228 protein-coding genes, 1 pseudogene and 1 riboswitch (2 of these 230 cut by a window edge) are annotated in these 223111 nt (G+C 69.1%); of the genes and pseudogenes, 126 read left to right on the forward strand and 103 right to left on the reverse strand.

Translation table 11 applies throughout. The features are described from left to right. Positions 1-745: the 5' portion of a PhoH family protein gene (locus tag ACIA8G_RS36970; protein ID WP_396423660.1), read on the reverse strand. The gene continues 548 nt to the left of window position 1, outside the view; only the first 745 of its 1293 coding nucleotides appear in the window; the start codon lies at positions 743-745; its stop codon lies off the left edge, out of view. Positions 746-1132: 387 nt separating this feature from the next. After that, positions 1133-2383 (reverse strand): DUF885 domain-containing protein, encoded by a 1251-nt coding sequence (locus ACIA8G_RS36975; protein ID WP_396423407.1) that lies wholly within the window; start codon positions 2381-2383, stop codon positions 1133-1135. Between the two features lie 229 nt (positions 2384-2612). Between ACIA8G_RS36975 and ACIA8G_RS36980 the strand changes: the two genes are divergently transcribed. Both ACIA8G_RS36980 and ACIA8G_RS36985 read left to right on the forward strand, forming a co-directional pair. Then, entirely contained in the window at positions 2613-2879 is a 267-nt protein-coding gene (locus ACIA8G_RS36980; RefSeq protein WP_396423408.1) for a hypothetical protein, read from the forward strand. A gap of 90 nt (positions 2880-2969) precedes the next feature. Continuing rightward, positions 2970-3239 (forward strand): hypothetical protein, encoded by a 270-nt coding sequence (locus tag ACIA8G_RS36985; protein ID WP_396423409.1) that lies wholly within the window; start codon positions 2970-2972, stop codon positions 3237-3239. A gap of 59 nt (positions 3240-3298) precedes the next feature. Here the strand turns inward: ACIA8G_RS36985 and ACIA8G_RS36990 are convergent, their stop codons facing one another. Next, the gene (locus tag ACIA8G_RS36990) at positions 3299-4078 is read right to left on the reverse strand and encodes an isoprenyl transferase (RefSeq protein ID WP_396423410.1); all 780 of its coding nucleotides are present in this window, start codon (positions 4076-4078) and stop codon (positions 3299-3301) included. A 77-nt stretch (positions 4079-4155) separates the two neighbouring features. Here ACIA8G_RS36990 and ACIA8G_RS36995 point away from each other — a divergent pair, with 77 nt between their 5' ends. Then, positions 4156-4827: a hemolysin III family protein gene (locus tag ACIA8G_RS36995; RefSeq protein ID WP_396423411.1), complete on the forward strand. Its 672-nt coding sequence runs from the start codon at positions 4156-4158 to the stop codon at positions 4825-4827. A gap of 9 nt (positions 4828-4836) precedes the next feature. Here the strand turns inward: ACIA8G_RS36995 and ACIA8G_RS37000 are convergent, their stop codons facing one another. After that, entirely contained in the window at positions 4837-5142 is a 306-nt protein-coding gene (locus ACIA8G_RS37000; protein WP_396423412.1) for a hypothetical protein, read from the reverse strand. A gap of 82 nt (positions 5143-5224) precedes the next feature. On the opposite strand from ACIA8G_RS37000, the gene ACIA8G_RS37005 reads away from it, so the two are divergent. Further along, positions 5225-5668 (forward strand): hypothetical protein, encoded by a 444-nt coding sequence (locus ACIA8G_RS37005; RefSeq protein WP_396423413.1) that lies wholly within the window; start codon positions 5225-5227, stop codon positions 5666-5668. 18 nt (positions 5669-5686) lie between these two features. On the opposite strand, the gene ACIA8G_RS37010 is transcribed toward ACIA8G_RS37005, so the two are convergent. Then, positions 5687-6304 (reverse strand): DUF1062 domain-containing protein, encoded by a 618-nt coding sequence (locus ACIA8G_RS37010; RefSeq protein ID WP_396423414.1) that lies wholly within the window; start codon positions 6302-6304, stop codon positions 5687-5689. Positions 6305-6628: 324 nt separating this feature from the next. Further along, positions 6629-8023 carry a class II fumarate hydratase gene (locus ACIA8G_RS37015; protein ID WP_396423415.1) on the reverse strand — a complete coding sequence of 465 codons (1395 nt, stop codon included), beginning with the start codon at positions 8021-8023 and terminating at the stop codon, positions 6629-6631. Positions 8024-8086: 63 nt separating this feature from the next. On the opposite strand from ACIA8G_RS37015, the gene ACIA8G_RS37020 reads away from it, so the two are divergent. Both ACIA8G_RS37020 and ACIA8G_RS37025 read left to right on the forward strand, forming a co-directional pair. Beyond that, positions 8087-9055, forward strand: coding sequence for an NAD(P)/FAD-dependent oxidoreductase (locus ACIA8G_RS37020; RefSeq protein WP_396423416.1), 969 nt, complete (start codon positions 8087-8089; stop codon positions 9053-9055). Between the two features lie 100 nt (positions 9056-9155). Continuing rightward, positions 9156-9905, forward strand: a complete 750-nt coding sequence (locus tag ACIA8G_RS37025) for a hypothetical protein (protein WP_396423417.1) — start codon at positions 9156-9158, stop codon at positions 9903-9905. On the opposite strand, the gene ACIA8G_RS37030 is transcribed toward ACIA8G_RS37025, so the two are convergent. The 9 genes from ACIA8G_RS37030 to ACIA8G_RS37070 all read right to left on the reverse strand — a co-directional run bounded on the left by ACIA8G_RS37030 (position 9902) and on the right by ACIA8G_RS37070 (position 15717). Beyond that, on the reverse strand, positions 9902-10312 hold the full coding sequence (locus tag ACIA8G_RS37030; RefSeq protein WP_396423418.1) for a L,D-transpeptidase: 411 nt from the start codon (positions 10310-10312) through the stop codon (positions 9902-9904). The two genes, ACIA8G_RS37025 and ACIA8G_RS37030, sit on opposite strands and share 4 nt — an antisense overlap. Before the next feature lie 31 nt (positions 10313-10343). Continuing rightward, positions 10344-10751, reverse strand: coding sequence for a L,D-transpeptidase (locus tag ACIA8G_RS37035; protein ID WP_396423419.1), 408 nt, complete (start codon positions 10749-10751; stop codon positions 10344-10346). 9 nt (positions 10752-10760) lie between these two features. Next, positions 10761-11096: a L,D-transpeptidase gene (locus tag ACIA8G_RS37040; RefSeq protein ID WP_396423420.1), complete on the reverse strand. Its 336-nt coding sequence runs from the start codon at positions 11094-11096 to the stop codon at positions 10761-10763. Positions 11097-11446: 350 nt separating this feature from the next. Continuing rightward, complete coding sequence (locus ACIA8G_RS37045; protein ID WP_396423421.1) at positions 11447-12217, reverse strand: S1 family peptidase; 771 nt, start codon at positions 12215-12217, stop codon at positions 11447-11449. Positions 12218-12336: 119 nt separating this feature from the next. After that, positions 12337-13377 (reverse strand): class II fructose-bisphosphatase, encoded by a 1041-nt coding sequence (gene glpX / locus ACIA8G_RS37050; RefSeq protein ID WP_396423422.1) that lies wholly within the window; start codon positions 13375-13377, stop codon positions 12337-12339. A gap of 67 nt (positions 13378-13444) precedes the next feature. Further along, complete coding sequence (locus tag ACIA8G_RS37055; RefSeq protein ID WP_229813098.1) at positions 13445-13660, reverse strand: exodeoxyribonuclease VII small subunit; 216 nt, start codon at positions 13658-13660, stop codon at positions 13445-13447. Then, positions 13657-14001: a sugar ABC transporter substrate-binding protein gene (locus ACIA8G_RS37060; RefSeq protein ID WP_396423423.1), complete on the reverse strand. Its 345-nt coding sequence runs from the start codon at positions 13999-14001 to the stop codon at positions 13657-13659. Before ACIA8G_RS37060 ends, ACIA8G_RS37055 begins: the two co-directional genes overlap by 4 nt. Continuing rightward, positions 13991-15229, reverse strand: coding sequence for an exodeoxyribonuclease VII large subunit (gene xseA / locus ACIA8G_RS37065; RefSeq protein WP_396423424.1), 1239 nt, complete (start codon positions 15227-15229; stop codon positions 13991-13993). The genes ACIA8G_RS37060 and xseA overlap by 11 nt, the downstream gene beginning before the upstream one ends. Further along, positions 15226-15717: a lipid droplet-associated protein gene (locus ACIA8G_RS37070; protein ID WP_396423425.1), complete on the reverse strand. Its 492-nt coding sequence runs from the start codon at positions 15715-15717 to the stop codon at positions 15226-15228. Before ACIA8G_RS37070 ends, xseA begins: the two co-directional genes overlap by 4 nt. A 225-nt stretch (positions 15718-15942) precedes the next feature. Here ACIA8G_RS37070 and ACIA8G_RS37075 point away from each other — a divergent pair, with 225 nt between their 5' ends. Next, a complete protein-coding gene (locus tag ACIA8G_RS37075; RefSeq protein ID WP_396423426.1) occupies positions 15943-16887 on the forward strand; it encodes a 4-hydroxy-3-methylbut-2-enyl diphosphate reductase in 945 nt (314 codons plus the stop codon). Here the strand turns inward: ACIA8G_RS37075 and ACIA8G_RS37080 are convergent. The 4 genes from ACIA8G_RS37080 to ACIA8G_RS37095 form a co-directional block, all read right to left on the reverse strand. Then, positions 16884-20300 (reverse strand): hypothetical protein, encoded by a 3417-nt coding sequence (locus ACIA8G_RS37080; RefSeq protein WP_396423427.1) that lies wholly within the window; start codon positions 20298-20300, stop codon positions 16884-16886. The genes ACIA8G_RS37075 and ACIA8G_RS37080 overlap by 4 nt on opposite strands. Positions 20301-20382: 82 nt before the next feature. After that, positions 20383-23697, reverse strand: a complete 3315-nt coding sequence (locus ACIA8G_RS37085; RefSeq protein WP_396423428.1) for a helix-turn-helix domain-containing protein — start codon at positions 23695-23697, stop codon at positions 20383-20385. Positions 23698-23787: 90 nt separating this feature from the next. Further along, positions 23788-24495 carry a DUF6542 domain-containing protein gene (locus ACIA8G_RS37090; protein WP_396423429.1) on the reverse strand — a complete coding sequence of 236 codons (708 nt, stop codon included), beginning with the start codon at positions 24493-24495 and terminating at the stop codon, positions 23788-23790. 89 nt (positions 24496-24584) lie between these two features. Next, positions 24585-25496, reverse strand: coding sequence for a DNA recombination protein RmuC (locus ACIA8G_RS37095; protein WP_396423430.1), 912 nt, complete (start codon positions 25494-25496; stop codon positions 24585-24587). Between the two features lie 99 nt (positions 25497-25595). Here ACIA8G_RS37095 and ACIA8G_RS37100 point away from each other — a divergent pair, with 99 nt between their 5' ends. Genes ACIA8G_RS37100 through ACIA8G_RS37110 form a run of 3 tightly spaced genes read left to right on the forward strand, consistent with a single transcriptional unit; the run spans position 25596 to position 30126 of the window. Continuing rightward, positions 25596-26735 carry an exonuclease SbcCD subunit D gene (locus ACIA8G_RS37100; protein ID WP_396423431.1) on the forward strand — a complete coding sequence of 380 codons (1140 nt, stop codon included), beginning with the start codon at positions 25596-25598 and terminating at the stop codon, positions 26733-26735. Then, a complete protein-coding gene (locus tag ACIA8G_RS37105) occupies positions 26732-29608 on the forward strand; it encodes an AAA family ATPase (RefSeq protein WP_396423432.1) in 2877 nt (958 codons plus the stop codon). Before ACIA8G_RS37100 ends, ACIA8G_RS37105 begins: the two co-directional genes overlap by 4 nt. Positions 29609-29631: 23 nt before the next feature. Continuing rightward, complete coding sequence (locus tag ACIA8G_RS37110; protein ID WP_396423433.1) at positions 29632-30126, forward strand: hypothetical protein; 495 nt, start codon at positions 29632-29634, stop codon at positions 30124-30126. On the opposite strand, the gene ACIA8G_RS37115 is transcribed toward ACIA8G_RS37110, so the two are convergent. After that, positions 30123-30620, reverse strand: coding sequence for a methylated-DNA--[protein]-cysteine S-methyltransferase (locus ACIA8G_RS37115; RefSeq protein WP_396423434.1), 498 nt, complete (start codon positions 30618-30620; stop codon positions 30123-30125). The genes ACIA8G_RS37110 and ACIA8G_RS37115 overlap by 4 nt on opposite strands. Then, positions 30617-31903, reverse strand: a complete 1287-nt coding sequence (locus tag ACIA8G_RS37120; protein WP_396423435.1) for a bifunctional transcriptional activator/DNA repair enzyme AdaA — start codon at positions 31901-31903, stop codon at positions 30617-30619. Before ACIA8G_RS37120 ends, ACIA8G_RS37115 begins: the two co-directional genes overlap by 4 nt. 80 nt (positions 31904-31983) lie before the next feature. On the opposite strand from ACIA8G_RS37120, the gene ychF reads away from it, so the two are divergent. The 6 genes from ychF (at position 31984) to ACIA8G_RS37150 (ending at position 40959) form a co-directional block, all read left to right on the forward strand. Then, the gene (gene ychF, locus ACIA8G_RS37125; RefSeq protein ID WP_396423436.1) at positions 31984-33063 is read left to right on the forward strand and encodes a redox-regulated ATPase YchF; all 1080 of its coding nucleotides are present in this window, start codon (positions 31984-31986) and stop codon (positions 33061-33063) included. A gap of 264 nt (positions 33064-33327) precedes the next feature. Continuing rightward, positions 33328-35148, forward strand: a complete 1821-nt coding sequence (locus tag ACIA8G_RS37130; protein WP_396423437.1) for a BTAD domain-containing putative transcriptional regulator — start codon at positions 33328-33330, stop codon at positions 35146-35148. 2 nt (positions 35149-35150) lie between these two features. After that, positions 35151-36434: a hypothetical protein gene (locus ACIA8G_RS37135; protein WP_396423438.1), complete on the forward strand. Its 1284-nt coding sequence runs from the start codon at positions 35151-35153 to the stop codon at positions 36432-36434. Between the two features lie 21 nt (positions 36435-36455). Then, the gene (locus tag ACIA8G_RS37140; RefSeq protein ID WP_396423439.1) at positions 36456-39260 is read left to right on the forward strand and encodes a BTAD domain-containing putative transcriptional regulator; all 2805 of its coding nucleotides are present in this window, start codon (positions 36456-36458) and stop codon (positions 39258-39260) included. A gap of 56 nt (positions 39261-39316) precedes the next feature. Beyond that, positions 39317-39472: a DUF6131 family protein gene (locus ACIA8G_RS37145; RefSeq protein WP_170067891.1), complete on the forward strand. Its 156-nt coding sequence runs from the start codon at positions 39317-39319 to the stop codon at positions 39470-39472. Positions 39473-39744: 272 nt separating this feature from the next. Continuing rightward, positions 39745-40959 (forward strand): mannosyltransferase, encoded by a 1215-nt coding sequence (locus ACIA8G_RS37150; RefSeq protein WP_396423440.1) that lies wholly within the window; start codon positions 39745-39747, stop codon positions 40957-40959. Here ACIA8G_RS37150 and ACIA8G_RS37155 read toward each other — a convergent pair. Both ACIA8G_RS37155 and ACIA8G_RS37160 read right to left on the reverse strand, forming a co-directional pair. After that, positions 40876-41859, reverse strand: coding sequence for a glycoside hydrolase family 88 protein (locus tag ACIA8G_RS37155; RefSeq protein ID WP_396423441.1), 984 nt, complete (start codon positions 41857-41859; stop codon positions 40876-40878). The two genes, ACIA8G_RS37150 and ACIA8G_RS37155, sit on opposite strands and share 84 nt — an antisense overlap. Before the next feature lie 58 nt (positions 41860-41917). After that, on the reverse strand, positions 41918-42211 hold the full coding sequence (locus ACIA8G_RS37160; RefSeq protein WP_396423442.1) for a 4a-hydroxytetrahydrobiopterin dehydratase: 294 nt from the start codon (positions 42209-42211) through the stop codon (positions 41918-41920). A gap of 32 nt (positions 42212-42243) precedes the next feature. After that, a riboswitch (TPP riboswitch) is annotated at positions 42244-42356 on the forward strand. On the opposite strand from ACIA8G_RS37160, the gene ACIA8G_RS37165 reads away from it, so the two are divergent. The 4 genes from ACIA8G_RS37165 to ACIA8G_RS37180 all read left to right on the forward strand — a co-directional run bounded on the left by ACIA8G_RS37165 (position 42349) and on the right by ACIA8G_RS37180 (position 46692). Continuing rightward, complete coding sequence (locus tag ACIA8G_RS37165) at positions 42349-43347, forward strand: thiamine ABC transporter substrate binding subunit (protein ID WP_396423443.1); 999 nt, start codon at positions 42349-42351, stop codon at positions 43345-43347. (Overlaps the previous riboswitch by 8 nt.) Further along, positions 43323-44975: an ABC transporter permease gene (locus tag ACIA8G_RS37170; RefSeq protein WP_396423444.1), complete on the forward strand. Its 1653-nt coding sequence runs from the start codon at positions 43323-43325 to the stop codon at positions 44973-44975. The genes ACIA8G_RS37165 and ACIA8G_RS37170 overlap by 25 nt, the downstream gene beginning before the upstream one ends. Continuing rightward, a complete protein-coding gene (locus tag ACIA8G_RS37175) occupies positions 44975-45925 on the forward strand; it encodes an ABC transporter ATP-binding protein (RefSeq protein WP_396423445.1) in 951 nt (316 codons plus the stop codon). Before ACIA8G_RS37170 ends, ACIA8G_RS37175 begins: the two co-directional genes overlap by 1 nt. Positions 45926-45936: 11 nt before the next feature. Further along, a complete protein-coding gene (locus ACIA8G_RS37180) occupies positions 45937-46692 on the forward strand; it encodes an SDR family oxidoreductase (protein WP_396423446.1) in 756 nt (251 codons plus the stop codon). On the opposite strand, the gene ACIA8G_RS37185 is transcribed toward ACIA8G_RS37180, so the two are convergent. Genes ACIA8G_RS37185 through ACIA8G_RS37195 form a run of 3 tightly spaced genes read right to left on the reverse strand, consistent with a single transcriptional unit; the run spans position 46689 to position 49572 of the window. After that, positions 46689-47492, reverse strand: a complete 804-nt coding sequence (locus ACIA8G_RS37185; RefSeq protein WP_396423447.1) for an ABC transporter permease — start codon at positions 47490-47492, stop codon at positions 46689-46691. The genes ACIA8G_RS37180 and ACIA8G_RS37185 overlap by 4 nt on opposite strands. Then, the gene (locus tag ACIA8G_RS37190; protein ID WP_396423448.1) at positions 47489-48493 is read right to left on the reverse strand and encodes an ABC transporter ATP-binding protein; all 1005 of its coding nucleotides are present in this window, start codon (positions 48491-48493) and stop codon (positions 47489-47491) included. The genes ACIA8G_RS37185 and ACIA8G_RS37190 overlap by 4 nt, the downstream gene beginning before the upstream one ends. Beyond that, positions 48490-49572 carry an outer membrane lipoprotein carrier protein LolA gene (locus tag ACIA8G_RS37195; RefSeq protein ID WP_396423449.1) on the reverse strand — a complete coding sequence of 361 codons (1083 nt, stop codon included), beginning with the start codon at positions 49570-49572 and terminating at the stop codon, positions 48490-48492. Before ACIA8G_RS37195 ends, ACIA8G_RS37190 begins: the two co-directional genes overlap by 4 nt. A 174-nt stretch (positions 49573-49746) precedes the next feature. On the opposite strand from ACIA8G_RS37195, the gene ACIA8G_RS37200 reads away from it, so the two are divergent. The 3 genes from ACIA8G_RS37200 (at position 49747) to ACIA8G_RS37210 (ending at position 52499) form a co-directional block, all read left to right on the forward strand. Then, entirely contained in the window at positions 49747-50460 is a 714-nt protein-coding gene (locus ACIA8G_RS37200) for a response regulator transcription factor (RefSeq protein WP_396423450.1), read from the forward strand. Then, positions 50457-51716 (forward strand): sensor histidine kinase, encoded by a 1260-nt coding sequence (locus ACIA8G_RS37205; protein WP_396423451.1) that lies wholly within the window; start codon positions 50457-50459, stop codon positions 51714-51716. Before ACIA8G_RS37200 ends, ACIA8G_RS37205 begins: the two co-directional genes overlap by 4 nt. Positions 51717-52109: 393 nt before the next feature. Beyond that, complete coding sequence (locus ACIA8G_RS37210) at positions 52110-52499, forward strand: (deoxy)nucleoside triphosphate pyrophosphohydrolase (RefSeq protein WP_396423661.1); 390 nt, start codon at positions 52110-52112, stop codon at positions 52497-52499. Here ACIA8G_RS37210 and trpS read toward each other — a convergent pair. Beyond that, complete coding sequence (trpS, locus tag ACIA8G_RS37215) at positions 52492-53415, reverse strand: tryptophan--tRNA ligase (protein WP_396423452.1); 924 nt, start codon at positions 53413-53415, stop codon at positions 52492-52494. The two genes, ACIA8G_RS37210 and trpS, sit on opposite strands and share 8 nt — an antisense overlap. Before the next feature lie 184 nt (positions 53416-53599). Here trpS and ACIA8G_RS37220 point away from each other — a divergent pair, with 184 nt between their 5' ends. Beyond that, positions 53600-53905: a YciI family protein gene (locus ACIA8G_RS37220; protein WP_396423453.1), complete on the forward strand. Its 306-nt coding sequence runs from the start codon at positions 53600-53602 to the stop codon at positions 53903-53905. Positions 53906-53992: 87 nt separating this feature from the next. Here ACIA8G_RS37220 and ACIA8G_RS37225 read toward each other — a convergent pair whose 3' ends face one another. Then, positions 53993-54145 carry a hypothetical protein gene (locus ACIA8G_RS37225; RefSeq protein ID WP_396423454.1) on the reverse strand — a complete coding sequence of 51 codons (153 nt, stop codon included), beginning with the start codon at positions 54143-54145 and terminating at the stop codon, positions 53993-53995. 166 nt (positions 54146-54311) lie between these two features. Between ACIA8G_RS37225 and typA the strand changes: the two genes are divergently transcribed. The 9 genes from typA (at position 54312) to ACIA8G_RS37270 (ending at position 65699) form a co-directional block, all read left to right on the forward strand. Next, a complete protein-coding gene (gene typA, locus ACIA8G_RS37230; protein WP_396423455.1) occupies positions 54312-56207 on the forward strand; it encodes a translational GTPase TypA in 1896 nt (631 codons plus the stop codon). 256 nt (positions 56208-56463) lie between these two features. Next, entirely contained in the window at positions 56464-58128 is a 1665-nt protein-coding gene (locus tag ACIA8G_RS37235) for an ABC transporter family substrate-binding protein (protein ID WP_396423456.1), read from the forward strand. Positions 58129-58431: 303 nt separating this feature from the next. Next, positions 58432-60207 (forward strand): ABC transporter family substrate-binding protein, encoded by a 1776-nt coding sequence (locus tag ACIA8G_RS37240; protein ID WP_396423457.1) that lies wholly within the window; start codon positions 58432-58434, stop codon positions 60205-60207. 90 nt (positions 60208-60297) lie between these two features. Further along, complete coding sequence (locus tag ACIA8G_RS37245; RefSeq protein WP_396423458.1) at positions 60298-61296, forward strand: ABC transporter permease; 999 nt, start codon at positions 60298-60300, stop codon at positions 61294-61296. Continuing rightward, on the forward strand, positions 61289-62221 hold the full coding sequence (locus ACIA8G_RS37250) for an ABC transporter permease (RefSeq protein WP_396423459.1): 933 nt from the start codon (positions 61289-61291) through the stop codon (positions 62219-62221). The genes ACIA8G_RS37245 and ACIA8G_RS37250 overlap by 8 nt, the downstream gene beginning before the upstream one ends. Next, the gene (locus tag ACIA8G_RS37255) at positions 62221-63381 is read left to right on the forward strand and encodes an ABC transporter ATP-binding protein (protein ID WP_396423460.1); all 1161 of its coding nucleotides are present in this window, start codon (positions 62221-62223) and stop codon (positions 63379-63381) included. Before ACIA8G_RS37250 ends, ACIA8G_RS37255 begins: the two co-directional genes overlap by 1 nt. Beyond that, positions 63378-64370, forward strand: a complete 993-nt coding sequence (locus ACIA8G_RS37260) for an ABC transporter ATP-binding protein (RefSeq protein WP_396423461.1) — start codon at positions 63378-63380, stop codon at positions 64368-64370. Before ACIA8G_RS37255 ends, ACIA8G_RS37260 begins: the two co-directional genes overlap by 4 nt. A gap of 77 nt (positions 64371-64447) precedes the next feature. Then, the gene (gene mshB / locus ACIA8G_RS37265) at positions 64448-65284 is read left to right on the forward strand and encodes an N-acetyl-1-D-myo-inositol-2-amino-2-deoxy-alpha-D-glucopyranoside deacetylase (RefSeq protein WP_396423462.1); all 837 of its coding nucleotides are present in this window, start codon (positions 64448-64450) and stop codon (positions 65282-65284) included. Positions 65285-65327: 43 nt separating this feature from the next. Next, positions 65328-65699, forward strand: a complete 372-nt coding sequence (locus ACIA8G_RS37270) for a hypothetical protein (protein ID WP_396423463.1) — start codon at positions 65328-65330, stop codon at positions 65697-65699. Here the strand turns inward: ACIA8G_RS37270 and ACIA8G_RS37275 are convergent. Next, a complete protein-coding gene (locus ACIA8G_RS37275) occupies positions 65675-66313 on the reverse strand; it encodes a GNAT family N-acetyltransferase (protein WP_396423464.1) in 639 nt (212 codons plus the stop codon). The two genes, ACIA8G_RS37270 and ACIA8G_RS37275, sit on opposite strands and share 25 nt — an antisense overlap. 225 nt (positions 66314-66538) lie before the next feature. Here ACIA8G_RS37275 and fdxA point away from each other — a divergent pair, with 225 nt between their 5' ends. Together fdxA and dapC are read left to right on the forward strand one after the other, a co-directional pair. Continuing rightward, positions 66539-66865: a ferredoxin gene (gene fdxA / locus ACIA8G_RS37280; RefSeq protein WP_396423465.1), complete on the forward strand. Its 327-nt coding sequence runs from the start codon at positions 66539-66541 to the stop codon at positions 66863-66865. 2 nt (positions 66866-66867) lie between these two features. Beyond that, entirely contained in the window at positions 66868-67959 is a 1092-nt protein-coding gene (dapC, locus tag ACIA8G_RS37285) for a succinyldiaminopimelate transaminase (protein WP_396423662.1), read from the forward strand. Here dapC and ACIA8G_RS37290 read toward each other — a convergent pair. The 3 genes from ACIA8G_RS37290 to ACIA8G_RS37300 form a co-directional block, all read right to left on the reverse strand. Then, positions 67949-68854, reverse strand: coding sequence for a hypothetical protein (locus ACIA8G_RS37290; RefSeq protein WP_396423466.1), 906 nt, complete (start codon positions 68852-68854; stop codon positions 67949-67951). The two genes, dapC and ACIA8G_RS37290, sit on opposite strands and share 11 nt — an antisense overlap. A gap of 99 nt (positions 68855-68953) precedes the next feature. Further along, positions 68954-69910 carry a 2,3,4,5-tetrahydropyridine-2,6-dicarboxylate N-succinyltransferase gene (gene dapD / locus ACIA8G_RS37295; protein ID WP_396423467.1) on the reverse strand — a complete coding sequence of 319 codons (957 nt, stop codon included), beginning with the start codon at positions 69908-69910 and terminating at the stop codon, positions 68954-68956. A 54-nt stretch (positions 69911-69964) separates the two neighbouring features. Beyond that, positions 69965-70378 carry a hypothetical protein gene (locus ACIA8G_RS37300; protein ID WP_396423468.1) on the reverse strand — a complete coding sequence of 138 codons (414 nt, stop codon included), beginning with the start codon at positions 70376-70378 and terminating at the stop codon, positions 69965-69967. A 60-nt stretch (positions 70379-70438) separates the two neighbouring features. On the opposite strand from ACIA8G_RS37300, the gene dapE reads away from it, so the two are divergent. From dapE to ACIA8G_RS37315, 3 genes are read left to right on the forward strand one after another with little or no spacing between them, the layout of a single operon-like run. Beyond that, entirely contained in the window at positions 70439-71506 is a 1068-nt protein-coding gene (gene dapE / locus ACIA8G_RS37305) for a succinyl-diaminopimelate desuccinylase (RefSeq protein ID WP_396423469.1), read from the forward strand. A 16-nt stretch (positions 71507-71522) separates the two neighbouring features. After that, complete coding sequence (locus tag ACIA8G_RS37310) at positions 71523-72299, forward strand: TIGR00730 family Rossman fold protein (RefSeq protein WP_396423470.1); 777 nt, start codon at positions 71523-71525, stop codon at positions 72297-72299. Beyond that, entirely contained in the window at positions 72299-72832 is a 534-nt protein-coding gene (locus tag ACIA8G_RS37315) for a TIGR00730 family Rossman fold protein (protein WP_396423471.1), read from the forward strand. Before ACIA8G_RS37310 ends, ACIA8G_RS37315 begins: the two co-directional genes overlap by 1 nt. 14 nt (positions 72833-72846) lie before the next feature. Here ACIA8G_RS37315 and ACIA8G_RS37320 read toward each other — a convergent pair whose 3' ends face one another. From ACIA8G_RS37320 to ACIA8G_RS37330, 3 genes are all read right to left on the reverse strand, one after another. Continuing rightward, a complete protein-coding gene (locus tag ACIA8G_RS37320; protein ID WP_396423472.1) occupies positions 72847-75663 on the reverse strand; it encodes a BTAD domain-containing putative transcriptional regulator in 2817 nt (938 codons plus the stop codon). A gap of 94 nt (positions 75664-75757) precedes the next feature. Then, positions 75758-76810 carry a winged helix DNA-binding domain-containing protein gene (locus ACIA8G_RS37325; RefSeq protein WP_396423473.1) on the reverse strand — a complete coding sequence of 351 codons (1053 nt, stop codon included), beginning with the start codon at positions 76808-76810 and terminating at the stop codon, positions 75758-75760. A 10-nt stretch (positions 76811-76820) separates the two neighbouring features. Further along, positions 76821-78314, reverse strand: coding sequence for a CocE/NonD family hydrolase (locus tag ACIA8G_RS37330; protein WP_396423474.1), 1494 nt, complete (start codon positions 78312-78314; stop codon positions 76821-76823). A 118-nt stretch (positions 78315-78432) separates the two neighbouring features. On the opposite strand from ACIA8G_RS37330, the gene ACIA8G_RS37335 reads away from it, so the two are divergent. Next, on the forward strand, positions 78433-78771 hold the full coding sequence (locus tag ACIA8G_RS37335; RefSeq protein WP_396423475.1) for a hypothetical protein: 339 nt from the start codon (positions 78433-78435) through the stop codon (positions 78769-78771). Continuing rightward, positions 78771-79682 carry a glucosyl-3-phosphoglycerate synthase gene (locus ACIA8G_RS37340; protein WP_396423476.1) on the forward strand — a complete coding sequence of 304 codons (912 nt, stop codon included), beginning with the start codon at positions 78771-78773 and terminating at the stop codon, positions 79680-79682. Before ACIA8G_RS37335 ends, ACIA8G_RS37340 begins: the two co-directional genes overlap by 1 nt. On the opposite strand, the gene ACIA8G_RS37345 is transcribed toward ACIA8G_RS37340, so the two are convergent. The 4 genes from ACIA8G_RS37345 to ACIA8G_RS37360 are packed head-to-tail and all read right to left on the reverse strand — an operon-like array spanning position 79614 to position 84008. Continuing rightward, on the reverse strand, positions 79614-80915 hold the full coding sequence (locus tag ACIA8G_RS37345; protein ID WP_396423477.1) for an ATP-binding cassette domain-containing protein: 1302 nt from the start codon (positions 80913-80915) through the stop codon (positions 79614-79616). The two genes, ACIA8G_RS37340 and ACIA8G_RS37345, sit on opposite strands and share 69 nt — an antisense overlap. Next, positions 80912-82261, reverse strand: coding sequence for an ABC transporter ATP-binding protein/permease (locus ACIA8G_RS37350; RefSeq protein WP_396423478.1), 1350 nt, complete (start codon positions 82259-82261; stop codon positions 80912-80914). The genes ACIA8G_RS37345 and ACIA8G_RS37350 overlap by 4 nt, the downstream gene beginning before the upstream one ends. Beyond that, the gene (locus ACIA8G_RS37355) at positions 82231-82854 is read right to left on the reverse strand and encodes a cytochrome d ubiquinol oxidase subunit II (RefSeq protein WP_396423479.1); all 624 of its coding nucleotides are present in this window, start codon (positions 82852-82854) and stop codon (positions 82231-82233) included. The genes ACIA8G_RS37350 and ACIA8G_RS37355 overlap by 31 nt, the downstream gene beginning before the upstream one ends. Then, positions 82854-84008, reverse strand: a complete 1155-nt coding sequence (locus ACIA8G_RS37360; RefSeq protein ID WP_396423480.1) for a cytochrome ubiquinol oxidase subunit I — start codon at positions 84006-84008, stop codon at positions 82854-82856. The genes ACIA8G_RS37355 and ACIA8G_RS37360 overlap by 1 nt, the downstream gene beginning before the upstream one ends. Before the next feature lie 211 nt (positions 84009-84219). Here ACIA8G_RS37360 and ACIA8G_RS37365 point away from each other — a divergent pair, with 211 nt between their 5' ends. The 5 genes from ACIA8G_RS37365 to ACIA8G_RS37385 are packed head-to-tail and all read left to right on the forward strand — an operon-like array spanning position 84220 to position 86449. Next, positions 84220-84558: a PadR family transcriptional regulator gene (locus tag ACIA8G_RS37365; protein ID WP_396423481.1), complete on the forward strand. Its 339-nt coding sequence runs from the start codon at positions 84220-84222 to the stop codon at positions 84556-84558. Beyond that, complete coding sequence (locus ACIA8G_RS37370; protein WP_396423482.1) at positions 84543-85220, forward strand: permease prefix domain 1-containing protein; 678 nt, start codon at positions 84543-84545, stop codon at positions 85218-85220. The genes ACIA8G_RS37365 and ACIA8G_RS37370 overlap by 16 nt, the downstream gene beginning before the upstream one ends. Beyond that, the gene (locus tag ACIA8G_RS37375) at positions 85217-85513 is read left to right on the forward strand and encodes a DivIVA domain-containing protein (RefSeq protein ID WP_396423483.1); all 297 of its coding nucleotides are present in this window, start codon (positions 85217-85219) and stop codon (positions 85511-85513) included. The genes ACIA8G_RS37370 and ACIA8G_RS37375 overlap by 4 nt, the downstream gene beginning before the upstream one ends. Beyond that, complete coding sequence (locus tag ACIA8G_RS37380) at positions 85500-85898, forward strand: SRPBCC family protein (RefSeq protein ID WP_396423484.1); 399 nt, start codon at positions 85500-85502, stop codon at positions 85896-85898. The genes ACIA8G_RS37375 and ACIA8G_RS37380 overlap by 14 nt, the downstream gene beginning before the upstream one ends. Further along, positions 85895-86449 (forward strand): DNA-3-methyladenine glycosylase I, encoded by a 555-nt coding sequence (locus tag ACIA8G_RS37385; RefSeq protein WP_396423485.1) that lies wholly within the window; start codon positions 85895-85897, stop codon positions 86447-86449. The genes ACIA8G_RS37380 and ACIA8G_RS37385 overlap by 4 nt, the downstream gene beginning before the upstream one ends. 70 nt (positions 86450-86519) lie before the next feature. On the opposite strand, the gene ACIA8G_RS37390 is transcribed toward ACIA8G_RS37385, so the two are convergent. Together ACIA8G_RS37390 and ACIA8G_RS37395 are read right to left on the reverse strand one after the other, a co-directional pair. After that, positions 86520-87305: an enoyl-CoA hydratase-related protein gene (locus ACIA8G_RS37390; RefSeq protein ID WP_396423486.1), complete on the reverse strand. Its 786-nt coding sequence runs from the start codon at positions 87303-87305 to the stop codon at positions 86520-86522. Positions 87306-87316: 11 nt separating this feature from the next. Beyond that, complete coding sequence (locus tag ACIA8G_RS37395; RefSeq protein WP_396423487.1) at positions 87317-88114, reverse strand: PaaX family transcriptional regulator C-terminal domain-containing protein; 798 nt, start codon at positions 88112-88114, stop codon at positions 87317-87319. A 209-nt stretch (positions 88115-88323) separates the two neighbouring features. On the opposite strand from ACIA8G_RS37395, the gene ACIA8G_RS37400 reads away from it, so the two are divergent. The 3 genes from ACIA8G_RS37400 (at position 88324) to ACIA8G_RS37410 (ending at position 91734) form a co-directional block, all read left to right on the forward strand. Continuing rightward, a complete protein-coding gene (locus ACIA8G_RS37400) occupies positions 88324-88491 on the forward strand; it encodes a DUF3117 domain-containing protein (protein WP_065914675.1) in 168 nt (55 codons plus the stop codon). Between the two features lie 138 nt (positions 88492-88629). Then, positions 88630-90051: a leucyl aminopeptidase family protein gene (locus tag ACIA8G_RS37405; protein ID WP_396423488.1), complete on the forward strand. Its 1422-nt coding sequence runs from the start codon at positions 88630-88632 to the stop codon at positions 90049-90051. A gap of 84 nt (positions 90052-90135) precedes the next feature. Further along, positions 90136-91734, forward strand: coding sequence for a hypothetical protein (locus ACIA8G_RS37410; protein ID WP_396423489.1), 1599 nt, complete (start codon positions 90136-90138; stop codon positions 91732-91734). On the opposite strand, the gene ACIA8G_RS37415 is transcribed toward ACIA8G_RS37410, so the two are convergent. Next, a complete protein-coding gene (locus ACIA8G_RS37415; RefSeq protein ID WP_396423490.1) occupies positions 91716-92609 on the reverse strand; it encodes a LysR family transcriptional regulator in 894 nt (297 codons plus the stop codon). The two genes, ACIA8G_RS37410 and ACIA8G_RS37415, sit on opposite strands and share 19 nt — an antisense overlap. 52 nt (positions 92610-92661) lie before the next feature. Here ACIA8G_RS37415 and ACIA8G_RS37420 point away from each other — a divergent pair, with 52 nt between their 5' ends. Continuing rightward, entirely contained in the window at positions 92662-93906 is a 1245-nt protein-coding gene (locus ACIA8G_RS37420; protein ID WP_396423491.1) for an MFS transporter, read from the forward strand. Between the two features lie 1329 nt (positions 93907-95235). Here ACIA8G_RS37420 and glgA read toward each other — a convergent pair. Further along, entirely contained in the window at positions 95236-96387 is a 1152-nt protein-coding gene (glgA, locus tag ACIA8G_RS37425; protein WP_396423492.1) for a glycogen synthase, read from the reverse strand. Between the two features lie 88 nt (positions 96388-96475). Here glgA and glgC point away from each other — a divergent pair, with 88 nt between their 5' ends. Next, the gene (gene glgC / locus ACIA8G_RS37430; RefSeq protein ID WP_396423493.1) at positions 96476-97690 is read left to right on the forward strand and encodes a glucose-1-phosphate adenylyltransferase; all 1215 of its coding nucleotides are present in this window, start codon (positions 96476-96478) and stop codon (positions 97688-97690) included. On the opposite strand, the gene ACIA8G_RS37435 is transcribed toward glgC, so the two are convergent. Next, positions 97687-98319: an O-methyltransferase gene (locus ACIA8G_RS37435; RefSeq protein ID WP_396423494.1), complete on the reverse strand. Its 633-nt coding sequence runs from the start codon at positions 98317-98319 to the stop codon at positions 97687-97689. The two genes, glgC and ACIA8G_RS37435, sit on opposite strands and share 4 nt — an antisense overlap. 198 nt (positions 98320-98517) lie before the next feature. On the opposite strand from ACIA8G_RS37435, the gene sigE reads away from it, so the two are divergent. The 4 genes from sigE (at position 98518) to tatB (ending at position 101792) form a co-directional block, all read left to right on the forward strand. Further along, positions 98518-99120, forward strand: coding sequence for an RNA polymerase sigma factor SigE (sigE, locus tag ACIA8G_RS37440; RefSeq protein WP_086662738.1), 603 nt, complete (start codon positions 98518-98520; stop codon positions 99118-99120). Further along, positions 99117-99650, forward strand: coding sequence for a zf-HC2 domain-containing protein (locus ACIA8G_RS37445; RefSeq protein ID WP_396423495.1), 534 nt, complete (start codon positions 99117-99119; stop codon positions 99648-99650). Before sigE ends, ACIA8G_RS37445 begins: the two co-directional genes overlap by 4 nt. A gap of 230 nt (positions 99651-99880) precedes the next feature. Next, the gene (locus ACIA8G_RS37450) at positions 99881-101401 is read left to right on the forward strand and encodes a trypsin-like peptidase domain-containing protein (RefSeq protein ID WP_396423496.1); all 1521 of its coding nucleotides are present in this window, start codon (positions 99881-99883) and stop codon (positions 101399-101401) included. 16 nt (positions 101402-101417) lie between these two features. Then, entirely contained in the window at positions 101418-101792 is a 375-nt protein-coding gene (tatB, locus tag ACIA8G_RS37455) for a Sec-independent protein translocase protein TatB (protein WP_396423497.1), read from the forward strand. 71 nt (positions 101793-101863) lie between these two features. Here the strand turns inward: tatB and ACIA8G_RS37460 are convergent, their stop codons facing one another. Next, positions 101864-103009 (reverse strand): Mrp/NBP35 family ATP-binding protein, encoded by a 1146-nt coding sequence (locus ACIA8G_RS37460; protein WP_396423498.1) that lies wholly within the window; start codon positions 103007-103009, stop codon positions 101864-101866. Between the two features lie 103 nt (positions 103010-103112). Here ACIA8G_RS37460 and ACIA8G_RS37465 point away from each other — a divergent pair, with 103 nt between their 5' ends. Beyond that, positions 103113-103580 carry a MarR family winged helix-turn-helix transcriptional regulator gene (locus ACIA8G_RS37465; RefSeq protein WP_396423499.1) on the forward strand — a complete coding sequence of 156 codons (468 nt, stop codon included), beginning with the start codon at positions 103113-103115 and terminating at the stop codon, positions 103578-103580. Then, a complete protein-coding gene (locus tag ACIA8G_RS37470) occupies positions 103577-103975 on the forward strand; it encodes an NUDIX domain-containing protein (protein WP_396423500.1) in 399 nt (132 codons plus the stop codon). Before ACIA8G_RS37465 ends, ACIA8G_RS37470 begins: the two co-directional genes overlap by 4 nt. Here ACIA8G_RS37470 and ACIA8G_RS37475 read toward each other — a convergent pair. The 5 genes from ACIA8G_RS37475 to ACIA8G_RS37495 are packed head-to-tail and all read right to left on the reverse strand — an operon-like array spanning position 103965 to position 107181. After that, positions 103965-104234, reverse strand: a complete 270-nt coding sequence (locus ACIA8G_RS37475; protein WP_396423501.1) for a hypothetical protein — start codon at positions 104232-104234, stop codon at positions 103965-103967. The two genes, ACIA8G_RS37470 and ACIA8G_RS37475, sit on opposite strands and share 11 nt — an antisense overlap. A gap of 31 nt (positions 104235-104265) precedes the next feature. Then, positions 104266-104751, reverse strand: coding sequence for a DUF1003 domain-containing protein (locus ACIA8G_RS37480; RefSeq protein WP_396423502.1), 486 nt, complete (start codon positions 104749-104751; stop codon positions 104266-104268). Next, complete coding sequence (locus ACIA8G_RS37485) at positions 104744-105997, reverse strand: magnesium transporter MgtE N-terminal domain-containing protein (RefSeq protein WP_396423503.1); 1254 nt, start codon at positions 105995-105997, stop codon at positions 104744-104746. Before ACIA8G_RS37485 ends, ACIA8G_RS37480 begins: the two co-directional genes overlap by 8 nt. A gap of 15 nt (positions 105998-106012) precedes the next feature. Continuing rightward, positions 106013-106846, reverse strand: a complete 834-nt coding sequence (locus ACIA8G_RS37490) for an aminoglycoside phosphotransferase family protein (RefSeq protein ID WP_396423504.1) — start codon at positions 106844-106846, stop codon at positions 106013-106015. Continuing rightward, a complete protein-coding gene (locus ACIA8G_RS37495; RefSeq protein ID WP_396423505.1) occupies positions 106843-107181 on the reverse strand; it encodes a hypothetical protein in 339 nt (112 codons plus the stop codon). The genes ACIA8G_RS37490 and ACIA8G_RS37495 overlap by 4 nt, the downstream gene beginning before the upstream one ends. A gap of 110 nt (positions 107182-107291) precedes the next feature. Between ACIA8G_RS37495 and ACIA8G_RS37500 the strand changes: the two genes are divergently transcribed. Further along, on the forward strand, positions 107292-108251 hold the full coding sequence (locus ACIA8G_RS37500) for an HpcH/HpaI aldolase/citrate lyase family protein (protein ID WP_396423506.1): 960 nt from the start codon (positions 107292-107294) through the stop codon (positions 108249-108251). A gap of 155 nt (positions 108252-108406) precedes the next feature. Further along, positions 108407-108580, forward strand: a complete 174-nt coding sequence (locus ACIA8G_RS37505) for a hypothetical protein (RefSeq protein WP_396423507.1) — start codon at positions 108407-108409, stop codon at positions 108578-108580. Positions 108581-108587: 7 nt separating this feature from the next. On the opposite strand, the gene ACIA8G_RS37510 is transcribed toward ACIA8G_RS37505, so the two are convergent. Continuing rightward, the gene (locus tag ACIA8G_RS37510; RefSeq protein WP_396423508.1) at positions 108588-108983 is read right to left on the reverse strand and encodes a DUF4190 domain-containing protein; all 396 of its coding nucleotides are present in this window, start codon (positions 108981-108983) and stop codon (positions 108588-108590) included. 200 nt (positions 108984-109183) lie between these two features. Between ACIA8G_RS37510 and ACIA8G_RS37515 the strand changes: the two genes are divergently transcribed. The 15 genes from ACIA8G_RS37515 (at position 109184) to ACIA8G_RS37585 (ending at position 121858) form a co-directional block, all read left to right on the forward strand. Next, complete coding sequence (locus ACIA8G_RS37515) at positions 109184-110380, forward strand: acyl-CoA dehydrogenase family protein (RefSeq protein ID WP_396423509.1); 1197 nt, start codon at positions 109184-109186, stop codon at positions 110378-110380. A gap of 82 nt (positions 110381-110462) precedes the next feature. Continuing rightward, complete coding sequence (locus ACIA8G_RS37520) at positions 110463-111284, forward strand: hypothetical protein (protein ID WP_396423510.1); 822 nt, start codon at positions 110463-110465, stop codon at positions 111282-111284. 38 nt (positions 111285-111322) lie between these two features. Beyond that, a complete protein-coding gene (locus ACIA8G_RS37525; RefSeq protein ID WP_396423511.1) occupies positions 111323-111919 on the forward strand; it encodes a hypothetical protein in 597 nt (198 codons plus the stop codon). 32 nt (positions 111920-111951) lie between these two features. After that, on the forward strand, positions 111952-112257 hold the full coding sequence (locus ACIA8G_RS37530) for a hypothetical protein (RefSeq protein ID WP_396423512.1): 306 nt from the start codon (positions 111952-111954) through the stop codon (positions 112255-112257). Between the two features lie 92 nt (positions 112258-112349). Next, the gene (locus ACIA8G_RS37535) at positions 112350-112910 is read left to right on the forward strand and encodes a general stress protein (protein ID WP_396423513.1); all 561 of its coding nucleotides are present in this window, start codon (positions 112350-112352) and stop codon (positions 112908-112910) included. A 169-nt stretch (positions 112911-113079) separates the two neighbouring features. Further along, complete coding sequence (locus ACIA8G_RS37540; RefSeq protein ID WP_396423514.1) at positions 113080-114333, forward strand: ABC transporter substrate-binding protein; 1254 nt, start codon at positions 113080-113082, stop codon at positions 114331-114333. After that, positions 114330-115280 carry a carbohydrate ABC transporter permease gene (locus tag ACIA8G_RS37545; RefSeq protein WP_396423515.1) on the forward strand — a complete coding sequence of 317 codons (951 nt, stop codon included), beginning with the start codon at positions 114330-114332 and terminating at the stop codon, positions 115278-115280. The genes ACIA8G_RS37540 and ACIA8G_RS37545 overlap by 4 nt, the downstream gene beginning before the upstream one ends. Next, the gene (locus ACIA8G_RS37550; RefSeq protein ID WP_396423516.1) at positions 115280-116125 is read left to right on the forward strand and encodes a carbohydrate ABC transporter permease; all 846 of its coding nucleotides are present in this window, start codon (positions 115280-115282) and stop codon (positions 116123-116125) included. The genes ACIA8G_RS37545 and ACIA8G_RS37550 overlap by 1 nt, the downstream gene beginning before the upstream one ends. Positions 116126-116132: 7 nt before the next feature. Next, positions 116133-117317 carry an ABC transporter ATP-binding protein gene (locus ACIA8G_RS37555; protein ID WP_396423517.1) on the forward strand — a complete coding sequence of 395 codons (1185 nt, stop codon included), beginning with the start codon at positions 116133-116135 and terminating at the stop codon, positions 117315-117317. Positions 117318-117589: 272 nt separating this feature from the next. Beyond that, positions 117590-118477, forward strand: coding sequence for an SDR family NAD(P)-dependent oxidoreductase (locus ACIA8G_RS37560; RefSeq protein ID WP_396423518.1), 888 nt, complete (start codon positions 117590-117592; stop codon positions 118475-118477). Between the two features lie 52 nt (positions 118478-118529). Beyond that, entirely contained in the window at positions 118530-119117 is a 588-nt protein-coding gene (locus ACIA8G_RS37565) for a type IV toxin-antitoxin system AbiEi family antitoxin domain-containing protein (RefSeq protein WP_396423519.1), read from the forward strand. Next, a complete protein-coding gene (locus ACIA8G_RS37570; RefSeq protein WP_396423520.1) occupies positions 119114-120013 on the forward strand; it encodes a nucleotidyl transferase AbiEii/AbiGii toxin family protein in 900 nt (299 codons plus the stop codon). Before ACIA8G_RS37565 ends, ACIA8G_RS37570 begins: the two co-directional genes overlap by 4 nt. 91 nt (positions 120014-120104) lie before the next feature. Further along, positions 120105-121097 (forward strand): hypothetical protein, encoded by a 993-nt coding sequence (locus tag ACIA8G_RS37575; RefSeq protein WP_396423521.1) that lies wholly within the window; start codon positions 120105-120107, stop codon positions 121095-121097. Beyond that, positions 121094-121363, forward strand: a complete 270-nt coding sequence (locus ACIA8G_RS37580) for a hypothetical protein (RefSeq protein WP_396423522.1) — start codon at positions 121094-121096, stop codon at positions 121361-121363. The genes ACIA8G_RS37575 and ACIA8G_RS37580 overlap by 4 nt, the downstream gene beginning before the upstream one ends. Positions 121364-121411: 48 nt before the next feature. After that, positions 121412-121858 carry a hypothetical protein gene (locus tag ACIA8G_RS37585; protein WP_396423523.1) on the forward strand — a complete coding sequence of 149 codons (447 nt, stop codon included), beginning with the start codon at positions 121412-121414 and terminating at the stop codon, positions 121856-121858. Positions 121859-122006: 148 nt separating this feature from the next. Here the strand turns inward: ACIA8G_RS37585 and ACIA8G_RS37590 are convergent, their stop codons facing one another. The 3 genes from ACIA8G_RS37590 to ACIA8G_RS37600 are packed head-to-tail and all read right to left on the reverse strand — an operon-like array spanning position 122007 to position 124039. Then, positions 122007-122498 carry a GNAT family N-acetyltransferase gene (locus ACIA8G_RS37590; protein WP_396423524.1) on the reverse strand — a complete coding sequence of 164 codons (492 nt, stop codon included), beginning with the start codon at positions 122496-122498 and terminating at the stop codon, positions 122007-122009. Positions 122499-122507: 9 nt separating this feature from the next. Further along, positions 122508-123374, reverse strand: a complete 867-nt coding sequence (locus tag ACIA8G_RS37595; RefSeq protein ID WP_396423525.1) for a chromosome partitioning protein ParB — start codon at positions 123372-123374, stop codon at positions 122508-122510. Beyond that, a complete protein-coding gene (locus ACIA8G_RS37600) occupies positions 123371-124039 on the reverse strand; it encodes a metallophosphoesterase (RefSeq protein WP_396423526.1) in 669 nt (222 codons plus the stop codon). Before ACIA8G_RS37600 ends, ACIA8G_RS37595 begins: the two co-directional genes overlap by 4 nt. A 64-nt stretch (positions 124040-124103) precedes the next feature. Between ACIA8G_RS37600 and ACIA8G_RS37605 the strand changes: the two genes are divergently transcribed. Then, entirely contained in the window at positions 124104-125183 is a 1080-nt protein-coding gene (locus ACIA8G_RS37605) for a DUF2332 domain-containing protein (RefSeq protein WP_396423527.1), read from the forward strand. Here the strand turns inward: ACIA8G_RS37605 and ACIA8G_RS37610 are convergent. Together ACIA8G_RS37610 and corA are read right to left on the reverse strand one after the other, a co-directional pair. Further along, the gene (locus ACIA8G_RS37610; RefSeq protein WP_396423528.1) at positions 125167-125544 is read right to left on the reverse strand and encodes a hypothetical protein; all 378 of its coding nucleotides are present in this window, start codon (positions 125542-125544) and stop codon (positions 125167-125169) included. The two genes, ACIA8G_RS37605 and ACIA8G_RS37610, sit on opposite strands and share 17 nt — an antisense overlap. 139 nt (positions 125545-125683) lie before the next feature. After that, positions 125684-126754 carry a magnesium/cobalt transporter CorA gene (gene corA / locus ACIA8G_RS37615; RefSeq protein ID WP_396423529.1) on the reverse strand — a complete coding sequence of 357 codons (1071 nt, stop codon included), beginning with the start codon at positions 126752-126754 and terminating at the stop codon, positions 125684-125686. A gap of 276 nt (positions 126755-127030) precedes the next feature. Here corA and ACIA8G_RS37620 point away from each other — a divergent pair, with 276 nt between their 5' ends. Further along, positions 127031-127534 carry a MaoC family dehydratase gene (locus ACIA8G_RS37620; RefSeq protein WP_396423530.1) on the forward strand — a complete coding sequence of 168 codons (504 nt, stop codon included), beginning with the start codon at positions 127031-127033 and terminating at the stop codon, positions 127532-127534. Continuing rightward, entirely contained in the window at positions 127488-128531 is a 1044-nt protein-coding gene (locus ACIA8G_RS37625; RefSeq protein ID WP_396423663.1) for a DUF2332 domain-containing protein, read from the forward strand. The genes ACIA8G_RS37620 and ACIA8G_RS37625 overlap by 47 nt, the downstream gene beginning before the upstream one ends. 28 nt (positions 128532-128559) lie before the next feature. Here ACIA8G_RS37625 and ACIA8G_RS37630 read toward each other — a convergent pair whose 3' ends face one another. Beyond that, positions 128560-128979: an NUDIX hydrolase gene (locus ACIA8G_RS37630; protein ID WP_396423531.1), complete on the reverse strand. Its 420-nt coding sequence runs from the start codon at positions 128977-128979 to the stop codon at positions 128560-128562. On the opposite strand from ACIA8G_RS37630, the gene ACIA8G_RS37635 reads away from it, so the two are divergent. The 4 genes from ACIA8G_RS37635 to ACIA8G_RS37650 all read left to right on the forward strand — a co-directional run bounded on the left by ACIA8G_RS37635 (position 128951) and on the right by ACIA8G_RS37650 (position 131418). Then, complete coding sequence (locus ACIA8G_RS37635; RefSeq protein WP_396423670.1) at positions 128951-129274, forward strand: hypothetical protein; 324 nt, start codon at positions 128951-128953, stop codon at positions 129272-129274. The two genes, ACIA8G_RS37630 and ACIA8G_RS37635, sit on opposite strands and share 29 nt — an antisense overlap. A 65-nt stretch (positions 129275-129339) precedes the next feature. Next, positions 129340-129900 carry a PH domain-containing protein gene (locus ACIA8G_RS37640; protein WP_396423532.1) on the forward strand — a complete coding sequence of 187 codons (561 nt, stop codon included), beginning with the start codon at positions 129340-129342 and terminating at the stop codon, positions 129898-129900. 36 nt (positions 129901-129936) lie between these two features. After that, complete coding sequence (locus ACIA8G_RS37645) at positions 129937-130794, forward strand: PHP domain-containing protein (RefSeq protein ID WP_396423533.1); 858 nt, start codon at positions 129937-129939, stop codon at positions 130792-130794. Positions 130795-130803: 9 nt separating this feature from the next. Then, the gene (locus ACIA8G_RS37650; protein ID WP_396423534.1) at positions 130804-131418 is read left to right on the forward strand and encodes a MarC family protein; all 615 of its coding nucleotides are present in this window, start codon (positions 130804-130806) and stop codon (positions 131416-131418) included. Here the strand turns inward: ACIA8G_RS37650 and ACIA8G_RS37655 are convergent. Further along, on the reverse strand, positions 131415-131717 hold the full coding sequence (locus ACIA8G_RS37655) for an ArsC/Spx/MgsR family protein (protein ID WP_396423535.1): 303 nt from the start codon (positions 131715-131717) through the stop codon (positions 131415-131417). The two genes, ACIA8G_RS37650 and ACIA8G_RS37655, sit on opposite strands and share 4 nt — an antisense overlap. Before the next feature lie 42 nt (positions 131718-131759). On the opposite strand from ACIA8G_RS37655, the gene ACIA8G_RS37660 reads away from it, so the two are divergent. Together ACIA8G_RS37660 and ACIA8G_RS37665 are read left to right on the forward strand one after the other, a co-directional pair. After that, complete coding sequence (locus ACIA8G_RS37660) at positions 131760-132599, forward strand: RecB family exonuclease (RefSeq protein WP_396423536.1); 840 nt, start codon at positions 131760-131762, stop codon at positions 132597-132599. Positions 132600-132740: 141 nt separating this feature from the next. Further along, positions 132741-133037: a hypothetical protein gene (locus tag ACIA8G_RS37665; RefSeq protein ID WP_396423537.1), complete on the forward strand. Its 297-nt coding sequence runs from the start codon at positions 132741-132743 to the stop codon at positions 133035-133037. A gap of 28 nt (positions 133038-133065) precedes the next feature. On the opposite strand, the gene ACIA8G_RS37670 is transcribed toward ACIA8G_RS37665, so the two are convergent. The 10 genes from ACIA8G_RS37670 to ACIA8G_RS37715 form a co-directional block, all read right to left on the reverse strand. After that, a complete protein-coding gene (locus tag ACIA8G_RS37670; protein ID WP_396423538.1) occupies positions 133066-133710 on the reverse strand; it encodes a response regulator in 645 nt (214 codons plus the stop codon). Positions 133711-133831: 121 nt separating this feature from the next. Continuing rightward, complete coding sequence (locus ACIA8G_RS37675) at positions 133832-134716, reverse strand: type II secretion system F family protein (protein WP_396423539.1); 885 nt, start codon at positions 134714-134716, stop codon at positions 133832-133834. 1 nt (position 134717) lies between these two features. Then, positions 134718-136331, reverse strand: a complete 1614-nt coding sequence (locus ACIA8G_RS37680) for a VWA domain-containing protein (protein ID WP_396423540.1) — start codon at positions 136329-136331, stop codon at positions 134718-134720. After that, positions 136328-137680, reverse strand: a complete 1353-nt coding sequence (locus ACIA8G_RS37685) for a CpaF family protein (RefSeq protein ID WP_396423541.1) — start codon at positions 137678-137680, stop codon at positions 136328-136330. Before ACIA8G_RS37685 ends, ACIA8G_RS37680 begins: the two co-directional genes overlap by 4 nt. Then, positions 137677-138831: a CpaE family protein gene (locus tag ACIA8G_RS37690; RefSeq protein ID WP_396423542.1), complete on the reverse strand. Its 1155-nt coding sequence runs from the start codon at positions 138829-138831 to the stop codon at positions 137677-137679. The genes ACIA8G_RS37685 and ACIA8G_RS37690 overlap by 4 nt, the downstream gene beginning before the upstream one ends. Positions 138832-138839: 8 nt before the next feature. Further along, positions 138840-139589, reverse strand: coding sequence for a Flp pilus assembly protein CpaB (gene cpaB, locus ACIA8G_RS37695; protein WP_396423543.1), 750 nt, complete (start codon positions 139587-139589; stop codon positions 138840-138842). Positions 139590-139604: 15 nt separating this feature from the next. Next, positions 139605-140687 carry a TadE/TadG family type IV pilus assembly protein gene (locus ACIA8G_RS37700; protein WP_396423544.1) on the reverse strand — a complete coding sequence of 361 codons (1083 nt, stop codon included), beginning with the start codon at positions 140685-140687 and terminating at the stop codon, positions 139605-139607. Beyond that, a complete protein-coding gene (locus ACIA8G_RS37705; RefSeq protein WP_396423545.1) occupies positions 140675-141079 on the reverse strand; it encodes a TadE/TadG family type IV pilus assembly protein in 405 nt (134 codons plus the stop codon). The genes ACIA8G_RS37700 and ACIA8G_RS37705 overlap by 13 nt, the downstream gene beginning before the upstream one ends. A 66-nt stretch (positions 141080-141145) precedes the next feature. Further along, complete coding sequence (locus ACIA8G_RS37710) at positions 141146-141301, reverse strand: Flp family type IVb pilin (protein WP_396423546.1); 156 nt, start codon at positions 141299-141301, stop codon at positions 141146-141148. A 2-nt stretch (positions 141302-141303) separates the two neighbouring features. Beyond that, on the reverse strand, positions 141304-141498 hold the full coding sequence (locus tag ACIA8G_RS37715; protein WP_396423547.1) for a Flp family type IVb pilin: 195 nt from the start codon (positions 141496-141498) through the stop codon (positions 141304-141306). 201 nt (positions 141499-141699) lie between these two features. Here ACIA8G_RS37715 and ACIA8G_RS37720 point away from each other — a divergent pair, with 201 nt between their 5' ends. The 4 genes from ACIA8G_RS37720 to ACIA8G_RS37735 all read left to right on the forward strand — a co-directional run bounded on the left by ACIA8G_RS37720 (position 141700) and on the right by ACIA8G_RS37735 (position 144722). After that, positions 141700-142308 (forward strand): prepilin peptidase, encoded by a 609-nt coding sequence (locus ACIA8G_RS37720; protein WP_396423548.1) that lies wholly within the window; start codon positions 141700-141702, stop codon positions 142306-142308. Positions 142309-142397: 89 nt separating this feature from the next. Then, positions 142398-143711 (forward strand): O-antigen ligase family protein, encoded by a 1314-nt coding sequence (locus ACIA8G_RS37725; protein WP_396423549.1) that lies wholly within the window; start codon positions 142398-142400, stop codon positions 143709-143711. Then, a complete protein-coding gene (locus tag ACIA8G_RS37730; protein ID WP_396423550.1) occupies positions 143708-144142 on the forward strand; it encodes a hypothetical protein in 435 nt (144 codons plus the stop codon). The genes ACIA8G_RS37725 and ACIA8G_RS37730 overlap by 4 nt, the downstream gene beginning before the upstream one ends. A gap of 160 nt (positions 144143-144302) precedes the next feature. After that, a complete protein-coding gene (locus ACIA8G_RS37735) occupies positions 144303-144722 on the forward strand; it encodes a hypothetical protein (RefSeq protein WP_396423551.1) in 420 nt (139 codons plus the stop codon). 22 nt (positions 144723-144744) lie between these two features. Here the strand turns inward: ACIA8G_RS37735 and ACIA8G_RS37740 are convergent, their stop codons facing one another. The 3 genes from ACIA8G_RS37740 to ACIA8G_RS37750 are packed head-to-tail and all read right to left on the reverse strand — an operon-like array spanning position 144745 to position 148602. Continuing rightward, on the reverse strand, positions 144745-145623 hold the full coding sequence (locus ACIA8G_RS37740; protein WP_396423552.1) for an alpha/beta fold hydrolase: 879 nt from the start codon (positions 145621-145623) through the stop codon (positions 144745-144747). A 7-nt stretch (positions 145624-145630) separates the two neighbouring features. Beyond that, on the reverse strand, positions 145631-146962 hold the full coding sequence (locus ACIA8G_RS37745) for a PQQ-binding-like beta-propeller repeat protein (RefSeq protein WP_396423553.1): 1332 nt from the start codon (positions 146960-146962) through the stop codon (positions 145631-145633). Positions 146963-146967: 5 nt separating this feature from the next. Then, complete coding sequence (locus ACIA8G_RS37750) at positions 146968-148602, reverse strand: DEAD/DEAH box helicase (protein ID WP_396423664.1); 1635 nt, start codon at positions 148600-148602, stop codon at positions 146968-146970. A 281-nt stretch (positions 148603-148883) separates the two neighbouring features. On the opposite strand from ACIA8G_RS37750, the gene ACIA8G_RS37755 reads away from it, so the two are divergent. Continuing rightward, complete coding sequence (locus tag ACIA8G_RS37755; RefSeq protein ID WP_396423554.1) at positions 148884-149525, forward strand: ferritin-like fold-containing protein; 642 nt, start codon at positions 148884-148886, stop codon at positions 149523-149525. Positions 149526-149568: 43 nt separating this feature from the next. Continuing rightward, positions 149569-149793, forward strand: coding sequence for a DUF3107 domain-containing protein (locus tag ACIA8G_RS37760; protein WP_396423665.1), 225 nt, complete (start codon positions 149569-149571; stop codon positions 149791-149793). A 58-nt stretch (positions 149794-149851) separates the two neighbouring features. Here ACIA8G_RS37760 and ACIA8G_RS37765 read toward each other — a convergent pair whose 3' ends face one another. Next, positions 149852-150160 carry a DUF4873 domain-containing protein gene (locus ACIA8G_RS37765; protein WP_396423555.1) on the reverse strand — a complete coding sequence of 103 codons (309 nt, stop codon included), beginning with the start codon at positions 150158-150160 and terminating at the stop codon, positions 149852-149854. 1 nt (position 150161) lies between these two features. Then, on the reverse strand, positions 150162-150845 hold the full coding sequence (locus ACIA8G_RS37770) for a TetR/AcrR family transcriptional regulator (protein WP_396423556.1): 684 nt from the start codon (positions 150843-150845) through the stop codon (positions 150162-150164). 61 nt (positions 150846-150906) lie between these two features. Between ACIA8G_RS37770 and ACIA8G_RS37775 the strand changes: the two genes are divergently transcribed. Continuing rightward, positions 150907-151794, forward strand: coding sequence for a diiron oxygenase (locus tag ACIA8G_RS37775; RefSeq protein ID WP_396423557.1), 888 nt, complete (start codon positions 150907-150909; stop codon positions 151792-151794). Then, a complete protein-coding gene (locus tag ACIA8G_RS37780) occupies positions 151767-152546 on the forward strand; it encodes an alpha/beta fold hydrolase (RefSeq protein WP_396423558.1) in 780 nt (259 codons plus the stop codon). The genes ACIA8G_RS37775 and ACIA8G_RS37780 overlap by 28 nt, the downstream gene beginning before the upstream one ends. Positions 152547-152571: 25 nt before the next feature. Here the strand turns inward: ACIA8G_RS37780 and ACIA8G_RS37785 are convergent, their stop codons facing one another. After that, a complete protein-coding gene (locus tag ACIA8G_RS37785; protein WP_396423559.1) occupies positions 152572-153201 on the reverse strand; it encodes a TetR/AcrR family transcriptional regulator in 630 nt (209 codons plus the stop codon). A gap of 126 nt (positions 153202-153327) precedes the next feature. Here ACIA8G_RS37785 and ACIA8G_RS37790 point away from each other — a divergent pair, with 126 nt between their 5' ends. From ACIA8G_RS37790 to ACIA8G_RS37840, 11 genes are all read left to right on the forward strand, one after another. Then, the gene (locus ACIA8G_RS37790) at positions 153328-154281 is read left to right on the forward strand and encodes an alpha/beta fold hydrolase (protein WP_396423560.1); all 954 of its coding nucleotides are present in this window, start codon (positions 153328-153330) and stop codon (positions 154279-154281) included. Between the two features lie 40 nt (positions 154282-154321). Further along, a complete protein-coding gene (locus ACIA8G_RS37795) occupies positions 154322-155314 on the forward strand; it encodes a DUF3152 domain-containing protein (protein WP_396423561.1) in 993 nt (330 codons plus the stop codon). Between the two features lie 81 nt (positions 155315-155395). After that, on the forward strand, positions 155396-156568 hold the full coding sequence (gene moeZ, locus ACIA8G_RS37800; protein ID WP_396423562.1) for an adenylyltransferase/sulfurtransferase MoeZ: 1173 nt from the start codon (positions 155396-155398) through the stop codon (positions 156566-156568). A 146-nt stretch (positions 156569-156714) separates the two neighbouring features. Further along, positions 156715-157512, forward strand: coding sequence for a TIGR02569 family protein (locus tag ACIA8G_RS37805; RefSeq protein ID WP_396423563.1), 798 nt, complete (start codon positions 156715-156717; stop codon positions 157510-157512). Positions 157513-157617: 105 nt separating this feature from the next. Continuing rightward, entirely contained in the window at positions 157618-159534 is a 1917-nt protein-coding gene (locus tag ACIA8G_RS37810) for a molybdopterin oxidoreductase family protein (protein WP_396423666.1), read from the forward strand. Continuing rightward, on the forward strand, positions 159531-161006 hold the full coding sequence (locus ACIA8G_RS37815; protein WP_396423564.1) for an FAD-dependent oxidoreductase: 1476 nt from the start codon (positions 159531-159533) through the stop codon (positions 161004-161006). Before ACIA8G_RS37810 ends, ACIA8G_RS37815 begins: the two co-directional genes overlap by 4 nt. Before the next feature lie 97 nt (positions 161007-161103). Next, positions 161104-162405, forward strand: a complete 1302-nt coding sequence (locus tag ACIA8G_RS37820) for an MFS transporter (protein ID WP_396423565.1) — start codon at positions 161104-161106, stop codon at positions 162403-162405. A 113-nt stretch (positions 162406-162518) separates the two neighbouring features. Then, positions 162519-164975 carry a nitrite reductase large subunit NirB gene (nirB, locus tag ACIA8G_RS37825; protein ID WP_396423566.1) on the forward strand — a complete coding sequence of 819 codons (2457 nt, stop codon included), beginning with the start codon at positions 162519-162521 and terminating at the stop codon, positions 164973-164975. Continuing rightward, on the forward strand, positions 164972-165286 hold the full coding sequence (gene nirD, locus ACIA8G_RS37830; protein ID WP_396423567.1) for a nitrite reductase small subunit NirD: 315 nt from the start codon (positions 164972-164974) through the stop codon (positions 165284-165286). The genes nirB and nirD overlap by 4 nt, the downstream gene beginning before the upstream one ends. After that, the gene (locus ACIA8G_RS37835; protein WP_396423568.1) at positions 165283-166371 is read left to right on the forward strand and encodes a uroporphyrinogen-III synthase; all 1089 of its coding nucleotides are present in this window, start codon (positions 165283-165285) and stop codon (positions 166369-166371) included. The genes nirD and ACIA8G_RS37835 overlap by 4 nt, the downstream gene beginning before the upstream one ends. Further along, positions 166368-167006, forward strand: a complete 639-nt coding sequence (locus tag ACIA8G_RS37840; protein WP_396423569.1) for a sirohydrochlorin chelatase — start codon at positions 166368-166370, stop codon at positions 167004-167006. Before ACIA8G_RS37835 ends, ACIA8G_RS37840 begins: the two co-directional genes overlap by 4 nt. A gap of 62 nt (positions 167007-167068) precedes the next feature. Here ACIA8G_RS37840 and ACIA8G_RS37845 read toward each other — a convergent pair whose 3' ends face one another. From ACIA8G_RS37845 to ACIA8G_RS37855, 3 genes are all read right to left on the reverse strand, one after another. Next, on the reverse strand, positions 167069-167386 hold the full coding sequence (locus ACIA8G_RS37845; RefSeq protein WP_396423570.1) for an MGMT family protein: 318 nt from the start codon (positions 167384-167386) through the stop codon (positions 167069-167071). A gap of 174 nt (positions 167387-167560) precedes the next feature. Further along, the gene (locus ACIA8G_RS37850; RefSeq protein WP_396423571.1) at positions 167561-168550 is read right to left on the reverse strand and encodes an alpha/beta hydrolase; all 990 of its coding nucleotides are present in this window, start codon (positions 168548-168550) and stop codon (positions 167561-167563) included. A gap of 17 nt (positions 168551-168567) precedes the next feature. Continuing rightward, positions 168568-169878 carry a cytochrome P450 gene (locus tag ACIA8G_RS37855; RefSeq protein ID WP_396423572.1) on the reverse strand — a complete coding sequence of 437 codons (1311 nt, stop codon included), beginning with the start codon at positions 169876-169878 and terminating at the stop codon, positions 168568-168570. A 180-nt stretch (positions 169879-170058) separates the two neighbouring features. Here ACIA8G_RS37855 and ACIA8G_RS37860 point away from each other — a divergent pair, with 180 nt between their 5' ends. Next, on the forward strand, positions 170059-170877 hold the full coding sequence (locus ACIA8G_RS37860; protein WP_396423573.1) for an SAM-dependent methyltransferase: 819 nt from the start codon (positions 170059-170061) through the stop codon (positions 170875-170877). 102 nt (positions 170878-170979) lie between these two features. Then, positions 170980-173067, forward strand: coding sequence for a putative bifunctional diguanylate cyclase/phosphodiesterase (locus ACIA8G_RS37865; protein ID WP_396423574.1), 2088 nt, complete (start codon positions 170980-170982; stop codon positions 173065-173067). 120 nt (positions 173068-173187) lie between these two features. Here the strand turns inward: ACIA8G_RS37865 and ACIA8G_RS37870 are convergent, their stop codons facing one another. Beyond that, positions 173188-174135, reverse strand: coding sequence for a chitinase (locus tag ACIA8G_RS37870; protein WP_396423575.1), 948 nt, complete (start codon positions 174133-174135; stop codon positions 173188-173190). A gap of 185 nt (positions 174136-174320) precedes the next feature. On the opposite strand from ACIA8G_RS37870, the gene ACIA8G_RS37875 reads away from it, so the two are divergent. Together ACIA8G_RS37875 and ACIA8G_RS37880 are read left to right on the forward strand one after the other, a co-directional pair. Next, positions 174321-177461 carry an ATP-dependent helicase gene (locus ACIA8G_RS37875; RefSeq protein WP_396423576.1) on the forward strand — a complete coding sequence of 1047 codons (3141 nt, stop codon included), beginning with the start codon at positions 174321-174323 and terminating at the stop codon, positions 177459-177461. Between the two features lie 30 nt (positions 177462-177491). Continuing rightward, positions 177492-180842: an ATP-dependent helicase gene (locus tag ACIA8G_RS37880; RefSeq protein ID WP_396423577.1), complete on the forward strand. Its 3351-nt coding sequence runs from the start codon at positions 177492-177494 to the stop codon at positions 180840-180842. A 112-nt stretch (positions 180843-180954) separates the two neighbouring features. Here the strand turns inward: ACIA8G_RS37880 and ACIA8G_RS37885 are convergent, their stop codons facing one another. The 3 genes from ACIA8G_RS37885 to ACIA8G_RS37895 form a co-directional block, all read right to left on the reverse strand. Next, positions 180955-181164 (reverse strand): hypothetical protein, encoded by a 210-nt coding sequence (locus ACIA8G_RS37885; RefSeq protein WP_396423578.1) that lies wholly within the window; start codon positions 181162-181164, stop codon positions 180955-180957. Between the two features lie 59 nt (positions 181165-181223). Then, the gene (locus ACIA8G_RS37890) at positions 181224-181760 is read right to left on the reverse strand and encodes a hypothetical protein (protein WP_396423579.1); all 537 of its coding nucleotides are present in this window, start codon (positions 181758-181760) and stop codon (positions 181224-181226) included. Between the two features lie 67 nt (positions 181761-181827). Beyond that, complete coding sequence (locus tag ACIA8G_RS37895) at positions 181828-182208, reverse strand: DoxX family protein (RefSeq protein ID WP_396423580.1); 381 nt, start codon at positions 182206-182208, stop codon at positions 181828-181830. 62 nt (positions 182209-182270) lie between these two features. On the opposite strand from ACIA8G_RS37895, the gene ACIA8G_RS37900 reads away from it, so the two are divergent. Together ACIA8G_RS37900 and ACIA8G_RS37905 are read left to right on the forward strand one after the other, a co-directional pair. Then, positions 182271-183680 carry a M20/M25/M40 family metallo-hydrolase gene (locus ACIA8G_RS37900; protein WP_396423581.1) on the forward strand — a complete coding sequence of 470 codons (1410 nt, stop codon included), beginning with the start codon at positions 182271-182273 and terminating at the stop codon, positions 183678-183680. Next, positions 183677-184720, forward strand: coding sequence for a potassium channel family protein (locus ACIA8G_RS37905; RefSeq protein ID WP_396423582.1), 1044 nt, complete (start codon positions 183677-183679; stop codon positions 184718-184720). The genes ACIA8G_RS37900 and ACIA8G_RS37905 overlap by 4 nt, the downstream gene beginning before the upstream one ends. A gap of 46 nt (positions 184721-184766) precedes the next feature. Here the strand turns inward: ACIA8G_RS37905 and ACIA8G_RS37910 are convergent, their stop codons facing one another. From ACIA8G_RS37910 to ACIA8G_RS37920, 3 genes are all read right to left on the reverse strand, one after another. Further along, positions 184767-185186 carry an RICIN domain-containing protein gene (locus ACIA8G_RS37910; protein ID WP_396423583.1) on the reverse strand — a complete coding sequence of 140 codons (420 nt, stop codon included), beginning with the start codon at positions 185184-185186 and terminating at the stop codon, positions 184767-184769. A gap of 269 nt (positions 185187-185455) precedes the next feature. After that, entirely contained in the window at positions 185456-185914 is a 459-nt protein-coding gene (locus tag ACIA8G_RS37915) for a hypothetical protein (RefSeq protein ID WP_396423584.1), read from the reverse strand. 43 nt (positions 185915-185957) lie between these two features. Next, positions 185958-186527, reverse strand: coding sequence for a hypothetical protein (locus ACIA8G_RS37920; protein ID WP_396423585.1), 570 nt, complete (start codon positions 186525-186527; stop codon positions 185958-185960). 80 nt (positions 186528-186607) lie between these two features. Here ACIA8G_RS37920 and ACIA8G_RS37925 point away from each other — a divergent pair, with 80 nt between their 5' ends. Together ACIA8G_RS37925 and ACIA8G_RS37930 are read left to right on the forward strand one after the other, a co-directional pair. Next, positions 186608-187276, forward strand: coding sequence for a response regulator transcription factor (locus ACIA8G_RS37925; protein ID WP_396423586.1), 669 nt, complete (start codon positions 186608-186610; stop codon positions 187274-187276). After that, positions 187273-188535, forward strand: a complete 1263-nt coding sequence (locus tag ACIA8G_RS37930; protein ID WP_396423587.1) for a sensor histidine kinase — start codon at positions 187273-187275, stop codon at positions 188533-188535. Before ACIA8G_RS37925 ends, ACIA8G_RS37930 begins: the two co-directional genes overlap by 4 nt. A gap of 17 nt (positions 188536-188552) precedes the next feature. On the opposite strand, the gene ACIA8G_RS37935 is transcribed toward ACIA8G_RS37930, so the two are convergent. From ACIA8G_RS37935 to ACIA8G_RS37945, 3 genes are all read right to left on the reverse strand, one after another. Beyond that, positions 188553-189446 (reverse strand): neutral zinc metallopeptidase, encoded by an 894-nt coding sequence (locus ACIA8G_RS37935; protein WP_396423588.1) that lies wholly within the window; start codon positions 189444-189446, stop codon positions 188553-188555. A gap of 13 nt (positions 189447-189459) precedes the next feature. Further along, positions 189460-190551, reverse strand: coding sequence for a neutral zinc metallopeptidase (locus ACIA8G_RS37940; RefSeq protein WP_396423589.1), 1092 nt, complete (start codon positions 190549-190551; stop codon positions 189460-189462). 262 nt (positions 190552-190813) lie between these two features. Beyond that, positions 190814-192013, reverse strand: a complete 1200-nt coding sequence (locus ACIA8G_RS37945) for a neutral zinc metallopeptidase (protein ID WP_396423590.1) — start codon at positions 192011-192013, stop codon at positions 190814-190816. 75 nt (positions 192014-192088) lie between these two features. On the opposite strand from ACIA8G_RS37945, the gene ACIA8G_RS37950 reads away from it, so the two are divergent. Genes ACIA8G_RS37950 through nudC form a run of 4 tightly spaced genes read left to right on the forward strand, consistent with a single transcriptional unit; the run spans position 192089 to position 197349 of the window. Beyond that, complete coding sequence (locus ACIA8G_RS37950; protein ID WP_396423591.1) at positions 192089-193714, forward strand: DUF2207 domain-containing protein; 1626 nt, start codon at positions 192089-192091, stop codon at positions 193712-193714. A 10-nt stretch (positions 193715-193724) separates the two neighbouring features. Continuing rightward, a complete protein-coding gene (locus tag ACIA8G_RS37955; RefSeq protein WP_396423592.1) occupies positions 193725-195008 on the forward strand; it encodes a M16 family metallopeptidase in 1284 nt (427 codons plus the stop codon). Beyond that, complete coding sequence (locus ACIA8G_RS37960) at positions 195005-196405, forward strand: M16 family metallopeptidase (RefSeq protein WP_396423593.1); 1401 nt, start codon at positions 195005-195007, stop codon at positions 196403-196405. The genes ACIA8G_RS37955 and ACIA8G_RS37960 overlap by 4 nt, the downstream gene beginning before the upstream one ends. Next, on the forward strand, positions 196402-197349 hold the full coding sequence (nudC, locus tag ACIA8G_RS37965; protein WP_396423594.1) for an NAD(+) diphosphatase: 948 nt from the start codon (positions 196402-196404) through the stop codon (positions 197347-197349). Before ACIA8G_RS37960 ends, nudC begins: the two co-directional genes overlap by 4 nt. Here the strand turns inward: nudC and ACIA8G_RS37970 are convergent. Beyond that, entirely contained in the window at positions 197346-198083 is a 738-nt protein-coding gene (locus ACIA8G_RS37970; RefSeq protein ID WP_396423595.1) for an NmrA family NAD(P)-binding protein, read from the reverse strand. The two genes, nudC and ACIA8G_RS37970, sit on opposite strands and share 4 nt — an antisense overlap. Further along, complete coding sequence (locus tag ACIA8G_RS37975) at positions 198080-199285, reverse strand: FAD-dependent monooxygenase (protein WP_396423596.1); 1206 nt, start codon at positions 199283-199285, stop codon at positions 198080-198082. The genes ACIA8G_RS37970 and ACIA8G_RS37975 overlap by 4 nt, the downstream gene beginning before the upstream one ends. A 56-nt stretch (positions 199286-199341) precedes the next feature. On the opposite strand from ACIA8G_RS37975, the gene ACIA8G_RS37980 reads away from it, so the two are divergent. Next, positions 199342-199827: a MarR family winged helix-turn-helix transcriptional regulator gene (locus ACIA8G_RS37980; protein ID WP_396423597.1), complete on the forward strand. Its 486-nt coding sequence runs from the start codon at positions 199342-199344 to the stop codon at positions 199825-199827. On the opposite strand, the gene ACIA8G_RS37985 is transcribed toward ACIA8G_RS37980, so the two are convergent. Both ACIA8G_RS37985 and ACIA8G_RS37990 read right to left on the reverse strand, forming a co-directional pair. Beyond that, positions 199816-200835, reverse strand: coding sequence for a DUF2399 domain-containing protein (locus ACIA8G_RS37985; protein ID WP_396423598.1), 1020 nt, complete (start codon positions 200833-200835; stop codon positions 199816-199818). The two genes, ACIA8G_RS37980 and ACIA8G_RS37985, sit on opposite strands and share 12 nt — an antisense overlap. Before the next feature lie 24 nt (positions 200836-200859). Then, positions 200860-201555 (reverse strand): class I SAM-dependent methyltransferase, encoded by a 696-nt coding sequence (locus ACIA8G_RS37990; protein WP_396423599.1) that lies wholly within the window; start codon positions 201553-201555, stop codon positions 200860-200862. Positions 201556-201644: 89 nt separating this feature from the next. Here ACIA8G_RS37990 and ACIA8G_RS37995 point away from each other — a divergent pair, with 89 nt between their 5' ends. Together ACIA8G_RS37995 and ACIA8G_RS38000 are read left to right on the forward strand one after the other, a co-directional pair. After that, positions 201645-202262: a TetR/AcrR family transcriptional regulator gene (locus ACIA8G_RS37995; protein WP_396423600.1), complete on the forward strand. Its 618-nt coding sequence runs from the start codon at positions 201645-201647 to the stop codon at positions 202260-202262. Beyond that, complete coding sequence (locus ACIA8G_RS38000) at positions 202259-202996, forward strand: maleylpyruvate isomerase family mycothiol-dependent enzyme (protein ID WP_396423601.1); 738 nt, start codon at positions 202259-202261, stop codon at positions 202994-202996. The genes ACIA8G_RS37995 and ACIA8G_RS38000 overlap by 4 nt, the downstream gene beginning before the upstream one ends. Here ACIA8G_RS38000 and ACIA8G_RS38005 read toward each other — a convergent pair. The 3 genes from ACIA8G_RS38005 to ACIA8G_RS38015 are packed head-to-tail and all read right to left on the reverse strand — an operon-like array spanning position 202993 to position 209986. Then, entirely contained in the window at positions 202993-207330 is a 4338-nt protein-coding gene (locus ACIA8G_RS38005) for an SbcC/MukB-like Walker B domain-containing protein (RefSeq protein WP_396423602.1), read from the reverse strand. The genes ACIA8G_RS38000 and ACIA8G_RS38005 overlap by 4 nt on opposite strands. Next, a complete protein-coding gene (locus ACIA8G_RS38010) occupies positions 207327-208517 on the reverse strand; it encodes a TIGR02678 family protein (RefSeq protein WP_396423603.1) in 1191 nt (396 codons plus the stop codon). The genes ACIA8G_RS38005 and ACIA8G_RS38010 overlap by 4 nt, the downstream gene beginning before the upstream one ends. Then, the gene (locus tag ACIA8G_RS38015; protein WP_396423604.1) at positions 208514-209986 is read right to left on the reverse strand and encodes a DUF2397 domain-containing protein; all 1473 of its coding nucleotides are present in this window, start codon (positions 209984-209986) and stop codon (positions 208514-208516) included. The genes ACIA8G_RS38010 and ACIA8G_RS38015 overlap by 4 nt, the downstream gene beginning before the upstream one ends. 72 nt (positions 209987-210058) lie before the next feature. Between ACIA8G_RS38015 and ACIA8G_RS38020 the strand changes: the two genes are divergently transcribed. Further along, positions 210059-210991, forward strand: coding sequence for a cobalamin biosynthesis protein (locus ACIA8G_RS38020; RefSeq protein ID WP_396423605.1), 933 nt, complete (start codon positions 210059-210061; stop codon positions 210989-210991). Here the strand turns inward: ACIA8G_RS38020 and ACIA8G_RS38025 are convergent. From ACIA8G_RS38025 to ACIA8G_RS38040, 4 genes and pseudogenes are all read right to left on the reverse strand, one after another. Beyond that, on the reverse strand, positions 210899-211720 hold the full coding sequence (locus ACIA8G_RS38025) for an SURF1 family protein (RefSeq protein ID WP_396423606.1): 822 nt from the start codon (positions 211718-211720) through the stop codon (positions 210899-210901). The two genes, ACIA8G_RS38020 and ACIA8G_RS38025, sit on opposite strands and share 93 nt — an antisense overlap. 4 nt (positions 211721-211724) lie before the next feature. Next, a complete protein-coding gene (locus ACIA8G_RS38030; protein ID WP_396423607.1) occupies positions 211725-212273 on the reverse strand; it encodes a DUF1349 domain-containing protein in 549 nt (182 codons plus the stop codon). A 5-nt stretch (positions 212274-212278) separates the two neighbouring features. After that, positions 212279-213012, reverse strand: a pseudogene (locus ACIA8G_RS38035) (fructosamine kinase family protein). Continuing rightward, positions 212991-213449 (reverse strand): low molecular weight protein-tyrosine-phosphatase, encoded by a 459-nt coding sequence (locus tag ACIA8G_RS38040; protein WP_396423608.1) that lies wholly within the window; start codon positions 213447-213449, stop codon positions 212991-212993. The pseudogene ACIA8G_RS38035 and the gene ACIA8G_RS38040 overlap by 22 nt, the downstream one beginning before the upstream one ends. 164 nt (positions 213450-213613) lie before the next feature. Here ACIA8G_RS38040 and ACIA8G_RS38045 point away from each other — a divergent pair, with 164 nt between their 5' ends. The 4 genes from ACIA8G_RS38045 to ACIA8G_RS38060 are packed head-to-tail and all read left to right on the forward strand — an operon-like array spanning position 213614 to position 216638. Beyond that, a complete protein-coding gene (locus ACIA8G_RS38045) occupies positions 213614-213820 on the forward strand; it encodes a hypothetical protein (RefSeq protein ID WP_090059227.1) in 207 nt (68 codons plus the stop codon). A gap of 36 nt (positions 213821-213856) precedes the next feature. Further along, complete coding sequence (cobC, locus tag ACIA8G_RS38050; protein ID WP_396423609.1) at positions 213857-214852, forward strand: Rv2231c family pyridoxal phosphate-dependent protein CobC; 996 nt, start codon at positions 213857-213859, stop codon at positions 214850-214852. After that, positions 214849-215904: a Nif3-like dinuclear metal center hexameric protein gene (locus ACIA8G_RS38055; RefSeq protein ID WP_396423610.1), complete on the forward strand. Its 1056-nt coding sequence runs from the start codon at positions 214849-214851 to the stop codon at positions 215902-215904. Before cobC ends, ACIA8G_RS38055 begins: the two co-directional genes overlap by 4 nt. Then, positions 215901-216638, forward strand: a complete 738-nt coding sequence (locus ACIA8G_RS38060; protein ID WP_396423611.1) for a zinc ribbon domain-containing protein — start codon at positions 215901-215903, stop codon at positions 216636-216638. The genes ACIA8G_RS38055 and ACIA8G_RS38060 overlap by 4 nt, the downstream gene beginning before the upstream one ends. A gap of 56 nt (positions 216639-216694) precedes the next feature. Here ACIA8G_RS38060 and ACIA8G_RS38065 read toward each other — a convergent pair whose 3' ends face one another. Next, positions 216695-217537, reverse strand: coding sequence for a phosphatidylinositol-specific phospholipase C/glycerophosphodiester phosphodiesterase family protein (locus ACIA8G_RS38065; RefSeq protein WP_396423612.1), 843 nt, complete (start codon positions 217535-217537; stop codon positions 216695-216697). Positions 217538-217856: 319 nt separating this feature from the next. On the opposite strand from ACIA8G_RS38065, the gene ACIA8G_RS38070 reads away from it, so the two are divergent. Continuing rightward, positions 217857-218237, forward strand: a complete 381-nt coding sequence (locus ACIA8G_RS38070; protein ID WP_396423613.1) for a hypothetical protein — start codon at positions 217857-217859, stop codon at positions 218235-218237. A gap of 53 nt (positions 218238-218290) precedes the next feature. Here ACIA8G_RS38070 and ACIA8G_RS38075 read toward each other — a convergent pair whose 3' ends face one another. After that, positions 218291-219154 carry a LysR family transcriptional regulator gene (locus ACIA8G_RS38075; protein WP_396423614.1) on the reverse strand — a complete coding sequence of 288 codons (864 nt, stop codon included), beginning with the start codon at positions 219152-219154 and terminating at the stop codon, positions 218291-218293. Between the two features lie 76 nt (positions 219155-219230). Here ACIA8G_RS38075 and ACIA8G_RS38080 point away from each other — a divergent pair, with 76 nt between their 5' ends. Continuing rightward, positions 219231-220028, forward strand: a complete 798-nt coding sequence (locus ACIA8G_RS38080) for an LLM class flavin-dependent oxidoreductase (RefSeq protein ID WP_396423615.1) — start codon at positions 219231-219233, stop codon at positions 220026-220028. A 10-nt stretch (positions 220029-220038) separates the two neighbouring features. Here the strand turns inward: ACIA8G_RS38080 and ACIA8G_RS38085 are convergent, their stop codons facing one another. Both ACIA8G_RS38085 and ACIA8G_RS38090 read right to left on the reverse strand, forming a co-directional pair. After that, on the reverse strand, positions 220039-220404 hold the full coding sequence (locus ACIA8G_RS38085; RefSeq protein ID WP_396423616.1) for a hypothetical protein: 366 nt from the start codon (positions 220402-220404) through the stop codon (positions 220039-220041). 45 nt (positions 220405-220449) lie between these two features. Next, a complete protein-coding gene (locus ACIA8G_RS38090) occupies positions 220450-220998 on the reverse strand; it encodes a hypothetical protein (protein ID WP_396423617.1) in 549 nt (182 codons plus the stop codon). Between the two features lie 113 nt (positions 220999-221111). Between ACIA8G_RS38090 and ACIA8G_RS38095 the strand changes: the two genes are divergently transcribed. Then, positions 221112-221702 (forward strand): TetR/AcrR family transcriptional regulator, encoded by a 591-nt coding sequence (locus tag ACIA8G_RS38095; RefSeq protein ID WP_396423667.1) that lies wholly within the window; start codon positions 221112-221114, stop codon positions 221700-221702. On the opposite strand, the gene ACIA8G_RS38100 is transcribed toward ACIA8G_RS38095, so the two are convergent. Next, positions 221668-222318: a TetR/AcrR family transcriptional regulator gene (locus ACIA8G_RS38100; RefSeq protein ID WP_396423618.1), complete on the reverse strand. Its 651-nt coding sequence runs from the start codon at positions 222316-222318 to the stop codon at positions 221668-221670. The genes ACIA8G_RS38095 and ACIA8G_RS38100 overlap by 35 nt on opposite strands. A gap of 65 nt (positions 222319-222383) precedes the next feature. Here ACIA8G_RS38100 and ACIA8G_RS38105 point away from each other — a divergent pair, with 65 nt between their 5' ends. Both ACIA8G_RS38105 and ACIA8G_RS38110 read left to right on the forward strand, forming a co-directional pair. Continuing rightward, on the forward strand, positions 222384-222812 hold the full coding sequence (locus ACIA8G_RS38105) for a nuclear transport factor 2 family protein (protein WP_396423619.1): 429 nt from the start codon (positions 222384-222386) through the stop codon (positions 222810-222812). 5 nt (positions 222813-222817) lie between these two features. After that, on the forward strand, positions 222818-223111 hold the start of the coding sequence (locus ACIA8G_RS38110; RefSeq protein ID WP_396423620.1) for an SDR family oxidoreductase. The gene runs 558 nt beyond the window's last position; 294 of the gene's 852 nt are visible here — the first part of the coding sequence; the start codon lies at positions 222818-222820; its stop codon lies off the right edge, out of view.

Raw genomic sequence — 223111 nt, forward strand, 5'->3', positions numbered from 1 at the left:
CCGCACGTCCGCCCAGCGAGACGATGCCGACATCGGAGTCGAGCAGCAGATCCAGCGCGATCCGCTGCTCAGCGGACCTTCCGTGCAGTCCGAACGCCTCCCGATCCCCGCGCACCAGCTTTATCTGCTTGTCCGCGGTCACCCGGCCCAGCGCACTCGACGTGCCCGCCAGCAACCGGAGTCCGGTGTGGCAGGGCAGCTCCGCGATGTGCTCGAGGCCCTCGTACAGGGTCGGGTCGACGACGTTCTCCTTGAACAGGCTGTCGACGAGCGACTGGTCAACGTCCAGATCGGACATTCCAGTCCAGCCTGACAAGGTGACGTCGTGAGCCCGGTACTCCTCCGCGGCGAGGCCGACCGATCCGGCCTTGACCCGCAGAGGCATGTCCTTGGTCACCAGGGTGACGTTGCGCCCCTCAGCAGCGAGGTTGAGGGAGCAGGCGAGGATCCGGGCGTCGTTGGAGTCCGTTCGGAAACCTGATGGCAACACCTCCGGGTCGGAGTGGTTGAGCTCGACGTGCAAGGTGCCTCCCACATCCCCGATGGGGATGGGCGAATCGAGGCGACCATGCCGCAAGCGCAGGTCGTCGAGCAGGCGGAGAGCCTCCCTGGCGAACCAGCCCAGTTCGGGGTGGTGGCGCTTGCCCTCCAGTTCGCTGATCACCACGAGCGGCAGCACGACTTCATGCTCCGCGAACCGGGTGGCGGCGAGTGGGTCGGACAGCAGTACCGACGTGTCCAGCACATATGTGGTGATGGCTGGTGCGGCGGACTTGCGCCTGGGGGAGGAACTGCGCGATGAGCCTGAGGAACGGCTCGCGGGACGTCGTGCGTTCACGGCAACTCCCTCACGAACGCGGCACCCGCGTCCGCTCCTCGCTGGGCCAGGCACCACCCTGATCGGTCGTCTCGCCCTTTCAGGCGGGTCGACCACGAGGGCCGGGTGCCGGCCCCCTCGCGACGTTGTCTGCCACGATCAGAGCCTCCCTGCGCGGTCCGCAGTGGTCGCGTCCCGCCACTTTCGAAGTTACCTGTGGCGGTGCCCGATCTGCACGAAGCCACACAGGTGAAATCCGATTTGTCACCTGCCTGAAAGAAACCCGAAACGTGACCGTACGTGTGTTTGGCCTGGTCAGACGCCGTTTTCCTGGGTGCTGCGGGCCAGCCACGACAGACCGTCCCTCACCTGGGATTCGAGTGATTTCGGCACGAGCGGCTCGTCGAGAAGTCTCAGATACCGGGAGTCGAGCGACTCGCCGGGCGCGCGGACGTCGAGCCAAGCCCTCACAAGGCGCACTCCTTCGACGTACGTGGTGGTGTACGCGCGCCACAACGGGTCTGCCAGAAAACGGACCATTTGCCGTGCGCGACGCTCCGGGACTAGCAGCCACCTGCACAGATGCGCAACAACGTCATCCTGATCCGCACCCCGATCGTGTAGCAGCAGCGCCGCGTCCTGCCGCACCGTGAGCAGCCCGGCGGCCGCCGACTCGACCTTTTCGGACAGTTCGCCGTCCATTCGCAACCCGAGGTCGCGGAAGATCTGCTCGGTCCAGACGCCCCAGCCGGGCCCGACCGCGGCGTGCAGGCCGAGGTCGGCCATGCCCTCGGCCATCAGGCACTGCGGCGTGTTGATGAGGAAGATCGACTGCTCGGCGTGGCCGCGCTTGGCGACCAGGCCCGCCTCCTTGCGGCAGTGCTCCGTGTGGTGGCCCGGATAGGACTCGTGCGCGACCAGGTGCGGCAGGTTCGACATGCGGTGGCCGAGGTCGGCGTTGACCGCGACGCGCGACCGGTAGCCGCCGAGGTAGTAGTTGAAGCCGCTCCACGGCTTGTTCGTGACGACCTGGTACTCGACGATCTCCTGCTCGGGCAGCTCGTACTTCTGCCGCACCCGGTCCCTCAGCGCGCTGGACAGGGCTTGCACGGCGCCCTGGAGCTGCCGTGCGGGCACTTCGTCGGCCGCGCGGTACGCGGTGAGCCGTTCGATCAGCGAGCCCGCTCCAGGCAACAGGGCGTCGAGGTTGCGGTGCGCCTGCGCGTAGGCGTCCTCGTCGCCGGGCCGGATCCGCACCTGGAAGTACTGCTCGACCTCGTCCATGAAGGTGATGCGCTCGCCTGCGAGCTTGCGCGCGGTGCACTCCAACGCGGTGAGGTGCGCGCTCAGGAACTGTTTGCGCTGGTAGGCGAGGTCACTGCCGGGCAGTTCGGCGCGCAGCTGCCGGGCGTGCGCCGCCAGCGCCTTCGGGTCCAGGCGCGGCTCGTTGTCGACCGCGCGGTTCAGGGCGGGGTCGCCGGTGAACGAGTCGACGAACCCGGACACCAGGCGCCCGAGCCGCAGCCCCAGCACGAGATATCCGCGAACCAGCTCGTTGGCGTCCATGAACCGGAGAGCGTAGAGCGTCTACCACAGGGCCTTACTCGCGACCGAATCGTGAATCGAAGACCACCTGATGGGGCAATGTTGTTGATCATGCCGTCACACAATGGGGTCATGGAGGCCGCCAAACGAGATCAACACCGGTAGCTTTTCCGCCCGGAGACCCCCACGCTCCGGAGATCCCCGAAGACTCCGGAAATGACGGGGATAACCCGACATGAAGGAGAATGACGTGCTGAAGAAGACTGCTGCCGCAGTGGCCGCCGCCGCCGCGCTGTCGCTCGCGTTCGCCCCGGCCGCCATGGCCGGCGACCACGACGGTGCCCGTGGCCACCACTGGAAGAACGGCCCGCTGCTGATCGCGCTGAACGGCAACAACATCAACGGCACCGTCGGTGCCTGCGGCAACAACGTCGGTGTCTTCGGCGGTGCCGTGCCGATCAACTCGCCGTCGATCACCGAGACGTGCGCCGCCGGCGGCATCGTCGACGAGGGCTGATCTCCCTCTTTGTTCTGCGTCTGGGGGCGTCATTTCTTGGCGCCTCCAGATCTGTTTCACCCCGTTAAAACCTTCATGAGGAGAAATATCGTGCTGAAGAAGGCAGGCGCCGCCCTCGGTGTGGCCGCCGCGTTCATTGCTGTTGGCAGCCCGGCGATGGCCGTTCAGGGCCACGAGTGGGAGAACGCGCCGCTGCTGATCGTGGGCAACGCGAACAACATCAACATCGTTGGTGGCGCGTGCGGCAACAACGTCGGTGTGTTCGGTGGAGCGGTTCCGGTGAACTCGCCCTCCATCACCGAGACCTGCGCGGCCGGCGGCATCGAAGACGGTGCCGAGTGGGGCCACGACGGCGAGTGATCTCGTCGCACTGAAAAGGGGCGCTCACCTCGCGGTGAGCGCCCCTTTCGCATGTCCTGCTAGTTGCCGTAGCGGCGGTGCCGCTTGGCGTACTCGCGCATCGCCCGCAGGAAGTCCGTGCGCCGGAAGCCGGGCCAGTAGGCCTCGCAGAACCAGAACTCCGAGTGCGCCGACTGCCACAGCATGAACCCGGAAAGCCGCTGCTCACCGGACGTGCGGATGATCAGGTCCGGATCCGGCTGCCCGGACGTGTAGAGGTGCTCCGCGATGTGGTCGACGTCGAGCACCTCGGCCAGCTCCTCGATGGTGCCGCCCCGCTCGGCGTGCGACTGCAGCAGCTTCCGCACGGCGTCCGCGATCTCCTGCCGCCCGCCGTACGCGACGGCGACGTTGACCTGGATGCCCGTGCGGTCCTTGCTGCGCGCCGCGGCGTTCGTGAGCCGCTCAGCGTGCTCCGCGGGCAACATGTCGATCGCGCCGACGTGCCGCACCCGCCACGGCTTGCCGTCCTCGGCCAGCTCGTCGGTGATGTCCGCGATGATGTCCAGCAGCGGAGCCAGCTCTTCGGTGTCGCGGCTCAGGTTGTCCGTGCTCAGCATCCAGAGCGTGACAACCTCTACTTTGGCGTCACCGCACCAGTCGAGCAGCTCGAGAATCTTCCGCGCGCCGGCCCGGTGCCCGTGCGCGACATCGGTGAACCCGGCCTCACGCGCCCACCGCCGGTTGCCGTCGAGAACGACGCCGACGTGCTTGGGCACCTGTGTCCCGCTCAGCTCACGCCGGAGAATCCACTCGTAGAGGTGGATAGCGACGTCTTTCACACGGGTGCGGAGTGCCACGTCCGAACAGCGTACGCCGTGCAAGCTTCATCACTGAGTCATGGTCCAAAACCTACGGTCGCGTAACCTAGATTCCTGTGACCACTGCAACCGTTCCTCCTCAGCCCGGACTGCGGCCGCGCCTGCGTGGATGGCTGCACCTCTGGTCCTTCATAGCCTCCGTGGCGACCGGCGCGACCCTGATCGCCCTCGCGGCGTCCACAGTGTCCGGCACGGCCGCACTGGCCACCTCGGTCTACGGCGCGACCGTCCTGGGCCTCTTCGGCGTTTCCGCGCTGTACCACCGCGTGACGTGGAAGTCCGACCGCGTCCGCACGTGGATGAAGCGCCTCGACCACTCGATGATCTTCGTGTTCATCGCCGGCACCTACACGCCGTTCGCGCTGCTGGCGATGGATTCGGGGACCGGACGCATCGTCCTGACCGTGGTGTGGATCGGGGCTTTGGCCGGCGTGACGCTGAAGCTGGCCTGGCCGCACGCGCCGCGGTGGCTCGGGGTGCCGATCTACATCGCCCTCGGCTGGGTCGCCGTGTTCGTGCTGCCTGAGCTGTTGCACCACGCCGGGGTTGCGGCTCTGGTGTTGTTGTTGGTCGGTGGGCTGCTTTACACGGTCGGCGCGGTCTTCTACGCGACTCGGTGGCCCAATCCCTGGCCGCAGGTGTTCGGGTACCACGAGTTCTTCCACGCTGCGACCGTGGTGGCGGCCATCTGTCACTACATCGCCATCTGGCTCGCGATGTACTCCTGATCTGCGGATTCAGGCCGTCTCCAGCCAGGTGATCAGCGACGGCGCCCGTGCCTCGGCGTCGGCTCTGGCGTCGCCGTGCGAAAGGTGCGTCACCGAGTCAGGCCGGAACGTGTCGCCGTCGCGGACGTTGCTGTACGAGACGTAGTAGGCATGGCCCTCTGCGTCGACCCTGGGAACGTCGCCGATCTCGAGATCATTGGCCGCCTTGGCGAACTCGTACCAGTAGTCGTAGTCGAGACGGACGATGGCCACCGGCATGGGCCTGGTGTGCGCGTACAGCCAGGTGCCTCTGGCCACGACCGACAGCGGGTTCACGCCGAAATCGTGCATCGCTGGCCAAATGCTGTCGAGTCGTCTTGGATCGCGTTCGGCCAACAGGCTTGCTGAGGGGGTCGCGATGGGTGCGTCAGGCTGGATCTACTACGCGGAGTACAGCCGGAACTTCGACGATGTGCTGAACTCGCTGCACGACCGCGTGCTGGCGAGCGGCGATTTCCTGTGGACGGATGACGACCTGCCGCGCCCAAGGAGCCTGCAGGAATTGCGGGACCTGTACGAGGACGAGGACTACGAGCACCTGGCCGAGGAAGGCACGCATTCCGTGCTGGACATCGAACGGCTTGCGGTCGCGGTGCCGGATCAGCCCGGCGTGGTGGTGGTGATGCACCCCGCGAAGGTGCACGAGGTGTTCGGGACCTACGAGCCGACCAGGGAGCAGTTCGACGCCGCGTACAAGGGCACGGCTCTGCACGACTTCCCGACGTGGAGCGGGCGCATCACGACGCTCTACGCGGACGGGAGGCCGGCCGAGATCGTCGTGTGGGGGCACTCGGGCGATTGAGCACCCCCACACGGACGACTACCTGTCGCTACCCCGCCACTTCGCCCGCGACGCACTCCTGACCTGGAAGCTGAAGTCCTCCCGCACCCGAGCGTCGACAGCCATCGGCAAGCGGATCCGCCCGGCCCCGACCAAGCCCTTCACCGCGGCCCGGCTCAGCCTGAACCCGGCCGTGAGCAGCTGCTCGACCCGCACCGGCGCCGGCAGCTCGAACCTGGTGAAGACCTCGAGCGGCGCGTCCTCGCGGTCGAGCTCGTAGAACGGCATGTCGGTCTCCAGCTGCCAGGTGCCGTGCCAGTCGAGCCGGTACGAGGCCCTGCGTGCCAGCGCCGCGTCCATGACCAGGCGCCGGGCCAGCGCTGGGTCGTTGTTCTCGAACCTCACCAGCCGATCGTGGTCGAGTGCCCGCACGTGGATGCGCTCGTGCACCGGGATTTTCGACGTGCCGCCGCACTGCTCGCAGCAGATCAGCAGCCACACGTCGAGGAGCTTGCCGTTCGCGTTCACGCGGAACTTCCCGGTGGGGTGGTGGCGCGTGCATCGGCACGACACGCACCCCTTGACGATGGCGGGCAGGCCTAGTTCTCGCACCACCCACAGTGCTTTGCGGTCGATGTCGGTGTCGTCAGAGGGCATGCGGATATCGCGAAGTTCACTCATGGAGTCGCCGAATTCCCAGGGTTGCGAAGGAAGCGTGGGCAGCGCGTTGTCGCGCAGGCAGACGCGACGGCGTGCTTGGCCGTCGCGTAATGGGTGAACCCGCGCGAGAACGCGCGGGTTGTGCGTGGAAACGTCAGACAGAGACGGGGAGTTGCTCGAACCCGTCTTCAATCCGCACGTACATCACTGCTCACCGAGTCATGGTCGCCATGGTGGCCAACCAGAGATCACCACGGCAACCGGTTTTTCAGCGGTGGTGTGGGGGCACTCCGGCGACCGAGTGCCCCCGACGAACTGTGGTCAGCGGCCGCCGCGGGCCATGTGCAGCACGTCCAGCGCCGCGTCCAGCTGCTCTTCGGTCAGCTTCGACGGCACGTGGCCGCGCTCCAGCACCACAGCGCGGATGGTCTTGCGCTCCTTCAACGACTGCTTCGCGATCGACGCCGCCTCCTCGTAGCCGAGGTAGCGGTTCAGCGGCGTGACGATCGACGGCGAGGACTCGGCGTACTCCCGCATCTGGTCGACCTCGGCGACAGCGCCCGAGAGGACCTTGTCCGCCAGCAAACGGGCCACCGCGGCCAGCAGGCGGGCGGACTCCAGGACGTTGCGGGCGATCACGGGCAGCATCACGTTCAGCTGGAAGTTGCCCTGGGAGCCGGCGAACGCGACGGTGGCGTCGTTGCCGATGACCTGGGCCACGACCATCATCGTGGCTTCGGAGATCACCGGGTTGACCTTGCCCGGCATGATCGACGAGCCCGGCTGGAGGTCGGGGAGGGCGAGTTCGCCCAGGCCCGTGCGGGGGCCGGAGCCCAGCCAGCGGAGGTCGTTGGCGATCTTGAACAGGGCCACGGCAGAGGCGCGGAGCTGGCCGGAGATCTCGACCACACCGTCCTGGGTGGCCTGGGCCTCGAAGTGGTCGCGGGCCTCCGTCAGCGGCAGGCCGGTCACCGAGGCCAGGTCGGCCGCCACCAGGGTGCCGAAGTCGGCCGGGGCGTTGAGGCCGCTGCCCACCGCCGTGCCGCCGATCGGGAGTTCGGCCAGGCGCGGGATCGAGGCCTGAAGTCGCTCCACGGAGTAGCGGACCTGGGACGCCCAGGCGCCGGCCTCCTGGCCCAGCGTGATCGGCACGGCGTCCATGAGGTGCGTCCGGCCGGATTTGACCAGGTCGGACCATTCGAGAGCACGCGATTCGAGGACGCCCTGAAGGTGCTCGAACGCCGGGATCACATCGGTCACCACGGCCTCGGTGGCGGCCACGCGCAGGGTCGTGGGGAAGGTGTCGTTGGACGACTGCGAGGCGTTGACGTGGTCGTTCGGGTGCACGTCGCGGCCCAGCGCGCGGGTGGCCAGGGTGGCGATGACCTCGTTGGCGTTCATGTTCGAGGACGTGCCCGAACCTGTCTGGAAGACGTCTACCGGGAAGTGGGCGTCCCACGAACCGGCCGCGACCTCGTCGGCGGCCGCGGCGATGGCGGTGGCGAGGTCGTTGTCGAGCACCCCGAGCTGGGCGTTCACGCGGGCCGCGGCTGCTTTGAGCAGGCCGAGGGCCCGGATCTGGGCGCGTTCGAGGCCTCGACCGGAAATCGGGAAGTTCTCCACCGCGCGTTGGGTTTGGGCGCGCCACAATGCGTCGATCGGCACGCGGACCTCACCCATCGTGTCGTGCTCGACGCGGTACTCCTGTTCAGACATACCTTCGAGTCTCTATGGTCGATCACAGCACTGCCACCCACCACTGGCAGAAGGGCACCACTCATGGAGCGTGACGTCGACCTCCTCGTCGTGGGCGCTGGTCCCACGGGGTTGTTCGCCGCGTATTACGCAGGCTTTCGCGAACTGAACGTCGCACTGGTCGACGCCCTGCCCGAACCGGGCGGGCAGGTCACCGCGATGTATCCGGAGAAGATGATTTTCGACGTGGCGGGCTTTCCCGCCATTCGGGGACGTGACCTCGTCAACGGGCTCGTGGAGCAGGCGGGGCAGTACAAGCCGACCTACCTGCTCGGCCGCCAGGCGCGCACCTGCGAGTCCACTGAGGACGGTTTGGTCGTCGGTCTCGCGGACGGCACCAAGATCAGGACCGGCGCTGTGCTGATCACGGCGGGCATGGGGGAGTTCAACCCGCGGCCGCTGCCTGCCGGCGACGGCTGGCTGGGGCGCGGCATGGTGCACTTCGTGCCGGTGCTCGCGGAGCACACCGGGCAGCACGTCGTGATCGTCGGTGGCGGTGACTCGGCGTTCGACTGGGCGCTCGCGCTGCACCCGCTCGCGGCCAGCGTCACGATCGTGCACCGCCGGGCGAACTTCCGCGCGCACGCGGCGACGGTGCGGCAGGTGCGGGAGCTCGGCATCGAGATCATCACCGATGCCGAAGTCCTGGAGCTGCGCGGCGAACCTCTGTCCGAAGTGGACGTCAAGGTCAAGGGTGAGGACGTCAAGACGTTGCCCGCGCAGGCGGTCGTCGCCGCGCTGGGCTTCACGGCGGACCTCGGGCCGATCGAGTCGTGGGGGCTGGAGCTCGACCACCGCGCGGTCGTCGTGGACACCACGATGAGGACCAAGCTCGACCGGGTCTACGCGGCCGGCGACGTCGCGCAGTACCCCGGCAAGGTCAAGCTCATCGCGACCGGGTTCGGGGAGGCGGCGACGGCGGTCAACAACATCGCGGTCGCGCTCAACCCGGCGGCGCACCTGTTCCCCGGCCACTCGAGCAACGCGGGGTAGCAAGACAGCGGGTTGTCGGCGCCGGTGGGTATCCTCATCGGCGTCGACAACGGGTTGCGCGTGTCAGGGGGACGCGCGGCGAACAACCCCGGGGGGCTTCGTGATTCACGTTTACTGGGCCGACATGATGCCCGGCACGCCGTGGTGGGCCGGGCCGACCACGCGCGAACGGCCGCGGACCGTGTACTGGCAGCCGCTGGCCGACCTGGTCGAGGGCCGCGTCAACGCACAGGTCGACACGTCCGCGTGGGGCACCGACGTGCTCGTCGAGCTGACGCTGCCCGACCACCTGGTCCCGGACATCGCGTTGACGCCGGGGTTCGCGGTCGCCCAGCTCGCGCTCCCGGAGCCGCTCAACCGGTCGCGGGACATCGAGCTGGTGGTGGCGGCACTCGAGGACGGCGTGCACGCCGCAGTCGAACGGGTCGCGCGCCGGCTCGGAGTGCCCTACGTGCGAGGCAAAGCGGAGCCGATGAGGCTGGAGCACCCGTTGCGGCTGAGCACGCTGGCCGGGCGGTTCGGCGGGACGATCGCGCTCGTGTCGCCGCGGACGTCGTCGGACGAGTTCATGGCGTCGCTGCCCGCGGACGAGGTCGCGTGGGAGAACCACGAGGGCTGGCGGGTCGTCCGGGTCAACCGGGAGGTGGCCGGCCGCCCGGTGTCCGATGTGGACTTCAGCGCGGTGGACGTCCCGGTGTTGCTGGACAACCTGTCCGCCGATCCCGGCACGGCGCTCGTCGTCGTCGGCAAGGAGCTCGAACGGCTGACCGGATGGCTGCCCACCGGCCTCGCCGGTCGCGTCTCCGTGATGGGGCGCGACGACGGGTGCTGGTGGGCAGCCATCGGTTAGGGCAGTACCTGAACCTTCTCGCCGATCGCCAGGTTGTCGTAGAACACCTGCGAGGCGTTCCAGCTCAACCTGATGCAACCGTGCGACTGGACGCTGGTGTCACCCTGGTGGAACGCGATACCGCTCGTGGTGAAGTACACCGCGTTCGGCATCGGGCCGTTGTAGGGGACGCTCCAGTCGTTCTTCACCTTGCGCAGCACTGAGAACGTGCCGATCGGGGTCTCGTACCCCGGCTTGCCGTGACTGATGGGCACCGGGCCGTAGCTCGTCTTGCCGTTGAAGACCAGCCATGCCCGGTTCGCGCCCTTTTCCAGACACGCTCCGTTGTAGACGGCGCATCCCGCCTGAGCCTGCGCGGGTACCGCGAAACCGAGGAGCAGGAGCACCGTCGCGATCAGAACTCGCATCTCGCATCACCCCTCCGTAACGGGGTAACCACTACGGGAGAACCTGAACCCTCTCACCGACGAAGAGGTTGTCGTAGAACACCTGTGAGGCTTCCCAAGTCAGCCGGACGCAGCCGTGCGACTGGGAGTTGAGGTCGCCCTGGTGGAACGCGACGCCGTCGGTGGTGAAGTACACCGAGTTCGGCATCGGGCCGTTGTACGGGACGCTCCAGTCGTTCTTCACCTTGCGCAGCACCGAGAACATGCCGACCGGCGTGCCGAACCCCGGCTTGCCGTGGCTGATCCGGACCGGGCCGTAGCTCGTGGCACCGTTGGTGACGAGCCACGCCCGGTTCGAGTGCTTCTCGACGCACGCTCCGTTGTAGACGGTGCAACCGGAGGCCTGTGCGGGGACCGCGAAACTAAGCAGAAGGAGGGTCGTGGCGACCAGAACGCGCATAGTTGATCATCATGGGACCACCTGCACGGTCTCGCCAATCGAGAGGTTCTGGAAGTAGTACTTCGCCGACGGCGGGTCCAGGTGGATGCAGCCGTGCGACGGGTCGGTCAGCGAGCCCTCGTGGAACGCGATGCCGCTTTCCGTGAAGTACGTCGACCACGGCATGGGCGCGTTGTACGGCCTGCTCCACTCGTCCTTCACCTTGCGCAGCACCGGGAAGTTGCCCAGCGGCGTCTCGTAGCCGCGGCGCCCGTGGGTGATCGGCACCGGACCGTAGACGATCTTGTCGCCGCGCACGACCCACGACTTGTTCGTGGAGAGCTGGATGCACGCGCCGTCGCTCATGTCGCACGGCGTCGGCTTGACCACCGGCGCGGGAGGCGGCGGCGGAGGAGGGGGAGCTTCCGACGTCGGAGACGGCGAAGGCGTCGTGGGAGTCCCAGAAGAAGGAGCCCCAGACGCAACCGAAGACGACGATGATGGTGGCGCAGTGGGAGTCTCCGCGTGCACGGACCCCTGCGTACATCCCGCCACTGCCATCAACGCGACCGCCGCGAGCAAGATCCGCATCGCGCACCCCCCTTGTGATCCATCCCTTGCCGAAGTAGACGACCGGAGGATCACTCAGGTTGCAAAGGCGAGAGCCCGCCTCCCATAACGAATGGGAGACGGGCCCTCGGAATGCGTTTGCCGGACTACAGGCCGCCGACGTTCGAGCTGACCCACGAGCGGTAGTACGAGACGTCCACGTAGATCGACGGAGCGGTCGCGCAGGTCGCGCCGCCACCGGAACGGCTCGTGGCACCGATCAGCTCCCAGCGACCACCCACCGACTTCACCTGCGGGCCACCCGAGTCGCCGTAGCAGGCGCCCTTGTTGCCACCGGTGTTGTTGGTGCAGATCTCCGAGATGCCGCTGATGCCGGAGCACCGGCTGTCCGTCACGATCGACGTGTTGAGCTCCTGCAGGGTGATCGGAGCGCTGCCGCAGCCGCGGGTCGGGCAGGTCTGGCCCCAGCCGATGATGCGGGTGGCGGTGCCGACCGGGCCGGACGCCGCCGAGATGGCGATCGGGGTCTGGCTGACCGAGGTGTTGAGCTGCACCACCGCCAGGTCGGCTGACGGGTGCGTGATGATCCGCGAGGCGCCGGTGACAGTGCCGCCGCTGGTGCGGTTCGTGGTGCCGATCCGGGTGCGGATCGACGACGGCGACGAGCCCTGGACGCAGTGCTTCGCCGTCACGACCCAGTTGGCCTTGACCAGCGAGGCGCCGCAGAAGTGGTTGCCGGAGGTGCCTTGCAGGGACACCATGAACGGGTAGACCTGGCTTGCGTTGGTGCCACCGACGATCATCGGCGAGACGTCCCCGTCAGGGGTGGGGGACGGAGCAGCAGTAGCTGCGACAGCCGAGGCGAGCAGGGCGCCGGCGGCCACGACGACTGCGGAGAACAACGAACGTGCCCTCATCGTTGTGTTTCCTTCCTGAGCCCGGCGCAGGGTTGCCGGGATCAGTTCGGAAACTAGGGACGAAAGTCACAGTCTCACTAGGGTCACTCGTCTGGTCACCGAGCGTTCACACTTGCCCGTTAGGGCAACGGCTGTTGCACGTCCTCCGGCAGGTCGAAGTCGACCGAGGCGTATTCGCGCAGCTTGTGCAGGCTGTGGAAGCCGTCGATCAGGCGCACGGTGCCGGACTTGGAGCGCATGACGATCGACTGGGTCGTGCAGCCGCCCGCGCGGTAGTGCACGCCGCGCAGAAGGTCACCATCGGTCACACCCGTGGCGCAGAAGAAGACGTTGTCACCCGACACGAGATCGTTGGTGGTGAGCACGCGGGACAGGTCGTGGCCCGCGCCGATCGCCTTCTCGCGCTCCTCGTCGTCCTTGGGCCACAACCGGCCCTGGATCGCGCCACCGACGCACTTCAGCGCCGCCGCCGCGATGATGCCCTCCGGGGTGCCGCCGATGCCGATCAGCATGTCCACACCGCTCGTCGGACGGGCCGCCGCGATCGCGCCCGCGACGTCACCGTCGGAGATGAAGTGGATGCGGGCGCCCGCCTGGCGCACCTCGTGCACGATCTGCTCGTGCCGCGGCCGGTCGAGGATGCACACGTTCACGTCGGAGACGTCGCTGTGCTTGGCCTTCGCGACCCGGCGGATGTTCTCCACGATCGGCGCGGTGATGTCGATGACGTCGGCCGCCTCCGGGCCCACGGCGAGCTTTTCCATGTAGAACACGGCGGACGGGTCGAACATCGCCCCGCGCTCTGCCACGGCCAGCACGGCCAGCGCGTTCGGCATGCCCTTGGCCATCAGGGTGGTGCCGTCGATCGGGTCGACCGCGACGTCGCAGTCAGGACCCTCGCCGTTGCCCACCTCTTCGCCGTTGAACAGCATGGGCGCCTCGTCCTTCTCGCCCTCGCCGATCACCACGACACCGCGCATCGAGACGGTGTGGATCAGCTTGCGCATCGCGTCGACCGCGGCGCCGTCCCCACCGTTCTTGTCGCCGCGACCCACCCACCGGCCCGCGGCCATCGCCGCTGCCTCGGTGACGCGCACGAGCTCCAGTGCCAGGTTCCGGTCGGGGGCTTCGCGACGTCGTTCCGCGGGGGTGTTCACCATTGCGCGCCTCCATGCGACTACTCAGCGTGCCGGTTTTTGTGATCGGCAACTGAATCCTTGCACGAGATCACGCCTCGGAAACGTCCTCCTCGACCACAGCGAGAGCTGCATCGATTCGCTCGCGTGCACCGGCGAGATGCTGCTCACAAGTCTTGGCGAGCGCCTCACCGCGTTCCCACAACGCCAGTGAGTCCTCCAGCGACAGGCCACCGGCCTCGAGCTTGCGAACGACCTCGACCAGCTCGTCACGGGCGGCTTCGTAACCGAGCGTCTCTGAACTCACGCGGACTGGCTCCTAAGTCGGCTCAGCACGGTGGCGACCGCCATGTCGTAGCCGACGAGCGCCTCCGCGAACTCCTCGCCGTCACCCTCTCGCACCGCCTCGTCGATGAGCGCCTCGGCCTCCGCGACGCGCCGGTACTGGACCGTGCCGGCGGTGGCCTCGCTCAGATCGTGCAACGTGAGGATCAGCATGCTGCGGCTTTGGGTGTCGCAGTCGCCCACCAGCGCCGTCCAGCACTGTGCCGCGGCCCGGTTCGCCGCCTCCGCCTTGGTCCGCAGGCCCGACGCGCACTCGCCGGCCGCCGCCATGGTCAGGGGCAGGAACACGGCATCACGCATCATCGGTACCTCCCCCTTCCGCACTGGTGACCACTGCTCCCACTGCTCCGTCAACGACGCGTACCCGCAGCTGTGTTCCGCTCGGCGCGTCCGTCACAGAACGCAACACGCCGTCGGGCCCGTCAGGTGTGACGAGTTGCACAACGGCGTATCCGCGGGCCAGCGTGGCGGCTGGTCCGAGGGTCGTCAAGCGGGCTTTCGTCCCTGATAGGTGGACGTCCTCCCGATCTAGACGTTGCGTGACGGCCCTACGGCCCTGGTCGCGAAGACGTTTCACTTCTTCGGCACGGCGCTCCAGCGGACCGTACGGGTCCGAAAGTACTGGTCGTGAGCGCAGCGCGTCGAGCAGTTTGCGCTCCCGGTCGACCCAGCCGTGCAGCGCACGCCGGCCGCGATCGCGCATCTGGCGGACGCGTTCACTCTCTTCGGCGACATCGGGAACCACCCGTTTGCCCGCGTCGGTCGGCGTCGAACAACGCAGGTCAGCGACGTGGTCGACCAGCGGGGTGTCCGGCTCGTGCCCGATCGCGGACAGCACCGGCGTGCGGCACGCGGACACCGCGCGGCACAGCGCCTCGTCGGAGAACGGCAGCAGGTCCTCCACGCTGCCGCCGCCGCGGGCGACGATGATGACGTCGCACTCGGGGTCCTTGTCCAGAGTGGACAGTGCGGTCATCACCTGGGTCACCGCCATCGGGCCCTGCACGGCGACGTTGATGACGCGGAAGTGCGCTGCGGGCCAACGGTTGCGCGCGTTCGTGAGCACGTCGCGCTCGGCCGCGGACGCCCGGCCGGTGATGAGACCGATCTTCTGGGGCAGGAACGGCGGGCGGCGCTTGCGGCGCGGGTCGAAGAGGCCTTCCGCGTGCAGCAGCTTGCGCAACCGCTCGATGCGCGCCAGCAGCTCGCCGATCCCGACCGCGCGGATCTCGTCCACGCGCAGGCTCAGCGTGCCGCGGTTCGGGTAGAAGCTGATCTTCCCGTGCACGACCACGCGGCTGCCCTCGGTCAGCTGCATGTCCCTGATCAGCGCGGCGTTGCAGGTGAGCGACATCGACATGTCGACACTCGGGTCGCGCAGCGTCAGGAACGCCGTCGAGCTGCGCGCGTTGAGCTGCGTGACCTGACCCTCGACCCAGACGTCACCGAGCCGGTTGATCCAGTCGAGCAGCTTGCGCGCGACCGTGCGCACCGGCCACGGGTCCTCCGGCGTGGATTTTCCGTCACTCACGACTGGGCTTTGACCGTGGCGATCCGGCGGTTCAGCGTCCCGAGGAACTCAGGACGGGCCTCGTGCGCCTGCTCGTAGCCCACCAGTTCCTCGAGCTGCTCGACGCTCAGGTTGCGCAGGCGGGCGCGCAGCTGGGCGATCGACAGCTCGTCGTACATCGGCAGGAACTCCGGGACTTCGGCGAGCGCGCGCTCTTCCTCCTCCCACGGATCGTCGGCCGCGGGAGCCTCCGCCGTGACGGGCGTCTCGTCCTCGTCGAACGTCGCCCACTCGGGTTCGTCCTCGACCGGCCTCAGTCCGGAGAGGACATCGTCACCTTTGATGGCGAGTTCGGTCACATGCTGCTGCACGCGCATCGACAACTGCATTGCCTCGCTGACCACCGTGAGAGGGAGTCCGGCGAGCTGCTGCGGCAGCTTGCGGGCCTGTTCGAGGGCGGTCACCGCGAGTCCAGCTGCGATTCGGACCGGCAACGGCAGTGGCTTCATGACCATAAGCCTGCCGCAACAGCGCTGAGAATGCACAGGCCGTGTCCTGCGAGTCTCGTCCGCGAAAGTCGCGCCCGAGGGGGTTTCTGACGGCACCGCCGCGACCCCGAATACGCCCGGTATGAGTGGATCGCGGCGGCACCGTCAGAAACCCTCTCGGACGTGACTTTCATCGCACGGACTCACAGGACACGGCCTGCGAACGGCCCTGGGTACCCTGGTGTCATGCCCAAGCGAGTCCTGTTGGCGAAGCCGCGTGGTTACTGCGCGGGCGTTGATCGTGCCGTCGAGACGGTCGAGCTCGCCCTCGAGAAGTACGGCGCACCTGTTTACGTGCGCAAGGAGATCGTCCACAACAAGTACGTCGTGGAGACGCTGTCCGATCGCGGCGCCATTTTCGTCAACGAGACGGACGAGGTTCCTGAGGGCGCACTTGTGGTGTTCTCAGCGCACGGCGTGTCGCCGGCCGTCCACGAGGAGGCGGCGAACCGCTCGCTGCGCACCATCGACGCCACCTGCCCGCTGGTGACGAAGGTCCACAAAGAAGCTGTGCGCTTCGCCAAGGAGGACTACGACATCCTCCTGATCGGCCACGAGGGCCACGAGGAGGTCGAGGGCACCGCCGGTGAGGCGCCGGACCACGTCAAGCTCGTCGACACCGCGGAGGACGCGGCCAAGGTCGAGGTGCGCGACCCCTCGAAGGTCATCTGGCTGTCCCAGACCACGCTCTCGGTCGACGAGACGATGGTCCGCGTCCGTCAGCTCAAGGACCGCTTCCCCGACTTGCAGGACCCGCCCTCGGACGACATCTGCTACGCCACCTCGAACCGCCAGACCGCGGTGAAGACGATGGCGCCGTCGTGCGACCTGGTGCTCGTCGTGGGCTCGAAGAACTCCTCCAACTCGATCCGGCTGGTCGAGGTCGCGCTGCAGCACGGCGCCAAGGCCTCCTACCTGATCGACTACGCCAAGGAGGTCGACCTGGCGTGGCTCGAGGGCGTCGAGACCGTCGGCGTCACGTCGGGCGCGTCGGTGCCGGATCTCCTGGTGATGGAGCTGCTGAAGTTCCTCGAGTCGCACGGCTACGGCGAGGTCGAGGAGATCACCACGGCGAACGAGCGGATCACGTTCTCGTTGCCGCGTGAGCTCCGCAAGGACCTCGTGCGCTAGCTGATAGCCCTGAGCGCCTGCTCCACGTCGAGCGGCCAGACGGTCATCGCGTCCGCACCAGCGGACACCACAGCGGTGCCGTCCGGCCGCCACGCCAGGTGCGTGATCGGCTGGCTGTGACCGCGCAGCGTGGCCCACAGGCTGCGCGCGCCCACGTCCCACAGGCGCACCTCCAGGTCCCGGCCGCCGCTCGCGAGCCGGGCCGAGTCGGGACTGAACTCCAGTGCGGTCACCGCCTGGGTGTGGCCGCGCAGCTCGCCGATCTGACGCCACGTCGAGGTTTCCCAGAGCACGATGAGGCCGTTGTCGTCGCCGGTCGCGAGCAGAGCGCGGTCCGGAGACATCACCAACGTGCGCACCGGTCGCTTGTGCGGGCCCTGCAACGCGTGTTGTTCCCACGTCTTGGTGTCGAGCACGCTCACACCGCCGTCCTCACGGCCGATCACGATCTCCTGGTCCGAGTGGCCGAAGACAGCGGACGAGCGCGCACCGAAGTCCAGTCCGCCGATGAGCGTCGGCTGCGCGGCCTCCGCGACGTGCCACACGCCGTCGGGCACCTCGCCGCCGATCGCGAGCAGTGAGCGGCCGCTGAATTCCAGCGCCACCGGCTGGCGCCCCTGGTCGGAGAACCCGAGGGTGGACAGGTTCGCGATCGGTTTGCCCGTCGCCACCTCGCGCACCGCGAGCGGCCCGCTGGTCGCGACGAGTCTGCGATCCGGGCTGAAGTGGCTCATCCGGCCCTGGGCGACGCCTGTCTCCACCCGGCTGACGGTGCGCAGGGCGCTGTCGCGGCGTTCGATCACACCCGCGTCGTCGAGGGTGAGCACGGACCCGTCCGCGTCGATCGCGAGCGCGCGCACGGACTGCCCGGACGTCCTGGGCATGCTGCCGGGCGGCCAGAACTTCACCGCGTCGCGGGTGAGGATGGCGAGCGAACCGTCGGGGGCGAACGTCACGCCGTGCACCGGTTCTCCGACCGTGAGCGTGGCGAGCACCGCGCCGCGGGCCAGGTCCCACAGGTGGATCTTGCCGTCTTCACCCGCCGAGACGAGGACGGTCTCGTCGGGGCTCGTGGTGAGCGCCCTGGCCGGGCCGTTGTGCGCGGGAGGGGTCGCCACGAGCGCGCCGCTCGCGATGTCCCGGATCTGGACGAGGCCGTCCGCGGTGGTGATCGCGACGGACTTGCCGTCGGGCATGAGGGAGATCCGGTGGAGGTGGCCGGCGCCGACGGTGAAACCGCCGGTCCGCTGCCGGGTGACGAGGTCCCACACCTCGACCGAGCCGTTGGAGGCGAGGGCGACCGTCCTGTCGTTCTTGAACGAGAACGGGCCGGTGATCTGCCCGACGGGCAGGTCGAACCGCTTCTGGAGGGTCGTCAGGTCGTAGATCGAGCCGCCGACGAGCAGGGAACGGCCGTCCCCGGTGTAGGAGACGCCGACCGGCTGAAGCAGCTTCGTGACGGCGACCGGCTCGGCTTCGGGACCGGACCGCACGGTGATCGATCCGTTGCCCTCGGCCACGGCGATGCGGCCGTCGTCTGCCACGTCCCAGCCGAAGACGAAGCTGGTCTTGTCCCCGATCGGCACGGTCTTGATGTGGTTGAGGCCGGCGTCGTAGAGATCGAGGCCGCGGGCACCCATCAGCAGGATCCGGCCGTTGGCGAACCCCATGCTCCACGCGCCGTCGTGCCGCAGCGTGCGCCCCAGGCCGGCGCCGTCCGCGCTGATCTCCCGGCCGCGTGACTCGGCGGCGGCTGCGCTGAGCACCCGCCCGCGTGCTTCGACGGTCGGGTAGGTCCGGTACGCGTCGAGGGCCGTGAGCGCGGCTCGTTCCGGGTCGCTCCCGACCAGCGCCTCGGACAGTTCGGTGAGTTGCTGCGACTGCCGCACGAGCCCCAGCCGGTCCACCTCGCGGCGCTGCTGCACGGCGACGACGGCGGACGCCGTGGTGGCGACCAGCAGTGCCGTCAGCCCGGCCGCGATCCAGCGCACGCGACGGGACCGGCGGCGTTCCCTGGCCTTGGAGGCGCCGATGAACTCACGTTCGGTGCCGGTCAGCTCCGGCTTGGCGCGGGTGACCCACTCGGTCGTCTCGGCGAGCCTGGTGGTCCGGTAGAGCGAGTCGGTGTCGCGGCCCAGCTCCTGCCACGTGCGCGCGGCGTCGGTGAGCCTGCGGTGGGTGCGCAGGCCCTCGCGGTCCTCGTCGAGCCAGGCGCGGAGTCGTGGCCACGCCTGGAAAAGCGCCTCGTGCGTAACCTCGACGGACTTCTCGTCGACGGTGATGAGCCGGGTGTCGGCGAGGACGTCGAGCACCTCCTCGCCCACGACGTCCTGGCGCGGGATGGGGCGCTTGGTGCCGTCGGAGCTGAGCCGCAGCAGCAGTTGCTTGGCCAGGCGTTGCTGTTCCTCGTCGAGCGTGTCGAACGCGGCCTCGGCGCTCTGGGCGAGCGCGCCCTGGATGCCGCCGGCGGCCTGGTAGCCCGCGAGCGTGAGGGTGTTGCCGCGGCGGCGGTGCCACGTTTCGAGCAACGCGTGCGACACGAGGGGGAGCACGCCGCTGCGGCCGGCGGCCTCGGCCACGAGGGTCGTCAGCAGGCCCGTTTCGACCGTGCAGCCCGCGGTGGCGGCGGGCTGGGTGATCGCGCGGCGCAGCTCGTCCGGCGTCATCGTGCCGAGCAGCACCTGTGCGTCGGTCAGCGCGTCCGCGAGCTTCGGGTACTGCGCGCAGTGCGGGTAGAAGTCGGACCGCACGGCGATCACCCGCCGGCAGTCCGCGGCGAGCAGCGCGCTGAGGAACGCCTCGCGCTGGACCTCGTCCTCGCACAGCGTGAAGAGCTCCTCGAACTGGTCGACGACCAGCAGATCCGGGTTGCGCGCCAGCGCGTCGGCGATCGCGGCGTCCGGATCGTGGCCCGGCGTGCACACCGCAGCGTTCTCGAACTTCGCCGCGAGACCAGCCCTGAGCAACGACGACTTGCCCTCGCCCGACGCGCCGAACACGGCGAGGAACCGTTGCCGCTCCAGCCGGTCGAGCAACGTGTGGGTGAGCGCCTCGCGGCCGAAGAACCGGTCGGCGTCCTCGGTCGTGAACGGGTTGAGGCCCACGTACGGCGACGGTCCGTCGGCGGACCTGCTCTGCGCCATCGCCACGGCCAGGTCGTGCCAGCGCCGCTCCCACACCGTGTCGTCGCCGTGGCACGCCCGGACGTAGGCGAGCGTGACGTCGAGCCCGGGCAGCTTCCGGCCACCAGCCGCGTCCGACAGCGTGGACGCGGAGAAGTGCGCGCGCCGGGCCAGTTCCCGATAGCTCGGCCGCCCGGCGTTGGTGCGGAGCTGTCTCAGATCATTGGCGAACAGCAGCAGTGGACTGTCGCCCTCGTCCAGTGGACGTTCTCCCCTAGGCATCGAACTCATGCTGGCAGAGTGGGTGCTGATCAGGCGGTTGTTGTCCGTGATCCGTTGTACGACGTTCGGGGGGACGATCGCGGACAACGGATCAACTCAGTGCTCGCAGGGCTGATTCCACGTCGAGCTGCCACACGAGCAATGCGTCTGATCCTGCAGACACCACTCCTTGGCCGTCGGGCATCCATGCGACGTGCGTGACGCTCTGCGTGTGGCCGGTCAACGGCGCCCAGATCTTTTGTCCCAGGCGATTCCAGATGATGACCTTCTTGTCGGTGCCGCCACTGGCGAGCCTGGTCGAGTCCGGGCTGAACTCCAGCGTGTTGACGGGTCCGTTGTGACCGCGCAGTTCGCCCATCTTCTGCCAGGTCGAGGTGCGCCACAGCGTGATGAGTCCGTCGTCGCCGCCGCTGGCGAGCCACCGCTTGTCGGGCGAGACCGCGAGTGCGCGCACCGGACCCCTGTGGTTCGAACCGAGGCCTCGGGGCACCCAGGCCCCAGTGTCGCCCACGAACACTTCCCCACGTTCGGAGCCCAGCATCACCTCGTGGTCGTTCTTGCCGAACGCAACCGCCGTCAGCACCCCGTTGTTGCGGGTGTCGAGGAGGTTCGCGGTGGCGGGCCACGTCTCCGCGTGCCCTTCTCCGCCGGCCACCACCACGTCGTGGTCGTCCGCGAAGGTGGCCGAGGTCGGCGGCCGCGCCGCGTTCCGTGCGACCAAGGTGCCCGTCAGACGTCCATCGGTCGTGTCGCGCACCGCGAGCGGCTCGTCCGCGCTACCGGTCACGAGCCGGCGCCCGTCGCGGCTGAAATCGGCGAGGTTCCGTGCGGTGGCACCGGTCTCGACCTGGCTGAGGACGCGCAGGGTCGCGTCGTGGCGTTTGATGACACCCCTGTTGTCGAACGTGACGATCGTGCCGTTCGGTTCGACTGCGAGCGCACGCACTGGGTTGTCCTGCGCAAAGGGCAGGCTGCCTCGCGTCCAGATCCGCGTCGCCTTGGGCCGCTGGATCATCAGATCACCGTCCGGGGTGAAGGCGAAGCTGCCGGCCGACGGCGCGGAGAGCGAGGGCAGCGCGGTGTTGTGCACGAGGTCCCACAGGAGCACCTCGGCGTAGTTGTTCCCCCGGAACGCAGCGAGTGTGCCTTCGTCGTCGATCTCCAACTCGGTCGTCGGCGAGACTGTGGGCAGCGCGGCGATCTGCGTGCGACTCGCGGTGTCCCACAGGGCCACGCTGTCAGTGGTGCTCACAACGGCTCGGTTACCCCTGGCGAGCCGCACCTTCGTCACACCGCTGCCGAAGCCGCCGATGCGCTGCGCGGTGGCGAGGCTCCACAGCGAGACGCCATCACCCTCCACGACCGCGAGGGTGTCGCCGTGGATGTCGAACGGTGTCGTGATCGGGGCTATCGGCAACTCGGCACGGAGCTCGTGGGTGGTCAGGTCCCAGAGCTGACCACCGGCGAAGAGACCGTGGCCGGTGAACCGGACGGGGCCTTCCGCGCCCCGTTCCCTGAGCACGACGGGCTCGGCGTCCGGTGTCTGCCGGACCGTCACCCGTCCCTTGACCTCCGAGAGGGCGATGCGGCCCTCTCGGTCGAGGTCCACGTCGATCAGCCTCCTGGTGCGGATCTTCTTGACCAGCTCGAAGGTGTTCGCGTCGAGCAGATGGACGTCCTGACCGGCCGCCAGCCCGATGACGCCCTTGCCGAACCTGATGTCGGTGAACCGGCTGTCCGTCCTGCGCGGGTGCCTGGCGGCGGTGCTGAGGACCTGGCCACGTGCCTCCACCGAGGGATACGTCCGGTAGGCGCTGACCGCCATCTTCGCGGCCTCGTCCGGGTCGCCGTTGTAGAGGGCGGCGGAGACCATCGCTTGCTGCTGGGAGTTCGCGATGAGCAGGAGCCGTTGGACCTCCTCCCGTTGCCGGGACGCGGTGACGGCGCTGTACGCGGTGGCGACGAGCAGAGCGACCAGCCCGGCCGTGATCAGTCTGGATCGCCGGGTGCGGCGGCGGGCGACATTCCTCGACGAGTTGAGGAACGCCTGTTCTGCGGTCGCGAGGATCGGGCCGGTGCGGTCGACCCATTCGCTCGCCTCTGCCAGACGGGTGGACCGGTAGAGGGCACCCGTGTCGCGGCCGAGCTCCTCCCACAGCCGTGCGGCCTCGGTCAGCCTGTGATGGGTGCGGAGGCCTTCGCGGTCCTCGTCCAGCCAGACCTGCAACCGGGGCCACGCGCGGAACAACGCCTCGTGCGTGACCTCGACGGTGTCCGCGCCGACCGTGATGAGGCGGGCGTCGGCCAGGACTTGCAGGACCTCCTCGCCGACCACCTCGGAGCGGGGGACCGGGCGTTTCGTGCCGTCCGCGCTGAGCCGCAGCAGCAACTGGCGGGCCATCTCTTGCTGGTCCTCGGAAAGCTGCGCGTAGGCGGCCTCGGCGCTTTGCGCGAGGGCGCCGTGGATGCCGCCTGCCTCCTCGTAGGCGCCGAGAGTGAGGATGCTGCCCTTCTTGCGCCGCCAGCTCTCCAGCAGGGCGTGGCTGACCAGCGGCAGGACCCCGCTGCGGCCGGCGGCCTCTGCGACCAGCGTGGTCACCAGGCCGCCATCGACCGTGCAGGACATCTTGGCCGCGGGCGCGACGACGGCGCGGCGCAGCTCGTCCGGCGTCATGGTGCCGATCAGCACCTGGGCGTCGGTCAGCGCTTCGGCGAGGTCGGGGTGGGCGGCGCAATGCGGGTAGAAGTCGGACCGGACCGCGATGACGACCTTGCACCGCGCGGTGAGCAGGGCGGTCAGGAACGCGTCGCGCTGAACCGGGTCGTCGCAGAGGGTGAAGAGCTCCTCGAACTGGTCGACGATCAGCAGGTCGGGGCTCTTGGCGAGGGCGTCGGCGATGGCGGCGTCCGGGTCGGCGCCGGGCGTGCAGGTCACCGCGCGGTCGAAGTGCTTGGCCAGACCGGCCCTGAGCAGGGAGGACTTTCCTTCCCCCGAGGCTCCGAAGACGGCCAGGAAGTCCTGGCGTTCCAGCCGGTGCCGCAGCGTCGCGGTGAGTTTTTCGCGGCCGAAGAAGAGGCCGGCGTCCTCTCTCGTGAACGCGCTCAGGCCCACGTACGGAGAGGGGCTGTCGTTGGCTTCGGCCTGGCTGGCGGCGACCTCGTGCCATCGACGCGCCCACACATCCTCGCTGCCGCCGCATCCCCGTACGTACGCGAGTGTGACGTCAAGGCTCGGCAGCTTCCGCCCGGCAGCGGCCTCGGACAGCGTGGTGACGGAGAAGTGCGCCCTGCGGGCCAGGTCGCGGTAGGTCGGGCCGCCCGCGTCGGCGCGCAGCTGACGCAGATCTCTGGCGAACCGCAGCAGCGGGCTGTCACCGTCGTCGAGCGGACGTTCTCCCCTGGGCATCGAACTCATGCTGGCAGAGTGCTGCCGAATTCCCCGCCTGTTGTTCCAGGTTCGTTTGTTCGCGGTTCAGAGGGTGGCCGCGAACAATCCCTACCGGTCGTCGCGCGGAGGCCGGGGCCTGCGCGGAGCCGCTGGACGTTCGCCGCGGGCGGCACCATCGGGGCGCGGACGGCGGGCCGGTGCGCCCTCAGGCCGGGGCCGGCGGGCCGCGTCGGGACGTGGGCGGCGCGGGCGCTCCTCGGGCTCGTCCTCGTCGCGCGCGGGACGGCGGGCTGGCTTGCTGCGGGACTTGAGCTCGGCCTTGGCCTCGCGGATCTCGTCCTTCGACGGCCGGTTCGGGTCCTTCTGCATGAAGATCCGCAGGATGCCCAGCGCGACCGTCACGGCGGTGGTGACGGCCATGACCGGGAAGCTGTCGATCAGCGGCTTGCCCAGGCCCAGGGCCATGGCGGACAGGCCGCCCTTCTGGACGCCGCCGGTGAACAGCACGAGGGCCGGCACCGTGGCGGCGAGGATGAGCGGTGGCTGCACCATCGGCGCGAACAGGCTGCGGCGCTGGACCAGCAGGATTCCGGCGAGCGAGCCGATGAAGAAGACGGCAATGAACGTCCAGCCGACGGTCTTGCTGGAGTTGATGTCGACGAACGCGCCGATGAACGCCGGGACCAGCGCAGACAGGATCGCGGCCCACCACGGGATGCCCTTGAACGACCCGAAGATGGCCCGGTAGTTCCACGGAACTTCGTCGTAGTCCTCGACGTCGTCGAAGGCAGCCGAGCGCTCGCGCACATCACTCACGCCGCACACGGTAGCCGTTCGGCCATTCGGTGTTCGTCAGTCCACGGGTTTCTCACCCAGAAGCAACCTGTCCGCACGCTCCGTGCGTTTTACGCGGATTGCTCGTCCGCCCTTCGGACCAACGGCAGGGGCGTGGGGGTGGCGGACGCCTCGGTCAGCGGCTCCACGCTCGCCCGGAAGCCTTCCAGCGCGTCCAGTTCGCGGCGTCGTGCGCTGAGGAAACGCTGCAGGTGGGTGGTGGAGAGGTTGACCGCGTCGATGGCGGTGTCCGCGGCCCGGTTCGCCCGGCCAGCCTGCAGCCTGACCTGCTCGACGTCGTCGGCCAGCGCGCGTTCGGTGACCGCGAACATGGCCGACGAGGCGATCACCGCGAACCCGGTCGGGCCGCACAGGAAGACGCGGCGGTCGAGCAGCCAGCGCAGCAGTTCGGGATCGGTGTCCAGGGCGGCCACGACGGCGCCGTCGTTGGGGACGAACATGATCGTGCCGTAGATCGCGTCCGCCCAGCGCTGGTAGCCCTTGCCGGCCAGTTCGGCGGCACGGGAGCGGATGTTGCGGACGTGCACTCGCAGCGCGTCCTGGCGTTCCTGCGGATTGTCTGTTTCGACCGCTTCGGCCCAGCAGGCCATGGACATCTTCGAGTCGACCGGGACCATCCGGCCGCCGCCGACGGCCAGCACCATGTCCGGCCGGACGGCGCCGCCGCCGGCCACGTCGGTCTGCAAGGTGTAGTGGAGGTTTTCCCTCAGGCCGAGGGCGCGCGCCGTTTCGACGAGCACCTGTTCACCGAGTTCGCCGCGTCCACTCACACTTGAGAACGCCACTTCGTAGCGCTGCAGGGCGACTTGCTGGGCGTCGTAGCGCGTGCGTTCGGCCTGGATGGCGTGGAGCGCCTCGTCGGTGCGGCGGACGCTGTCCTGGTAGAGGCGCCAGACGAACACCAGCGCCCCGGCGCTGACGAGGGCCAGGACGAGCGAGGCGGTGATGATCACTGCGTTCACGGCACCGATGATGCTCTCTCAAAGATGTTGAACTCGATCGGGTGACACGCCGGGAACCCTCCCGGAGTTTTGTCGGACCCCGTCTCTACGGTTGGTGCCATGCGGATCCTGCACACCTCCGACTGGCACGTGGGCCGTACGTTCCACGGCCGCGATCTGCTCGTGGAGCAGGAGTCGGTGCTGAGCGGCCTCGCTGACCTGGTGTCCTCGGAGAAGGTCGACGTGGTGGTCATCTCCGGCGACCTGTACGACCGGGCGGTGCCGTCGGCCGACGCGGTGTCGTTGTGCGCGCGGGTGCTGATGCGCATCCGGGCCGCCGGGGCGCGGATCGTCATCACGCCGGGCAACCACGACTCGGCGGCGCGGATCGGGGTGTTCGGCGACTTCGCGGCGGCCGGTGGGCTGCACCTGCGCACGTCGATCTCGTTGCTGGACAAGCCGGTCGAGCTGGAGGACGAGCACGGGCCCGTTGCGGTGTACGGGATTCCGTTCCTGGAGCCGGAGCCCGCGCGGCACGTGCTCGGGATTGCGGACAAGGGGCACGCTCCCGTGCTGTCCGAGGCGATGCGCCGGATTCGCGCTGATCTGGCCGGTCGTGAGGCCCGGTCGGTGGTCTTGGCGCACGCGTTCGTCACCGGCGGGGCGCCGTCGGAGTCCGAGCGCACCATCGCGGTGGGCGGCGTGCAGGACGTGTCGATGCAGGTGTTCTCCGGCGTCGACTACGTGGCTCTCGGGCATCTGCACGGGCCGCAGACGCTCGCGGACAACCTGCGGTACTCGGGCAGTCCGCTCGCGTACTCGTTCTCCGAGGCGCGGCACCGCAAGTCGGTGTGGCTGGTCGAGCTGGACGCCGGTGGGCTGGTCGGAGTCGAGCGCCGCGACCTGCCGGTGCCGCGTGCGCTGGCCACGGTGACCGGGACGCTCGCCGAGGTGCTCGAGGATCCGGCGCACACGCCGCTGGAGGATCACTTCCTGTCGGTGGTGCTGACGGACCAGGTGCGGCCGATGGACGCGTTGCGGCAGCTGCAGAAGCGGTTCGAGCACGCGGTGCACGTGGAGTGGCGGCCGGAGCAGGGCCTGCAGCACACCATGACCTACGCGGACCGGGTGCGCGGCCGGACCGATGAGGAAGTGGCCTGCTGCTTCGTCTCGGACGCGCGGGGCTCGGAGCCTTCCACCGCGGAGATGGCGTTGCTGCGCGAGGCGTTCGCATCGGTGGCGAGGGAGCAGGAGCAATGAGACTGCACCGCCTGGAGCTGACGGCGTTCGGGCCCTATCCGCGGCCGGAGGCCGTCGACTTCGACGAGCTGGGCGCGGACGGGTTGTTCCTGCTGCACGGGGACACGGGCGCGGGCAAGACGACGTTGCTCGACGCGGTGGCGTTCGCGTTGTTCGGCCGGGTGCCGGGCGCGCGTGGTGACGTGAAGAAGCTGCGCTGCGAGTACGCCGACCCCGAGGTGCCGACATCGGTGTCGCTGGAGCTCACGGTGCAGGCGCGGCGGTTCCGGATCGTGCGCTCGCCGGAGTTCGACCGCCCGAAGAAGCGCGGCGGCGGCTTCACCACGCAGCCCGCGAAGTGCTCGCTGACCTGGCTCGAGGGCTGGGACGGCGAGGGCATCACCCGCATCGACGACGTGGCGCGCGCCGTCGAGGACATGCTCGGCATGTCGTACGAGCAGTTCTTCCAGGTCGTGCTGCTGCCGCAGGGCGAGTTCGCCAAGTTCCTGCGCTCGGACACGGCCGAACGCGAGGTGCTGCTGGAGAAGCTCTTCGGCACCGAGCGGTTCCTCGACGTCGAGAAGTGGTTCCGGGACAAGAGGGTCGTGGCCGGCCGGGTGCTGGAGGACCGCCGTCAGGGCGCGTCCGAGCTGATGCACCGCGTCGCCGAGGCCGCCGGTGAGGAACCGCAGTTCGAGCCGGGCTGGCTCGAGTCGGTGCTGGAGCGGCTCTCGCTCGCGGTCGACGAGGCCGGTGCGCTGTCGGTGGAAACCGCCGGTGTGGCCGACGGCGCGGACGCGCTGCTTGCCCAGGCCCGCGTGCAGGCCGACCAGATCCGCCGCGTCCTCGAGGCGCGGGAGCTGCTGGTGCGGGTGGACGCCGCGGACTCGGCCTCCTGGCTCGCCGAACGGGACGCGGCGCGGCGCGCGGTCCCGGTCGTCCCGGCGCACGGCGAGATCGCGAAGCTCCAGCAGTCCTACGAGTTCGCACTGCGCGACGAGACCCGCGCCGCGGAAGCGTTGGCGCGCTTGGGATACACGGGTGAGGCGTTACGCGAGGACGCCGAGCGCCACCGCGAGGAGGCAGGCGGCCTGGGCGAGCTGGCGGCCGAGGCGGAACGGCAGCAGGCCGACGTGCGCCGGTTGTCGGTGCTCAAGAACTCCTCGTACCAGGTCGAGCGCCGGTTGCTGGCGCTGAACGCCGAGCTCGACGTGCTGCCGGAACGGCTGGCCCAGTGCCGCGTGCAACTGGACGCGGCCGTGGAGGCCTCCGCCCGGCTGGAAGGCATGAAGGCCCGCGCGGACGCGGCCGCGGCGCTGCCGGAGGCGACGCAGGGCCTGGAGCGCACGAAGAACGAGCTGCACCAGGCGATCGACGTCCACCAGAAGGCCAAGGACGTCTTCCAGCAGGTCCGCCAGCAGCGTCTCGAGAACATGGCCATCGAACTGGCCGCGGCGCTGAAGCGCGGCAAGCCGTGCGCGGTCTGCGGTTCGCCGAGCCACCCGGCTCCCGCCCAGCCGATGCTGGGCGGCGTGGACGCGACCGACGAGGAGGACGCGGCCCGCGAGGAGCAGTCCGCGCTGGATCGCCGCAACGAGGCCGAACGTGCCGCGCACGCCGCCGAACTGCGCATCCAGGCCTGCTGGGAGGTCCTGGGCTCCGACGAGCCCGCCGCCGTCCTGGCCGAGTACCGCGCGGCCGCCGAGCTGGCCCGCACCCGGTCGCAGCGCCAGACCGAGTTCGTCGGCCTGGAGGCCAAGGCCCGTGACCTGGGCAACGAGAAGGCCAAGGTCGAACAGGACCTGGTCGGCCTGCACACCGAACACACCTCCCTGGTGACGATCGTGGAGGAACGCGGCGCCCGTCTGGACAAGGCCCGCGGCGACCACGAGGACGTGCTGACCCGTCGCGACCACCTGCTCCGCCTGGCCAAGGCGCTGGTGGAACTGGCCGATCGCCGCGCGGCCCGTGACGCTGCGCTGGCCCGCGTCGAGGAGCAGCAGGCCCAGGTGGCCGCGCTCGCCGCCGAGGCAGGTTTCCCCGACGTGGCCGCCGCACTGGCCGCCGCCCGCCCGGCCATCAAGCTCCAGGCCCTCGACGAGCGCATCGCCGCCTGGGAACGCGCCCGCGCCTCGGCGCAGTCGACCCTGGAGGAGCTGGCCGAGGTCGATCCGTCCAGCGCGGTCGACCTGGCCGAGGTCACCACCGCCGCGTCGTCCGCCCGCACGGCCGCCTCGGAGGCCGCCACCCGCCTGGCCAGAGCCCGCGCGGCGCTGGAACGCGTCAGCGAGCTCGCCGCCCGCCTGCGCGCCGAGTGGAAGTCGCTGGAGCCTCTCGAAGCCTCCTACGCCGAACTGGACGCGCTGACCGACGTGATCAACGGCCGTGGCCAGAACTCGAAGAAGATGACCCTGCGCTCGTACATCCTGGCCGCGCGGCTGGAGGAGGTCGCCGTCGCGGCGTCCGCCCGCCTGCACCGGATGAGCCAGGGGCGCTACAGCTTCGTGCACTCGGACTCGGCCGGCGCGCGCGGCACCCGCGGCGGTCTGCACCTCGACGTGCTGGACGACTACTCGGGCCGGTCCCGTCCCGCCAAGACCCTGTCGGGCGGGGAGTCGTTCCTGGCCTCGTTGTCGCTGGCGCTCGGACTGGCCGACGTCGTGGCGAACGAGACCGGCGGGGCGTTGCTGGACACGCTGTTCGTGGACGAGGGGTTCGGCACGCTCGACTCGGACACGCTGGACATCGTCATGAACACCCTCGACGAACTCCGCGCAGGTGGGCGGGTCGTGGGTCTGGTGTCACACGTGGAGGAACTGCGCCAGCGGATCCCCACCCGGTTGCGGGTGCGCAAGGCGCGCACCGGTTCGACGCTGGAGATGTCGCTGGGCTGAGCCGGGTGATCTAACCTCGGCGCGTGCTGTCCCACCTGGAGATCACCGCGCGAGTCACCGTCACCCCGGCGGCCCATTTCGTGTGGTCGAACCGGCTGGAGCTAGCTCACGACTGCCTGGTCTGCCTCCGCGTCGGCCGCTTCGTGCAACTGCAGCACGGCCAGCCGTACGGCCTCTGCACCGGCAACGAGCACCCCGCCCCGATCCGGGTCAGCGGGTTCGACGCGTCCGACCACGGCGCGGATCGGCTGCTGCGCTGCCGCGTCACGTCGTGGTGGGCGCCGTTCGCCGACCAGATGGAGCCCGGGGTCCAGGCCTCGGAGCTCACGGCCGAACCGTGGGTCGGGCTGAACTACCGCGTCGGCTGCCACAGCTGCCGTGACGCCGGGGTCGACGACTGGCTGGGGCAGGAAGGCTCGCTGCACTCCGACCTGACGTGGCCGGTCACCAGCTCGTGCCCGAGATGTCAGACCGAGCTGGTGACCATCGCCGAACCGCCGCAGATCAACCTGGTCTAACCCTCGTGGGCCAGCAGCCAGCGCTTCACGTCCAGGCCCCAGCGGAAGCCGCCGAGGTTGCCGCCGATCCGGATCACGCGGTGGCACGGCACGAACAGCGCGACCGAGTTCCGCGCACAGGCTGACGCTGCCGCGCGCACCGCCGCCGGACGGCCGGACAGCTCCGCGTACTCCGTGTACGTCACCGGCTCGCCGGCGCGGACGGTGCGCAGGACGTCCCAGGCGTGCTGCATGAATGGCCCGGACTTCTGGCGGACCTCGATCGAGTCGATCGAGGTGAGGTCGCCCTCGTGGTAGGCGACCACGGCCTTGGTGACGTCGCCCAGATCCTTCTTCGAAGTGATCTCCGACGGCATCAGGGAGGCGTGGATCTGGGGCGTCAGCAGGGCGATGTCGGCGGTCCAGCCGCTGGCCAGCACCGCTCCGTCCGGCGCGACGATCGCGGTGAACGGCCCCGCCGGGGTGTCCACAGTGGACGTGTGCGCGACGCTCATGATGTTGCTGCCTTCCTCGTCAGGTGTGCTCCGGCGTAGGAGCGCCACGGCCGCCAGTCGGGGCCGTGGGAAGCCAGGTTTCGCATGCTCTTGGGCAGCACCAGCACGTCCGGTGCGCCCAGCACCCGCATCGCCACCTCGTCGGCGACCGAAGTGCCGACCAGGGGTGCGAGTTCTTCGGTCAGGTCCTCGATCGAGCGGCCCACGTCCACGACGAGTCTGCCGCTCGTCAGCGCCTCGGTGACGGGGTGGTCCCCCGCCGAGTAGAGGTGCGTCAGCGCGCCGTCCGGGACCTGCAGCGGCACGCCCGCGAACGGTGCGACGAGTCGCAGCACGGTCTCGGCGCCGTCGACGCTGCCCGCGACCCGGATGCCCGGGACCTCGGCCACCAGCGGCCCGATCACGGGATCGGCGCCGAGGAACGTATCCACGGCCACCGGGTCGGCGTCCAGGTCGAGGAGCCGGCGCACGCGCGAGACGGCCGCGCCCAGGTCACGCACGTCGGCCAGGCGCAGCGAGCACAGCACGTGGTCCGCCGGGAACGTCAGACGGACCGTCGCCTCGCCGTGCGGCAACGACAACGTCCGCGCGTACGAGTCGGGCGTCACCTCCTCGACGCCGGGCAACGCGTGAGCCCTGAAGTACGCCAACAGCCCGTGCGCGTCGAACGGTCGCCGGTACGGCAGCCGCAGCACGATCCGGCCGGGGGTGCCGACCGGTGCCTTGCCGCGGCCGCGCATGTCGGAGGGCGTCGAGGCGAACACCATGCGGATGGTGTCGTTGAACTGCCGCACCGACGCGAACCCCGCCGCGAAGGCGATGTCCGCGAACGACAGCTCGGTCGTCTCGATCAGCAACCGGGCGGCGTGCGCGCGGTGGGCGCGAGCCAGAGCCAGCGGCCCGGCGCCCAGCTCGGCGGTGAGGACGCGGGTGAGGTGGCGTTCCGAGTAGCCCAGGCGCGTGGCCAGGCCGGCGACGCCGTCGCGTTCCACCACGCCGTCGCCAATCAGGCGCATCGCCCGCCCGGCCAGGTCGGCGCGCAGGTCCCACTCCGGTGAGCCCGGCGTCGCGTCCGGCAGGCACCGGCGGCAGGCGCGGAAGCCCGCCGACTGCGCGGCGGCCGCCGTCAGGAAGAACCGGCTGTTGCGGCGCTTCGGGGTCACCGCGGGGCACGACGGTCGGCAGTAGATGCCGGTCGTGCGGACCGCGTGGATGAAGCAGCCGTCGAAGCGGGCGTCACGTGCGGCGCACACCCGATACGCGTGCTCTTCGTCAATGACCATGCCACCGATCCTGCCAGCGCGAACGCGCAATGGCTCGCGGGAATCGGACATGACCGTGGCCTGCCGTAGACTCGCTCCCCGTGAGTTTGACCCTCGGTATCGTCGGCCTGCCCAACGTCGGCAAGTCCACCCTGTTCAACGCGCTCACGCGCAACGACGTGCTCGCCGCGAACTACCCGTTCGCGACCATCGAGCCCAACGTCGGCGTCGTGCCGTTGCCGGACGCACGCCTGACCAAGCTCGCCGAGATCTTCGGCTCCGAGCGCGAGGTGCCCGCCGTCGTGTCGTTCGTCGACATCGCGGGCATCGTCAAGGGCGCGTCGGAGGGAGAGGGCCTCGGCAACAAGTTCCTCGCGAACATCCGCGAAGCGAACGCGATCTGCCAGGTCATCCGCGTCTTCGACGACCCGGACGTCGTGCACGTCGACGGCCGCGTCGACCCGTCGAGCGACATCGAGACGATCAACACCGAGCTGATCCTCGCCGACCTCCAGACCCTCGAGAAGGCCATCCCGAGGATCGAGAAGGAGGCGCGGATGCAGAAGGACCGCCGCGCCGTCCTGGAGAACGCCAACAAGGCCAAGGAGATCCTCGACTCCGGCCGCACGCTGTTCTCCGCTCAGTCCGAAGTGGACGGCGAGCTGCTGCGCGAGCTCTCCCTGCTCACCACCAAGCCGTTCCTCTACGTCTTCAACGCCGACGAGGGCGTGCTGACCGACGAGGCCCGCATGAAGGAACTGCGCGAGCTCGTCGCCCCGGCCGACGCGGTGTTCCTCGACGCGAAGGTCGAGTCCGAACTGCTGGAGCTCGACGAGGAGTCGGCCCGCGAGCTGCTGGAGTCGATCGGCCAGCACGAGCCGGGCCTGTACTCCCTGGCCCGCGCCGGTTTCCACACCCTCGGCCTGCAGACCTACCTCACCGCCGGCCCGAAGGAAGCGCGCGCCTGGACCATCCCGCAGGGCGCCACCGCCCCGCAGGCCGCCGGCGTGATCCACACCGACTTCGAGAAGGGCTTCATCAAGGCCGAGGTCGTGTCGTTCGACGACCTGGTCGCGGCTGGTTCGAAGCCGGATGCGAAGGCGGCGGGCAAGGTCCGCATGGAGGGCAAGGACTACATCATGGTCGACGGTGACGTGGTGGAGTTCAGGTTCAACGTCTGATCAGGACCGTGTGAAAGGCCTCTCCGGCAGACCGGAGGGGCCTTCGTTCGATGGTGATCTGAAGCGGAGTCGGCAGCTCGAGTTCGCCGCGAACTCCGCCCCCACGCTCCGGATCCGGTCCAGCGCGTCGGCCACCGACTCGCGGTCGTCGGCCGAGCTGTCCAGGTGGTCGTTCTGCTTACTCCTCGCACACCCTGAAGGCTGGCATCGCGCCGCGTCAGGCGTCGACCACCCGTCTCAGCCCGCGCCCCTAGACTCCGAGGTGTGAGAGTTGAGTACCGGGTGCTGGGCCCCCTGGAGGTACTGCTCGACGGCACTCCCGTCGCCGTTCCCGCTGGGCGTGGACGGGTGTTGCTCGCCATGTTGTTGTTGCGCGCCAACCGGTTCGTGTCGGTGGACGAGCTGGTGGAGCGCATCTGGGACGGCGAGCCGCCAGATCTGGACCGGGCGCACAAGACGCTGCAGATGGTGGTCGTGCGGGTGCGGCAGGCGCTCGGTGACGCCAACTGCGTGCGCACCGTGCGCGGCGGGTACCTGGCCGAGATCGAGCCGGAGCAGCTCGACCTCATGCGTTTCCGCACTCTGGTCGAGCGGCAGGAGTTCGGGCCCGCGCTGGCGTTGTGGCGCGGTCCGGCGCTGGGCGACGTCGTCTCGGAGTCGCTGCACCGCGACGAGGTGCCGATGCTTGTCGAAGAGCGACTTGCCGCGCTGGAGAACCGGATCGAGGCGGACCTCACGGCCGGGCGGTCGGTGGAACTGGTACCGGAGCTGCAGAACCTCACCCGCACGTATCCGCTGCGCGACCGTTTCTGGGCCCACCTGATGCTGGCGCTGTACCGGTCGGGCCAGCAGGCAGCTGCGCTTGCGGCGTATCGGCAGGTCAGCGAGTTGCTGGCGGATGAACTGGGGATCGATCCCGCGCCTGCGCTACGCGAGCTGCACGAGCAGATCCTGCGCGGAGAGCTCGCGCCGCCGAAGGACAGACCCGTCACGCCGCGGCAGCTTCCGCCGGATCTCGCCACGTTCGCCGGGCGTGAGAGTGACGTGGAACGGCTGGCCGCGAGCACCGCGAAGGTGCTGGTCATCACGGGTACAGGCGGGGTGGGCAAGACCTCCCTCGCCGTGCACTGGGCGCACCGGATCGCCGGCCGCTTCCCGGACGGACAGATCTTCGTGAACCTGCGCGGCCAGGACCCGCTGCGGGCGATGTCGCCGCAGGAGGCCCTGACGCTCGTTCTCAAGGGGCTGCGCGTCGACTCCGTCCCCGTGAGCGTGGACGAGCAGGTGGCGCTGTACCGCTCGCTGGTCGCCGACCGGAAGTTGTTGCTGGTGCTGGACAACGCGGCGAACGCCCAACAGGTGCGGCCGCTGCTGCCCGTGTCCGCCGAGGCGCTGGCGATCGTCACCAGCCGTGGTGACCTACGTGGACTGGCCCTGAACGACGCGGACCTCCTGCGGCTGCCGACATTGAGCGACGACGGTGGCACGCGACTGTTGGAACGCGTGCTCGGTGAGGACCGGGTGCGGGCAGAGGCGAGCGCCGCCGCCGCGCTGGTGCGACTGTGCGGCGGGCTGCCGCTGGCGTTGCGCATCGCGGCTGCGGACCTGCGCGCGCAGGACGCGACGACAATCGCGGACAAGGTCGTGCAACTGGACGACGACCGGCTCGGCGAGCTGGCGGTTCCGGGCGATCCGGCGGCCGCGGTCAGCATCGTCTTCGACGAGAGCTACTCCGCGCTGCCCGAAGACGTGCAGCTGGTGCTGCGGCGGCTGGGATCCTTGCCCGGCGCGGACTTCACCGCCGACGACGCTGCCGTGATCGCCGGACTGCCCGACGTCCGCCGCCACCTCGACCACCTCGTTAACGTGCATCTCGTCGAACAGCGCGGCACCCGCTTCGCCCTGCACGACCTGCTGCGGGTGTACACACGTGAACGTTGCTCAGGGCAGGAGATCGACGAGGCTCTCTCACGGCTCTACGACTTCTACCGCCGCATGACCGACGACGTGGCCGAGCTGCTGTTCCCGGACCAGCGGCGCTACCCGCTCCGCACCACAACAACCCAGCTGCCGACAGGGTGCTGACGATGACAGAAGAGGCGTTCGCGTGGATGACCGCCGAGTACCAGAACTTGGTCTCGGCGGTGGTGGTCGCAATCGAGCGACGTGAGTACTGGCCTGCCAACGAGATCGCCGCTGTCCTCAGCGCCTACTGCTACGAGATCCGCGATGACACGAACTGGTCGGTGTTGTGCGAGATCCGGCACCGCGCTGCCCACGAGTCCGGCGAGGACGTGTTGATCGCCAACGCGAACCTCTCCCACGCGCTCTACCGCTTCAGCCAGGCAGACTTCGTCCAGACGAAGGAGCTCACGGAGATAGCGCTCGACCTAGGCGTCCGGATGGGCGACCCGCGGGTTCAGTCGTCCGCGCACAGGATTCTGGCAGGGGTGACCCGCGAGGCCGGCGACACGGCCGCCTCCATGCATCACTTGAACCAGGCGCTCGCGATCGACGAGCAGGACGATGAACCGGAGGGCCAGGCTCTGGTCCTGCTCGCCATCGCTGTGCTGTCGTTCAACGTGCCCGACCTCCTCGCAACGGAGCAGTCGCTGCTCAGGGCGCTGGAGCTCACCGGCTCACCTGGCGTCCGCGGACACTTGCATGCCTCGTTGAACGGCGTCTACACCGAACTGGGCCGGTTCGCGGAGGTGATCGCGCACCAGAACGCATACGTCGCCCTGCAGGAGGAGCTCGGAAACCCCCGACCACTCACGGTCGGCACCGTCGCCGCCGCTCGGGCGAAGCTCGCGCTGCGAGAGGTCGACGAGGCGTTCGATCTCATCATCGACGTCCTCGACGAGGTGCGGCTGAGGTCCAGCTTCGAGGAGGAGCTCGACGCCTGGCACGCGTTGGCCGACCTGTTCGACGACTGCGATGCACAGGAAGACGCGTTGGCCGCCGCGCACCTACAGCTCAAGATCACCGACCGCGAGACGATGATCGACTATCGGATCGTTGCCCACTGGTCGGCCGCGCGGGCGTATCGCAAGCTCGGCGACTACGAGTTGGCGGCGCACCACCTGAACGAAATGCGCGCCCTCCTCGACAGCGACCACCTCCTGAACGCGGGAAGTGAGGTCAAGGAACGCGCGTTGCTGCACCTGGCGTTGGGCGAGAGGGAGGAGGCGCTGCGGTGCGCGGAGGAGTCCGTCGCCGTGCACCGCCGATACCACCAGCGCCACCTGGAAGGGCAGTCGCTCTACACACTCGCGGCCGTACGCCGTGCCATGGGTGACCACGAAGGTGCGGCGGCCGCGGAGGTTCTGGCCGCTGACGCCTACCGGGATTGCGGCGTGCCGATGCCCTGACGCCTTCTAGACTCAGCTGCTGTGATCGCCGAGTACAGGGTCCTGGGACCGCTGGAAGTGCTCCTCGACGGCAAGCCTGTCGCCGTTCCGGCCGGTCGTGGACGTGCCCTGCTCGTCACGTTGTTGTTGCACCCAAACGAGCTCATGTGCGTGGAGCAGCTGGTGGAACGGGTCTGGGACGGCGATCCGCCTGCCGCGGACCGAGGGCGCAAGGCGTTGCACATGGTCGTGACCCGGCTGCGGCAGGCGCTGGGCAACGCCAACTGCGTGCGCACGTCGTTGCGTGGCTACAGGGCCGAGGTCGAGCCCGCGCAACTGGACCTCCTGCGTTTCCGGGCGCTCACCGCACGGGGCGAGCACCGCGCAGCGTTGGAACTCCTGCGCGGGCCGGTGCTGGCCGACGTCGGGTCGGAGTCGCTGCACAACGAGGACGTACCGCGACTGGAGGAGGAGATCCTCCTCGCGCGGGAACGCCGGATCGACGACGACCTGACCCGTGCCACCGACGTGCTGGTGCCCGAACTGCGGTCACTGGTGCGTCGGCACCCGTTGCGCGAGACGTTCTGGGCTCAGCTGATGCTCGCCCTGCACCGGGCGGGCCAGCAGGCCGAGGCCCTCGCGGTCTACCCGGAGATCCGCAAGCGCCTCGCCGATGAGCTCGGCGTGGCTCCCGGCCAACGGTTGCGCGAGGCGCATGAGCAGGTGCTGCGCGGAGAGGTACCTGCCTCCTCGACCGCATCGGTGCCCCGGCAGCTGCCGCCTGTTCACCCGCACTTCACCGGGCGCGAGCACGAGCTGACGCGACTGACCGAGACGCTGACCAGCCGGCCGGGCGAGCCCGTGGTCATCTCCGCGATCAACGGCATCGGCGGCGTCGGCAAGACCGTTCTCGCCCTGCAGTGGGCGCACCAGATCACCGGCCGCTTCCCGGACGGCCAGCTGCACATCAACCTGCGCGGCTTCGACACCAGTGCCGAGCCGCTCGATCCCATCGCAGTGGCCCGCGAGTTCCTGCTGGCACTCGGCGTGCCGCCTGAGGAGGTTCCGGCGTCTGAAGACGCGGTGGTCGAGGTGTACCGGTCGGTGTTGGCGCGGCGTCGGGTGCTCGTGGTGCTCGACAACGCGCGTGACGCGGACCAGGTCCGGCCGCTGCTGCCCGGCGGTGCCGGCAACCTGGTGCTCGTCACCAGCCGCAACCACCTGGGTGAGCTCATCGCCCGCGAGGGCGCCTGGCCGGTGGCGCTGGATGTGCTGGACGTGCAGGCCGCGGTCGACCTGCTGACCGAACGGATCGGCGCGGCGCGAGTCGCCGCCGAGTCCGAGGCGGTGTCGCGGCTGGTCAAACGGTGTGCGGGACTGCCGCTGGCGCTCGGCATCGTGGCCGCCCGAGCGGCGTACGGGGACTCGCTCACGACGCTCGCGGACGAGCTGGAGCAGGAACGCCTCGGTGCGCTCGACATCGACGATCCGATGACCGGCATCCGTGCGGTTTTCTCGTGGTCGCTGCGAGCTGTCAGCGAGCAGGCGGTCAGGATGTTCGTGCTGCTCGGGCTGCATCCTGGTCCGGACTTCTCGACAGCGGCCGCGGCCAGTCTGGCGGCGTTGCCACCGGCCGAGGCCGGTCTGGTGCTCGACGAGCTGGTCACCTGCAGCCTTGCCAGTCCGGCGAGCACCGGGCGGTTCGTGCTGCACGACCTGCTCCGCGATTACGTTCAGGAGCGTGCCGCCGAGCTGCCTTCGGACCAACTCGTCTCCGCACGGCAGCGGATGTTCGACCACTACGTCCACACGACGTTTGCGGCTTGCGTATCGCTGGAAGGCGCCTTCCGCTGGTCAGAACTGCCACCGCCCGCAGAGTTCGTGGTGGTCGAGCCGTTCGCGGACACCGATGCAGGTCACGGCTGGTTCGAGCCGGAGTATCAGGTGTTGCTGGGCGTGTTCGACCAGCTCGAAGCCGCAGGTGCGGACGGCGTCCTTTGGACGTACGCCTACTCGTTTCACAACTACCTGATCCGCCGCTCACGACTCGACGAGCTCGAGGTCCTCGTGGTGCGCGGGCTGACCGCGGCGCGGCGCGAAGGCAGCGCCTTCGGGCAATCGCGTCTCAACCGAGGGCTGGCAGGCGTCTACATCGGGACACGTGACCTGACGAAGGCGGAGTGGCACATGCGTGAAGCACTCCGCTGGGACGAGCAGCTGGGTGACGAGGACGGAGTGTCGAACGTGTCGCGCGGGCTGGCGTATTTGTGCGAGCTACAGGGCAAGCACGCGGAAGGGGTGGAGGTCCTGCAGCGTGTCTACCCGATGGCCGTCAGCCTGGAGAACAAGTTCGAGAAGGCCTCGTACCTGGCCGCATACGGCAGAGCGCGCCACCTGGTGGGTGAGGACGAACGTGCGCTCGAGCTCTGCCTGGCCGCGCAGACGCTGTACGTGGAATTCAACGGTCTTAAGGGCGACATCTCCCGCAGCATGAACCAGGAGACGTTGGCCGACGTCTACGTGAAGCTCGGCAGGTACGCGGAAGCGATCGAGCACTGCCGGACGTCCGTGCGGATGCTGCGAGGCATCCGGCACACTTCCCAGCTCGCCGAGGTTCTCGTACAGCTGTCGAAGATCCAGATCGCGGCGGGAGATCCGGCCGCCGCCAGGGAGTTGCTCGACGAGGCGTTGGCCCATTGTGAGCAGATGGGGACAAGGGACGTGAACGCGCCGCGGGTGCGGGAACTGCTGAAGTCACTCGACGAGGCGTTGGCTCTTTGTGAGCAGATGGGGGCAGAGGACGTGAACGCACAGCGGGTGCGGGAACTGTTGAAGTTGCTCGACTAGGTTTGTACCGACCTCTGTGGGGTAGCCGTTAAGAGGATTCCCCACCTGGAGGTGTCATGATCGTTCTCGGTCTGATCCTGCTCGTCGTCGGATGGCTGGCCGGTATCAGCATCCTGACGACCATCGGTGTTGTACTGCTGGTGATCGGCGCGATCCTCGCCGTGCTCGGCGCTGTCGGCAAGCCGATCGGTGGCCGGGCGCACTACTTCTAAACAGCCGCCCCTTTCCTCCCCTCGGAAAGGTGAAGGGGGAGCCTCCACAGTGGAGGCTCCCCCTTCCGTCTGTCTGGCAAAGGTCTTACACGTTTCCCTTAGCGCGTGCGGCAGCGGCGAACACTCCGAACGCGACCCCCAGCATGGCCAGAGCGGCGACAGCAGCGACTACAAGATCCACAGACATGATCGAACAACTCTCCCTATTGCGATCTCCCGTTCCTTATGACGCCGGGATACCCCGCAACGTTGCCTCGGGTAACGTTTTCGGGGTGAAACTCCGTGCTGTGGAAGCGCGTGTGCTCTCCGTAGCACCGTGGCTGCTCGTGTTGTCGGTCGCCGGGCACCTGTTCATGGTCGCTTTCCAGGCGAAGATGACCATGATCGACTTGCTGGTGTACCGAAATGGATCGCCGCATCTGTTCAGCGGTGACCTCTACGAGTGGCGGCTCGACCAGTACGCGGACGTCTTCCCGCTGCCGTTCACCTACCCGCCGTTCGCGGCCGCGATCTTCACGCCGATGAGCTGGGTGCCGTGGGAGGCGTCGCGGTGGATCTGGCAGCTCATCTGTCTCGGCTGCCTGTACTTCATCGTTCGCACGAGCGTCAAGCTGCTGAAGCTGCAGGACCCGCGCCGCGCCATGATGTGGACCGCGCTGGTGCTGTGGATCGAGCCGGTGCGCACCACGCTCAACTACGGCCAGATCAACCTCGTGCTGGCGGCGATCCTGATCGGCACGCTCGCCAGCGCGCGGAACTGGGTCGGGGGTGCCGGTGTGGGTTTCGCCGCGGGCATCAAGCTCACGCCTGCGATCTCCGGGCTGTTCTTCCTCATCCAGCGCCGGTGGATGGCCGCCGTCTGGTCCTTCGTCGCCTTTGTGGCGGTGTACGGCATCGGCTGGGCGATCTCGCCGTCGCAGTCGAACAAGTTCTGGTTCGAGCTGCTCGGTGACGCGAGCCGGGTCGGGCCGGTCGGCAGTGCCATCAACCAGTCGATGCGTGGCGCGCTGAGCCGCACGGTCGGCTATGACGTCAAGACCGGGCCGTTGTTCATCGTCGCCGTGCTCGTCGCGGCGGTGCTGACGTGGTTCGCGGTCAGCAAGACCAAGGACGTGCTGGCGCTCATCGTGAGCGTTCAGATGCTCGGGCTGCTGGTCTCGCCGATCTCGTGGAGCCACCACTGGGTGTGGATGGTGCCCGCCCTCCTGTGGCTCATCTACGAGGGCGGACACCTGCTCTGCAAGATCACCGCCGGCCTGTGGGTACTGCTGACCGGCGGTTACCTGATCTCGTTCCTGCTGCTCGCCCAGCCGAACATCTGGGACTTCCCGCGCCCCTTGGTCTTCGTGCTGCTCGGCTGGGGCTATCCGGTGGCCGGGATGCTCACGCTGGTCGCGATCGGTCTAGCAACCCGGCGTAAGCCGGACGAGCTGCTGCCCGGCGATGAGGAAGCTGCCCACAGCGAACCCACCGGTGTCGCCGGCTGAGGCCGGCTTCCAGGAGTTGCGGGCCTGCACCCAGCCGAGCAGGCCATCGGCGTCCAGCGCGGTCTGCAGCGCCTGCCAGCCCTTCTGCACGTAGGGCAGGTAGGTGGCGCGATCCAGGACGCCTGCGTTGATGCCCGCCGCGAACGCGTAGGTGATCATCGCGGTGGCCGCGGAGTCCTTGCCGGTGCTGCCCCAGAAGCCGTCGTGGCGCTGCAGGTACCGCAGCGTCTGGGCGGTCTTGCGGAGCGTCTTGGCGTAGTCGGCGCGGTACGGGTTGTCGGCCGGCAGGGTCAGCACTGCCTTGGCGAGGCCCTGCACGGCCCAGCCGTTGGTCTGCACGTTGAGGCTCCACAGGCCCGTGACCTGGTTGAACGTCCGCTTCTTCAGATTGCGGTACGACCGGTACGAGTAGTCGAGCAGGTCCTGGTCGAGGTCGCGCACGGCGACCTCGGTGAAGGACGGCAGCGACATCGCCAGTGCGTCGGGAGACTTCCAGTAGTCGAACTTCCCGGTCTTCGCCTGGGCCCGCAGGTTGTCCCGCAGTGGCTGAAGCACCTCGGGCTCCGGGTGGAAGAACGAGACGGCCAGGTAGGCCTCACCGCTCGACTGCGGATCCGGGGCGTACGGGTTCGCCGGGTCGACGGGCAGCAGGTACTTGTTCGCCTGCACCCACGGCCACGTCTTGTGGTTGCTGATCCCGGTCGTGCGGACCTGCGCGATGTTGCCGGTGTGGAAGTTCGCGTTGGACCAGTTGTTCGCCTTGAGGTCGGTCCCCTTGGTGACCCACGCCTGGCTGGCCTTGATCATCGTGTCCGTCACGGCACACGGCACGGCCTGCGCGGCCGCCGGTGCGATCAGAAGACTGCCTGCCAGCGCCACTACGAACAAAGGTGTGCGCAACCGCATGAGGGTGTTCCCTCTCATTCCGCGGGCGGCGGCAGCGCACATCTTGACCGAGTCAGGCCATCGCGTCCAGCACTCCGTCGATCTCCTCGGCGAGGGACACGTCCAGGGCGGTGATTCCTCCCTTGGAGTGCGTGCTCAGGCGAAATGTCAGTGTCTTGTACCGGATGTCGATGTCCGGGTGGTGGTTGTCGTTCTCCGCGATCTCGGCGATCCGGTTCACGACCATGATCGCCTGCGGGAAGGTCGCCAGCTCCACGGTCCGCACCAGCGCCGCGTCCTGGGCACTCCAGTCGGGCAGCTTGGGCAGCACGTCGTTCAACTGATCGTCGCTCAACAGCTCGGCCATGTCCTGATCGTCCCACCACGTCACGTAAGCTGCGCGTTTGCCACGGGAGTCCGGTGAAGCGCCGGGCTGAGAGGAGGGCTCGCAAGCCCTCGACCGTCCACCTGATCCGGGTCATACCGGCGTAGGGAGAGATTTCAGTGAGAAGGATTTTTGCTGTCGCCGCGGCTCTGGTGCTGACCGGTTGCTCGGCCGGTACCTCGACCGCGCCGCAGACGCACGAGGTCACCCTGGTGACGCACGACTCGTTCGCGGTGAAGCCCGAGGTGCTGGAGGAGTTCCAGAAGTCCTCGGGGATCACGGTCAAGCAGATCGCCAGCGGTGACGCGGGCGAGCTCACGAACAAGCTGGTGCTCACCAAGGCCAACCCGATCGGCGACGTCGCGTTCGGCGTCGACTCGACGTTCGCCTCGCGGGCGTTGTCCGAGGGCGTGTTCGCCGAGTACGCCTCGCCGGAGGCTTCGAAGGGCGCGCAGCGGTACCAGGCCGACGACTCGAACCGGCTGCAGGCCGTCGACGTCGGTGACGTGTGCCTGAACATCGACCCGGCCAAACTCGGCGGCGTCGAGCCCACGTCGTACGAGGACCTGGTCGACCCCAAGTTCAAGGACAAGCTGGTCGTGGAGAACCCGGCCACGTCCTCGCCCGGCCTCGCGTTCCTGCTCGGCACGATCGCGAAGTTCGGCGAGAACGGCTGGCAGGAGTACTGGGGCAAGCTCAAGGCCAACGGCGTCAAGGTCGTGAGCGGCTGGGAAGAGGCTTACAACCAGGAGTTCTCCGCGACCAAGGGCGACCGGCCGATCGTCGTCTCGTACGCGTCGTCGCCGTCCGCGGAGGGCGGCAAGACCAAGGCCGTGCTCGGCACCTGCTACCGCCAGGTCGAGTACGCCGGTGTGCTGTCCGGGGCGAAGAACCCGTCGGACGCGCAGAAGGTGCTGGACTTCCTGCTGGGCGAGAAGTTCCAGGCCCAGGTGGCCGAGCAGATGTACGTCTACCCGTCACGGGAGGGCGTCGCGCTGCCCGAGTCGTGGGCCAAGGACGCGCCGCTGCCCACCAATCCGCAGACCCTGCCCGCCGACAAGGTGAAGGACAACCGCGAAGCCTGGGTCGAGCAGTGGCGCAAGCTCGTGCAGGGCTGACGGGCCCCACCGGTCGGCCGGCGCGGGCTCGCGCGGGCCTGATCTCGGCTCGTTCCGGCTGGTCGGCGGCGGCCTTGCTGCCGCTGGCCTTCCTGGCGCTCTTCTTCGCGTGGCCGGTGCTGGCGATCGTCACCCTCGGCCTGCGCGAGGGCGGGGTGACCGAGGTGCTGGTCGACGGGGAGACCTGGGAGCTCGTCGGGTTCACGCTCGGGCAGGCGGCGGCGTCGACGCTGGTGGCGGTGCTGGCCGGGATGCCGCTGGCGTTCGTGCTGGCCCGCTGCCGGATTCGCGGGCTCGGGGTGATCCGGGCCGCCGTGATGGTGCCGTTCGTGCTGCCGACCGTGGTGGTGGGCCTCGCGTTCCGGACGTTCTGGCCGGAGGGCGGGGTGCTGCCGATCGTGCTGGCCAACGCGTTCTTCAACGTCGCCGTGGTCGCGCGGACCGTGGGCGGGCTGTGGGCGCACACGGATCGGCGCGCTGAAGACGCGGCACGGGCTCTTGGTGCGTCACGGCCGCGCGCGTTCCTGTCGGTCGTGTTGCCGGCGCTGGCACCCGCGATCGGCTCTGCGGCCGCGGTGGTGTTCCTGTTCTGCGCCACCAGTTTCGGTGTCGTGCTGGTGCTCGGCGGGTCGCGGTACCGGACGCTGGAGACCGAGATCTACCTGCGGACGGTCGAGCTGTTCGACCTGTCCGGGGCGGCCGCGTTGTCGTTGCTGCAGTTCCTCGCGGTCCTGGCCGTGCTGGTGCTCGGGGCGTTGGCGCGGCGCCGGCGTGAGACCGCGTTGTCGTTGCGCGGCAGGGAAGAGCTGGCGCGGCGGCCGTCCGGGGGCGAGTGGTACGTCGTGCTGGCCGCGTTCGGTGTCGTGGTCGCTCTGCTGACGCCGGTCGTCGGTCTGGTGACGGAATCACTGTCCACTCGGGACGGCTGGAGCTTCGCCGGGTATGCCGCGCTGGCCACGCGTGGTGATCGCGGCACGCTCGCGGTGACCGGCATCGATGCGGCGATCAACTCGGTGCGGACGGCGTTCGACGCGACGCTGGTGGCACTCGTCGTCGGGGTCTTCTCGGCGGTGGTGCTGATCGGGTTGCGGCGGGCGGGCAGCCGGATCGCCGAGGTGCTCGACACCGCGTTGATGCTGCCGCTGGGCGTGTCCGCGGTGACCGTCGGCTTCGGCTACCTGGTCACGATGGACGCGCTGCCAGGGGATTTCCGCACCTCACCGCTGCTGGTGCCGCTGGCGCAGGCGCTGGTCGTGACGCCGCTGATCGTGCGGATGGTGTTGCCGGTGCTGAGGGCGGTCGACGAACGGCTGCGGCAGGCCGCGGCGACGCTGGGCGCTTCGCCGGTGCGGGTGTGGCGTGAGGTGGACCTGCCGATGGCCGGGCGGTCGCTGGCCGCGGCGGCCGGGTTCGGATACGTGGTGGCGCTGGGGGAGTTCGGGGCGACGAGCTTCCTCGCGCGGCCGGACGCGCCGACGCTGCCGGTGGTGATCGCGCGGCTGATGTCGCGGCCGGGGGAGTTGAACAGCCAGATGGCCTATGCGGCGTGTGCGCTGCTGATGGTCGTCACGGTCGGGTGCGTGCTGCTGATCGAGCGGTTGCGCGTGCCGAGCAGCGGGGAGTTCTGATGGCGCTGGAACTTGACTCGATCACCGTCCGCTATGGACAGACGACGGCCGTTTCGGACGTGTCGCTTTCCGTGGCGGACGGCGAGGTCGTGGCTCTGCTCGGACCGTCCGGGTGCGGGAAGTCGACGCTGCTGCGCACGATCGCGGGGCTGGAGAAGCCGACTTCCGGTGCGGTGCGGTGGGATTCCAGCGATCTCGCCGGCGTGCCCGTGCACCGGCGGGAGTTCGGGCTGGTGTTCCAGGACGGGCAGCTGTTCCCGCACCGGTCGGTGGCCGGGAACGTGGCGTTCGGGCTGCGGATGCACCGGGTGGATCGGGAGGAGCGGGACAAGCGGGTCGTCTCGCTGCTGGAGCTGGTCGGGCTGGACGGCTATGCCGATCGGCGCGTGACGCAGCTGTCCGGTGGTGAGCAGCAACGGGTGGCGTTGGCGCGTGCTTTGGCGCCGTCGCCGCGGTTGCTGCTGCTGGACGAACCGTTGTCGGCGCTGGACCGGGCGTTGCGGGAGCAGCTCGCGGTCGATCTGGCGCGGTTGTTGCGGGAGGCCCAGACGACCGCGTTGGTCGTGACGCACGACCACGACGAGGCGTTCACGCTGGCCGATCGGGTGGCGATCATGTCCCGCGGTGCGGTGCGCCAGGTCGGCCCGCCCGCTGAGGTGTGGTCTTCACCGGTGGATGTCGAGACGGCGAAGTTCTTGGGGTGCAACAAGTTCGTGCCCGGCTCGTTCGTCGGGCTGGACGTGGAACGGGTCGGGTTGCGGGCCACGGCGTTGCGGGTGGATGCGGCCGGTCCGTTGGAGGGCACGGTGCTGGAACGGGTGCACCGGCGCGATCACGTGCGGCTGCTCGTGGAGATCGACGGCGAGGAGTACGAGGCGGTCGGACCGGTCTCCGTCGGGGACCGGGTGCGGCTCGCAATTGACTTGGACGGCGTCGCGCGGGTCGGGTAGGCATGTCTCCCATGGGACTTCTCGGGGGACGGGTCGCGCTGGTCACGGGTGTGAGCAGGCGGCAGGGCATCGGGTACGCGATCGCCTCTCGGCTGGCCGGGCTGGGCGCCGATCTGTTCGTGCAGCACCACGCCGCGCACGACGCGGCCCAGCCGTGGGGCGCGGATTCCGTGGACGAGGTGCTCGCGGGGGTCGGTGCGCAGGGGCTCGGGGTGGATCTTGCTGAACCCGACGCTCCGGAACAGCTGATGGCCGCGGCTGTCGAGGCTTACGGGCGCGTCGACGTGCTGGTGTGCAACCACGCGCGGTCCGGCGGTGACGGGGCGTTGGGCGAACTGACGGCCGAGATGATCGACGGGCACTACGCGGTGAACACGCGGTCGTCGATCCTGCTGGCGCAAGCGTTTGCGGAGCAGTGGAGTGGATCGAGCGGCGGACGGATCGTGTTCATGACGTCCGGGCAGGACCTCGGGCCGATGCCGAACGAGGTCGCCTACGCGGCGTCGAAGGGTGCGCTGTCGTCGATCGTGGCGACGTTGTCCTACCAGCTGGCGGACCGGGGTATCACCGTCAACGCGGTGAACCCCGGCCCCGTCGACACCGGCTGGGCCGGTCCCGAACTGGCCGAACTCGTGAACGAGCGGATGCCGTTGAAGCGCTGGGGTGAGCCGGACGACGCCGCCCGGCTCATCTCCTGGCTGTGCACCGACGACGCCGCGTGGATCACCGGTCAGGTGATCAACAGCGAGGGCGGCTTCCGGCGTTAGCTGTCCTTCGTGACGAGCCTGATGGCCGCGAGGCCCGCGCCGATCAGCAGGTAGCAGCCGGCGAGCAGCGTGCTGTCCCAGATCTGGTCGAGCGGGATCGGGTCGCGCATCACGTCGATCAGACCGGGGAAACCGGTCGTGATCAGGAACGGGTGCAGCCAGTCGAGCGACTGGAACTGGCCCAGCACCTGGAACACGATGATCGTCGTCATGGTCGCCGCCTGCACCACCAGCGGGTGCTCGGTGGTGGACGAGACCGCGAGTGCGACCGCGCCGATCGACACCATCTGGAACGTCACCAGCACGATGAACAACGCGATGCGCAGCAGCCCTTCTCCGGTCGACAACGTCGTGCCGGAGAGGGTCATCATGCCGTCGCTGCCGAGGAACGCGGTGCCCGAGATGATGCCCACGACCGCCATCAGCGTGACGGCGATGAGCGACATCGCGGTGAGGCCGAACAGCTTGATGAACATCAGCCGCACCCGTGACACCGGTGCGACCAGCAGCCCGCGCAACGTGCCGTGCTGCGCCTCGCCCGCGAGCCCGTCCGCCGCCCAGATCGACGCCACCAGTGGCAGCAACAGGTTGATGGACAGGAACAGGGTGAAGATCGGCACGACCATGCCGTTGCCCTGGAGGATCGCGGCGAGCCCCGGCCCGCTGCCGCCGTCGTTGCCCGCGGTCCAGAGGCCGAAGCTGATGATGATCGGCACCAGGACCAGCCCGAACAGCCCGATGAGCGTGCGAGGCCTGCGCAGCATCCAGCGCACCTCGGAACCCAGCTGACGCGTGATCATCGCGGTCCCCCGTCCAGCGTGTCCACAGCGGACATTCCGCGCTCGGCCTCCTCGGCCTCGGTGAGCCGCGCGAACAGCTCCTCCAGCCCGGTCTTCCACCGCGTCGCCTCGAAGACCTGCACGCCCGCCTTGACGAGCGTCTCGATGACCTGTGGCGCGCTCGTGCCGGCCAGCTCGATCCGCAGGCCCTCGCCCAGCGGCCGTCCCGAGATCCTGGCCTGCCTCAGCGCGCTCAGCGCCTGTTCGACGTCCGGCGTGATGACCTGGAGCGCCGAGCCGCCCGCTTGCAGCAGCTCGGTCAGTTCCCCTTGTGCCACCACGGTTCCGCGGTGGAGCACGGCGACGTGCGTGCAGGTCGCCTCGACCTCGCTGAGCAGGTGGCTCGAGACCAGGACGGTGCTGCCCGCCTGGTGGAGCTCCGCGATGATCTTGCGGATCTCCCGCGTGCCGGCCGGGTCGAGGCCGTTGGTCGGCTCGTCGAGGACGACGAGCTTGCGCGGCACGAGCAACGCCGCGGCCAGGCCGAGGCGTTGCTTCATGCCGAGCGAGTATCCGCGATACCTGCGGTGGGCGGCGTTGGCCAGCCCGACGCGTTCGAGAGCGTCCTCCACTGCCTGCTTGATCTGCTTCTTGGGCAGCAGCGGCTCGAACGCGGCACACCTGATGAGGTTCTCCCGGCCACTGAGGAACGGGTGGAACCCCGGGCCCTCGACCAGCGCGCCAACGTGCGGCAGCGCCTGCTCGGCCCCGTCCGGAAGGGGCTTGCCGAGCAGTTCGATCTCCCCCTGCGTGGGCCGGACCAGCCCGAGCAGCATCCGGATCGTGGTCGTCTTGCCCGACCCGTTGGGGCCGAGCATGCCGAGCACAGCTCCTTCCGGCAGCTCCAGGTCGACCCGGTCGACGGCGACCGTGCTCCCGTACTCCTTGCGCAGACCCTTGGTCCGCGCGGCGACGGCGGTCTTGTGCGTCGTCGTCACCGGCGCGCTGGTCGAGGTGGTCACTTCACCTGTCCGATCGTGTCGAACAGGACCTGCTCGGGCACGGCACCCGCGACAACACGGCCGTCGTCCGCGATCAGGATCGTGGCGACCTTGGTGCTGAACAGCTTGCCGCTACCCCACGAGCCGCTGACCTTCTTGGTGAACCGGTCGACCAGGCCCTGTGCCTCAGCGGGCACCTGGGTCATGGCGTTCGCGGGGATCTTCGCCCCCACGACCGAGTCCCAGCCCTTGCCGAAGATCTGCGGGTTCTCGCCCTGCAGCGCCTGCTCCAGGCCCATCTCCGGCTGCTTGTTGCGGCCCTCGGCCTCCTTGGCCTCCGGCGTGGTGACCTTGGCGTTGGACGGCGGGGTGAACTCGAACAGCTTCGGGTCCTGCGGCCCGACGTTGATCTCGCTGAAGCCGACCTGGCCGGCCGGGTCAGCGGTGCCGTTCGTGAGGACCGCGACCCGCAGCGGCATCTTGAGCTCCGCGTCGACCGCGATCCTGACCTCGCGGATCAGGGTCTTCTCGGTGGCCTTCGGAGTCAGCACCAGTTCGTAGGCGGCACGGTTCGCGACTCGCGCGGTGCCGTCGACGGTGATGTCGCTGAACTCCTTGGTCATGCCGACGATCTCCTTGGCCGCGGTGGCCGGGTCGATCGCCTTCTCGGCGGGCTCGGTCTTCTTGTCGGTCTTCGGCTCGTCGGCCTTGTGCTCCGACTTCGTGACCTCGTTGGCCTGGGAGTTCCAGGACCAGGTGGTCGTGCCGTCGTCGACGATCGTCTGCTCGGACTGGCCGTTGGGCAGGGCCAGGCGGAGCTTGCCGTTGCCGTCGGTCCAGACCCTCGCGCTGTGCTTGCCGTCGGCCAGCTGCGGGATCTCGGCGATCGCTGGGAGGCCCAGCTTGTTGTCCACCTCGACGGTGCCGCCGAACGCTCCTGGTTTGGCCGTCAGGACCTGTTCGACCAGGGTTTCCGGGGCAACGTCCGGCAGGGATGGTGGCTGGCCTGCGCCTGCTGGCATGGCTAGCAGGCTCAGGCCTGCCGCACCGGTGAGCACACCGGCCGCTGCTGCGGCCAGGGTCACCTTTCGCTTGTTCATGTGGTCCCCTCCTCCAAGGGCTTGTGGTTACAGCTTGGGGCGGGGTTGCTGAGATGGTGCTGAGACTAGTCTGACCTGCTGGTTTGTGCCGGGTTCCAGGTCGCTGCGGGTAAGCGCGAGGCCTTTCCTGAGAGTCGGCTGAGATCTTGCGGGCATGAAGCTGAGAGGCGCGGCATGCTGTGCGGTGTGAAGCCTCGAGTGCTGGTCGTGGACGACGAAGTCGGCGTTCGCCGGGCGTTGGAACGTGGCCTGGCGGCGGAGGGCATGGAGGTCGTGACCGCCTCTGATGGGCCTACCGCGCTGAGGGTCGCGCTCACCGGGGCCTTTGACGTGGTGCTGTTGGACATCATGTTGCCCGGGCTGTCGGGGTATCGGATCTTGCAGCGCATGCGGGCCGACGGGGTGCGGACGCCCGTGTTGATGGTGTCGGCGAAGGACGGGGAGGTCGACCAGGCGGACGGGCTCGATCTCGGGGCCGACGGGTACCTGGTCAAGCCGTTCAGCTTCGTGGTGCTGGTGGCTCAGGTCCGGGCCCTGCTGCGGCGCGGGGGTGGGGCGCGGCGGAGGTTGACGCTGGGGAACCTCGTCATCGACCGCGGCCTGCGGGAGGTCAGCTGGGCCGGGCAGGACGTGTCGCTGAGCCCGCGGGAGTACGCGGTGCTGGACGTGCTGGCTTCTCGGGCCGGGTCGGTGGTGACGAAGGACGAGTTGTTGCGAACTGTGTGGGGGGACGAGCAGGCGGCCACGCGCAATGCGGTTGAGGTTTACGTGGGGTACCTCAGGCGCAAGCTGGAGGCCGTCGGGGCCGGGGAAGTGGTGCGGACGATTCGGGGGCACGGGTACATCGCGTCCACTCCGGACCTCGACAACGCGCTGGGGAACAGGTGAACCCTCGCCGCTGGTGGTTGCGGCGCTCGTTGCGGTTCCGCATCACCGTGGTGGCCACCGGGGTGGCGTTGTTGTGCTTGCTGGCGTTCACCGGGCTGGCGCCGGCGTTGATCGGGTTGATCCAGATCACGGCGGTCGACCAGGAGCTGGCGAAGGCGCCGGCTCGGGTGCTGGACGTGTCCGGGGTGCCGGTGGACGGTGGGCCGCCGCTGGGGTTGACGGCTCAGGACATCCGGATGTTGAAGAGCGGCGAGCCGGTGCTGCGGCTCGAGGGGGACTCCGCGCATCGGTGGCGGGGTCAGGTCGTCTTCACGGCCGACGGGACGCCACGGCTCGAGGTGTACGGGCAGACCTTGCTCGGGTACGAGAACGCCAACACGCTGGGGACCCGGTGGCTGGCGGTGGCGGCGGTCCTGGTCGCCGGGCTGGTGGGGATCGCCACCTGGTTGTCGGTGCGGTCGTCGCTGCGGCCCGTCGAACGGATGCGGGTCGCCGCCGGGGAGTTGCCGCACGGGCAACGGTTGCCGGTGCCGCCCTCGCGCGACGAGTTGCAGGCGCTGGCCGAGGCGCTGAACGCGTTGCTGGCCCGGCGGGACGAGGCGTCGGACCGGTTGCGGCGGTTCACCGGGGACGCGGCGCACGAGTTGCGGTCGCCGGTGGCCTCCGTGCGGGCGCAGGCCGAGGTCGCGGTGGCGCATCCGGATCCGGACTTCTCGATCGAGGTGCTGGAGTCGGTCGTCGAGGAGTCGATCCGGCTCAGCGCGCTGGTGGACTCGCTGCTGATCCTGGCGCGGGCGGACACCGCGGAGCCGTCCCGGGCTGAGGCCGTCGACCTGGTGCTGGAGGCCGAGGCCGCGATCGAGCGGCTGGACACGGACCTGTTGGTGCGGTTGAACGCTCCGCCTTCGGCCTGTCTGGCTTCGGCCGCCAGGTCCGAGGTCGAGCTGGTGCTGGACAACCTGCTGCGCAACGCGGCGCGGTACGCGTTCTCGACGATCAGCGTCACGCTGGTGCCGGTGGGGCGGGACGTGCGGTTGCTCGTGGACGACGACGGGCACGGGATTCCCGTTGAGCACCGGGCGAAGGTGTTCGACCGCTTCTACCGCGTCGAAGAGGACCGCGGGAGGTCGTCGGGCGGGTTCGGGCTCGGGCTCGCGCTGGTGGCGCATCTCGTGCGGCGGCGTGGGGGGTCGGTCAGGGTCGCGGAGTCACCTGCTGGTGGTGCGCGTTTGGAAATCCGCTGGCGGTCCTGGTAGTCAACGCTGGTGCCAGAGTTGCGAGCGTCGGCGCTGGTCGACGCGCCTGTTTCCGCCGTTGCGGGTGCCCTGCTGGACACCTCGCTGATCGCCGGGTTCGGGGTGAAGGTGCCGGGGCCCCTGCTGTGCCTCGGGGATGTGCTGACGGGGCCGTTGGGCGTGCAGCTCGCGGTCACGCGCGCGGACCTGTCCGGGGTGTCGGCCGCCGGGGACTTTCTGGAGCTGCACACGGATCTCGTGGCGACCGGGGCCGGGACGATGGTGGTCGACCGGGTCAGCTGGACGTCGGTGGGCGGCGTCGTCGGGCGGTTCGCGGACGTCACGGTCGGGCGCGGGATGGCGTTGCGGGTGCTGGAGAAGCGGTCGGCGTTGCTGGCGGAACGGTGCCGCGAGCTGAGTGCCGCCAGGGTCGTGGTCGGTGCGGCGATCGTCCGGGATGGACGGTTGCTGGCGCAGCAGCGGTCCTATCCGGAGAGTCATGCGGGACAGTGGGAGCTGCCCGGCGGGCGGGTCGAGGACGGGGAGAAGCCAGAAGAGGCGTTGGTGCGGGAGTGCGCGGAAGAGCTCGGCGTCCCGGTCGCGGTCGGCGAGCAGATCGGGCCGGACGTGCCGCTCAAGAAGGACGTGCTGCTGCGGATCTACGCGGCGGAACTCGTCGGCGGTGAGCCGGAAGCGTTGGAACACAACGCTGTCCGGTGGCTCACCGCCGACGAACTGCCGGGCACGGACTGGCTGCCCGCTGACCGGGTGCTGGTGCCCGCGCTTCAGCGGCTCCTCACATGAGCCCGGAGAGGCGCAGCGCCGCGTCCAGCCGGTGCTGGGCGCGGTCGCGGGCACGGGCCGCGCCCGCGGCGCGGATGCGGTCCAGCTCCGCCGGGTCGGCGAGGAGCTCCAGCGTGCGGTCGCGGACCGGGCGGAGTTCCTCGATCACCACTTCGGCCACGACGTTCTTGAGGTCGGCGAACCTGCTCGTGTAGTCCTCGGGCTCCTTGCCGGTGCAGGAGCCGAAGATGTCGACCAGGTTCGCGATGCCGTCGGTCGTCGACACCGCGCGGCGGATCTTGCGGCGCACCAGGTCCGGGTCGTCGAGCACGAACACGACGCCCGCGGAGTTCTGCGCGGACTTGTCCATCTTGCGGGCCGGGTCGGACAGGTCCTTGATGCGCGCGCCCACCTTCGGCACCACCGCGGTCGGCACGATGAACGCCTCGCCGTACGCGTTGTTGAAGCGACGGGCGAGTGCGCGGGCCAGCTCGACGTGCTGCAGCTGGTCCTCGCCGACCGGCACCTCCGCGGTGCCCTGCAGCAGGATGTCCGCCGCCATCAGCACCGGGTAGGTGAGCAGGCTGAGCCGCACCGAGTCGCGGCCGAGCGACTTCTCCTTGAACTGGATCATGCGGGCGGCCTCGCCGTACGTGCAGGTGCACTCCAGGACCCAGTTCAGCGCTCCCAGCTCGCGGATCAGGTCGGACTGCACGCACACGCTCGCCGGATCGATGCCGGTGGCGATGAGCACCGCGAGCTGTTCCCTGGTCAGCGATCGCAGACGTTGTGGATTGTGCGACGACGTCATCGCGTGCAGGTCGCTGATGAAGTACACGTCCTGCGCCGTGCCCTCACGTGCCCACGTGCGCATCGCTCCCAGGTAGTTGCCCAAGGTGGGCTGGCCGGACGGGGTGATCGCGGACAGACGGATCATGGTTCGAGCCCTTCGTGATCAAGGGCCGGCCCGTGCCGGGCGCACGAAAAAGCCGCCCGTTGCGGGCGGCCTCTGGGTGCGTCAGTGGTGATGTCTGCGCACAGCTACTCCGGCCGCCTGATTGCGGCCCACCAGAAGGCGTTCAGAGTGCGCACGATCACGAGTATAGGGCTACCGTTGAAGAATGTTCATCGTGCTGCTGGAGTACGCCGCGCCACTGGAACAGATCGACTACGCCCTCCCCGACCACCGCGCGTGGGTCGAGAAGCAGTACGAGCGGGGTTACTTCCTCGCCTCCGGGCGTCAGGTGCCGAGGGTCGGGGGCGTGATCATCTCGCGGCCGATGCCCCGCGGAAAGCTCGAAGCGCTGCTGGCCACGGACCCGTGGGCCGAGCAGAAACTGGTGAAGTACCGGATCACCGAGTTCGAGGCGACGCGGACGGCGCCCGAGCTGATGAAGCTGAACGAGGCAGTGCAGCTGCAGCATTGAGGCTGTGACCCAGCCCTCGGTCCTCGGATCCTGACTCCGGCGTGTCGCTGGTGCGACGCGCCGTGCGGCCGTGGACCTCCGCGGCGCTCAGGCGGCCTTCTTCTCCTTCTTGGCTGCCTTCGCGGCCTTCTTCGCCGCCTTCTTCTTGGCCTTGGCGTGGGCCGCCAGCAGAGCGGGCACCGGGCAGCGCTTGCACTGGGGTTTCGACCTGCAGCACTTCTTCTTGAGCTTCTTGCCCACTGGTTGCACTCCACTCCGACACGTGTGGCTAGAGTAGGTGAGGCTCAGTTCACTAGGCACCTTTGTGTGGTAATGCCGACGCGGCCGGTACTCTGGTGTACGGCTGTGCGCATTGACGTGTCCGGCGCGAGCCCCTCCAACGCCTTCGAAGCTCTAGGAGTTCTGCGTGCCCACGGCCACCGCGCCTGCCCTTCAGACGCGCACTGACCTGCGCAATGTCGCGATCGTCGCGCACGTCGACCACGGCAAGACGACGCTGGTCGACGCCATGCTGCGCCAGTCCGGCGCCTTCTCCGCGCGTGCCGAGCTCGTCGACCGGGTCATGGACTCCGGCGAGCTCGAGCGTGAGAAGGGCATCACCATTCTCGCCAAGAACACGGCTGTGAGGCGGCACACGCCTGACGGTGACGTGATCATCAACGTCGTCGACACCCCCGGCCACGCCGACTTCGGTGGTGAGGTCGAGCGCGCTCTGTCGATGGTGGACGGTGTCGTGCTGCTGGTCGACGCTTCCGAGGGCCCGCTGCCCCAGACGCGCTTCGTGCTGCGCAAGACCCTGGCCGCCGGCCTGCCGGTGATCCTGCTGGTCAACAAGGTCGACCGTCCCGACGCCCGGATCTCCGAGGTCGTCGACGAGGCCCACGACCTGCTGCTGGACCTCGCGACCGAGGTCGGCGCCGACGAGTCCGTGCTGGACCTGCCGGTCGTCTTCGCCTCCGCGCGGGCCGGCCGGGCCTCGCTCACCCAGCCCGAGGACGGCGGCCTGCCGGACGAGGAGAACCTGGACACGCTGTTCCAGGTGCTCATGGACTACATCCCGGCCCCGAAGGTCGACATCGACGGCCCGCTGCGCGCGCTCGTGACGAACCTCGACGCGTCGACGTTCCTCGGCCGCATCGCGCTGTGCCGCATCCACGCGGGCACCATGCGCAAGGGCGAGACCGTGGCCTGGTGCCGCGAGGACGGCGAGCCCGTCAAGGTCCGCATCACCGAGCTCATGATCACCGAGGCGCTGGACCGCGTGCCGGCCGAGGTCGCCCGCGCGGGCGACCTGGTCGCCATCGCCGGCATCCCGGAGATCACCATCGGCGACACGCTGGCCGACGCCGAGAACCCGGTGCCGCTGGACCGGATCACCGTCGACGAGCCCGCCATCTCGATGACCGTCGGTGTCAACACCTCGCCGCTGGCCGGTCGCAACGGTGGCACGAAGCTGACCGCCCGCATGCTCAGGACGCGCCTCGACGCCGAGCTCGTCGGCAACGTGTCCGTGCGCGTGCTCCCGACCGAGCGCCCGGACACCTGGGAGGTGCAGGGCCGCGGTGAGCTGGCGCTCGCCATCCTGGTCGAGCAGATGCGCCGCGAGGGCTTCGAGCTGACCGTGGGCAAGCCCCAGGTCGTCACGCGCATGGTCGACGGCAAGATCCACGAGCCGTTCGAGCGCATGTCCGTCGACTGCCCCGAGGAGCACCTCGGCGCCGTCACGCAGCTGCTGGCCAACCGCAAGGGCCGCATGGAGAACATGTCGGGCCACGGCACCGGGCGCATCAAGCTCGACTACGTGGTGCCGTCGCGTGGCCTGATCGGCTTCCGGACCGAGTTCCTGACCGAGACCCGCGGTACCGGCATCGCCAACGCCGTGTCCGAGGGCTACGGCCCCTGGGCGGGCGAGATCCGCACCCGCCACAACGGCTCCCTGGTCGCCGACCGCGCCGGCTCGATCACCGCCTACGCGATGATCCAGCTCGCGGACCGCGGCACGTTCTTCGTCGAGCCGGGCGCGGACGCGTACGAGGGCATGGTCGTGGGCGAGAACCCGCGCTCCGAGGACCTCGACGTGAACGTGTGCCGTGAGAAGAAGCTCACGAACATGCGCTCCTCCACGGCCGACGTGATGGAGACCCTGGCCCGCCCGCGCAGGCTGTCGCTGGAGGAGGCGCTGGAGTTCTGCGCCTCCGACGAGTGCGTCGAGGTCACGCCGGAGATCGTGCGCGTGCGCAAGGTGACGCTGGACGCCAACCTGCGCGGCCGCGAGCGTTCGCGGTTGAAGCAGCGCGGCTGAGCGCGAAGCTGAGCAACGCCTGACGAGGGCGGCCGGGGCCGAGTGGCCTGGCCGCCCTTCGTCGTCTCTGGGGCGACCTGGGGCGGTCGTGTGCCATCACCGTGGGTCGCCGGTGCGAACCACACAGCCACGTGAGCCGTACCAAGCAGGGGAGCGAGCAACCCGACAGCGCGCCAGGACGTCCATCAATCAGGCACGAGTGACGAAATCCGGGTTGCTCGAACGCCACCGTCATCCGTCTGGCAATGTGAGGAACATGAGGCGACTCGGGGGAGTGCTGGCTGCTGCCGTTCTGTGTGGCACCGCAGCGTGCACGAACGCGCCACCTCCGCCTCTGGTCCCGAAGTCCGAGGCACCGGTCATCACGACGACCGGGCCGAAGATCACCGAGATCGTGGTCGGCGTGGACGACGTGGCGGGCGGCTACAACCCGCACTCGCTGGCCGCGCAGAGCCCCATCACCACGGCGCTGAGCTCCCTGGTGCTGCCCTCGGTCTTCCGGGCGGGCCCGGACGGTGCGCCGCAGCTCGACCGGAACCTGATGGTCAGCGCGAAGGTCACCAAGGCCGAGCCGTTCACGGTCACGTACACGATCCGCAAGGACGCGTCGTGGTCGGACAGCGCGCCGATCGCCGCCGAGGACTTCTCGTACCTGTGGCAGCGGATGCGCGCCGAGCCCGGCGTGGTCGACCCGGCCGGGTACCGGCTCATCAGCAACATCAGCGCCCGAGAGGGCGGCAAGGTCGTCGAGGTGGCGTTCGGCAAGCCGTTCCCCGGCTGGCGGTCGCTGTTCGCGAACCTGCTGCCCGCGCACCTGCTCAAGGACGCGCCCGGCACCTGGTCGAACGTCCTGAGCACCGGCTTCCCGGCCACCGCCGGGCCGTTCGCGGTGCGCAGCCTGGACGAGCCGCGCGGTGAGGTCATCCTCGAGCGCAGCGACCGGTACTGGGAGGTGCCGACCACGCTCGACCGGGTCGTGCTGCGCCGCGCCAAGCGCACCGACATGGCCGAGTCACTGTCCAAAGGGGACAACCAGGCAGCATTGCTGCGGGCGGACGCCTCCGACGTCAACACGATGCAGGCGATCCAGAAGATCACCTTGAAACCCGTGCCGCGCAACGAGGTCGTCCAGGTGCTGCTCCGCCCGGCCAGCGCGCAGCTCGCCGACGTCAAAGCGCGGAAGGCGATCGTGGCCGCGCTCGACCGGGACGCGCTCATCGCGTCCGGCACCCAGAGCGGGCCCTCGGCGCAGTTCCGGGCCGACTCCTACGTCGTGCCGCCGAGCCGCGACGGGTACAAGGCGGTCATCCAGGGCAACACCCTGGACGCGGCCGCCTCGCAGACCCTCCTGACGGAAGCCGGGTACGCCAGGAACGCGGCCGGCGAGTGGGAGAAGGCGGGCAAGCCGCTCAAGCTGCGGATCGCCGCGCCGGAGAAGACCGAGCCGTACGTCAGCCTCGCGAACCGGATCAAGGTCCAGCTCGGCGAGCGCGGCATCCAGGCCGAGGTCGTCACGCCGAACGCCGAGGAGCTCTTCAGCAAGCAGCTCGTCGAGAAGGACATCGACATCGCCGTCGTGCCGCGGGTGGACGCCGGCGACTCGGCGGCGGGCCTCGCGAGCGCGTTCGGGTGTGCCGGCAACGCTCCGGACGGCGCAACGCCCAGCCCGGCCAATCCGGCCGGGTTCTGCGACCAGACGATCCAGTCGGACATCGACGCCGCCCTCAACGGCAAGGCGTTGCTGAGCGACGTGCTCGCGAGGGTCGAGCCCCAGATCCAGGCTCAGGCCGTCGCGATCCCGCTGTTCCAGGTAGTTGATCTTCTCTGCGTCCTCCCCGCCGTCGTCTCGGGAGTCGACACCGGCGCGCCGCTCGCGGGCGTCCTCAGCGGTGCCCCCGAATGGCGGCGGCTCGACAAGTAACCACCGTGTGAGAAACCCGTTGCGAACGGGCTTCCCGCGTTGCTACTTTCGGCCCTCTGCGTTGACAGAATTCTGCGCGCCCGGTCAACGAACGATCTCGCCCGGTAATCGGGCCACTCCGGCGTGCTACGACTCGTTTCCATTGGGTCACGATCACCCGGTCGGGTAGTGACCGTCACCTCAACGGGTTCATAACGTGCTGCCACGGTGTGCCGGTTCGGGGCGCGTATGGCACATCTCGGTTTATGGGCGTGTCTGCCGAACAGAGGCCTCGGCCGCCCAGTGCTAGGAGGGCACGTGTCGATGAGGAGAAAAGCACTACCGGCGATCGCGTTGATTTCAAGCGCGGCGCTCGTGCTGGGTGCGTGTGGTGGTGGCGGCGGTAGCACCGACGCCAACGGTGGCGACGCGACTATCGCGGAGATGGCCACCGCCCGCGGTGAGTCCGCGGATGGCTACACCGCACCGGATACGAAGCAGAGCGACCAGGTCGTCGTGGCGACGGACAAGCCGTTCACCTCGTACAACAACGCGACGGAGGACGCGAACCAGTCCTACAACACGTTCGCGCTGGTCCTCGTGCAGCCGGGTGCGCACATCACGAACGGCAACAACAAGGTCATCCTGAACAAGGACGTCATGGAGTCGGTCGAGGTCACCTCGAAGTCTCCGCAGGTCGTGACCTGGAAGCTCAAGAAGGGCGTCACCTGGTCCGACGGCGAGGCCTGGGACTGCGACGACTTCTACATGGCGTGGTTCACCCAGTCCGCCCAGGCCAAGAAGGCCGACGGCGCGAAGTACTTCAAGGCGGCCGGCACGACCGGTACCGACCTGATGAACGGCGAGTGCAAGGACGACCAGACGTTCGTCGGCACGTTCACGGCGCCGTACCCGGACTACGAGAGCCTCTTCAACACGGACGTTCTCCCGGCGCACATCCTCGAGAAGCAGACCGGCGTCGCCGACATCACCAAGGTGACGAAGGACAGCGCGGCGGACGTGCTGACCAAGGTGGCCGACTTCTGGAACGAGAAGTGGAACGGCTTCACCAAGGACATCATGCCGGGCGCGGGCCCGTACGTCCTGACCGGCTTCGAGCCGAACCAGTCGGTGACGCTCGAGCGCAACCCCAAGTGGGTCGGCAAGGCCGGTGGCCCGGCCAAGATCATCCTGAAGGCGATCCCGGACCCGGTCGCGCAGGCGCAGGCGCTGGAGAACGGTGAAGTCGCCGTCAACTCCTTCGCTCAGCCGGACGCGAACGCGGCCACGAAGCTGAAGGGCCTCAGCGCCCAGGGCGTCACGTTCGGCGCGGGCCCCGGCCTGTCGTTCGAGCACTTCGACCTGCAGATGAAGAACCCGGTGCTGGCCAAGGAAGAGATCCGCAAGGCGTTCTTCATGTGCGTCAAGCGCCAGGACATCATCGACAAGCTCATCAGCGAGGTTCAGTCCGACGCCAAGCCGCTGGGCAGCCTGATCTTCTTCCCGAAGGACGAGGGCTACAAGGACGTCTACGCGGACAAGGCCAAGGGTGACGCGGCCGAGTCCAAGAAGATCCTGACCGACGCGGGCTGGACGCAGGGTGCCGACGGCGTGTTCGCGAAGGACGGCATCCGTGCCTCCTTCCGGATCAGCCACACCGACATCCCGCGCCGCAAGCAGACCGTCGAGCTGGTCCAGGGCCAGTGCAAGGAAGCCGGTATCGAGATCAAGGACGACACCGACCCGAACTTCCTCGACGAGCGCGTCTCCGCCGGTGACTACGACGTCGCGCTGTTCGCGTGGTCGTCCCTGCCGTTCAAGAGCGGCAAGAAGTCGATCTACGAGACCGGTGGTGGCCAGAACTGGCAGAACCTGTCCGTGCCGAAGGCCGACGAGGCTCTGAAGCAGGCCGTCTCCCAGACCGCCATCGCCGACTCGCTGAAGTACTTCAGCGAGGCCGACGAGGCCCTGGCCGGCGCGTACGGTTCGCTGCCGCTGTTCCAGATGCCCAACATGTGGGCCTTCAAGGGGCTCGATCGCGTTTACTTCCAGAGCTACTACGGAGCGCTTTGGAACGCCAACGAGTGGCAGACCAAGTGATCGCCTAGCCTGAAGTGCGCTACGCCTGACCGGGCGGGGCCGGACGACAAGTCCGGTCCCGCCCGAGCGGGTTTCCCCTAGGAGCTCGTCGTGATCCGCTACATCATCCGTCGACTGCTGATCTCAATACCCATCCTGCTGATCGGCAGCTTCGCCTGTTACCTCCTCGTCGCTACCGCCGGTAACCCGCTGGCGGAGATGCGATTCCGGCCCGGTGTCACCGAGGCCGACATCAAGGCCGCGGAGATCTCGCTCGGCCTGGACAAGCCCGTCGTCATCCGTTACTGGAACTGGCTCGTCGACTTCCTCAGCGGCGACTGGGGTCAGAGCATCGCTCTCGGCCAGGCCAAGACCGCTGTCTTCCCGGCCGTGACCGATGCGCTCTGGACCACCGGACGTCTCGTCATCGGTGCCGAGCTGCTCGCTCTCACCCTCGGCGTCTCGGTCGGCGTCCTCGCCGCCGTGCGCCAGTACTCGATCTTCGACTACCTCGCCACCAGCACCGCGTTCCTGATGTTCTCGATGCCGATCTTCTGCGTCGCGGTCATCGTGAAGAACTACGGCATCCAGTTCAACAACGTCCTGGAGTCGATGGGCCTGGACCGCTGGCTCACCACCGCGGGTCCGCGGCCGGGAGGCTTCACCGGCAGCTTCGGCGAGATCATCTTCAAGTACACCGGCACGTTCCTGCTGCCGACCGTCGCGCTGATGCTGATCAGCTTCGCCGCGTACAGCCGGTTCGAACGAGCCTCGATGCTCGAGATCCTGCACTCGGACTTCGTGCGCACCGCGCGGGCGAAGGGCATCTCGCAGGGCCGCGTGATCTTCAAGCACGCGTTCCGCAACGCGCTGATCCCCGTCGCCACGCTGTTCTCGCTGAACTTCGGTGCCGTGCTCTCCGGCGCGATCATCACCGAGGCCGTGTTCGGCTGGTTCGGCATGGGCACGCTGCTGGTGAACTCCGTCCGGCAGTTCGACCCACCGATGCTGATGGGCTGGCTCGCGGTCACCGCGACCCTGGTCGTGCTGTTCAACCTGATCGCCGACATCGTGTACGGCATCCTCGACCCTAGGATTCGCCTTGGCTAACATCAACTTGGCGTCCGAGGGCGGTGTGGTCAGCAGTGCTCCCCGGCCCGACTCGCACGAGTTCGACGCCACCAAAACCCGTACGCAGGGCCAGCTGGTCATGCGGCGCTTCCTGCGGCACCGGCTCGCCATGGTGAGCCTCACCGTGTTCATCTTGCTAGTTCTGTTCGCGTTTGTCGGCCCATTTATCTGGACCTACGACTACGAGGACGTCTCCAGCAAGTCGTACCTGCCGATGAGCGGGACGCACCCGCTCGGCACCACGCAGGTCGGCAAGGACATGCTGGCGCTTCTCATGCGTGGCACCGCGTACTCGTTGCAGATCGCGTTGATCGTGGCCGCCCTGGCGACCGTGATCGGTGTGCTGTTCGGTGCTCTCGCCGGCTACCTGCGCGGGTTCGTCGAAACGGCGCTGATGCGCATGGTCGACCTGATGCTGATCATCCCGACCATCGCGGTCGCCGCGATCGTCGTGAAGGGCTTCTCCGGCAGCTGGTACGTCGTCGCACTGGTGCTCGCCGCGTTCGCGTGGATGTCGATCGCCCGCATCACCCGCGGTGAGACGCTTTCGCTGGCCCAGCGGGAGTTCATCGAGGCGGCGCGGGCCTGTGGCGCCAGCACCCCGCGCATCATCTTCAAGCACCTCGTGCCGAACATGATCGGCAGCATCACGGTCAACGCCACCCTGGCGATCGCCGCGGCGGTGCTGACCGAGGCCGGTCTGTCGTTCCTCGGACTGGGTGTTCAGCCTCCCGACACGTCGCTCGGCGTGATCGTGCTGGAGAACTACGGTCAGTTCTTGACGCGGCCGTGGCTGTTCTGGGGTCCGTTCATCGTGCTCGTGTCGCTCTCTCTTGCCGTCAACTTCATCGGTGACGGCCTGCGCGACGCGTTCGACCCGAGGCAGACGAAGGTGCGTGCCTGATGACCACTGTTTCCGAACTGTCGGAGGACTTCCTGCCCTCCAACACCACCGCACCGCTGCTTTCGGTCAGGGACCTCTCGGTCACCTTCCCCACCGATGACGGCGACGTCCGTGCCGTGCGCAACGTCTCGTTCGACCTCAATGCCGGCGACGTGCTGGGCATCGTGGGCGAGTCGGGCTCCGGCAAGTCCGTGTCCTCCATGGCGATCATGGGGCTGCTGCCCAAGACCGCGCGTGTCGAAGGCTCCATCCGATACCGCGGCGAAGAGCTCAACGGCCGCTCGTACAAGCAGATGCAGCCGTTCCGCAGCAAGCACATCTCGATGATCTTCCAGGACCCGATGACGTCGCTGAACCCCGTCTACACCGTGGGGTGGCAGCTCGCCGAGACCTATCGCGCGCACCACAACGTCTCCAAGAAGGCGGCGTGGGCCAAGGCGATCGAGTCGCTGGAACTGGTCGGCATCCCGCAGCCGGACAAGCGTGCGTCGCAGTACCCGCACGAGTTCTCCGGCGGTATGCGCCAGCGCGTGGTGATCGCGATGGCGATCATCAACGACCCCAGCGTGATCATCGCCGACGAGCCGACCACCGCGCTGGACGTGACGGTGCAGGCGCAGATCCTCGACACCATGCTGCGCCTGCAGGCCGAGACCGACGCGGCGATCGTCATGATCACGCACGACCTCGGCGTGGTCGCGGGCATGGTCAACCGCGTGCAGGTGATGTACGGCGGCACCGTGGTCGAGTCCGGCCCGGTCGACGACGTCTTCGAACGGCCGCGGATGCCGTACACGGTCGGTCTGCTCGGCTCGGTGCCGAACCCGGCCACGCTGGGCAAGCGGCTCACCCCGATCAAGGGCGCGCCGCCCTCGCTGGTGAACCTGCCGACCGGCTGCTCGTTCTCGCCGCGCTGCCCGATCGCCACCGAGGTGTGCCACGAGTGGGAGCCGGAACTGGACGAGGCCGGCGCGTCGAACCACAAGACGCGTTGCCACCGCTGGGAACACCTCGCGACCCTCGAGCACCCCCAGCGCCTGTTCCTGCACGACGAGATCGGCACGGTGGAGAACCCGGCGGCGTTCGCCGAGGCCAACCCCGACGAGTCGCTCGAAGTCACCGCTGTGCACGAAACCGTTGATGAGGAGGTCAAGCCGTGACCGCACCACTGCTGGAGGTCACGGACCTCGTCAAGGAATTCCCCGTGCGGGGCCAGGGCATCATCCCGCGCACCGTCGGCACGGTGCAGGCCGTGTCGGGTGTGTCGTTCTCGCTTCGTCCCGGTGAGACGCTCGGCCTCGTCGGCGAGTCCGGCTGCGGCAAGTCCACCACCGGGCGCGCGATCCTGCAGCTGCACAAGCCGACCTCGGGCTCGGTGAAGTTCAACGGCCGTGAGCTCACGACCATGAGCAACAAGCAGCTGCGTCCGTTGCGCAAGGACATCCAGATCGTCTTCCAGGACCCGTACGCGTCGCTGAACCCCAAGTGGCAGGTCAACGACATCATCGCGGAGCCCCTGCAGATCCACGGTGTCGAAGGCGGTGCGCAGCGCCGGGTCAACGAGCTGATGGAGCTCGTGGGTCTGAACCCGGAGCACCGCGGCCGCTACGCGCACGAGTTCTCCGGCGGTCAGCGGCAGCGCATCGGCATCGCCCGCGCGCTGGCGCTGAACCCGAAGTTCCTGGTGCTGGACGAGCCGGTGTCCGCTTTGGACGTTTCGGTGCAGGCCGGTGTCGTGAACCTGCTGGAGGAACTGCAGGAACGGCTCGGGCTCGCGTACCTGTTCGTGGCGCACGACCTCTCGGTGGTGCGGCACATCTCCGATCGCGTCGCGGTGATGTACCTCGGCAAGATCATCGAGATGGGTGAGCGCGAGGCGATCTACAACAAGCCGATGCACCCGTACACGCAGGCGTTGCTGTCCGCGGTTCCGATGCCGGATCCCAAGCAGGAGCGCAAGCGTCAGCGGATCGTGTTGACCGGTGACGTGCCGTCGCCGGTGAACCCGCCGTCGGGCTGCCGGTTCCGCACCCGGTGCTGGAAGGCTCAGGACATCTGCGCCACCGAAGAACCGAAGCTGGAACTGCGGGGTGGGCCGGACGGCACGCTGTCCGCATGCCACTTTGCCGAAGAGCGTTCGGTTATCTAGTGCTCTAGCTGGCCATTTGAGATCCTTAGCAAAGGCCGCCTTTATCATCCGATGAAGGCGGCCTTTACTCTTTTCCGGTGACGCTGACTGCCCCACCACGGTTGCTCTTCGTGCACGCCCACCCGGACGACGAGAGTCTCTGGACCGGCGGCACCATCGCGCGCTACGCCTCCGCGGGCGCGCACGTCACGGTCGTCACCTGCACGCTGGGGGAAGAGGGCGAGATCATCCCGCCCGCGCTGGCGCATCTCGCCGCGGGCGCCGCCGACCAGCTGGGCGGGTACCGCGTCGGCGAGCTGAGATCAGCCTGCGCCGCACTCGGCGTGACGGATCACAGGTTCCTCGGCGGCATCGGCAGGTGGCGTGACTCCGGCATGGTCGACGTGCCGTCCAACGCGCACCCGCGCGCGTTCGTCCAGGGCTCGCTCGACGACCAGGCCGCCCAGCTGGCCGAGATCCTGCGCGAGGTCAAGCCACAGGTCGTCGTCAGCTACGACGCGTTCGGCGGTTATGGCCACCCCGATCACATCCGCGCGCACGAGATCACCCTGGCCGCGTGCGCCCAGGTCTCGGAGGTGGACCGGGTCTTCTACGCGGTGACCTCACGTGACGCCACGAAGGCCGGTGTGGCCGCGCTGGAGAACGTGCCCGAGTCGTTCCGGCTGCCGGAGCCCGACGAGCTGCCGGTCACGCCGGACGAGGACATCACAACCGTGATCGACGTGTCCGAGCATCTGACCGCGAAACGGCGTGCGTTGCGTGCACACTCGACGCAGGTCAGTGTGTGGGACGACGGATATGCGCTGTCGAACGGCATCGCACAGCCGCTGGTCGGCAACGAGTACTACGTGCTCGCCAAGGGATCGGCGGAGGGTGTGGCCGCGGACTTGTTCGGAGGACTAGGTGAGCGCTAGCTGGCGAGTCGCATTACTGCTGCTTCTGTGCGTTGAAGCAGCGGTGCTCGCTGTGCTGGAGTCGTTCTTCCTGCCTTTGCGCCTGGACGGCACGTTGCTGCCGCGCCTGGGCGATCTCCCGTTCCCCGTCATGATCATCGTGGCCGTCGTCACGACACCGCTGCTGGTGTCGTGGGCGGCCGGCCTGTCCGAACGGGTCCTGGCCGCCGCAGCGCCGCTGCTGGTGTGGTTCGGCACGATCTTCGCGCTCGGGTTCTTCGAGCCGGGCGGGGTCGGCCAGTTCTTCCTCGACGACTGGCGGCTGCTCCTGCTCATCGGCGGCGGCGCGCTGCCGGGTGCGGTGGCCGTGGGCGCGGTGATGGCACGCAACGCGGCCAACCGGCCGGGCCTCTACGAGACCGCGGGCCTCCAGTAGCGGTAGCGGTGGTGTTCGGTGCAGCCGAGTTCCTCGTACAGCCGGATCGCCGCCTCGTTGTGCTCGGCGACCTGCAGCGCGCACGTCGTGGCGCCCTGCTCGAGGCCCCAGCCGGCCAGCTGCCTCATCAGCGTCGTGGCGAGGCCCTGGCGGCGATGTGACGGCCGTACCGCCAGCCTGGCGACATGCAGGAGGTCCTCGACGACAGCGCCCCGCACGGCCGCGATGACCGTGCCGTTCTCCTCCAGGCTCGCGAAGCAGACCTCGCCGGTGCCCAGCACGTGCCGATGGACGGCCGTCACCTCGGATCCGGCCGTGAGTTCCCACCATCCGGGAAGATCACGATTTTCGGCTACGCCGTCGGCGAACTTCTCCAGCGGTCCGGTCATCACCAGCGACTCCGCGCCGCCGGGATGATCGAGATCCACCTGCCAGCCGGCGTCCGCGATCGCCTGTTCCCACCGGGAGCCGATGACGACGTGCGCCGTGGTTTTGATGCCGTGCTCTCGTGCGAACGTCTCGGCGCGAGCGAGCGCGGCTGGAATCGGCAAACCGGGATCACCACTGGTCAGCGTGCTGTTGGCGCGGCCGGTGAACCCGCCGGCGGCGCGCATCAACCAGTCTCCAAGCGGGACTTCTGCCAGTGCAGGCCATGCTCGCGCGCAGAGCGATTCCAGGTGATCCACGGTGTGCACCCGTTCATCCTGTCCCAGAGGGTGATGTCGGCTGATGTGACGTGGCGCACCAGGCAGCTAAGGCAAGCCTGACCGGGTGATACTCGAACGTGCCGCGTACTCTCCGGCTTGCGCGGTGTGGCCCAGATGAAGTTGGAGAGCGCAGTGACTTATGTGATCGCCCAGCCGTGCGTGGACGTGCTCGACAAGGCATGCATCGAAGAATGCCCCGTCGACTGCATCTACGAAGGCGACCGGATGCTCTACATCCACCCCGACGAGTGTGTGGACTGTGGCGCGTGCGAACCCGTGTGCCCGGTGGAAGCCATCTACTACGAGGACGACGTCCCCGATGAGTGGAAGGACTACACCAAGGCGAACGTCGACTTCTTCGACGAGCTCGGCTCGCCCGGTGGTGCCTCGAAGGTCGGCAAGGTGAGCGCGGACCCGCAGTTCGTGAAGGCGCTCGAACCGCAGGCTGAGGGGCATTGATCATTCAACGCCGAGGTCCGGCCCTGCCGGACTTCCCGTGGGACTCGCTGTCCGACCACGCCGCCAAAGCGCGCACGCACCCCGGTGGCGTGGTCGACCTGTCCGTCGGCACGCCTGTCGACCCGGTTCCCGCGGTGATCCAGTCCGCCCTGACGTCGGTGGCCGACATCCCCGGCTACCCGACCACTCACGGCACCCCCGAGCTGCGCGCGGCCTTCGTCGCGGCGGTGGAGCGTCGGTACGGGATCGTCGGACTGGCGCCTGAGGCCGTGCTGCCCACGATCGGCTCCAAGGAGCTCGTGGCGTGGCTGCCGACGCTGCTCGGCGTCGGGCCCGGCGACATCGTTGCCGTGCCGTCCGTGGCGTACCCGACCTACGAGGTCGGCGCGCTGCTGGCCGGGGCCGAGGTCGTCCGGCTCGCCGACGGGGAGAAGCCGCCCGCCGGCACCCGGCTGGTGTGGCTGAACTCGCCGTCGAACCCGACCGGGCGCGTGCTGTCCGCCGGGCAGCTGAGGGCCGCGGTCGACGCCGCTCGCGCGGTCGGCGCCGTGGTGGCGTCGGACGAGTGCTACCTGGCTCTGCCGTGGGACTCCTCGCCGGTGTCGGTGCTGCATCCGTCCGTTGTGGACTCTTTCGACGGCGTGCTCGCCGTGCACTCGCTGTCGAAGTCGTCGTCGCTCGCGGGTTACCGGGCCGGGTTCATCACCGGTGATCCGGAGCTGGTCGCGGGCCTGCTGGAGCTGCGCAAGCACGCCGGCATGATCGTGCCGCGTCCGGTGCAGGAGGCCATGCGGGCCGCCCTGGAGGACGACGCGCACGTGGCCGAGCAACGGGCGCGTTATCTCGCTCGTCGTGAGGTGCTGAAGCCCGCGCTGGAGGCCGCCGGGTTCACGGTGTCGCACTCCGAGGCCGGGCTGTACCTGTGGTCCACGCGCGGTGAGGACGCCTGGGAGAGCATCTCCTGGCTGGCCGACCGCGGCATCCTGGCCGCTCCCGGCACGTTCTACGGGCCGGCCGGCGCGCAGCACGTGCGGATCGCGCTGACCGCCACCGACGAACGGATCGCGGCCGCCGCCGAGCGCCTCAGGGCTTGAGCGCCGACCAGACCCTGCGGGTGAACTGGTTGGGCGGCACCGCGTCCGTGGTGAGCCGCACGCTCGTGCTGATCTCCTCGCCGCTGAGGCCGAGGCCCAGCACGAGGTGCCAGTGCAGGTCCCACAGGTCCTGGAACGAGTCGAGCTCCACCTCGGCCTCCGCGCTGACGTGGAGCACGGCCGGTTCCGCGACCCGCACGACCCGCTCGACCGCTCGCACGTCCCTGGTGTTCGTGCGGAAGCTGAACGCCAGGTCGACCGTCTCGCTGTCGAGGCCGAACGTCGCGTACGAGTGGCACCGGTGGTGCGGCAGGGACAGCGGCTGGTTCGTCTCCAGGTAGAGGTCGCCCTCGAACCGGAGCGTCGGCGAGTGCTGGCTGAGCGTGGCGCGGGCGCTGACGAACTCCCAGCCGGGCATGTCCAGCTTGGGCACCAGCAGTTCCAGCACCTCGCCGCGGCGCGCCGACCTCGTCCGCTCACCGGAACGCCACGGGATTTCCCTGCTGTAGGGCTCCTTCTTCGTGACGAACACGTACGGCGCGTTGTCGGTCTGGAGCGACAGCACGACGACCGTCCTGCCCATCGCCCAGTCGAACGCCACGGTGGTGAGTCCGGGCGCCACCCCGTCGAAGTGGCTCTCGACCTTCGGCCACCACGAGGACAGCTCCTCCGCGAGCGCGCCCTTGACGTACCGGCCCTTCTCGTCGACGCCGACGATCCACATGGCCTCGGACCCGCGCGCGGCGTTGCACAGCGCGGCGATCTGCCTGGCGGCCTTGCCGTGGTCGACCGGCCACTGGGTCTTGAACTCCACGAAGGAGTCCTCCGACTGCGCACCCTCCAGGGTGCGCTCGATCGCAGCGCGAGCGTTCAACTCGATCCGCTGCTTCAGCACGTGCACCTCCCTGAATCGGCCCCGAAAACGGCACGGGCCCAGCCTGCCTCAGCAGACCGGGCCCCAGACACTGAATTCTTCTCCTAGAAGCGGCTGGTCTCAGTCGTTCGAGTGGAGCGCGGCATTCAATTCGACGCCGGTGCCCTTGCGTTGTTTCACCAGCACGGTGCCGGTGACTGAGTCCCTGATGAACAGCAGGCTCGACTGCCCGGACAGGGTCACCGCCTTCACGATCTCACCGTCCGGACGCGTGACCTTGGTGCCCGCGGTGATGTAGAGGCCCGCCTCCACCACGCAGTCGTCGCCGAGCGAGATGCCCAGGCCCGCGTTCGCGCCCAGCAGGCAGCGTTCGCCGACCGAGATGACCTGCTTGCCGCCACCGGAGAGGGTGCCCATGATCGAGGCGCCGCCGCCGACGTCCGAGCCGTCACCGACCACGACGCCACCGGAGATCCGGCCCTCGACCATCGAGGTGCCGAGGGTGCCGGCGTTGAAGTTCACGAAGCCCTCGTGCATGACCGTGGTGCCGGCCGCGAGGTGAGCGCCGAGGCGGACCCGGTCCGCGTCGCCGATCCGGACGCCGGACGGGAGCACGTAGTCGACCATGCGCGGGAACTTGTCGACGCCGAAGACGGTGACCGGGCCGCGGAGGCGCAGCCGGGTGCGGGTCTGCTCGAACCCGTCCACCGCGCACGGGCCGTGGTTCGTCCACACGACGTTGGTCAGCAGGCCGAACATGCCGTCCAGGTTCGCGCCGTGCGGCTTGATCAGGCGGTGGCTGAGCAGGTGCAGCCGGAGCCAGATGTCGTAGGTGTCCGCGGGTGCGGCCTCCAGGTCGATCGCGACCTTGACGCCGATGACCTCTACGCCGCGCTCCAGGTCCTCGCCGAGCAGCTTCGCTGCGGCCTCACCGAGTTCGGCGGCGATCTCGGTGGAGGACACGCGAGCGGTGCCGCCCGCTGGGATCTCACCGAGCGCGGGTGACGGGAACCAGGTGTCGAGAACGGTTCCGTCCGGGGTCACTGTGGCGATGCCGAAGCCGTATGCGGTGCTCACGGCCACCAAGCCTAGTCCCGCACGTCCGCACCACGCCGCCTGGCCGTCCGCGGGCTAGTCGGGGACGTCCGCCGAGAAGTAGAGCGAGCTCAGGTCGCCCCTGGTGGCGATCAGGGCCTCGTTGCACTTGGACTGGCGGACGTCGGTGCTGGAGACGTTGTCCACGCGCACCTCGCCGCAGCGGTGGGCCTCGAAGTCGCCCACCGCGGTCATCAGGCGGGGGAGCGCCTCGCTGACGTCCTGCTGGACGAGCTTGCCGTGCAGGGCCTTGTCCAGCGCGCGGGTCATGGTGCTGACGCGGCCGACCCACGCGGCGCAGTCGGCGGGCGTGCCGCTGTGCTGGGAGCCGCACGGGGCCGAGAACAACGCCCTGATCTCGCCGCACTGGCGGTCGCACGCCGCCGGGGCCTCGCCGCAACCGGTCGCCATCAGCATGAGTGTGATGACGAGGAGTGTGCGCTTGATCACGCACGGCACCGTATCGGCCGAACGGCCTAGCGCCCAAGCGGCTTGAGTAGGGTGACTGGCGTGTCCGACACCCTTGATCTCCTCGCCGACCCGATCGATCTGACCGCCGCACTGGTGGATGTGCGCAGCGTGTCCGGGGAGGAGGCGGAGATCGCGGAGCTGGTGGAGCGATCGCTGAAGCTCCACGCGCCGCACCTGGAGATCACCCGATCGGGGAACGCGGTGCTGGCGCGGACGAACCTCGGCAAGCAGCGGCGCGTCGTGCTGGCCGGGCACCTGGACACGGTGCCGATCAACCAGAACTTCCCGAGCCGCCGCGAGGGCGACATCCTGCACGGCTGCGGAACCGTGGACATGAAGGGCGGCGACGCGGTCATGCTCGCGATCGCGGCCCTCAGCCAGAACGCGAGCCACGACCTGACGTTCGTCTTCTACGACTGCGAAGAGATCGAAGCCGAGCGCAACGGCCTCACCCGCATCCAGCGCGACCTCGTCGAGTGGCTGCACGGCGACCTGGCCATCGTGTGCGAGCCGTCCAACGGCACGGTCGAGGCGGGCTGCCAGGGCACGATGCGCATCGAGATCAAGAGCACCGGCAAGCGCGCCCACACCGCGCGGGGGTGGATGGGCCGCAACGCCATCCACGGCGTGGGTGAGGCGCTGCGCAGGCTGGAGGCCTACGAGCCGCGCCAGCCCGAGATCGACGGCTGCCGCTACCACGAGGGCCTGCAGGCCGTGAAGATCACCGGCGGCGTCGCGGGCAACGTCGTGCCGGACGAGTGCACCCTCACCGTGAACCACCGGTTCGCGCCGGACCGTTCGGTGCAGCAGGCGGAGCAGCACCTGCGCGAGGTCTTCGAGGGCTACGACGTCACCGTCACGGACTTCGCGGCGGGTGCGTTGCCTGGGCTTCACGCCCCCGCGGCGCAGGAGCTGGTCGCGGCCGCGGGCGGGACGCCGGTGGCCAAGCTCGGGTGGACGGACGTGGCGCGGTTCGCCGCGCTGGGCATGCCGGCGGTCAACTTCGGCCCTGGTGACCCGACACTCGCGCACACGCAGGAAGAGAACGTGCCGGTCGATCAAATCACCGGCTGTTTCGATGTGCTTAAGCGATTTCTGTTGGCCTGATCATTAGGATCAACTGATGACAGAGGAAAAGAACGGCGTGGTGGACGAACACCCCAGGGAGAAGACGCGGGGCCCGGTCGTGTTGCGCCGCGACCGCAGGGACGAGCTCACCACCACGGATCAGCGCCTGCTGGATTCGCGCGGTCCGTCGGACTGGGTGCACACCGATCCGTGGCGGGTGCTGCGGATTCAGGCCGAGTTCGTCGAAGGGTTCGGAGCGCTGGCCGAGGTGCCCAGCGCGGTGACGGTGTTCGGCTCCGCGCGGACCGGGCGGGACCACCCGGAGTACCAGCTCGGACGTGATCTCGGTGCGGCACTGGCCAGGGCCGGGTTCGCGGCGATCACGGGCGGTGGGCCCGGTGCGATGGAGGCCGTCAACCGCGGGTGTTCGGAGGCCGGTGGGTTCTCGATCGGGCTCGGCATCGAGCTGCCGTTCGAGCAGGGGCTCAACCCGTGGGTCGACCTCGGGGTGAACTTCCGCTACTTCTTCGTGCGCAAGACGATGTTCATCAAGTACTCGCAGGCGTTCATTTGTCTGCCCGGCGGGTTCGGCACCCTCGACGAGTTGTTCGAGGCGCTGACGCTGGTCCAGACGAAGAAGGTCACGAAGTTCCCGGTGGTGCTGTTCGGCAAGAGCTACTGGCAGGGTCTTTACGACTGGATCCAGAGCTCGGTGCTCGAGGGCGGCAAGGTCGGCGAGAAGGACCTCGCGCTGCTGCACCTGACCGACGACATCGACGACGCGGTGCGCGTGGTCAACGAAGCGCACCAGGCATGGGCGGACGCGCACTGATGTACGTAGCTGTGTACTGCGGCAGCCTTTCCACCGTTCCCCAGAGCTACATCGACCTCGCCGCGGAGGTCGGGCGCCAGATCGCCGCGCGCGGCTGGAACCTGGTCTGGGGTGGCGGGCAGACGTCGATGATGGGCGCGGTCGCCCGTGAGGCGCGGGCCGGCGGCTCGCGCACGTACGGCGTTATCCCGAAGGGGCTCGCCACCAGGGAGATCGCCGACAAGGAGTCCACCGAACTGCACGTCGTCGACACCATGCGGGAACGCAAGCGGCTGATGGACGAGCAGGCCGACGCGTTCCTCACGCTGCCGGGCGGCATCGGTACCGCGGAGGAGTTCTTCGAGGTGTGGACGGCCGGTGTGCTGAAGATGCACAGCAAGCCCGTCGTGCTGCTCGACGTCGACAACCACTACAAGGGACTCGTCGAGTGGTTGAGCGAGTTGCGGGACAAGGGTTTCGTGTCGCACGCCGCGTTGAGCTCGCTGGTCGTGACGGACGACGTGTCCGTTGCCCTTGACGCCTGCGTCCGCTAGTTCCGGGCAACCGGTTACCGCGGACGACCCTGGATGACGCCCTGCCGGCCCGACGCCACGAGCTTGTTCCGGACGGCGTCGGCGCCCTGGTGGCGCAGGTCGTCGAACAGGGCCGCGGCCCGCTCCCACACGCGGTGGGCCGCAGCCACCTGCCCGGCGGCGAGGTACGTGTCGCCCAGCCGGTCCAGCGTGGAGGCATGCTCGAAGTGGTCGCCCAGTTCCTCCAGCAGGTCGGCTGAGCGCTGGTAGGCGTCGATCGCCCGCTGGTGGTCACCGAGGTGGTGGTGGATGACGCCGATGCTGTCCAGGGTGTACGCCTCGCCCTGCCGGTCGTCCAGCCGGCGGTGCAGGGTGAGCGCGCGTTCGCAGTGGCTGACCGCGTCCTGGTACCGCCCGAGCCGGCTCAGGTAGAACCCCACGGCGTTGAGCGCGCTCGCGAGACCTCCCAGGTGCCCGGAGGCCTCGAACAGCGCCACCGCGGCGCGGCCGTGCGACACCGCCTCGTCCCACCGCGTCAGGCGGTCGAACAGGAACCCGAGGCCGCGGTGCGCCCGCGCCTCGCCGGGGCCGTCGCCGAGCCGGCGGTACAGCTCCATCGCCGCCAGCAGGTGGTGCTCCGCCTTGTCCAGCTCGAGCAGCTCGGATCTGGCGTGCCCGATCATGTGGTGGATGCGGCCCTGCGCGTCGAGGTCGCCGAGTGCTTCGGCGGACGGCAGGGCGGTGTGCTGCTGCTCGGTGAGTTCCTGCCACCGGCTCGTCCTGCCCAGGTACACCGCCAGCGCCCACGGCAGTTGCCACGCGTGCACGTGGAACCCGGTGTCGCGCGCCAGCCTGGCCACCGCCGACAGCACCGGTTCCTCGTCCTCGAACCACGACCACGCCTCGGCGTGGCTGCTCAGCTGCTCGGGCTCCACACCGGACACCGGCTCGTCGAGCGTGATCCCGTCCCGCAACGGTTGCAGCGCCGCCGACGCGGCGACGGCGGTGCGCGTGTAGTGGTCGAACAGCCTGGGCAGCGCGTCCTCGCGTTCCTTCGGGCCGGCCAGTTCCACCGCGTACGCGCGCAGCAGGTCGTGGAAGGCGAACCGGCCGGGACGGTGCTCGGTCAGCAGGTGTGCCGTCGTCAGTTCAGCGAGCGCCGCGCGGGCCTCGTCACCGGGCAGGCCCGCGAGGCTCGCGGACGCACGCCAGGAGATGTCCGGGCCGGGATGCACCCCCAGCAGCCGGAACATCCGCGCGGCCTGCTCGCCCAGGTGCCGGTAGGACCACCAGAACACACCGCGGACGCTCGTCACCGAATCGCCGGTGTCCAGAGCGTCGAGCAGCGCCGTGTCGTCGCCGAGGTCGTCGGCCAGCACGCGCAACGAGAGGCCGTGGTTGTGCGCCGCCCGCGCGGACATGATCGCCAGCGCCAGCGGCAACCGGGCGCACCAGGTGATCAGGTCGTCCACGGCGGTGGGATCGGCCGCGACGCGGTCGTGGCCGAGGTGCTCGGCCACCAGTGCCCGCGCCTCGTCGACGCCGGGCGTGTCCAGGCTGAGCGACCGAGCGCCCTCGTGGGCGACCAGGCTGGTGAGCAGATTGCGGCTGGTGATCATGACGTGGCAGCTCGACGTGCCGGGCAGCAGCGGGCGCACCTGGTCGCTGTCGCGTGCGTTGTCCAGCAGCACCAGCACTTTCCGCCCGACCAGCAGGCTGCGGTACAGCGCGGCCTGCGCGTCGGGGGACAGGGGAACCCGGTCCGGTGGGACGTCCAGCGCGCTGAGGAAACCGCGGATCGCCTCGCCCGGCGCCGTCGGCTCGGACGACGGGTCGAAGCCGTGCAGGTTCACGTAGAGCTGGCCGTCCGGAAAACGGTCCGCCACCTGGTGCGACCAGTGCACTGCCAGCGTTGTCTTGCCGACGCCCGCGGTGCCGACGATCGCGGAGATCGTCACCGTGGACGCGTCGTGGGCCAGCTTCGACAGGTGCTCCAGCTCCTGGCCGCGTCCGACGAAGTGGGGCGTGTGCGCGGGCAGCTGCCTCGGCACCAGCCGTGCGGACGGCGCCGCCGGCGTGCTGACCGCGGCCAGCGCCGGGTCGGCCCTGAGGATCTGGTGGTGCACCTGTTGCAGCTGGGCGCTGGGGTCGACCCCCAGCTCGCTCGCCAGCAGCGTGCGGACCGTCTGGTAGGTGCGCAACGCCTCGGCCTGCTGGCCGGAGTGGTAGTACGCCAGCATCAGCTGGCCCCACAGGCGTTCCCGCAGCGGGTGCTGCTGGGTCAGCACGAGCAGTTCGCCGACGAGCGCGCTGTGCAGGCCGCGCAGCACGTCCGCCTCGATGCGGTTCTCCAGGGTCGCGAGCCGGTGTTCCACGAGCGCGGGGACCAACTCGCGGTGCAGCGCATCGGACGGGACCCCGGCCAGCGGGTCGCCCCGCCACAGGTCGAGTGCCGCGCTCAGCACCTGGCTGGCCTCGTCCGCGTTCCCCTGGTCCAGCAAGGACTTCCCGCGCCGGGCCAGGCCCTCGAAGCGCCTCAGGTCGAGCGCGTCCCCGGGAGCGTCGATCAGGTAGCCGTCCGAGCGGGTGACGATGATCTCCGGCGCGCCCAGCGACTGGCGCAGGCGCTGCATGTAGGTCTGGACGGTGTCGCGCGCGCGTCCGGCCCCGCGTCCGGACGCGGATTCGCCCCAGAGACGCTCCACCAGCACGTCCATCGGCACGACGCGGTTGGCGTCGACGAGCAGGGAGGCCAGCAGCACGCGGAGTTTGGGTGACCCGAGTGGCACGAGCTCGCCGTCGCGGGCGATCTCGAGTGGACCGAGCAGCCTGAACTCGAAACGCGCTCCCACCCCAGCCTCCGTCGTGCGTCCGGACAACCAGACCACAGTCTACTTTCGTCACTTTACGCGGCTGGGCGACTGATTATCCGCTGGTCAGGGCGGGTCAGCTGGTCTTGACGCTCGCATCCGCCAGCCCCTTGGCACGAGCCAGGATCTGGGTCTCCGGCAGGAGATCGGGCAGCGGCCGGTACGGCGTGGCCGTCACCTCGAACCGCTTGCCGGACACCACCCTGCCCTGCCAGGAGCCCGCGATCTCGCCGTCCACCAGCACGGCACCGCGCCGGCCGAGGACGCGGAAGATGTCCTTCTGCGCCGCCTTGTCCGGCAGCAGCAGGTCGCGGTCACGGGCCTGGAGGTACGGGTCAGTCGGCGGCAGCAACCGGACGTCCGGCGGTTCGGCGTCGGCGATCTCGAGGTCTTCCGGCAGCCACGCCTGCTGGCCTTCCACGGATACCTCGACAAGGCCTTCTTTGGGCCACTGCTTCTTGACCTCGCGCGTGGTCGTGCCGAAGTAACCGGCCACTTCGGACGGTCCGGCGGGCCCGTGCAACGTGAGGTACCGGTGGATCAGCTCGTCGAATCCCGCGGTCTTGCGCGGCACACCCGGCCAGCCGTGGATGCGTTCGAACGTCACCGTCTTCTCCTCCGGCAGGATCCGGAGGCCCGCGGGGAGTGCACCCAGCCGGAAGATCGGGTCGCTGACGTGCTCGGTCTGGCAGCCCCGGCACGCCTCGATGGTCTGCTTGGGTGCCAACGGGGTCAGCGCCTTGCTCACGTCGCCCTTGGTCATCGGCTTCGTGACGATCGACCGCATCGCCGTGGCGATGTGGCGCAACGACGCCAGCATGTCGTCGACCTTCGGGCGGGAGGCCCTGGACAGGGCGTCGGCGTCGCTCCACGGCCACAGCGCGCGGGAGAACGCCTTCAGCTCGCCGGCCCGGTGCAGGTGGGGAGCACCCCGCACGGACCAGGTCACGGTGAACTCGTCCGCCGAGGGTTCCTCGAGGCGGGCGGCGAGACTCAGCAGGGCCGAGCCGGTGGTGTTGTCCTGGACGCCCAGGGAGAACACCGCCAGCTCGGCCGCGCTGGAGATTCGCCGGTCCAGTTCGTGCTGATGGATCCGGTGGAAAAGCACCTGCTGCCGGGTGAGGTCCACCCGGACATTCTTACGCCTTCGGAACCGTGAGGCTCGACGGTCCGAAGGTGACGGTCGATCCGCGCGCCGACTCGGTGAGGTAACGCGGGTCGACCGTGTCGATCACCAGTGCCAGCCGGTTGCCGGAGTCGACGTTCCACACCGTCGGTTCCAGCTCCACGTCGAGCGTCTGCGTGCGGCCCGCGCCGGTCACCTTCACCGGCTTGTGCGTGATCAGCGCGCCCAGACCGAGCGGGCCGACCTCGTACAGGTACGCGAACAACGTGGTCGTCTCCGCGCTGGGCGTCACGGTCAGCTTGAGCTTCGGCGTGCCCGCGATGGTCGCCCCGCGCGGGTAGTCCGGTCCGCCCCACACGCCCGCGAGGTTGCGGTCGATGAACGGCAGCGCCACCCCGGTCGGGATGTTCAGGAACCCTTGCAGCGCACCGGAGAGCAGGATCGTGCCGCTGTCGGCGACAGTGCCCCAGCCCGCGTGGATCCTCCTGCCGTCGAGCTGCATCGTGTCCGCGCTGCCCGCCGGCCACGCGCCGAACTTCCGCCACGTGCCACCGTTGTTGGGCTTGAGCTGCACCGGCTGCTCGGCGTCGATGCCGTTCGCCGTGCCCTTCACGTAGCGGTCGAACCAGCGGCCGGCCGACTCCCAGATCTCGTTGGGCAGGCCTGCCGCGCCGAACAGTTCGGCGGTGGCGTGGTCACCCGGCGAGAGCATGAGCCGCTTGGGTCCGGTGAGCTTGGCGTAGAAGTCCGCGACCTGGCCCGGCGCGAAGATGCCGTCGTTCCAGGCGTTGCCGATCATCACCGCGGTGCCGTTGGCGTTGATCTGCGCGATCTTCGAGGCGGCCGAACGTCCCGCGGAGATCGGGACGACCTCCCAGAACCTGCCGTCGCGGTAGGCGTCCTCGGCTTCCTGCAGGACCGGTCCCGGACGTCCGGTGGCCTTGCCGGCGGCCAGCAGCACCTCGACGGCCTGCTTGTTCACGGTGTTGTTGGGGTAGAGCGAGCGGGCCAGGTCGGTCCACGTGCTCAGCGCGGCAACGGCCTTGACGCGCCTGTCGTTCGCCGCGGCGAGCAGGGACTGCCCGGCGCCGTAGGAGATGCCGGCCGCGCCGACCTTGGTGCCGTCGGCCTTGGCGTTGGCGATGGCCCAGTCGATGACCTTGGAGACGTCGCCGACGGTGTCAGGACCGGCGATGTCGATCTCGCCGCCGGAGTCCCAGAAGCCGCGGCTGGTGTAGCTCACCACGACGTAGCCGGACTGCTTGGCGAGCTTGGCCGCCGCGCCGACGTACTCGATGTCGGGCACCGCCCAGCTGGACGGCATGACGAGCAACGGGAACGGACCGTCGCCCTGTCCGGTGGGCTCGACGACGAAAGCCTTCAGGGAGGTGCCGCCGGCGCCGGGAATCGTCTTGTAGGAGATCTGGTGTCCCGGAGCCGCGATGGCGGCCGGAGCACCCAGCAGGGAAGTGAGGAGTACCAGAACCAAAACAAGTGATCGTCGCACGCTGGTCCTCCTTGACCATGACGTAGATCACACAGGGTTTGTTACTGGGGAGTAAACCAGATTGCTACTCGTGGGTAGCAAGGAGCTGTGAGCCAGCTCACTGTTTACGCTGGGTGGCGTGAACCGATTCCGCGTCACTGAGCTGCCGAAAGACCGCGTGCTGGTCGTTGCGCATCTGACCAGCGCGGACGCTTTGGGCCAGACCATCGGCGATGGCGCCGATGTCGTCGAATTCGACGGCGAGCTGGAATTGCCGTCGCTCACCGAAACGTTGGATGTGGTGACGATCCCCGCAGGGGACGAGGACTACACGCTCGCGGCTGCCACAGTGGCTGCGATGTCCGGAGTACGCGCGATTCGTGCATCCGACGTGCGGCAGGCGAGGAAGGTCGTGGAGATGGTCGCGAGCGTGACGGGCACCCGTCCGCCGGTTCGAGCGGTGCGGGCGCTCGCCTGATGCTGCCCGCCGTCGAAGCCTGGTTCGCCACGCACACCTGGCAGCAGCCGTCCTGGACGGTCGGCGAGCTGGTGGCGTTGAAGCGGGGCCGAACCGTGTCCGTGGTGCTGCCCGCGTTGAACGAGGAGGAGACCGTCGGCGACGTGGTCGGCGTGGTCCGGCCGTTGCTCGGCACCCTCGTCGACGAACTCGTGGTGATGGACTCCGGGTCCACCGACCGGACCGCCGAGGTGGCGACCGCCGCCGGGGCGCGGGTCGTGCTGCGCGAGGACGTCGTGCCGTGGCTGGAACCGTTGCCCGGCAAGGGTGAGGTGCTGTGGCGGTCGCTGGCCGCCACGACCGGGGACCTGATCGTCTTTCTGGACTCCGACCTGGTGGATCCGGAGACCGCGTTCGTGACGGCGTTGCTCGGGCCGTTGCTGCTGGATGCCGATGTCCACCTGGTGAAGGGCTTCTACCGGCGGCCGTTGCGGCTGGAGAGCAGCGGCGGTGGCCGGGTCACCGAACTGGTGGCGCGGCCGTTGCTGAACACGTTGCGGCCGGAGCTTTCCGGCGTGGTGCAACCGCTCGGCGGCGAGTACGCGGCTACCCGGTCCTTTCTGGAGTCCGTGCCGTTCGCGGCCGGGTACGGCGTGGAGATCGGGTTGTTGCTGGACGTGCACCGGCTCTACGGGTTGTCGGCGTTGGCTCAGGTGAACCTGGGTGTGCGCAAGCACCGCAACCGGTCGTTGTTGCAGCTCGGCGCGATGTCCTCGCAGATCATGGGAACCGCGCTGGCCCGGTGCGGTGTGCCATTGGACTCCGGTCCTTTGACCCAGTTCGTGCAGGTCGGCGGGGAGTGGCTACCCGACTCGACCGACGTGCTCGTGGCTGATCGGCCCCCGATGATGCACGTGATCGAAGAGCGCTAACTGCTCTTCGCGGTGGGTCACGACGAGCGCGGTGCCCTGGCAGTTGTCGAGGAGCTTCTGGAGCACCCGATCGGCCTGCTCGGGGTCGAGTCCTTCCGTGGGTTCGTCCAGCAGCAGGACTTCCGGGTTCGCCAGCACTGATCTGGTGAGGATCAGGCGCTGGCGCTGGCCGCCGGAGATCTCCTCGCCGCGCTCGCCGACGACCTGGTCCCAGTCGAGGTCGAGCTCGGCGATCTCCGCTGCCCGGTCCAGTTCTTCCTGCGTGGCATCGGGTTTGGCCAGCAGGACGTTGGTGCGGACCGTGGTGTGGAAGACGTGTGCGTCGGCCAGCGCGCCCTTGCTCGGTTCGAGCCGGCGGGCGATGGCGCTGAGCAGCGTGGTCTTGCCGGCGCCGCTCGGGCCGACGATCGCCGTTCTGCCGTGCAGCTCAGGGGTTTCGGTGACGATCACCGGCTCCGGCTCCTCGGTCGGTTCCGGGGTCGGCCTGGTCATCGCCGCGAGCGGAACGGTGATCTCGAACGCCGCGACGGCCGCCATGACCAGCCAGGCGGGTTCGTGCTGCGCGAGCATCAGCAGTGCCGCGCCGAACTGGACGGCGATCGCGAGTGGCGTCAGGTCACGGGTGCGTTCCTTGCGGGACAACGTCTTCGCGGTGGCGGTCGCTGCCGCGAGCCTCTCGTCGAACAGGCCGTAGGCGACAAGTTCTTCTCTGCTGTGGACCAGTTCGGTGGTTTGTTCGGTCAGCCTGGCGCGCAACGGGGTGAGGTCTTCCGGCCTGCGGATCGCGAGCCAGGGGAGCAGGGCGAGGTTGATCAGCAGGCCGGCGACGAGCGGCAGCGAGAAGCCCGAGACGACCGCGACGACCGCGCCGACGAGGGTCGCGGTGATCCACGGCAGGGTCGCGCGGAGCCTGGTGTCGAGGCGCTGGTCGACGTTCGTGACGATGCGGGTCAGGGCCGTGCCGGACGGGATGTGCGTGCGGCGCACGAGGTCGTCGTAGACCTGGCCGCGCAGCTCGACGGCTTGGGAGAGCACAGCTTTGTGGCTGGTCAGGCGTTCGAGGTAGCGCAGCGCGCCCTTGGCCAGCGCGAGCGTGCGGACCGCGACGATCGCCACGGTGAGCGCCTGCATCGGCGGGTGCTCGGCGGCACGCATGATCAGCCAGGTCGCGGTGGCGGTCAGGCCGACGCCGGCCAGTTCGGCGAGCGTGCCGACGACGATCGCGAGCTTCACACCGTCACCACCCTGGTGACCTCGTCGAGCAGGGCCGGCCGGTGGGCCACGATCACGGCGGTCCGGCCGCGGGTGAAGTCACGCGTTGCCTTGAGCACCAACGCCTCCGTCTCCGTGTCGAGGTGTGCGGTCGGTTCGTCCAGCAGGAACAACCCGGCGTGCTGCCGGTCCAGCGCGTTGGCCAGCGCTACCCGTTGCTGCTCGCCGGAGGAGAGGTTCGCGGGCACGAGCGTGGGTCGTTGAGGCACCCACGACAGCGCCTCCAGCCACGCTTTGCGGTCGATCTCGCGCAGATCCACGCCGCCGACCAGCACCCTGCCTTCGTCGGGCCGCACGAACCCCAGCAACAGCCCCAGAATCGTGCTCTTGCCCGCGCCGCTCGGCCCGACCAGCGCGATCCGGTCGCCGGGCGCGATCCGCAGTGAGAAGTTCCTGAGGCTCCGGACGCTGACGTTGTCGAACACGATCTCGGCCTGGGCCAGGTCCGGCGGCGTGACGCCGGCGGACTCGGTGTGGGCCGGCACCTTCGCGAGCACCTCACGGCCCTGAGCACTCGCGTGGTACTGCGCTCCGGCGGCGCGCAGCGGGAGAAACGCTTCCGGGGCAAGGAAAAGCACGAGCAGTGCGGTGTACAGCGGCACTCCGCCGCCGAGCAGCCTGAGACCGACCGGCACCGCGACCATCGCGACCGACATCGTCGCGACCACCTCCAGCACGAACGCCGACAGGAACGCGACTTTGAGCGCGGACATCGTCTCGGCCATGTGCTGCGCGGCCAGCCTGCGGACCGTCGTGGACTGAGCCTCGGCCCGCCCGAACGCCCGGAGCGTGCCGATTCCCTTGACCACGTCGAGGAAATGCCCGCCGAGGGTGGTCAGCGCCGCCCACTGGCGAGCCGTCCGTTCGCGGGTGTGCGCGCCGACCAGCGCGCCGAAGAGCGGGATCAACGGCAGGGTGAGCAGGATCGTCAGCGCCGCGGTCAGGTCGGCGAAGGCCAATCGGACCACGACCGCCAGCGGGACGGCCACGGCCAGGATCTGCTGTGGCAGATACCCGACGACGTAAGGCGTCACGTCGTGCACGCCGCGAGTGACCAGCGTGGCGACCTCGCCCGCCTTGGTTCCCGGCGAGCGCAGGAAGGCCTGTCTCAACCGTGCGCGGGTGCGTTCGGCAGCGCGGTGGGCCATCGCGCGGTGGACCCACCACACCAGCACCCGCAGGCCGATGACCAGGCACAGCAGGAGAAACCCGGATCCGCCGCTGAGCACCGACGCCAGGAGCTCTGCCTGAGCCAGCACCAGGAACGGGATCGGGATCAGCGCGAGGAGATGGCGACGATCGACCATTGCACCCACACCACCAGCGGAATGACCGGGATCGCGACCCACGCGAGCAGGCCGAGCGTGTCGGAGTGGGCCATCAGACCGCCGACGTCGATCGAGCTGAACGCGAGCGGGATCGGCAGCGCGCAGAGCAGCGCCGTCAACGGGAACACCTTCCAGCGCCGGGTCTGGAACACCCAGCCGTGCACCGCGAACAGCACCGGCATGATCAGTGCGACCGGCCAGGGCGCTTCGAGCAGATGCGCCAGGAACAGGCCCCAGCCAACGGAAACCATCAGCGCGCCGGTGAACACCAGCCACGACCACAGCCGCAGCTGCACCGCGGCCATGAACAGCACCAACCCGGCCAGGACCAGCGTGAACACCGAATGCGCGCCGGACAGCAGTTCGCCTTCGAGCCGGGGGAACGCCGCGAACAGCACGCCGATCGCGGCGACCAGCCACACCTCGTTGCCCAGGAAGAACGGCGTCATCCGCTGTAATGCCAAGTCTTTCCTGCGGAACGGTAGCAGCAGTCCGGTTCCGTAGTCGAAGCCCGCCAACGCGAAGTAGCCGACGGTCAGCGTGCCGAGCACGATGAGCCAGAGAAGTTCCATCAGAGTGTCACCACCAGCGGCGAAACGGGAGCGGGCGTCACGTCCGGACCACGACGGACCGCACGTGCGATCAACGCCCAGTCGGTGACTGCCAGCAGAACGAACAACGACGTGAACACGATGAGCGACAACAGGATCTGCGAAGCGTCCACATGGGACACCGCGTCCTCGGTCCGCAACAGTCCGTAGACCAGCCACGGCTGCCGCCCGACCTCGCGGAACACCCACCCGAAGATGGCCGCCAGGAACGGCAGCGGTATGCCGATCACCATGAGGTACAACGGGAACCGCATCCGGATGACCAGGTCCTTGATCAGGAACGGCAGTGTGACCCAGCTGACCAGCGCCAGCGTCATCCCGATCAGGATCATGAACCCGAGCGCGGCGCCCGGAGCGTTGGCGAACTTGGTGGGCTGAAACTCCTTGACGATCGGGATCTGCGCGAACCCGGCCCCGATCAGCGCCGGTGTCGCCAGAGCCGTCGTGATCACGCCCATCCGCAGCGACCGCCGGAAGAAGTCGACCTCGGGCGTGCGCTTGATGAAGTGGTACGCCGACACCCCGGTCAGGAACACCCCGCCGACCGTGAGCGACGCGGCGACCACGTGCACCAGTGCGGAGGTGAACGTCGGGTTGCTCAGCAGCGCGCTGAGGTCGTCCAGCCGCAACACGTTCCCCTCGACCCGATAGCCGACGGGGTGTTGCAGGAACCCGTTCGCCGCCATGATCCAGAACGCCGACGCGAACGCGGTGAGCGCGGTCAGGTAGAGCAGAGCCAGGTGCACCCAGCGGTTGAGCCTGCCCCAGCCGAAGATCCACAGGCCGAGGAACGTCGACTCCAGGAAGAACGCGATCAGCGTCTCCATCGCGAGCGGCGCCCCGAACACGTCGCCGGCGTAGGTCGCGAGACCCGACCAGTTCAGGCCGAACTGGAACTCCATCACGATGCCGGTGACGATCCCCAGCGCGTAGTTGATCACGTAGATCCGCCCCCAGAACCTGGTCATTCGCTCGTGCACGGGGGCTCTTGTCAGCGTGTGCCGGGTCTGCATGACCACGAGCAGGGTCACCAGCCCCAGTGTCAGCAACACGAACAGGAAGTGGAACGAGGTCGTCGCCGCGAACTGGACGCGGGCGAGGTCGGATGCGCTCATGAGTAGGCAGACTATATGTAGGTGGCCTACGTATGGTGCGGTTCTGAGAGATGATGGGGGAGATCTCAGGGATGACCCTGAAGGGAACCTGAAGACGTGCCGTTCCGCTTCCAGAGCAACAGATCCCGGTAGGTGTGCACCACCCCGGCCGCCTGAAATCAGGGACATCTCAGGGGTGCGACCGGCGTCGTCATGAGTAGAGTGCCTACTCATGAAGCCCGACGCGCTACGTGGCCACCTCGACGCGTTGCTGCTCGCGACGCTCGACGGCAGGCAGCTGCACGGTTACGCGATCATCGAGGCGTTGCAGCAGGGCAGCGGTGGTGCGCTGGACCTGCCGACGGGCACGGTCTACCCGGCGTTGCGCCGGCTGGAGCGGGCAGGGCACGTCGTGAGCGACTGGAGCACGGTCGGTGGCCGCAAGCGCCGCACGTACAAGCTCACCTCGACGGGTCAGCGGGCGCTGAACGCCGAGCGCAGCGCGTGGCAGGAGTTCACCACGGTCATAGACGGGGTGCTGGGGGGTGGCGGCAAGTGGGCACAGACCTGATCGAGCGGTACGTGACCGATCTGGGGGGACGGCTGCAGGGGTCACGCAGACAGGTGCGCGACCTGCTCACCGAGACCCGCGACAGCCTCACCGACGCCACGGAGGCCCACCTCGACCGCGGCCTGGACGAGGAAACCGCCCAGCGCAAGGCCGTCGAGGACTTCGGCCCGGTCCGCGAGATCGCCGGTGAGTACCAGGCGGAGCTGGCCGTCGCGTACGGCGCGCGCACGCTGACGTTGCTCGCCGTGGTGCTGCCGGTGATGCACGCGGTGTGGGAAATGGGCCGGATGTACTTCATCGGGCCGTGGCAGGACTTCGGCGGGCCGGTGCCGTCCTGGTACATGTGGATCGCCAAGGCCAACGACATGACCAGCGGAGCGGCCGCGGGCATCGCACTGGTGGCGCTCATCCTCGGCCGCGTCCTGGCGCGCCGGTTCGACGCGCAGCTGCTGGCCAGGCTCGCCGCGTCGATCGCGCTGTTGTCCGTGCTGGTCGTGATCCTCGGCAACGTGGCCATCCTCAGCGCCACCTGGGGCGTCGACCCGCAACGGCTCGTGCAGTCGCTGCCGATGTCGATCGCCAGCTTCGTCACGTGGGTCGTGATCGTCAGGCTTGGTCTGCTCGCTCGCCGCTGCCTGAGCTGTGCCACGATCGTCGCGTGAACAGCGCCCTTCTCTACCTGATCGTGATGGTGGCCGTCGCGGCAGTGGTGTTCTTGCTCGCGGCGTTGGTGTTCGGGCGTGGCGAGGAGCTCGCCCCGCTGCCACCAGGTGCCTCGCCGACCCGGTTGCCGGCGGAGGACATCTCCGCGGAGGACGTCCGCGAGCTGAAGTTCCAGCAGGTCTTCCGCGGCTACAAGATGAGCGAGGTCGACTGGGTGTTGCAGCGCCTCGCGACCGAGGTCGGTGCGCTGCGGGCCCGCGTCGAGGAGCTGGAGAGCAGTGACCGAACTTGAGCTGTCCGTCCAGGTGGCGGCGCCACCCGCGACGATCTTCGCGGCGATGTCCGACTGGGAACGCCAGTCGGAGTGGGTGATCGGCACGAAGGTGAAGATCGTCGCCGGTGACGGGCAGTCGGCCGGCAGCGAGATCGACGCCGTCACGTTCGGTGTCAGCGACCGGATGAGGATCACCCGCTGGGACCCGCCGCACGCGGTCGAGGTCGAGCACCTGGGACGCGTGGTTCGCGGGACCGGTGTGTTCGCCGTGCGCGGCAGCCGTTTCGTGTGGACGGAACGGCTCGAGGTGCCGTTCTTCTACCCGTTGGTGAAGCCGCTCTTCGTGCTGATGCTGCGCCGGTCGTTGCAGCGGTTCGCCCGGTTCGCCGAGGAGTACCGGTGATCTCCCCCGAGCTTTCACGCTGCCCGTGGGGGAACTCGACCCCGGACTACATCGACTACCACGACACCGAGTGGGGCGTGGAGCTGCACGGCACGGACGCCCTGTACGAGCGGATGTCGCTCGAGGCGTTCCAGTCCGGTCTGTCGTGGATCACGATCCTGCGCAAGCGTCCCGCGTTCCGCGTGGCGTTCGTCGACTTCGATCCCAAGCTGGTGGCGGAGTTCGGGCCGGCTGACGTCGAACGGCTGATGACCGACGCCGGCATCGTCCGGAACCGGCTGAAGATCGAGGCCGCGATCCACAACGCGCGCAAGATCGCCGAGGAAGATCTCGATCTCGACGCTCTGCTGTGGTCGTTCGCGCCCGCTGATCATGTCCGTCCGGCGACGATCGCGGACGTTCCTGCCATCACGGACGAGTCCAAGGCGATGGCCAAGGAACTGAAGCGCCGCGGCTTCAAGTTCCTCGGCCCCACCACTTGCTACGCGCTGATGCAGGCCACCGGCATGGTGGACGACCACATCGCAACGTGCTTCCGCGCCTCGGTTTGATTGGCGCGAAAAGCACGTTCGGGCCATCTAGCGGCCCCAACGTGCTTTTCGCGCCGAACAGGTTCGCGGGTTAGCGGCCGATGAACTTCGGGGCGCGCTTGTTGACGAACGCGTCGACCGCCTCGCGGTGATCCTCGGTCGCGCCGCAGTCGGCCTGGGTGCGGCGTTCCGCCTCCAGCGCGTCCTCCAGCGTGCCGTCCGCCGCCGCGACCAGCGCTTCCTTGATCTTCGCGTAGGCGGTCGTCGGCCCGCCGGCGAGCTTCGCGGCCAGCGCGTGCGCGGTGGACAGCAGTTCCTCGTCGGGAACGACCTGGTTGACCATGCCGACCCGCAACGCCTCCTCGGCGCCGACCGGCTGCGCGAGCAGCATCATCTCCATCGCGCGGCCGTGCCCGATCAACCTCGGCAGCGTGTACGACGCGCCGGAGTCGGCGGTCAGCCCGACGTTCGCGAAGGCCATCAGGAACTTCGCCGAGGCGCCCGCGATGCGCAGGTCCGCGGCGTAGGCGAAGGACGCGCCGGCGCCCGCGGCACTGCCGTTGACCGCGGCGATCACCGGCTTCGGCATGCCGATCAGCTCGCGCACGATCGGGTTGTAGTGCTTCTCGACGGTGTGCAGCGGCGCGGGATCACCGGCCTGCAGCAAGCCGATGTGCTCCTTGAGGTCCTGGCCCGCGCAGAACGCCCGGCCCGCACCCGTGATCACCACCGCGCGCACCGAGGCGTCGGCCGCGGCCTCCCGCAGCGCGTCGAGGAAGGACTCCTTCAGCGCGATGGTGAAGGCGTTGAACGACTCCGGGCGGTTGAACGTGAACGTGCGCACTCCGTCAGCGTCGTCGACGAGGAGCTCGGACACTCGGACCTCCATCAAGCAGTGGAAACGTTGCGGATCGGTCGCAGGCACTCGTCGACGAAGCGACTCGTGCCCGGTGCCAGCCGCAGGGTCTGTTCGTCGAAGAACGTCGCTGCCGCGTGCCCCGGCCAGTCCGGTGGCAACAGTTCAGCAGGAAGACCGGGATCGCGGAACAGGAACTTCCGCCACGCGTGCAGCAGCTGCTGGGAGGCGGCGAACGCGGCGGCGTCGTCGGTTTCGTCCACAACGGACACCGTCGCCTGCCACTGCGCGACGAACGCGGCGTAGTCCCGGCCCAGTTCGGCCAGGTCCCAGGCCTTCGCCGCGAGCTCGGCGTCCCCACCGTCGTGTGAACCGTGAAAAGTTCGTGCGAGAACTTCCTCCGCGGCGAGCACGTCGGCCAGTTCGGACGACGGGCGGGGTGCAATCCACGTCACAGGGCCGAGCGCGCCGTAACCGAGCAGTTGCAGTGAGGAAGCGAGGTGATCACGCGAGTCGCGGCCGGGCATCTCCTCCAGCACCACGACGTGCCAGCGACCGTCCCAGGTGGACGGCCGGGTGCGGTAGATGCGGGCAGCGGCCTCGTCAAGCCTTCGTTCCCCGCGAGGTGTCATCGAGTAGCCCGGCCCGTCGGGCAGCCGCACGGGGTGCAGCCAGCCCTGCCGGACCGTGCGGGAAACGGCCGTGCGCACGGCGGGCGCGGCGAATCCGAGTGGTTCGAGGAGCCGGACGAGCGCGGCAATGGTGGCGGTGCCACCGCGATCGCGCAGGTGGCCGCCGTAGACGTCGAAGAGCGCGGAACGGGCTCGCACGACCGTTAAGTCTGTCACGCCGCGCCGAGTCGTGCCGAAAGTGTTGCGCAATAGTCAAAACCGCTAGTGATCAGGCACGAAGCAAGATCGACAACTGTCACCCGAACTCGCCAAAAGATCGGTTCGGTTTCGCCCCTGAGTCGGCATAGGGGAGAATGGGGCCGTCCGGCCTGGCCGGACGGGGAAGATGTTGACGGAGGGAGCACGCGATGGCGGCCATGAAGCCCCGGACCGGCGACGGTCCCCTCGAGGTCACCAAGGAGGGACGCGGCATCGTGATGCGCGTGCCGCTCGAGGGTGGTGGGCGCCTTGTCGTCGAGATGTCGGCGGACGAGGCCAGCGCCTTGGGCGACGCGCTGAAGGCCGCCGCCGGCTGAGAGGCATCCCGGCGAGAAGCATGTGAGCCCCGGTTTCCACAGTGGAGACCGGGGCATCGCTTCGTTCAAGCCGTAAGCCAAAATGAGCGGTCTCGAATACATGGGGAGGGGTCGGCTGTGGGCTCGACGGTTCCGTCAGTGCCAACCAAGCTCGTGGACGTCGAGGTGGCCACCACCTCGCGCCGCAACGTGCCGACGGTCGTGCTCGCGGCCACCGGACCGGCACTGGGGCCGGGTGGCGACGACCTCGACGCCTCCGAGATCACCGGCAAGGCTGGTGAGACCGTCCGGCACCGCGACACCGAGGTGTGGACGCTCGGCGTCGGCACCGGCAGCCTCGGCGACTACCGCACCGCCGGTGCGGCATTGGCGCGGGCGCTGAGCGGCGACGACGCCCCCAGGACCGCCGACGTGCTGCTGACCCCGGACTTCGACGCCGAGAAGGTGCGCGCGTTCGTGCTGGGCGCCGCGCTCGGCGGCTACCGCTTCAAGGTCACCGCGGAGGACGGCCCGAAGCGCGTCGGCTCGCTGCGACTGGTCGCCGGTGACCCCGGCTTCGAAGAGGTGCTGACCTCGGCCGCGCTGAAGGCCCACGCGCTGGCCACCGCCACCTCGCTGGCCCGTGATCTCGCGAACGCGCCGTCCAACGTCAAGGACCCGCGCTGGCTCGCCACGACCGCCGCCAAGCTCGCCGACAAGGTGCCCGGCCTCACCGCCGTGGTGCGCGATGAGAAGTGGCTGCAACAGCAGGGCTTCGGCGGTGTGCTCGCGGTCGGTGGCGGCTCGGCCCGCCCGCCGCGGTTCATCGAGCTGACCTACGACGGCGGCGGTGCCGAGCACCTCGTGTTCATCGGCAAGGGCATCACGTTCGACACCGGCGGTATCTCGGTGAAGCCCGCCGACGGCATGCACCTGATGCGCACCGACATGGCCGGCGGCGGCGCGGTGATCTCCGCGCTGATGGCCGTGGCCCGCCGGCAGCTGCCGATCAAGGTGACCGGGCTCGTGCCGTGTGCCGAAAACCACATCTCGGGCTCCGCCTACCGGCCGGGCGACGTCGTGCGGCACTACGGCGGCGCGACGACCGAGGTGCAGAACACCGACGCCGAGGGCCGCATGGTGCTCGCGGACGCGATGGCGTACGCGGTGCGCACCCTGTCGCCGGACCTCGTCGTGGACGTGGCGACGCTGACCGGTGCCATGAAGGTCTCGCTGGGCCTGCGCACCGGTGCCGTGTTCACCACTTCCGACGAGCTTGCGGCGAGCGTCGTCGAGGCGGGCTCGCGGGTCGGCGAGAAGTGGTGGCGGATGCCGCTGCTGGAGGAGCACGTCGAGGCCGTCGCGAGCGAGATCGCGGACTACAAGCAGTGCCCGCCCGGACCGGGTGGCATCGCCGCCGCGCTGTTCCTGCAGAAGTTCGCGGGTGACGTGCCGTGGGTGCACCTCGACATCGCGGGCCCCGCCCGTTCGGAGAAGGTCTACGACGAGGTCGTCGCCGGCGCAACCGGGTTCAGCGCGCGGACCTTGATCGAACTGGCTGAAAGTTTTTCACGTAAGTAGCGAAGTTCCGACTATCGGCTATACGAGACGGCCGGGTTCCCAGGCATCATGTGAGCGCCACCACACCGTTGTGAGGAGCTCCCTGTGATCGCTCGCCTGGTCCTCGGCGTCGCGCTGTTAGCCGCGACGCTCGCCCCCGCCTCGGCCAGCACGCCCTGGTGGGAACCCGTGGCGAGGCCCGCGCAGGACTCGCAGATCAACGTGACCGGCGAGCCGTTCAAGGGCACCGACGGCCAGGGCCGGGTGCGCGGGCTGGTCGACGCGCACAACCACCTCATGACCAGCGAGGCGTTCGGCGGCCGGCTGATCTGCGGTGCGGCGTTCTCCGAGCAGGGTGTCGCGGACGCGCTGAAGGACTGCCCGGAGCACCACCCCGCCGGGCTCGGGGCGATCTTCGAGGCGATCGTGACGTCGGACTTCGACGGCCACGACCCGGTGGGCTGGCCGACGTTCAAGGACTGGCCGTCCTACAAGACCGTCTCGCACCAGCAGAACTACTACGCCTGGCTCGAACGGGCGTGGCGCGGCGGCCAGCGCGTGCTGGTCCAGGACCTCACCAGCAACGCGACGCTGTGCGTGATCTACCCGTTCAAGGACAAGCCGTGCGACGAGATGGCGTCGGTCCGGCTGCAGGCGCGCAAGACCTACGAGCTGCAGGACTACGTCGACCGCATGTTCGGCGGCCCCGGCAAGGGCTGGTTCCGCATCGTCACGTCGTCCGAGCAGGCCAGGGACGTGATCAAGCAGGGCAAACTCGCCGTGGTCCTGGGCATCGAGACCTCTGAGCTCTTCGGCTGCCGGCAGCTGCTCGACCTCCCGCTGTGCGGCAAGGCCGACATCGACCGCGGCCTCGACGAGGTCTACGCGCTCGGCGTGCGCAGCGCGTTCCTCTGCCACAAGTTCGACAACGCGCTGTGCGGTGTCAGGTTCGACTCCGGCGTCCAGGGTGGCGTGCTCAACGCGGGCCAGTTCCTGCGCACCGGCACGTGGTGGAAGACCGAGGAGTGCAAGGGACCGCAACAGGACAACCCGATCGGGGTCGCCGGCCCGAACGCGTTGATCCCGGCGACCGCCGTCGCGCCGCAGTACGACCCGGCGAAGCGGTGCAACGTCCGCGGCCTGACCTCGCTCGGCGAGTACGCGGTGCAGGGCATGATGCGCCGGCACATGATGATCGAGATCGACCACATGAGCGTGAAGGCCGCGGGTCGCACGCTGGACCTCGCTGCGCAGGCTCGCTACCCCGGCATCGTGTCGAGCCACAGCTGGATGGACGCCCAGTGGACCGAGAAAGTCTACCAGCTCGGCGGGTTCATCGCGGGCTACGAGAACGATCCCGGCGGCTACGTCGCCCAGGCTGCCTCGACCAAGGCGCTGCGGCAGAAGTACGGCGTGGGGCTCGGGTTCGGCTCCGACTACAACGGCGTGGGCTCGCACCCGGCACCGCAGACAGGCGTGACCTACCCGTTCCGCAGCTACCCCGAGGGGCCGCTGGTCGATAGGCAGCGCACCGGTGAGCGCGTCTGGGACATCAACGTCGACGGCGGCGCGCACATCGGCCTTCTGCCGGACTGGGTCGAAAAGGTCCGTCAGCTCGGCGGCGACTCGCTCGTGCAGGACATGCTCAGCGGTGCCGAGTCGTACCTGCGCACGTGGTCAGGGGTTCAGCGCTGGACCTCATGAGATTTGAGGGCGTGCGAGCGGAAAGCGCGCACCGCGGGCGGCAGCGGGTGGTCCTTCAGCCACGCCAGCCCGAAGACACGGCCGGTGCGCGGGGTCAGCGGTAGCTCGCGCAGACCGGCAGGCGGGGAGATCTCGGCGTGCGTCAGCAGCGCCACGCCGAGCCCCGCCGCCACCAGGCCGCGCACGGTCTCGATCTCCTGGCTCTCGAACGCGATCTTCGGCGTGATCCCGGCCGCGGCGAACATGTCGTCGGTGATCTGCCTCAGCCCGTAGCCGTGCTCCAGCACGATGAGCTCCTCGTTCGCGAGGTCCTTGAGCCGCACGGCGTGCCGTGTGGCCAGGCGGTGCGTCGACGGCACCACGACGATCAGCTCCTGCTCGAACAGGACCTCCGACTCGAACTCGGGTCCCTGTGGTGGTGGCGCGACCAGCGCGAGGTCGATCTCGCCGTTGAGGAGCTTCTCGACCACGGCCTGGCGGGCGTTCTGGACCAGGCCGAACCGCACGTGCGGGTGCTCGGCCCGGAACCCGCGGACCAGCTCCGGCACCACGGACCGGCCGAGCATGTGCAGAAAGCCGAGCACCACGCGGCCCTTCTCCGGGTCGAGCTCCTCCTCGACCTCGCGCAGACCCGGTTCCAGGGCGGCGAGCGAACGGGTCGCGGCCTCCGCGAGCAACCGGCCGGCGCGGGTGAGGCGGACCCGGCGGCCGGACTTCACGACGACCGGTGCGCCGAGCTGCTCGCCGAGCTCCGCGAGCCAGCGGCTGACCGTGGGCTGCGGGAGTCCGACCCGCTCTGCGACGCGAGTCACGTGCACGTCGGCGGCAAGCGCTTTCAGCACCGCCAGCTTCGGGGCCAGCTCCAATTCGTTCATGGATGGATTTTGGCGCATTTCCGTATTGGACGTATGGCTTAGCGTCAAATGCGTGAACAGGTTGACCGCGTCCATCGCCGCCTCGGGATTCGCGTGCTTCGCGCTGCTGTACACGCCGCAGCCGGTCATGCCGCAGATCGCCGCCGAGTACGGGCTGGGGCCGGGCGGTGCGTCGCTCGCACTCTCCGCGGCGACGCTCGCGCTGGCGGTGGTGGTCGTGCCGATCGCGATGCTGTCCGAACGGGTCGGGCGCCGGCCGGTGATCGTGGTCAGCGTGCTGACCGCGGCGGTGCTCGGGCTCGTGCTGCCGTTCGCGCCGAACTACGACCTGTTCCTGGTGCTGCGCGTGCTGCAGGGCATCGCGGCGGCCGGTGTGCCCGCGGCGTCCATGGCCTACCTCGCGGACGAGCTCGACAACCGCAGGCTCGGCGCCGCGATGGGCGCGATGATCGCCGGGAACAGCCTCGGCGGCATGGCGGGCCGGTTGCTCTCCGGCATGACCGCGGACTGGCTGGGCTGGCGCGGGTCGGTGCTGCTCACCGGTGTGTTCGGGCTGGCGGCGGCGCTGGTCGTGGTGTTCTTCCTGCCGCGGGCCCAGGGCCGGCCGAAGCGCGCGCCGAGCGGCATGAAGGCGGCGTTGAAGGACCCGGTGCTGCTCTCGTTGTACGCGCTCGCCGTGCTGCTCGTCGGGTCGTTCATCTCGTTCTACAACGTCGCGGGCTTCCAGCTGACCGGTCCGTCGTGGCTGGAGTCGCTGGTGTTCGTGTTCTACGCGTTCGGCAGCACCTCGGCGGCGTTCGCGGGGAGGCTCGCCGACCGGTACGGACGTGGGCGCGTGCTGCTCCTGTGCATCGGCGTGCTGGCGCTCGGGACTCTGGCGAGCCTGCTCTGGGTGCCGCTCGGGCTGGCGATCGTCACCGCCGGATTCTTCGCGTCGCACGCCACCGCGAGTGGCTGGGTCGGCGCGCGGGCTCCCGCCAACGCGCGTGGCCACGCGTCCGGGCTGTACCTGTGCGGGTTCTACGTGGGCAGCAGCATCGGTGGCACGTCCGGCAGCACCGCGTACGGCGAGTGGGGCTGGGGCGGGCTGGTGCTGGTGGTCCTGGGCTGGCTCGCGCTGGGCGCGATGCTCGTTCAGAACTCCAACGGGAGGGTGATGCGCGAGTCGACCGGGGAGATCTTCGTGCGGCCCAGTCGCGGCAGCTCCGGTTCGCCCTCGACCATGCCGACCGAGACCGAGCGGGTGTCCGCGGGGACCTCGACCACGATCGCGAACGGCAGCGGGCCGCCGTCGTAGCGGGCGCCGACCTGCTTGGCGGTGGAGCCGTCCGGCAGCGTCACGGTGATCAGGTCCTTGGTCAGGGAGCCGCCCGCGGTGTCGGGCAGGTTGCCGGTGGCCTCCATCCGCACCTCCAGCAACGCCTTGTCCGCCGCGGAGATCGTGGCCACGTCGTACTGGCTCTCGCCGAGCTTGATCGGCCGCTGCCTGCCGAGCCGGATCCCGGTGATCTTCAGGCCGATCTCGCGGTCGCCGAAGCGGACTTTCTGGGTCGGCTCGTTGAACTGGGCGGGAGCGGCGGCGCGCTTGAGGACCTGCGGCGGGTTGTCGGTGCGCTTGCCGGACGGGACCTCGACGCGTTGCTCGAGCGACTTGGCCCCGAGCGTGCCGAGGGCGAGCGTCTCGGTGCCGGCCTGCGGGTCCGGCACGGTGTAGACGACGAACACCGCGCCGTTGGCCGGCAGGCGGTCGGCCGGCAGGACCTGGCGCTTGCCCGGTACCTCCAGCGCGAGCTCGGACGGCTGCGGGGCGAACCCCTGCCAGTTGGTGCGGTGGAAACCGCTGTCCGTCTCGTTGTACTTCTCGACCTTCATCCTGAGCACCCGCATCCGCGAGCCGGGCTCGGCCCTCAGCGTGCCTTCCGCGGTGACCCAGACGTCCGGGTTCGCCCAGCCGCTGATCGCCGAGGAGAGCAGGTCGTCGCGCAGCTTGATGTCAACGTTGCCAAGCCCGAGGTCGGTGTTGGAGCGCTTGCCGTCGTCGGGCAGCACGGCGAGGAAGTCGCGGCCCGCGGTGAGGTCCTGCTGCTTCTTCGGGTCGAACTGCTTGCCGTCGGTGCGTACCAGCATTCCGCCCGGCGTGCTGCGGTTGCCGTTCGCCGGCACCTCCGGCGACTGCACCTCGTAGCGGACCTCGTCCTTGTTCTTGGTGACTTCCTTCAACGGGACGGGCACCCAGTCGGTCGAGGCGCCGGTACCCGGCACCTGGACGGGCCCGCACCACAGTCGTTTGTCCACCTCGGACTCGACGCCGGTCTTGGCGAACCAGCAGCTCACCGCCGCCGCGCCCGCCCGTGCCACGTAGCCGTACTCGAGGGTGTACGCGAGCTGCGCCTCGGCCTGTGACTGCAGGTCAGGTGCATCGGCGAGCTTCAGGCCGCCCACGGTCAGCGTCACGGCCGTCGGCTGTGGCTTGGGAGCTGTGGCGCAACCAGTCACCGCGAGGAGGACCGTCAGACCCAGCACCGCACTACGCACAGTCTTCGCGCCCCTCACCAGTTGAAACCACGACGTCACTACTGGTTAAAGGCGGCGTTCACACTTTGGGGTTGCCCCGGTCGAGTGTGTCTCAAATCACAGCGTTGTAGACCTCGACGGTCTGCTCAGCCATTGCGGACCACGAGAACTCCTGCTCAGCGCGGGCGCGTCCGGCCGCGCCGAACCGTCGTGCGCGATCCGGGTCTGTGACCAGTTCGTTGATCGCCTGGGCGAGGTCGTGTCGATATGTCGACAAATCGTGCTCGTCGTAGTGGACCAGCAGTCCGGTTTCGCCGTGCACGACGACCTCCGGGATGCCGCCGACGTCACTCGCGACGACCGCCGTGCCGCACGCCATCGCCTCGAGGTTCACGATGCCGAGCGGCTCGTAGACAGACGGGCACGCGAAGACCGTCGCGTGGCTGAGGATCTGCCGCACCTCGGCGGGCTGCAGCATCTTCTGGATCCAGAACACCCCGGGCCTGGCCGCCGCGAGCTCGCTGACCGCCTGCCTGGTCTCCTCGGCGATCTCCGGTGTGTCGGGCGCGCCGGCGCACAGCACTATCTGCGCGTCGCGGTCGATCTCGTGCGCCGCGGCGACGAGGTGTCCGACACCTTTCTGCCGGGTGATCCGCCCGACGAACGCCACGATCGGCCTAGTGGGATCGATTCCACGACTGGTCAGGGCGTCCGTTTCTGCAACGGGGTGGTACGCGACGGAGTCGATTCCGTTGCGGACGACGTGAACTTTTCCTGGATCGAGCGACGGATAGGCGTCCAGCACATCAGTGCGCATGCCCTCGCTGACCGCGATGACGGCGTCCGCGTGTTCGTACGCGGTCCGCTCGGCCCACGACGAGATCCGATACCCGCCGCCGAGCTGCTCGGCCTTCCACGGCCGGCGCGGTTCCAGCGAGTGCGCGGTCACCACGTGGGGGATCCCGTGCAGGAGTTTGGCCAGGTGACCGCCCATGTTGGCGTACCAGGTGTGCGAGTGCACGAGGCTCGCCGCGGACACCGCGGCGGCCATCTCCAGGTCGACCGCGAGCGTCGTCAGCGCCGCGTTCGCCTGCTCCAGGCTGTGCGGCGGATTGTGGGCGGTGGCGTCGCCGCGAGGTGCACCGAAGCAGTGCACGTCGACGTCGACGAGTTTGCGGAGATGGGGCACGAGGAATCCCACGTGCACACCAGCTCCGCCGTACACCTCAGGCGGGTACTCCCGGGTCAACAGCGCTACTCGCACGCACCCACCGTAGATCACGGCGGTACTTGTTGGGACAAACCAGTTTGCGTCTGGTTCCGGCACGATCGCACGGATAGGGTCACATACCGTGAAGGGGCAGCCGCACGTTCTCGGAATTGTGCTTGCCGGTGGTGAAGGCAAGCGCCTGTGGCCACTGACGGCCGACCGCGCGAAACCGGCTGTGCCCTTCGGGGGCAACTACCGGCTGGTCGACTTCGTGCTGTCGAACCTGGTCAACGCGGGGCTCGCGAAGCTCTGCGTGCTGACGCAGTACAAGTCGCACTCACTGGACCGCCACATCTCGACGACGTGGCGCCTGTCCAATGTGCTCGGTCAATACGTGACACCGGTGCCGGCCCAGCAACGCCTGGGCCCGCGTTGGTACACGGGGTCCGCTGACGCGATCTTCCAGTCGCTGAACCTCGTCCACGACGAGAAGCCCGACCACGTGGTGATCTTCGGTGCCGACCACGTGTACCGGATGGACCCAGGTCAGATGATCTCTCAGCACGTCGAGTCGGGCGCGGCCGTGACCGTGGCCGGCATCCGCGTGCCGCGGACCGAGGCCAAGGCCTTCGGCTGCATCGACTCGGACGCCTCCGGCAAGATCACGCGCTTCCTGGAGAAGCCGTCCGAGCCGCCGCACGTGCCGGACGACCCCGAGGTGACGTTCGCGTCCATGGGCAACTACATGTTCACGACCGAGGCGCTGCTGGACGCGCTGCGCGGGGACGCGTTGAACCCGGACTCGGACCACGACATGGGCGGCGACATCATCCCGATGCTGGTCGACCGGGGTAAGGCGCACGTCTACGACTTCCAGGACAACGACGTGCCCGGTGCCACCGACCGGGATCGCGGGTACTGGCGGGACGTCGGCACGATCGACGCCTACTACGACGCTCACATGGACCTGGTCTCGGTCCATCCGATCTTCAACCTCTACAACGAGCTGTGGCCCATCCGGACGGCCACTCCGCCGTTGCCGCCCGCCAAGTTCATCGCGGGCGGTTCGGCGGAGGACTCGATGGTGGGGCCGGGGTCGATCATCTCCGGGAAGATCCACGGGTCCGTGATCTCGTCCGATGTGACGGTCGAGGTCGGGTCTGTGGTGCAGGGGTCGGTGCTGCTGCCCGGGGTTCGGATCGGGAAGGGTGCCGTGGTCCGGCGCGCCATTCTGGACAAGAACGTCGTGGTGCCCGACGGGGCGTTGATCGGCGTGGACGCGCCGATGGACCGTGAGCGCTACACGGTCAGCGCCAGTGGCGTCACGGTCCTCGGCAAGGGCGTCCGGGCTTACTAGGGCTTGCGGGCGGCGACCAGCAGGCCGTCGCCCAACGGCAGGATGACCGGCACCAGCCGGTCGTCCTCGCGGACCAGCCGGGCGATGTCCCGCATCGCCTGGGTCGAGTCGTCCCGCTTGCTGGGATCGACGACGGCGCCGTGCCACAGCACGTTGTCGAACGCGATGACCCCGCCCGGCCTCAGCATCCGGACGCCGTGCGCCAGGTACTGCGGGTACTCGGGTTTGTAGGCGTCGACGAAGACCAGGTCGTAGGCCGCGTCGGTGAGGCGCGGCAGCACGTCCAGCGCCTTGCCCATGATCAGGCGCGTGCGCGAGGGCGAGATGCCGGCGGCCGCGTAGGCCTCACGGGCGGCGCGTTGGTGTTCGGGGGCCACGTCGATCGAGGTCAGGATGCCTGACTGGGGCATGCCGGCGAGCAGGTAGAGGCCGCTGGTGCCCGCGCCCGTCCCGACCTCCACGACCGCTTTGGCTTGGAGTGCGGTCGCGAGGAACCGCAGCGCGGCGCCTCCACCTGCACCGATGGGCACGCAGCCCAGCTCCTGGCCGCGTGCGCGCGCTGCCAGGTGCACGTCGTCCTCGGGGAGGTACTGCTCGACGTACTCCCGCAGGGCCGATTCCGCTGTCACGGGTACGCAGGTTAGTGCTTCGCGTGCCCAAAACGGGTGAACGTGGCCCGAACCGAGATTCTCAGGGTGCTCTCAGCCCACTCTCACGATCGTTTAAAGAGAGCAGGAGAAGGTAAGGCAGCAAGAAGCCAGGCTCTAGTCGGGAACAAGCCGGACCCGACGCTCGTTGAGCCGCATAAGGGTCGCCGGGCGGCCCACATGGAGGTGCCGAAACACCTGATGCGCACGCAGTCGAGTTCGCCGGAGGCCGTCGCGCCCATCGAGACGGCCGACTGGACGCCGCCCTCGTGGGACGCCATCGTCCGTGAACACGCGGACCGGGTCTACCGGCTCGCGTACCGCCTGACCGGCAACCAGCACGACGCCGAGGACCTCACCCAGGAGACGTTCATCCGCGTCTTCCGGTCGCTCGCGTCCTACAAGCCCGGCACCTTCGAGGGGTGGCTGCACCGCATCACCACCAATCTCTTCCTCGACATGGCACGCCGCCGCAGCCGCGTCCGCATGGAGGCGCTGCCCGAGGACAACGATCGCCTCGAGGGTGACGACCTGTCCCCCGAGGAGATCTACGACGAGAACCACCTCGACCCCGATCTGCAGGCCGCGCTGGACGAGCTCCCGCCGGAGTTCCGTGCCGCCGTGGTCCTGTGTGACGTCGAAGGACTCTCCTACGAGGAGATCGGCGCCACGCTGGGGGTGAAGATGGGTACCGTGAGGAGCAGGATCCATCGGGGCCGCCAGGCTCTGAAGGTCGCACTGGAACGCCGCCGTCGGGAATCGTTGCTGGAGGACTCTGCATGACCGACCTCCGTGGTTGGGGACTGCCTGAGCAGCACCTGTTGCCGGATGCCGTGGTCGCGTTCGTGGACGGGGAGCTGTCCTCGACCGCACACGAACGTGCCTCTACGCACATCCAGCGATGCGGCTTCTGCGCTTTCGAGACGTACACCCAGCTGCAGGCGCGCTCTGCCGTGCGCACCGCTGTCGCCCCCACGGCGTCGGCGTCGCTGCTGGACCGGCTCGGGGCGATCCCGCAGGAGGTCGAGCTGCCGTCCGCTCCGGACGGGCTCGCGATCACCGAGGACGGACAGTTCGTCGCCGTGCAGCGCACGGACAAGCCAGCGTTCGGCACCGGCCCCGTGCTGGGGTCGTCCAAGCCGCTGGGCAGTCAGGGCTGGTTCACCGGCCGCCGGGCCCGTCAGGGTGCCGGGGTCGTGGTGAGCGGCATGCTGCTCGGCGCGCTCGCGTTCACATCGCCGGACGGCAGCGACGCACCGGCTGCGCCCACCGTTCCGCAGAACGCGCGCGCCGTGTTCGCAGGGACCCCCTGACAGTCATTTCACCGCTCTTCAGGCAGGCTGTAGGCCAAGGGCCTGCTTCATAGGTCCGTGTTCGCGATAGTCGGGGCTGAGGCGGCCCCTGACGGCGTGGGCGACCGGACCACATACAACACCGGTATGCGATCCGGTCGCCCACGCCGTCAGGAACCACCTCAGCCGCGACTCTCATCGAACGAGACCTATGAAGCAGGCCCAACTCCTAGCGGAAAATTCGGGGAGAGATGAGCCAGCAGTCGCCCAACGGCCAGACGTCCACACCCGTTTCCGGAGTGGATGACGGAGCGCATCGCAGGCTCCGGCCACGTCCCGTGGTGCAGCCGCCGGTCGACCCCGCGTACGCCACCGCTTTCGGCCGCCCGGACGGTGTTCCCGGTGCCTTCGCCACGCGTGACGTGGCGGTACCGCAGGTCCAGTCCGCGCCGCCGGCCCCCGAGTCCCTCGTGACCGCGTTCGGCCGCCAGGGCTCCTCCGAACTGTTGCAGCGCCCGCCCCAGCCGGTCTCCGACCCCGATCCGGACATCGATCCGGTGTTCTGGGGCGACAAGCCCGCCGGTGACCCGTGGCGCGACCCGGCGTCCGGTGCGGTGATCGGCCCGCCCGCGGTGGGCGAGGACCCGCCCGGTGAACCCGAGCGCAAGCCCGAGCCGGGCCCCCAGCTGAGCGTTCCCGAGCTGCTGTTCGGCCGTCGCGTGAAGCCGGCCGCGCTCGCGATGCTGCTGGTGGCCGCACTGGCGGTCGGCACGGCCGGTGGCCTGGTCGGCTGGCTGATCGGCCGCGCGGGCAACCCGCTGACCGACTCGACGGTGACGCTCGCCGAGGTCGCGGAGGGCAAGGAGCGTCCGGCCGGTTCCATCTCCGACATCGCCAAGCGCGTCACGCCGAGCGTCGTGTCGATCGAGTTCAAGGGCGCCAACGTCGCCGGCGTCGGCTCCGGCGTGGTGATCGACGGCGGCGGCTACATCCTGACCAACGACCACGTGGTCGCCCCGGCAGCCCAGGACTCGTCGGCCAAGCTGAGCGCCGTCTTCACCGACGGCACCCGCGCCGCGGCCCGCGTCGTCGGCCGTGACCCGAAGACCGACCTCGCGGTCATCAAGGTCGAGGTCACCAACCCGACGGTCCTGCAGTTCGGCAACTCCGACGAGCTCCAGGTCGGCGACGCCGTGATCGCCATCGGCTCGCCGCTGCAGCTGTCCAACACCGTGACCGAGGGCATCGTCTCCGCGCTGCACCGCCCCGTGACGGCGGCCGGCGAGAACGGTGGCCCCCAGGTCACCTACGACGCCATCCAGACCGACGCGGCGATCAACCCCGGTAACTCCGGCGGTGCGCTGGTGGATTCGCGCGGCGCCCTGATCGGCATCAACTCGTCGATCCGCACCGAGACCGGCGGTTCCGTCGGCCTGGGCTTCGCGATCTCCGGCAACCAGGCCCGCAAGATCAGCCAGGAGCTGATCCGCAGCGGTTCGGTGAAGCACGCGGACATGAACGTCAACGTGAAGTCCGTGTCCGCCGAGACCTCGGAAGGCGCCCAGGTGCAGAACGTTCCCGCTGGTGGTGCGGCCGCGGCCGCGGGCATCCAGGAGGGTGACGTGATCACCAAGGTCGGCAACCGGATGGTCCGCAACGCCGCCGAGCTCGTTGTCGCCGTTCGCGAACACGAGATCGGTCAGACCGTGCAGGTCGTCCTTGCGCGGCAAGGCCGAGAGCTGAAACTAGACGTGACCCTGAAGAGCGACTGACAAGTAGGCTGGCCCTGTGTTCGACAGCATCGGATGGGTAGAGATCCTCATCATCGTCGTCGCGGGTCTCTTCATCCTGGGGCCCGAACGGCTGCCGTCCGCGGCCGCCTGGCTCGGCCAGACGGTCCGCAAGGTCCGCGAGTACGCCACGGGCGCCCGCGAACAGCTCAAGCAGGAGATGGGGCCCGAGTTCGAGTCACTCCGCAAGCCCCTCGAAGACCTGCGCGAGCTCCGCAACTTCGATCCGAAGCGCGCGGTGGCCAAGCACCTGTTCGATGATCCCGAGCCCACCAAGGCGAACGGCTACCCGACGCCGCCGACCGCCTCCGCGCCCGAGCAGCGGCCGCTCGCACCGGGCGAGCGCCCGCCGTACGACCCGGACGCGACCTGACCTGACGCACGCGGGGACCTTTCGTACGCACCTGGTGTACGAAAGGTCCCCGCGTGCATTTGGAAAAGCGGTTAGCGACCGGCGGGGGAGACGTTCAGCAAGCGGCCCGCGAGGCCGCGCGAGCGCACCGACAGCTTCTTCGCCATCTCGATGAGCACCTGGCCGGCGGCCGAGTCCGGCACCGCCTGCACGATCGGCGTGCCCGAGTCCCCGTTCTCGCGCAGCCGCGGGTCCAGCGGGATCTGGCCGAGCAGGGGCACCTCGGAGCCGATGGACGTGGTCAGCGACTCGGCGACGGCCTGACCGCCGCCGGAACCGAAGATCTCCATGCGCGAGCCGTCCGGCATCTCCAGCCAGGACATGTTCTCGATGACTCCCGCCACCCGCTGCCGCGTCTGCAGGGCGATGGACCCGGCCCGCTCGGCCACCTCGGCGGCGGCCTGCTGCGGCGTGGTCACCACCAGAATCTCGGCGTTCGGCACCAACTGGGCAACCGAGATCGCGATGTCGCCGGTGCCGGGTGGCAGGTCGATCAGCAGCACGTCCAGGTCGCCCCAGAACACGTCCGCGAGGAACTGCTGCAACGCGCGGTGCAGCATCGGGCCACGCCACACGACCGGGGTGTTGCCCGGCGTGAACATGCCGATCGAGATGACCTTCACGCCCTGCGACTGCGGCGGCATGATCATCTTCTCGACCTGGGTGGGCTTGCCTTCGACGCCGAGCATGCGCGGGATCGAGTGGCCGTAGATGTCCGCGTCGACGATGCCGACGGACAGACCGCGCGCGGCCATGGCCACGGCGAGGTTCACGGTGACCGACGACTTGCCGACGCCGCCCTTGCCGGACGCGACGCAGTACACGCGCGTCAGCGAGCCCGGCTGGGCGAACGGGATGACGGGTTCCTCGGCGCCGCCGCGCAACGTCTTGCGGAGCTCGGTGCGCTGCTGGTCGCTCATCACGTCCAGCTCGACGCGGACGGACGCGACGCCGTCCACCGCGGACACGGCCGCGGTGACGTCCTTGGTGATCTTGTCCCGCATCGGGCAGCCCGCGACCGTCAGGAAGATGCCGACCACGACGGCGCCGTCCGAGCCGACCACGACGTCCTTGACCATGCCGATCTCGGTGATCGGACGGCGGATCTCGGGGTCCTGCACACCGGCGAGCGCCGTGCGGACGTCCTCGACGGTGGGGAGGGGCTGTGTGGTGGTCACCAGGCCATGCTACGTCCGGTGCACACCTGACCTACCGGCCGGTCACTTTCGTCCACAGGCCCAGGTCGTAGCCGGGTAAGAGCTGTCCGTAACATCGACGTCCGTGCCGGAATCGGGTAGTTCCCGATTGCCCACCCGTGTCGAGCTAGGGGTGTGGCGATCGTTCCTCCGCGCGCATGCACGGATCACGAGGGTCCTCGAGGCCGAACTGATTGCTGAGCAGCGCCTTTCGCTCGCGGCGTACGACGTGCTGGTCCAACTGGCCGAGACGCCTTCCATGCGCATGCGCATGACCGAACTGGCCGACGCTGTCCTGCTGTCCCGATCCGGCGTGACCCGCCTGGTGGACCGCCTGGAACGCGCCGGCCTCGTCGGACGGGAACGTGCCGATGGTGATGGACGCGGCATCGTGGCCGTGCTCACACCGCTCGGTGCAGAACGTCTGCGCAGTGCGTCAGCTACCCACCTCACCGGTGTCGCCGAGCACTTCGGCGAGAGCTTCGGGCCTGGTGAGCTCGAAGGCTTCGGCCGGACGTGTGACCGCCTCGCCGCGGACGACGTGTTTCCGTGATCGTGGTGGTGGGACTTGTGCACGTCGAGGCTGGCCGCCTCCTCGTTGTGCGCTCACGCAACAAGAAGGCCTTCTACCTTCCCGGCGGCAAGATCGAGCCTGGTGAGAGCCCTGCCGAGGCCCTGCGCCGGGAGGTGCGGGAGGAGCTCGGGATCTCGCTGGACGCGGTCTCGCCGTTCAAGCGCTACGTCGCTCCCGCGTACGGCGAGGGGGTCGGTGCGATGGTCGACATGACCTGTTTCACGGCCTCGTTGGTCGGCACGCCGCGGCCGACCGGGGAGATCGCCGAACTGACTTATGTGAACCGGGATGAATACCGGTCGCACGTCGAGACGGCGCCCGCGATCCACGAGGTTCTGGCAGACCTGGTCGAGAGTGGACAGATCAGGACGTGATCCGGCGCACTTCCGCCATCACCAGTTCGTCCACTTCCTCGTCGCTCATGGTCGCGTAGGGCGCAACGTCGTAGGTGTCGTCCAGTTCTGACAGTCGTTCACCCTCGTGCTGGTGGCCGAGTACCCGGTGCGCCCAGGCGGTCAGCTCGCGCGGGGTGAGCTCGCCGGACAGGGTCCGAGCGGCCATCGCCCGCAACCCGGCTTCCTTCGCCGCCGCGGTGCCCTTGTCGTGCCACTCCAGTCCGAGTTCGGGCAGCACGTCGCGCCCCGCAGCAGGAACTCCTCGACCGTCACGAACGGATCCTGCGCACGTTGTTCTGTTCCTTCACCAGCTTGTCCAGCTCCCCGCGGATGAAGTCACGCGTGGCCACCTCACCCACCGCCAACCGCAACGCCGCCAGCTCCCGAGCCAGGTACTCGGTGTCCGCCTTGGTCTGAGCGGCCCGCGCCCGGTCCTCCTCCAGCGACACCCGGTCCCGGTCGTCCTGCCGGTTCTGCGCCAAAAGAATCAACGGCGCGGCGTACGCGGCCTGCGTCGAGAAGGCCAGGTTCAGCAGGATGAACGGGTACGGGTCCCACCGCAGCGACACCGCGACGAGGTTCAGCGTGATCCACGCGATGACGAGCAGCGTCTGCCAGAACAGGAACTTGCCCGTGCCGAGGAAGCGCGCGAGCCGTTCGGAGAACTGACCGAACGCGTCGGGGTCGATCGACAGGCGGAAGCCGCGGGGTTCGCGCGGCTGGTCGAGTCTGCGCCGCGGCAGCAGTTCAGGCATGGCTCAGTCCCGTCTCGCGCCAGTTGTCCGGCAGCAGGTGGTCCAGCACGTCGTCCACGGTGACCGCGCCGAGGAGGTGCTCGGTCTCGTCCAGCACCGGTGCGCAGACCAGGTTGTACGTCGCGAAGTAGCGCGTCACATCGCTCAACGAGGCGTTCGGCGACAGTATCGCCAGGTCCGTGTCGAGCACGCCGGCGACCAGGTCGAACGGTGGTTCGCGCAGCAGGCGCTGGATGTGCACGCAGCCCAGGTAGCGGCCGGTCGGGGTCGCCGAGGGTGAGCGGCACACGAAGACCATCGACGCGAGTGCCGGTGTCAGGTCGGGATTTCGCACTCGTGCCAACGCTTCCGCGATCGTCGCGTCCGGCGTGAGGATGATCGGCTCCGGGGTCATCAGACCGCCGGCCGTGTCGAACGAGTACTCCAGCAGGCGCCGGACCGGTTCGGACTCTTCGGGTTCCATCAGGTCGAGCAGCCGGTCCTTGGTCACCTCGGACAGCTCGGCCAGCAGGTCCGCCGCGTCGTCCGGGTTCATCGCCTCCAGGATGTCGGCGGCGCGCTCCTCGTCCAGGTGCGCGAGCACGTCCTTCTGGTCCTCTTCGGACAGTTCCTCGATGACGTCCGCGAGCCGTTCGTCGTCGAGCGCGTCCGCGACCTCGTAGCGGCGCTTGGCCGGCAGCTCGTGCATCGCGTTCGCGACGTCCGCCGCGCGCATGCCCTCGAACACCGCGATCAGCTGCTGCGCGCCCTGCGGCTGGCCGGCGATCTCGTTCACGCTCAGGCCGCCGACGTCCTCCCACCGCCACACCTGCACCGGGCCCTTGCGGCCGAGCCTGCCGTGGCGCTGCCGGACGGCGACCTTGACCATCCGCCAGTCGCGGGTGCGGGTCAGCTCCATGGCGGCGTCCACGACGACCGCGCTGCCGCCGTCCTCCAGCGCGATCTTGGCGTCCAGCAGCTCGCCGATCACCAGCACCTCGTTGACGCGCTGGTGGAACGGTCGCAGGTTGACCGAGCCGGTCGCGAGCGTGACCGCGTTCGGCTCGATGGAGGTGAGCCGCAGCATCGGCACGAAGATCCGCCTGCGGGTCGCCAGTTCGACGATCACGCCGAGCACGCGGGGCGGTTGCCGGTCGATGCGGAGGCTGATGACGACGTCGCGGGCTTTGCCGACCGGTTCGCCGTCGGGACCGAAGACGGGAAGCCCGGCCAGCTGAGCGATGTAGACCCTGTTCACAGCCACCACAACGCCCAGGCTAGATCAGGATCTGACCGCCCACCCGGCGATCTCCGCACAGATTTCTCCCAGGTCCGCCATGTCCTCTTCCAGACACCAGATCCAGTTGGTGACGGCCCGGTGCAGCGTCCAGTCCCGCGCCTTCGCGACGTCCAGTTCACCCGCGTCGCACAGCGCGAGGAACCGGTCGGTCAGCCCCCTGCGGCCGTCCAGCTCGTCGAACCTGTTCCACAGCAACGGGATCATGCAGAACTCGGGATCACCGGCCAGCGGCTTCGGATCGATCATCAGCCACGGTTCGCGGGCGCCGCGCAGCACGTTCTCGTAGTGCAGGTCGACGTTCACCAGGGTCGAGCCCATCGGCCTGGTGCCGGCCTCACGGGCCGCGTCGAGCAGCTTGCGAGGGATCGCCGGGTGGTCTTCGAGCTCGTTCTCGAACTTGCGGATCTCGTCCGGTGCCTGGATCCCGCGGTGGCGGCGCAGCAGTTCGCCGATCACGCCGACGGCCTGCTCGATCGGTTCGTCGTCGAGCGAGTGCGGGTCGAGGCGTTCCAGCAGCAACGCGCCGAGCTCCGCGTCGTGGCCGAGCAGCCGCACGGCGCCGTCACCGTTGTAGAGCTTGAGCGCCAGCGGTTCGTGCTCGGTCTCCTCGTCGACCCAGGTCAGCTTGAGCACCGCCGGGTGCCCGTCGGCCTGGCGGACGGGCAGGGCGATCGCGCAGAAACCGTTCATCACCGCGCCGTCCGGGGTGAGCCGCCAGCGCGAGCACGCCTTCGTGGCGAGCGTCGGCAGCTTCGCGACCCACTGCTCGGCGCCGGCGCCGAGGTCCTCGCCGAAGTCGTCGGGAACGGTGATCATGGGCTGAACTCCAGGCGGTACACGGCTTCCCACTCCGGCTTGGTGTTGAGCCGGGCGGTCTTGAGCGCCAGAACGGTCTCGTCGTCCGGTTCGGTCAGCGCGGCGACGGCCTTGGCGTCGATGAGGTGCGAGTGCGTGCTGGGGGAGCGGACGGTGACGGTGACCTGCGCTCCGTCGATCAGGCCGGGCACCTGCTGCTCGGTGCCGCCGGTGATGACCCACAGGGCCTCGTCGCGCCAGTGAGCGTGCACGAGACGGGGTTCGTGGCCGGGTGAGGTGATCCAGACGGCCGCAGCCTTGCGCAGGGCGGCGTCCAGTACTCGAGTGATCTCCACCGGTTCAGCCTGCCAGGCTTTGTGAAACGGGACTCAGCGAATATGCGCCCGGAGATGATGCGTGCCACTGTGGCGCTCATAGTTACCGGCCGGTACAAGGAGGTACTCCAGTGGTCGACCAGCAGCGTCCCCGTCGCTCGTGTCTGGCGGTCCCCGGCTCGAGCCAGAAGATGATCGACAAGGCGCGCACGCTGCCGGCGGACCAGGTGTTCCTGGACCTGGAAGACGCCTGCGCCCCGCTGGCCAAGCCCGACGCCCGCAAGACCATCGTCGCGTCGCTCAACGAGGGCGGCTGGGGCAACAAGGCTCGCGTCGTGCGCGTGAACGACTGGACGACGGAGTGGACCTACCGCGACGTCACCGAGGTCGTCGAAGGCGCGGGTGCGAACCTCGACTGCATCATGCTGCCGAAGGTGCAGACGCCGGAGCAGATCGTCGCGCTGGACTTCCTGATCACCCAGATCGAGAAGACCATGGGCTACGAGGTCGGCAAGATCGGCATCGAGGCGCAGATCGAGAACGCGCTGGGCCTCGTGAACGTCGACGCCATCGCCACCGCGTCCCCGCGCGTCGAGACGATCATCTTCGGCCCCGCCGACTTCATGGCGTCGATCAACATGAAGTCGCTGGTCGTCGGCGAGCAGCCGCCCGGCTACGACGTCGGCGACGCCTACCACTACATCCTGATGCGGATCCTGATGGCCGCGCGGGCCCACGACAAGCAGGCCATCGACGGCCCGTACCTGCAGATTCGCGACGTCGAGGGCTACAAGCGCGTCGCCGGTCGTTCCGCGGCGCTGGGCTTCGACGGCAAGTGGGTGCTGCACCCCGGCCAGATCGACGCGGCCAACGAGGTCTACAGCCCGAAGCAGGAGGACTACGACCACGCCGAGAACATCCTCGACGCGTACTCGTACTTCACGTCCGAGGCGGGCGGCAAGCGCGGTGCGGTGATGCTCGGGGACGAGATGATCGACGAGGCGTCGCGCAAGATGGCGCTCGTGATCTCCGGCAAGGGCCGGGCCGCGGGCATGGCGCGCTCGAACGTCTGGACCCCGCCGGAGGACTGAGTCCCCGTTTTCCGTTACGGATTGTGCGCTACTTCACCCCAACTATTACTGGACGTGTTCGACCGTCACAGGTTGCGTTCAAAACGGGTGAAGTGGCGCACAATCTGTCACCGAAGTTTGCGGTGTGCCCCCGTGATGGGGGCATGCTCTTGGGCATGTCACGTTCAAGTAACGGAACGAGCAGACGGTTGCGGCTCTTCAAGCGCCGCGAAGACGACCTGTTGGAGCGCAGCTTCCGCAGCTGCCCCGGATGCGACACCGACGTCCACGTGTTCGCCGACGTCTGCCGTCACTGCGGCGACCCCCTGGAGATCGTCCTCGCGAGCTGAGCTCGCGCTACCGGACGCCTTGGTTCGCCGCCGCGATGATCGCGATGATGATTATCGCGAAGTAGAGCACGTAGCCGGCGATCACCACATAACCGACGATGATGCCCGCGAGCGCCATGCCGTGGCCGTCCTCCTCGCCCCGCTTGATTCTCCCCATCGCGATGTGGCCGAAGATGACGCCGACGATGGACGTCACGCCACAGGTGGCAACACCGATGCACGACAGCACGAGCGCGAGGATCGCGTTCGTCTGCGACTTGGGCTGGGGCGGGTAGCCGTAGGGGTACTGCGGCGTCCCGTACGGCGGCTGCTGGCCATAGGGCGGCTGCTGGCCGTAGGGCTGGCCGGGCTGCTGGCCGTACGGATCACCCGGTTGCTTCGGGTTGTACGGGTCGTAGGTCATCGTGGTTCCCCCTAGAAGTGGTGAGCCGGGATATTAAAGTCCATCGGCCAGTTCGTCGCGTGTGGGTGCGCGATTCCACCGGTTGGGGATGCTGTCTCGGTACAGGCGGCGAGACTGTGTTGCGGTGAGCACACCGCTGTCGCAAACGGGCGTTAACCGGTCCATACTCGCCGGTAACTCAAGTCTCGAAGGGAAGTGCGATGGCGCGCCTCGCCCAGACCGCGGGTCTCACGGACATTCAGGAAGAAATCCTCGCGACCGTTCGCACGTTCGTCGACAAGGAGATCATCCCGCACGCCCAGACGCTGGAGCACGGTGACACGTACCCCACCGACATCGTCGAGGGCATGAAGGAGATGGGCCTCTTCGGCCTGACGATCCCGGAGGAGTACGGCGGCCTCGGCGAGTCCCTGCTGACCTACGCGCTGGTCGTCGAGCAGATCGCGCGCGGCTGGATGAGCGTCTCCGGTGTCATCAACACCCACTTCATCGTGGCGCACATGCTCAAGCAGCACGGCACGCCCGAGCAGAAGCAGAAGTACCTGCCGCGCATGGCGACCGGCGAGGTGCGCGGCTCGTTCTCCATGTCGGAGCCGGAACTGGGCTCCGACGTCGCGGCGATCCGCACGCGCGCCGTTCGCAAGGACGACGGCTACGTGATCAACGGCCAGAAGATGTGGCTGACCAACGGCGGCACCTCGAACCTCACCGCGGTGCTGGTGAAGACCGACGAAGGCGCCGAGAAGCCGCACCAGAACCTCACGACGTTCCTGGTGGAGAAGCCTGAGGGCTACGGCGAGGTCCTGCCCGGCCTGGTCATCCCCGGCAAGATCGACAAGATGGGCTACAAGGGCGTCGACACCACCGAGATGGTGTTCGACGGCTTCGCCATTCCCGCCGACCAGATCCTAGGCGGTGCCGCGGGCCAGGGCTTCCGGCACATGATGGACGGCGTCGAGGTGGGCCGCGTGAACGTGGCCGCCCGCGCGTGCGGCATCGCGATCCGCGCCTTCGAGCTCGCGATCGAGTACTCCCAGCAGCGCAAGACGTTCGGCAAGGCCATCGTCGAGCACCAGGCCATCGCCTTCAAGCTCGCCGAGATGGCGACCAAGGTCGAGGCCGCGCACCTGATGATGGTGAACGCCGCGCGGCTGAAGGACTCGGGCCAGCGCAACGACGTCGAGGCCGGCATGGCCAAGCTCATCGCCTCCGAGTACTGCGCCGAGGTGACGCAGGAGTCGTTCCGCATCCACGGCGGCTACGGCTATTCCAAGGAATACGAGATCGAGCGCCTGATGCGCGAGGCCCCGTTCCTGCTGATCGGCGAGGGCACCTCGGAGATCCAGAAGACGATCATCTCCCGCGGCCTGCTCCGCGACTACCAGTCGCGCGGCTAGAGACGTTCCCCCGTTAGGGGCCATTCTTTCACGAGAGTGGCCCCTAACGGTTTTCCGCTGGGAGCCATAGGGTTCGCTCACTTTGAGCACAGATCTGACGCTTCCAAGACCTGTGTCGCCGCCGCACGTCGTCCGCCTGGAACTGGACACCTTCTCCGGCGTCGACCGCCCAGCGCTGGCCAAGTGGTTCGGCGCCCTGTTCACCGACCTGCTGGCACCCCTGTGCCCGGCCTCCGTGGCGGAGCTCGTGTCGGTGGCGCGCGACTACGTGCCATCGGATACAACTCCTTGGGGCCCACCGGGTTACGCGCGCCTGCTGCTCTCTTCGGGTGACTTCACCTTCTCCACGTGGGACGCGGCGCTGTCGGAGCTGCCGCCTTTCCTGCGCGTGCAGCTCGTCCAGCTCGACTCCCAGGGCCTGCCCCTGGTCGACGGCGGTTGGTACGCGGAGGTGATGCTGAAGGACGACCCCGAGTTCCCACACCAGATCGTGGTCGCCGCCTCCCGTTCCCTGTTCGGCGGCTGGATTTCCCCTGTGACCCAACAGGAATGGCTGGCGGCACTCCGCACCGGCGCCGCACTGGTCCGCGCCTCGGGCGGCTGGATCACGCTGGACCGGGTGGGCGTCCGAACCGCACACGAGGTCGCGGCCGGCGTTGGAATCGACGAATCCCTGTTCATGGCAGCGGAGTTGGCCCGAGGCCCGCACTGGGCCACGTTGCTGGGCCCTCGCCAAGTAGCCGCTTTGGGTGGCGTGCAAGAGGTTTGCACGGCCGCGCCCTGCCACCTGGCCGAGCACCTCGGCGGCGGCCGGATCCTGCTGCAGCTGACCGAGCACCTGGACGACGTGCCACCGGAGGCGCTGGAGGCCCTCGCCGCGTTCCTGCAGCCCGTGCTGCACTGACCCTGCCGACCCCGGCCATCGATGGCACCCTGTCGTCCGTGCAGCCTTCACCGAAGACGGACGTGCTCATGGCCGTGGACACCGCACTACGCCCAACGGGCTTCGTCCGCCGCGGCCACGTCTGGCTGCAGGAACGCGGTGACGGAGCCTTGGGCTGGCTCGGCTTCGCCACCTCGGGCTCGTTCGACCTCACCCCGCTCGTGGGCGTCTGCTTCAAGCGGTACGACGAGGTCTGCCGCGCTTTGGGCGTGGGTGCGTCGACGACCCCGCTGGTGTCCGCTCCGGTGGGCTACCTGATGCCGGAGAAACCGTGCTGGCGCTGGACCTTCACGCCCGGCGGCGACCACGCTGCGGTCGCGTCGTCACTGGTGAGCGCTGTGCTGAAGCACGGCCGGCCGTACATCGACAAGTACGCCAAGTGGGATGCGCTGTCCCGCGAGCTCGTGGCCAAGCCGGAGTCGTTGCTCGACTTCGAACGGGCGCGGAAGCTGGCGATCATCCACTTGCTCAACGGGAACGTCGGCGCGGCCCGTGAGGTGCTTCGGAAGGAGCGGGAACGGGTGGTGGACTGCGTGGACGTGTCGGCGCGGTCTTACCGGGCGTTCGCGCACCGGTTCGAACTCACGTTCGCCTGAAACCCGGTTGCCGCCGTGGCGACACTCAAGTCATGTCCCGGGAAGAGTGGTTGAAGGAAGCCGTGGGCCGGCTGGCCATGCCCGCCGACGCCCAACGCGCGTGGCTCGAGTCGATCGGCACGGCCCCGTTGGCCGACGAGCTGGCGCTCGAGTTCGACGACGCACTCATCCGGCACAGGGCCGTCAGCACTGAGGCCGCGGCGCTCGTCGCCCGCATCAACGGGTTGCTCGAGGACATGAGCGGGCCGGGCCCGGTGTGGCACGTGGACGCCCTCGCGACCGCCCCGCAGTGGGCGGAGGTCCGCGCGCTCGCCCAGGAGGCGTTGCCGCTGCTGTAGGGCGGTGCGACGGACCGGGTACGTTCAGCCGGGAGGTGAACCCGGCAAAACACCCGCAGGCGTCTCAGCACTCCGGACCAGGCACTGGCAGGATGGAACGATCAGCGCGTCCGACAGAGGTGGTACCAGTGACGAGTCCGTTCGCCAACCCGAACCGGCCCGGCGTCCCGCCCCGCCTGCCCACCCCGCCGACGGGCTGGCCGATCGGCTCCTACGCCACGTACGAGGAGGCACAGCGGGCGGTCGACTTCCTTGCGCTGGAAGACTTCCCGGTGCAGGACATCACGGTGGTCGGCGTCGACCTGATGCTCGTCGAACGGGTCACGGGCAAGCTCACCTGGAGCCGCGTCCTCATGACGGGTGCCGCGAGCGGTGCGTGGTTCGGTCTGTTCGTCGGTCTGCTGCTCACCCTCTTCAGCCCCGAGCCGGGCGTCACGATCGGCCCCGTCCTCACGGGCCTGATCACCGGTGTGTTCTTCGGGCTGGTGTTCGCCGCGGTCGGGTACGGGTCGGCGCGCGGCAAGCGGGACTTTCAGTCGGCGAGCCAGTTGGTTGCCGGGCGGTACGACGTGCTGTGCCACCCGAAGTCGGCCGAGAAGGGCCGTGACCTGCTCGCCAAGCTCGCGATGCGGCCCTCGAACCCGAGCAGCTGAGACGAGTACCGGGAACGATTGGTTCTGAATCGTTGCTCCCTTTGGTTGCGGCTCCTGATCACCGGGCCTAGGTTCGGTGCACCGGTCCGCCCGGTGCGGCCGGTGGCACGACGAGGTGCCGGGCGCTGCGGTCTGGCTCCTCCGTGTAGTCGGGAAGGAGGCACGGCCGATGGGTGCGACACGGCGCTATCGACTCGCCGCTGGGTTGGGGACCGCTTTGCTCGCGGCGACCACCTTGACAGCGTGTGGGTCGGGCGACGGCGGCATCACCGTCAACGTCTACAAATACAACCAGGAGAACTTCCAGGCGATCGTCGACAGCTGCAACGCGAAGGCCGGCGGGCGCTACAAGATCGTGTACAACAAGCTTCCCCGTGAAGCCGATGGTCAGCGCGAGCAGATGGTGCGCAGACTTGCGGCCGAGGACGACAGCATGGACGTCCTCGCGCTCGATGTCACGTGGACGGCCGAGCTCGCGAAAGCGGGCTGGCTCAAGGAGTTCACCGGTTCCGTCAAGTCGCAGGTGGAGACTGGCACGCTGCAGACTCCGCTGGACACGGCCACCTACGAGGGCAAGCTGTACGGCGCTCCGGACAACACGAACGTCCAGCTCCTCTGGTATCGCTCCGACCTCGTGCCCACGCCGCCCAAGACGTGGGACGAGATGATCTCCATGGCCGAAGCCCTGGTCGCACAGGGACAGCCCGGCCTGATCGTGGGACAGGGCAAGCAGTACGAGGGGCTCGTCGTGCTGTTCAACACCCTCGTCAACTCGAACGGCGGCACCATTCTCGACGAGAACGGCACCAAGGCGATCGTCGACGCCAAAGCCGTGGAAGCGTTGGGAGCCTTGAAGAAGCTCGCTACGTCGAAGGCGATCGACCCGTCGTTCTCCAACTCGACGGAGGACCCTGCACGCCTGCTGATGGAGTCCGGCAAGGCGGCGTTCCAGCTCAATTGGCCGTACGTCTACGCGGCCGCCCAGAAGAAGCCGGACTTCGCGAAGAACTTCAAGTGGGCGCCGTATCCCACGGTCAGCGGTGACGCCGCGAAGGTCACCGTTGGCGGTATCAACTACGCCGTCAGCAACTACACCACGCACCCGAACGAGTCGTTCGACGCCGTGTTGTGCTTGCGCGGCGCGGAAAGCCAGAAGATCGCCGCCCTCAAGGACGGTGTCCCGCCGACCATCAAGTCCGTCTACGACGAGCCTGAGATGGTCGAGGCGTACCCGATGAAGGACGACATCCTCAAGACACTGGAGAGCGCCAGCGTGCGGCCGCGCACGCCCGCCTACCAGAACGTCTCGACGGTCATCTCCACGATTCTGTCGCCGCCCGCGGACATCGACCCGCAGGCGACGGCCGACCGGTTGCGCGAGGAACTGCAGAACGCACTCGACTCCAAGGGGGTGCTGCCGTGAGTCACGCGACCGCGGAGAAGGCAGACACGGCGCCGAAACCCGTTGCGCCCAAGAAGAAAGTCGCGCTGAGCGAGGGCAAGAAGGCCGAGCGCAAGCTCGGCTGGCTGCTCTGCGCGCCCGCTGCGCTCACCATGATCGCGGTGACCGGCTGGCCGATCCTCTACTCGATTCTCCTGTCGATGCAGCGGTTCGACCTGAAGTTCCCCGACCGGACCGAGTGGATCTGGTTCGACAACTACGTCACGGTGCTGAGCAGCCCCTATTGGTGGGATGCGGTGTGGGTGACGGTGCTGCTCACCGTTGTCACCGTTGCCGTCGAGCTGGTGCTCGGCATGTCGCTCGCGCTGATCATGCACCGGGCGCTGGTCGGTCGCGGCATCGTGCGGACGACATCGCTGATCCCGTACGGCATCGTCACGGTCGTGGCCGCGTTCTCCTGGCGCTTCGCCTGGACGCCCGGCACCGGCTACCTCGCCGAGGCGCTCGGTGGTGAGCCCGTGCTCACCGAGAAGATCCCGGCGCTGATGGTCGTGGGGCTCGCGGAGATCTGGAAGACCACGCCGTTCATGGCTTTGCTGCTGATGGCCGGTCTCGCCCTCGTGCCGGACGACCTGCTCAAGGCCGCCGCGATGGATGGCGCGAACGGGTGGCAGCGGTTCATCAAGATCACGGTTCCGATCATGAAGCCGGCGATCCTGGTGGCGTTGCTGTTCCGCACGCTCGACGCGTTCCGCATCTTCGACAACCTCTTCGTGCTCACCGCGGGCTCGCAGGGCACGTCGTCGGTGTCGATGCTGACCTACAACAACCTCATCAAGGGCTTGAACCTCGGTATCGGGTCGACGATGTCGGTGCTGATCTTCCTCATGGTCGCGCTGATCGCGTTCATCTTCATCAAGCTCTTCGGCACCGCTGCTCCCGGCAGCGACGACGGGGGGAAGCGCTGATGGCTGGTATCGGAGGAGCCGAGACCACCGGCAAGAAGGTCGGCTGGGGTCTGCTCAACGCGGTCGTCGTGATCTACGCGCTGATCCCGGTGCTGTGGATCGCCTCGCTGTCCTTCAAGTCGCCCGCGACCCTCGCGGACGGCAACTTCATTCCGCGTGAATGGAGTCTGGAGAACTACAAGAACATCTTCGCGACGACGGAGTTCACCAGGGCGCTGATCAACTCGATCGGTATCGCGATCATCGCGACCACCATCGCCGTGGTGTTCGGCACGATGGCGGCCTACGCCATCGCCAGGCTGGACTTCCCCGGCAAGAACGTGCTGGTCGGCGTCTCGCTGCTGATCGCGATGTTCCCGCAGGTCTCGCTGGTGTCCCCGCTGTTCGAGATCGAGCGCTCGATGGGGCTCTTCGACACGTGGCCCGGCCTGATCCTGCCGTACATCACGTTCGCGCTGCCGCTCGCGATCTACACCCTGTCGGCGTTCTTCCGCGAGATCCCCTGGGAACTCGAGAAGGCGGCGAAGATGGACGGTGCGACGCCGGGGCAGGCGTTCCGTCGCGTCATCGCGCCACTGGCCGCGCCGGGTGTGTTCACGACGGCGATCCTGGTGTTCATCTTCTGCTGGAACGACTTCCTGTTCGCGATCTCGCTCACCTCGACCGAGCAGTCGCGGACCGTGCCGGTGGCGCTGTCGTTCTTCACCGGCAGCTCGCAGTTCGAGGACCCGGCAGGGTCGATCGCGGCGGCCGCCGTCGTGATCACCATCCCGATCATCCTCTTCGTGTTGTTCTTCCAGCGCCGGATCGTCGCCGGCCTGACCTCCGGCGCCGTCAAGGGGTGAGTTGCTAATGGCAGAAATCGTTCTGGATCAGGTGACCAAGAGGTATCCCGACGGCGCTCTCGCCGTGCAGGAGGTCAACCTCGAGATCGCCGACGGCGAGTTCATCATCCTGGTCGGCCCGTCCGGCTGCGGGAAGTCCACCACGCTCAACATGATCGCGGGCCTGGAGGACATCACCGACGGCGAGCTGCGCATCGGCGGGCAGCGAGTCAACGAGAAGGCGCCCAAGGACCGCGACATCGCGATGGTGTTCCAGTCCTACGCGCTCTACCCGCACATGACGGTGAAGGAGAACATGGCCTTCCCGTTGCGGCTGGCCAAGGTCGACAACGCGACGGTCGAGCGCAAGGTGCAGGAGGCCGCCGACATCCTGGACCTCACGCAGCACCTCGACCGCAAGCCGTCCAACCTGTCCGGTGGCCAGCGGCAGCGCGTGGCGATGGGTCGCGCGATCGTGCGCAGCCCCAAGGCGTTCCTCATGGACGAACCACTGTCCAATCTGGACGCCAAGCTCCGCGTGCAGATGCGCACCTCGGTGTCGCGCCTGCAGAAGCAGCTCGGCACGACGACGGTGTACGTGACGCACGACCAAACCGAGGCGATGACCCTCGGCGACCGGGTCGTGGTCATGCGCGGCGGTGTCGTGCAGCAGCTCGGTGCGCCGCAGTTCCTCTACGAGCACCCGGCGAACCTGTTCGTCGCGGGGTTCATCGGCTCGCCGTCGATGAACTTCGTGCCGGCGACGCTGGAGAACGGCTCGCTGCGTTCGGTGCTCGGCGACGTGACGCTGACGGACCGGGTTCGGCAGCTGGTGGAGGGTGCCGACGCGCCCCGCGAGGTGATCATGGGCATCCGCCCCGAGCACTTCGAGGACGCGGCACTGGTCGACGCGGCGGCGCTGTCGTCCGGCGGCAAGTTCACCTCGCAGGTGGACGTGCTGGAGTCGATGGGCTCGGACAAGTACGCCTACTTCAACCTCACGGGCGAGCAGGCGGCTTCGGCGGAGCTCCAGGAGCTCGCGGCGGACGCGGGTGCCGACGACGTGCCGGGTGAGGGCATCTCGCTCGTCACGCGTCTGTCGTCGGCGTCGGGTGCCGCCGAGGGAGCCTCGGCGGACATCTGGTTCGACGCGGACAAGGTTCAGCTCTTCGATCCGTCCACCGGCAGGAACCTGACGTACACGGAACGGTGAATTCTCGTTTATCCGGCCGCCTTCCCTCTGCGGGAAGGCGGCCGCTTTTTGTCACTCGAACGGGTTAGGGCGAAAGTCCTGTGTTCAGTGAGGCCGATTAGTCCGGGGCATCAGCTGGGCAGAACTCGGTTCGCCATTGGGCGCTCGGCAGCAACGTCTCGCCGAAACATGTTCTGCGCGGCTTCGGTTCTTACGCACGCTTGTCGAAGGCGGGTACAGGACCACAGGGGGGTTCCGGGGAACCGCCGCCGAGTGATGAAAGAGAGCGTGCAATGGGGATCCTGGACGGAAAAGCGGTCGTCATCACGGGGGCGGGTCGAGGACTGGGCGAGGCGTACGCGATGCACGCCGCCCTCGCCGGCGCGTCGGTGGTGGTCAATGACAACGACGGTGACCTGGCGGAGAGGGTCGCGGAGCACATCCGCGGGTACGGCGGCCGCGCCGTCGCCTCGACGCACACGGTGGCCGACCCCAGTGAGGCGGCAAAGATCATCGACCTGTGCGTCGACGAATTCGGCCGCATCGACGGTCTGGTGAACAACGCGGGCCTGAACTACGAGACCGCGCCGTGGGAAGACGACCCCGAAACGATCAAGCAAGTCGTCGAGGTGAACGTCCTCGGCGTCATCTATGTCGGAATCGCGGCGATGCGGGCGATGCGTTCCTTCAACGGTGGTTCCATCATCAACATTTCGTCCGGTGCGTCGTTCGGTCAGCGCAAACTCGCCACTTATTCGGCGACCAAGGGCGCGGTGGCGTCGTTGAGCTACTCGTGGGCACTCGACCTGGAGTCGGAAGGCATCCGCGTGAACGCGGTCTGCCCCGTCGCGCACACGCGGATGGTGTGGAAGTCGGAGCGTTCGCTGCGCGCGATTCCGGCCGACCGGACCCCGGGCAAGGTGGCGCCCCTGGTGCTGTTCCTGCTCTCGGACCGCTCGGAGGGCATCACCGGCCAGGTCATCCGGTGCAACGGCCGGCAGCTCCACATCGTGGGGCAGCCGTACTTCAAGCAACCCATTCTGGAGAGCGACAACTGGGACACCGCTTCGGTGGAGCGGGCGTTCACGGGCGTGCTGCAAGCTCACCTCGAACCGTACGGGTTGGAGAAGAGGATGCCTCCCCGGCTCCGTGCGCTGGTGGAGCCATCGCAGACCGCCTGATAGCTGGATAGAAGTGTTGCCAGGTCAGCCTGATCTGGCGACACTTCTATCCATGAGTGCAATGGCATCGCTTCCCGCCACGTTCACCACCGGCACCGCCCGCGACTCCGGCCTGCACTTCCGCGACCTCTATCGGCTCCGTGACGAGGGTGAGCTGATGGAACTGTCGCGAGGTGTCTTCCGCAAGGCAGACGCGGCGGTGCCCACCTGGCCGGACTTGCTGGCGGTCTCGATGCGTGCACCGGTAGCCATCGTGTGTTGCGTATCGGCAGCGGTGGTGCATGACCTCACTGATGAGATCCCTCGTGAGGTGCAGATCGCCGTGCCCAGGAACCGGCGGCCGCCGCGCATCGACTACCCGCCGACCGAGGTGTTCAGGTTCGGCATCGAGTCGTTCGAGTCCGGGCTGACCGAGGTGGAGGCGGCTCCTGGCGAGCACGTGCGGATCTACAGCCAGGAAAGGACCGTTGTCGATCTCATGAGGTTGAGAGGCCGGCTCGGGGAGCCGCTCGCACTGTCCGCCCTGCGCAGGTACCTGCGTCGCAGGGATGCCCGGCCGGGTGAGGTGCTCGCGTTCGCGGAGGAGTTGGGCGTGCTCGGTTCGGTCAGGACCGCGGTGGACGCGGTGATCGCAGAGTGAAGCCGACGAGGGCGACGCCAGGCGGTCGCGCCTACTTGGACCTGCAGAACCGGGCGCGCCGCGAGAAGCGGCCAACACAGGAGTTGCAGACGCTCTACGTGCTTGAACGGTGGCTCGCGCGCCTTGCCGCGTCACCACACGCCGGCACGTTCGTGCTCAAGGGAGGCATGCTGCTGGCAGTGTTCGACGCCCGCCGTCCGACCGCGGACGCCGACCTGCTCGCGCGGAACCTGGCCAATGATGAGGACGCGGTTGTCGGACGCGTGATCGAGGTGGCGCAGGTCGTGTCGAACTTCGACGACGGCGTCGAGTTCTTGACCGACGCGGTCACCGCCACGTCCATCCGGGACGATGACATGTACGCGGGTGTGCGGATCTCGATGGATTGCCGCATCTCGAACGCCAACGTGAAGCTCAAGCTGGACATCAACTTCGGCGACCCGGTGACGCCGGAGCCGCAGGCGCTCGAACTGCCCTCTCAGCGACCGGATGTCGTGGCCGTGCCCGTGCTCGGCTATCCGATCGAAACGGTTCTGGCGGAGAAGAGCAGCACAGCGATCGCCTTGGGCCGGGCCAACACCAGGATTCGTGACTACGTGGACATCCACGTGCTCACCGGCAAGCACTCGGTGTCGTACGGCGTGATGCGCGAGGCGCTTGTCGCGACGACGAGCCATCGTGGCGTCGAGTTGAGGCCGCTTTCAGGAGTCGTCGGCGATCTGGCGTCGGTGCGGCAGCAGGCTTACCGGGCCTATGTGAGGAAGATGGGCGTGGACGCGGACCACCTGCCTGACGACTTCGGTGATCTGGTGTCGGCAGCGGTCGAGTTCGTCGATCCGCTCGCCTCGGGCGAGCCATGCGAGACCTGGGATCCTGCCGTGCGGAAGTGGGTCTGACTCGATCACCTGTTCGGGTGTTCGGGTGACGTTTGCGCACGTCACACGGATGGCTCCGGGAATTGTCAGACCCGTCTGTCACCATCGGGGCATGGTCGAGCGCAAACCCAGAGTCACCGACTGGCGACTCGTCGTGCAGTCCCGGTTGGACCGGGTCCGCGCGGATCTTGCCGCGCTCGGACCGTCGGATCCGGTCGATCCCGAGGGTGATGTGTGGCGTCGCACGGCCGAGGCGCAGGCGGCCGTGGTGGAGGCGATGCTCAGCGATCGGGAGCCGTGGTGGCGCATGGTGCCGTCGTGGTGGTCCGGCTGGTACATCGAGCGGGCCTGGCGCGCGTTGCACGAGGCCGAGGTGGCGACGATCTCGGCCGAGCGCGGGTTCATGGGGCGGTTGCCGGGGTTGCAGGCTCGGGTCGCGCAGTACCTGGACGAGGACGATCCGCGGCGGCGGGCGCTGGAAGCGTTGCGGCCGGGGGAGTTCACGCCCGCGGTGGAGCGGGCGATCGTGGTGGACGCGTTGCGGGCGGCGTACGACAACTCGGACTTCGCGCACGCCGGTTCCCGGGCGTTGCGCAACAAGCTGATCGCGGCGTCGCTGGTGTTGTTCGTGATCAACACCGTGCTGGGCGTCGTCGGCATCGTGAAGCCGGGGATCATCCCGCTTTGCGTTGATCCCAAGGAGAACGCGCTGCCGACGGTGTGTCCCGGCGGCACGGCCAAGGCGTCCGCGGTGGACGTGTGGCTGGTGCAGGTGCTCGGGTCGTTCGGCGCCGTGCTGGCGGCGGTGGTGCTGCTATTACGCCGCCGGCCATCGCTCTCGCCGTACGTGATGATCGGTTACCAGGCGCTGATCAAGATCATGCTCGGTGCGGCACTGGCGGTGGTCGGGATCTTGGCGCTCGGGGCCGGGGTCACCAGCGGGCTGATCGGCATTCCGTCGGCTGCCGCGCTGCTGCTGTGGGCCGTGATTTTCGGGTACGCACAACAGATCGGGACGCGATTGCTGGACAAGTACACGGACGAGGTGCTGGACCAGGCACGGCCGATGCCTGACTCGGACGGCCCGCGGGTGGCGCCGCGGTGAGTGTGTCGGACCGCGTCGCGAACCGGGTCGGCCGCGACTTCGGTGCGTCGGCGAGCGAGGTGCTGGGCGCGCTCGCGCTGGCCGAGACCGGCAACCAGGACGTGGAACGGGTGCACGCCGCGATCGTGCTGATGGCCGAGGGCAGTGTGGAGCGGCTGTGGCAGGCCGTCGAGTTGAGTGCGCTCGACTGGCGGGACGTGTTGATGAACGGCGGGCTGGCGCACGGTGACTGGCCGGCGGTGCTGGAGCGCGAGTTCGGGCAATGAGTGCTGGGGTGCCGCTCAACAGGATCGGCCGCCGGACGTCTTGACGACATGACCATTTCGCGACGTGTGGTGCACCGGGTCGAACGCGATTTCGGTGACCGGGCGAAGGAGGCGCTGAGCACGCTCGTTCTCGCGGAAGCCGGCAACCAGGACTGCGAGCGGATCTACGCCGCCATCGTGCTGATCACTGCCGGGCGAACGCAGCGGTTGTGGGAGGCCGTCCAGCTGAGCCGGCAGGATTGGCGTGACGTGCTGGTGTTCGGCGGGCTCGCCGACGACGACTGGCCCGAAGTGCTGGAGCGCGAGTTCCCGGAACCGGACAAGCGACACCGGCCGAAGATCGTGTCGGAACGCGTCGCCGCGCGGGTGCGCAAGGACTTCCGGCCCAAGGAGGTTGAGGAGGCGTTACGAGAACTGGCCACCACCTACACCAGCGGCCAGGGCTGGAACCGGATGCAGGCCGCCGTGGTGCTGAAGGCCGGGGGCGACCTGTAGCGGCTGAAGCGAGAGATCCGCGAGAGCCACAACGACTTCCGCGGCGTCCTCACGGGCAGCGGGCTCGAGCACGGCAACTGGCCCGAGGTGCTGGACCGCGAGTTCCCGGAGCCGGACAAGCGCAAGCGCAGGTGAGTCAACTCCGGCGTCAGCGCTGCGGCGGCGTCCCAGGACCGTGCCGGTACCTGAGCAGCGACTCGGTGCTGTCGAAGTGCCGAAAGCCCGCCTTCTCCAGGACGCGGGCGGAGGCGGGGTTCGTGCGCTCGACGTCCGCGTGGACGGTGTGCACGTCTGCCAGCGACAGCGCGAACGACGTCAGCGCCGAGGCCGCTTCGGAGGCGTAGCCCTTGCCCTGCCGTGAGGGCACCACGCCGTAGCCGATCTCCACGCAGCCGTCGGAAGGAGGCCAGAACAGGCCGAGTGAGCCCACCACCTCCGAGGTGGCCTGCTCGATGATCAGGCGGTGCCCGAACGGCGAGAGCCAGTCCGGGTTCGAGGCGATCACCCCGGCGATCACGGTGTCTCCTTCGGCCGGGAAGTCGGCGGCCCACGAGGGCTGACGATCAGCGGAGACCACCGCGTGGATCTCCGCGGAGGTCCACGGGCGCAGGATCAGGCGCGGGGAGTGAAGATCAGGCACCGCCGCACGCTAACCGCGGTGCGGGCGCCCGTGCGAGCGAGTTTCCTCGCGCACGGCGTTGATCACGTCGGCGTCCCAGCGGTGGGTGCGGATCAGGCGGTACCGCTCGCCCGCGACCCACATGTACGCCTCGGTCTCGGTCCGGTCGCCGATCATGTCGGCCTGCCGCAGCATCGCCACGACCGGCTTGTACTCCTCGGCGTACCAGCGTCGCGCTACCTCACCGCGGTCCAGGAACTGGCACGTGTCCTGCATGAGCCGGAAGCCCCACGCCTCGACGTGCTCGCCGAGTTCGGCGTAGTCCCACGGGTCGGACAGCACCACGGCGGCGCGGGACTCGCCGGTCAGCGGCACGCGGTCGAGGAACAGGCGCCGGTAGTCCTTCACGATCAGGTCGCCGCGGTACCGGATGCCCGCCGAGTTGATCCGCGTGATCACCTGCGTCACGTAGGCGTCGATCACCGTCAGGCCCAGTGCGTGCGCGACGGAGACGCGGTGGTGGCCGTCGATGATGAAGTGCAGCTCGCCGATCCGGTACACCTCGATCGGCGGGACGTTCTCGCCGCGGCGTGCGGCCAGGGCGAGACGTTGCCAGCGTTCCCGGACGCGGCCGGAGGTCGGGCGGAAGCGGCGGTCGAAGTCGCGGGTGCGGTCGACGCTGCCCACGATCGAGTCCAGCCGGATGGTCTGCAGGCCCAGCCGCTTCTCGGACAGCATCCCGAGCGACTCCACGACCTCGTGGAACGGCAGCATGATGTTCACGTCGTCGGGCTCGCGGCGCAGCCACGCCGCCAGCCGGGACATCACCTGGCGGCGGCGGGCGCGGACGAAGTCGTTCTCGGCGTCGGCCAGCGGAAAACCGGTGTCACGTCTCATCGCGGAACCCCCGATGCAGACACGTCCAGCACCTTGTACCCGACGACGTTGACCACGCGGGTGTCGCCGAGTTGACGGTCGGGTTTGGGCGCGCCGTGCGGATGGATGTGGCCGTGCAGCAAGAGGCCGGGCTGCAGACGGGAGACCAGCGTGTGCAGGCACGCGAAGCCTCGATGCGGTGCATCCGGTTCGTCACCGCAGTCCCGCGGAGGGGAGTGGGTCAGCAGCACGTCCACGCCACGTCCGTCCCGCAGCCTGCGCCACCCGGCCAGCCGGGACACCCGGCGGGCACGGCGGGCCTGCTGCCGTTCCGTCCACTGGTTCGGGCCCTCGTTGTAGCGGATCGAACCACCGAGCCCGGCGATGCGCAGCCCGGCGACGTCGATCACGCGTTCGTCGGCGTTCACCGCACCGGCTGGTCCTGGCCAGCGCACCGGCACGCCCGCCTTGGTCCACAGGCCGCGCACGTTCGCGTAGCCGGAGAGGTCGGTGTCGTGGTTGCCGGGCACGAACACGAGCGGCCGGTCCAGCGCGTTGGCCAGAAACTCCAGGTAGTCGAAGGGGAGGTCGCCGGCTGCGACGATCAGGTCCACCTCGTGGCGGTGCACCTGTTCGGTCCACAACTGCTCGACGACCTCGTCCGCGACGGCCAGAACCCTGGGCATCTCTGCAGGGTAATCAGGCTTTGTGCGGATGACGCGGGACGAACCTCCTACTAGCGTCAATGCTGTGCTTGCCGAGCTGTTCGCCGCGGCCGCCCACGGCTGCCGCGACCGCAGTCCGCTGACCCAACGACTCCTCAACGACGCCGCCGAGGACCTCAGACAGGGCGGCGTCACCGCCAGGATCATGGCGGGCGCCGAACGCGACCGGGAGGGCACCGTGCCCGGCCTGCGGTTCGCGGGCGCCGTGCACCGGCTCGTGCTCGAAGGGCGGGCGCCGGACCTCGCGAAGCACTACCCGTCCGTCGGCGGGCAGCCGCACCTCCCGACGCTGTGGGAGGACGCGCTGCCGGCGCTCAAGGAGCACGCCGGTCTGCTCCGCCAGCGGATCGGCGCCACGGTCGTGCAGACCAACGAACCCGGCCGAAATGCGCCCCTCTACGGCGGCCTGCTCGTCGCCGCACAGGAGGCGGCGAAGGCGGCCGGGCGGCACGTGCCGTTCTCCGTGCGGCTGCTGGAGGTCGGCGCGAGCGCCGGGCTCAACCTGCGCCCGCACCACGTCGGGTACCGGCTCGACGACGGCACGGTGCTGGGCGACCAGGACAGCCTGCTCACCCTCGACCCGCAGTGGACCGGCAGGCCACCCGCCGACCTCGGCCACCGGCTGCGCGTGGTCGGCAGGGCCGGCTGCGACATCAGCCCGATCGACGTGTCCACAGAGGACGGACGGCTGCACCTGAGCTCGTTCGTCTGGGCCGACCAGCTCGACCGGTGGAACCGACTGCGGGACGCGCTCGACCTCGCCGCGGTCGACCCGGTGAAGGTGGATCAGGGTGCGGGGCCGGAATGGCTCGCGCACCAGCTCGCGCGCGCCGAACGCGACGTGCTCACCGTCGTGTGGCATTCCGTGGTGTGGCAGTACGTTTCGCCCGCCGACCGGGCGATGGGCCGGGCCGTGCTGGCGGACGCGGCGGCCAAGGCGACGCCCACGACACCGTTGGCGCTGCTGGTGTTCGAGCCGCGCCGGGAGATCGACTACAGGTTCGCGCTGATGCTCAAGCTGTGGCCGGCCGGGATCTCGCTGTCACTCGGGATCGGTGAGGGACATGGCATTCCCTTCACCTGGGACGTCACCCCGTGGGAGTGAGCACCGGGTTCACCACGTAACGCCCGTCCTGCTGCTCGACGGGCAGCCGGAACTCCGTGCGGATGCCGTCGCGGGTGTATTCGACGACGACGGCACCGTCGCGGTAGACGCCGCGTTCCACCTGCGCCGTGGCGAAGTGCTCGGTGGTCGCCTTCGCCACGTCTTCGCCGCCGAGCGCCAGCAACGGCTGCAGCTTGTGGAAATCGTGCAGCTGCAACGCGTTCGTCACTTCGGCGGCGAGCTCCTCCGGCGTCTCCCTGCCCGCGTCCGGCCAGCCCGCGATGAACGCGAACACCATGATGAGCCAGGCGGTCGGGAAGACGAGCAGCCAGAACCGCAGGTTCGTCAGCCGCTCGTACACGTCAGGGCGTCCCCGAGATCAGCACGAACACGGTGGTGATCCAGCAGAGCAGGAAAGCGAGGATCCAGAAGCGGATGTTGGTCAGGATTCTGGTCATGACAGGGCCCTTCTACAACGAACAAAGCGAGCAAAATCGGGGTCAGAGCCAGCGATTTCGGCGCAGTATTCGGTAGAGCGTCAGGCAGGCGATGAGGACCAGGCTCATCACCAGGGGATAGCCGAACTTCCACTTCAGCTCGGGCATGTAGTCGAAGTTCATGCCGTACACACCGACGACCATGGTGGGCACGGAGATGATCGCGACCCACGAGGTGATCTTGCGCATGTCGGTGTTCTGCTGCAGCGTGATCTTCGCGAGCGTCGCGTCGACCAGCGTCGTCAGCAACTCGTCGAACGCGGTCACCCGCTCGGACACCTCGGTGAGGTGGTCGTCGACGTCGCGGAAGAACGCGCGCACCTGCTCGGGGATGAGCGGCGTGTAGCCCTCCGCCAAGCGGCGCAACGGGTTCGCGAGCGGCATCACCGCGCGGCGCAGCTCGAGCACCTCGCGCTTGAAGAGGTAGATCTGCTCCGCGCTGACCTGGCTGCGCGGCGCGAAGATCCGCTCCTCCATCGTGTCGATGTCGGCCTCGATGTGCGACGTGACGTCGAGGTAGTTGTCGACCACGTGGTCCGCGATGGCGTGCAGCACCGCGGACGGACCGACCTCCAGGCGCTCCGCGTCGTCCTCCATCTCGTGGCGCAGCTTGGAGAGCCCGGAGTGGTTGCCGTGCCGCACGGTGATGACGAAGTCCTTGCCCAGGAACACCATGATCTCGCCGGACTCGACGATCTCGTTGGCGGAGTCGGGGGACTCGTTGGTCACGTAGCGGACGGTCTTGAAGACCATGAAGAGCGTGTTGTCGTACCGCTCGAGCTTCGGGCGCTGGTGCGCGTGCACCGCGTCCTCGACGGCGAGCTCGTGCAGGCCGAACGTCTCCGCGATGCCTTCGATCTGCTCGGCGTCAGGCTCGTGCAGGCCGATCCAGACGAAACCGTCCTTGCGCTTGCGCACCTCTTTGACGGCGTCGGTGTGCGTCCACCGGCCGGGCAAGCGCTTGCCGTCCACGTAAACCGCGCAGTCGACCACGTAGTGCGACAGGGGCACGGGAACGTGCCCTACCGGGCGTTGCTGCGCGCCACGGCCGCGGATCGAGGGCAGGCTGGGCATGAGGAGTTCCTCCAGGTACACACGTCGGCGTAAGAACGACAAGCACGACGAGCGTCCTGACCAGGGGAATCTCCGGATCTAGAAGATCACCTCGGTGAGGACGCGCTTGGTACTCGCAGGGTGGGGGTCCTTGCTCATTTAGGGGTCCTCACCTCCTTGGGGCGAAGTGCACGGGTGGTGGAGAAACTCACACACCAGTTGCCGAGGGTACTCCCTGTGCGTTCAGACTGTCTCCCCACCTGAGGCAGATCTCGATCACACGTAGTTGGAGGCGCGGTGCAGTTCGGTCGGTACTACGAGGAGTTCGAGGTCGGAGCGGTTTACAAGCACTGGCCCGGCAAGACGGTGACGGAATACGACGATCACCTGTTCTGCCTGCTCACGATGAATCACCACCCGCTCCACATGGACGTGAACTACGCGGAGAACACCACGGACTTCGGCAAGAACGTCGTCGTCGGCAACTACATCTACTCGTTGCTGCTCGGCATGTCCGTGCCCGACGTCTCCGGCAAGGCGATCGCCAACCTGGAGATCGAGTCGCTGCGGCACGTGAAGCCGACGTTCCACGGTGACACGATCTACGGCGAGACCGAGGTGCTCGACAAGACGCCGTCGAAGTCGAAGGACGACCGGGGCGTGGTCTACGTGGAGACTCGTGGCTACAAGCAGGACGGCACGGTCGTGTGCATCTTCCGCCGCAAGGTCATGGTGCCGAAGCAGTCGTACGGTGATGCTCGTGGCGGCGAGCAGCCTGGGCGCCCCGAACCCAAGGAGTGAAGTGACTTCTCTGGATCTGGCACAGCAGCGCCTGCGCGAGTTCGCGGCGGAGGCGGCGGGCATCTCGCCGCTCTACGAGCACCTCGCCTCGCGGGCTGCCGAAGATCCGGAGGTCGCCGACCTGCTGACCGCCGCCAGCGAGGACAACGCCACGGGCGAGCTCCTGCTGGCGGCGGCGCACCGGCTGGTGCAGGCAGAGCCGTTCCACCAGCTCTCGAACTACTACCCGTCGCTCGGCGGGACCTACGGCGCGGACGAGAACACCTGGCCGTTGTTCCGGGACTTCCTGCTGCAGCGCGCCGAACGCGTGCGCGGGCTCGTGAGCTCGCAGGTGATCCAGACCAACGAGGTGCGGCGCGCCGCCCTGCTCTACCCGGCCGTGGTGGCCGCGGCCAAGCAGGCGGGCGGGCCGATCGGGCTGGTGGAGGCCGCGACGACCGCGGGCCTGCTGCTCGGGCTCGACCAGTACTCGTACCGCTACCAGACCCAGGAGGCGGGCCAGCTCGTCGCCGGGCCGGCCAAGGCCGCGCTGGGCCTGCACTGCTCCCTGGAGCTCGCGCCGGGCGCGGTGCTGCCGAAGCTGCCCAAGACGGTGAAGGTGGCCGCGAAGGCGGGCATCGGGGTGGCGACCGCCGACCTGACGGACGAGGACGCGTACGCCTGGTTGGAGGCGTGCGTGTGGGCCGACCAACCGGAACGGCTGCGTCTGTTCGGTGTCGCCTGCGGGGTGCTGCGCAAGAACCCGCCACGCCTGGTCACGGGCGACCCGGTCGCCGACCTGGCCAAGGCGGCGGAGCCGATCGACGCGCCGCTCGTCGTCATCACGAGCGGGTCCGGACTGGACCTCGTGCCTGCTTTGTCGGCTTTGGGCAGGCCTGTCTGGTGGGCCGCGCACGAGGGCGGTGAGCTGCGGCTCATCCGTGTGCGTGACGCCGACGTCGAGACGACCACTCTGGCGACCACCGAGGCCCACGGGGGACGTCTCGTTTGGCGTTGAGGGCCTTCCTCGAACGCGTGAACCCTGATCAGGTTCTGGGCAGGCAGTCCCACTCGGAGAGCGCTTCCACGAGCCCTTCTGTGGTCGGAAGTGTGGCCAAGGTCGCACTGTCCACCCAAGCGACATCCGATGCGTCGTCGCCCGCTTGGAGCACACCCGACGTGACCTGGCATTCGTAGTCGAAGATCAAGAAAACCCCGTTCGGGGCGGGTCGCTCGACGCTGCCGATGAGGCGCCCGGCGGTAACGGAGAGTCCCGTTTCCTCGGCTACTTCCCTAGTCACGGCAGCCTCGTCCGTCTCATTTGGCTCCACGCGTCCCCCTGGTATTGACCACAGGCCCTCACCAGGCGGATTGGCGCGTCGCACGAGCAGTAGTCGCCCGTTCGAGTCATGCACGATGGCTCCGACACAGCGGATCGTGCGCTCACTGCTGCCCGTCACGAACACGAAGCGTAGTCACCCCGGAACGGCGGTGCAGTCCACTACCCCGGCTGCGGTACAAATCTCCCAAGGCACTGAATCGTGCTGTACAACGGTCACGAACGGCGCCAAACGGGTGCGGACCGCGGACGGGGTGGACACCGTGAACTTGAAGAAGATCCTCACTTTCGCCGGAATCGCCTTGCTGCTGTTCTTCCTGATCGCGGAGCCGCAGCAAGCCGCGCAGCTGGTGCAGAACATCCTCAACTCACTGCGAACTGCAGCTGAGGCCCTGATCACCTTCGTGCGACAATTGTTCTAGTCCCTCGGCACGCCGGGAGGCTGGGAGCAGGGCACTGGCTGGGATCGGGAAAGGGCTGGTAGCGCATGTTCGCACCACGTGATCCGGACGACTACCTCCTGTCGAGCGAGCGCCGGGTCATCAGGGTGCGCAGGCACTGGACCTCCCTGATCTGGGACGTCCTGGAGGCGGGAGCACTGCTCGCCGGCTTCATGATGATCTCGTACCTGCTCCCGGCCGACGCGGGCGTCATCCAGAACATCCTCTGGTACGCCGCGCTGCTGGTGTTGCTGAGGCTCTCGTACTTCATCATCGAGTGGTGGGTCGAGCGCATCGTCGTCACCGACAAGCGCTTCATGCTGACATCGGGCGTCTTCGAGACCAAGGTCGCGATGATGCCCATCAGCAAGGTCACCGACCTCACCTACGAGCGCACCGTGGGCGGCCGCATGTTCGGCTACGGCACGCTGATCGTGGAGTCGGCAGGTCAGATCCAGGCGCTGAACCGCCTGGAGTTCCTGCCGGACCCCGAAGAGGTCTACGACGCCATCTCGGAGCTGACCTTCGGCGACAAGAAGGCGCAGGCCGAGCGGTTCTCGATGATCAAGGCGCAGCGGGCCGCGCGCGGGAAGAAGATGGTCCCGTAACACGGGCCGTGCACCACGTCGTCCACACTGGACGACGTGGTCATCGATCTGCACACCCATTCGTCCGAGTCCGACGGCACCGACAGCCCTGCCGAACTGGTGAAGGCGGCGGCCCGAGCCGGACTCGACGCGGTGGCGATCACCGATCACGACACCGCCGCCGGGTGGGCGGAAGCGGCTGCCGCATTGCCCCCTGGCCTGCGTCTTGTGCGTGGCGCCGAGCTGTCGTGCGAGTGCCCTGACGGCTACGGCCGCACCATCACGGTGCACCTGCTGGCGTACCTGTACGACCCGACACACGCCATGTTGATGAAGGAGCAGGCCCGGCTGCGCGAGGAGCGGCGGCACCGGCTCCAGAAGATGGCCGAGATGATGCAGGACGACGGCTTCCCCATCGACCCGGTCGACCTGATGTCGCGGTTGCCCTTCGACGCACCCGCCGGGCGCCCGCACCTCGCGCAGGCGTTGATCCGCGCCGGTGTCGTCTCCTCCGTGGACGAGGCGTTCGCGACGTTCCTGACGGGCGGCCAGTACTACGTGGGGCGCACGGACACCCCGGTCGAGCGCGCGATCGAGATGATCACCGAGGCCGGCGGCGTGACCGTGCTGGCCCACCCGTTCGCCCACTCGCGCGGCCCTGTGGTGGCACCGTCGGTGGTGCGTTCGTTGGCCTCTGTTGGGCTGGCGGGCGTTGAGGTCGATCATCCGGACCACGATGCTGAGACGCGGAAGTCCCTGCGTGCGCTGGCTGACGAGCTGGGCCTGGTGGTCACCGGGTCGAGTGACTACCACGGCACGAACAAGACGGTGCGGCTCGGCGCGGAGACGACGGCGCCGGAGATGCTGGATGCTCTGGCCGAACGGGCGACGGGCAGCAAGATCCTCGTGGGATAGGCGGTTGCGATGTTCAACGTGCGGCTGTTCATCGAGGCCTCGATCACGCTGCTGGTGATCATGGACCCGCCCGGCACCGTGCCCGTGTTCCTGAGCCTGGTCGGCCGCAAGTCGCGTGACCAGCGCAAACGTGCCGCACGGCAGGGCGTGCTGGTGTCGTTCCTGGTGATCACGCTGTTCGCCGTCGCGGGCAACTCGATCCTGGCGTACATGCACATCGGCATCCCGGCGCTGCAGGGCGCGGGCGGGTTGCTGTTGCTGCTGATCGCGCTGGACCTGCTGACCGGCAAGGGTGCGACCCAGCACCCCGAGGTCGAGGACGTGAACATCGCGATGGTGCCGCTCGGGACGCCGCTGCTGGCCGGACCAGGCGCCATCGCCGCGACGATCGTGTTCGTGCGGCAGGCGGATGGCGCTCTCGGGTCCTACCTGGCGCTGGCAGCGGCGATCGTGGCCGTGCACCTGATCCTGCTGGGGACCCTGCGGTCCGCCGGCCTGCTGATCAAGGTGTTCAAGGAGAGCGGGATCCTGCTCATGGCCAAGATCGCCGGTCTGCTGCTGGCCGCGATCGCCGTGCAGCTGGTCGCGTCGTCGGTGCAGGGCTTCATCTCTTCTGGCGTTTAACGCTCGATGTGCGCGCTGTCGCCGTCGATGATGATGGGGCGCTCGATCAGGCTCGGGTTGGCGACCATGTGCGCGATCCACTGGGCGCGGTCGTGTTCGAGGAGCTTGGGGTAGGCGGGTTCCTTGGTTCGCGCGATCTCCCAGGGCTCCTTGCCGAGGAGCGTGAGGACGTGGTCCAGCTCTTCGGCCGTCGGGACGTCCTCGAGGTAGCGGCGTTCGGTGTACTCGATGCCCTCGTCGTCGAGGCGTTGCTTGGCGGCGCGGCTCTTGGAGCAACGGGGGTTGTGCCAGATCTCCATGCGCCTCATTTTCTGTCAGGGGTGCTGAGTAACTTGGTCGGGGTGGAACAACTCGGCTTCGACTTCGGCACCACGGCACCACGTCGTCTAGTGCGCGTGACGCCCGCGAAGCTCTCGACGTGGACTGACTGCCCGCGCCGCTACCGGATGACGTACCTGGACCGCCCGTCGCCGCCGCGGGGCGGGGCCTGGGCGCACAACACGCTGGGCGCGGTGGTGCACAACGCGTTGAAGGCCCTCTTCGACCTGCCCGCCGAGCGTCGCACGCCGGAGCAGGCCGTGGCACTGCTGAACAGGCAGTGGAAGTCCGAGGGTTTCCGCGACGTCGACCAGGCCGCCGAGTACCGGTCGCGCGCCGCGGGCTGGGTGCACGACTACGTGTCGTCGCTCGACGTGTCGTTCGAGCCGCTGGGCGTCGAGCGCTGGGTCTCGTCGCCGACCGAGCGCATCGTGGCCGAGGGCCGGGTCGACCGCATCGACTACCGCGACGGCGAGCTGGTGATCGTCGACTACAAGACCGGCCGGCACGTGCTGACCTCCGACGACGCTCGCGGCTCACAGGCCCTGGCCCTGTACGCCCTCGCGGCCAGGCGGACGCTGCGCAAGCCTTGCCGCCGGGTGGAGTTGCACCACCTGCCGTCCGGGTCGGTGGCGGTGTGGGAGCACACCGAGGAGTCGCTGGCCAGGCACGTCCGCCGCGCCGAGGAGGCAGCCGACGAGATCGACCTCGCCGCCGAGACGCTCAAGGCCGGGGGTGACCAGGAGATCCTCTTTCCGCCGGTCATGGGTCGTCAGTGCCAGTGGTGCGACTTTCGGCGCAGCTGTCCGGAGGGGCAGGCTGCGGCGCCTTCGTTGGAGCCTTGGGCGTTGCTGGCCCCGTAGGCCGGCGCCGGACCTTGGGCTGGTGCGGTGATCGTTGTCGGCACCGCAGGTCAGGCCGCAGAACCGATTCCTGGGCCGCGGGCGCGGCCCGAGCCCTCGAGCCGCGGGCACCGCTGGCCCCGTAGGGTGGCGGGAGTGGAAGTGGAAGCAGCAAAGCGACCGTCGCGGACCTACGGAATCCTGCGCGCCGTGAGCGGAGTGCTCGCGGTGGGCCTGGTGCTGCTCGCCCTGGGGAACATCGGCGTCCAGTTCTACGCAAACGCCCGCGACCTGCCCGGCCCCGGCACGCTGTCGGTGGTCGCGCACGTCGTGGCCGCGCTGCTGGGGATCGCCGGGCAGATCGTGTCCGACCGGTACGGGGACTGGAAGGCGCCTGTCTCGTCGCTGGCGGTGCTGGCCGTGAGCGGGGCGACGCTGTGGACGTTCTGGTGGGCGTGAGCCACCAGTCGGCAGAGTTCTGGTGGGCCTAGGCCGTGGCCGCGTCGCTGCGGATCAGCCCGTTGCGCAATGCCGCCATCAAAGCCTGCGAACGGTTCGAGGCGCCGAGCTTGTCGTAGAGGCGTGACACGTAAGTCTTGGCCGTCGACGGGCTGACGTACAGGGTGCGAGCGATCGCCGGGATGGACACGCCGTCGCGCAGCAACGCCAGCACCTCGCGCTCGCGCGGGCTCAGTGCCATGCGCTCGGTCGCGGACTGGCGGCGGGCCATGGCCAGCGCGAGTCCTGCCGCGGTGAACGACGACGCGGCCACGGCGGCGTGCCGGATCGCGCACAGGATCTCCTCGACCGGGGCGGTCTTGCCGACGAACGCCGACGCGCCTGTCTCCAGGGCGCGGAACAGCACGTCGTCCTCGCCCTGCGACGTCAGCACCACGATGCCCAGCGACTGGTGGCGGTCGCGCAGGTCGCGGGCCAGGCGCAGGCCGTCCTGGTCGGGCAGTGCCACGTCCACGGTCACGACGTCCGGGCGGGCCGCGGCGATGATGCCCGGTGCCTCGGCCGCTGTGTGCGCCTCCGCGACGACCTCGAGATCGGGGTTCGCGGCGGCGAGCGTCGTCAGGCCGTAACGGGTGAGCGTGTGTCCGTCGACGACGACAACTCGGATCGCCATGAGCTGCCCCTCTCTGCTGAAGGTTCAACCCGCATGTCGTTCCAACGGTCTCACTTGGTTACACCGAAGGGACTAACAGGGTCGTTGGTCCTCGACAGCCAGGGACCGACGGGCTCGCCCGTCAGAGGTTCATCAGCACGCGAGCGATGCTGATCGCCCCCGGCCCGATGATGACCACGAACATCGCCGGGAACAGGCACGCCACCAGCGGAAACAGGATTTTCACCGGCACCTTCTGCGCCAGTTCCTCGGCCCGCTGGCGGCGCCGGACGCGCATTTCGCGCGCCTGTTCGCGCAGCACCTGGGCGATCGGCACGCCCAGCTCTCCCGCCTGGGCCAGAGCGGAGACGAAAGCGCGGAGCTCGGTGACCGTGGTGCGTTCGGTGAGGGCGCGCAGGGCCTGGTTGCGCGATTTGCCGATCTGCATCTCCTGCAGGACGCGGGCGCACTCCTGGGCGAGCGGGCCCGCGGTGTTGCGGGCCACCTGGGCCAGGGCCGCGTCGAAGCCGAGGCCCGCCTCCACGCAGACGGTGAGCATGTCGAGGGCGTCGGGGAGGGCGCGGCGGATCTTCTCCTGGCGTTTCTGGCCCGCGTTGAGCAGGAGCAGGTCGGCCAGGAAGAACCCGAACACCGCGCCTGCGGCGAGGCCTGCCAGCAGCCAGCCGACCGAGCGGACGCCGATCAACGCTCCCAGGCCGCCGCCCAGCAGCAGGCCGAGGCCCTTGGCGGCGAGCACGCGGTCCGGGGTCCAGGTGGGCGGGTTGCCGGCCAGGTCGAGGCGGCGCTGGAGGTGCTGCGCCACGCCTGCGGGGGACAGCCGCAGGGCGATCGAGCGCAGCCAGCTCGGTGAGGAGTGCACGACCGCGGTCTCGGGGAGTGCGACCGAGTAGCTCGTTTCGATCAGGGCCAGCGAACCGGCGGCGGTCACGCGTGGCTTGGCCACCAGGGCGACGACTCCCAGCAAGAACGCGAGCAGAAGGCAGCCGAGTGCGGCGACGAGCACCATGTCACACCTCCACGCGCACGAGTTTGCGCATCCAGAACGAGCCGAGGACGACCATCAGGGCAGCGAACGAGAGCATCAGGATGCCGATCAACGTGGTGTAGAGAGGCCGCATGTACTCCGGGCGCATCCAGAACAGGAAGGCGGCGAGACCGATCGGCAGGCCGACCAGGACGTAGGCGGACAGCCGTCCCTCCGCCGACAGGGCGCGGACGTGCCGGCGGGTCTGGGAACGGTCGCGCATCGTGGCGACGGTGTTCATCAGCACCTCGGCGAGGTTGCCGCCGACCTGGCGCTGGATCCGGACGGCCATCACGACCCAGGCGAGGTCGGCGCTGTGCATGCGGGCGGCGACCCGGTCGAGGGCGTCCTCCAGCTCCGCGCCGATGCGGGTGGCGGCCAGCGCGCGGGAGAACTCGCCCGCGGTGGGCTGGGTGTCGTCACGCACGACGGCGTCGATGGACTGGGCCAGCGAGAATCCCGAGCGCAGCGAGCTGGCGATCAGCTGCAGCACGTCCGGGAGCTGGTCGGCGAACGCGGCACGGCGCTTGGCGATGCGCATCCTCATGAACACCGCCGTCAGCAGCCACCCGCACAGCACGCCCACCGGCACACCGAGCCACCAGGTCGTCAGCAGGCTCAGCACGGCGGCGAGCACGGCCGAGACGCAGGCTCGCAGCACCGTCCACTCCGCCGGACTCGCCTTCATGCCCGCCAGGTCGAGCCGGTCCGCGATGCGGGCGGAGCTGTCGGCGCTCAGCACGCGAGCGGTCCACACCACGGCGGTCTGCGCGGCCTGGCTTTCCTCCTGCACAACGGGTTCGCGTGGGCCGTAGTGGTCCAGGTGCCGCTCCAGCCTCCGGCCGGCGGAGGAACGGCGCGGCGACAGCAGCACGAGCACGCCGAAGAACACCACCAGGAACGTGCCGCCGATCAGCACTCCTGTCTGCCAGTTCAGGCCGGGCTCCGGAGCGGGGACGGCCACAGGCGCAGGTGCCGGCGGGGCAACAGGTTCCGCCGTCTGAGCAGGCGGTGCCGGCGAAGGCACCGCGAGAGCGGCGAAAGCGGCGGCCAGCGCGGCGGCGTCGGAGGCGGTCAGCAGCCGGCCACCGGCCGCGGACGCGATGCGCCGCAACGCTTCGTCGCTGTACTGGAAGCCGATCACATCGGTCGGCACGCCGGAGGACGCGACGGCCGACACAGCGGAGTCCACAGTGGACTTGCTGACCGTGTCCTCGCCGTCGGAGATGATCACCATCCGCCGCTCGGCGATGTCCTTCAGCGCGGACAGCCCGACCGGGACGGCGTCGAACAACGAGGTGTCACCCTTGGCCTGCAACCGTTCCAGTGCTCCGGCCAGCACGCCGCGGTCCGCGGTGGGCGCGACGACGAGCGACGGCTGCGACGAGAACGTGACCAGGCCGACCTGCACGTCCGGAGGCAGCGAGCCCACGTAGGCGGCGATCGCCTGCCTGGCGACGACGATCCGGTCCGGCGCCATCGAGCCGCTGGTGTCGAGCAGCACCACCACCCCGCGAGATGGTGCGGCAACGGCGAAAGCGCTGAACGCGAACGTCAGCAAGGTGCCGATCAGGAACCCGGCGAGCACCCTGGTCATCGCGGTCCCCCTCCGAACAGGTGCGGCGGCACGTCGATGCCCCGGTCCCGCAGGCGTTGCACGAAATGCGGGCGCAACCCCGTCGACTGCAGCTGACCCCGGTAGAACCCGCGCTCGTCGACGCCCGCGTGGAAGTCGAACTGGAAGATGTCCTGCAGCGTCACGACCTCGCCCTCCATCCCGATGACCTCGGTGATGTGGGTGATGCGCCGCGTGCCGTCCTTCAGTCGGGACTGGTGCACGATCAGGTCGATCGCGGACGCCATCTGCTCGCGGATCGCCCGCGCCGGCAGGTCGACGCCGGCCATGAGCACCATGGTCTCCAGGCGGGACAACGAGTCACGCGGCGAGTTGGAGTGCACGGTGGTGATGGAGCCGTCGTGCCCGGTGTTCATCGCCTGCAGCATGTCCAGGGCGGCGCCGTCGCGGACCTCACCGACGATGATGCGGTCGGGACGCATGCGCAGTGCGTTGCGCACCAGGTCCCGCACCGCGACCTCACCGCGCGACTCCACGTTCGGCGGTCGGGCTTCCAGGCGCAGCACGTGGTCCTGGCGCAGCTGGAGCTCGGCGGCGTCCTCGATGGTGACGATGCGTTCGTCGGCGGGCACGAACGACGACAGCACGTTCAGCGACGTCGTCTTGCCGGAGCCGGTACCACCGCCGATCAGGATGTTCATCCGCCCGTGGACGCAGGCCTGCAACAGGTACGCGGTCGCGGGCGTCAGCGTGCCGAAGCCGACCAGGTCGTCGACGGTGAACGGGTCCGCGGCGAACTTGCGGATCGTCAGCACCGAGCCGTCCAGCGCGATCGGCGGTACGACGGCGTTGACGCGGCTGCCGTCGGGCAGGCGGGCGTCGACCATCGGCGATGCCTCGTCGACCCGCCTGCCGACCTTGGCGACGATCTTGTCGATCGTGCGGCGCAGGTGCGACTCGTCCGCGAACGCCACCGGAACCGGCTCGAGGCGGCCCCCGCGCTCGACGTAGACCTGGTCGTGGCCGTTCACCATGATCTCGGAGATGGCGGGGTCCCGCAGGTAGGGCTCCAAAGGCCCGTGGCCGAGGATCTCGTCCAGCACCTCCAGGGCGATGCGGGCGCGGTCGGCGTTGGTCAGCGGTGTCTCGTCGCGTTCCAGCACCGCCTGCAACGTCTGGCGGACGCGGGCTTCCAGCTCGCGCTGGTCGAGGTGCGCGTCGTAGAGCTTGGGGCCCAGGACCTCCAGCAGCCCGGCGTGCACGCTGCGCTTGACCTCGGCGAACGGGTCGGCGGCGCGTGCCTGCCTGCGCAGCGGAGGCGTCGGCGAGGTGGATTCCCGTTGCGCGGCAATGCGATTGGCCAGGCTCATCGGAACCACCTCTTCGACTTGGCCGCGGCGACCGCCGGTTCCACGAGGACGTGTTCACGGGCGAACCGCGCGATCGCCTCGCTCACCGGGTGTTTCGGCAGGTCGAGGACGATGGGGTTGCCCTTGTTGACCGAGATCGGCACGTCCCGGCTGGACGGCACGTGCGCACGGATGTCGCTGCGCACAACGCGGTCGATGTCGTCCATCGAGAGGCCGACCTTCGCGTCGGAGCGGTTCAGCACGACCGACCGGATGTCGTGCGCGTACGACAGCAGGTCCAGCATGTCGAGCGTGACCCGCAGGTTCTTCAGCGCGGGCACGTCCGGCGTGGTCAGCAGGACGTGGTGGTGCGAGGAGTCCATCGCGGCCAGAACGTGCTCGCTGAACGCCGACGGCGTGTCGACCACGACGTAGTCGAACATCGACGGCAGCACCGCGAGCAGCTCGCTGACCAGACCGGCCGGAATCCGTTCCGCGTCACCGGGTTCCACGGGTGCGAGCAGCGCGCTCAGCCCCGGCCGACAGGCGGTGAGCAGCGATGACGCGCCCGCCGCGTCGACGTGGCCGAGCATCCCGAGGCCGTGCACGATCGTGCGAATCGGTTCGGCCCGAAGGCAGATGCCGACGTCGCCGAACGAGAGATCGAGGTCCACCAGGCAGACCGAGCGCTCGCCGCCCGCCGCGAGCACCGCGGCGAGGTTCACCGCGAGCGTCGTCTTGCCGCACCCGCCCTTCGCGGCGAACACGGTGATCACCTGGCCGTTCCGGCGTTCGTCCGGCCGGGGCTGCGGCACACCGGTCACCTGGGCGGACAGCTGTCGTGATCGCGCGCAGGCGTCCACCAACGCGGCGAGGTCGTCCTGTGCGACGACTTCGCGCACACCGGCACGCAGCGCCCTCGTCAGGACCACTACGTCGAGCACGTCGCGCAGCAGCACCACACCGACGGCCGGGCGTTGGAGGCGCAACGCCGAGGTGAACGTGAGTGCTTCGTCCAGGTCGATCGACGCACCGACGACCACGAGCGACTCGACGGGGTCGGAGGCCAGCAGCCGGCGGGTCTCGGCGAGTGTGCCCGCGGCGCGGACGTCGCCGCCGAGCGCGGGGGAGAGCTGTCCGGCGCGGGCGGCCGGCTCACACAGGATCGTCATGGCACGCCTCAGTTTCCGAACAGGGAGCGGTTGTCGACGCCGTTGCCCGGCGCGATCTCGGACTTGCCGCCGAGCAGCGCGAAGTAGAGCGTTCCCGTCTGCTGGCCGTGGATGAGCCTCTCCGCATCGGCCTGCTTCACCGCGACCGTGACGATCGCCTTGCCGACGTCGCCGTCCTGCGCTGCCTTCTTCTCGTCGACGACGGAGAGGACCTCGAGGCCGGTCAGCAGCAGGCGGGTGGACTGGTTCCGTTCGTACTGCTTGGAAAGCCCGTCACCGGCCGGGGTGTTGCCCTTGCCGTCCATCACGGTGAACGTGTCGAACACCGCGACCTTCGAGCCCTTCTGGATCAGCCCGCCCGCGCGCTGCCAGGCTTCGGTCGGCACGGTCACCGCGATCATCCCGTCGGGGATCGAGATGCCCTTCGCGAGCGAGGCCGGCTCGGTGAACAACGCCTTGGTGAGCAGCTGGCCTTCGGCGATCTCCGAGGACGTCACGAGCTCGGCCAGCGACGAGTCCACTTCGGACAACGTGTTGGCCGGCACGCTGCTCTTGGGCATCTGCTGCTGTTCCACGAACTCCTTCAACGCCTCAGCGGTGGTGCCCGCGGGGACGCGGTCCTTCGCGACGAGCACGGTGATGGCCTGCTGGCCCGCGATCGCCCGTGAGTCGGCACTGCGGACGTAGAGGAACACCCCGGCGCTGCCTACGACGGCCAGCAACACCGCCAGGATGATGAGGATCGCGCGGTTCTTCATGACGACTCCTGGGTTTCAGCCGGTGAGCTGGACGATGCGGGCACCGAGATCGGGGCCGCCGATGGTGCCGGTGTTGGGCATGAGGCCCTGGACGAAGTAGCCCGCGACGCACTTGTCCGAGCCCTTGCACTCGTTCTTGCCGGTCAGCCAGTCCTTCTGCGAGGCGCCGGGCAGCCAGTAGCCGGTGACGACGAAGCCCGCGAAGCCGGCCAGCGTGTACGTGCCGCCGGTGCCGGTGCCGGTGACCTTGGTGTAGATCGGGAGGTAGACGGCCTGGCGTGAGGTGAACGCGCTCGCCAGCGCGGCCTTGCAGTCCTTGTCCGAGGAGGCACCGGTGTTCGCGCTGTAGGTGTTGTTGCTGATCTCCACCGAGCAGTCGGAGTTGGTGTCGTCGACCCAGCCGAACATGCCGGGCCCGTCCGAACCCGACGGGCCGCTGGGACACGTCGTGCCACCCGTGGTGTGCAGCTTGAGCACGCGGTGCACCGACACCGGCGGGGTTGTGGGCGGTACCGGGCCGAACGTCGTGCCGCTGGAGGTCGCCTGGTTCCACTCGCACCACGAGATCGTGAGAGCCATCGTGGTCGCGGTCTTCGGCGGGCCCCACGTGGCGCGGGCGCAGGCGGCGACGCGCGTTCCCTCGTAGGAACCGTTGCCCGCCAACGTCCTCGCGAACGCCGGAGGCAGCAGTGTGTCTCCGCCCGCGGTCTGCGTCGAGGTGTGCACGTCCACGTACTTGATGCCCGAAGCGGGCTTGGCGGGGCAGTCGACCATCGCTCCGGTCGACGCACCGCACGAGGACAGCACGCCGTTGCCGTCGAACCCGCACACCTGGTCCACTGTGGACACGCCGTCCTTGGCGTTGTGGTTGGCGAAGTAGTTGGCCTTGTTGACCATGCAGGTCGAGGCGCCGGCGGCGCACCCGCGGGCCACTGCGAGCGCGCCCGCGTCGGCGCCGTTCTGCAGCTCGGCCCGCTCCTGGTACATGATGCCGACGTCGATGACGATCGCGCCCATGCCGAGCAGGACACCGAATCCGAGCAGGATGCCGATGAGGACACCGAGCGCCCCGCGGTCGTCAGACCTCAGCTTTCGCACGGCATGACCCCCTTGGCGCTCAGCAGGATCGGGGAACCGAAGCCGCCACCGCCGAACATTCCGGCGAGGCCGCCGACGGGCGTGACGAACTCGAAGGTGTAGGTGGCCTCCACCTCGGCGTCTTCGTCGTCGGGGGTCGCCGGACAGGCGGTGACCGTGACACCGATGCTGGCGGGATCCAGCCCTGCGGCGGCGTCCTCCGTGCGGCCGGTCGGGTTCGGTTGTTTCAACGCGGCGACGCGGACGCCTTCACGTGCCGCCTGGGTGAGTGTGATCTGGGCGTGCAACGCGCGCCCGAAGTCGACGATGCCCATCACCAGGATCAGCAGGATCGGCATCAGGAGTGCGACTTCGACAGCGGTCGCGCCGCGATCGCGAGCATCGTTGTTCATGACCGCTCCGAAGAAAGGTGCGCGGCCGGCGGAGGGGAGAACGCCGGCCGCGCGGAACAGGAGACCTCAGCCGTCGATGACGTCGGCGACGAACTCGAACATGGTTGCCATGTTCTCGCCGACAGCGGTGACGGCGACCAGTGCGGCGACTGCGATCAGCGCCAGCATCAGGCCGTACTCGACGGCCGTGGCGCCGCGGTCGGATTCGTGCGGACGCCTCACGGTCAGGCCAGCTCGGCGGCGATCTGGTTGAACAGCGCCAGCAGGTTGGTGCCGAGCAGGGTCACCGCGGCGATGATCACGATGGCGATGAGGGCGACCATCAGGCCGTACTCGACGGCTGTCGCGCCGCGGTCGTCGTCTTCGCGCTTGACGGTGCGGGTGAGGAACGTCTGCACGTAGCTGAGGAAGGTGAGCATCGCGGTCTCCTGGGGGATGGATCCGACTGGGACTCCGCAACTGTGCGTTACGAGGAATTCGCGCGGTATCGGGCGAACTGGTGTAACGAACGTGCAGTTCGGATGACATGTCGGTCGATCGGGGGACACGGTGTCGGCTTGTCGGTCCGACCTGGCGCCGTCACGTTCCGTTGCGGCCACGGGCGATCTACCGTCGGCCGCATGACTCTTCTCTGGGCCGTCGGTGGCGCCGTGGGCGGACTCGCGTCCGGCGTCGCGTTGCGCGACCTGGTCGGCCGCTTCACCCGCACCGGGTTCGCGCTGCCGCTCGTGTCCGCGACCGTGCTGGCCCTGCTCGCGGCCAAGTTCGCCGGTTCGGTCGAGGTGCTCGCGTTCGCCTGCCTCGGCGCTATGGGTGTCGCGCTCGCGTTCATCGACACGGCCGTGCGCAGGCTGCCGGACGTGCTGACCCTGCCCGCGTACCCGCTCGTGCTGATTCTTCTCACTGTCGCCGCGCTCACCGGCGGCACGATCGGCGCGCTCGGCCGGGCGGTGCTCGGCGGCCTCACGCTCGTGTTCGTCTACCGGGTGCTCGAGTTCCTCAACCCCGCCGGGATGGGGTACGGCGACGTGAAGCTGTCCGGTGTGCTCGGCATGGCGCTCGCCTGGCTCGGGTGGCCGGTGCTGCTGCTCGGTGCCGCGCTGGCGTTCATCCTGTCGGCCGTGGTCTCGCTGGTTCTGCTGGCGCTCAAGCGAGTCACCCTCAAGAGCACGCTGCCGTTCGGGCCGTTCATGCTGCTGGGAGCGTTCACCGCGGTGCTGCTGAGCTGACGCACATTGACACTTCCGCTGCGGCCACCTGACACCTACAGTGTGCTCGACCTGCTTGGGGAGCGGGTTCGAGCGCTGGGGGAAAGTCGATGGCTGTGGGGGATGTTGTTGGCGTGCGCCGGGAAACGGTCGCGCTGCCGATGCCGAGTCTGTTGCTGGTCGCCGGGTTCGCCGCGGCCGTGGTCGCGCAGGGCGGGTACTACCTGCCGGGCCGGGTGCTGTCCGGGCTGCTGGTCGGGGTGGCCGTCGTGCTCGCCCGCCCGCGGCCAACTCTGCTCGCGGCGCTGGGTGGAGCGCTCGCGCTGTGGGCTGTCCTGCGCGGGTTGCTCGAAGGGGAAGTGCTGGCGGCGCTGCCGACCGTCGCGGCGGCAGGGGTGTTCGTCGGCGCGGTTCTCGTTGCGGCACAGGCCGATCGGGAACAACGCGAGTTGCTCGCCACGGTCGTGGCCGGTGTGGGGGCGCTGGTCGGGCTCACCGGGTGGGTGGCCGTGGTGTTCCGGATACCGTCCTGGACGACGGTGGCCGAAGGGCTGCTGAGGGCCGCCTCGACGTTGACCTACCCGAACGCGGCCGCCGCGGTGATGGCGGCCGGGGTCGTGGTGTCGCTGGTCCTGCGGCCGTCGCTCCTCACGTCGGTGATGAGTTTCGTGTTGTGCACGGGGATCGGCGCCACGATGAGCCGCGCGGGTGTGATCGCGCTGGCGGCCGGGTTGCTGGTGCTGTGCGTGTTCGAGGGCTTCAAGAAGACCATTGCCGCTGCTGCGCCACCGTTGCTCGGGGCCGTGGTCGCGGTCGGCGCGTTGCTGCCGACGATGCGGCTGGCCGACGAGCCGGAGGTGTTGCTCGCGGTCGCCGGACTGGTCGTGGGTGCCCTCGTGGCGCTGGGTCTGCCCAGGCTGGGGCGGTTCGTGGTGCCGGTCGCGGTGCTGCTGGCGGCCGGTGGCGCGATGGCGGCGTTCGCGTTCGCGGACAGGCTGGCCTCGCGCGTCTCGTTCAGCTCACCGGACCGCAGCGGGGCCACCGGAGCGGCGCTGGAACTGGTGGCGAAGGCACCTCTGTTCGGCGCCGGGCCAGGAAATGGATCTTTTTTCTTCGCCAGAGTCAACGACGGCGCCCGCGTCATGCGTTACGTGCACAACGAGTACCTCCAGGTGCTCGTCGAGCTGGGGGCTGTCGGGCTGTTGCTGGCGCTGGGGGTCGTTGCCGCCGTGCTGATCGCCATGTGGCGAGGGCGCGGGACTTCGTTGTGGGCGGGGGCGCTGGCGGCTGTCGTCGTCCTGCTCGTGCACAGCGGTTTCGACTTCCTGTGGCACCTGCCTGTCGTGCTCATCGTTGCCGGCCTCTGCGCCGGACTGGGTTTTCCGCCCACGAGGGGCGGAGTGAATGAGGGGACAGCAGCATGAAGAAGCTCTCTGGGGGCAAGACGCTCGCCGTGGCCGCCGTCGCCGGTGGTGCGGTTCTCGCGTCCGTCGCGCCGGTGCTGGCGGACGTGAGCGCCCAGTCGCCTTCGACCGCGGCGATCAGAGTCGAGTCGCCGGCCAAGTGGAAGGCGTGGGGTGCCGCGATCGAGGTCCAGGTGACCTACGCGTGCCAGCCCGGTAGCAGCCAGGCCTACTTCAACTTGTCGGTGACCCAGTCCGTGGTCGGCGGCGTGGCCGTCGGCGGCGCGTACAAGGACAACCTCAACTGCACCGGCGGGTTCGAGACCACGACGGTGAACGTCACGGCGAACGACCGCGCCTTCCGCTGGGGCACCGCGTTCGCGAAGGCCGAACTGCGCGGCTACCCGAACTCGGTCGCCAGGGACGAGCGCGAGATCAAGATCGTCCCGTGAGGCAGCGCGGGTCTGGTCCACCGGCCAGACCCGCTTTTTTCTCGATCAAGGCAACCTCGGCACCCCGGTCGTGCGTGAACTGCACGACGAGTACCGGAAGGTTCTCGTCCACCAGGGGCTCTCCGTCCACAAGGGACGGAGTGATCGAGGGGGTAGCAGCATGAAGAAGTTCTCACGGGGAAGAACGCTGGCCGTCGTCGCGGTCGCGGCCGGCGCGGTCCTCGCGTCCGTCGCGCCGGTCATGGCGGACGTCAGCACGCAGTCACCGTCGGCGGGGATCAAGGTCGAGCCGATCGCGAAGATCCAGGCCGCGGGGGCGGCCGTCGAGATCAAGGTGACCTACACGTGCCCGGCCGGCTTCTCGAGCTACGTGTTCCTGGACGTCAACCAGGCAGTGATCGGCGGGGTCGCCAAGGGCGCCGACTCCGCGGAGGTCCGGTGCACGGGCAAGCCGGAGTCCGTCTCGCTCATTCCCATCGCGCAGGACAGGCCGTTCCGCTGGGGCAGCGCGTGGGTGAGGGCCAACCTGACCTCGTTCCCGGGCACCGTGGACGAGCGCACGGTGACGATCCTGCCGTGATGTGAAGGCTGCCTGGCTGGTGCTAGGACGCCAGCCAGGCCCGCCACGTCGGCAGCAGCGTGGCGATGAGCTCGTGCGGTGCCTCGGTGTTCGGCGAGTGCATCACGCCGGGCAGCACCGCGAAGTCCGCGTCCAGCCGCTCCGCCATGTCCCGCTGGGCGGCCGGGCTCCACGCGTCGTCGGCGTCACCGCAGACCACCAGGCACGGCGTCCCCGACGACCGCAGCGCGCGGGCGAGCTTGGCGACCTGGTCCGGTTCGTAGCGCAGGCCGTTGCCCATGCCGAGCAACGCCGCGGCCGGCGACTTCAGGAACCTGGTGCGGTAGAAGTCTTTCAGCTCCTGCGGAAGCGCGATGTACGCCGGGTTCTGCGCGGACCGCAGCTCGTTGAGCTTCTGGCTGCCCTCGACGCCCTGCTCGGCCAGCACGTGCTCGCCGACCTCCAGCACCGTGCGGCGTTCACCCGCGGGCATCTCGGACGGGCCGGACGCCATCAGCGTCAGACCCGAGATCGGGGCACCGGCGAAGACCGCGGCTCGTGACACGAGACCGCCGTAGGAGTGGCCGAGCAGCAGCACGCGGCGGCCGTCGGCGGCGATCTTCTCGATCAGCTCGGCGAGCACCGATCCCAGCGGGCCTGGCCGGTACAGCGCCTCGTCGCCGGGACCTGCCGAGTCCTGCTGGCCGGGCAGGTCGATCGCGATGACCTCGAAACCCGCGTCCGCGATCAGGTCGATGATCGGCGCGAAGTCCTCTTTGGAACCCGTGTAACCGGGCACGAGCAGCGCCGTCGTGCGCATCGCGTCGTCGCCCACGGCGGGGGCGCGCAGGGCCGCGATCGTGCCGTAGCGGCCCGGCAGGTCGACGCGTTGCGCCCGGTGCGGGCTCATCTGCGAGTACACGAGGGAACTATCGCAGCGCGACCAGGGTTTCGCCACGCTGCTCGAGCACGACGGGACCGGCTGTGGCGAGTTGCACAGGACCGGTGTGGCCGGCGCGGTTCACCCGGATGGTGCCCACGACCGCGCCGGTGCCCTGCTCGTACACCCGCAGGCCTTCCTTGACCGGGATCAACGCGCGGCCCGCGAGCGTGGTGCCCGCGCCCAGCGTGCCGTCCGCAGTCCACAGTGGAGTGAGCGTCTCGGACGACAGCGAGATCGTCTTGGAACCGGTGAACCAGAAGACGTTCGTCTTGGTCGTGAACCCGCGCGTCACGTGGTTCGGCGGATCGGTGAAGTCCGCCGCCGGCACGTCGATCGGGGTCTCGCTGACCTGCGTGCCGCTCTCCGCGTCGAACACGACCAGGCGGCTCGGGTTCGGCACGGCGACCGCGACGAGCTTCTCCGTCACGGCCACGACCTGCGCGTTCCTCCCGCCGGTCAGGACGCTGGCGAACACCTTCGGCTCATCGGACTTGTCCGGGTTCGGCTTGATCACCGAGATCCGGTCCCACGCGTCGTCGGGGCAGCGCTCGATCATCGCGAACTTGCCGGACGTCAGCGCGACCGAGCCGTACGTGCAGCCGGACCGCGGCTGCTTGTTCGGGTTCACGATCGCGCGCAGGCTGCCGTACTCGAGCGAGCGCACCAGGTCGTCGCGCCGGTAGACCTCCATGAACTTCGACCCGGTCGTGATCAGGTGCGAGCCCTCGTTGAGCAGCGCCGTACCCGGTTCCGCGTCGCCGTTGCGCTGCGCGCGCCGCTCGCCGGTGATGCCGTCGAGCGAAGTCAGTTCGGAACAGTTCGTGCCCTTGGAGTACAGGGCCATCGCGCGGCCCCAGCCCGTGCTCACCACGCACAGCTGGAGATCGCGCTCGTACGTCCACCGGACGTCACCTGTCAGCGGGTCGAGCCCGCTGACCTTGCCGCCGTCACCCGTGACCACCGTGGACGGCTTTTCCTCGCCCGTCTCCTTGACCTGGGTCAGGACGACCACGGGGGACTGCGTCGCGCCGCTCTTCGCGCGCCACACCTCGGCGAGCGACGGTGGCAGCGCGGCCACCTCGGGCAGCTGGTCCCACGACGACGGCCCGGTGACCGACGTCGTGGCGCGAGCATCGCTGAACGCCCAGGTCGCCACGGCCGCGACGACCGAGACGACCGCGATCAGCGCGACCGCGATGAAGTCGGCGCGGGTGCGCCACGACCGCGCGGGCGGACGCTCCTCGACTGGCTCGCGCTCGTGCGCTGGCTCGTCGAGGACGTCCTCGATGTCGGTGACGTCGGAACCGGTGGACGACATGGTGATCAGTCTGCCGAAGGTGCGGCCTGTTCGGCAGAGCTTCGGCGGCGCCGACGCCTGCGTGGCTTGTCCGACGCGGGCTTGTCCGCCGCGTCCGAGCTCGCCGGAGCCTCGGCCTGCTCGCCCTCTTGCGGCACGCCCGAGCGGCTGCGCGTGCGCGACCGGCTGCGCTTCGGCCTGGTGGCCTCGCTCGCCTCCGGTGCCTGCTCGCCCGCCTCGCGGCCGGCGCCAGAACCTGAACCGGTGCCGGTGCGGCGGCGGCGCTTGCGCTTGCCGGTGTCGAGCTTCTCCTCTTCCTCGGCGTCGAGGCCCGCGCGGGTGCGGTGGCTCAGCGGCAACCGGCCCGTGGAACCGGACGGAATGCCCAGGTCGGCGAAGAGGTGGTCAGAGGTGGAGTACGTCTCCACCGGCAGCGGCTGACCGAGGCCGAGCAGCTCGTTGACCGAGGCCCAGCGCGCGGTCTCGTCCCAGTCGACGAACGTGACTGCGACACCCGTGCGCCCGGCACGGCCCGTGCGGCCGATGCGGTGCACGTAGGTCTTCTCGTCCTCGGGGCACTGGTAGTTGATGACGTGCGTCACGTCGTCGATGTCGATGCCGCGCGCCGCGACGTCGGTGGCCACCAGCACGTCGACCTTGCCGCTGCGGAACGCCCGCAGCGCCTTCTCGCGCGCGCCCTGGCCGAGGTCACCGTGCACGGCGGCCGCGGCGAACCCGCGCTCGGTCAGGTCGTCGGCGACCTTCTGGGCGGTCCGCTTGGTGCGGGCGAAGATCATCGACAGGCCGCGGTCGCGGGCCTGCAGCACGCGGGCCAGCATCTCCGGCTTGTCCATGGAGTGCGCCCGGTAGACGAACTGAGAGGTGTTCTCGTGCGTCTGGCCTGCGTCGTTCTCCTCGGCGCGGATGTGCGTCGGCTGGTTCAGGAACGTGCGGGCCAGCGTGATGATCGGGCCCGGCATGGTCGCCGAGAACAGCATCGTCTGCCGCTCGTCGGGGACCATCGTGAGGATGCGCTCGATGTCGGGCAGGAAGCCCAGGTCGAGCATCTCGTCGGCCTCGTCCAGCACCAGCGCGCGGACCTTGCCGAGCACCAGGTGGCGCTGCTCGGCCAGGTCGAGCAGCCGGCCGGGCGTGCCGACGACGACGTCGACGCCCTTCTTGAGCTGCGCGATCTGCTGGTCGTACGGACGGCCGCCGTAGATCGCCGTGACCCGGACACCGAGGTGCCGGGACGCGTCGGTGAGGTCGTGGGTGACCTGGAGACACAGCTCACGAGTGGGGACGACCACAAGTGCCTGCGGGGTGCCGTCGCCGGGCGTGTCGAGCCGGTGCAGCAGCGGCACGCCGAACCCGAGGGTCTTGCCGGTGCCGGTGCGCGCCTGACCGATCAGGTCGTCGCCGGCGAGCGCGATGGGGAGCGTCAGCTCCTGGATGGCGAAAGTGCGGACGATGCCGGCTTCACCGAGTGCCTTGACGATCTCGTCACGCACTCCCAGCTCGGCGAACGTGGGGGAGTCGTTCTGCACCGGGGCGTCTGCCAGCAGCGGGTGCGACGGGTCTTCTTCAGGTACACCGGCCTCGCTGTGTTCCAGGGCTACCGGGTCCAGATGTGTTTCTACTTCAGCGGTCAGGGTGATCAGCCTCTCTCGTACCAGCGCGCACTTGCCCTGGCCGGGCCTCTCGACCGCGCTCTCCAGTGGAGCTGCGGGAAAGGTGTGCACGCACCCATTCACGACGCCTCGCAGCGTGGGCGTCACACTCGTCACGCCGGGCGTCTCGGGCCATTCTACCTGGCGAGACGCAATTGACCACCTAGTGACGCGATCCCGATCTTCACCGGCCGCTCGCGACGGCCGGCAGGACCCGTCTGAACGGGCAATCGGCCGGTGAAGGCCGGGGCCCCCGCACTAGGCTTCCGCCCATGGGTGTTGCGGAGGGTGTTGTCGATCTTCTCGGGGCGCTCGCATATGGCGAGCTCTCTGCCTTCGACCGGATGACGGAGGACTCGCGCACGGCGCCGACATTGTCCGGTCGCGCCGCGCTCGCGCAGATGGCAGCGGCCGAGATCGGTCACTTCACGCAGTTGCAGAAGTTCCTGGCAGCCGAGGACATCGCCGTCGAGGACGCGATGGCGCCGTTCGTGAAGGGCTTCGACGCGTTCCACGAGTCGACCAGCCCCAAGTCGTGGCTCGAGTCGCTGGTCAAGGCCTACGTGGGCGACGGGCTGGCCGCCGACTTCTACCGCGAGATCGCCGAGTGGCTCGACGAGCCGACCAAGCAGCTCGTGCTCGCGGTGCTCGCCGACACGGGACATTCGGCGTTCGCTGAGCGCGAAGTTCTGGCCGCCGTCGAGTCGGATCCGCGGGTGCGGGACAGGCTCGCGCTGTGGGGCCGCCGGCTGCTCGGCGAGGCGTTGACGCAGGCCCAGTACGTGGTGGCGGAGCGGGACGGCCTCTCCGAGTTGATCGTCAGGGGCTCCGGGGACCTCGCCGGCATAGGGCAGTTGTTCCGGCGGCTCCAGCAGAGTCATGCGCGGCGCATGACGCAGCTGGGTCTGGGCTAGGTAGGCTCGGCCGTAGATTTTTCTCTTGAGCACGGAGGTCAGCGTGGAGGTCAGGATCGGCGTCGCGGACAGCCCGCGGGAACTCGTCGTGACCAGTGAGCTCAACCCGTCGGATGTTGAGGCTCTGGTGGCGGACGCGGTGTCCGGTAAGACCAGCGTGCTGTCGCTGGTGGACGCCAAGGGTGCGCGTTTCGTCGTGCCCGCTGGCCGTGTCGCCTACGTGGAGATCGGTCCGCAGGACTCGCGCAAGGTCGGGTTCGGCGCCTGAGTTTTCTTTCGACGAGAAAGGCCCCGGTCGTTCTGACCGGGGCCTTTTCCGTTGCAACTCACTGCTCGGCGGGTTCTTCGATCTTGTACGGCGGGGTGGAGATGCCGCCGACCCGGTAGCGGCCCCACGGATCGGGGTCGGTCAGCGTGCCCTCGGCCTCACCCGTGGGGGTGCGCAGGAACGCGGTTCGCGCTCCTGCTTCGACCCGGCTGGTGACCTCGTTGTTCGCCTTGATCCGGCCGTACCAGTGGTAGCGGCCGTCGATCGGCTGGAAGTAACCCCGCAGTTCGACGTCGACCGGGATCACGCCGTCCTGGAACGCGAGGGTCGCGGCGCCGGTGTAGCCGTCTTCGGCGTGCTCGCTCATGTCAGTCCACCAATCGCAGCGGGGTGAGTGGCCGGGCAGGGTCGGCCTGGACGCCGGCCGAGCGCAACAGCCCGTCGATGGCGTGCCAGATGATCGTGGCGAGGTAGTCGCTGAGGTTCGCGCGGGACATGGTCTGGCGGTCGAGCCACCAGTCGCCCGCGTTCTGCACCATGCCGACGAGGGCGTGCGCCCACGGCTCGGCGCCGCCGGAGTCCATGTCGAACGCGCGCAGGTAGTCGCCGAGGATCCGGGCCAGCGCGTTCGCGATGAGGTTCTTGTCCTCCTGCACCACGTCCTTCTCGACCGGGCGGTCCACGAAGGACCCCTTCACCACGAACCGGTAGAGGTTCGGGTTGTCCTCGATCACGGACAGGTAGGCGTCGACGATCCGTTCGATGCGGTCGCGGATCGGGCCGTCGGCGGCCAGTGCCGGGCCCATCCGGTCCATCAGCAGTTCGGTGGCCTTCTGGCCGACCGCCAGGTACAGGTCCGACTTGTCGGTGAAGTGCCGGTACAGCACGGGTTTGCTGACGCCTGCCTCCGCGGCGACGTCCTCCATGCCGACGTCCGGCCCCTTCTTGGCCACGACGGCGATCGTGGCTTCCACGAACTCCGCCCTGCGCTGTTCGCGATGCCCCTTCCAGCGCTCGCGTCGCGCGTCCGGCCCCTTGACAGTGCGTGCCATGTGACGCACGCTACCAGAAGTAACCGTTACCTCAAGTAACACTTACCGGGGAGGGCAACCGATGAGGGTCGCCGATCGGGAGAAGACAGCGGAGAGGCTGCTGAAGTCCTCCGCCGACAGGTTCTACGACCCGGAAGTGGACATCGACTGGGAAGCACCGCTGGTCGAGGGCCTCTTCTACATCCCGGAACATCGCATCTCGCTCTACGGCACCCCGCTGTACGACTCGCTGACGCGCGAGCAGCGCATCGAGCTCTCCAAGCACGAGCTGGCGTCGATCGCGTCGGTCGGCCTGTGGTTCGAGCTGCTGCTCATGCAGATGCTGGTGAAGGTCGTCTACAACACCGACCCGACCACGCGGCACGCCCAGTACGCGCTGACCGAGGTGGCGGACGAGTGCCGTCACTCCACGATGTTCGCGCGCCTGGTCGAGCGCATCGGCTGCCCGCCGTACGGCCCCGTCCGCCAGACCCACCGGCTCGGCAAGCTGCTGCCGACCATCGGCTACGGACCGGCCATGTACGGCTCGATCCTGGTGGCGGAGGAGATCCTCGACCGCCTGCAGCGCGAGGCCATGGCCGACGAGACCATCCAGCCGATCGTGCGGATGGTGAACCGCATCCACGTGCTCGAGGAGGCCCGGCACGTGCGGTTCGCCCGCGAAGAGCTGCTGCGGGGCATGTCCGGTTTGAAGGCTTTTGAGCTGCCGTACCAGAAGTGGCTGGTCGGCTACGTGTCGATGATGATCACGCGCACGATCATCAATCCGGCCGTCTACGCCGCGGTCGGGCTGGACGTGCGTGAGGCGCACCGGCAGGCGCTGGGCAACCCGCACTTCCAGGAGACCCTCCGCTGGGCGGGGGAACGGATCATGTCGTTCCTGGATGAGGCCGGACTCGTCGGAAAGCCGGGGATGCGTTCATGGCGACGCTCGTTCTTGATCGGCTGAACGTCGTCACGTCGGGGCCTTCGACTTCCGACGTGACGGCGGTCCTGTTGCACGGCTGGACCATGGACCTCACGACGTGGGACCGCGTCGCCGCGGCACTGCCCGGCCGGGTGGTCCGCTACGACGTGCGCGGCCACGGCGGGTCCCGCGGTACCGGCTCCATCTCGGACCTGGCCGACGACCTGGCCGCCGTGCTGGAGGAGCTTGCCCCGACCGGCCGGATCGTGCTGGCCGGTCACTCCCTCGGCGGCATGACGATCATGGCGCTGGCCGAGCAGCGCCCCGAGTTGTTCTCGCGCGTCACGGGGGTGGCGCTCATCGCCACGTCGTGCGGGAACCTGCCCCGGATGAGCGGCGTCGAGCGGCTCGCGGGGAAGTGGCTGGTCAAGCGGCCGAAGGTCGGGTTCGGCCGCTTGATCACGCCTGGCCTGCGGGTGACGTTCGGGCGCCGGCCGCGCTGGGCCGACGTGCGTGCGGCCGCGGCGATGGCGGGAGCGACGACCGGTGAGGCGTTCGTCGGGATCCGGGAGGAACTGACCCGGCACCAGCGGCAGGAGGCGCTGGCGGTGCTGTCGGCGATTCCCACCGTCGTGCTGGCCGGTTCCTGGGACGTCCTCACGCCGATGCGGCACTCACGGGTGCTGGCGGACGCGTTGCCGTCGGCGCAGTTCGTGATCTACCCGAAGGCCGGGCACATGCTGCCGTTGGAACGGTCGGAGGACGTGGCGAGAAGGATCGCCGCGCTGATGTGAAAAGGGGGCCCGCGGGCCCCCTTTTTCAGTGCTGGAGCGGGAAACCGCCACCGATGCCGCGCCACGCCAGGTTGGAGATCAGCGCCACGGCCTCCTCCTTCGGCACCCGGCGGTTGTCCGCGAGCCACGAGCGGGCGGTGACCTGCGAGAGCCCGACCAGGCCGACGGCGAGCAGGCGCGCGCGGTCCGGGTCGAGGCCGGCGTCGGCCGTGATGGTGTCGGTGATGGCGTCGACGGAGTCGGTCGTCGCGCGCTCGACGGCCTCCTGCACGGAGGGCTCGGAGCGCAGGTCGGACTCGAAGACCATGCGGAACGCCTGGCCCTCACCGTCCACGAAGTCGTAGAAGGCGGCCACGGCGGCACGCACCCGCAACTTGTTGTCCGGCGAGGAGGCGATGGCCGTGCGCACGCGGCCCACCAGCTCGTCCACATGGGACTCGAGCAGGGCCATGTACAGCTCGAGCTTGCCGGGGAAGTGTTGGTACAGCACCGGCTTGGACACGCCCGCACGTTCGGCGATCTCGTCCATCGCGGCGGCGTGGTAGCCGTTGGCGACGAACACGTCCTGCGCCGCTGCCAGCAGCTGCGCGCGGCGGGCGGTGCGCGGCAGTCGAACGCCCCTGCCTGCGGGTGCGCTCTGCGCCGTCTCCGTCATGGTGCCTCCAGCACTCCTCAGCATGCCGTCGGACAGGGGTTGCCTGACCGGGGCGTGACGCAACCTTACTCGCTAGTAGCCCACATCCGGGAACCATCTCGGTCTTCTTTCCCGCATCCTGGTCAGGTGAGCACCCTGATTCCCGCCCCGTTGTCCACGGTCGCGCTGCCGCCGCTGGACAAGACCCAGACGCCGTGGCCAGGTGAGTTTCACCAGGTCGATGACCACGAGGTGCACGTCAGGGTGACGCCGGGAGACGGTCCGCCCGCGGTCTTCGTGCACGGCCTGGGCGGGTCCGCGACGAACTGGACGGACCTGGCAGCCCAGCTGCGCGGCCACGTCACCGGGTACTCGGTCGACCTGCCGGGGTTCGGGCGGTCGGAGCCGATCCCCGGCTACGACTTCAGCCTGCCCACGCACGCCCGCACGGTGATCAAGTACCTCGAGACGCTCGGCGGGCCGGTGCACCTGCTCGGCAACTCGATGGGCGGCGCGATCTCGCTCATCGTCGCCGCGACCAGGCCGGATCTCGTGCAGACGCTCACGCTCGTCTCGCCGGCCGTGCCCGATCTGCGGCCGCGCCTCGACCGCATGTCCGACCCGCGGATGGCGCTCGCGTTCCTGCCGATCATCGGGTCCAAGGTGCGCCGCGAGCTGGCGAAGCTCACCGCGCACGAGCGCACCAAGCAGATGCTGGCCCTGTGCTTCGCCGACCCGAGCGTCGTGCCCGATCACCGCATCGAGGAGTCGATCAAGGAGAACGAGGAGCGCGCCCGGCAGAGGTGGGCGGGCCAGGCGCTCAACCGCAGCACCTTCGGGTTGATGCAGAGCTGGTTCACGCCGGGACCGAAGTCGCTCTGGCGGCTGTTGCCGCTGGTCAAGGCGCCGACGCTGGTCGTGTGGGGCGAGAACGACAGGCTGGTCAGCGTGCGGAAGGGACCGCGGACGGCCCGGCTGCTGCCGAAGGGACGACTCCTGGTGCTTCCGCGGACCGGCCACGTAGCCCAGATGGAGCGGCCCGCCACCGTGGCGAGGGCGGTTCTGGGCATGTGGGAGGCGGTCGACCGACACACATGGTGATGAACGACGGCCATACGGGGGATGTGGGACCCTGGGCAACGTGAATCGCGCCCCCGAGCGAGGACGTACTGCTCCGCCCGCTGACCGCTACCGTCGTGGCGCGCGCCGGACCAGCGCGGAACCGCTTGCGGCGGCCTGGGAACCGGACGGCACCGGGCAGCATCAGCGGCCTCGCAAGCGCGGCGGCGTGAAGAAGCTCGTCGCCAGCTACGGATGGCGCATCTACGCGATTCCGGTCCTGCTCGTGCTCACGGCGCTGGTGGTGCTCGACACGGTGCAGCCGAAGGCGCCCGCGTCCGGCAACCCGTCCAGCGAGACCGCCCTGACGCCCAGCAGCACCCCCGAGGCGCCCGCGTCCGAGGTGCAGGCGGGCAAGCCCAAGCTGGACGTCCCGACCGCGGAACTGCCGCCGGGCCCCGACTTCTCGACCTCCGGCGTCGGCACGTTCCGCGCGCTGGCGGGCAGCGGTCCGCGGCTGGGCGAGGGAAACGCGGCGAAATTCCGGAAGTACGCGATCGCGATCGAGGACGGCGTGGCGCCGGCCGACTACAACAACGATGAGACGGCGTTCGCGCGCACCGTCGACGGGTTCCTCTCCGACCCGCGCAGCTGGATCGGCACCAAGCAGGTCGCGTTGCAGCGGGTCGAGCCGAACCAGAACCCGGACTTCATCATCTCGCTGACCACCACGGCGACGACGCACACGCTCTGCGGCAAGGAGATCCCGTTCGAGACCTCCTGCTGGAACCCCGGCAAGAAGCGGGTCGTGATCAACGTGGCCCGCTGGGTGCGCGGCGCCATGGTCTACGCCCGCGACCTGGCCGGGTACCGGAACTACGTGATCAACCACGAGGTCGGCCACGCGCTGGGCAACCAGCACGCCGCCTGTGGTGAGAACGGCGCGGCGGCGCCGGTGATGATGCAGCAGACGTTCGGCGTCGCGAACAACTTCGTGTCCCAGCTCAACGCGGGGCAGGACGTCGTGCCGGCGGACGGCAAGATCTGCTCTCCGAACGCGTTTCCCGCTGGCTGAGACAGCTTTCCAACCGGGAAGAGTCCAGGCAGGGTAGACGTTGTCTCGGACACGGAGACATTGCCCGTCGAGGAGGACCAGATGGCGCTTCCGCCGCTCGTTGAGCCAGCCGCGGAGCTGACCAAAGAAGAAGTCGCGCGCTACAGCCGGCACCTGATCATCCCGGACGTCGGGGTGGACGGCCAGAAACGGCTGAAGAACGCGAAGGTGCTCGTCGTCGGCGCGGGCGGCCTGGGCAGCCCGGCACTGCTGTACCTGGCCGCGGCCGGGGTCGGCACGCTCGGCGTCGTCGACTTCGACGTCGTGGACGAGTCGAACCTGCAACGCCAGGTCATCCACGGTCAGTCCGACGTCGGCCGCCCCAAGGCCGAGTCCGCGCGCGACTCGGTCGCCGAGATCAACCCGTTCGTGAAGGTCAATCTCCACCAGACGCACCTGAACTCCGAGAACGCGCTGGAGATCTTCCGCGACTACGACCTGATCCTGGACGGCACGGACAACTTCGCCACGCGCTACCTGGTGAACGACGCCGCGGTGCTGCTGGGCAAGCCGTACGTCTGGGGCTCGATCTTCCGGTTCGAGGGCCAGGTCAGCGTCTTCTGGGAGGACGCGCCGAACGGCCAGGGCCTCAACTACCGCGACCTCTACCCGGAGCCGCCGCCTCCCGGCATGGTCCCGTCGTGCGCCGAGGGCGGCGTGCTGGGCGTGCTGTGCGCGTCGATCGGCTCGATCATGGTCACCGAGGCGATCAAGCTGCTCACCGGCATCGGCGACCCGCTGCTGGGCCGCCTGATGGTCTACGACGCACTCGAGATGACCTACCGGACGATCAAGATCCGCAAGGACCCGGAGTCGCCGAAGATCACCGAGCTGATCGACTACGAGGCGTTCTGCGGGGTCGTGTCCACGGACGCGCAGCAGGCCGCCGCGGGCAACACGATCACGCCGCTCGAGCTCAAGCACAAGCAGGAGTCCGGTGAGGACTTCCTGCTGGTGGACGTTCGTGAGCCGCACGAGTACGAGATCGTGAAGATCCCCGGCTCGGTGCTGATCCCGAAGGACCGGATCCTGTCCGGCGAGGCGTTCTCGGAGCTGCCGCAGGACAAGCCGCTGGTGCTGCACTGCAAGTCCGGCGCGCGTTCGGCGGAGGCTCTTGCCGCGCTGCACAAGGCGGGCTTCAAGGACGCCGTGCACGTCGGTGGCGGTGTCCTGGCCTGGGCCCGCGAGGTCGACCCCTCGCTGCCGACCTACTGATTGGCGCGAAAAGCACGTTCGGGCCGCTAGATGGCCCGAACGTGCTTTTCGCGCCAAATAAACACTGGGCTGTTTGGGTGGTGGGATGAATCACGGCGTGTCGTGGTCCACCACCCAGACGGTCTATCCAGGTAGCGTGCCGAGCCGTGACCCGCGCCCCCGAACCGCCCCCAGCGCACGTGCGTGCGGCGTTCGGGGCACGTGACGCCGAGCCCGAGCTCATCGACGGCGGCCCTGCCTGGCGCTGCGGCGACGCCACCATCCGGCCCGCGCCGAAGCCCGCAGAGGCCACCTGGATCGCGAAGACCCTCGACGGTCTGGACGTGCCGAACCTGCGCATCGGCCGGCCGCTCAGATCCACCGACGGCAGGTACGTCGTCGGCGGCTGGTCCGCCACCAAGTTCCTCGCCGGTCGCGCCGAAGCACGTCACGACGAGGTCGTCGCCGTCGCGCAACGCCTCCACCAGGCCACCGCCGAGCTGCCGAAACCCCGCTTCCTGGAAGCGCGGACGGACGTGTTCGCCGTCGCCGACCGCCTGGCGTGGCGCGAGGACGACGTGCCGCTCGACGCCGACCTCGGCGGCCGGCTGTTCGACCTGCTCAAGGAAACGCTGAAGCCCATCGCGTTGAAACCGCAGGTGGTGCACGGCGACCTCTTCGGAAACGTGCTGTTCGCGGGCAACGCCCCGCCCGCCGTCATCGACTTCACCGCGTACTGGCGCCCGCCGGAGTGGGCCGCCGCGGTGGTCGCGGTGGACGCCGTCGCGTGGGGCGGCGCCGACCCCGGGCTGCTCAAGCGCTGGGGTCATCTGAGCGAGTGGCCGCAGGCGCTGGTGCGCGCGACGCTCTTCCGGCTGGCGGTGCACGCACTTCACCCGTTGTCAACGTCACAGTCGTTTGCGGGCTTGGAACGTGCTGCTCACCAGGTGACCGCACTGCTCTGAGCAGACAACTTTCCCGGTTCGAAACATTGCGGAGCATCGCGTTAACAGGCGCTTCTTAGCGTCAGCGGCGTGACCCATTGCCCTTACTGCGCGCTGCAGTGCTCCATGAGCGTCATCGACGGCCAGGTGGCCCCTGGTCCCGGTGGGCTGTGCCAGAAGGGCTGGACGGCGGGGGAGCTGTTGCGGCATCCGTCCCGCCTGACCACGCCGTTGCTGCACGGCGAGCCGGTGTCGTGGGACGAGGCGCTGGACTTCGTGGCTTCTCGGATCCGGTCGTACGAGCCCGACGAGGTCGCCGTGTTCGGTGGCGGCGGGCTGACCAACGAGAAGGCGTACGCGCTCGGGAAGTTCGCCAGGGTCGCGCTGAAGACCTCGCAGATCGACTACAACGGCCGGTTCTGCATGTCCTCGGCCGCCGCCGCGGGCAACAAGGCGTTCGGGCTGGACCGCGGGATGCCGTTCCCGCTCACGGATCTGCGCACCGCCGACACGATCATGCTGGCCGGCTCGAACCCGGCTGAGACGATGCCGCCGTTCCTGCGCCACCTGGAGGGCGCCCGGCTGATCGTCATCGACCCGCGCCGCACGCCCACCGCCGAGCGCGCGACGTTGCACCTGCAGCCCGCGCCGGGCACGGACCTGGCGCTCGCGCTGGGCCTGCTGCACACGGCGGTCATCGAGGGCGTGATCGACAAGGAGTACATCTCCGAGCGCACCAGCGGTTTCGACGACGCCTGGCGCATCGCCGCGCAGTGGTGGCCCGAGCACACCGAACGCGTCACGGGCGTCTCGGCCGCTGACCAGCGTGCCGCCGTGCAGATGCTGGCCGGGCGCTCGTACATCCTGTCCGGCCGCGGCACCGAGCAGCACGCCTCCGGCACGGACAACGTCTCGGCGTGGATCAACCTCGCGCTGGCGCTGGGGCTGCCCGGTCGCGCGGGGTCCGGCTACGGGTGCCTGACCGGGCAGGGCAACGGCCAGGGCGGCCGCGAGCACGGCCAGAAGGCCGACCAGCTGCCCGGTTACCGCAAGATCGACGACCCGGAGGCCCGCCGGCACATCATGGAGGTCTGGGGCGTCACCGAACTGCCAGGGCCGGGGCGCAGCGCGTACGAGCTGCTCACCGCGGACGACCTCAAGGCGATGCTGGTGTTCGGCAGCAACCCGGTGGTGTCCGCGCCGCGCGCGTCCAAGGTCGTGGAACGCCTGAAGGCACTGGACCTGCTGGTGGTCGCGGACTTCGTGATGTCCGAGACGGCCGCCATGGCCGACGTCGTGTTCCCGGTGACGCAGTGGGCCGAGGAAGACGGCACGATGACCAACCTCGAAGGCCGGATCATCAGGCGCCGCAAGGCGTTGGACGCACCAGAAGGTGTGCGCAGCGACCTGGAGCTGATCAACGGCCTGGCTTCCCGGCTCGGCGTCGGGGGTTTCCCGACCGAGCCCAGGGAGGTCTTCGAGGAACTGCGCAGGGCGTCCGCCGGCGGTCTCTCCGACTACTCCGGCATCACCTACGAGCGGCTGGACGACGAACAGCTGCACTGGCCGGTGCCGTCCGTCGATCATCCCGGCACGCCAAGGCTTTTCCTCGACCGGTTCGCGCACCCCGACGGCCTGGCGCGGTTCATCCCGGTCGACCACAAAGGACCGGCGGAGCCGCCGGACGCGGAGTTCCCGTTGCAGGCCACCACCGGCCGGGTGCTGCAGCACTACCAGTCCGGTGCGCAGACGCGCCGGATCGGCGAGCTGATGAAGGCCGTTCCCGAGATGTACGTGGAGGTGCACCCCGACACGGCCTCCCGTGCCGGGCTTTCCTCCGGAGAGCCCGCGCACGTCGTGTCCAGGAGGGGCCGGGTGACGGCGACCGTGCGCTGCGTGCCGAGCATGCGGGCCGACGCGGTGTTCCTGCCGTTCCACTTCCCCGGTGACGGGCGGGCGAACCTCCTCACCAACCCCGCGCTCGACCCCACGAGCCGGATGCCCGAGTTCAAGGTCTGCGCTGTGCGATTGGAGCGGGCGTGACACGACGAATCGTGATCGTTGGGTACGGCATGGCAGGTGCCCGGTTAGCGGATGAGCTGCGGCGCAGGGACGACGACATCTCCATCACGATCATCGGTGCCGAGCCGCACGCCGCGTACAACCGCGTGCTGTTGTCGACCGTGGTCGCCGGAACCATGACCCCGGAATCGACGCGGCTGCACGACGACAAGTGGGCCGCTGAGCACAACATCGACCTCCGCCTGAACCACCAGGTCACCGCCATCGACCGCGCCACTCGCACCGTCGTGGTCGAGGGAACGCGGGGGCCCCGCGTTCCCCAGGAGGAAACGGGGGGCTCCCGCGTTACCTTCCCGTACGACGCGTTGGTGCTGGCGACGGGCAGCACGCCGTGGGTGCCGCCGGCCGAAGGCCTCATCGAGGACGGCAAGCTCGCCGCCGGCGTAGTCGCCTTCCGGACGCTCGACGACTGCGCCGAGATCGAGGCCAAGGCCAAGAAGGGCATGCCCGTCGTGGTGCTGGGCGGCGGTCTGCTCGGCATCGAGGCCGCGCGTGGCCTGGCCGGACGAGGCTGCCTGGTCACGGTCGTGCACCCCGTCGGCCATCTGATGGAACGCCAGCTCGACCCCGGCGCCGGCGGCGTCCTCGCCCGCGCCCTCGGCAAGCTCGGCATCGAGTTCCGCCTCAACGCGCTGGCCGCCAAGTACCTCCCCGGCGACGGCCTGATCCTCGACGACGGCACCCACGTCCCCGCTGAACTGGTCGTGGTCTCCGCGGGTGTCCGCGCCGAGACCGGGCTCGCGGTCGAAGCGGGCCTGGAGGTCGACCGCGGCATCGTCGTGGACGACGTGCTGCGCACCAACGACCCGCGCATCCACGCCATCGGCGACTGCGCGCAGCACCCAGGCACCGTGTCCGGCCTGGTGCAGCCCGCGTGGGACCAGGCAGCGGTGCTCGCGGACCGGCTGACCGGCGCGAACCCGGCCGCCAGGTACAGCGGAACCTCGGTCGTCACCCGCCTGAAGGCACGCGACGTGGACCTGGCCGCGCTGGGTGACGTGCACACCGACGTGGACTGCCCGGACTCGGAAGTCCTGTGCTTCCAGGAACCCTCGCGCGGCCGGTACGCGAAGCTCGTCCTGCGCGACGACCGGGTGACGGGCGCGATCGTGATCGGTGCACCGGACGCGGCCGCGACGATCACCCAGCTCTACGACCGCGGCATCCCCGCGCCGACGGACCGGCTGGCCCTGCTGCTGGGCCGGGCGCTGCCCGCGGAGGCCGCCAGCCCGGCGGACCTGCCGTCCAGCGCGGTGATCTGCCGGTGCAACACCGTCTCCAAGGGACAGATCGTGTCCGCCTGGCGTGCGGGCGCGGAAAGCCTGCCGCAACTCGCGGAAGCCACCCGTGCCACTACTGGCTGTGGTGGGTGCAAGGACGCGGTGTGCGGATTGCTCGACTGGCTCGGGGCCTCACAGCCACAGCCCGCGTGATGTGCGGCGGAGTTGCCTTCGCCGTCATCACACAGAACCCCCTGGTAATGCGCCGTTCTTAGGTTTCCCGGCAACGCCGACCCCGCGGAGGACTTTGATGAGCTGGATCGACCACTGGGAGCCGGAGAAGCCCGAGTTCTGGGAGAGCAAGGGGAAGCGGATCGCCCGCAAGAACCTCGTCTTCTCCATTCTCGCGGAGAACCTCGGGTTCAGCGTCTGGGTGCTGATGAGCATCGTCGTCGTGAGCCTCGGCTCCGTCGGCTTCAACTTCAGCGTGGGCCAGCAGTTCTGGCTGCTGATCGTGCCGAACCTCGTCGGCGCCGCACTGCGGGTGCCCTACACGTTCGCGGTGCCGAAGTTCGGCGGCCGGGTGTGGACGACGATCAGCGCAGGGCTGCTGCTGATCCCCTGCACCATGCTCGCGTACGCGGTGTCCACGCCGGGCACGCCGTACTGGTTCTTCCTGCTCACCTCGGCCGTGATGGGCTTCGGTGGCGGCAACTTCTCGTCGTCGATGGCGAACATCTCGTTCTTCTACCCGGAGGGCAAGAAGGGCCTGGCGCTCGGCCTGAACGCGGCCGGCGGCAACCTCGGCGTCGCGATCACGCAGCTCATCGTGCCGATCGTGATCACCATCGGCACCGGGATCCACCTCGCCTACGCGGCGCTCATCTGGATGCCGTTCATCGTGGTCGCCACCGCCTGCGCGTGGTTCTTCATGGACAGCCTCACGCAGGCCAAGCCTGACGGGCAGTCGTACAAGCTGGCGCTCTCCAACCGGCACACCTGGGTGATGTCGTTCCTGTACATCGGCACGTTCGGGTCGTTCATCGGGTTCTCGTTCGCGTTCCCGTCGCTGATCAAGATCAGCTTCGTGGAGTACAAGAGCTGGGTGGCGCTCGCGTTCCTCGGCGCGCTGATCGGCTCGGTGTCGCGTCCGCTCGGCGGCTGGCTGGCCGACCGGATCGGCGGGGCGAAGGTGACCCTCGCGACGTTCCTCGGGCTCGGCGTCGGCACCATCGGCGTGATCGTGAGCGTGGACTCGCACAACTTCGGGCTGTTCTTCGGCTCGTTCATCGCGCTGTTCGTGCTGGCCGGCGTGGGCAACGGCTCGACCTACCGGATGATCCCCGCGATCTTCCGCACCCAGTCGGACTGCGACAAGTCGGCCAAGCGGCAGGCCGCCGCGGTGGTCGGCATCGCGGGTGCGATCGGTGCGGCCGGCGGTGTGCTGGTGAACCTCGTCTTCAAGTTCTCGCTGGAGGGTTCGAAGACGCTGGCGCCCGCGCTGACCGCGTTCCTGGTGTTCTACGGGCTCTGCGTCGCCACCACCTGGTGGTTCTACCTGCGGCGCACCGTGTTCGCGGAGCGGCCGAGCCTCGCCTACGCGGGCGTGTGACGCACGCCTCGCTGAGCTGCGAAGAGAGTTTCCTTTAACACCCGCGAAATATCGCGGACCTTGGGATGACACGCCGCCCGGTGAGCATAGCCGGGCGGAAGGAGGGGTGCCCGATGACCCAGACCCTGGTCGTGATCGGCAACGGCATGGTCGGCCACCGGCTCGTCGAGATCCTTCGTGACTCGTCCTGGCGGATCGTTGTGTTCGGCGAGGAGGCCCGTCCGGCGTACGACCGGGTCGCCCTGTCGTCCTATGTGGACACGTGGAACTCCGCCGATCTGGAGCTGACGCCGTTGACCGGCGCGGAGCTCAGGCTCGGCGAGAAGGCCGTTTCCGTTGACCGGGAACGGCGTGTGGTGGTCGGTGCTTCCGGCATCGAGATCACTTACGACGCGTTGGTGCTGGCCACGGGTTCGTTCCCGTTCGTGCCACCGGTGCCGGGTCGCGATCTGCCCGGTTGCCACGTCTACCGGACGATCGACGACCTGGACGAGATCCGGGCGACGGTCGAGGCGGCCGACCGGCCCGGCCGGCATTCCGGCATGGTGCTCGGCGGCGGCCTGCTCGGGCTGGAGGCCGCCAACGCGTTGCGCGGCATGGGAGTTTCACCGCACGTCGTGGAGCTGGCACCGCGGCTGATGCCGATCCAGGTCGACGAAGGCGGTGCCGGGCTGCTGAAGCGGCTGGTCGAGAAACTCGACCTGACCGTGCACACCGGAACGTCGGCCTCCTCCATCGAACGCGACGGTTCGCGGCTGATCGCCAAGCTCGCCAGCGGTGTCGAGCTCGACCTCGACGTCGTGGTGTTCAGCGCGGGCATCCGGCCGCGCACGGACCTGGATCTGGGGCTGGAACTGGGGCCGCGCGGCGGTTACCTGGTTGACGCCGCCTGCCGGACCGCTGATCCGCACGTCTACGCGATCGGCGAGTGCGCCTCCGTCGAAGGCATGACCTACGGGCTCGTTGCTCCCGGTTACGCGATGGCCGAGGTCGTCGCCGACCAGCTCGACGGTGGCGCGAAGACGTTCCCCGGTGCGGAGACCTCGACGAAGCTGAAGCTGCTCGGGGTGGACGTGGCGTCGTTCGGCGACGCGCACGCCACGACCGAGGGTGCGCTGGAAGTCGTGGTGAACAACGCGGTCGCGGGCACCTACAGCAAGCTCGTGGTCTCCGACGACGCTCGTACCCTGCTGGGCGGCGTGCTCGTCGGTGACGCGTCGTCGTACCTGTCGCTGCGACCGTTGGTGGGCAAGGAGGTTCCGGCGGCGCTGTTGCAGCCGGGCGGGGCCGTCGACGTGGAAATGCCCGCGGACGCACAGGTCTGCTCCTGTCACGCGGTCACCAAGCAGACGGTCACGGACGCCATCCAGTCCGGCGTCGCCTGCGACATCGCCGAGCTCAAGGCGTGCACCAAGGCGGGCACGGGCTGCGGTTCGTGCGTGCCGATGCTGAAGAAGCTGCTGACCGAGTGCGGAGTCGAGCAGTCCAAGGCGTTGTGCGAGCACTTCACCTACTCGCGGGCGGAGCTGTTCGAGATCGTCCGGGCCACCCGGATCACCACGTTCAGCGACCTGGTCTCGAAGCACGGCACCGGACGTGGCTGCGACATCTGCAAGCCCGCGGTGGCCTCGATCCTGGCGTCGCAGAACAACGGGCACATCCTCGGCGAGACGCAGGTCTCGTTGCAGGACACCAACGACAAGTTCCTGGCGAACCTGCAGCGCAACGGCACGTACTCGGTCGTGCCGCGCATCCCCGGCGGCGAGATCACGCCGGAGAAGCTCATCGTCATCGGTGAGGTGGCACGCGACTTCGGGCTCTACACGAAGATCACCGGTGGCCAGCGCATCGACCTGTTCGGTGCCACGGTCGACCAGCTGCCCGAGATCTGGCGCCGCCTGGTCGATGCCGGGTTCGAGTCGGGGCACGCGTACGGCAAGGCGTTGCGCACGGTGAAGTCCTGCGTGGGCACGACCTGGTGCCGTTACGGCGTGCAGGACTCGGTCGGGCTGGCGATCGACCTGGAGCTGCGTTACCGGGGCCTGCGGTCGCCGCACAAGCTCAAGTCGGCCGTCTCCGGGTGTGCGCGTGAGTGCGCCGAGGCACGCGGCAAGGACTTCGGCGTGATCGCCACCGAGAACGGCTGGAACCTCTACGTCGGCGGCAACGGCGGCTTCACGCCCCGGCACGCCGACCTGCTGGTGTCCGATGTGGACACCGAGACGCTGATCAGGACGATCGACCGGTTCCTGATGTTCTACATCCGCACGGCGGACCGGTTGCAGCGCACGTCGGCCTGGCTCGAGGGCCTGGACGGCGGGCTCGACCACCTGCGCGAGGTCATCGTCGACGACAAGCTCGGCATCTGCGCCGACCTGGAAGCCGCGATGGCGGCACACGTCGACGACTACGCCGACGAATGGCGCGGTGTGCTGGAGGACCCGGAGAAGCTCGCCCGCTTCACGTCGTTCGTCAACGCCCCCGGCACCCCCGATCCCTCGATCTCGTTCCGCGCTGAGCGAGGCCAGCGCGTTCCTGTCCAGCTCGGCATTCCGGAGGTAGTCAGATGACCGTGGTCTGTGACTTCAGCCTGCTGCGTCCCGAGCAGGGCGTTGCCGCGTTGCTGCCGGACGGCTCACAGGTGGCGGTGTTCCTCACCGCGGACGGAGAACTGCACGCGTTGGACAACATCGACCCCTTCAGCGGCGCCGCGGTTCTCTCGCGGGGCATCGTGGGCGACCGCGGCGGCGTTCCCGTCGTGGTGTCACCGGTCTACAAGCAGGCGTTCGAGCTGGCGACCGGCAAGTGCCTTGACGAGCCCGAGATTTCCGTTGCCGTGCACGAGGTGCGCGTGCGTGATGGTGTCGTGGAGTTGACATGACCGGGCCGCTGGCGGGCTTCACCATCGGTGTCACGGCGGCCCGTCGCGCCGACGAGTTCATCGCCATGCTGGAACGCAAGGGTGCCTCCGTCATCCACGGTCCCGCGTTGCGGATCGTGCCGCTGCCGGACGACGCCGAACTGCACCAGGCCACCCTGGGGCTGGTCGCGTCACCGGTCGACGTCGTCGTCGCCACCACCGCGATCGGTTTCCGCGGGTGGTTCGAAGCCGCCGAGGGGTGGGGGCTGGCCAGCCGCCTGCACCGTGCGCTGTCAGGTGCTGTGGTGTTGCCACGGGGACCGAAGGCGAAGGGCGCGGTGCGGGCGGCTGGGCTGGTCGAGGCCTGGTCGCCCTCGTCCGAGTCGAACGCCGAGTTGTTGCAGTACCTGCTGCGCATGGGCGTCTCCGGCAAGCGGGTCGCCATCCAGCTGCACGGCGAACCGCTGCCGGACTTCGTGAACACCCTGGTCGCCGCCGGCGCGGAGGTCGTCGAGATCCCGGTCTACCGCTGGATGCCGCCCGCCGATCCGGCACCGCTCGCACGGCTCGTGGAGTCCGTGCTGGCCGGGCAGGTGGACGCGCTGACGTTCACCAGCGCGCCGGCCGCGGTCTCCGTGCTGCGCACCCCGCGGTACACCGAACTGGTGGAAGCGTTGCGGCGCAACGTTCTGGTGGTCGGCGTGGGTGCGATCACCGCAGGACCACTGGTGGCCGCCGGGATTCCGGTCGTGCAGCCCGCTCGGGCCCGGATCGGATCGATGGTGCGGGAGCTGGCGCTGGAACTGCCCGCGCGGGCCACCCGGCTGCGGATCTCCTCGCGTGACATGGAGATGCGCGCGCAGGCCGTGGTGATCGACGGCGAGTTGCGGCCTGTCGCACCGGCGCCGATGGCCGTGCTGCGGACTCTCGTCGCTGCGCGCGGACGTGTCGTTTCGCGGCAAGATCTGTTGGCCGCCTTGCCATCCGGTGGTGAGGAGCACGCGGTCGAGACCGCCATCGGGCGGCTGCGGACGGCGCTCGGGTCGCCGCAGATGGTGTGCACGGTCGTGAAACGCGGATATCGCCTGGACATGGAGCCCGCATGAAACTGGTGTTGGCCTTCCACGGCACGCGTGATCCGCGCGGGGCCGAGGTGTGCGAAGAGATCGCGGGTCTGGTGCGTCCTTCGGTGGACGTGCCGGTCGAGGTCGCCTATGCCGACGTGCGGCAACCGGACGTCCGCTCGGTCGTGGACGGTCCGTGCATCGTCGTGCCGGTCTTCCTGGCCGCCGGCTACCACGTGCGCGTCGACATCCCCGAGCAGATCGGCAACCGGCCCGCGATCGTGACGTCGCCGCTCGGCCTGGACGCGGTACCGGCCGTGCGCGATCGGTTGCAGGAAGCAGGTCTCCGCCGTGGCGACGCAGTGGTGCTCGCCGCGGCGGGTTCGTCAGACGCGCGGGCTCTAGCGACGGTGCGCAGGGCAGCGGCCATGCTGGGCGCGGAGGCCGTCGGTTACGTGGCGACCGCGACGCCCCGCGTGCCCGACGTCGTTGCCGGGCTGCGGGGGCGCCGCGTGGCCGTCGCTTCGTGGCTCCTGGCACCAGGGACATTCCACGGGTCGCTCGCCGAATGCGGTGCGGACGTCGTGTCCGCGCCGATCGGAGCGCATCCTCTTGTGGTCGATGTGTTGCTGCGCAAGTACTACGAGGCTCGGGCGGTGTTGCTGCAATCAGCATGAGGGCGGAGCGGGTCCGGCCTCAATGGAACTGTTCCACCGCCCGGTCTGACAGAAATGGAGAACTACCAGAGGCCCCCGGTCTCCTCCTTGCGCGCGTCCTCCCAGCGGTACTCCCGCAGGTTGATCTTGCCGTCGAGGTTGGGCACGCCCTCCTCGTGCAGCATCTGCAGCTGCGTGTCCCGCAGGTGCGGCGCGCAGGTGCCATCGGCCTTCAGCACGCGTTGCCACGGCAGGTCGTGCCCGTCCTCGTTGAGGATCCGGCCGACCAGCCGTGGCGACGGCGCCTTGGCGAGATCGGCGATGTCGCCGTAGGTGGCGACACGGCCGCGGGGGATGGCTCTGATGAAGTCGCGGACCCGCTCGTGGATCTCCTCGTCCATCAGGCCAGCTTAGTGCTGTGGCCCGAAATTTGGCGCGCCGCTTCACGCTCAGGAGGGCGCCTCGCGGCACCGCCCCCACGCCCCCATACGTCCAGTATGAGGACGTGGGGGCGGCACCACGATGCACCCGCCTGACCGCGAACCGACCCGGCAAATTTCGGGCCACAGCACTAGTCAGATGCCCTTCGCCCACTGAGCGACCGCGGAGTGGTACTCAGGCGCGTTCGGTGCGTAGTTGATCGAGTGCCCGTACCCGTTGAGCACGAAGGTGTCCAGCCGCGGCACCGCCGGGAAGAACGCACCCTCGTCGGCCTTCAGCGCCGCTGGAGATGAGCAGTCGCTGCCCATCAACGGCAGACCCGAGCTGCAGAAGTGCGTGTCGTTGCCGACCGCGATCATGACCGGGACGGTGATGTTCCGCGAGATCGGGATGATCACGGTGTTGAGCAGGATCGTGTCGACGGCCTCGGTGACCGCGAAGACGTCCTTGGTGGACTCGTCGAACGAGATCGCGCCCTGCACCAGCGGACCCGGCTTGTGGAACGAGTTGTAGCGGGTGTTCGGCATGGTGGTCAGGTAGCCGAGGTCCAGGCCCGCCGGGAACATGTTCGCCAGCACCGGGACGACGGTCACGTAGTTCATCTTGTGCGTGAAGCCGGTGACCAGCACGCCGTCGACGTCCCCGTACGTGCCGGCCTCGATCATGGCCATCGCGGAGCCGATCGAGTGGCCGCCGACGATCACCTTCGAGAAGCGCGGCTTCAGCGTCTTGATGACCTGGTGGACCGCGCTGGCCTGGGTGGTGGCCGTCACGAGGGCGCTGAGCGGCTTGGAGCTCTTGCCGGTGCCGATGCGGTCGACGGCCAGGGTGGCGATGCCCGCGGCGTTCTGCGCGCGGGTGTAGGAGCGGGAACTGGGTTCGTACCCGATGTCCCAGTACGTGCTGTCGTAGGTGCCACCGGGGATCAGCACCTGGACGGTTCGCGCGCCCGTGGGCGTGCAGAGCCTGCCGTACATGGTCTCTTGGGTCTGGATGAGCGGTGTGAGGCCGATGCTGACGGGGGTGCGGACGTCCTCACAGGTGACCGCCGCCGAGGCGACACCTGGGACGACCGTGATTCCGGTGGCGAGCAGAGCCGCGGCGCACAACCGGCGGAAACGCATGGGGGAACGACCTCCAACTAGTTGCGGGGGACGGCCTTCATGAACAGGCCGTTCGGGTAAGGGGCGGACGTGAACTTCACGCGCGCCGGACGGGTGGGGAGGAGTCGCCAGCGCGCCGCGACGGTCGCGAGGGTGATGACGATCTCGGTCTGGGCGAAGGTGTTGCCGAGGCACTGGCGGTTGCCGCCGCCGAACGGGACGAACGCCCCGCGCGGCAGGCCCGCCGTGAACTCCGGCGTCCAGCGGTCCGGCGAGAAGCGCCGGGGGTCGGGGAAGAAACGCGGGTCGTGGTGCAGGGCGTGCGGGCTGACGATCACCTCGGCGCCTTCCGGCAGCACGACGTCGCCGAGCCGCACCTCGCCGAGGGTCCGGCGCATCACGAACCAGATCGGGTACTTCCGCAGGGTCTCCTGCACGATCCGCCCGGTGTACGGCAGGGCCGCCACGTCCGCGAACGTCACCGGCCGGTCGCCGACCACGGAGTCGACCTCGGCGTGCAGCCGGCGTTCGATCTCGGGGTCGCGCCCGACCTCGTAGAGCGCCCAGGCCAGTGCGATCGCGGTGGTCTCGATGCCCGCGGTCAGCAGGGTCAGGACCTCGTCGTAGGTCTGCTGGTCGGTCATGCCGACGCCGTTCTCCTGCGCCAGCAGCAACATCGAGAGCACGTCACCGTGGTCGGTGCCGTCGGCGCGCCAGCTTTCGATCACCTGCAGCACCACGGCTTTCATGCGCGCGATGGCCGCGTCGAATTCCCTGTTGCCTGGAATCGGGAGTTTCTCGACGAACGACGGGGAGAGCGCGCGGATCATGCCCTGCTGGATGACGGTGAAGATCGAGCGGCGGACCTCGGCGACGGCGCGTTTTCCCATCTCTGTCGAGAACAGCGCCTCGCCGACGATGGTGACCGCGAGCTCCTGCATGTCGTTCTCAACGACCCGGACCTCACCGGGTTGCCACCGTTCGGTCAACGCCGAAGCGGCGCGGGCCATCGTCGTGGCGTAGCCCTCGAGCCGTTCGCGGTGGAACGCCGGTTGCATCATCCGCCGTTGCCGCAGGTGGAACTCACCGTTCGACAGCAGCAGCCCGGTCCCCAGGTACGGCTGGAACTTGTCGAACATCGCGCCCTTGCGGAACTTCGAGGCCTGGGCGACTAGCACCTCGTGGGTCAGTGCCGGATCGGTGACGAAGTACGCGTGCAGCGGGCCGAGGTCCAGGCGCACCACGTCGGCGTGCTCGTACAACGCGTCGGTGAACTTGGCGCGCTGGGTGAGCATCGCCGGGGTGTGTCCGAGTAATGGCCAGCGGTGGGGTGCCACCGGGACGGGCATCCAGGCTCCAGTGAGTTGGGCCGAATGGGGACGGACCACCCTAGGAGCCGTTTGGGGGAGGACGACAGTGCCTGAACGGGTGGTTCCGGATCACTCCGATGGTTCAGTCGATGGCGCTCGCGGGTGACTAAGCTCGTGCGGCATCCCCCGAACGCCACGCAAACCGAAGAGGTGTTCACCGTGGCAGAGACCCAGGACTGGGTTCCTCTCGGCATCGACACCAACGTGCCGAGCATGGCCCGCGTCTACGACTACATCCTCGGCGGCGCTCACAACTTCGCCGCCGACCGGCAGGTCGGCTCCCAGATCGAGAAGCTCGTGCCGGGGCTGCCCAGCGTCGCCCGGCTCAACCGGCGGTTCCTCGGCCGCGCGGTGAACTTCCTGATGGACCAGGGCATTCGCCAGTTCCTCGACATCGGCTCCGGCATCCCGACCGTGGCGAACGTGCACGAGGTGGCGCAGGAGCGCGATCCGGCTGCCCGTGTCGTCTACGTCGACAAAGACCCCGTCGCCGTCGCGCACAGTGAACTGATGCTGTCCGGCAACAAGAACGCGGGCATCGTGCACGCCGACATGCGTGATCCGGACGGCGTGCTGGCCAGCACCGAGGTGCAGCGGTTGCTGCGCTTCGACGAGCCGATCGGCCTGTTGATGCTGCTCATGATGCATTGGGTGCCCGACGAGGACGATCCCGCAAAGCTCCTCGCCACCTACCGCGACGCGCTGCCCGCCGGCAGCTTCATCGTGATGACGCACGTCGCCAAGGACCAGATCGACGAGAGCGTCGACCAGGCCGCGGAGGTGGTCAACCGCAGCAAGAGCGCGGACCAGATGCACATGCGCACGCACGACCAGGTCAACGCCCTGTTCGACGGGTTCACGCTGGTCGAGCCGGGCCTGGTCGGCTGCGGCGAGTGGCGCCCGGACGGACCTGGGGATTTCGCGGACGAGGCGTCGATGAACATGTTCCTGTACGCGGGCGTAGGTCGTAAGGACTAAAACCACCCTGTAGTGTCGGAGGTTCACACTGTTGGCGCAACGGGCGTCGACTGCCGGTAGGTAAACTCCCGGACACTCTTCAACCCATACAGGGCAACGGGAATGACGAATCCAAGCCGAAGACCCGATGCCGCTCCGCTCACGGACACCGCCGCCGTCCGCGCGCGAGAAGCCTTGGCGCGCAAGTGGAGCTACCTGCTCAGCAGCGTCGTGGTCGTCGCGCTGAGCCGGGACGAGCTGGACGCTGAACTGGGCGCCCAGCTCGACGCATTGTGCGCGGCGCTGCACAGCGAACCGTTCGATCCTGCTCCCTTCGAGGAGGTCGGCGAACGGCTCGTCGCTCTGGGCTACGTCAACGAACCCGGCCTGCGGCGCACCGTCGACGTCCTCGGCAAAGGCCTGCTGGCGCTGGACGAATTCCACGCGACCGAGCAGTACACGGTGCGGGTCGTCGGTGGCATCGGCGCGCTCACGTGCGGGTTCACCACGGCACGTGCGCGGACGATCCTGGACCAGCAGGAGAGCATGCAGCGTTCGCTGCTCAAGGCCGCCCGTGACGCGCAGTGGGATCAGCGGCAGAGCGAGGCCAAGTTCGCCGGCATCGCGATCTCGTCGACGAACGGCATCCTGATCGTCGGCCTCGACGGGAAAGTGGTGTGGGCCAACGAGGCGATCGGCGAGATCATCGGTCGCCGGCCAGAACCTGGCATCCGGCTCATGGAGCTCGTCGCGCCGAGCTCGATCGTGGTGTTCCGCGAGATGATGGAGCGTGTGCTCGCCGAGCGTGACGAGTTCGAGCGGGAACCGCTGCAGTTGCTGCGCGGCGAGGACGATCTGGCCAGGGTGACGCTGACGACGTCGCTCCTGCGAGACGGCGACAACAAGCCGAGCCACGTGCTCGTGGTCGCCGACGACGACACGGAACTCGCGTTGCTGCAAGGAGAACTGCGCAGGCAGTCGCTGCACGACGTGCTGACCGGGCTGCCGAACCGGCAGTTCTTCACCACCCACCTGGAAACCGTGCTGCGCCGGGCCGACCCCGAGTTCGGCGTGACGGTGTTCCACCTCGATCTCGACGCGTTCGGCCTGGTGTGCAACAGCCTCGGCGGCCGCGTCGGCGAGAAGCTGCTCCAGCACGTGGCGCGCAGGCTGCGGGCGTTGATGTCGCGTGAGCAGGCGATGGTCGCGCGGTTCGACGGCGACGAGTTCGGCATCGTCGTGGAGAACTCCGCCATCACACCGGACATCGCGACCACGATGGCCGCCATCAACGCCGACCTGGCCGAACCGATCTTCGTGGACGACCACGGGCTCGCGGTCTCGGTGAGCGCGGGTGTGGTCGATCGGCCGTCGCCGGACGTCGACCCCACCGAACTGCTGCGCATGGCCGACCTGGCGTTGCGCCAGGCCAAGAAGGACCAGCGCGGCCAGTGGGAGTTGTTCCACGGCAACGAGGACACCGAGGGCAGGCGCGACCACGCGCTGGCCGTCGTGATGCCGGGAGCGTGGGAACAGGGCGACATCGGCGTGTGCTTCCAGCCTGTTCGCGAGCTCGCGACCGGTGAGCTGGCCGGCGTCGAGGCGGTGCTGCACTGGGACCTCACGGACCGGTGCGCCGCGCTCGCGGACCAGACCGGGCTGATCCTGCCGATGGGCGAGTGGCTGATCCGCATCGCGGCCGGCCAGGCGCAGTGGTGGCGGCAGCGCGGCGAGCTCGACGCGCAGTTCGGCGTGAAGTTCACCCGGCACCAGGCGACCGACGCGGACCTGGCGTCACGCGTGGCGAAGGTGCTGGACGAGACCGGGATGCCCCACGAGCGGCTGACCGTCACGATGCCGGTCGGTGTGCTCGGCATCGCCAACGCGGCGGAGAACCTGGGCACGCTGGCGGACATGGGAGTGCGGATCGCGCTCGACGACTTCGGGCTCGGGCCGCGGGACGTGGCCTGGCTGACGGAGCTGCCGATCGTGTCCGTGCTGGTGCCGAAGGATCTGGTGCACCGGCAGGATCCGCGGTCCACCGTGCTGATCCCGGCGGTGCACGAGCTGGGCGTGAACATCTGCGTGGACGGCATCGAGACCGCGGAACAGGCGAAGTGGTGGGCGGAAGCGGGCGCCGACCTCGGGATCGGCGCCTACTTCGGGGTGCCGTTGGACGCGGGCGAGTTCCTGAAGAAGCTGAAGCGCTAGAACCTGCGCTGCCACGCGGGTAGTGGGAGCGGTTCCACGCCGGGGGAGTTCCTGAAGAGGTTGGAACCCCGGTGACCGGACGGGGTCGGGGTCACGTCCGGCCACCGGAGGAGTCTGTTGCTAACCAGTGAACTTCGCCAGCCCCTTGGTGAATTCGTAGGTCTGCTGGTTGATGCCGCTGCATGAGCTGCTCATTGCCCCGCAGTTACCCTTGTCGCGGTTCACGGCCCAGAAGGACACGCGGGCCAGGTGCTTGGAGTTCGCCCACGTCACGATGTCGCGGAAGTTCTGCGGGGTGACGGTTTCGCCGGTGTCGGTCTTGCCGTTCATCGACGAGAGGCCGCTGCGCCGGTAGGCCGCGTCGTCCGTCAGCCCGAAGGTCGCCTTGACGTGGTTCTTCAGCCCGTCGACCGCGCTCTTGGTGTACACGAACATGTCGCCGCCGCTGCCCCAGTCGAACGGCATGACCGCCCACGTGTCGATCGGCGCGCCGAGTTCCTTGGCCCGCGTGACGAGGCGCTTGCCCCAGGAGTTCGGGCCGGTGCGGTCGGTCGGCATGGTGATGACCGTCTTCACGCCCAGGTTGTTCGCCTTGATGATCTTCAACGCGCCGAGCACGCGGTCCTGCGTGGCGTTGTTCTCGAACTCGGCTGCCTCGATGTCGATGTCGATCGCCTTGAGCGAGTAGGCGTCGATCACCTTCTGGTAGGCGCCGGCGAGCAGGGCCGGCGTCGAGCAGAACTGGCCGAGCTTGTTGCCGGACCAGCCGCCGATCGACGGCACGGCGTCGCCGCCCGCCGCGCGGATGTTGTTGATCAGGGTCTTGTCGGAGCCGGTGAGCGAGCGGCTGCCGTCCCACTTCGGGTTGCAGCCGCCGTCGCTGAGGATGAACGCGAGGGTGAAGGCCTTGATGCCCGTCTGCTGCATCACCGTCGCGGGGTTGGGCTGGCCACCCCACTGATACAGGTAGGGGGCCGCGAGCACGGGGTTGACGGCCGCCTGTGCGGTCGTGGGCAGCAGCACCGCTGCGCACGCAGCAGCGACAGCGCCGACGAGGAACCGCTTCATCAGTCCTCCAAGAACTGCTCGGTCCAGGGCGGCGGAGCTGGCAGTGAGGGGGCTCACAACGTATTCAAAAATGGACTAGACCACCTCTCTCTGTCAAGAAGGTAGACGAAATCCGCCTCAGGCCCTGGCTGCCCCGATCGGCGGGTGGCACTGATCTTGTCGGTGCAGCGTGGTGAAATCGGGGCGTGGCACTTCCACCCCAGCTGGTCCGCAGGAAACCGGAGACGCGCCCGCGTCCCCGGTGGGATGCCGCTGCCCAGCGGGCTTTCGACCATCCCGGCGGGTTCCTGCGGGTCCTGGGCGGTCCCGGCACCGGCAAGACGACGTTGCTCGCGGAACTGGCCGCGCACGCCGTGCTGGAGCTGGGAGCCGATCCGGAGAACGTGCTGGTGCTGACCGCGAACCGGCGGGCGTCCGTCGCGTTGCGCGCCCACATCACCCGGCTGCTGACCGGGAGGCTGTCGACGATCCGCGAGCCGTTGGTGCGGACCGTGCACTCGTACGCGTTCGCGGTGCTGCGCAACCAGGCGGTGCTGCTGGGCGAGCCACCGCCGCGGTTGCTGTCCGGGCCGGACCAGGACGCGATGGTGCGCGAGCTGCTCGCCGGTGACGTCGAGCTGGGCGCGTCGAACTGGCCGGAGCGGCTGCGGGCCGCGCTGGAGCTGCCGGGGTTCACGCACGAGCTGCGGGATCTGCTGCTGCGGGCGGCGGAACGCGGGCTGGGGCCGGAAGACCTGATCGAGCTCGGCGAGGAGCACGGGCGGGACGAGTGGGTGGCGGCCGGCCGGTTCGGTGCGCAGTACGAGGCCGTGAACCTGTTGTCCGGCATGGACTCCGCGACGGCGTTCGCGCCCGCCTACGACGCGGCGGAGCTGGTCTCGGCCGCGTACGCCGGGTTCCTGAACGACGAGGAGCTGCTCTTCTCCGAACGGCGGCGGGTGCGGTACCTGCTGGTCGACGACGCGCAGCACCTCGACCCGATGCAGTACTCGCTGATCAGCTCGCTGGGGTCGAGTGCGTCGCGGTTCGTGCTGACCGGTGATCCGGACCAGGCGATCTTCACGTTCCGCGGCGCCGATCCGGAGATCCTGCGGGACGTTCCCGGCGAGACGGTCGTGCTCACGCAGTCGCACCGGATGCTGCCGGAGGTCAGGGACGCGGTGACGCGGCTGGCCGCCCGGTTGCCCGGTGCGTCGCCGACGAGGTCCGTGCAGCCGGTCGACGGTGAGGGGTCGGTGCAGGTGCGGCTGCTCGCGTCGTCCGCGCAGGAGGCGACGTGGGTGGCGGATCAGCTGCGCCGTTCGCACCTGGCCGATGAGGTGCCGTGGTCGCAGATGGCCGTGGTGGTGAGGTCGGCGACGTTGTCCCTGCCGGTGCTGCAACGGGCTTTGCTGGCCGCAGGTGTGCCGGTGTCGGTGGCGTCGGACGAGTTCCCGTTGGCGCAGCAGCCTTCCGTGCGTCCGCTGCTGGCCTTGCTGCGGGCGGCGGCGGTGCCGGGTTCGCTGGACGAGGACACGGCGGCGATGTTGCTGTCGTCGTCGTTCGGTGGTGCGGATCCGTTGGCGCTGCGGCGGTTGCGGCGTGGTCTGCGGCGCCTGGAGATGGCCGCGGGCGGTGACAGGCCGAGTGGTGAGCTCCTGGTGGAGGTCGTGGAGACGCCGGACCGGCTGGCCGCGCTGGAGGACGCCGAGTCGCTGCCAGCGCGGCGGATCTCGCACCTGGTGTCGTTGGCGCGCAAGGCGATCGAGGCCGGGAAGTCGGTCGAGGTCGTGCTGTGGGACCTGTGGACGGCGACGGGTCTGCAGGACCGCTGGGTGGCGCAGTCGGCCCGCCGCGGTATGCCGGGCATGCAGGCGGACCGCGACCTGGACGCGATCGTGGCGTTGTTCGAGGCGGCGGCCAAGTACGTGGACCGGCTGCCGGGTTCCGGTGTCGCCGGGTTCGCGGAATACCTGGAGTCGCAACGGATCGTGGGTGACACGCTGGCCGCCTCCGCGCCCACGGGGGAGGCGGTGTCGGTGCTGACCGCGCACTCGGCTGCCGGCCGCGAGTGGGAGGTCGTCGCGGTGCCGGGCGTGCAGGAGGGCAGCTGGCCCGACCTGCGGCTGCGCGGCACGGTGCTGGGCGTCGAACGCATGGTGGATGTGCTGGCCGGGCTGGAGCCGTCCGTGTCGGCGGTGGCGCCGATCCTGGCGGAGGAACGCCGTCTGCTGCTGGTCGCCGCGTCGCGCGCCCGCTCGAAGCTGCTGATCAGCGCGGTGCGGGGCGAGGACGAGCAGCCGTCGCGGTTCCTCGACGAGATCGAGTCGTCGGCCGAGGACGAGCGGAAGCTGCACCGGCCGCAACGTGGTCTGGTGCTGGGCGAGCTGGTCGGCGAGCTGCGCCGGGTCGTGTGCTCGGACTCGGAAGACCCCGATCGCCGCGCGCGGGCGGCTGCTCAACTGGCTCGCTTGGCGGAGGCGGGAGTGCCGGGCGCGCACCCGGAGTCCTGGTACGGCTTGGCGGACGTGACCACCGAGGCTCCACTGTGGACGGAGGAGCAGAAGGTCAGCGTGACGCCGTCGACCATCGAGGTGATCACGAAGTGCCCGCTGCGCTGGGTCGTCGAGCGGCACGGCGGGCAGGACCCGGCGGAGCTGGCCTCGGTGACGGGCACCCTGGTCCACGCTCTGGCGCAGGCGGCGGCCTCCGGTGCGGACGCGGCCGCGTTGCGCGTGAAGCTGGACGAGGCCTGGGCCGCCGTCGATGCCGGTGCCCCGTGGTTCTCCCGCCGCGAACGGCTGCGCGTGGAGAAGATGCTGGACACGTTCCTCGCCTGGCTGACCATGAGCCGCAGCCAGCTCACCCAGGTCGCGGTCGAGGAGGAGATGGTCGTCGAGGTCCCCAAGCGCGACGGCGGCCCGTGGCTGCAGGTGCGCGGCCGGGTCGACAGGCTGGAACACGACGCCGACGGCCGGCCGATCGTGATCGACATCAAGACCGGCAAGAACCCGGTGTCCCGCGACGCCGGTCAGGAACACCCGCAGCTGGCCGTGTACCAGCTGGCCACGTCGCTGGGCGGTTTCACCCACATCGGGCTGGGCACCGAACCCGGCGGGGCGCGGCTGCTCTACGTGGCGAAGGAGGACAAGAAGACAGGCGCGGTCGAACGCACCCAGGCACCGCTCGACGAGCAGGGCGTCCGGGCGTGGCTGGAAGTGGTGCAGGACGCCGCGCAGTCCGTGCTCGGCCCGGACTACACGGCGCGGGAGAACGCGGACTGCGATCGCTGCCCGGCGCGCACCACGTGCCCGGTCCACCCGTCCGGGCGACAGGTGAGTGAATAGGTGCCGCGGCGTGAGTAGGAAGATGTCGCGGTGAAGTCGCCCTTCGAGATCGCCGAGGCGCTCGGGCTCAACAAGCCGACCCCCGAGCAGGCCGAGGTGATCGCCGCACCCGCGCAACCCGCGCTGGTCGTAGCGGGTGCGGGCGCGGGCAAGACCGAGACCATGGCCGCGCGCGTGGTGTGGCTGGTGGCGAACGGCATCGTGCAGCCGGACCGGGTGCTGGGCCTGACGTTCACGCGCAAGGCCGCCCGGCAGCTCGCGGACCGGGTGCGGTCCCGGCTGCGCAGACTCGCCGGGTCGACGCTGCTGGACGAGCTCGACCCGAGCGGTGAGCGCAAGATGGCGGTGCTGACGGGCGAGCCCGTGGTGCTGACGTATCACGCGTACGCCGGACGTCTGGTGTCCGAGCACGGGCTGAGGCTGCCGGTGGAGCCGGGCGTGCGGCTGCTCACCGGGACGGCGTCGTGGCAGCTGGCGCACCGGGTCGTGTCGACGTGGGCGCGCGATCTGGACACGGACAAGGTGCCTGCGACGATCACCGGGTACCTGCTGTCGCTGGCCGGTGAGCTGGGCGAGCACCTGGTGACGCCTGAGGCGTTGGAAGCGCACGCGCTGGAGCTGTGCGCGTTGATCGAGAACGCCCCGAAGGCGCCCCGGCAGCGCGACGCGTTGCCGGAGAAGCTGCGCGAGGTCGTTGCGGCACAACGGTTGCGGGTCGCACTGCTGCCGTTGCTGGATGCATACCAGCAACGCAAGCGCAAGGAGGCGGCGCTCGACTTCGCGGACCAGATGTCGCTGGCCGCGCAGCTTGCGGCGTTCCCGGAGGTCTCGGACGGCGAGCGCGAGCGGTACGGCGCCGTGCTGCTCGACGAGTACCAGGACACCGGGCACGCGCAGCGCGTGCTGCTGCGATCGTTGTTCGGACTCGGCGCGCCGATGCCGGTGACGTCGGTAGGTGACCCGGCGCAGGCGATCTACGGCTGGCGCGGCGCCTCGGCGGCGAACCTGCCGCGGTTCGCGGACGACTTCCCGCCGACCCGGAAGTTCGGGCTGCTGACCAGTTTCCGCAACCCGCCGGAGGTCCTGGAGCTGGCGAACGCGGTGTCGTTGCCGCTGCGGGAAGCCGGCCTGGACGTCGAGGAACTGCGGGCGCGCCCAGGAGCCGGCCCCGGTGACGTGCGGTTGGCGTTGCACGAGGACATCCGCCAGGAACTCGACTGGATGGCAGACACCGTTGCAGCGCAATGGGTCGCGCACCTCGACGTGGAAGGCGTGCCGCCAACGGCCGCGGTGCTGGTGCGCCGCAGGTCGGACATGGCAGCGATCGCCGCGGCGCTGCGCGAACGCGGGTTGCCGGTAGAGGTCGTGGGCCTCGGCGGGCTGCTGGACGAGCCCGAGGTGCGAGACCTGGTGTCGGCCCTGCGAGTGCTGGTGGATCCCCTGGCAGGCACGGCGGCCGCACGCCTGCTGACCGGCTCGCGCTGGCGCCTGGCAGCCGTGGACCTGGCAGCCCTGTGGTCCCGCGCGCGGGACCTGGCGGGAGTCCAACCACGACAGTCCGTTGTGGACGATCCACTGCTGGTGCTGGCGGACGCACTGCCGGGCGAACACGCCGAACAGGCAGGCCTGGCCGACGCCCTCGACGACCCAGGCGACCCGGACTCCTATTCACAGGACGGCTACCGGCGAATCCGCCGGCTGGGCGGCGAGCTGGCGGCGTTGCGGCGCAGGCTGGACCAGCCGTTGCCGGAGCTGGTGGCCGACGTGGAACGCACGCTGCTGCTGGACATCGAGGCGATGTCGCGCCCAGGCATGGTCGGCCGCGCCCACCTGGACGCCTTCGCGGACGTGGTAACGGACTTCGCCGCAGCCTCGCCGTCCGCGACGCTGCCTTCGCTGCTGGACTACCTGTACACGGCCGAACACGCCGAAGACGGCCTGGAGCCCGGTGAGGTCGAGGTCTCCGAAGACCGAGTGCAGATCCTGACGGTGCACTCCGCGAAGGGCCTGGAGTGGCACATCGTGGCGCTGCCGCACCTGGTCCGCGACGTGTTCCCCGGCCGCAAGAAGTCCTCGTGCTGGCTGAAGTCCGTCACGGAACTACCGGCCTCACTGCGCGGCGACTCCGCAGACCTCCCGGTCCTGCGCCTCTCCGCCGGCTACAACCGCAAGGAGGTGGACGAGGCGCTGACCATCCACGCCGAGGAGTTCGAAGACCGCCGCCTGGTAGAGGAACGCCGCCTGTTCTACGTGGGCGTGACGCGAGCCGAGCACAGCCTGCTGATGTCGGGCCACTGGTGGGCAGAGGCCGGCGACAAGCCGAAGGGCCCGTCGGTGTTCCTGCGCGAGATGCACGAGGTAATGCAGCGCGACACCCCACCCGGCGACGTGGTCGTGTGGACCCCCGAACCCTCCGCCGACACCCCAAACCCCCTGGCCGAGGACGTGAAGTCCTCCTCATGGCCAGCCGACCCCCTGGGCAAGCGCCGCGACGCCGTAGTAGAGGGCGCCTCGATGGTCCTGGCCGCACTGGACGCACTGCGCAACGCCCCACCCGAAGCGCTCCCCCTGATCTTCGAGGAGCAGCCGTTGGTTGTGGAGGAGGACTACCCGCCGCCGGACGAGCCCCCGGACGAAGACTTCCCGCCAGAGCCCGAACCGCTCCCAGACGACGTGGTGCCCGACGACCCGGAAATGCCGGACGAGGACGACCCGGACGGCTGGGCCCGCGACGTAGACGTGCTGCTAGCCGAACGCGCAGCCTCACAGAACCGCCGCGAACAGGTGGAACTGCCCGAACACCTCTCGGTCTCCCAACTGGTCGAACTGGCCAAGGACCCAGACCAACTGGCCCGCCGCCTGCGCCGCCCACTGCCGTTCCCGCCTAACCCGCTGGCCAGGCGAGGCACCGCGTTCCACACCTGGCTGGAGAACCGCTTCGGCGCCACCCGACTCCTGGACCTCGACGACCTCCCCGGAGCAGGCGACGCCGAGGCAGCCCCGGACGCCGACCTGGAACGCCTGAAGGAGGCGTTCCTGCACAGCGCCTGGGCCGACCGCACACCACACGACGTGGAGGTGCCGTTCGAGGCCGAGTTCGAGGGCATCTCGGTGCGCGGCCGGATGGACGCCGTGTACCGCGACCCGGACGGCTGGACCGTGGTCGACTGGAAGACCGGCGCCGTGCCGGACGCCGAGGCCCTGCCGGCGCTGTCGGTGCAGCTCGCGGCGTATCGGCTGGCTTGGGCGGCGCTGGTTGGGGCGCCGTTGGAGGAGGTGCGGGCTGCTTTCCACTACGTGCGGCACGATCACACGGTGCGGCCTACTGATCTGTTGGACGAGGCTGGGCTGAAGGCCCTGATCAGGTCGGTGGGGTCATGATCGTCAGGCCGCGCTGGGTCATGATCGCGAGTTGTCCACAGGCTGCAGGCTTTTGACCTGCGGTTATGTTCGGCCGCGTAACCTGTGGATAGCCGGGAACCTCGAACGCGTTTCAATCGTTGCGTGACAAGGAAGCGCGCGGGGGGAGCAGCAGCCTCGGGCAGTGGCCAGGCTTGAACAGCAGCGCGCGGGCCTGCGTCAGCCCGCCCTCGCCCAGCAGACCAGCGTCCGCCCGCCCGCGCCCAGCAGACCAGCGTCCGCCCGCCCGCGCCCAGCAGACCAGCGTCCGCCCGCCCGCGCCCAGCAGACCAGTCGGCCGCATCGTGTGGTCGTGCCGACAGCCCCAGACCGTGCCGACAGCCCCAGACCGTGCCGCCAGCCTCAGGCGTCGGCTGGCGCGTGCGAAGCCTTCAAAACCCGCTCGTACAGCACCTCAAGCAGCCACCGCCCAAACAGCGACGGCCCGAACTCAGGCGACCGGTCCTCCGGCGGCACCATCAGGACGGCGGTGCTGTCGTCGGCGACCACGACGCCGATGCCGTAGTAGTCGAGCTCGATGTACGACCAGGCCTGCGACTCGTCGGACCGCGGCAGCATCACCGCGCACGGCGCCAGAGTGAGCAGGGTGCCGCACGACTGCAGGGCGCGGTCCGTTGTGGACTCGCTGACCAGCACGCCGACCAACTCCACCGCCGCGACCGGGAGGCGGTCGTGGGCCTCCGGCTCGAACCAGGAGCGGAACCAGGACGGGTCGGCGCGCGGGGGCCAGCCGTTCTGGGTTCTCCACTCGTGGACGTCGGGCAGCAAACGCACCACCGCGGACACCTGCTGGCCGAGCACGGCGACGTCGGGTACGACGACACCGTCCCAGCCGAGCTCGGTCGCGGCGCGCTCAAGAAGCGTTTGCACAGGGCGCATCCTAGGGTTCCTCGCGCGAAAAATGACAGCGTTTGCGGGATACTTGGTTAAGGATTACCCAGGGTGGTCATGGCGACGACTTCGCCACATTCCACGCCCATGCGACGAGCGGGATCTGCAGTGGCAGGCGGCCGTAGGCGATGGCTCGGGCTTTGGGGGATTTGTCCCGGAAATCGAGAGCCATCTTCACGTTTGCCGGGAAGACCGCGACGAAGAACGCGGCGGCGGCGAGCGAGCCCAGGCGGCGGGTGCGTGGGGCGGCGACCGCGGTCGCCAGGGCCAGTTCGGCCACGCCCGATACGTACGTCCACTGCCGCGGGGTGCCTGGCAGTGCGCGCGGGACGATCGCGTCGTAGTACTTCGGCCTGGTGAAGTGGGTTACTCCTGCCAGGCCTAGCAGTGCTGCGAGCGCCAATGCCGATCGCGCTCGGGAACGGTTCGGTTCCATCTCGTCACCCTGTCATGCCTACGCCGCGTAGGCGAGATCGGGCTGGCCTATTCTCCACGAGCGTGGCAGGTGATTCTCATCATCCCGAACGCGCCGCGGTTGCCGCGCTGACCGATTCCTTCGTCGCCGGACTCTGCGAGTGGATCAAGATCCCCTCCATCGGCGTTGATCCCGTGCACCACGTTGACGTGCAGAGATCCGCCGAATGGCTGGCCGGGAGACTGCGCGAGGACGGCTGGCCGGAGATCGAGATCTGGGACCACGGGCCGGCGCTTCCCGCCGTTTACGCGTGCTGGCCGGCCGAAGATCCGGCGGCGCCGACGGTGCTTGTCTACGGTCACCACGACGTCCAGCCGGTCGACCCGATCGAGCGCTGGCACCATCCGCCCTTCGAGCCCGTGATCAGCGGCGACGTGTTGCACGGCCGTGGCGCGAGCGACGACAAGGGGCAGGTCGCGATGCACCTGCTCGCCGTGCGGGCACATCTGTCGGCAACCGGACAGAATGCGCCGAGCGTCACGTTGAAACTGTTCATCGAGGGCGAAGAGGAATCGGGTTCTCCACACCTGCGAAAGCTCCTCGAAGATCACAAAGACGATCTCGACTGCGATCTTGTCGTGTTCACCGACACGGCACTGCACGAACGCGAAGCGCCGACGGTCAACACCGGGCAACGCGGCGTTCTCGGCGGTGAGATCACGTTCTTCGGCGGCACCGACGACGTCCATTCCGGGCGGGCCGGCGGCGCGATTCCCAACCCGGCTACTGCGCTGGCGCGGCTCATCGCCGCCCTCCACGACGACGACGGCCGGATTCGGCTCGAAGGCTTCTACGACGACGTCGTCGAGCCGTCCACAAAGGAACGACAGGACTACGCCGAGCTGCCGTTCGACGAGCAGAAGTGGCTGGCGCACAACGGTGGCGGCGCCCAGGCGCTGGCCGGCGAGCCTGGCTACACCACGTTCGAACGGATCTGGGTGCGGCCGACCGCCGAGATCAACGGCATGAGCAGCGGCTACACCGGCCCCGGCCTGAAGACGATCATCCCGGCCACCGCCACGGCGAAGATCAGCTTCCGGCTCGTGCCTGACCAGCTGCCGGAGAAGGTCGCGGACCAGCTCAGGGCGTTCGTCGCGAAGCACACGCCGGCCGGTGTCCGCGCGGAGGTCACCTTCCGCGGCACCGGGGTGCCGCCGTACGCGATCAGCCCGGACGACCCGGCCAACACCACCGTGAAAGAGGCGATGGAGCTGGCGTTCGACCAGCCCGTGCGGTTCGCACGAGCGGGTGGATCGGGGCCGGCCGCGGTGCTGCAGGCGTGGCTCGGGGTGCCCCTCGTCTACCTCGGCGCGACCTTGCCGGATGATCGCGTGCACGCGCCGAACGAGCGCGTAGTGGTGCCGTTGCTCCTCAAGGGTGCGGAGGCGGCTGCTCACCTGTGGCGGATGTTGCCCGAGAGGTTGACTCGATGACCCTGTCTGACGAGGCGTCGCACTCGCTCGTCGGCGTGATCAGGATGCCGGACTCGGTGGAGAGTCCGGTGCGCGCCATCCTCAAACGCGTCGTCGGTGCGATGGCGGCGCTCCTGCTCGCGGTGCTGATCGTCTATCTCGACCGCGACGGCTACCGCGACGTCAACGAGGACGGCGTCTCGCTGCTCGACTCGTTCTACTACGCCACGGTGTCACTCTCGACGACCGGCTACGGCGACATCACGCCCTCGTCGTCGTCGGCGCGGTTGATCAACGTTCTGGTCATCACGCCGTTGCGGGTCCTGTTCCTGATCGTGCTGGTCGGCACGACACTCGAAGTTCTCACCGAGCGCTCCCGGCAGGCGTTGCGCATTCAGAAGTGGAGGCGGATCGTGCGTGACCACGTCGTGGTCGTCGGCTATGGCACGAAGGGGCGCTCCGCGGTCGCGGCGTTGCTCGGCGACGGGGTCGAGCCCGGTTCGATCGTCGTCGTGGACACCGTGCAGGAGTCGCTCGACGCCGCATCCGCCATCGGGCTCGTGACCGTGCATGGCTCCGGTACTCGCAACGACGTGCTGAGGGTCGCCGGTGCAGCCCGAGCGCGCGCGATCGTCGTTGCGCCGAACCGCGACGACACGGCCGTGCTGGTGACGTTGACCGCCCGCGAGCTCGCGCCCAAGGCGCAGATCGTGGCGTCGGTGCGGGAACGGGAGAACGAGCACCTGCTGCGGCAGTCCGGCGCCGACTCGGTGGTCGTGTCGTCGGAAACGGCCGGCCGACTCCTCGGCATGGCCACCGCCACGCCGTCCGTGGTCGCGATGGTCGAAGACCTGCTCACGCCTGATGCGGGCCTCGCGATCGCCGAGCGCGACGTCGAGAAGAGCGAGATCGGCGGGTCGCCGCGGCACCTGCCCGACATCGTGCTCGGTGTGGTGCGGGGCAAGACACTCTACCGGGTGGACGCGCCCGAGGCGGACGCGATCGAGCCGGGGGACCGGCTGCTCTACGTCAAGAAGGTGACTCCGCCCGGCGGGGAGTAGCGAAACGGGGCCACCTGGTGTCAGGTGGCCCCGCCGGCTCACCAGGTCAGCCTTGGTACAGGCCCCACGCCTGGTCGATGTAGGACGCGCAGTCGAACTGCACCAACCGGGTGCCGTCGCTGCCCCCGCGAACGATCAGGCACTTGCCGCTGTTGACGTTCTGCAGCCAGTACCAGCCGGAGTGGCCGGGGTAGTTCCAGAATCGCCAGTACTGGTCGACGTAGTTCAGGCACTGGTACTGGACGGCAGGCGCCTCGTTGGCGGAACCTTGGATGAGCAGGCACTTGCCGCTGTTCGCGTTGACGATCTGGTACCGCGCGTCGCCCTTGTCGATGAAGCCCCACTTCTGGTCGTTGAAGTTCAGGCAGGTGTACTGGACGGCGGGCGCGCCGTCGGCCCCACCCTGGGACAGGGCGCATTTGCGGCTGTTCAGGTTCTGCAGCCAGTAGATGGCGGATGCCGTCATTTCCATCTTCACCGGAACGGCCTTCTCCGACCAAGGAGCAACCGGTTCCGCACTGGCCGGCTGAACGGCGCCTATCAAGGTGAGCGCCACTCCAAAAAATGCGATCAAGATTCGAATGCTTGCACGCTTCAAAGAGTCCCCCAGCTGAACAAACGCGTGACGACAGAATTGGTCGAGCGTCGTAACAGCAGCTCAGGGCCGTCAGAGGTCGCGACTGATCCGGAGGTCAACGTTATTGGGGAATCCTGAATGAAATCGGCCGAATGGCGTCAAGAAAGTGACTCAGCCGGGGAACGAGGAGTAGTCATGACGGCCGGTGCGCGCAACGGCGCATAGCGGAAGAGGAACGCGTAAAAGCCGCCCGCCAGCGCTGCGAGGCACAACAGCAGCACGGTGAGACGGCTCGCGATCGGTGGTCCGACCGGCTGCGAGGCGGCGGACTGGACCATATCGCCGCTGGTCAGCACGATCTCGACGGTCTCGCCCTTCTGATGGCCGCAGCCGTCGAGCTTCGCCTGCTTCTTCTGGCCGTCGGCGTCCCACTCGACGGTGTCCATGCCCTGGCCGCACGAACCGGTCTCGACGACGGTCGCGGCGACGCGTCTTACCGGCTCCTCGGCACCGAGCACCTTCAGCGGCACCAGGAGCGCGACCGCGACACTGATCCCGACCAGTCCGACGACCAGCAGGATGAACACCCATCTGTTCGGGCTTCGCGGAACCGCCACACTGCGATGTTCGCAGACGCGGCGGCCCGCGTGGAGCCCAGGTTTACTTCGGCAGCTGGCGCAGCTGCTCGACCTTGATGGTCTTGCCGTCGGACACGGAACCGGTCACGGCGACGAGGTCACCGTTCTTCGGCTTCTCGGTCACCGCGGACAGGTCCAGCGGGGTCTGCAGGCCGTCGACCTGGATCAACGTCGCGTTGTTGCCGTTGACGTCCTTGATCGTGCCCTGCTCGTGGGCCTTCGCCAGCGCCACGTTGAGAGCCTTGCCGTCCTTCACGCGGACGGTCACGCGCTGGTCGGCCTTGAGGCCGGCGAGGTCGCCGCCGCGCAGCTTCGTGGCGCTGTCCGTGGTCAACGACACCTCGCTGCCGTCGTCCTTGGTGATCGTGAGCTTGCCGGTCTCGACCGACTTCACCCGGCCGACGACCAGAGTGCTGTCCTTGAGCCGCACCTTGTCCGGGCGGCCGGGCTTCCCGGGACCGCCGGGGTGACGTTCCGCGAACGCCGCGGGCAGGTCGTCGGGGTTGTCCGCGGCAGTCGCGACCGCGATGCCGCCGACGGTGAGCCCGACGGCCGCGACGATGGCGCCGGCCCAGGCTGATTTCTTCGACATGCGCACCAGCGTGCGCGTGCTTTCTGAGGGCGAGCTGAAGGCGAGTCGCCCGAAGTCCGGATGATCAGCAGAATGGTGAGGTGTCCGCCAGGGTGTTGGTGATCGAGGACGCCGAGGCGATCGGCGCCGCGGTGTCGTCCGCGTTGCGCGAGTCGGGGTACGAGGTGCAGCACCGCCTGGACGGGCGCCAGCTGGAGGCCGATCTCGGCCGCTTCCGCCCCGACCTGGTCGTGCTCGACGTGATGCTGCCCGGCCGCGACGGTTTCGCGCTGCTCGAGGTCATCCGCCGGTCGAGCGGGGCCGGCGTGGTGATGCTGACCGCGCGCGACGGCGTGCCGGACCGGTTGCGCGGGCTCTCCGGCGGCGCCGACGACTACGTGGGCAAGCCGTTCGTCCTGGCCGAGCTGGTCGCGCGGGTGTCCGCCGTGCTGCGCCGGTTGGGGCGCACGCCGTCGACGGTGCAGGTCGGTGACCTCGTCGTGGACGCTGACGCGGGCGTCGTGATGCGCGCCGACCAGCCGATCGAGCTCACCGCGACGGAACTGCGGTTGCTGGTCTACCTGGCGGCGCAGCGCGGGCGAGTGGTGTCGAAGACGCAGATCTTGACCGCGGTGTGGGGGTACGAGGACTACGACCCGAACCTGGTCGAGGTCCACGTGTCCGCTGTGCGCCGCAAGGTGGAGGAACACGGCCCACGGCTCGTGCACACCGTGCGCGGTCTTGGGTACGTATTGCGGGCCGAAGAATGAACCTGCGCACGGTCTCGCTGCGCCGCCGCGTCGCGGTGTCCGTGGTGCTGGTGCTGTTCGTCGTGCTGGTGGCGCTGGTGATCCTGGTCGACCGGTTGTTCCAGGGGCAGTCCAGCAGGGACGTCGATTTCGTGCTGCGCGACGCCGAGCAGCGTGCGGTCACGCAGGTGCAGAAGGGCGTTCCGCCGCGACTGGTCGCTCAGCAGCTGACCAAGCGGAACATCCACGTGACGGTGGACCTGCCGAACGGGACGAAGGTCGGCGAAGCGCCGGACGGAGGGCAGTACGAGAAGAAGGCCCGGAACATCAACGGCGCGAAGTTCACGTTCTACGCGGACACCGAGACGATCTCGCAGGCGCAGGTCCGGTTGCGCAGGCTGCTGATCATGATGGGGATCGGGGCCATCGTGATCACCGGCGTGTTGATGATCTGGGTGGTCCGGCGGGCTTTGGCCCCGCTGGACGCCATGACGTCGCTGGCCCAGGCCATTGCCAACGGCCACCGCGGCGGCCGGCTCAACCCGTCGCGCACCGACACCGAGCTGGGGCGCACCGCGGCTGCCTTCGACGGGATGCTGGACTCGCTGGAGGGGTCCGAGCAGCGGACGCGGCGGTTCGTCGCCGACGCCGCCCACGAGCTGCGCACGCCGATCACCGGGGTGCAGGCGGTGGCGGAGGCGCTGGTGCAGGCACCGGTCGATTCACCTGATCGGGATCAGATGTCGTTCCTGCTGGTGCGGGAGGCCCGGCGGGCCGGGCGGCTGGTCGACGACCTGCTGGCGCTGGCTCAGCTCGACGCCGGGTACGAGATGCAGCGGGAGTCGGTGGATCTGCTCGGGCTGGCCGAGGCCGAGGTGGCGCGGACGCGGTTCGTCGCGCCCGACTTCGACATCTCGGCCGAGGGGATCTCGGTCGTGGTGGTCGGGGACGGGCAGCGGCTGGCTCAGGTGCTGGTGAATCTCGTGGACAACGCCCGGCAGGCCGCCGGCCCGCAGGGGAGTGTCCGGATTCGGGTTGATGCCACCGGGTTCACGGTTTCCGACAACGGGCCCGGGGTGCCGGAGGCTGAGCGGGAGCGGATCTTCGATCGGCTGGTCCGGCTGGATGACGCTCGGGATCGGCGGTCCGGTGGGTCTGGGCTCGGGCTGGCCATCGCTCGGGGGGTTGTTCGGGCGCACGGCGGGGATCTGACGTGTGAGCCGTCAGATTCTGGAGCCGTGTTCCGGGTGACGTTGCCGCTGAACCAGTCGCCTTCGTGACGAGCTGAGAGGGGCGGTCAGGCGACTGCCGCCGCCGGCGCCGCGAAGGTGTTGCAGGCCGCCGTCGAATTCGACTTGAACCCCGTGTTCGCCCACTGAGCCTGGTTGGTGGCCGACCCGTGAGCGTTGTTCTCGGGCTTCTCCTCGATGGCGAACTTGAAGTCCTCCTGAGCCTGACGCGCCAGACCAGCGGACACCGAGCCCTTGCCGGCCGCGCTCGTCAGGAACATGCCCGCGAAGCAGTTCGCCTGCAGTTCGATGCGGCGCGACATCTCCAGGCCCGCCGGGGTCTTCTCGCCCGCGTCGGTGATCTTCAGGTCCGCAGCCCGCAGCAGGCCCGTCAGAGCCTGGACGTGGTGGCCGTACTCGTGCGAGAGCGTGGCCAGGTGGGTGGCCGGGGCGTCGCCGCCGCCGTTGTCGCGCAGGCGGGTGGTCGGCATGTAGATGGTGCGGTTGCGGCCGCAGTAGTAGGCGACGGCGTGGTCGGACTCCGGGGCGGCGCCGCACGGGCCGTCCTTCAGGGTGGGCGAGGCGTCCAGGGCCGGCTTCTCGAACGGCATGTTCGCCGCGGTCAGCAACGGGCCCCAGGCGGCGTCCAGGCAGGCCGTGCCGGCCGCGTAGTAGGCGGCCAGCTGCTGGTCGGAGACGCCGAACTGCGGCATGTCGCAGGTCACGGGGGCCAGGGAGGCCGGGGTGACCAGGACCGGGTGGTCGGCCAGGCGGTAGACCGCGCGGGGACGGACCGGGGTCGAGGGCTCGGTCGACGGCGACGGGGCAGGGCGGGAACCCGCCATGGCGTGGCCCGTGACGACTCTGGGGCGGCTTAGTTGACCGATTCCGAGGACGAACGCGACTACCAGCACGAACACGCCCGCGAGCATGACCGGGTTGTTCTTGGCTGGTTGGGTCAACGTTCGCCCCTTTCTAGGAGACGGATCCGGCGTCCGCGGCCCAGGTGTTGCACTCGGACGCCTTGTTCGACTTGTAACCGCGGTCCACCCAGGTCGCGTTGTTCTGCGGTGTTCCGTGGTCCTTGGTCGGGTAGATGTCGTAGTCACCTCGGTTGCCCGCGTCGGACAGGCCGACCCTGATGACGTCGATCGGAATTGCGCCGTGCGACAACGGGGCCAGCGTCATGCCCCCGAAGCAGGTGGCTTGCAGCTCCATCCGGCGGTTCAGGTCGAGGCCCTTCGGAGTATCCCACCCTCCCGCGTCGTACTGCGCGCGGTCCGAGGCTTTCAGCATTCCGGTGAGCCACTGCAGGTGGTGGCCGTACTCGTGGGCCAGCTGGCCGAGGTACTTGCCGGGGTGGTTCGGGTTGTTCGGGTTGCGCTCGGCGGCGTAGGCGTTCGCCGTCCAGTAGATACCGCCCTGGCAGTAGCGCGCCGTCGAGTCCGGGCGGACGGTGCCGCACGGGTACTGCATGGTCTCGGTGACGATGTGCAGCTCAACGGGCTGGTAGGGCAGGTTCGCGGCCTGCAGGGCCGGCTTCCACATGCCCTCGATGCACGGCAGCGCGGCGCGCAGGTAGCGGTCCTGGCCCGCCGGGGAGTAGTCCATGGCGGGCAGCGCGCAGCCCGAGACCGAGTTCGCGCCGAGGTTCGGCTTCAGGAACGGGTGGTCGGCCAGCGCGACCACGGCCTTCGCGCCCGTCGGGGTCGCCGGGGTGGACGGGGTTCTGGACGCCGATGGACGCGACGGCGTCGTCGTCGTGGTCGTGGCTTCCGCCGTGCTGGTGTACGAGTACGTCGGGCTGTACGTCGTGTAGTTCGAGTAGCCCGCGTCCTTCACGTTGTTGCTCACGGTCGCGGCGAACACGCCCACGGCGCCCAAGCCGAGGATCACCACACCGCCGAGGATCAGCGCCACGATCGGGCCGTTGCTCCGGCGGCGCGGCGGCATCTGCGGATACGGCGCGTAACCGCCGGGCTGCGGGCCCCAGAACGGCTGCGGTGGCGGCATGACCTGGCCCGGTGGGGGCGGCGGCGGGCCGTACTGGCCGGGCGGCGGTCCCATCGGAGGACCCTGCGGTGGCATGCCGTACGGAGGCGGTGGACCCTGTGGCGGACGCTGCCCCAGTGGTGCGGGCATCGGTGGAGGACCGACCGGGCGCGGCGTTGGCCAATTGCCCGGCGGCGGTGGTTGGGTCATCGCCTGAGGTCCCCCCATTGGTGATCCTGGGTCGTGTACGAGCATAGGCGGATCGGTAACGCGCGTCCCCCGACCGGGCTAACGCGTCCCGTCCACATCAATGGGACGCGCGGGCCGGGGGATCGGTTCACGCGACGTCCGCCGAGCTTGCGGCCCAGGTGTTGCACGCGTTCGCCTTGTTCTGCTTGTGGCCGTGCATGACCCAACGCTCGTTGTTCGGCTGACTGCCGTGGTCAGGCGTGCGGCTGTAGTCGCCGCGTTGGCCCGCGTCGTGCAGACCGGTGTTCACGACGTCCATCGGCACGACGTTCTTGTGCGAGAACGGCGCCAGCGTCATGCCGCCGAAGCAGGTGGCCTGCAGTTCCAGCCTGCGGTTGAGCTCGAGGCCCTTCGGCGTGTCCCAGCCGCCCACGTCGTACTGGGCCTGGTCGGCGGCGCGCATCAGGCCGGTGAGCCACTGGACGTGGTGGCCGTACTCGTGGCTGAGCTGGCCGAGGTACACGCCGGGGTGCCGGACCGTCGAGCCGCCCTCGTTGGCGTAGAAGCCGCCAGGCCAGTAGATGACGCCACGGCAGAACATCGCCGTCTCTTTCGTGGTGTGCTCACCGCACGGCGTCTGCGTCGTGCCGGTGAAGACCTGCAGCTCGACGGGCTGGTAGGGAAGGTTGGCCCTCTTCAACGCCGGCTGCCACGCCTTCTCGATGCACGGCAGAGCCGCCGAGAGGAACCGTTCCTCGCCCGCCGGGTTGTACTCCATCTTCGGCAACGGGCACGCGTCGAAGTCGTTCGCACCGATGTTGGCCGTGAAGATCGGGTGGTCTTCGAGCTTGTAGACGGCTTTCGGGCCCACCGGCGCCGACGAGGTGGAGGTCGACCGCGTGGACGACGTCGAGGTCGTCGTGGTGGTCGTGGTCGTCGTTGTGGAGCTGTAGGTGTAGGTCGGGCTGTACGTCGTGTAGTTCGAGTAGCCCGCGTCCTTCACCTTGCTGCTGAGCGTCGCGGCGAACACACCGATCGCGCCCAGGCCGAGGATCACCACGCCGCCCAGCACCAGCGCCGGGATCGGGCCGTTGCTGCTGTTCCGGCGAGGCGGCATCTGCGGGTACGGCGCGTAACCGCCGGGCGGGGTGCCCCAAACCGGCTGCGGCGGTGGCATCACAGGCCGCGGCGGTGGCAGCGGAGCGCGGTACTGCGGTGGCCGCATGCCGGGAGGCGGTCCCTGGACGTGGCGAGGAGGCATCGGCGGCCCGTACGGCGGTGCCGCCGGCACAGGCGGCGGACCCACCGGGCGCGGCGGTGGCCAGCCCGGCGGAGGTGGTTGCGTCATCGCCGGAAATCCCCCAGATGGCGTCTGTTCGAAAGTCCGCCGGAGCATATGAGGACTCCGCTATTGTCCGCAGCCGTGTTGAAGAACTGGGGAGCGGCGATCTTCGCAGCCGCCACGCTGACCGCAGCTTTGACTTCTGCGACGGCTGTTGGCGCGCTCGCGCAGCCACTTCCCGGCACCGTCAGCACCGAGGTGCGGATGAAGCTGGAGCGCGACGCGAAGCTCTCCATCACCGAGACCGTGCACGTGCCGGACGGCAAGACGGTCAAGCGGACCGTCCCTTTGCGACTCGCCGTGGGCAACGACCTGGAGCGCCAGTACCAGGTCACCGACGCCAGGGTCGAGGGCAAGGGCAGCGCGACCGTCAGCGACGAAAAGTTCTCCGTCACCCTCGAAGGCGGCCAGGCCACGCTGACCTACACGGTCGTCGGCGCGGTCGCCCCTGTCGGTGACGTGCTGGAGGTCCGCTGGCAGGCCGCGGGCGGCTGGGACACCGAGCTCGACAAGGTCGCCGTCACGTTCTCCGCACCTGATTCGCCGACGTCGGTCAACTGCCTCGCCGGCCCGGTCGGGTCGTCGCAGCCGTGCACCAGCGCCGACCTCGCGGACGGCAAGGGCGTGCGGGCGCAGGAGATCAAGCTCGGCGCGGGCGAACGCGTCGATGTCGCGATCGGACTGTCGGCCGGTGTCGTGCCGCCCAACGCCGTGGTGGTCGAGCAGTCCGGGCTGGCGTCGGCGTTCGCGCTGACCCCGGTCAGCGGCGCCGCGCTCGGCGGGCTGCTGGTGTTGCTGCTCGGCGGTGTCGCACTGCTCTGGTACCTGCGCGGCCGGGACGCGGCGGCGCTCGCGAGCGACGTCGGCGCGGTGACCGTGCTGGTCCGCGACCAGGGCGGCCGGGTCGCGTTCGCCTCACCCGACGGCGTGCTGCCCGGCCAGGTCGGCACCGTCGTGGACGAGCACGTGGACGTGGTCGACGTGACCGCGACGGTCATCGACCTCGCCGTCCGCAACTACCTGTGGATCACCGAGGTGGACGGTCACGACTGGCAGATCGTGCGCCGCAACCCGGCTGACGACTCGCTCTCCGGCTACGAGAAGGCCGTCTACGACGCTCTCCTGCCGCAGGGGTCGGACGCGGTGACCGTGTCCGAGCTGCGCGGCCGCCGGATCGATCTCGCCCAGGTCCGCGACCGGCTCTACGCGGACGTGGTGGAGAAGCGCTGGTTCGTGCGCCGCCCGGACGCCGAGCGCAGCCTGTTCTGGTGGGTCGGCATCGTGATCGCGGTGCTGGGCGTGGCCGCCACCGTCGTGCTCGCGCTGACCATCGGCAACGCGTTGTTCGGGCTCGTCGTCGCGGTCGGTGGCGTCGCCCTCGCGTTCGGTGCGCGGTCGATGCCCGCCAGGACCAAGCGCGGCAGCGAGCTGCTGGAGCACGTCCGCGGCCTGCGCGGGTACCTGCACGGCGTGACGCCGAACGACGTGCCCGAGGCCGACCGCGAGCTGGTGTTCTCCCGCTCGCTGCCGTACGCGGTGGTGCTCGGCGAGACCGACCGCTGGCTCGCCACGTTCGGTCAGCAAGATCTGTACTGGTACGGCAACGCGTCCGATTTCCAGCGCAGTTTCCCCGCGTTCCTGGGGGCGCTCGACGGGGTGCTCGCCCAGGCCGGACACCTGCGATCGCTCCGGACGCAGAACCCGTAGGCTGGCGGGCATGGCCTCACCCGAACTGCACAGGTTCACGTTGCCCAACGGCCTGCGGGTGGTGCTCGCCCCCGACGCCAGCGCACCGGTCGTCGGCGTCAGCGTGCACTACGACGTCGGCTTCCGCTCCGAGCCGGAGGGGCGCACCGGTTTCGCGCACCTCTTCGAGCACCTGATGTTCCAGGGCAGCGAGAGCCTGGAGAAGCTGGCGCACTTCCGACACGTGCAGTCGTCGGGCGGCACGTTCAACGGGTCCACACACCCGGACTACACCGACTACTACCAGGTGCTGCCCTCGGCGGCGCTCGAGCGGGCGCTGTTCCTCGAGGCGGACCGCATGCGCGCGCCGAAGCTCACCGAGGAGAACCTCCGCAACCAGATCGACGTGGTGAAGGAGGAGATCCGGCTCAACGTGCTGAACCGCCCGTACGGCGGGTTCCCCTGGATTCTCCTGCCCGCGGTGCTGTTCAAGACGTTCGCCAACGCGCACAACGGCTACGGCGACTTCGTCGACCTGGAGAGCGCGACTGTCGACAACTGCGCGGAGTTCTTCGACACCTACTACAGCCCGGCGAACGCCGTGCTGACGGTGGCGGGTGACCTCGACGTCGAGACCGCGAAGGTGTTGGTGGAGAAGCACTTCGGTGACGTGCCCGCGCGGCCGCGGCCGGAGCGCCCCTCGTTCGCCGAGCCCGCCCCGCAGGGCGAGGTGCGGCACGAGCACGGCGACGCGCTGGCCCCGCTGCCCGCGCTCGCGATCGGCTACCGCGTGCCGGACCCGGTCACCGACATCGACGGCTACCTCTCGTACCTGGTGCTCGCCGGCGTGCTGACGGACGGCGACGGCTCGCGCCTGCAGCAGCGCCTGGTGCACCGCGAGGGCATCGTGATCGATCTCAACGCCGGCTGCGGCCTGTTCGGCCCGCTCGAGGCCCGCGACCCGGACACGTTCAGCATCACCGCGATCCACACCGCGGAGGTCCCCGCCGAGCAGGTGCTCGCGGCGATCGACGAGGAGCTGCAGAAGCTCGCCCAGGAGCCGCCGTCGGCCGAGGAGCTGGCGAAGGTCACCGCCCGCTGGGCGTCGACCATGCACAAGGAGCACGACCGGCTCACGAACCGCACGCTGGGCCTCGGCTCGGCGGAGCTGCTGTTCGGCCGCGCCGAGCTGATCTACGAACTGCCCGAGCGGATCGCGTCGGTGACCGTGGACGAGGTGTCCGCCGCCGCCAAGGCGCTGCGTCCCGACTCGCGCGCCGTTCTCACCGTCAAGCCCACCGGAGGAGCCCAGTGACCGGCACGATCTCGGGGGCCAAGACCCACCGCACCGCCGAGGAGATCGGACGGACCGAGATCGGTCCGCGCCCGCTCCCGGAGCTGGGCACCCAGAAGGCGGCCGTCGACCTGTCCACTGTGGACTCCACGCTGCCGAACGGCCTGCGCGTCATCGCGGTCAGGCGCGCCACCGTGCCGATGGTCGAGATCCGCCTGCGCGTGCCGTTCGCGGACCCGGCCGCCTCCAGCGCCGGTTCGCCGCACTCGGCACAGGCCGAGCTGCTCGCGAACACCGTGCTGACCGGCACCGCGGCCCGCACCCGCGTGGAGATCGACACCGAGCTGGCGCTGGTCGGCGGCGAGCTCGACTCGGTCGTCGACCCCGAGCGGCTGAGCTTCACCGGCAACGCGCTCGCCAGCGGCCTCGGCACCGTGCTCGACGTGCTGGCCGACGTGCTGACGAACGCGTCGTACCCGGCCGACGAGCTGGAGCGCGAGCGCGCCCGCCTGGTCGAGCGCATCTCGATCGCCCGCTCGCAGCCGAGCGTCATCGCGCGCGAGGCGTTGCAGAAGGTGCTGTACGGCGACCACCCGTACGCCAAGGAGATGCCGGAGGCCGACGAGGTCGCCACCGTCACCCGCGAGGACGTGGTGGCGTTGCACGGCAAGGCGTTGCTGCCGCGCGGCTCGGTCTTCGTGGTCGTCGGCGACATCGACCCGGCCGAGGCCGTGGCCCAGATCGGCGAGGCGCTGGGCGCGTGGCAGGGCGACGGCGAGGCCGTCCAGCTGCCGCCGCTGCCGCCGGTCAACGGTGGCGACGTGCTGTTCGTGCACCGCGCCGGTGCCGTGCAGTCGCAGATCCGCCTGGCCGCGCAGGCCATCCCGCGCACCGACGAGCGCTACCCGGCGCTGCAGCTCGCGAACCTGGTCTACGGCGGGTTCTTCTCGTCGCGCCTGGTCGAGAACATCCGCGAGGACAAGGGCTACACCTACAGCGCCCGTTCGCACCCCGAGTTCACCGTCCACGGCGCCACGCTGCTGGTCGACGCGGACACGGCGTCCGAGGTGACGGCGGCGGCCCTGCTGGAGACCCGTTACGAGCTGGCCAGGCTCGGCCTGGTGCCGCCGTCGGAGTCCGAAGTGGACGTCGCGCGCCGGTACGCGATCGGCACGCTGCTCACGAGCACGTCGTCGCAGTCCGGCCTCGCGTCGTTCCTGGTGAACCTCGTCGGCCTGGGTCTCGGCCTCGACTGGCTCGTGGCGCACCCGCAGCGCCTGCAGGCCGTCACGCCGGAGCAGGTGGCCGCGGCCGCGCTGGAGTTCTTCGCACCGGGCAACTTCACCGGCGTGCTGGTCGGCGACGCCGAGCAGCTGACCCCGAAGCTCCGCGCGTTGGGCGGGGTCTCCTTCCAGTGAGCTTCGATCTCGTCGGTCTTCCCGCGCTGTCGCGGTTCACGATCGACCGCAGTGAGCCGTTGCGCGGCGACGAGGAGAAGCTCGCCGCGCTCTGGCCGAAGGCACGAATGATCGTGGTCGACTCGCGCGGCCGCACGCTGGTGGCCGAGCGCGGCACCCGGATCGTCGATCGGCCCGCCGTCGAGTTCGGCGACCAACCGCAGCTGAACGCCGTCCTGCTCGGCGAGCAGGACGGCGTGGCGTACTTCGCCGTGCCGGTGCCCGCCGAGGACGGCGAGCAGCCACCGCCCACCCGCGCGTGGTCGGCACCAGAGCTGACGGACGAGCCGCAGTGGCTCGACCTGCGCCAGTCCGGCGCGACCCTCGACGACATGTCGGCGGGCCTCTTCACGACCGCCGCCGCGTTGTTCCAGTGGCACCGGCTGGCCCGCTTCTGCGCCAAGTGCGGTGCACCGACGGTGCTGCAGAAGTCCGGCTGGACCTCGGTCTGCTCCGGCTGCGGCCGCGAGGAGTACCCGCGCACCGACTCCGCGGTGATCTGCCTGGTGCACGACGGCGCGGACCAGGTGCTCGTCGCCCGCGGCCCGGAATGGCCGGAGGGCAGGTTCTCGGTGCTCGCCGGCTTCGTCGAGGCCGGCGAGTCGCTCGAGGCCTGCGTGGCGCGAGAGATCCTCGAAGAGGTCGGCGTCGGCGTGCGGGACATCCGCTACCTGGGCAGCCAGCCCTGGCCGTTCCCGCGCTCGCTGATGATCGGCTTCGAGGCCGTCGCGGATCCTTCGGAGCCGTTGCGGCCTGCCGAGGGCGAGATCGCGGAGGCCAAGTGGGTGTCGCGGGCCGATGTGCGGAGCGCGATCACTGAGCCTGGGAGTGTGCCGGGGCTTGCGCTGGCCGGTGGCGCGTCGATCGCGTTCCGGATGCTGCAGTCGTGGGCGATGCAGGACTAGATCCAGTTCGCATAGCTGTGCCAGCCGATCTCGGGGAACTCCGCGTGCAGCGCCGCCACGTCGAGGTCGAGCCCGATCTCGGCGTGGTGCCGGAACATCGCGGCCAGGTCGGCTGAGTAGCGCTCGGCCTCGGCGAGCGGGATCTCGACGAACTCGGTGCCCCGGATCGCGGCCATCTCCGGACCGGTGAGCCGGTCGCTCGCGATGTCGATGCGCCGGTCGCGGAAGCGTTCCGGTTGCTCGAAGGCCAGCACGGCCATCGCCGCGATGTCCTCGGGTGCGACGACGTGCAACTTCAGGTCGGCGGGGATCGGCAGTGCGACCGGTCCCCCGGCGGCCATGAACGCTGCCGGGCCCAGCACGGTCCACAGCGGATGGCCGCGGAGATGGCCTTCGATCTCGGCCTTGGTGTCGAAGTGAGGGATACCAGTGCCGCGGTCGGCGTTCGTCGCGGACGTGAACACCACGTGCGCCACGTCCGCGGCTGCGTCGACCAGCGCTTTGCCCTGGCGCACCTCGGTTTCCGCGGGCACGCCGAACGGGGTGACGAGGAAGGCGCCGTCGGCGTCCGCGAACGCCGCGCGCAGCGACTCCGGGTCGTCGAAGTCGCCGTACACGTCGGTGGAACTGTTCGGGCGGCGTGTCATGCGGCGCACCTCGTGGCCGCGTTCGGTCAGCAGCCGGGCAACAGCGCCGCCCTGGGTGCCGGTAGCCCCGGTGACGGTGATCCTCATCGGGCACCGACCCACTCGACGTAGCCGTCGGGCCTGATCGTCGCCTCTTCGCCGTCCAGCACGATCGTCGTGCCCTTGCCGTCGGACAGGTCGAGCCCCGGCACGAACGTCCCCGCCAGCGGGTGCGCGCAGCCGGTGTCGTAGCGGATGTCGGTGCCCTGCACCATCGCGGAGATCCTCCGCTTCACGTCCGGCAGGTCGAGCAGGTCGCCGAACAGGGCGTAGAGCTCGCGCGCCTGCGGGTCGGGCCGGGTGAGCGCGACCTGGGCCATGGTGTTGTGCAGGACGCGGTCGGCCACCGGGTGGCGCTCGGCGGTGTAGGTGTCGATGAGTGCGGAGTCGCCGGTGGCGAGTTTCCAGCCGAGGTTCATGGCGTCCTGGAGTCCCAAGTTGAGGCCCTGGCCGCCGAACGGCGAGTGCACGTGGGCGGCGTCGCCGGCGAGCAGGACGTTGCCCTTGCGGTAGGTCGTGGCCTGCCGCGTGTTGTCGGTCCAGCTGGTCGCGGTGTGGACGGCGGTGATGTGCACGTCGCGGCCGCTGATCCGGCGGAGGCTGGCTTCGAGGGTGTCGCGCGTGACGTCACGGGTGGCCGGCGGTCCGTCGTACTCGATCATCATGATGCGGCCCTTGAGCGGACCGGACGCGTAGACGCCTGTCGGCGTGTGGTGCCAGCCGCGGTCGAGTTCGCCGTCCAGGTCGACGATCGCCTGGTAACCGGTGAGCGTGGGACCCGTGCCGGCGAACTCGATGCCGGCGAGCTTGCGAACGGTGCTGCGCCCGCCGTCGCAACCGATCACGTACTCGGAGCCGAGGTCCAGATCAGTGACCTCGACGCCGCGGCGGATCTCGACGCCCAGTTCGCCGGCGCGGGCTTCGAGGACGCGTTCGAGTGCTTGCTGCGTCAGCATGAGCAGTTCCAGACCGTCCAGTTTGAACAGTCCGGCGAAGTGGCCGGTGGTGCGGCCGCGCCAGGCCAGGTTGGCGGTCTCGGCGGCGCTGGCGGCGTCGATCGCCGGGCCGAGGCCGCGCATGGCGAGCATCTCGACCGTGCGGCCGCTGATCATCTGCGCCTTGATGGTGCCGGCCTGGGTGGTGAGGCGTTCGAGCACGGTGGTGCGGACGCCTTGGAGTGCGAGTTCGCAGGCCAGCAACAGGCCGACCGGGCCCGCGCCGACGATGGTGACGTCCCCAGAGGTTTTCATGAGCAATATTTGACGATGAAAATGTCTCGCTGTCAAACATGATTTAGGATGGGCCAGTGACCGAGCCGATCTACTCGTGGCTGTACGTGCAGCAGGGCGTCGACGCCGTGAAGGCCGCGATGGGGCGCCGCATGGAGGACGAGGCCGGGTGCTCGCTGCTGGAGCACGTGGCGCTCTACCAGTTGCACCACAACGGCGGCCGGCTGCAGATGTCGGAGCTCGTCGAGCTGCTGGACGTGAGTCCGTCCGGGATCACCCGGCTGATCGAGCGCCTGGTCAAGCGCGGGTGGGTGACGCGCGAGCAACCGCCGGACAACCGGCGACTGGTCATCGCCGTGCTGACCCAGGAGGGCGAGGAAGCGTGCCTCGGCACGACCGCGCGGGTGTACCGGGCGTCGCTCGCCGAGGAGTTCACCGGCCTGCTGAACGAACGCGACCTCGCCGACCTGCGGCGGATCGGCCGCAAGCTGCTCGAGGGGCACGGGCGGTGGGACGTGAAGCGGTTCGCGCCGTCGGAGTCGTCAGATTCGTCAGAGCAGTGACGGCAGCACGTGTTCCTCGGTGACCATCAGCCCGGTCGTGGCCATGGTCTCGGCGAGGTCGGGATCCCAGCTCGCTTCCGCCGGGCGGGTGTTGAGGGTGGGGAGCTCCACGCCGCGCGCGATCAGCGTGGCCACGGCTTCGCGGTAGTCGGCCGCTGACATCCGCCACGCGGTTCCGCCGGTGTAGGCCAGGATCTCGTTGGTTGCGCGGATGCCGTCGGGCGTGAAGTCGTTGTGGCAGCGGACGGTCTTGCCGTTGAGGTGGTGCTTGGCCTGTGCGGTCAGGCCTGTGGGGAGCACCATCAACGGGCCGGGCACTCCGGACTCGAGCAGGCGCGGGCTGCGGACGACGGTGATGTCGGAGGCTTCGAGGGTGTCGTTCAGCGTCAGGTAGCCCTGGGAGGTCAGCACCGGGTTGCTGTAGGCATCGGGGAGGACGCCGGAGCGCTCCCAGTCGGTGCCGATGAGCGTCAGTGCTTTGTGGACGATGCGGGTGAGCGGGCGGCCGTCGTCGAGATCGTTGCCCGCCAAGGCGAACCGGGTCGTCCACTGCCGGGGTTCGGGGTGCAGTCGCGCGAGGATCGCCGCGGCCTGGTTCGCGATCATCGGCAGCGCGGGCTGCGGGATCTTGCCGTACCTGCGGACGTGCTCGATCCACTCGGCGGCCCAGGGAGCGTGCAGCAGGCCGTGCTCGCGCAGGGCGAACTTGAGGACGGCGTCCGCGGTCGAGGCCTCCTCGGACGTGGACATGCCGATCGGCTTGCCGTGCACCGACTCCAGTACCTCGGGCAGCGTGCTGCCGTGGGCGCGGATGTGTTCGTCCAGGCGTGCCAACGAGATCTGACGGCGAGCCGGGTGCGCTATCGGCTTGCGCAGGAGCTCGCCAAGAACCGTCGCGGTGCTCGCGTCCTCGACGCGGAAGCTGAACGCCGACCGGCCGCCGCCCTCCATCGTCTCGCGGGCGAGGCGCCACAGCTCGGCGAGTTCGGGGCGGTCGTACTCGGTCACCAGGCCAACATAGCCGCTGGTCGTTCAGTCGACTCGCAGCGCCCGGACGAAGAGGAAGATCGGTTTGGTGTTGAGCACTTCGAACATCTGAGGTGCGACATCCAGGTCCGGCCGTGGCTCGTCGACGACGTCGACCGCGAATCCCGCCTGCCGCAGCTCGCCGAAGATCGCCGACAGCGGCCGGCGGTAGAGGTCTGCCGTCACCAGTTGCCCGTCCCAGTCCCAGGTTTCGCTGACCAGTTCGACCCGGTGGTAGTCGCTCTGATCGGACAGCGCCCAGCCGGTGATGGGGTGGTGGATCGAGAAGACCAGTGCTCCGCCGGGGACCAGGCAGCGGTGCAGTTCCGCGAGCAGAGGTGCCCAGTCCTCGAGGTAGTGCAGGACCAGGGAGGCGGTGACCACGTCAACGCCGGCGGTCGGCACCAGGTCGAGCGGTTGCTCGAGGTCTGCGACCTCGACGCGGGCGCGGTTACCCAGCCTGTGGCGGGCGATGTCGACCAGGCGAGGTTCGCGATCCAGCGCGAACACATCGGCTCCTCGGTCGGCCAAGTGTTCGGTGAGCACTCCTGCGGCGCAGCCGAGCTCCAGGACGCGCTTGGCCGTGACGTCGCCCGCCAGCCGCAGAATCGCCGGACGGTCGTATCGGCTGTTCGGGGCGCTGTGTTCGCAGAACGCCGCGTAGGTCTTGGCGTGCTCGCTGTAGATCGTTGGTTCAGGCACCTCCTCGATCCTAAGGATCGGTCCGGTCCAGGGCCGCTTCATCGAGCAAGTCTTGACAGGCCGTCGCGACGAGCGGACTGTACCTAACCATGAGCGCCGCACCTAACCGCGATAGGCAAGCCGAACGACGTGAGGCCACCCGAAGAGAGATAGTCGACGCCGCGTGGGAGATCGCGCGCCGCGACGGGCTGGCCGCGGTCACGTTGCGCGAGGTCGCGGCCATGATCGGCATGCGCTCACCGTCGTTGTACTCGCACTTCGACTCGAAGAACGCGATCTACGACGCGATGTTCGGTCAGGCCTGGACGGTCTTCCTGGCCAAGATGGAGGTGGACCTCCCACGCCTGCCGGACACGCCACGCGAGGCGCTGCTCGCGATGCTCGAGGACTTCTTCGACTTCGCGGTCGTCGACCTGGCCCGCTACCAGCTCATGAACCAGCGCTCGATCCCCGGCTTCGTGCCGTCGGAGACCGCCTACGCCCCGTCGGTCGAGGTGATGAGGCAGTTCACCGCCTTCATGCAACGGGCCGGCGTCATCGAACAGGTCGATCTCGACCTCTTCCTGGCGGTCGCCAGCGGCCTGATCGACATGCAACTGGCCAACGACCCCGGCGGCGACCGCTGGCGCCGTCAGCTCCCGCGCGTGATCGACATGTTCGCCGACGACATCGGCCTGCCCGGACCTTCACTGAGGAGAACGCCATGACCGCCGCACTGGACACCAGACCCCGCGCCTCCGCGCTCGACCGCGACACCGCGATGCGCCTCGCGAAGACCGAGTACGAACGGGTCGTCGCGCTGCTCGAAGGACTCTCGGCGCAGGACTGGGCCAAGCCCACCGACTGCCCGGAGTGGAACGTGCGCGAGATGGCGGCGCACATGCTCGGCATGGCGGAGATGTCCGCGTCGATGCGGGAGGCCATGCGTCAGATGAAGGCGGCGGAGAAGCGCGGCGGAGTGCTCCTCCACGCGCTGACCGGTCTGCAGGTGTCCGAACGCGCCGGCATGTCCCCAGCCGCCATCACCGCCCGCTACGCCGAGGTGACGCCTCGCGCGGTGAAGGCACGGCGCCGCACGCCGTGGTTCCTGCGCAGGCAGAAGGCCGATGAGCAGGTGGTCAACGGCCGAAGGGAGAAGTGGTCGCTCGGCTTCGTGACCGACGTGATCATGACCCGCGACCCGTGGATGCACCGCGTCGACATCACGCGAGCCACCGGTGTCCCGATGGTGCTGACCGCGGACCACGACGGCGTGCTCGTCGACGACGTGGTCCGCGAGTGGGCGGAGCGGCACGGGCAGCCGTTCACCCTGCACCTGACCGGACCCGCGGGCGGCACCTGGGGCTCCGGCGGCCCCGCGCTGGCGTTCGACGCGGTCGAGTTCTGCCGCGCGCTCTCCGGCCGCGGGACCGCCGCACTCGAGACCGACGTGCCCTTCTAGGGATCGATCCGGTCCAGCGCCGCGCCGTCCCACGTGGTCTGCGTGCACGCGACGCCCCGGCCGTTCTTGGGCCGCAGCACGTCGTAGATGTGCATGCGCGGGATCTTGTCGGACACGCCCCAGCCGCTCGGCCAGGTGATCACCCAGTCCATGTCGAGGTCGACCAGCAGCCCCAGCATGCGCGCGATGGTCGGGTCGTCGAGACGTTCGAAGGCCTCGTCCAGCAGCACCAGACGCAGCGGGTCGAACTCGTCGCTCACCGCGTCGTAGAAGCTCGCCGCGGCCGCGAACAGCGTCACGTACGAGATCAGCCGTGTCTCACCGGACGACAGCTGGCGCAGCCGCCGTTCGCGCGGGTTGCCGTCGGGCCCGGTGTCCGCGACGGTCACCGTGAACTGGTGCCACATGCGGTAGTCCAGCGCCCGCGAAAGGATCTCCGCGTAGCCGCCGGAGTGCGTGTCACGCTCGTTCTCGATGCGCTCGGTGAAGACCCGGCGCAGCGTGGCGTCCTGCTCCGGCGTGCGCTCGCCGAACGGCAGCCGCACGAGCGCAAGCGCTTGCCGCGTCTGGTCGTCCAGCGCGCTGGAGGACTTCCACGCCAGCTTGACGTGCACGCCCTGGCTCGACCGAGCCTGGGAGAGGACCTCGTTCATGCGCTTGGTGAGGTCCTCGGCGACGTTGATCTGGCCGCGCAGCCACTCCGCCAGGTCGCGGATCAGGTAGTCGGCGAAGATGCCCTGGTACTGCTCGTCGAGGAACCCGCGCTGCTCGGCGAGCTTCGTGGTGACCTGGCGTGCGGCCACCGCGACGGGCTTCGCGCCCTCCTCACCGGTCACCGTCACGGTCAGCAGACCCGCGTGCTGCTCGGCGGCGATGTCGTGGCTGCCGGCCAGCGAGGTCTGCAGGGCCTGCAACTTGGCGATCACGGTGGCCTCGGTGCCGCCACGCCGGTCGCCCGCGTCGGCGATCGCCTGGCGCACCAAGGCTTCCTCCGGCGCCTCGGGGAACGCCGCGGCCAGCAGACCGGGCGCTCGCACGGTGGCCTGGAAGTTGGCCGCCGCGCGGTTCTGGGTCTCTGCCGCCTCGGTGACCTGCGTGGAATTGGTCTCCAGCAACGCTTCCAGCTTCGCGGCCTGCTCACGCGCGGTCGTGATGCTCTCGCGCACACCCTTGAGGTCCTCGCGCATCCGCTTGCGCGACTTCTCCAGCTGCGTGAGCTGCTCGCTGATCTCCTTGGCCTCGCCGCCGACTGCGTCGGTCAACTCGGCCAAAGTCCCAGCCTGAGCCGCGTAGTCGACGCACCGTGCGTCGGCGTCGCTCTCCGCGGTCTGCCGGTCGGCCACGGCCTCGTGGTAGCGGTGCGAGGCATCGGTGAGGTCGGAAATCGTGCCCTGGCAACGCCTCCGCACCGCATCGCCGAGCAGGTCGGCGGTCCGCTGAGCTTCCGCGGCCGCCGCCTGGGCCTGCCGGAGCGCCTCGCTGTCGGACGGCAGCCCGGCATCGCCCGCCTGCCTGGTCAGCTCCGAACGCGCGGCTTCCAGCCGCCCGTTGGCATTCTCCAGCGCGTCGCGCAACTCGAACGTGCGCTGCTGCGCCCGCGCCGCGGACTCCTCGGCGGCCTGGACGCGGCTGTGCTTCGCGATCAGCTCGCCGTCGCCGGGGAACGCCGCGACGTGCGCCTCCCAGGTGGCGACGTGCTCGTGGGCGCGGGCCAGCTCGTCCTCGGCGGTGCCGAGCTGCCCACGCAGATCGGCAAGTTCCTCTTCGAGGGCCGCGATGCGGCGGCCGCGTGCGGCTTCCCGCGCGCCGGCGCCGATGAACTCGGCCTCGGGCTTGGTCCAGCGGCCGGTCAGCACGCCCGCGCGCCACACGCCGTCCGTGGTGAGGCTCAACCCGTCGCGGTCGTCCAGCGACACGGCGGCCAGCAGGCCGGCGACAAAGGCCTCCGGCACCGGCGAGCCCTCCACCGCGGGCACCAGGACCTCCGCCAGCGTGCGGCCGCCGACGGCGGGGGCCGTCACGGCCACGACGTCGTTCAGCTCGGTGTCGGTGAGCGTCACCCACGCGTCCAGCAGCCCGCTGGCCTGGAGCGCGGCTTCGAGGCCGGCGCGGTCCGCGTCGGTCAGCGAGGGCGCGAAGTCGACCAGGCGGTAGAACGGCGCGCCCACCGCGGGATCACGGTCCGCCGCGACGTACTGGCCGGGCACCGGCACCCGTTCGTCGCCTGAGCGCAGGCCGATCAGTTCCTCGTCGAGCACGTCCAGGCGGGCCCGCAAGTCCCCGCGCTGCTGCGCGTACGCGTGCGCGGCGTCGCGCGCGGCCTGCACCAGCGGGCCGACCCAGTCCCTGGCCGCCGACGTCAGCTCCCTGGCCGCCGCCGGGGTGATCGTGTCCGGCACCTCGAACGTCGTCCCGGGTACCTCCGACGTCGTCCCGGGTACCTCCGACGCCGTCCCGGGCACCTCCGACGCCGTCCCAGGCCCTTCGAACGCCGTCCCAGACACCTCCGACGCGGTCCCAGGCACCCCCGACCCCGTCCCGGGCTCTCCGAACGAAGTCCCCGACCCGTCGAACGAAGCCCCTGACGCGTCGAACGAAGCCACGGACCCGTCGAACGAAGTCCCCGGTTCGCCCCCCGCGCTTCCTCCTCTTTGCGAGATCCGCGAACCGACAAATCCGGACTCACTCGATCGAGTGAAACCAGTCGGCGGGCGCTCAGAGAGCAGCGGCCCAGAGGTCGTCCAAACCTCGACCTGACCCAGCCACGATTGTACGACCTCGGCCAGTTCCTGCAGCTCCTGGTTGCGCAGCGCGGTCGACTCGGTCGCGCCGTGCTGGGCGTCGCGGGCCTTCTGCCGCAACGACTCCACCTCGCGTTGCTGCGAGTCCAGGGCCAGCGCCTGCTCGTGCAGCGACAGCGCCAGCGCACCCCGTTGACGCGCGAGCGAGGCGATGTCCGCGGTCTGGTCGACGACGGACGCCAGGCTGGCCAGCACGTCCTCGGTCGCCGCGGCGGGCGGCACGCGGCGTTCGATCGGCAGCGGGCCAGCTTCGGGGTCCGGCTTGGCGCGCACCGACGCCGTGGTCGCGGTCGCCTCGGCGGCGGGGACCTGAGGCACGTCCGGTGCGAGGTCGGCGTCCATGCCCGCCAGGCGCAGGTTCGACCGCAACGGGTCGCTCAGCGCGTCCGCCGCCGACAGGTCCTCGGCGAGACGTCGCAGCAGGCGCAGCACGTTGTCGACGGACGCGTCTTCCTGGGCGCGCTGGCGGTGCGCGGTCTCCAGGGCGGCGACTGCGGAGGAACGCTTCTCCGCCACCAGGTTCTCGCGCGTCTTGAGGTCCTGCAGGTCGCGGAACGCGGGCAGTTCCTTCAGTGCCGCGATGGTCTCCTCGGCCTGCTGCTCGCCGGTCTCCATGTCGACAAGTGCCTGCTCGGACGCCGCGCGCTCCATCCGCGTGACGTCCAGGTCCTGCGTGAGCTTCGACTGCTCCCGCTGCAGCTTCGTCACCGACTTCTCGGCGGCGTCCAGCCGTTCGGCAGCGCTTCGTAGCCCGCCGAACGCATAATCGCTGTAGGTCTTCAAAAAGGTTCCGAGCGCACTGTCCGCAGAGGACAGTCGCACGATGTTCTCGCGGATCGACTCCAGGTCGTCGAACGACGTCGCGAGCTGCTCGACCATCAGCTGGTCCAGCGGCGGCAAGGCATCCGACAGGATCTGTTCGAGCTGCCCTTCCAGCACCTTCAGGCCGACGTCCGGGTTGCGCAGCGTCCGCTGCAGGTGCAGCAGGTCGCCGTACCGCGCGGCCGGCACGCCGTAGACGGCGTCGGCGATCTTCGCGCGGAACGCCGGCTCCTCGAACATGCAGTCCGCGCCGATGAGGTCACGCAACTGCGCCGGACCGTGCGGGACGCGCTCAGGGCCCGCCAACGACAGCTCCGTGCCGACGCGCATCGGCGTGACGAAGCGCCACGAGTCCGTGATCGCCTGCGAGGTCTTCGACGCCTTCACGCCGAGACCGCACGTCAGGTACTCGTTGCCCGAGTGGTCAGCCGCCTCGCGGATCAGCTCGACCCACGCGTAGCCGATGCGGTTCGGGCCGCCGTCGTAGTCGTCCAGCATCAGGCGCCGGATGCTGACCGTGTCGAAGCCCTTCGAGCCGAGCTGGCGCAGGTCGCCGTCCAGGCACAGCGGTAGCAACAGCTCCAGCGTGCGGGACTTGCCGGAACCGTTGGTGCCCTGGAAGATGGCGCGGCCACCGGAGAAGTCGAAGGTCTGCTCGGTGTACTGCCAGACGTTGACCACGCCGCCGCGGTGCAGCCGCCACCTGCTCATGAAGCGTTCTCCTCGTCGAACAGGGACCAGCTCGGTACTTCAGGCACCACAACGGGTTCAGGTTGTTCTCGCTCGGGATCGCCATCGGGCGAAGGCGCCCAGCGGTGCGCGGCCGCGCTGATCGACCAGCCGCCCTCACACGCGAAGGCCAGACCCATGCGGCGCAACAACTCCGTCACCTCGGCCACCAGCCGGTCGAGGTCGTCGGTGAACTGCTTCGACCACGCGGCGGGGTAGTCCTCGACCAGCGCGGCACAGACCTCGCGGAGGCGCTCCACCGTGACGACGTGCCGTGCCGGCGCGTCCTCCACGTCGGAGTCGAGCAGGTCCGGCAGCGCCAGCACCGCGATGCGCGCGACCGTGGAGACGCCGGGGAACGACAGGTCGGTGAGGAAGTCCTCGGGGTCCGAGGCGAGCACGCCCTCGACCCGGCACTCGGTGTAGAGGCCGAACGCCTGCTCCAGCAACGCGGTCTCCTTGCGCTGGTTGCGGCGCAACCACTCCGCCTGCTCGTCCGGCAGGTCCGCGTAGAGCACCAGCGGCGTCTCGACGAGCCGGCGCCGCACGGCGTGCTCGATCCCGCGCGGACCGGGTCGCGCGGCCAGTTCGACGAGATGAGCAGGACTCGTGGCTTCGCCGACCGGGCCGGTGACGAGCTGCCCCAGCAGGTCGGTGTCGATCGTGATCAGTGCTTCCTGCGGGAGTACGTCCTGCGCGACCGAACCCTCGGTCTCCATCAGCACGCCCAGCGAAACGAGGTGGCGCAGAGCGGCGGTCAACGCTCGCCGCTCCGTCACGTCGTCCGGGGCGTCGATGCCTGCTTCCGTTGCGGCGGAACGGATGTCGGCGACCAACCGGCTGAGCAACGTCTGGCGGCCGATGCCCGTGAGCACGGCGAGCGTCAACGCGAGGTAGGTGTAGCCGCGCGGCGACATGCTGAGCACGCCGCGGGTGTCGTCGCGGCCGGGGCCGGCTTTGTAGAGCCGCGCGAACCGGCGTTCCACGACGAGCCGGTAGCCGAGCAGGCCCGCGAACAGGTCCTGCAGCACCGCGCGGTGCCGGTAGACGAGGCTGAGCAGCTCGCCGTCCGGGCCGTCGGAGCGCAGCAAAGGCCTGCGCAGCAACGTTCGCGCGCACCGCACCACGTTGGCGGCGTCGATGTCGGAGAGGTTGTCGAGTTGGTTCATTGCTTCAGGGCCACCGTCGCGTCGTGCAGGGTGAGCGTCCCGGCGGCGGACTTGATCTGCGTCGTCGTGCCGTGGGCGATCTCGAGTTTGAGGCCACGCACCGGATCGCTGGCCGATCCGCCGTCCTGCGGCGAGTCGCGCTGGGCCATCGCGAGTGTGAGCAGCTCGCAGAACACCTCCAGCGCGCCGTGCGACAGCGTGGTGTTCTGCAGGTTTCCGGCCGCCCTGGTCAGTTCTGTGACGTGCCTGGCCCGGATCTCGTCGGCTTCCCTGGCCTCGGCCAGCAGCGACTGCTCGGTCATCGGGTCGTCGAGGATCCGGGACGGCCTGCCGCGCGCTCCCCGGTCGCCGCGCGATCGCACGCTGACCGTGACGTCGCAGATCGGGCCGTCGCGCCATGGTGTGCGCTCGTTGTCCGAGTCGTGTTCCGGCGCGGGGGAGAGGTGGCGTGCCGAGTAGAGCCCGAACGCGGCCGCGTAGATCTCGTGGGCTTCCTCGCGGGTGGAGTTGTCGAACCAGCTCGCGAGCTTCAGCAGCTCGGCACGGCGTCCCGGGACGAGCCCGCCGCCGGACGTCGCGCGCTTCACGCTGGCCAGCAGACTGCCGATCGCACGGGCGGTGGCCTCGCGCAGTGCCGTCACCTGGCTCGGCCGGCCGGGGCGGTCGACGAACCAGTCGGTCAGCTCCTGCCAGTCCTCCGGGGTGCGGCCGCGGGCGCGTTCGACGTTGTGACCGAGGTCGGTGCCGAGCAGCCTGAGCAGCTCGGAACGGGCCCTGGTGAAGCCGGCGAGGGCCGTCGCGATCGGCGGCGTGTACTTCAGCACGTCCTCGACGACCCGCTGGATGTATTCGACCAGGAGGTTCCGGAAGCCCGCGATCTCGTCCGGCGCCAGGTGGTTTCTCGTCACGACCTGGCCGAGGTAGGCGTAGAAGTCGCGGACGGTCGCCGCCAGTTCGGCGTGCTGCAGGAACAGGGTGGTGACGCGTTCGGCGAGCAGTTCCTTGGTCTTGTCGCCCTCGTTGAGCAGCGCGACGGACAGGGAGCCGCCGAGTTCGTTGAGGCCGCGTTCGATGGCGGGGAGCAGCTCGCGGGAGACCTCGCGGGCGCCTTCCGGGACCCTGAGCAGCTCGTCGACGTCGCGCTGGACCCTGACCGCGAGCTTGGAGACCTGGTAGCGGACGCTGCCGTGCTGGAACTCGGCGATGCTGGCCGCGACCACCTCGCGCCGGCCCTGCACCAGGTTGCCCCACTCGACCAGCTGCTTGAGGCGGTTGATGACGTTCTCGATGCGGCTCTCGCCCTGCTCGACCCTGCCTTCGCGCTCCTGGCCCGCCAGTGCGCCCGCGACCTCGCCCGCCGACAGATCCGCGAGCAGCGTGGAGGTGAACAGCCGCATGATCGCCAGGTACGTGCGCTGATGGTCGCGCGCGTCCAGATAGGCGTACAGCTTCAGCCGCTTGTGCTCCACGACCGGCCACCCTAATGCGCGCGCCCGGCTGGTGCGGCGCTACCGTGCCTACTTCGAGCTGGGGAGGATGCCGTGGGCGCGGGGCGCGCGTTGGGGTTGTTGCTGGGCGTGGCCGCGGACGCGGTGTTCGGAGATCCACGCCGATTTCACCCGGTAGCGGCATTCGGCACCTCGGCAGCCGCGCTCGAGAAGCGCCTCTACGCCGATTCGCAGGCCGCCGGGGTCGCGTACTCCGCGGTGCTGGTGGGCGGTGCGGTGGCGGCCGGCGTGGCCGTCGAACGGCTGGCCCGACGCCACTGGCTGGCGCAGACGGTGACGACGGCGGTGGCGACCTGGGCGGTGCTCGGTGGCCGTTCGCTCGCCGCCGAGGGCACCTCGATGGGCCGCGAGCTGGCCGAGGGTGACGTTGACGCCGCGCGGGCCCGGTTGCCCCACTTGTGCGGCCGCGATGCCTCTCGCCTGGACACGCTCGGCCTGGCCCGTGCGACCGTGGAGTCCGTGGCCGAGAACACCTCGGACGCCGTCGTGGCGCCGCTGGTGTGGGGCGCGGCGTTCGGCGTGCCCGGCCTGCTGGGCTACCGCGCTGCGAACACGCTCGACGCGATGGTGGGCCACAAGTCGTCGCGGTACCTGCGGTTCGGCTGGGCATCGGCGCGTCTCGACGACGTGCTGAACCTGCTGCCGTCCCGGCTGGCGGCGGTGCTGACCGTCGGTGGCGCCCCGGTTGTCGGCGGGTCTGCCTCGCAGGCCCTCGAGACCTGGCGTCGTGACGCCTCAGCGCACCCGTCGCCCAACGCGGGCCAGGTCGAGGCGGCTTTCGCCGGCGCCCTGGAGATCCGCCTGGGCGGCCGCACGGTCTACGCGCACGGGGTCGAGGAGCGCCCGGTGCTCGGCCACGGCCGCAACCCGGACTCAGGTCACGTGACGCGTGCCGTGGAGCTGTCCCGCGTCGTCGGCTTCTCCGCTGCTCTCGTCAGCGCCTTCGTCGCTCTCTTCCGCAAGTAGCTCGGCGATCGACTTCTTCTTTTTACGGCTGCCCTCGTGCAGCACGCCGCCCGGCCGTGCCTCGCGAATCGTGAAGTACAGCCAGCCGCCGACCGCCATGACCCCGAACGCGATCCACTGCAGCGCGTAGGAGAAGAACGGCCCGGACTCGATCCGCGGGAGCGGCAGCGTGTCGAGCGCGCCCGCCTGGCCCTCGATCAGCTGGTAGTAGCCGGGCTCGATCTGCGGCCCGACCGCGTTGTTGTTGATCGAGTAGATCTGCAGGCGGCCGTCCTGCTCGAACGCGGGCTGGTCGTTCGACTCGTTCGGCCTGGCCAGGCCGATGACGGTGACCTCGTCGGCCGGCGGCTTGGCGAAGTCCGGCGGCTTGATGCCGTTGACCGGGCGGACGTAACCGCGGTCGATCAGGACGGTCTGGCCGGTGGTCGTCCTGAAGGGCGTGATGACCTCGAAGGCGGCCTCGCCCTGAACGGTGCGGAGGCGGGCCAGCGCTTCCAGTTCGGGCTGGTAGCGGCCCTTGAGCTCGACCTTCTGCCACTCGTCGTGCTGGGCGCCGAACGGCACCGGGTCGCTCTTGAGCGACTTGGTGATGGCGGAGTTCTGCGCCTGGCGCTCGTCGTTGCGGCCGAACTGCCACGGGGACAGGAAGTAGATGCAGGCACCCGCGAACACCCAGACGGCCAGGGTCAGCGCCAGCCAGCCCGGCTTGAGGAGGAACTTGAACCGCACGTCCTCACGGTAGTTGCGTGAGCTGGACCTCGTGGAACTGGGTCACGAACCCCTCGCCCTCCGGGCTGGCCGCCATGATCCCCACCCTGACCTCGACCGCAGGCGGAAAATAGGCCTTGCGCAGCAGGTGGGTAGCCGCGTCGCCATCCACGCCGTACCGAACCCACACCGCGTCCCCCCGCCGCTCGGCCGAGATCGTGAACCGCTCGAACTCGCCGGTGAGAGCCAGGTTCCAGTCCGAGAACCCCCGCGTCACGACCGTGCTGGCCTGGCGCTTCCCGTCGAACACCTCGACGCCCGCTTTGATCCAGTTCTCGCCGTCGACGAGCAGCCCGACGCCGGCGTGGTCGTACTGGGCCGCGTACTCGCCGGTGAACGTCGCGGTGATGGTGAAGTCGCCGGTCAGGCTCACGCCGTAGAGGTGTCCGTTGTCGCGGATGATGCCGTTGCCGGTGAGGCGCCAGAAGTCGCTGTTCGGGTCGGCGTGCACGGTCAGGGGATCGGTCGACCACTTCCGCGGCTCGTTGAGCCACGACCACCCGGTGAGGTCCATGAACCTCATCCTCGCAAAACAACCCGTGCCGCGGCCAAGGCTTCCGACCGATAGCCGCCACCGAACAGCACGGCGTGCACGAGCAGTGGGAACAACTGGTGCAGCTTCACGCGTGCGCGCCAGCCGTCGGCGAGGGGCGCCACCTCCTGGTAGGCGCCGAGAACGTGGTCCAGGAACGGGCAGCCGAAGAGCTGGAGCATGGCGAGATCACTCTCGCGGTGCCCGCCGTGGGCGGCCGGGTCGATCAGCCACACCTGGCCGTCGGCTCCCCACAGCACGTTGCCGCTCCACAGGTCGCCGTGCAGTCGCGCCGGTGGTTCGGGCGGGCCCGCCAACGACGTGATGCGGGAGCAGACCTCGCAGAGATCAAGGCCTGCTTTTCGGGCGCGTACGGCTGGATTCGCTGTGAGGCGAACCACTCGGGCCATGCCGCAGCGGGTTCGTTGAGCATCGGGGCCGTGCCGATCGTGGCCTCGCGCGGGCCGCCGGGCGGTGGTGCGCCGAACGCCTCGGCGCCGGCCAGGTGCAGCGCGGCCAGCCGGCGGCCGAAGGTCACGGCCGCCTGAAGATTTGGCGTGCCGTGCGGGATCTCGTCGATCACCAGCCAGCCGCCCACGGCCGCGTGCACCTCGGGAATCGGCGGGCCGCCCTCGACGCGCAGCCACCGCAGGCCCGCCGCTTCGGCCGCGGTGGCCTGCGGTGACTGGTACTTCGGCCTTACAGCTGCTCGCGGACCCATGCGATCAGCCCCGGCATCGCCGCCTCGATCATGACCAGCACCTCGTCGAACCCGGAATCGTCGCCGTAGTAAGGATCCGGCACGTCCGCGCCGTCCGCGTCCGGGTCGAAGGAGCGCAGCAACCGGACGCGATCAGGATCGACCATCCGGCGCAACGCCCGCGCGTGTCCGGAGTCCAGTGCCACCAGCAGATCCGCGTCCAGATGCAGATCACCGACCTGCGCCGCGACGTGATCGGTCGGATATCCGTTGCCCGCCAACGTCTTCAGTGCGCGCCGGTCGGCCGGGTCGCCGACGTGCCACCCACCGGTACCGGCACTGGACACCTCGACCTGCGAGGACAATCCTGCCCTCAGCAGCTGTTCCCGGAAGACCAGAGCTGCCATGGGGGACCGGCAGATGTTGCCGGTGCAGACGAAGGTGACGTGGACCCGCATGCCGCGCAGCCTAAGGGACCTGCACCGTTTCGAACGTGACCGGCATGGCGCACAAGTACGCTCGGGTCGACGGCCGCCAAGATCGGCGAGCGACCCACCGCCGCCGCACGGTAACGCTCAACCGCCGCCGCAAGATGTACGGACAAACGACATGGAGGCCGCCCATGCAGACAGGTACTGATGTGCCCCCGCAACGGGAGATCATCGGGTGTACCGATGCCCTCGGGCGCCGTCGTGCGTTCGAGGTGTACCTCAACGAAAAGGGTCGCATCTGCTTCCGCACCCCGCCCGGTGAGTCCGCGCAGCTCGACGCGTTCCAGCTGGACGAGCTGATCAGCCACCTCACCGAGCTCCGCCGCTACATGCAGTGACGCGCCGGTCCGGGCCGGTCGCCTAGAATCGCCGCGATGACCAGCCCAGACCTGCGCCACCACGGTGACGTCGACGCCGCACCAGGCCTCGCCGACTTCGCCGTCAACGTGCGGGTGCCGCGCCCGCCCGATTGGCTGCGCGAGAGGCTGGCCGCGGCGCTCGACGGCCTTGGCCGTTATCCGTCGAAACAGGCTGAAGTACGCGCCCGTGAGGCTGTCGCACGCCGCCACGGGCGCGAGCCCGACGAGGTTCTGCTGCTCAACGGTGCCGCTGAGGGCTTCGCGCTGCTGCCGAAGCTCGCCCCGCGCCGTGCCGCCGTCGTGCACCCAGGATTCACCGAGCCCGAGGTCGCGTTCCGGGATGCCGGAATTCCGGTGCAACGTGTGCTGCTCGACGGCGACTTCACGCTTCGGGAAACGCAGGTAGACGCCGACCTCACCGTCGTCGGCAACCCCACGAACCCCACCTCGGTGCTGCACGAGGCGGCGAGGCTCAAGACCCTGCCCGGCCTGCTGGTCGTGGACGAGGCGTTCATGGACGCCGTTCCGGGGGAGCCGGAGTCGCTCGCGCACGACAAAGACGTGCTGGTGCTGCGCAGCCTCACCAAGACCTGGGGCCTGGCGGGCCTGCGCGCCGGTTACCTGCTCGGCGATCCGGAGATCCTCGGGCGGCTGGCGCACGGCCGGCCGCACTGGCCCGTCGGCAGCCTGACGCTGGAAGCGATCACCGCGTGCTGCGAGCCCGAGGCGCTGGCGGAGACCGAACGGCTGGCGCGCGAGGCCGAAGAGCACGCCGCGTACGCCACCCAGCAGCTCGGCGACCTGGTCGTGGTGCCGCCGCGCGCGCCGTTCCTGCTGGTCAGGGCGCCGAAGGGAACGCGGGAGGCGTTGCGGGACAAGGGGATCGCGGTGCGCCGCTGCGACACGTTCCCCGGCCTCGACGACACGTACCTGCGCGTGGCGATCCGGCCGCCGGAGGAGTTCGCGGTGCTGGTGGACGCCCTGCGGGTAGTGATGGAGGAACTGGCTTGAAGCTCGCCGACGTGATCGCGGTGCTGGAGTCCGCGTATCCGCCGAAGACCGCGGAGAAATGGGACGCCGTCGGCCTGGTGTGCGGTGATCCGGCCGACGAGGTCACCAGGATCCTGGTCTGCGTCGACCCGACCGCGTCCACTGTGGACGAAGCAGTCGAACGGGGCGCGCAGCTCCTGCTCGCGCACCACCCGCTGCTTCTGCGCGGCGTCAACGGGGTTCCGGCCACCGACCCCAAGGGTGCGTTGGTGCACAAGCTGATCCGGAACGGTGCCGCCTTGTATTGCGCGCACACCAACGCCGACAGCGCGTTGCCAGGCGTCTCCGACGCACTTGCGAAAGCCATCGGACTCACGATCACCGGGCCGCTCGACGCGGCGCCGCGCACACCGTCGGACGTGCTGACGACGTTCGTGCCGGTCGCGGACGCCGAGCAGGTGCTGAAGGCGCTCACGGAGGCCGGTGCCGGGTCGATCGGGGAGCTGACCGGGCACGAGGAGACGCGCATCGAGGTCACCGCCCCGCGCGGACGCCGAGACGCGCTCGTGGCGGCACTCAGGGCGGCGCACCCCTACGAGGAGCCCAGGTTCACGCTCCACGAGGTCGTTGACCTGCCAGGCGACACCGGGCTGGGCCGCATCGGCGAGCTGGCCGAACCCGAGCCGCTCGAGGTCTTCGCCCAGCGCGTGGCGGACGCGTTGCCCGCGACCGTGCAGGGCGTGCGTGCCGCAGGAGACCCGGAACGCCTGATCAAACGGGTCGCGGTCTGCGGCGGAGCGGGCGACAGCTTCCTGAACGCGGTCACGCGGGCCGGCGTCGACGCCTACGTCACGGCCGACCTGCGTCACCACCCGGCGAGCGAGCACCTCGAGGCCGGCGGACCCGCCCTGGTCGACGTGGCGCACTGGGCCAGCGAGTGGCCGTGGTGCGAGCAGGCGGCGGAGATCCTGCGCGATGCCTTCGGCGGTAGGGTCGATGTACTCGTCTCCACCCGCCGGACCGACCCGTGGACCGTCGGTGCGACGAGCTCAGCAGTAGGAGGACATGCGTGAAAGCCGATCCCGCAGTGCAGCGCAGGCTGCTCGACCTCGCCGAGGTCGATGCCGAACTGGCGCGTGTCACCCACCGTCGCCGCACGCTGCCAGAGATCGCGGAGATCGCCGAGGCCGAGAAGCAGATGCGCGCGAAGCAGGACGCACTGGTGGCCGTCGAGACGACGCTCACCGACCTCGACCGCGACGTGAAGCGCCAGGAGACGGAGATCGAACAGGTGCGGGCCCGCGGTGACCGCGACCGCAAGCTGATGCAGTCCGGCTCGGTCGGAGCCAAGCAGCTCACCGACCTCGAACACGAGCTAGCCACCCTGCAGCGCCGCCAGGGCGTCCTGGAGGACGACCTGCTGGAGCTGATGGAACGCCGCGAGGCCGTGGAGGCGGACGTCTCCTTCGCCCGCGTGGACATGGACAAGGGCCGCGAGGCCCTGAGCGACGCAGCCCGCCGCCGGGACGACGTCCTGGCCGACCTGGAAGCGACCGAGACGCGGCGCACCGCCGACCGTTCGCTGATGGCCAAGGGCTTCCCGGACGACCTGCTGAAGCTCTACGACCGCCAGCGCGAGCACCGCGGCATCGGCGCAGCCTTGATCCAGTCACGGCGCTGCGGCGCGTGCCGTATCGAGCTGGACCGCAACGCGGTGTCGAAGCTCAAGGAAGCCGCGTCGGACGAGGTCGTGCGCTGCGAGGAATGCGGCGCCATCCTGGTCCGCACCGCGGAATCGGGGCTCTGAACTCGTAGGCGTCACCGTCCATCGCGCCATGCAGCGATGGACGGTGACAACGCCGCCTAGCGCTCGGCGGGGTCGTTCGCCAGCAGGAACTGCCGCAGTCCCGCGAGATCGTCGGTGTTGATGTGATCGACGCCGGCCGCGACCAGCTCACGCCACACCGCTTCCCGCGGTTCTCCCGCCGCGTCCGGCGTGGCCCAGAACCGCACCCGATACCCGGCCGAGTGTGCCTGCGACACGATGCGGTGGAGCTTCTCCCGCTCAGGCCCCGGAATGGGGCCGATGCCCTGCCACGTGAAGTTGTTGGTCCAGTTGTCGCTGACGAGCGGCATGAACCCGGCAGAGGCACCGCCGCCAAGATCGCCCAGCCGCCCGTCGTACCCGGCCCGCCGGACGCACTGGGCGAGCATGTCCTCACGCGGCCGGTTCCCGCTGATGACGACCTCGACCGCGCCACGTCGTTCCCGGCCGTCGACCCACTGCGTGAGCATGTGCCGGAACTCGCGCAGCGCCTCGTCCACGGCCCGGTACGTCGCCGGCCCGTCGCTCTTGATGTCGACGAGCAGCTGGAACGAACCGCGCCAGCGCGGGTAGACGTGGCCTCCGTTCGCGCGCACGAGCTTGGCGAGCGGCTGGAGGTAAAGGCTGCGCAGCGTGCGCCCCGGACGCGTGCCGGCCAGGTCGTGCGCCACCCGTAGCTCCCCGTCTACCAGCCACACGTCGGCCTCCACCGACGTGAACCCGCGGTCACGGGCGTCAGCGAGCGGACGGTCGTGCTCGTAGTCGTTGTGCGCGTGGGCACGTTCGAGCGGCTGCACTCCGCCGGCGACGGCAGCCGGCACCGGGCCGGCCACGAAGGTCGCGAGCAGTGCCAGCAGAACGGACAGCGTCGATCGCTTCATCGGACTCACTTTCCTGCGCTCACGTGCGGCCACGCACAGTGTCTAGCCGCCGCGGGTGGAACGAGTTCTTCTTCCGGGTGAACGCCACTCGACGCGGCGGGAACCAGCTCGCACCAGCCGGCGGCGGCGCCCGTCACGAGGCCGGCTGCCGGCCTATTCCACAACACATCCCGCGCAGAATATTCCAGGCGCCGGGAAGTCATTTGAAATGCATTGTGCCTCTAATGGGTTAACGATGTCCGGCGGTGTAACGGTCGAAAAGTGCTGCCCGATTGGACTGAGGTCCGTGAATTAATCAACTGGTGAAGCGGAGTTATCCATGGAATCTCGACCGCTCCTGAGACGTGTGCGCACCGCGGCTGCGGTGTTCGCGGCGTCGTTAGCCCTGGTGCTGGGTGCTGCGGCGCCTGCGCAGGCGTGGACCGGAGGCAATGTCTGGGTCAACTTCGGTTCGTGGAACTGCCCTGCCGGCGGATCGGTGGTCGGCGTCTACTGGGCGGTCGACGCCTATTCCAGTGGACCCGCCGAGGGTGACTGGGGCGATAACGTGATCTATCCGCGAGTGCGAGTCGGATCCGGCTCTTACAACACGCTCAGCTACCAGGTGATGTGCAAGAAGTGGGGCTGGTACACGTATCGCGGCGTGGTCAGTCAGCGCACTCTGACGCCGTACAAGTCTGGCCTCAGCTACACCTATTGATGCGACTTCGGTCTCGGTGGAAAGGCCGCCGGCTCGGCGGCCTTTCCGGCATGTCAGAACCTGGAGGCGACCTCGCGGCTGAGTTCGAGCACGCGCTGGGCCAGCGGCGAAAGCGTCCGGCCCGCCTGCCACGAAAGCCAGATCTCCCGGGGCGCGAGCGGCACCGGGTGCGTGCACAGGATGTCGTCGGAGTGGATGTCCAGCGCCAGCAGAGGCATCACGGCGATGCCCAGACCGGCGCGCACCATGGCGATCACGCCCCTGTTGTCGGCCGTGCGGAACACAATTCGCGGGGCGATGCCCGCCTCGGCGTACACGCGCTCGACCCGTGCCTGATCGCAGATCGGAGGCTGGGCGACCATCGCCACCTCGTGCAGCGCGGTCAGCGGCACCGGGCCCTCCGGAAAGGTGCCGCGACGCGCGACCACCACGTACGGGTCGTCGAGCAGCTTGATCTGCTCGACGTCGCCGCTGCCGCGCCCGTCGAAGAACAGCAGGTCCAGGCCGTCGATCCGGGGCTGATCGACCTCCTCCTCGAACAGCCTGATGTCCGCGGCCGGATGATCGTCGCGCAACTGCCGGACCACGGCGGGCAACAGGGCGTTGGTGACGCTTTGGAACGTGCCGATGTCCACCCGGCCCTCACCTGCCTTGAACCGCTCCACGGCGTCCGCGGTGGCCGCGGCCTGCGCGAGCAGGGTGCGGCCGTGGGCCAGCAACACCTCGCCGAGTGACGTGAGTCGCACAGGCTTCGGGCCGCCCGGCCGATCGAACACCGCGCCGCCGACGGATTTCTCCAGTGCGGCGATCTGCTGGCTCACCGCGGACTGCGTGTAGCCGAGCAGGTCCGCCGCGCGGCCGAAGGTGCCCTCGGAGGCGACGGCGTCCAACGTCATCAGGTGACGCAGATCCAACACTCAATAAGACTAGCTGATCAAACCGATCATTTTTCATCGCTTTTCATGATGGAGGAACGTTCGTAGCGTTGCGGGCATGACTCCACAACACGCGCTTTGGTTGCCATTGTTCGACGACCTGTCCGATCCGCTGCTGATCGCCCGGATCGCCGCAGAGGCAGAGGAATCAGGCTGGGACGGCCTCTTCGTGTGGGACCACGTCCGCTGGCGCGAGCCGGTGACCCACGTGGCCGACCCGTGGATCACGCTCACCGCGGTCGCCTGTGCCACCGAACGGCTGAGGTTCGGCCCGATGGTCTCGGCGATCACGCGACGCAGGCCCGTGAAGCTCGCCAGGGAGACCGCGACGCTGGACCGGCTCAGCGGAGGCAGGCTCACCCTCGGTGTCGGGCTGGGCAGCGACCGCTTCGCCGGGGAGTTCTCGAGGACCGGGGAGGAATGCGACGACCGCGTGCGCGGCGCGATGCTGGACGAGGCCCTGGAGGTCTTGGGCAAGGCCTGGTCGGGTGAGGTCGTACACCACCACGGTCAGCACTACACAGTGGACGGTGTGCAGTTCCTGCCCAAGCCTTCAGGGATTCCCGTGTGGGCGGCCGGTTTCCCCGGCAACGCCAAGCCGATGCGCCGGGCCGCGCGGGTGGACGGGTTCTTCCCGGTGAACCTCACCTCGGCCGACCAACTCGCTGAGGCCGTGGCGAGCGTGGAAGCCTTGCGCACCAACGACAAGCCGTTCGACTACGCCGTGGAGGTCGCGCCCGGCCAAGACGCCTCGCCGTACGTCGCGGCCGGGGCCACCTGGCTGCTGACCGGGTTCGACCCCGAATCGCTCGATGTCGACCACGTGCGTGGGGTGCTGCGCGAAGGTCCTGCCTGAGCGGCGTGCCTCAGGGGCGCTCGGCGAACCAGCGGAGTTCTTGCGGCGCAAGGGTCTCGGCCACTCCGCCGGCACGCACGGTCCACGACGTCGACTGTTTTCGCTCGTCGGTCAACAGGAAGAACCCGACCGGCATGTCCAGGTCATCGTCCACTGGTTCCATCCGCGCCAGTTCGGCGACCTGCTCGCGGAACGAGCTCACGGCCGATTCCCGGATGTCACCACCGTAGAACACGTAGAGCGTCCAGTTGAAAGGCTTCGACGGAAGCGCCCAGCCGCCGGCGTAGGGGTCATGGCTGTACTTGGCCAGGACCTCTTCGACCTGCGCCAGCTGCTCTTGATCGAACTCAAGCCATCCACGAACCGCGACGTACATCCCCATGCGCGCACTATTGCAGCTGCCCGACAGCGGACTTGCTCGTCACCCGTTGCGGCGCCCACGACCGAGACGCAGCGCCGAGATGAGGAAGAAGATGCCGCCGACCGCCGCGTAGCCAGCAAGGTTGTGCAGCGTCGCGCCCTCACTGCCGGCTTGCAGGATGAACGACGTTCCCGCGAGCGTTGACGCGGCACCGCTGATGATCATCGGCCACTGCCCACCGAGGCTCCTGCGGGTGAGCCCGGCGGCAAGCTGCGTCACGCCGGACACCACGGCCCAGGCGCCCCACACCTGCAGGACCAGCGGAATGCCGGACAGCACGGCGAAGGCCAAGCCTGCCGCGGCAAGCGTGCTCACGGCGATGTTGGCGTACAGGGCGGAGGATGCCCGTCCCGTTCGTGACGAGCGGCTGTCGACCACGATCGCGGCCACGTCGAAGAGCGGGTAGAGCACCAGCAATGTGCCGCTGACCGGCCCGATCTCGGTCGCGGTGAGGAACAGCAACGCCGCCCACACGACCGCGAAACCGAAGCGGACGAGGTACAGCGTGCGAAGGGCGGGGGCGAGGCCTGCGGGTGACGCGATGCTCACGTGTCGTCCTTGAGGTAGGGAGAACGTTCTTTCTACTTCGAGGTTGCAGCAGGTGATCGCAACTGTCAAGACCGAACGTTCTCTCTGCTAGCGTGCCGAGGGTGACCCGCACCGTGTCCGATGCCCGTTCTCGCCTGCTCGGGACCGCCAGCCGGCTGTTCTACGCGGAGGGACTGCACTCCGTCGGAGTGGACCGCATCCTCGCCGAGGCGAAGGTGACCCGCGCGACGATGTACCGGCACTTCGCCGGCAAGGAAGACCTGGTCGTGGCCTACCTCGGAGAGGCGGACCGGGCGACCCGCCAGCAGGTCGAGTCTGCCGTGGCCTCAGCGTCGAGCGATGCGGACGCCGTTCGCGGTGTCGCGCGGGGGATTGCCGAGCACATCAGGCTTCGGGAGTTCCGCGGCTGCGCGTTCCTCAACGCCGTGGCCGAATATCCCGATCCCGCCCATCCCGTGCACGTGGCGGTGCTGGCGCATCGGCAGTGGTTTCTCGACACGGTCACCGAGTTGCTGGAGCGGGTCGGGGGTGCGCCGGCCGAGCTCGAAGGCAGGCACTTCGTCATGCTGCGCGACGGGGCGATGGCGGCGGGGTGTCTCACGGATCCCGGGCCGATCGGCGACACATTCCTTGCCGCGGTCGAGGGCATTCTCCGGTCTCGCGGCGGAGCTACGTCGCCTCGGGCGGCAGCAGTGCGGACGTGAGCGCGGTGGCGAGAAAGTCGCGGAACCGTTCGAGAGGCCAGTTCTGGCGCAGTACCAGGAGTTCGTAGAGAGCCGGATCGGTGTAGGCCCACATCACGTCACGGGCCTGCGCGATGTCGACGCCCAGACGCAGGTGTCCGTGGTCGTGCAGCAGGCGGGTCTGATGCTCCATGCGATCGAGGCGCTCGGCGTCGAGCCGCGCGAGCAGCTCGGCCATCTCGGGTGAGCTCACGGCTGCCGCCCGGATGAGCAGGACCACCGGCGCCAGGCGGGGCATGACCTCGCAGGCGAAACCGGCCCAGCGCTTGATGATCGTGTACGGGTCCGTCTCGTGGGCGCCCATCTCGTCCGACCGCTGCACCGTGGGCACCATCTCGGGCCCGGCCAGTGCGGCATCGGCGATCGCCCGGACCAGGCCCGGCTTGTTGCCGAACGCCTTGTAGACGGTCTCGACCGAGACGCCGGCCCGCCCGGCGATCGCGCTGATCTTGGTCGCCGCATATCCGCTGGCCAGGAACAGTTCGCGGGCGGCATCGAGGATGCCGTCGCGGTTCTCCTGCGCCTGCTGACGACGTCTGGTGGAGTCGTAGCTCCGGGTTGCCTTGACCCTCGCCATAGTTGGGCACATACTCCTGTATTGGTTACAGGTCACTGTATCAGAGTTGATCGGAGGTGGGCGGCATGAGCCCCCTGGCCGTTGTCGAACAGATCCGGAAGGCCACCTGCGCGCACGATCTCGACGCACTGGCGGCCTGCTTCACCGGCGACTACCAGAGCATCTGGCCGATCCATCCGGCCAGGAGCTTCGGCGGCGTCGAGCAGGTGCGGAAGAACTGGGAGCAGATCTTCGCCTCGGTTCCCGACCTGCGGACCGAGGTCCTAGCCACCGCCGTCGCCGGCGACGAGGTCTGGTCGGAGTGGGAGTTCAACGGCAACCGCCGTGACGGGCAGCCGTTCCTGATGCGCGGGGTGGTCATCCTGCGGGTGTCCGGCGAGCGGGCGACAGCAGCCCGGTTCTACCTGGAACCGGTCGACCCCACGACGGACGACGTCAACGCCGCTGTGCGCCGCCTGATCGGCGCCTCGGACAGAGCGGAAGCCGGACCGTGATACTCGTGGCCGGTGGTACCGGCACCTTGGGAACGCGGGCCGTGCGGGCGCTCTCCGCGAGCGGCGTTCCGGTGCGGGTCCTGACCCGCAGCGCCGACCGGGCTGGTGGACTGCCGGCCGAGATCGTCGTCGGGGACGTGCGTGACCCGGCGACTCTCGCGCAGGCGATGCGTGGCGTGACGACGGTCGTCTCGGCCGTGCAGGGCTTCGCCGGGACGGATCCCGGCGGCGCCACAGCTGTCGATCTCCGCGGCAACGAGAACCTGCTCAGTGCGGCGGTTGCCGCGGGTGCAGAGCGG

Source organism: Lentzea sp. NPDC051213 (genome assembly GCF_044455585.1).
Taxonomy (GTDB): domain Bacteria; phylum Actinomycetota; class Actinomycetes; order Mycobacteriales; family Pseudonocardiaceae; genus Lentzea.

What these genes read in the sequence shown, in the direction of transcription:
- ACIA8G_RS36975 (WP_396423407.1), bottom strand. Translation starts at nt 2,383, where the DNA reads ATGGACGCCAACGAGCTGGTTCGCGGATATCTCGTGCTGGGGCTGCGG.
- ACIA8G_RS37005 (WP_396423413.1), top strand. Translation starts at nt 5,225, where the DNA reads ATGGGTGCGTCAGGCTGGATCTACTACGCGGAGTACAGCCGGAACTTC.
- ACIA8G_RS37010 (WP_396423414.1), bottom strand. Translation starts at nt 6,304, where the DNA reads ATGCCCTCTGACGACACCGACATCGACCGCAAAGCACTGTGGGTGGTG.
- ACIA8G_RS37015 (WP_396423415.1), bottom strand. Translation starts at nt 8,023, where the DNA reads ATGTCTGAACAGGAGTACCGCGTCGAGCACGACACGATGGGTGAGGTC.
- ACIA8G_RS37020 (WP_396423416.1), top strand. Translation starts at nt 8,087, where the DNA reads ATGGAGCGTGACGTCGACCTCCTCGTCGTGGGCGCTGGTCCCACGGGG.
- ACIA8G_RS37030 (WP_396423418.1), bottom strand. Translation starts at nt 10,312, where the DNA reads ATGCGAGTTCTGATCGCGACGGTGCTCCTGCTCCTCGGTTTCGCGGTA.
- ACIA8G_RS37035 (WP_396423419.1), bottom strand. Translation starts at nt 10,751, where the DNA reads ATGCGCGTTCTGGTCGCCACGACCCTCCTTCTGCTTAGTTTCGCGGTC.
- ACIA8G_RS37040 (WP_396423420.1), bottom strand. Translation starts at nt 11,096, where the DNA reads ATGAGCGACGGCGCGTGCATCCAGCTCTCCACGAACAAGTCGTGGGTC.
- ACIA8G_RS37045 (WP_396423421.1), bottom strand. Translation starts at nt 12,217, where the DNA reads ATGAGGGCACGTTCGTTGTTCTCCGCAGTCGTCGTGGCCGCCGGCGCC.
- glpX (WP_396423422.1), bottom strand. Translation starts at nt 13,377, where the DNA reads ATGGTGAACACCCCCGCGGAACGACGTCGCGAAGCCCCCGACCGGAAC.
- ACIA8G_RS37060 (WP_396423423.1), bottom strand. Translation starts at nt 14,001, where the DNA reads ATGATGCGTGATGCCGTGTTCCTGCCCCTGACCATGGCGGCGGCCGGC.
- ACIA8G_RS37070 (WP_396423425.1), bottom strand. Translation starts at nt 15,717, where the DNA reads ATGAAGCCACTGCCGTTGCCGGTCCGAATCGCAGCTGGACTCGCGGTG.
- ACIA8G_RS37075 (WP_396423426.1), top strand. Translation starts at nt 15,943, where the DNA reads ATGCCCAAGCGAGTCCTGTTGGCGAAGCCGCGTGGTTACTGCGCGGGC.
- ACIA8G_RS37080 (WP_396423427.1), bottom strand. Translation starts at nt 20,300, where the DNA reads ATGAGTTCGATGCCTAGGGGAGAACGTCCACTGGACGAGGGCGACAGT.
- ACIA8G_RS37085 (WP_396423428.1), bottom strand. Translation starts at nt 23,697, where the DNA reads ATGCCCAGGGGAGAACGTCCGCTCGACGACGGTGACAGCCCGCTGCTG.
- ACIA8G_RS37100 (WP_396423431.1), top strand. Translation starts at nt 25,596, where the DNA reads ATGCGGATCCTGCACACCTCCGACTGGCACGTGGGCCGTACGTTCCAC.
- ACIA8G_RS37105 (WP_396423432.1), top strand. Translation starts at nt 26,732, where the DNA reads ATGAGACTGCACCGCCTGGAGCTGACGGCGTTCGGGCCCTATCCGCGG.
- ACIA8G_RS37115 (WP_396423434.1), bottom strand. Translation starts at nt 30,620, where the DNA reads ATGAGCGTCGCGCACACGTCCACTGTGGACACCCCGGCGGGGCCGTTC.
- ACIA8G_RS37120 (WP_396423435.1), bottom strand. Translation starts at nt 31,903, where the DNA reads ATGGTCATTGACGAAGAGCACGCGTATCGGGTGTGCGCCGCACGTGAC.
- ACIA8G_RS37135 (WP_396423438.1), top strand. Translation starts at nt 35,151, where the DNA reads ATGACAGAAGAGGCGTTCGCGTGGATGACCGCCGAGTACCAGAACTTG.
- ACIA8G_RS37145 (WP_170067891.1), top strand. Translation starts at nt 39,317, where the DNA reads ATGATCGTTCTCGGTCTGATCCTGCTCGTCGTCGGATGGCTGGCCGGT.
- ACIA8G_RS37160 (WP_396423442.1), bottom strand. Translation starts at nt 42,211, where the DNA reads ATGGCCGAGCTGTTGAGCGACGATCAGTTGAACGACGTGCTGCCCAAG.
- ACIA8G_RS37175 (WP_396423445.1), top strand. Translation starts at nt 44,975, where the DNA reads ATGGCGCTGGAACTTGACTCGATCACCGTCCGCTATGGACAGACGACG.
- ACIA8G_RS37180 (WP_396423446.1), top strand. Translation starts at nt 45,937, where the DNA reads ATGGGACTTCTCGGGGGACGGGTCGCGCTGGTCACGGGTGTGAGCAGG.
- ACIA8G_RS37185 (WP_396423447.1), bottom strand. Translation starts at nt 47,492, where the DNA reads ATGATCACGCGTCAGCTGGGTTCCGAGGTGCGCTGGATGCTGCGCAGG.
- ACIA8G_RS37195 (WP_396423449.1), bottom strand. Translation starts at nt 49,572, where the DNA reads ATGAACAAGCGAAAGGTGACCCTGGCCGCAGCAGCGGCCGGTGTGCTC.
- ACIA8G_RS37200 (WP_396423450.1), top strand. Translation starts at nt 49,747, where the DNA reads ATGCTGTGCGGTGTGAAGCCTCGAGTGCTGGTCGTGGACGACGAAGTC.
- trpS (WP_396423452.1), bottom strand. Translation starts at nt 53,415, where the DNA reads ATGATCCGTCTGTCCGCGATCACCCCGTCCGGCCAGCCCACCTTGGGC.
- ACIA8G_RS37220 (WP_396423453.1), top strand. Translation starts at nt 53,600, where the DNA reads ATGTTCATCGTGCTGCTGGAGTACGCCGCGCCACTGGAACAGATCGAC.
- ACIA8G_RS37235 (WP_396423456.1), top strand. Translation starts at nt 56,464, where the DNA reads ATGAGGCGACTCGGGGGAGTGCTGGCTGCTGCCGTTCTGTGTGGCACC.
- ACIA8G_RS37240 (WP_396423457.1), top strand. Translation starts at nt 58,432, where the DNA reads ATGAGGAGAAAAGCACTACCGGCGATCGCGTTGATTTCAAGCGCGGCG.
- ACIA8G_RS37255 (WP_396423460.1), top strand. Translation starts at nt 62,221, where the DNA reads ATGACCACTGTTTCCGAACTGTCGGAGGACTTCCTGCCCTCCAACACC.
- ACIA8G_RS37275 (WP_396423464.1), bottom strand. Translation starts at nt 66,313, where the DNA reads ATGCGCGCCGCCGGCGGGTTCACCGGCCGCGCCAACAGCACGCTGACC.
- ACIA8G_RS37310 (WP_396423470.1), top strand. Translation starts at nt 71,523, where the DNA reads ATGACAGAGGAAAAGAACGGCGTGGTGGACGAACACCCCAGGGAGAAG.
- ACIA8G_RS37315 (WP_396423471.1), top strand. Translation starts at nt 72,299, where the DNA reads ATGTACGTAGCTGTGTACTGCGGCAGCCTTTCCACCGTTCCCCAGAGC.
- ACIA8G_RS37340 (WP_396423476.1), top strand. Translation starts at nt 78,771, where the DNA reads ATGCTGCCCGCCGTCGAAGCCTGGTTCGCCACGCACACCTGGCAGCAG.
- ACIA8G_RS37350 (WP_396423478.1), bottom strand. Translation starts at nt 82,261, where the DNA reads ATGGTCGATCGTCGCCATCTCCTCGCGCTGATCCCGATCCCGTTCCTG.
- ACIA8G_RS37355 (WP_396423479.1), bottom strand. Translation starts at nt 82,854, where the DNA reads ATGGAACTTCTCTGGCTCATCGTGCTCGGCACGCTGACCGTCGGCTAC.
- ACIA8G_RS37360 (WP_396423480.1), bottom strand. Translation starts at nt 84,008, where the DNA reads ATGAGCGCATCCGACCTCGCCCGCGTCCAGTTCGCGGCGACGACCTCG.
- ACIA8G_RS37365 (WP_396423481.1), top strand. Translation starts at nt 84,220, where the DNA reads ATGAAGCCCGACGCGCTACGTGGCCACCTCGACGCGTTGCTGCTCGCG.
- ACIA8G_RS37400 (WP_065914675.1), top strand. Translation starts at nt 88,324, where the DNA reads ATGGCGGCCATGAAGCCCCGGACCGGCGACGGTCCCCTCGAGGTCACC.
- ACIA8G_RS37415 (WP_396423490.1), bottom strand. Translation starts at nt 92,609, where the DNA reads ATGAACGAATTGGAGCTGGCCCCGAAGCTGGCGGTGCTGAAAGCGCTT.
- sigE (WP_086662738.1), top strand. Translation starts at nt 98,518, where the DNA reads ATGGAGGTGCCGAAACACCTGATGCGCACGCAGTCGAGTTCGCCGGAG.
- ACIA8G_RS37445 (WP_396423495.1), top strand. Translation starts at nt 99,117, where the DNA reads ATGACCGACCTCCGTGGTTGGGGACTGCCTGAGCAGCACCTGTTGCCG.
- ACIA8G_RS37450 (WP_396423496.1), top strand. Translation starts at nt 99,881, where the DNA reads ATGAGCCAGCAGTCGCCCAACGGCCAGACGTCCACACCCGTTTCCGGA.
- ACIA8G_RS37480 (WP_396423502.1), bottom strand. Translation starts at nt 104,751, where the DNA reads ATGCCTGAACTGCTGCCGCGGCGCAGACTCGACCAGCCGCGCGAACCC.
- ACIA8G_RS37490 (WP_396423504.1), bottom strand. Translation starts at nt 106,846, where the DNA reads ATGATCACCGTTCCCGACGACTTCGGCGAGGACCTCGGCGCCGGCGCC.
- ACIA8G_RS37505 (WP_396423507.1), top strand. Translation starts at nt 108,407, where the DNA reads ATGTCACGTTCAAGTAACGGAACGAGCAGACGGTTGCGGCTCTTCAAG.
- ACIA8G_RS37510 (WP_396423508.1), bottom strand. Translation starts at nt 108,983, where the DNA reads ATGACCTACGACCCGTACAACCCGAAGCAACCGGGTGATCCGTACGGC.
- ACIA8G_RS37515 (WP_396423509.1), top strand. Translation starts at nt 109,184, where the DNA reads ATGGCGCGCCTCGCCCAGACCGCGGGTCTCACGGACATTCAGGAAGAA.
- ACIA8G_RS37530 (WP_396423512.1), top strand. Translation starts at nt 111,952, where the DNA reads ATGTCCCGGGAAGAGTGGTTGAAGGAAGCCGTGGGCCGGCTGGCCATG.
- ACIA8G_RS37535 (WP_396423513.1), top strand. Translation starts at nt 112,350, where the DNA reads ATGGAACGATCAGCGCGTCCGACAGAGGTGGTACCAGTGACGAGTCCG.
- ACIA8G_RS37540 (WP_396423514.1), top strand. Translation starts at nt 113,080, where the DNA reads ATGGGTGCGACACGGCGCTATCGACTCGCCGCTGGGTTGGGGACCGCT.
- ACIA8G_RS37550 (WP_396423516.1), top strand. Translation starts at nt 115,280, where the DNA reads ATGGCTGGTATCGGAGGAGCCGAGACCACCGGCAAGAAGGTCGGCTGG.
- ACIA8G_RS37555 (WP_396423517.1), top strand. Translation starts at nt 116,133, where the DNA reads ATGGCAGAAATCGTTCTGGATCAGGTGACCAAGAGGTATCCCGACGGC.
- ACIA8G_RS37560 (WP_396423518.1), top strand. Translation starts at nt 117,590, where the DNA reads ATGGGGATCCTGGACGGAAAAGCGGTCGTCATCACGGGGGCGGGTCGA.
- ACIA8G_RS37565 (WP_396423519.1), top strand. Translation starts at nt 118,530, where the DNA reads ATGAGTGCAATGGCATCGCTTCCCGCCACGTTCACCACCGGCACCGCC.
- ACIA8G_RS37575 (WP_396423521.1), top strand. Translation starts at nt 120,105, where the DNA reads ATGGTCGAGCGCAAACCCAGAGTCACCGACTGGCGACTCGTCGTGCAG.
- ACIA8G_RS37585 (WP_396423523.1), top strand. Translation starts at nt 121,412, where the DNA reads ATGACCATTTCGCGACGTGTGGTGCACCGGGTCGAACGCGATTTCGGT.
- ACIA8G_RS37595 (WP_396423525.1), bottom strand. Translation starts at nt 123,374, where the DNA reads ATGAGACGTGACACCGGTTTTCCGCTGGCCGACGCCGAGAACGACTTC.
- ACIA8G_RS37600 (WP_396423526.1), bottom strand. Translation starts at nt 124,039, where the DNA reads ATGCCCAGGGTTCTGGCCGTCGCGGACGAGGTCGTCGAGCAGTTGTGG.
- corA (WP_396423529.1), bottom strand. Translation starts at nt 126,754, where the DNA reads ATGCCCAGCCTGCCCTCGATCCGCGGCCGTGGCGCGCAGCAACGCCCG.
- ACIA8G_RS37625 (WP_396423663.1), top strand. Translation starts at nt 127,488, where the DNA reads ATGCTCGTGGCGGCGAGCAGCCTGGGCGCCCCGAACCCAAGGAGTGAA.
- ACIA8G_RS37640 (WP_396423532.1), top strand. Translation starts at nt 129,340, where the DNA reads ATGTTCGCACCACGTGATCCGGACGACTACCTCCTGTCGAGCGAGCGC.
- ACIA8G_RS37650 (WP_396423534.1), top strand. Translation starts at nt 130,804, where the DNA reads ATGTTCAACGTGCGGCTGTTCATCGAGGCCTCGATCACGCTGCTGGTG.
- ACIA8G_RS37655 (WP_396423535.1), bottom strand. Translation starts at nt 131,717, where the DNA reads ATGGAGATCTGGCACAACCCCCGTTGCTCCAAGAGCCGCGCCGCCAAG.
- ACIA8G_RS37670 (WP_396423538.1), bottom strand. Translation starts at nt 133,710, where the DNA reads ATGGCGATCCGAGTTGTCGTCGTCGACGGACACACGCTCACCCGTTAC.
- ACIA8G_RS37675 (WP_396423539.1), bottom strand. Translation starts at nt 134,716, where the DNA reads ATGGTGCTCGTCGCCGCACTCGGCTGCCTTCTGCTCGCGTTCTTGCTG.
- ACIA8G_RS37680 (WP_396423540.1), bottom strand. Translation starts at nt 136,331, where the DNA reads ATGACCAGGGTGCTCGCCGGGTTCCTGATCGGCACCTTGCTGACGTTC.
- ACIA8G_RS37685 (WP_396423541.1), bottom strand. Translation starts at nt 137,680, where the DNA reads ATGAGCCTGGCCAATCGCATTGCCGCGCAACGGGAATCCACCTCGCCG.
- ACIA8G_RS37690 (WP_396423542.1), bottom strand. Translation starts at nt 138,831, where the DNA reads ATGACGATCCTGTGTGAGCCGGCCGCCCGCGCCGGACAGCTCTCCCCC.
- cpaB (WP_396423543.1), bottom strand. Translation starts at nt 139,589, where the DNA reads ATGAAGAACCGCGCGATCCTCATCATCCTGGCGGTGTTGCTGGCCGTC.
- ACIA8G_RS37705 (WP_396423545.1), bottom strand. Translation starts at nt 141,079, where the DNA reads ATGAACAACGATGCTCGCGATCGCGGCGCGACCGCTGTCGAAGTCGCA.
- ACIA8G_RS37715 (WP_396423547.1), bottom strand. Translation starts at nt 141,498, where the DNA reads ATGCTCACCTTCCTCAGCTACGTGCAGACGTTCCTCACCCGCACCGTC.
- ACIA8G_RS37720 (WP_396423548.1), top strand. Translation starts at nt 141,700, where the DNA reads ATGACTCTTCTCTGGGCCGTCGGTGGCGCCGTGGGCGGACTCGCGTCC.
- ACIA8G_RS37725 (WP_396423549.1), top strand. Translation starts at nt 142,398, where the DNA reads ATGGCTGTGGGGGATGTTGTTGGCGTGCGCCGGGAAACGGTCGCGCTG.
- ACIA8G_RS37730 (WP_396423550.1), top strand. Translation starts at nt 143,708, where the DNA reads ATGAAGAAGCTCTCTGGGGGCAAGACGCTCGCCGTGGCCGCCGTCGCC.
- ACIA8G_RS37735 (WP_396423551.1), top strand. Translation starts at nt 144,303, where the DNA reads ATGAAGAAGTTCTCACGGGGAAGAACGCTGGCCGTCGTCGCGGTCGCG.
- ACIA8G_RS37745 (WP_396423553.1), bottom strand. Translation starts at nt 146,962, where the DNA reads ATGTCGTCCACCGGTTCCGACGTCACCGACATCGAGGACGTCCTCGAC.
- ACIA8G_RS37755 (WP_396423554.1), top strand. Translation starts at nt 148,884, where the DNA reads ATGGGTGTTGCGGAGGGTGTTGTCGATCTTCTCGGGGCGCTCGCATAT.
- ACIA8G_RS37765 (WP_396423555.1), bottom strand. Translation starts at nt 150,160, where the DNA reads ATGAGCGAGCACGCCGAAGACGGCTACACCGGCGCCGCGACCCTCGCG.
- ACIA8G_RS37770 (WP_396423556.1), bottom strand. Translation starts at nt 150,845, where the DNA reads ATGGCACGCACTGTCAAGGGGCCGGACGCGCGACGCGAGCGCTGGAAG.
- ACIA8G_RS37775 (WP_396423557.1), top strand. Translation starts at nt 150,907, where the DNA reads ATGAGGGTCGCCGATCGGGAGAAGACAGCGGAGAGGCTGCTGAAGTCC.
- ACIA8G_RS37780 (WP_396423558.1), top strand. Translation starts at nt 151,767, where the DNA reads ATGGCGACGCTCGTTCTTGATCGGCTGAACGTCGTCACGTCGGGGCCT.
- ACIA8G_RS37785 (WP_396423559.1), bottom strand. Translation starts at nt 153,201, where the DNA reads ATGACGGAGACGGCGCAGAGCGCACCCGCAGGCAGGGGCGTTCGACTG.
- moeZ (WP_396423562.1), top strand. Translation starts at nt 155,396, where the DNA reads ATGGCGCTTCCGCCGCTCGTTGAGCCAGCCGCGGAGCTGACCAAAGAA.
- ACIA8G_RS37810 (WP_396423666.1), top strand. Translation starts at nt 157,618, where the DNA reads ATGAGCGTCATCGACGGCCAGGTGGCCCCTGGTCCCGGTGGGCTGTGC.
- ACIA8G_RS37820 (WP_396423565.1), top strand. Translation starts at nt 161,104, where the DNA reads ATGAGCTGGATCGACCACTGGGAGCCGGAGAAGCCCGAGTTCTGGGAG.
- nirB (WP_396423566.1), top strand. Translation starts at nt 162,519, where the DNA reads ATGACCCAGACCCTGGTCGTGATCGGCAACGGCATGGTCGGCCACCGG.
- nirD (WP_396423567.1), top strand. Translation starts at nt 164,972, where the DNA reads ATGACCGTGGTCTGTGACTTCAGCCTGCTGCGTCCCGAGCAGGGCGTT.
- ACIA8G_RS37835 (WP_396423568.1), top strand. Translation starts at nt 165,283, where the DNA reads ATGACCGGGCCGCTGGCGGGCTTCACCATCGGTGTCACGGCGGCCCGT.
- ACIA8G_RS37840 (WP_396423569.1), top strand. Translation starts at nt 166,368, where the DNA reads ATGAAACTGGTGTTGGCCTTCCACGGCACGCGTGATCCGCGCGGGGCC.
- ACIA8G_RS37845 (WP_396423570.1), bottom strand. Translation starts at nt 167,386, where the DNA reads ATGGACGAGGAGATCCACGAGCGGGTCCGCGACTTCATCAGAGCCATC.
- ACIA8G_RS37850 (WP_396423571.1), bottom strand. Translation starts at nt 168,550, where the DNA reads ATGCGTTTCCGCCGGTTGTGCGCCGCGGCTCTGCTCGCCACCGGAATC.
- ACIA8G_RS37855 (WP_396423572.1), bottom strand. Translation starts at nt 169,878, where the DNA reads ATGCCCGTCCCGGTGGCACCCCACCGCTGGCCATTACTCGGACACACC.
- ACIA8G_RS37865 (WP_396423574.1), top strand. Translation starts at nt 170,980, where the DNA reads ATGACGAATCCAAGCCGAAGACCCGATGCCGCTCCGCTCACGGACACC.
- ACIA8G_RS37870 (WP_396423575.1), bottom strand. Translation starts at nt 174,135, where the DNA reads ATGAAGCGGTTCCTCGTCGGCGCTGTCGCTGCTGCGTGCGCAGCGGTG.
- ACIA8G_RS37885 (WP_396423578.1), bottom strand. Translation starts at nt 181,164, where the DNA reads ATGCGGCCGACTGGTCTGCTGGGCGCGGGCGGGCGGACGCTGGTCTGC.
- ACIA8G_RS37890 (WP_396423579.1), bottom strand. Translation starts at nt 181,760, where the DNA reads ATGCGCCCTGTGCAAACGCTTCTTGAGCGCGCCGCGACCGAGCTCGGC.
- ACIA8G_RS37895 (WP_396423580.1), bottom strand. Translation starts at nt 182,208, where the DNA reads ATGGAACCGAACCGTTCCCGAGCGCGATCGGCATTGGCGCTCGCAGCA.
- ACIA8G_RS37905 (WP_396423582.1), top strand. Translation starts at nt 183,677, where the DNA reads ATGACCCTGTCTGACGAGGCGTCGCACTCGCTCGTCGGCGTGATCAGG.
- ACIA8G_RS37910 (WP_396423583.1), bottom strand. Translation starts at nt 185,186, where the DNA reads ATGACGGCATCCGCCATCTACTGGCTGCAGAACCTGAACAGCCGCAAA.
- ACIA8G_RS37920 (WP_396423585.1), bottom strand. Translation starts at nt 186,527, where the DNA reads ATGTCGAAGAAATCAGCCTGGGCCGGCGCCATCGTCGCGGCCGTCGGG.
- ACIA8G_RS37930 (WP_396423587.1), top strand. Translation starts at nt 187,273, where the DNA reads ATGAACCTGCGCACGGTCTCGCTGCGCCGCCGCGTCGCGGTGTCCGTG.
- ACIA8G_RS37940 (WP_396423589.1), bottom strand. Translation starts at nt 190,551, where the DNA reads ATGGGACCGCCGCCCGGCCAGTACGGCCCGCCGCCGCCCCCACCGGGC.
- ACIA8G_RS37945 (WP_396423590.1), bottom strand. Translation starts at nt 192,013, where the DNA reads ATGACGCAACCACCTCCGCCGGGCTGGCCACCGCCGCGCCCGGTGGGT.
- ACIA8G_RS37955 (WP_396423592.1), top strand. Translation starts at nt 193,725, where the DNA reads ATGGCCTCACCCGAACTGCACAGGTTCACGTTGCCCAACGGCCTGCGG.
- ACIA8G_RS37970 (WP_396423595.1), bottom strand. Translation starts at nt 198,083, where the DNA reads ATGAGGATCACCGTCACCGGGGCTACCGGCACCCAGGGCGGCGCTGTT.
- ACIA8G_RS37975 (WP_396423596.1), bottom strand. Translation starts at nt 199,285, where the DNA reads ATGAAAACCTCTGGGGACGTCACCATCGTCGGCGCGGGCCCGGTCGGC.
- ACIA8G_RS37995 (WP_396423600.1), top strand. Translation starts at nt 201,645, where the DNA reads ATGAGCGCCGCACCTAACCGCGATAGGCAAGCCGAACGACGTGAGGCC.
- ACIA8G_RS38000 (WP_396423601.1), top strand. Translation starts at nt 202,259, where the DNA reads ATGACCGCCGCACTGGACACCAGACCCCGCGCCTCCGCGCTCGACCGC.
- ACIA8G_RS38005 (WP_396423602.1), bottom strand. Translation starts at nt 207,330, where the DNA reads ATGAGCAGGTGGCGGCTGCACCGCGGCGGCGTGGTCAACGTCTGGCAG.
- ACIA8G_RS38010 (WP_396423603.1), bottom strand. Translation starts at nt 208,517, where the DNA reads ATGAACCAACTCGACAACCTCTCCGACATCGACGCCGCCAACGTGGTG.
- ACIA8G_RS38030 (WP_396423607.1), bottom strand. Translation starts at nt 212,273, where the DNA reads ATGGACCTCACCGGGTGGTCGTGGCTCAACGAGCCGCGGAAGTGGTCG.
- ACIA8G_RS38040 (WP_396423608.1), bottom strand. Translation starts at nt 213,449, where the DNA reads ATGCGGGTCCACGTCACCTTCGTCTGCACCGGCAACATCTGCCGGTCC.
- ACIA8G_RS38045 (WP_090059227.1), top strand. Translation starts at nt 213,614, where the DNA reads ATGCAGACAGGTACTGATGTGCCCCCGCAACGGGAGATCATCGGGTGT.
- cobC (WP_396423609.1), top strand. Translation starts at nt 213,857, where the DNA reads ATGACCAGCCCAGACCTGCGCCACCACGGTGACGTCGACGCCGCACCA.
- ACIA8G_RS38065 (WP_396423612.1), bottom strand. Translation starts at nt 217,537, where the DNA reads ATGAAGCGATCGACGCTGTCCGTTCTGCTGGCACTGCTCGCGACCTTC.
- ACIA8G_RS38070 (WP_396423613.1), top strand. Translation starts at nt 217,857, where the DNA reads ATGGAATCTCGACCGCTCCTGAGACGTGTGCGCACCGCGGCTGCGGTG.
- ACIA8G_RS38080 (WP_396423615.1), top strand. Translation starts at nt 219,231, where the DNA reads ATGACTCCACAACACGCGCTTTGGTTGCCATTGTTCGACGACCTGTCC.
- ACIA8G_RS38085 (WP_396423616.1), bottom strand. Translation starts at nt 220,404, where the DNA reads ATGTACGTCGCGGTTCGTGGATGGCTTGAGTTCGATCAAGAGCAGCTG.
- ACIA8G_RS38100 (WP_396423618.1), bottom strand. Translation starts at nt 222,318, where the DNA reads ATGGCGAGGGTCAAGGCAACCCGGAGCTACGACTCCACCAGACGTCGT.
- ACIA8G_RS38105 (WP_396423619.1), top strand. Translation starts at nt 222,384, where the DNA reads ATGAGCCCCCTGGCCGTTGTCGAACAGATCCGGAAGGCCACCTGCGCG.